Consider the following 224,426-nt stretch of genomic DNA (forward strand, 5'->3'; position numbering starts at 1 on the left):
AACGAGGCAAGACAACGAAGGCGGGGACGTTCCGCGAGAAAGTAAAGCAGCGCCTCCTTTACTTACTTGCGGAACGTCCCCGGCTCCTGGGATCCGAGAGCAGCGATGAACCTCACCTACACCGATCAACACCCCTCCTTCGCGCACTCGGAGATCGCATGAGCAAGACCCGCACGTCCGCCGCCCCCGGCTGGTTCAAGATGGACGACGCCAAGCCCGCGCTGCTCGGCACGCGCTGCACCGGCTGCGGCACGGTGTTCTTCCCGCGCGAAGAGAAGTTCTGCAGGAACCCCGCGTGCGCGAACACGAAGTTCGAGGAAGTGGAACTGTCGACGCGCGGACGCGTCTGGTCCTACACGAACAATTGTTATGCGCCGCCTGCGCCGTTCGTCGCGCCCACGACGCCGTTCGAGCCGTACTCGATCGCCGCGGTCGAGCTCGAGCGCGAGAAGATGGTCGTGCTCGGGCAGGTCGTGCGCGGCGTCGACATTTCGCAGCTCGAAGTCGGCATGGAGATGGAGCTCGTGCTGGACACGCTGTTCGAGGACGAGGCGAACGAGTACGTCGTGTGGAAGTGGAAGCCCGCGGCGGCGTGATCGCGCGCGCCTTCGTCACGAACTGTTCCTAGGAGACTGACATGGTCGGGGAAGTGGCCGTTCTCGGCGTCGGCATGCATCCGTGGGGGAAGTGGGGGCGCAACTTCGTCGAGTACGGCGTGGCGGCGGCCCGCGCGGCGATGGCGGACGCGGGCGTCGCGTGGAGCGACATCCAGTTCGTGGCCGGCGGCGAGAACATCCGCAACGGCTACCCCGGCTTCGTGGCGGGCTCCTCGATCATGCAGGCGCTCGGCTTCAACGGCGCGCAGGTCGCGAGCACCTACGGCGCGTGCGCGACCGGCTCGCAGGCGATCTCGATGGCGCGCGCGCAGATCCTCGCTGGCGTGTGCGACGTGGCGCTCGTGGTCGGCGCCGACACCACGCCGAAGGGCTTCTTTGCGCCGACCCCCGGCGAACGCAGCGCGGACCCGGACTGGCTGCGCTTCCGCTTGTTAGGTGCGACGAACCCCGTCTACTTCGGCCTCTACGCGCGCCGGCGCATGGACCTGTACGGCGACACCGAACGCGACTTCGCCCAGGTGAAGGTGAAGAACTCGCGCTGCGCCGTGCACAACGAGAACGCGCGCTACCGCAAGGTCTACACGCTCGAGGAAGTGCTCGCGTCGCAGATGGTGAGCGACCCGCTGCGCCTCCTGCAGATCTGCGCGACGAGCGACGGCGGCGCCGCGCTAGTGCTGTGCTCGATGGAGTACGCGCGCAGGCGCACGACGAGGCCCGTGAAGATCGCGGGCGTCTCGACCGTGACGCCGCGCTACCCGCAGACCGTGGTCGAGGTGCCGAACTTCGCGAGCGACTCGGCCGCCGCGGTGCGCGTGCCCGACGTCGCGTTCAAGGACTCGATCGCGAAGTTCGCCTACGAGCAGGCCGGCCTCGGCCCCGAGGACATGAGCTGCGCCGAGGTCTACGACCTCAGCTCCGCGCTCGAGCTCGACTGGATCGAGCACATCGGCCTGTGCAAGCCCGGCGACGCCGCGAAGTTGTTACGGGATGGCGCGACGGCGCTCGGCGGCAAGCAGCCGGTCAACCCGAGCGGCGGCCTCGGCGCGTTCGGCGAGGCGATCCCGGCGCAGGCGATCGCGCAGGTGTGCGAGCTCACCTGGCAGATCCGCGGCCAAGCGGGCGGCCGCCAGGTCGAGGGCGCGAAGGCAGGCGTCACAGCAAACCTCGGTCTGTTCGGACACGGCTCTTCGGTCGTGGTGAAGGCGTAGGCGCGCACGAGCGCACGCAGCCAGACACGAGACGACGCCTCCGGGCGCGCAGCCCACTCCGCGTCGGCGGAGCCGTTCAACCGTGCTCGTGGCGGTGGTGCAGGTCCGGCCAGTGCGGGTGCGCGTGCGTCATGCGCTCGTGGCGATGCGCGTGGCTGTGGCGCTCGCTCGCGGCGACGCCTGCGTGCGCGTGGGCGTGGTGGCCGTCGTCGTGGCGGTGGCTGTGCGTGTGCTCGAGCGCGTCGTGGGTGTGGGCGTGAGCGTGCTGGCTGCGCAGCAACAACCAGAGCGACGGCACGAGCAGCGCGAACGCCGCGACGTGGGCGAGCGAGAGCGGCTCGCCGAGCAGTGTGAAGGAAAGTGCAGCGCCTGCGAAGGGCGCGCTCGCGAAGATCGCTTGCGCGCGCGTCGCGCCGAGCTCGTGCGCGGCGCGGATGTAGAGCGCGATGCTGGCGCCGTAGGAGAGCGCGCCCACCGCGATCGCGGCGGCGAGAGTCGCAGTGCTCGCGTCCAGCGGACCGAGTGCGAGCCCGATCGCGAGGTTCGTTGCGCCCGCGACGAGCCCCTTCACGAACGTGCTGCGCGCGGGCGAGATGCCGTCGATCAGCGCAGTGAGGTGGTTGTCGAGCCCCCAACAAGTGCACGCCGCCGCAACGAGCGCCGCGGCCGCGAGGCCGGGGCTGCCGCCGTCTGCGCCGACGAGCGCGCCTGCGAGCACGACGCCCGCCACGCCGAGCCATGCGCTGCGCCCGAGGTGCTCGCGGAACAGCGCCACGCCGAGCACGGCGGTCGCGACGATCTCGATGTTCAGCAGCAGCGAGATCGATCCCGCTCCCGCGAGCTTCAGCCCTGCGAGCAGCAGCACTGGCCCGAGCGCGCCGCCGCACAGCACTGCGCCACCGAGGCGCAGCTCGCTCGCGCGATCGAGGCGCAGCGTCGCGCCGCGGCGCGGCTCGTTCGCCACGAGCGGCGCCATGCCCAGCGCGGCGCCAAGATAGAGCAAGCCAGCGAGCTGGAACGCGTCGAGGGAGCCGAGCAGCAGCTTGCTCGCCGGCGTCGAGGCGCCGAACAGCAGCGCCGAGAGCAGTGCGAGCACGGCGGCGAACATGCGCGCATCGTAACCACGCCGCGCATGCGGCTACGCTGCCTGAATGGCGGACACCACCTACTTCGAAGTGCGCTGCGAGCGCTGCAAGACTTCGTTCGCGCCTGGCACGAAGCAATGCATCCACTGCGGCGGATCGATCGGGCGGCGCATGCTCGCGTTCGACACGCTGAGCGGCCAGCGCGCGGGCGGGCCGACACCGGGTTCCTTCGACACCCCCGACGCCGACGAGCAGCCGAAGGTGGGCCGCATCGTGCAGCTCGTGATGTTCGCGCTCATCGTCGGCGCTGCGATTCTGCGCAACTGCATGAGCGAGTCGTGAAAGGTCGGCAAAGGCGCGCCCGGCGACGGGGTGAGTCCCGAGATGCGTTCTAGGGAGGACACGATGTCCGAGAAGGTGAAGAAGACCGACGCCGAGTGGCGCTCGCAGCTCACGCCGATGCAGTACGCGGTGCTGCGCGAAGCAGCGACCGAGCGCCCGTTCACGGGCGAGTACGAGTTCTGCCACGACGCGGGCACGTATCGCTGCGCGGGCTGCGGCGCCGAGCTCTTCGACTCGGGCACGAAGTACGACTCGGGCTGCGGCTGGCCGGCATTCTACGCCGCGAAGGAAGGCGGCGCGATCGAAGAACGCGTCGACACGAGCCACGGCATGCTGCGCACCGAAGTGCTGTGCGCGAAGTGCGACGGCCACCTCGGCCACGTCTTCCCTGACGGCCCGCGCCCGACGGGCATCCGCTACTGCATCAACTCGGCGGCGATCAAGCTGGAGCGGAAGTAGCGGCCCGCCTGTCGGGCCCGCGCGTCGCGCGCGATCTCGCCCTTACTTCTCGATGATCGTCAGCGCCTGGCGCGGGCAGAGGCGCACGGCTTCGCGCGCTTTGCTCTCGAGGTGCTTCGGGACGTCGCCGGAGACGTCGTCGCTAGCGCCCTTCACGAGGTGATGGAAGGCGTCGTTGTCGTCGACCTTGTAGAGCTCGGGCGCGACGTCCATGCAGACTGCGTTCGCTTCGCAGAGATCCCAGTCGACCTTGACCTTCATCGCGTCCTCCGAAAGAGCGGCTTCTATACCACGCGAGCCTCGAACCTGCCGGGCGAAATTTCGCGCGCGCGGCCGCTCGCGACGAGGCGCGCGAGGTGCTGCGACATGCTGCGCCGCTCGACCGGATCGGCGAACGAAACCGGGTCGCTCGGTCGGTAGACGAAGCGGTGCTTGGTGATCTCATCGAGCGTGCGCGGCGCCTCGGCGAGGTACGCGTGGAGGCGCTGCTCGCGACTCGCGATCACGGCGCTGAACTTGTCGAGCCGCGCCACGAAGGTGTCGCGATCCACCACGCCGATGTGATGGAACGTGGCGTAGTGCTTCGCCTGCACCGCGCGCACGAGGCGCAGCGAGCGCTCGAAGTCCTCGAGCTCGCTCCAGGCGTCTCCGTAATAGGGGCCGAAGCTCGAGAGATCGATGTCGCCGATGTAGAGCACGTCGTCGGGCTCGACATGGAAGGCGCAGTGGCCGCGCGTGTGGCCGGGCGTGTGGATCACGCGCACGCGCACGCCGCCGCCGAGATCGAGCACGTGGCCGTCGCGGAAGCCCGCGGCGCGCGGGTTCGCGGTGTAGAAGAACTGCTCCTTCAGCTCCTTCTCCCAACCGCCGCCGAGCACCGTGTCGTCGTAGCCGTAGATCTGGAGGAATCCGGCGAAGGAGTGGAGCCCTAACAAATCGGCTTCGTGCAGCTCCCAAAGCGCATCCGGGAAGAGGTGATTTCCCGCGATGTGGTCCTCGTGGCAGTGGCTGTTCCAGACGCGGTCGACGCGCGGGAGCCTGCCCTTGCGCGCGACGACGCCGAGCGACGGGTCGACGATCAGCGCCTCGCGCGCGCCGCGCACGACGAGCGAGTTGCCGTGCGGATACTTCCCGTGCCCCGCCCCGAACAGCACGGTCACGTTTCCGATCACCTGATCTTCGAGCGACTCGTCGGCCACCTGGGCTACCTCACTTTCTCAACTTCGCTCGCCTACGGCTCGCTGCGCGTTCGCGCTCGCGCGAACTCGCGGGCGAGAGGGGAGCTTACGGAGGGCGCGATGGCGAGCGCACGCTCGTTTTGGCTCGTGAAGTCCGAGCCGAGCACGTACTCGTGGGCGCAGTTCGTCGCCGAGAAGGGCACGTTCTGGAGCGGTGTGCGCAACGCGCTCGCGCGCATGCATCTCGCCGCGATGAAGAAGGGTGACGCGGTGCTCTTCTATCACTCGGGCGAAGGCAAGGAAGTCGTCGGGCTCGCGCGCGTGACGAAGGAGTCGTACCCGGACCCGACCGCCGACGACCCGCAGTGGCTCGTCGTCGATCTCGCGCCCGTGAAGCCGCTCGCGCAGGCGGTGACGCTCGCCGCGATCAAGGCGGAGAGATCGCTCGCGGACATCGCGCTCGTGCGCATGTCGCGCCTCTCGGTGATGCCGCTGAGCAAAGCCGCTTTCGAGAAAATTCTCGCGATGGGGAAAACGAAAGCATGAGCGCGCCCAGCACTCCGACTGCACCGGCGCACGTCGACATCGCCACGATCGGCGAGGACGTGAAGCTGTTCGAAGGCATGCGCACGACGCGCGCGATTCGCCGCCTGCTGCCCGATCCGGTGCCGCCCGCGCTGATTCGCAAGGTGTGCGAGGCGGCGACGTTCGCGCCGAGCGGCGGCAACCGGCAGCCGTGGAAGTTCGTCGCGGTGACCGAGCCCGAGCGAAAGCGCTGGATCGCGGAGCGCTACCGCGCCGAGTTCTTGCAGTACATCAAGCCGGCGCAAGAAGCTGCGCAGCGCGCGGACTACCCCGAGCGCAAGCGCAAGAACCAAGCCTCGGCGCTGCATCTCGCGGAGCACATGGCGGAGGTGCCGGTGCTGCTGTTCGTCGCGGGCTGGACGCGGCGCGGTCGCCCGCAGACGCAGGCGCTGTTCCCGTGCGTGCAGAACCTCTTGCTCGCGTGCCGCGCGGTCGGCCTCGGCGCGAGTCTCACCACGATGCACACGAGCTTCGGCGAAGAGTGCGACCGCTTCCTCGGGCTCCCCGACGGCTGCCCGAGCTGCGCGCTGATTCCGATCGGCTGGCCGCGCGGCAAGTACGGCACGCCGCCGCGGCGGCCCGTCGACGAGTCGCTGTTCTTCGAGCGCTACGACGCGGCGCGAGATCCCGAGGCGCTGCGGCGCGCGGAAGCGGACGACTGAGCCGCGCAGAAAAGGGATCGGGCCCGCTGGTTCGCGCCAGCGGGCCCGATTGTTAGGAGCTCGGGGAGCTACTCGGCCTTGCGCCGCAGCAGCGAGCGGCCCACGAGCAGCGCACCGGCGCCGAACACGAACATCGCGCTCGGCTCCGGAACCGGCGGCGTGAAGAGCTGATCCTGCTTCGTCGGCGAGTGGTAGAGCAGCGTGCGGCCATAGCTCGCGTACTTGTGCCCGAGCACGTGCTGATAGACCGACCAGGCGCCGCCGCTCATCGACGCAGCGGTCGCCGTGAACGCGTTGCCGTAGACCGCTTCCCAGATCGCAGCCTGCACGCCGGTGATCGCCTGCTTGTTGGTCACGCCGAGCGTGGTCACCAACTCGTTCAGGTCGTTCGCCCAGCGGTCCGCGATCTGCGCGGCCCACGCGAACTTGCGCACGGGCGGGCCCGACGCGAAGGCCTGGCTCTCGGCCGCGGCCGGGTCGTGCGCGACGAAATCGGTGTACGTCGCCGTCGTGATGTACTGCGAGAGGTCGGCGCAGAAGCTCACGCCGGTCACGCCGTCGACCTGCTCGTGAAACTGCGTGGTCGTGAACGAGCGCGCCTGGCTGTTGAACGTGACCCTGACGACTTCGCCCGCGTCCCAGCCGAGCACGGTGAACGACGTGGCGAATGACGGGGCCGCGAGTAGCAGCATGGCTGCCATCGCGAGAAGCTTGATCGAACGCATCGCTTGGTTGTTCCTTCGAAGTTGGTTCGAACGTTTGTGGCTCTTCGTCTCGACCCTGGTGCGAGATGCGAGTCACGTCCGAACGAGCCGCGAGTGGAGCAATCGGCATGCCGTGCCCCTAATGACTCGCGCCAGCCCGAGGCCCAGCGCGCGCTTGCCTCGGCGAGTTGCGCGCGCGTGAGGTGCGAAGCGCGCTGCGCGGTGTGGAGCGCGCTTCCGTTCTAGGCGTCAGCGCGAGCGAGCGGCGGCGATCACGCGCCGCGCAGCATCTCCGCAGCGCCGGCCCACTTCGGCGGGCGGCAGCTGATCGAGCGCTGCGGAGAAGATCTCGACGCCGATCGGCGCGCGCGAGCCGTTCTGCTCGAGAATGCGCAGCCAGCGCGCAACCGGGATCGCGCCTTCGCCGGGCAAGAGACGCGCGCTGGTCGTCTCGCTGATCAGGTCGCCGCTCGGCTGCGCCGGCGCGTCGTTGATCTGAATGCTGCCCACGAGCTTGCCCGGCAGCGAGCGCAGCTGGTCCTCGCGGGTCGGCCCACGGAACGTGTGCCAGGTGTCGATCATCAGCGTCGCGTTCGGGCGCGCCGCGCGCTCGACGATCGCGCGCGCAGTCACCAGGTCCGGCACGCCGGCCCACGGTAGGTACTCGAGCGTCACGAGCAGGCCGAACTCCCATGCGCGATCGCAAACGCCAGCGAACGCCTCGGCTGCTTCGTCGACGTTCACGCTCGGGCGCGCCATCACCGCCACGTTCAGCGAGCGCGCGCGCAGCGCCTCGGCGACCGAGTAGTGCTCGGCCTCGGTCGCGGCGAGCTCGTTCTGGAGGTTGTCGCCCGGCAGCCAGTTGAGCAGCGGATCGAGGTCCGCGTACGCGAGGCCGCGCGCTTCGAGCTCGCGCCGCATCGCGCTGAGCGTGATGCCTTCCGCGCGCGCGCGACGGATCTGCGTGGGGTAGAGCGTGAGCGCCGTGAAGCCGCCCGCGACCGCCGCGTCGCACACTTCCTGAAACGAGCGGCTGCGCAGCGTTCCGGCGTGCAGCACGAGATCGTTCGGGCCCATGCGCGCAGCATGCCGCGCGCTCCCGAGCTTCGCCGCGGCTACTTCTTCGGCGCTGGCGCCGCGGCCGGCTTCAGCTCGAAGCGCTGGGTCACCATGGTGACGTGCCGACGAATCGCCGCCTTCGCCTCGTACGCGACGCCCGAGAACTCGACGCCCATGCCCGCGTCGAGCCAGCCCGCGAAGCCGCCGTCGAGCGACGTTCGCCACTTCACCTCTGCTTTCACGCTCAGCTTCATCGTGTCGATCTCGAAGGCGAGCGTGAGTGGTGTCCCGGGCTTCAGCGGTGAGCGCGACGCGATGTACGCGCCGCCCGTGGAGAGATCGATCAGCGAGGCGCGGAACGTGCGCTCCACGGTGGTCACGTCGACCGGAAGCTCGCACGGAACGCGCGGATCCCTTCGCAGCTCGGACTTGTCCGAGCTGGACATCGCGAGCGCGATGATGAAGCGCAGATCGCGCGGCGTGTGCGGATCGAACACGCCCCAGCGCACGCCCGCGTTCGCGAGCTTCTCGAGTTCACTCGGCGAGGGCTGCGAGCCGATCGGGATGGCGCACGCGATCGGCACGCCGTTCTGCGCGAGCACTTCCTTGCGGATCAGCTCGAGCTTGTCGACGAGCAGCGTGGTCGGCGCCGCGAGCGCACCGATGCGCGTGCGGTGCTCCGATGCGAGCCAGATCGCGTCGTCGAGGTTGTTCGCGTAGTGCGGATGAATCCCCATCGAAATGAGGCCCACCGCGATGTCGCCGAGGCTCGCGTGCGGATGGTCGAAGATGAGGACTGCGCGCTCGTACACGCGGGAACACATCGGCGAGCCCTCGGCGTCTCTAGAGGGCGCAACCAGCGCGGCACGCGCGAGCCTGCAGCGAACCGGCAACTCGAGTGCAGAGCCGTTACGCCCGGTCGAGCATCCAGTACGTGGCGAGCGCGTCCGCGTACTCGTTCCAGCGCGAGCCGTCGTGCGCTTTGATCCAGCGCAGCTGCACGCGCGGGTGCGCCTTCGCGAGGGCGTACAGCTCCTGCACCAGCTCGAGGTTCGCGATCGGGCCCGTCTTGCGCCGCCAGCCGCGCGCCTCCCAGCCGCGCGCCCACTCGTTGATCGTGTTCACGCACAGCTGCGAGTCCGTGTACACGGTGATCTGCGCGTCGCGAGGCAGCGCTTTGTAGGCCGCGATCAGCCCCGACAGCTCCATGCGGTTGTTGGTGGTGGCCGGATCGTGTCCGCACGCCTCCGCACGGATCACGTCGTCCTCCACCCACACGAAGCCCCAGCCGCCGGGGCCCGGGTTGCCCTCGCACGAGCCGTCCGTGAACACGCCCGTCTTCGGTCCGGCCGAGAAGCGCGCGAGCGTTTCCTTCGGACTGAGCGGCACTTGTCAGGCACCGACCCTGAAGTGCACGACGTCGCCATCCTGCATCTCGTAGTCCTTGCCCTCGAGCCGCAGCTTGCCCGCGGCGCGCGCGCCGGCTTCGCCGTTCGCGGCGACGTAGTCGTCGAACTTGATGATCTCGGCGCGAATGAACGTGCGCTCGAAGTCGGTGTGAATCGTGCCCGCGGCGCCGGGCGCCTTCGTGCCGCGCGAGATCGTCCACGCGCGCACTTCCTTCTCGCCCGCGGTGAGGAACGTGATGAGGTCGAGCAGTGCGTAGGCCGCGCGGATCAGCCGATTCAGCCCCGGCTCCTCGAGCCCGAGCGCGGCGAGGAACTCCTTGCGCCCCGCGGCGTCGAGCTCCGCGAGCTCGGACTCGATCTTCGCGCACACGCGGATCACGCCCGCGCCCGTCTTCGCCGCGTAGTCCTCGAGCGCGCGCACGTGCTCGTTGCCTTCGCTGAGCCCCGCTTCGTCGACGTTCGCGACGAACAGCACGGGCTTGCCGGTGAGGAAGAAGCTCGAGCGGTACGCCTCCTCCGCTTCCTTCGGCACCGCGAACGAGCGCGCGGGCTTGCCCGACGAGAGGTGCGCGATCAGCCCCTCGAAGAACGCCGCCTCCGCCTGCTCCTCCTTGCGCCCCGCCTTCGCCGCGCGCTTCACGCGATCGAGTCGCTTCTCCGCGGTGTCGATGTCGGCGAGGCCGAGCTCGGTCTCGATCGTCTCGACGTCGCGCAGCGGGTTCACGCCGCCGTCGACGTGCGTGACGTCGCTGTCCTCGAAGCAGCGCACGACGTGCACGATCGCCGCGGTCTCGCGGATGTGCGCGAGGAACTGGTTGCCGAGCCCCTCGCCCTTGCTCGCGCCGCGCACGAGGCCCGCGATGTCCGTGAACTCGACCGTCGCCGGAATGACCTGCTTGCTGTGCACGATCGCGTCGAGCGCTTCGAGCCGCGGGTCGGGCACGATCACGACGCCGGAGTTCGGCTCGATCGTGCAGAACGGGTAGTTCTCCGCCGCGATGCCGGCCTCGGTGAGCGCGTTGAAGAGCGTGCTCTTCCCGACGTTGGGGAGACCGACGATGCCGACGCGGAGTGCCATAGGGCGGGGCAGGGTGACGGCGCAGCGAAGTTCCGCAACCAACGCTGCGCGCCCGAGTAGCCAGGCTCACTCGCCGCGCGTGTCCGCCTTGTCGCCCTCGCCGCGATAGTTCGCGAGGAACGCCGCGCGCCAGTCGTCGTAGCGCCGAGCGAGAATCGCTTCGCGCGCCTCGCGCACGAGTCGCTGATAGAAGTGCACGTTGTGGATCGAGGCGAGGATCGCGCTCAGCACTTCGTTCGCGGCGAAGAGGTGATGGAGATAAGCGCGCGAGAAGCCGCCGGCGCAGGCGGCGCAGTCGCAGCTCGTGTCGATCGGATACGCGTCGCGGCGATATCGCCGATTCGTCAGGCGCAGTCGCCCGCGCGAGGTGAAGACGCTCGCGGAGCGCGCGTAGCGCGTCGGGATCACGCAATCGAAGAGATCGATGCCGTAGCCGATCGAGGCGATCAGATCTTCGGGGAGACCGACGCCCATCAGGTACCGCGGCTTGTCCGCCGGCAGCAGCGGCGCGGTGTGCGAGGTGATGCGGCATAACAACTCGTGCCCCTCGCCGACCGAGACGCCGCCGATCGCGTAGCCGGGCAGATCGTGCTGCAGCACGCCCGCGGCGCAGCGCGTGCGCATCGACTCGTAGGTGCTGCCCTGCACGATCCCGAACAGCGCCTGGTCCTTGCGCGCGTGCGCGCGCACGCAGCGCTCGAGCCAATCGAGCGTGCGCTTCACGCCCGCGGCGGCCTGCGGCTCGGTCGCGGGAAACGGCGTGCACTCGTCGAAGGCCATGATCACGTCGGCGCCGAGCGCGTTCTGGATCTGGATCGAGCGCTCCGGCGTCAGGTCCATCACGTCGCCGGTCACCTCGTTCTTGAAGCGCACGCCGTGGTCCGTGATCTCTTTGCTCTCGAGCGAGAACACCTGAAAGCCGCCCGAGTCCGTGAGGATCGGACCGCTCCAGCGCATGAACGCGTGCAGCCCGCCGAGCTTCTCGATCACCGCCTCGCCCGGCCGCAGCGCGCAGTGATACGTGTTCGCGAGCAGCACCTCCGCGCCGGTCGCGCGCACCTGATCGGGCGTCATCGCGCGCACCGCGGCTTGCGTGCCCACGACCATGAACGCGGGCGTGTGCACCGGGCCGTGCGGCGTCTGAAACACGCCCGCGCGCGCGGCGCCGTCGGTCGCGTGGAGCTGAAACGAGAACGGAGCGCTCATGGGCGGCGCACAGTAGCCGCGCGCGCGCGGCCCCCGACTGGGGGCCTCGCGCTCCTGCGATCCTCTCTCCTACGGTGCGCGCGCGATGACCGAAGCCTTCGCCGACCGCCTCATCCGCCGCGTGCGCGCGCTCGGACATCCGCTGTGCGTCGGCATCGATCCGCACCTCGAGCTGCTGCCGCGCTGCTTTCGCGTGGGGTCGATGGCCGCGGGCGAGCTCGCCACCGCGCGCGCGGCGGAGCGCTTCTCGCTCGCGCTGATCGAGCGCGTCGCGGGCAAAGTCGCCGCGGTGAAGCCGCAGAGCGCGTGCTTCGAGCGCCTCGGACCCGCGGGCGTGGCCGCACTCGCGCGCGTGATGGACGAAGCGCGGCGCGCCGGCCTGCTCGTGATCCTCGACGCGAAGCGCAGCGACATCGGCAGCACCGCCGCGAGCTACGCCTCCGCCTACCTCGCCGCCGACGCGCCGATGCGCGCCGACGCGCTCACGATCAACCCGTACCTCGGCATCGACTCGCTCGAGCCGTTCTTCGCGGCGGCGCACGCCGGCGGCGCGGGCGTGTTCGTGTTGTTACGGACGAGCAACCCAGGCGCCGTCGACGTGCAAGACCTGATCGTGCGCGACCGCCCGCTCTATCAGCGCCTCGCCGACTTGTTACAGCCCCTCGCGCTGAAGCTGCGCGGTCCGTCGACGGAGTGGTCCGGCCTCGGCGTCGTGGTCGGCGCGACGTGGCCCGAAGAAAGTCGCAAAGTGCGCGCGCTGCTCCCCGGCTCGCTCTTCCTCGTGCCCGGCTACGGCGCGCAGGGCGCCAGCGCGGAAGACGCGGTCGCAGGATTCGTGCGAGGCCCGGGTGGCGTGCTCGAAGGCGGCGTCGTGAACGCGTCGCGCGCGCTGGGGATGCCGGCAGGCGGGGACGATGGCAGCGCGGCGACGTGGGAGCGCGCGGTGGACGCGGCGGTGGCGGGAGCGATCAGGGAGTTAGGGGAGGCGGTCGCGTGAAGCGGCGCGGACCCGCGCCCTACTTGTAGTACCCGCGCACGCCCTTGCTGCGGCGCAGGTGCGCCTTCTTCAGCTTGTTCTTCAGCTTCGCGCGGTGGCGAGCGCTCTTCTTGCGGTTGCGGTGGGGCAGGGTCGTGGACTTGCGCATCTCGGCTCCGAGCAGCCCGCGGGCGCGAAGCCCAGGGCGAAAGGGGCGCGCAACCTAGGCGAGCGGTTGCGGAAAAGCGAGGCTCGCGACGCGCCCCGGTGGCGAGGCCAAGGGAATCGCGAACTCGGCGTCAGACGCCGAATCAGCGATTCCGCCTCGGGCGGGCCGAATCGAGGTTTTCGCGTCTGACGCCAAACCCTCGATTCTCTCGGAGCCCTGCTCGCCCTCGGATTTCCCGCCGCTCGCCCTACCTTGCGCCGCTTCCTCTTCACGAAAGGCGCACGCGATGCAGACCCCGCTCGACCGCATGGCGGACTTCGACCTCACCGAGGAGCAGCGCGAGGTGCGCCGCACGGTTCGCGAGTTCGCGGAGAAGGAGATTCTCCCGCACGTCGAGCGCTACGAGCGCGAGAGCCGCTACCCGCTCGAGCTGATCGCGAAGCTCCCCGAGCTCGGCCTGATGGGCCCGATGATTCCCGAGGAGTACGGCGGCTCGTTCTCGGACACGACGTCGTACGGAATCATCTGCGAGGAGCTCGCGCGCATCGACTGGGTGATCGCGAGCGTCGTCTCCGTCTCGAACTCGCTCGTCGCGCGCTCGATCCTCGCCTTCGGCACCGACGCACAGAAGCAACGCTGGCTGCCGGGCATCGCGAAGGGCGAAGTGATCTGCTCCGCGTGCCTCACGGAAACGGGCGGCGGCACGGATCTCGGCAACATGAAGACCGTCGCGAAGAAGGTGCCCGGCGGCTGGAAGATCACGGGCACCAAGGTGTTCATCTCGCACGCGGCGCACGCGGGTTTGTTCCTGCTCGTTGCGAGCGTCGACCTCGCGAAGAAGCACGGCGGCGTGACCGCGTTCCTCGTCGACCCGAAGAACACGCCGGGCCTGACCATCGGCGAGTTCCCGATGCGCACGCTGAAGCGCGACAACCTCGCCGAGGTCCACTTCGAGGACGCGTTCCTGCCCGACGAGGCGCTGCTCGGCGAGCCGGGCAAGGGCTTCCCCGTGCTCGGCTCCGCACTCGACACGGGCCGCTTCTCGGTGGCGGCGCGCTGTGTCGGACAAGCGCAGCGCTGCATCGATCTCGCGCTGCCGTATGCGCTCCAGCGCGAGGCATTCGGCCAAAAGATCGGCGAGTTCCAGATGATCCAGCAGAAGATCGCCGACATGACGTGCCGCACACAGGCCGCGCGCAGCATCGTCTACCAGCTCGGACGCATGAAGGACCAGGGCGCTGCGCGCGCGTCGATGGAGAGCTCGATGGCGAAGCTGATGGCGAGCCAGGCCGCCGTCGCGAACGCGCTCGACGCGATCCAGATTCACGGCGGCTACGGGCTCAGCGAGGAGTACGAGGTTGGCCGCTTGTTATTGGAGGCGAAGTCGCTCGAGTTCGGCGAGGGCACGAGCGAGCTGCACACGAAGATGATCGCCGAGTTCATGCTCGGGATCCGGAAGCAGTGATGACGAGCCTCGAGCAGAAGCGCGCCGAGCTGCTTAAGCTGATCCTCGCCGTCTCGTTCGAGCGCCGCGAGATCACGCTCTCGAGCGGCAAGAAGAGCAACTTCTACCTCGATCTGCGCACGACGCTGATGCGGCCCCTCGGCCAGAAGCTCGCCGGCGAGTTGTTACTGGCGAAGCTGATGGCCGGCGGCCCGCGGGTCGAGGCGGTCGGCGGCATGGCGGTCGGTGCGGTGCCGCTCGTGAGCGCCGTGCTCTCCGCTGCGGCGAGTCACGACCCGGATACGAAGCTGCTCGGTTTCTTCGTGCGCAAAGAGGCGAAGAAGCACGGCAAGGGCCAGCAGATCGAGGGCGCGTTCAAGAGCGGCATGACGGTCGCGCTCGTCGAAGACACCACCACCACGGGCGGCTCCACGCTCGAGGCGCTGGGCATCGTGCAAGCCGCCGGCGGGAAGGTGGCGCGCGTGCTCTGCCTCGTGGACCGCGGCGAGGGCGCCGCCGAGGCGTTCGCCGCGCGCGGCGTGGCGCTCGAGGCGCTGTTCACGCGGAGCGACTTGCCGGTGTAGCGGCGCTCGGCGCGGTCAGCGCGCGCCGCGGATGTACTCGTGAAGCTCGTCGATCGTGGCTTCGCGGTCGGCGATCACCGCCTTCACCGCATCGCCGATCGAGACGACGCCGGCGATACCTGCTCGATCGCAAGGACAGCGACATCGACTACTTCTACGAGTCGCGCACTTCACCGACCGCGCCGCTCAGCGAAGAACGCCACTTCCATCCCGTGGAGCCGATTTCGGCGCGGCTGACGCTGAGCGCGCAGTTCTAGGGCCGCTTCAGTCCTCGCGCTTCGCTCGCTGCTCGACGAGATGCGCGTAGGTGCCCGCCTTCATCGAGATGAACACGGCGCTGCACTCGGCGCACAGCCGTTCGCCGGCGTGGAGCTCTCCCGTCACGAAGATCTTGCGCCCCTCGATGCGCTCGATCTTCGCGTTGAACACCACCGGAGTGTGCAGCGGCGTGGGCGTGCGGTAGACGACGTTAAGCGTGCCGGTCATGCCGGGCGCGTTCGAGAACGTCTCGGCGAACCCTAATACCTCGTCGAACGCCGCGGCGACGTAGCCGCCGTGCACGCACCCGGGCGGGCCCTCGTACGCGGAGCCGAACACGACGCGGCCAGTGACGAGTCCGTCCTCGGTCGCGCTCATCACGATGGGCGGCGAGAGCGGGTTCGAGCGGCCGATCAGCGGGGAGAAGTCGAAGTGGCCGCCGGCTGCGGCCTCCGCGTCCTCGGTCTCGGCGTCGGCGAGCGCGCTCTCGGCGAAGCCGACGTAACGCCTGCGCTTCGGGTGGCTCTCGAGATGCTCCGCGTAGTCCTCGAGCTGCTGCGCGGCACGCTGCAGCTCCGCCTCGGGCGCATCGCTCGTGATGAGGCGCTCGATCACGGCGCGCACCGCGCTCGCGAGCCGCCGCCGCGCGGCCCACACGCCGGTGACGAGCGTCTGATTCGCCTCCCAGCGCCGACGGAAGAACTGGCGGTGCGGCGCGCGTTCGTCTCCCGTGGTCATCAAGCCGCTCCCAGCCCGAACGTCGCGAAGATCAGATCGAGGTTCTCGCGCTGCTTTTCGGGCCGCAGGCCGACGCTCGGCGGATAGAGCAGCGGGTCGCCGGTCAGGTCCTTCCACTGCGCGAGCCGGTCCTGCGCCTCGTCGGGCGTGCACGCGATCGCGATCTCGTCGACGAGCGCGTCCGGAATCGCCTCGGCCATCGCGCGCGTGTCGAACTTCTTGAGCGCGGCGCGGCAGGCGTCGCCCACGTGCTTGAGACCGTGGTGCTCGAGGATCGAGTGGTAGAGATCGGTCGTGTAGTAGAAGCCGATCTGGCCCTTCGCGTTGCGCACCGCCTCTTCGCGCGTCGGCGCGAGCGACGTGAGCACGTAGGGCGCGAGCCTGCACGAGCCCGCCGCGCGCCCGGCCTCGCGCTCGCCCTCGGCGATGCACGCGAGCGTCACCTCGCGGTGCCAGCGCCGCGTCGCGATCGGATGCCCGATCAGCGCGTCGGCGACGGCGCCGCAGGTCTTCGCGACGCCGCGGTTCACCGCCGCGATCCAGATCGGCACGCTCGCGCGCGCCGCGTTCGGCCGCGCGTAGACCGGCACGTTCAGCTTCCAGAACTCGCCATCCCAGCGGAAGCCGCCGCCCTTCTGCGCCGCGAAAGCCGCCCGTAACAACTGCACCAGCTCGCGCGTGCGCGCCGCCGGCTTCGAGAAGGCGACGCCGTACCAATCCTCGTTCATGCGCCGCGTCGCCGAGCCGAGCCCGAGGATCATGCGCCCGCCCGAGAGCTCGTCGATGTCCATCGCCGCGCTCGCCAGCAGGAGCGGCGCGCGCGTGAACGAGTTCGCGATGCCGGTGCCGAGCTGGATCGACCTGGTCTGGGGGGCCGACGCTGCGAGCGGCACGAAGCCGTTGCGGTTGAAGAACTCGATCGTGAATGCGGAATGGAAGCCGTTGCGTTCGGCGCGCGAGATCAGCTCCACGTCGCCGCGCACGGAGCCGGACACGAGCACGAGACCGAGGCGCATGCGAGACCCTCCGTGAGAGGGCGCACGTTACCGGCGCAGCACGCGCGCACGCACTCGCGCTATCAGCCGTGCGAGCGAGGAGCATGCGATGAGCGAGGAGTTCGTGGCGAAGCTGCGCGCACACATCGGCGAGCGCGGCGCGCCCGAGGTTGCGCGCGACGCGGTGAATCTCCCGATGATCCGCCACTGGTGCGATGCGATGGAGGACGCGAACCCCGCGTATCTCGACGCGGCGTTCGCGGCGAAGAGCGTGCACGGCGAGATCGTGGCGCCGCCCGCGATGCTGAATGCGTGGACGATGCCGGGGCTGCCGGGCCGGCCGCCCCGCGTCGATCCGGCGGGCGAGGTGTACCGCGCGCTCGACGACGCGGGCTTCACGTCGGTCGTCGCCACCGACAGCGCGCACGAGTACGTGCGGTACCTGCGCCTCGGGGATCTCGTTCACGGCGCCGGCGAAGTCGAGGAGGTGAGTGACGAGAAGCAGACCGCGCTGGGGACGGGGCACTTCGTCACGACGCGCACGACCTACACGACGCAGACCGGCGCGGCCGTCGGCCACATGCGCTTCCGCATTCTGAAGTTCAAGCCCGGCACGGGACGCGCGGCGGGCGCTGCGCTGCCTCCGAGCGCGCCTCGCGAGTTGCCGCCGCGCGTGCCTCGGCGCGAGGCGACACTTCGCGCGAGCGAGGTGAAGGCGGGCGACGCGCTCGCAGCGTGCGCGGTGCCGATCACCGCGACGCTCATCGTCGCGGCGGCGATCGCGTCGCGCGACTACCAGGACGTCCACCACGATCGCGAGCTCGCGAAGCTGCGCGGCTCGCCGGACATCTTCATGAACATCCTCACCACCAGCGGCCTCGTGGCGCGCTTCGTCACGGACTGGGCGGGGCCCGGCGTGTTGTTACGGAAGCTCGCGATCCGGCTCGGCGCGCCGAACTATCCGGGCGACGCGATGCTGCTGATCGGCAGCGTCGCGAGCGCGCAGGGCCGCGAGCTCGAGATCGCGCTGCGCGGCGACAACCGCCTCGGTCCCCACGTGACGGGCACGGTCGCGCTCACGTTGCCGAGCTGACGCACTTCGCGTGACTGCGCGCACACCTCGCGCGCGGCGTCGCTCCGAAACGCGCGGGATGAGAACACTCCGTCTGCTCGCGACCAGCGCTCTGCTCTCGTTCGCCCTCGCGGCGTCCGCCTTCGCCGACGGCAGGGTGACGCTCGGCCTCACCGGCGGAACGCTCGGCGTCGGGCCCGAAGTGAGCCTGCGCCCGCTCGAAGGCCTCGGCCTGCGCGGCAACCTCACGTGGCTCGGCTTCAAGCTCACGGAGGACGTGGACGACATCGCCTACGACGGCGACGTCGATCTGTTCTCCGTCGGCGCGATGGCCGACTGGTATCCCTTCGACGGTGGTCTGTGCATCTCCGCCGGCGTGCGCTGGAACGGGAACGACCTCGGCGTGAGCGCGCGTCCCGCGAACGACGTCACGATCGGCGGCGTCACGTACACGCCCGCCGAGATCGGGCGCCTCACCGGCACCGTCGACGCGAATGCGGTTGCGCCGGTCGTGACCGCGGGCTGGGGTGGGCGCCTGCGTTCGGGCTTCACGGTCGCCGCCGAGGCCGGCTTCGCGTATCAGGGTGCCCTGAAGATCAGCAACCTGCGCGCGCGTGGCGGCTTGCTCGAGGGCGATCCGGGCTTGCTCGCGGACCTCGAAGACGAGGAGGAGCGCATCGAGCGCGAGGTGAAGTCGTACAAGTACCTGCCCATCGCTCAGATCGTTCTCGTGTATCGCTTCTAGCGCGCCTCGGCTTGCGAGCGCGCGGCGCGCTCGGGAGGCTGCGCGCGATGCGGAGCCTCCTCGTCTCGTGTCTGCTGCTCGCTGCATGTACGCCCGTGCCCGCGCCGGTCGACAACGCGCCCACGCTCGAGCCGCTCGCCGAGAACGTGTGGCTCCACGGCTCGCATCGCGACATCGCGCGCGTCGGGCTCGTGCTGTCGCACGGCCTCGTGATTCGCAGCGCGGAAGGCGTGCTGCTCGTCGACACCGCGTGGGACGACGCAGACACCGAGGAGATCCTCCGGCGCGTGCGCGCAGAGGTCGGTGCGAACGTCGACGCGGCGGTCGTCACGCACGCGCACGCAGACAAGATGGGCGGCATGGCGGCGCTCCGGCTCGCCGGCATTCGGAGCTTTGCGCATGTGCTCTCGAGCGAAGACGCACCCGCCCGCGGGCTCGAGCCGGCGAGCGACGCGCTGTTCGCGGATGGCGCCCGCGAGCGAGTCGTCATGGGCGCCGTCGTCTTTCATCCGGGCCCCGGCCACACGCGCGACAACCTCGTCGTGTACTTCGCGCCCGCGCGCGTGCTCTTCGGCGGCTGCCTGATTCGCCCGGGCGATTCGCGCGATCTCGGCAACACCGCGGACGGCGATGTCGCGCGCTGGGCCGACACGGTGCGAGCCGTCCGCGCGCGCTTCCCCGAGACGCGCATCGTGGTGCCGAGCCACGGCCCGCCCGGTGGCCCCGAGCTGCTCGATCACACGATCGCCCTCGCCGAGCGCGCCGCGCGGCGCTGAGCTCGGAATTTTTTCGCGCTCGCGTTCGCGTGTGACCGCGCCTGTCACAAGCGCCCTGTTTCATGTCCTTCGCAGCGTGAAGTCCCCCTGGCGCGCTGCCGCGGCGAGGCGCCCCCCGCCTCGCCGCGGGTCTCTCGAATCGCGTGACCGGCGGCGAGCCGTCGGCTTCGGAGGAGCGAGACCGAGCCCAACACCGGGCGGCGAGACCGGGTGGAAGGAGACGGAGATGATCGCGACGACGAACCGACGAACGCGAGCGAGTGCCCGTGTCCACACGCTGACGAGCGCGCTGCGAACGCTGACGCGCTGCCTCGTGTGCGGCTTCGCCGAAGTGCGCACGGACGAGGTGGTCGACCGCGGCGTGCTGCTGCTGAACGAGTGCCCGCGCTGCGACCACCGCTGGACCGAGCGCCCGGCGGCGCCCGTGGTGCGCGTGGTGCACGACATCGATCCGCCGCTCGCGGCGTAGCGAGGCGTGCGAGCCGAGGCGGAGCCGCGCGGAAATCGAGCAGCGCCGCCCGCGCGAGTGGAGCCTCGCGGCGCCCGCGCCTCGCGCGCGCGCTTCGCGTTCGCGCACGGCCCCCTACCGTGTGCGCGTGAACGACGAAGCCGCGAGCGAGTCCCCCATGCGCGGGCGCCCGAGTGCGCCGCCGCAGCGCATCGTGTCGCTCGTGCCGAGCCTCAGCGAGGCGCTGTTCGCGCTCGGGCTCGGCGAGCGCGTCGTGGGCGTGACCGAGTGGTGCGTGCATCCCGCCGAGGCGGTGGCGCGCGTGCCCAAGCTGGGCGGCACGAAGAATCCCGACCTCGATGCGATTCGGGCGCTCGCGCCGGACCTCGTCATCGCGAATCAGGAGGAGAACCGAAAGCGCGACGTCGAGCGGCTAGAAGCCGCGGGCATTCCCGTGTGGGTGACGTACCCGCGCACTGTGCGCGAGGGCGCGGAGCTGTTCGCCGAGATGGCGGAACTCGGCGCGGCCGCCGAGGTGCGCACTCGCGTCGTGGCGCCCGTGCTGGGGGCGGTTCAGGAGGCGGAGCAGGCGCTCGCCGAGCTGCGCGCTTCTGGCGCGAGGCCGGCGCGCGTGTTCTGTCCGATCTGGCGCGAGCCCTGGATGGCCGTGGGCGCGCCGACCTACGCGGACGATCTGATCACGCTGTGCGGCGGCGAAAACGTGTTCGGCGTGCGCGACGGGCCACGAGCACCTCGCGCCGCGGCCGAGCGCCGCTACCCGCGCGTCACGCTCGCCGAGATCGAAGCGGCGCAGCCCGACGTCGTGCTGCTCCCCGATGAGCCCTACGCCTTCGGCCCACCCGATGCAGCGGAGCTTTCGCGACTCGATGCGCCGTTCGCAGCTTCAGGGCGTATCCATTTGATCGACGGCACTTTTGTTTCTTGGTACGGTCCGCGAATTCTCCGTGCGATTGAGCTGTTACGTCGCCTCCTCCTCGGCGTAACAAGGGGGTGAGCTCGGTGCCGGTTGGGTTCCGGATTCGTCCGGTCTCGTTTGCGTTATCGGCCTTGGTCTCCGCGGCGCTCGCCTCGGCGGGCTTGGCGTCTGCGCTGAAGGACGTGCGCGTCGGGCCGAACCCCGACTACACGCGCGTCGTGATCGAAACGGACGCAAAGGCGTCCTACTCGCTCAACCAGGGCGACGGCGTGATCACGGTCGAGGTGCAGGCCAGCTCGACGCCGAGGTCGGTCGCCGCGAAGAGCCAGCAGCTCTCGTGGGTGCGCGTCGAGCCCGCCGGCGCGAGCAGCATCGTGAAGATCGAGCTCAAGCGCCCCGCGCGCGTGAAGCAGATGGTGCTCACCGGCCCGCATCGCATCGTGCTCGACGTGTACGCCGATGCGAGCGCCGTCGCGCAAACGCCAGCGCCAGCTCCCAAGCCCGCGCCCGCCATCGCGCCGAAGCCCAATCCGATCGCGACCGCGCCGGTGGCCGAGGAGAAGCGGCAGCCCTCGACTCCGCTCACTGCCGAAGACGCGCTGCTGCACGAGGAGGCGAACTCGCTGCTCGGTCCCGATCCCAGCGTGACGCCAAGCGATCAGATCGCGGCGGCCGAGGGCGCGCGGGACCCCAACGAAGTGAGCGACTCTGCGGCGACTGAGGCGGCGCCCGAGCCCGTCGCCGTGGCCGAGGAGAAGCCGAAGCTTCCGCCGATTCGCGTGGCCGCCAAGAAAGATCGCGGCCTCATGGACTGGCTGATGACGCCCTGGGTGCTCGGCCTGTTCGCCGTGGTCGCGCTCGGCCTCGCCGTGATCCTGATGCGGCGGCGCCCCACGAAGCAAGCCGCGGCCGAAGCCCCCGCGGAGGAAGAGCCGTCGGTCGGATCGCTGTTCTCGTCCGAAACACCCGCGGCCGCGGCCGCGGACGCGCCGGCGGCGGATGCGACGGAGGGCGCCTTCGCGATCGGCTCGAGCGAGCCGGCGCCCTCGCCGCAGGCCGCGGACGAAGGCGCGAGCGCCTTCGACTTCGAGTCGCCGGATGCCGCGGAGCCCGAGAAGCCCGAGGAAGGCCCGGCGCAGGGCGCGATGGTTTCGACGATCGGCGCCGTTACCTCGACCGCTGCATTCCAGTCTTCGCCGACCGCCACCGGAGGACTCAACTTGGCCGAGCTCGACCGCCGCCTCGCTCTTCTCGAGCAGCGCCTCGAAGAGGTGATCGACGCCAAGGATCGCCTCGAGCGCCAGGTCTCGGCGCAGACCGAGGAGCTGCGCGTGCAGCGCGCGGCGATCGCGCGCACGCAGCGCGTGCTGCGCACCGTCGTTCGGCCCGAGGACGATCAGCCGAGCGAGCCGGTGCTGAAGAGCTGAGGCGCGCGCGCAAACGCGGCTCACACAGCGGCAACTCGCGCCCGAAGTGAAGCGCGGCCGCGCCCGGCCAATGTGCACCTCAGCTTTGACTCGGATTGCCTCGCTCGCGCTGAATCCTTCCTGCGCGCGAGCCGTCGTCAGCGCACGGCCGCGTTCGGCCGAAGCGCACGCATCGCCGCATCAAGCGGCCAAGGAGATCGCGATGAAACGAATGCTGCTCGCTTCGCTCGGCTTGTTGTGGCTCGCCGCCGGATCCGCACAGGGGGCGGACTACTTTCTGAAGATCGAAGGCATCGAGGGAGAGAGCATCGGCTCGCAGGGCCAGGACGGGGTGAGCGTCGCGAGCTGGTCGCTCGGCGCGAGCAATCCCACGAGCGTGGGCAGCAGCGGGATGAGCCAGGGCCGCATGGCGGCAGCGCCCGCCGCGGCCGAGCCGGCGCAGGGCAGCAGCGGCACCGCCACCGTGGTGAAGAAGTACGACAAGGCCTCGCCGCTGCTCGCGAAGAAGTGCGCGCAGGGTGAGCACATCAAGAGCGCACAGCTGACGCGCTGCCAGGACGGGCAGTGCCGCGTCGCCGAGCTCGAGAACGTGATGGTCAGCTCCTACTCCGTGACCCACGACGGCGGGCAGGCGACCGAGAGCGTCACGCTTCGGTACCACCGCTGGCGCTGGGCGGACGCTGCGATGAGCGAGAGCACGACGCTTCGCGAAAGTCCCACGCGTCAGTCGCTGAAGGGCGGCGGGGCCTCGGTCGGGAAGCCGAACCCGGGCAAGTGATCGCGCCGCTCGCGAGCGCGCGCCTCGATCTCGTCGCGCTGAGCGCCGAGTTTCACTAGGCGTCGCTCGCGGGTGATCGCGCGCGCATGGAGGCGCTGCTCGGCGCGCGCGTGCCCGCAGATTGGCCGCAGCAGAGCTACGTGGCGCACTGGCTGCGCCTCCTGCGCGATGACGCCTCGCTCGGACGCTGGCTCGCGCGCGCGCTCGTACTGCGCGACGAGCGCCGCATGATCGGCCACGCGGGATTTCACAGCGCGCCCGCACCCGAGTACCTGCGCGAGTTTCTGCCCGGCGCGATCGAGCTCGGTTACACGGTCTTCGCCCGCGACCGCCGCTGCGGCTACGCGCGCGAAGCCGTCCTCGCGCTGATGGCGTTCGCGCGTAGCGAGCATCCTGCTCTGACAGGCTTCGTCGCTTCGATCGCGCCGACCAACGCGCCTTCGCTCGCTCTGATCCGCGGCCTCGGCTTCGAGAAGGTCGGCGAGCACGACGATCCCGAGGACGGAGTCGAGCACGTCTACGCGCTGCGCGTGTAGGCTCGGCTCCTCACAACTCGAGGAGCCGCTCATGCCCGCTTCCTGGAACGACATCGCCAAGACCTTCGACGAGCGCGTGCGCCGCATCGTGTGGTGCACCGTGACCACGATCGACACGAAGGGCCGCCCGTTCTCGCGCGTCCTTCACCCCGTGTGGGAAGGCGCGACCGGCTGGATCGCGACGGGTCGCCAGACGCTGAAGACGAAACATCTCGCCGGCAACACGAACGTCGCGCTGAGTTATTGGGACCCGCAGCACGACACGGTGATCATCCAAGCCACGGCGCAGTGGCAGGACGACGACGCCACGAAGCGACGCATCTGGGACCTGATCAAGAACGCGCCCGCGCCGATCGGTTACGACCCGGCGATGTTCTGGCGCGGAGGCGTCACGGACCCCACGTACGGCGTGCTGAAGATCACGCCGTACCGCGTGGACTTGTTGGGCGCTCAAGAGATGATGGCGGGGAAGGGCAGCACCGTGTGGAAGGCGTGATGCGCAAGCATGCGACACGTCGCGTTCCGCAGAAGCGCGGCGGCGCGGTCGCGTTCGGCGCGGCGCGCATCGGCGTCGCGCGCTCGTGGCCGCCCCACTGGGAGATGCATCCCGCCGGCGAGGAGCTGCTGCACGTGCTCGCCGGTCGCGTCGATGTAGAGCTGCTCGTGGGTCGGCGCGTTCGCTGCGTTGCGCTACGCGCTGGCGAGTTCGCGGTCGTCCCTCGCGCCACCTGGCATCGACCGCTCGCGCGCGGTCGCGTCGAGATGTTGCACGTGACGCTCGGCGCCGGCACCGAGGCCACGTTCGAGGACACGCCTCCGCCGCTCGCGGAGAAGCCGCGAGCGAAGGCGACGCGCAGGCGTACGTAGAGCCCATCTCTGGGCTCTCGCTCGCGGGCGCGCCCGCCTGAGTTGTCAGTGCCCGGGCCGACGCGACTGTGTGAACACTCTGCGCGGGCGGCGGCCGCTGCCGACGCGGTGGGGGCGCACTTGCTCGGGGCGCAGCGCGTCGGGGCTGGCGCCGTGGTGCGCTTGATCCCCGTGCGCTTGCGGGCGGGCGCCGTGGGAGCGCGGGGCGTGCGAGCGATTGCCGCGTGAGTCGCGGTTCGCGCGCTCTCTCGCGCGCTGCTCGCGAATCTTCGCGATGCGGTCGGCGTGCGACACCTCGAGCTTCGCTTCGGGCTTTGCGCCGTAGTCGAAGCCGTCGAGCTCGACGCGCGGCACGTTGGCGCGCAGCACGCGCTCGATGCGCACGAAGTCGCCGCGCTCCTGCGGCGAGATCAGCGTGATCGCTTCGCCCGTCGCCTGCGCGCGGCCTGTGCGGCCGACGCGATGCACGTAGTCCTCGGCGAGGTTCGGCACGTCGAAGTTCACGACGTGCGAGAGCGAGTCGATGTCGATGCCGCGCGCGGCGATGTCGGTGGCCACGAGCACGCGGTACCTGCCGCGCTTGAAGCCATCGAGCGCCTGCTGGCGCTGGTTCTGCGAGCGGTTCCCGTGAATGCGCTCGGCCTTGACGCCGTGGCGCGCGAGCCACGTCGCGAGCCGGTCGGCGCGGTGCTTGGTGCGCGTGAACACGAGCGCCTCGCGAACCTCGCCGCGCGCGAGCAGCTCCGCGAGGAGCGGCGCCTTGAGCTCGCCCGGCACCGGGTACGCCTTCTGCGTCACGGTCTCGGCCGGGCGCGCGCGGCGGCCGATCTGGATCTCGGCGGGCTCCCGTAACAACTCGCGCGTCAGCTCCTCGATCTCGCGCGGCATCGTCGCGCTGAAGAACAGAGTCTGCTTGCGCGGGGGGAGGTGGCGCAGGATGCGCTTCACGTCGGGCAGAAAGCCCATGTCGAGCATGCGGTCGGCTTCGTCGAGCACGAGCACTTCGAGCGCGGGCAGCTTCGCGTACGGGTACGAGAAGTGATCGAGCAGGCGGCCCGGCGTCGCGACGATCACGTCGGAGCCGCGCACGAACGCGTCGCGCTGCGGGCCCATGCCGACGCCGCCGTAGACCGCGGCGCCGCGCAGGCCCGAGCGGCCCGCGAGGTCGCGCAGGTCGTCGGCGATCTGCTGCGCGAGCTCGCGCGTGGGCGAGAGCACGAGCGCGCGCGTGGCGCCGCGCGGCTTCGCGAGCAGGCGGTGCAGGATCGGCAGCAGGAACGCCGCAGTCTTGCCGCTGCCCGTCTCGGCGCAGGCGAGCACGTCGCGGCCTTCGACCGCGGGCGGAATCGCGGCGGCCTGAATCGGCGTCGGCGCTTCGAAGCCGAGCGCCGCGACGTTCGCGAGCAGGGTGGGATTCAAAGAGAGATCGGAGAAAGACAAGTGAGTTTCCTTCGGCGCGCGCGTGGCCGTGTCCCGGGCGCACTGCGCCGGAGATCAGGCCGCGCGAAGTGCGCGCCTCGTGTAGTGGGACTCCGTCACTGCTGCGGGCCGTGTGCCCGGGCAGCGGAGCCTGGCGCTTGTGTTGCGAACCGCTGAAGCGCCAAGGCCAACGGGACGGAGCGGCATGAGAGAAGCCGGACAGGCCGCACTGTAACGAGGGATCGGCGATGCGCGAGCCAGCCTGAAGCGCGAAGTGCATGGAGGGCGTGCGAGCGGCGGATCGCTCACGCGCCTCGCCGCGCCAGTTCCTCGAGGAACACGCTGAAGAACAGGGCGTAGCTGAGCACGCCGAACGCGAAGATGGAGATGCGGCGGGTCATGGGAACCTCACAGGTGTTAGGGCTGCGTGATGCAGCAGGGCGAACCTATGAGGACTTCGGACGCGAGCCTTTACCGAGAGTTGACCAGTTCCTTACCGAAGCGTGAGCGGTCTGGAGTAGGTCACGATGCCGCCAACGGCGTGTACTCGGAGAAGCGCGGCGCGAAGGCCTCCAGCGGCACGCGCGCGCCGCGGGCCGCGAAGCTGATCGCGTGGTACCAGCCGCACAGCAGGAGCAGATCGAGGATCTGAGCGGGCTGATGGCTGGCTGCGAGAGACTTCCAACGCTCGTCGTCGAGGTCCGCAGAGTCGTGGAGCGCGTCACAAGCCGAGACCAACGCACGCTCGGACTCGCTCCAGCACGGGTCGGAGGGGGTGCCGTGGGTGAGCGAACGCAGCTGCTCCCGCGTCAGCGCCGCGCGCTCGGCGAAGTACGCGACGTGAACGCCCCACTCATACTCGCAGCCACAGCGGGCGCACGTGCGCAGGATCGCGATCTCTCGCTCCCTGAGGCTCAGTGCGAGGCGCTTCGAGAGCTCGTAGCTGCCCCAGCCGCTCATCGCGTCGGTCATCGCGGGGTTGCGCGCGAAGGTGCGGAACAGGGCGATCGGGGCGATTCCCGGCGGCATCATTCGGGCGAGTCGCGCCGCCGTCTCGGGCGTGAACGGAGGCTCCAGGGGAGGAATGCGTGTCACGGGGGGTCTTCTTAGAGGGGTGCTTCGGAAACCGAAGCATTCGCCAGGCTAGTGTTTCGGAATTCGAAGCACCAGTGGAGCGCCCATGGCGAAACGCAAGATCCCTCTGCCTGGCCGTGCGGTGCGCGGCTCCACCAGCGGACGCCCCGTGATGGCGGCGCTCGACCTGCTCGGAAGGCGCTGGGCGCTGCGCGTGCTCTGGGAGCTCGCGCGTGATCCGCGCGGGTTTCGCGCGCTGCAGGCGGACTGCGGTGACGTCTCCTCGAGCGTGCTGCGCGAGCGGCTGCTCGAGCTGGTCGACGCGAAGGTGGTCGCGCAGGACGCCGACGGGAGCTACCGGCTCACGCCACTCGGCGACGAGCTCGGCACCGCGCTCGCTCCGCTCGACGGCTGGGCGCGCCGCTGGGCGACCGCCCTCGCGCGACGCTGACGGGCGGCTGGCTCAATCCCGCGTGGCGGCGCCCGCGGTGCGCCGATCCCACAGCCAGATCACGCCGAACACGGCGATCAGCACGGCGGGCAGCAGCGCGAGCGTCTCGAACGAGGTCTGCGCGGCGGCGCGCTCGATCGCGGCGCGCTGCGCTTCGCCGAGTGCGGCGAGCGCGTCGGCGCTGCCCGCAAGCGCGAGGCGCTCGCGGTCGAAGATGGCGCCGAGGCGCGGCAGCACGAGCTCGATCGCGAGCGCGCCGGCGACCGCCATGCCGCCAATCGCGAGCTCGCCGCCGCGCGGATATCGCTCGGCCGCGGTCGCGAGCATAGTCGGCCACATGAAGCACACGCCGAGGCCCCAGATCGTGGCGGCGGCAAGACCTGTCAGGGGGGAGTCGGCGCGCGGCAGCAGGAAGAGCCCGAGCGTAGCGAGCACGGCGGAGCCCCACAGCATTCCCACGTTCGAGAGGCGGTGCGCGATCGGGCCCGCGAAGTGGCGCAGCACGAACATCATCCCGCTCACGTAGATCAAGAGCCAAATGCCGCGCATGCCGACCGTGCGCGTGAGCGTGAGGTCGATCCACTGGCCCGGCGCGAGCTCGCTCGACGCGGTGAGGAACATGCACGCGAGCCACACGAAGTACATCGGGCGGCGCAACAACTCGCGGAACATCTCCGCCCACGCGACGCCAGCGGCTGCGCGCGCGGGGCGCGGGAACGCGACGCCGAGGCAGAGCGCGATCGTCGCGAGCGCGGGCACGAAGGTCGCTGCGAGCTGCGTCTGCCACGCGAGAGAGAGGTGGCCCGACGCGACGCCGACGAGGCCGCCCACGATGATGCCGGCGGGCCACCAGGCGTGGAGCACGTTGAGGCGCGCGGTGGCGTCCTGCGGATAGAGCGTCGCCGTGAGCGGATTGATCGACGCCTCCATGAAGCCCCAGCCGAGGCCGCACAGCAGGAAGCCCGCCCACAGCACCTGATAAGTCGCGCCGCCCGTCGCGACCGCCGGCGCGGCGATCGCCACCGCGGTGCCCGCGCTGAAGAGCGCGCCGGCGAGCACGAGCGCGCGGCCCATGCCGATGCGCTCGAGGAACACGGTCGCGAGCGCGAGCGTGGCGGCGAAGCCGAGCGACGCGGTGCCGAGCAGCGCGCCAGCGCGCTCGCCGGAATGAAGCGGATCGAGCGCGCGCAGGATCTCGCCCTCGATGCCGCTGATCGCCGCGGCGCGCAGCGAGAAGGAGAGGCCCGCGGTGAAGAGCGCGAGCGAGGAGGCGACGAAGATGCGGCGAGCGTGCGGTGCGTTTGTCATGGCGGCGCAGTGTCTCATGGAAACTCGCCTGAGGACTTGGTTGCAGTTCGCGGCGTCCGCGCCTTGCGGGGGGCCGGGGGCTGCTGCGCGGGATGGCTCGCTCGGGGCTTGCCGGTTGAAGGTGACGTCCGGGCGGCCGGCCGCGATGCACTGACTGTTCCCACTCACATTCTCGCGCCCCTCGCTGCGCTTGATTCCCGCTCCGCAGCCCCCGGCCCCCCGCAAGGCGCTCCTCGGGGGGATCTGGTCGCACTCGCGACAGAGAGGCGGGCGGCGGCGATCGCGGCTTTGAGCCGCTCCGCCGCCGCTGCGCGACTTGGGTGACGTCGCGTGCTTCAAGGAGTGGTCGAAGCGTTGGCGCCAGCGCCGGCGTGCGGAGGCGACTTGTTACGCGGTCCGGAACTCGCACTTCGCCCAAGCGGGGCGCAGGCGCATGCGCGCGAGGTAGGCGCTCACGTTCGGGTAGGGCGCGAGGTCGAAGGCCGAGAGCGAGAGCGCGTCGAGCACGGGCGCGTAACAACAGTCGACGAGCGAGAATTCGGCGCCGTTCACGAACGCGTGCTTGCCGAGCTGCACTTCCACGAGCCCGAGCGGCGCCGCGATCTCCTCGGCGCCGCGCGCGCGGTCTGCCTCGCTCACGGGAATCTTCACCTGCGGCGCGACGAAGTCGTTGAACCAGAGGTTGCCGACGTTCTCCGAGAGGTGGCGCGCTTCGAGGAAGAGCCAGCGGAGCGCGGCTGCTTTGCCCGCGGCGTCCGCGGGCCAAAGCCGCCGCTCGCGCTCGCCGAGGTAGGCGAGCATCGCGTTCGACTCGGTCAGCACCATCGCGCCGTCCTCGAGCACGGGAACTTTCGCGTGCGGATTCAGGCGCACGAAGTCGGGGTGACGCTGCTGGCCGCGGAACAAGTCGACCGCGACGAGGTCGTGCGCGAGCCCGAGTTCGTGCAGCGCGAGGCGAACCTTCTGCGGGTTGAACGACCAGAACCAGTAGAGCTTCATGGCAACTCCTTCGCGTCGCGCCCGAAGCGCGGCTCGAGCGGCGTGCGCTCTTCGAGGCAACCGTAAGCCGTGGGCGTGAGCTTGATGACGGTGTGCAGCGGCATCTCGAGGTGCGGCACGTCCGCACGCGGCAGCTGCTGGAAGTAGGCGTAGAGCGCGCGCAGCACGGCGCGGTGCGCGATCACGAGCACGGGCGTGCGGTAGCGCTCGAGCTCGATGATCACGCGGTCGAGGCGCTGGATCACATCCTGATAACTCTCGCCGCGCGGGTAGCGGTAGGCGAGCTTGTCGCGGCGGCGCGCGGCGAACTCCTGCGGCAGCGAGTGCTCGATCTCGGCGTAGGTCATGCCGTCGCACTCGCCCGCGTTGATCTCGTCGAGCGCGCGCCACTCGCCCGGATCGATGCCGAGCGCCGCCGCGGTCTGCTTCGTGCGCTGCAGCGTGCTCGTCCACACGTCGAGGTCGCTCGCTGCGCCGAAGTGCCCGCGCACGTGCGCCGCGAGGTTGTGCGCGTACTCGAGCCCGCGCGAAGAGAGCGGCGCGTCGCCGCCGATTCGCCCGAGCACGTTCCACTCGCTCTCGCCGTGGCGCGTGATCCACACCTGCCGCTTCGTCACCTGCAGGTTCGTCAGGAAGAACACGATGCGGCCCTGTACGTAGCCGTAGACCTCGTGGATCACGATCTGGCGCCCGCGGTCGACGTGGCGCACGAACGCGCCTTCATCTTCGCCGAGCGGCTCGTACACGCTCGCGTAGTGCGCGATGCGCGCGCGAAAGTCGCTGAGCGCGTCAGCCTCGGTCGCGCGCGCGTAGTCCGGGGAGCCGAGCTTCGCCTCGCGCAGGTTCGCCTCGATCACTTCGAGCTCGTTGTTGATCAGCTCGACGAAGAGCAGATCGCGATCCTCGGCTTCCGCGCGTGCACGGATCATCTCGCGCTGGCTGCGCGTCGTGTTGGTCGCGTCGTAGATCGCGACGCGCCCGGGGCCGCGCAGGTAGGCGAGCGCGTCGTCGAGAACGGCCTCCGCGAGCGCTCGGCGCTGCGCGACGGCGTCCTTGTTGTTGGGGTCGAAGAACTCGTGGCTCTGCCCCGGCCCGAGCTGCGTGCGCCTCCGCGCGCCGACGTTGAACACCTCGGTCGGGTAACCGAGCCACGAGAGGTATCCCGCGAGCTTGCGCGCGGTGAACGACTTGCCGCGCGCGGGAAGCCCAACCATCGCGATGAGATGCTTTCGGCCTCGTCTCGGGCGTGCCATCGGGGTGCCTCACAGCGGCGCGGTGCTTCGCGCTCGCCGGTGGCTTTCCGACGGCCGAAACCATCTCATCGCGATCTTCCTGGTTGACTCCGCATCGGGCTCGAAGACTCGCCCGCTGCTGCGCGCTGCGCTTGCCGCCGCGGCCGACCGGCTCGAGTGGAGAGTTCGACTTCGAGGTCGTTCTGATAGCGAGGCGGCGCGGTGGTTCGCGAGGTGTGCGTGGGAGTTTCTCTGGTGCGCCGTTACTCATCGAACGCGTAGAACGGAGGTGGCGATGGCGACTCTGGCGATTCTCGTGGGTGGGGGGCCGGCGCCCGGGATCAATGGCGTGATCGGCGCGGCGACGATTCTGGCGCGGCGGCGGCGGGCGCGTGTGCTCGGGATTCCGAACGGGTTCGAGCCGCTGATTCGCGGCGAGCTCGATTCGGTGCGCGAGCTGCACATCGACGACGTGTCGCGCATCCACTTGCTCGGAGGTTCGGTGCTCGGAACTTCGCGCGTGAGCCCGCTCGAGCCGGACGGGGTGCTCGGCCGCACGATCGACTCGCTCGCGCGACTCGGCGTCGACCACCTCCTCACGATCGGCGGCGACGGCACGGCGCACGTCGCGCGCAAAGTGTCGGACGCGCCTCTCGCGCGCTTCACGCTCGCGCACGTGCCCAAGACGATCGACAACGATCTGCCGCTTCCACCCGGAGTGCCCACGTTCGGCTACGAGACCGCGCGTGGCGAAGGCGCGCGCGTGATCGGTCACCTGCTCGAAGACGGGCGCACGAGCTCGCGCTGGTACGTCGTCGTCATGATGGGGCGAAGCTCCGGCCACCTCGCTCTCGGCGCCGCGAAGGCCGCTGGCGCGACGCTCACGATTCTTCCCGAGGAGCTGCGCGGGCGCGCCGTGCACCTCGGCGACGTCGCGCGCATCGTCGAGGGCGCGATGCTGAAGCGCCTCGCGATGAAGCGCTCGCACGGTGTCGCGGTGATCGCTGAGGGCGTCGCGGAGCTGCTGCCCGAGTCGGACTTTCCGGACGGAATTCCTCGCGACAAACAGGGGCGGCCGCGCTTCTCGGAGTTGCCGTTCGGCGATCTCGTCGCGAAACGCGCGCAGGCTGGCCTGCGCGAGCTCGGCATCGATCTCTCGGTGATCGACAAGGACGTCGGTTACGAGCTGCGCTGTGCGGAACCCAACGCGTTCGACGTCGCCTACACGCGCGATCTCGGCGCGGGAGCCGCCGAGTCGCTGCTCGACGGCGCCCATCGCGTGATGATCACACGCGACAACGACGCGATCGTGCGCGTGCCGTTCGCCGACATGCTCGACGCCGAGACCGGTAGGACGCGCGTACGCTCCGTCGACGTCGCGGGGCGCACCTACGCCACCTCACGCTTGCTTCAGGTGCGGCTCGAGCCTGCGGACCTCGAGCCGGGCTCGCTCTGCGACGCGATCTGCGCGCTCGCGAAGCGCAGCGCGGACGAGCTGCGCGCCCGCTACTTCGGCTAGGCGCCGCCAGCACTCACTTCGTCGGCTCGAGCCCCGTCGCCCCGCCGAGCTTCGGCAGCGCGTCGCCGATCCTCGTCCACTCCGCGCGGTCGTCGTAGAAGACGTGCAGCTGCGGCTCGCGGTCGATCGGGCCTAACAGATTCGCCACGGGGATGTCGACGCGATCATGGTGTGCGGTGTTCTCGCAGAACAGCGAGGTGCCGCAGCGCGCGCAGAACGTGCGCGAGCCATGCTCCGACGACGCGTAGCGTGTGAGCGCTTCGGCTCCCGAGTCGAGCGAGAGCTGTGCTGGCGGAACGGCCGTCCAGGTGACGTACGCGGCGCCGTGGTTGCGCCGGCACATCGTGCAGTGGCAGTGCGCGCAGAAGAGCGTGGGCAGCGTGATCGTGAAGCGCACGGCGCCGCACAGGCACGCTCCGGAAACTCGCTTCGCGCCGCTCATGCGACTTCTCCGAGCGAAGCGCTGCGAGCGCGCATCCAGCGGAAGCCGAGGTAGAGCAGCAGACCCATCGGGCCTGCCATCAGCGTGAGGAAGAGGCACGGCACGAGCTGCCAGTGCGGCACGCCGCGCCGCTGCGCGTCGCGCGCTTCCCACGCGCCGACGAAGAGGTCGAAGCACAGGTAGTGCACCCAGCCGACGAGCAGCGTGCGTGGATTCGCGAACGCCGCGGAGATCGCCGCGAGGCTTCCCATGCCGCCCTCGCTCTCGGGGACGGCGCTGAACGCGCCCGCCGCGAGGAAGCCGATCGTGTAGACCGCGCCTAACAACACGGGGTAGAGCAGCGAGTGCACGAGGCGCTGCGTCCATACCCAGCGCGGCGCCACGGCGAGCAGCAGCCACGCGGGCATGACGGAGGCGTTGGCGAGCGTGAAGAGCTGCTCGTCGCTCATTGCGCGGCTCCGCTCGCGGGCTTCGCTTCGTCCCCACTTCCATCGAGATCGAAGCGCAGCGAGATCTGCTGATTCTCCGCGGCTTGCCCCGGCTCGTACGTCCAGCTCGTCACGGCGTAGAGCGCCACCGCGTCGAACACGAGCGGCGGCGTCGACTCGATCACGCGAGCGTTCCCGATCGTGCCGTCCTCGCGCACGTCGAAGCGCAGCTTCACGCGGCCGTCGATGTTCGCGGCCTCGGCGTGCGGCGGGTACGCGGGCTGCGGGCGGCTCACCGGAGTGGGCTTCGGGCCGGCATAATCACCCAGCGGCGGCAGCTCCGCCGCGTCGATCTGGCGCACGTGCATGATCGCGGCGGAAGCCGCGAACGTGTCCTGGTGGTTCGTGATGATCGCTTCGTACAGCTCGCGCGCCTTCTCCCTCGACTCGCGCTCCACGCAGTTCGCGAGCAGCAGATCGCGCAGCGGCTTCTGCTCCGCGCCGTCACAGTCTTTGCAGAAGTCGAGGCGACGCCGCGCGGCGGCGCAGCCGCTCTCTGCGTAGTCGCGCGTTGCTGCGGCGATCTCGCTGAGATCGCCCGAGTCTGCGAGCGGAGCGGCCTCGGCTGCGGGCGTCGCCTCGGCGTTCTCCGCGGGCGCCTCGGCCGCGGCGGCGGGCTTTTCCTCCTCTTTGCCGCATGCCGCGAGGGCGAGGCTGACGACAACGAACGAGGTCACGGCCAGAGATCGAGCGGTCACGCTTTTCTCCTACACGAAGCGAGAGATTGACGCGCGGTAGCATCGTTCGCCGTGCGCGTTGGAATCAATCTTCTGCTCTGGACCGACGACCCGACGAACGAGCGGTTCCTGCCGCTCTACGAGCGCCTCGCGCGCATGGGCTACGACGGCCTCGAGCTGCCGATCTTCGGGGGCGAGCCCGAACGCTTCCGCATGCTCGGCGCGCGCCTCGCGGATCTCGGCCTCGCGCGCACCGCGACGGCGGTGTGCCCGCCCGAGACGGATCCCATTCACCCCGACGTCGCGGTGCGGCGTGCCGCGGTGGCGCACCTCTCACGCGCGATCGACTGCTGCGAGGCGGCCGGCGCCGACTTGCTCGGCGGTCCGCTGTATGCGGCGATCGGGAAGTTCTCAGGCAAGCCGCCGACCGACAGCGAGTGGGAGACGAGCGTGGACGTGATGCAGCACGCCGCCGACTACGCCGCGCGCGCCCGCGTGACGCTCGTGTTCGAGTTCCTGAACCGCTTCGAGATCTATCTGCTCAACGACACCGCGCAGACCGCGCGCTACGCGCGCTGCGTCGCGCGGCCGAACGTTGGCGTTCACTACGACACCTTCCACGCGCACATCGAGGAGAAGGAGCCGGCGCTCGCGATCGAGAACGCCGGCGCCGCGATCCGTCACGTGCACGTCTCCGAGAACGACCGCAGCACGCCGGGTCGCGGCCAGGTGCGCTGGGCCGAGACCTTCTCCGCGCTGAAGCGCGTGGGCTACGACGGCTGGCTCACGCTCGAAGCGTTCGGCGCCGCGATCCCGTCGCTCGCCGCGGCGACGCGCATCTGGCGGCGCATGTTCGTGGACGAAGAGGTGCTCGCGCGCGAAGGCCTCGCGTTCACGCGACGCGCGTGGGAGGCGACGGGGCGCTGACGCTCAGATGTCCGCGCGGTTCCACGCGCCGCGCACGCGCAGCTTGTACTGCACTGCGCCGCTTCCGCTTGCGCTCGTGCCCTGGCCCACCGCATGAGCTCGCATCTTCGCGAACGTCTCGCGCTTGTTGATCTTGAGCACGCTGCGCACTCTCAACGAGCTGATCGCGACCGCCTCGTCGCACAGGTCCGAGGCCTCGCTCTCGAGCGCAGTCTCGAATGCGGCGAGGCTCGCGGAGTCGAGCGTGAGGCTCAGCACGGGGCGACTGAGCGCGGTCGCGGTGCCGGTGAGGGTGGTGGTGCCGTCGTTGGCCGACCACGCACCCGCTTGATTGAGCGTCACCGCCAGCGTCACGGGACTCGCGGTTCGACCGCAGCCCCGCACGCCCAGGCGCTCGCCACCACTCAGCGTGCCGATGCCTTGAGCGCCAGTTTGTGCGTTTGCTGCGCCCGCGGTCGCGAGCAGCGCGGTCAAGATCCAGAGCTTCGCGTTCAGCTTCTTGATCGTGATCTCCTCGACTTGCGAAGATGTTATAGCGAAAGGGCTTCGAGCCACTTACCGCGAGCGCGCACCCGATAGGTCGCGCGGCTCGACTCGCCGTCCGCACTCGTGGCGCGCGCGCTCGCGAACAACACGAGGCGCGCTTGCTCGCGGCTCTTGCTGATCTTCAGCGCTCCGCCGGCGCGCAGACCGGCCAGGTCGATCGCCTCACCGCAGATTTCCGACGCCTCCGCTTCCAGCGCGGCTTCGAGTGCGCCGAGGCTCTGGTCGTCGAGCGAGAGCCGCACGGCGCGGGGCCCCCCGCGCGAGAGACCACTCAGCGGCGCGGGCGTCCCTGTCAGCGACCAGGCGCCGTCCTCGGGGCAGGGCAGGATCGACGCGATGCAGACGAGCGGCTGAATCTCGAAGTCGAGCGTGAGCGCGCCGCCGCTGCGACCACAGCTCGTCACGCGTAGGCGCTCGGCGCCGCTCAGCTGCGCTTTGCCGTAGGGGGCCTCCGCGAGCGCGGAGCCCGCGAGTGCAAGCGCAAAGACCGGTGCGAGCAAACGAAACAGGTTCCTCATGAGATGGCTCCTTGGATGTGCGCCTGCCTCTCACGCAAACCCGTACTCTGGGACTCGGTTGCGCGAGGAGCTCAAGCCGATGCCGACGATTCGCCCGTTCGCCCCTAAGCACATGCCGGTCGGTGTCCTCACCGCCGCGCTGCAGGAGCTGACGCCGCGCGCGAAGCGCGACGCAGACCCGGATCTCGCGATCGAGGAATGGCTCGATTACGCGCGCAGAATGGGCGCGGACTGCATCCAGCTTTCCGCCGCGCTGCATCCGAGCGAAGCCGACGTACCGGCCGAGGCGATGCTCGACCCCGTCGCGAACACGCTCGACCTGCGCGCGCCGTTCTCGCAGCAGCGTGCGCAGCGCGTGCTCGCGGCCGTGCGCGCCACCGGCGTCGCGATCGCGGACGTGGGTTACTTCGACGACATGCTGCACGCCGACGCGGCGCTGCGCGCCAAGAAGCACGCCTTCATGCTGCGCGCGATGGACGCCGCGGTGCTGTTAGGGGCGCCAGCAGTGTGCGGCTTCGTGGGACGCAACCAGTCGCTCACGCTCGAGCAGAACCTCGCGGACTTCGAGCGTTCGTTCGTGCCGCTGCTGCGCGAGGCCAAAGCGCGCGGGCTCCAGTACCGCATCGAGCAGTGCCCGATGCCCGGCTGGACCGCGGGCGACAACTTCCACAACAACCTCGCCTACACGCCGGGCGCCTGGATCGCGCTGCACCGGATCTGCGAGAAGCACGGCGTGGGCGACCAGCTGCGCATCCACTACGACCCGTCGCACGCGATCTTGTTGGGGCAGGACACGCGCTCGCTGTTCCAGTACCTGCGCGACGAAGGCTACGGCTTCCTGATCGCGGGCTTCCACGTGAAGGGCCAGGTGATCGACGCGCGGGGTCTCGCGGCGTGGGGCTACCACGGGCAGACGCTCGAGCGCGGCGCGCATCCCGCCGCGGCGTGGAAGAAGCAGAGCGTGTTCAGCGAGCACGAGTTGCCCGGCACCGCGAAGCACGATCCGCTCGCGTACTTGCAGAACCGCAGCGTCGACTGGCTCGATCACCAGCTCGCCGCACGCGAGCTGCTCCCGCTCGATCCCGCCACGACGCCGCTGATCGTCGAGCACGAGTACGGCCCCGCGCGCGTGCAGGACCCCGAAGCGCTGCTGCCGATCCTCGCCGGCTCGCTCGCCTTCACGCGCGCGACCGACCGCGCCGCCGCGGCGATGTTCGCGCTGCAGCGCGAGGTGCTCGCGGCGCAGGGAATTCCCGCGCAGGGGAGGGGGCGGGAGCCGTTTCGCAGCTGAACGGGAGCGCGCTCGTGCGATGCTGGTCCCATGCGACGGATTGCGGCGGCCGCCGGAGTCGTTGGGACGTTGCTCGCAGGCTGTGAGCCTGAGGACGCGCCGCCAGCGCCAGCCCGGAACGCAGCCGAGTCGCACGACACGGTGCCGGAGTCACCGCTCGCGCAGGTGGCGCCCGACCGCGCTCCGCGCTTCGAGCCGCCACGCTTCGAAGCGCCCCAGTTCGAGGCGCCGAGCGCGACGCCGGATCTCGATGCGCGCGCGCGTGTGATTCGCGCCGAGACGTTGCCCGCGCCGTTCGCCGCGCTGCAGCGCACCGCAGAGGCGAAGGGCCCGAGCATCTGGCTGCTCTCGCAGCCCGAGACGGGGCAGAGCTACGCGCAGTTTCTCGCGGCGCAGGCGCAGCTGCCGGGTCGCACGATCTACCTAACAACCGCGGGGGAGCTCGATCCGGGACAAGCGGCGCTCGCACGCGACGTCACGCGCCTCACGCGCGCCTGGTTCCAGATGCGCGTGGAGCAGGCGCCCGCGCTTCCCGCTGAAGTCGCGAGCGTGAAGTCGCGCGAGCACCAGCTCGGCACGCAGTGGCTCACGCACACGATCATGGACGCGCTCGCGAAGCGGAAGCCGCAGGATGCCGTCGCGTTCATGGCGCTCACGCAGACCGACCTCTACCCCGCGCCCGACTGGAACTTCCTGTTCGGGCAAGCGCGCTACGGCTCGCGCGTCGGCGTCACGAGCACGGCGCGCATGGGCGACGCCGCGAGTGAACGCACGCTCGCGCTGCGACGCACGTTCGCGATCTCGTCGCACGAGATCGGACACATGTTCGGCATCAAGCACTGCATCGCGTGGGAGTGCGCGATGAACGGCATGATGAACCTCGTCGAGCTCGACATGCGTCCACTCGAGCCGTGCCCCTCGTGCCTCGCGAAGCTGCATCACGCGATCGGCTTCGACCCGCAGCGCCGCTGGCGCGAGCTCGCGCGCCTGTACGCAGAGCTCGGCCTCGGCGAGGAGGCGCTCGCGGTGACGATGCTGGCGCGGCAGGCGAAGGACAGCGGGATCGAGTGAGTAGGCCGGCGACTCAGCCCTCGCGCACGAGGCGGAGGACCACGTTTGCGCGCTCGTGCCGCAGCCTCAGCTTCCCGTCGCTCGCGAGCCAGTACTCGAACATGAGCGACGACTCGTCGAAGTAGACCTGCTCGTTCGTCGACGAGTAGGTCTCCACTTCGAGCTCCTCGCCGCTCTTCGCGAACACGCGGAGATCGCCGTGGGGCGAGAACTCGACGACCTGCCCGCGCCGAAGGCTCGTGACGCCGCGCCCTCCCGTGTGCTCGATGCGCCAGCGTCCCCACAGCTTTGCGAACGGCGGCGCGGCGCCTTCCACGCCGTGCCCCGACAGCACCGAGAGCTGCGCATCGAGCGCGGCCACGAGCTCGCGCTCGGGCGCGAGGCCCGGGTGTGCGTAGCGCTCGAGGCGGCCGCGGAGCGCGCGCACGAGCTGGTACGCCGTCTCTTGGTCGTTCTCGATGTAGTGCGCCGAGGTTGCCCTGTGCAGCACGGTGAATTCGTCGATCAGCGTGTGGCCGAGCGCGAGGCCGTCGCTCGGCTCCGACGCGAAGCCCAGCTCGGCGGCATCCGTCTCGGGCTCGTTCGCTCCGAGCGGCAAGTAGCTCAGCGCGACGCGCGCGATCGCATCGCCGTCGCGCCAACGCTCGGGCAGAAAGGCGTGCCCTGAATCCGGCGCCAGCGTGAAGAAGATGCCGCCGCCCTTCGTGTCGAGAAACACGCTCGGCAGCTCGAGCACGATCTCCCGCTCGTTCTGCCAGCCGAGCAGCTCGCCCGGCACGCCATACACCGCCGAGATCTTCGCGCCGGCCGCGGGCGTGATCGTGAGGCGCAGGTCGTGGGCGAGCTCGCTCACGAGCGTGTCGAAGCGCTCGCCGAACACCTCGGCGGCATCCGCCTCGTCGCGCAGGAAGAAGAGGTTGCCACCGCGCACGCTCGAGATGCGCGTCGCGAGCTGCGCGCCGAAGTGCACGCCCACGCCGATGGTCGTTAGGCCGACGCCGTCGCGCGACGCCGCCTCGGCCATTCCCATGAAGCTCGCGGCATCCGTGGAGCCCACGTTCGGGCGCTCGTCCGTGAACAGGATCAAGCGCGTGCGCCCGCGAAAGCCCGGCGCCGTTTCGCGCGCGAGCGCGTAACCCGTGCGCAGGCCGTCCTCCATGAACGTCGAGCCCGCGCTCCGAATCGCGCCGATCGAGCGGTGGATCTCGGCGCGCGATCGGTCGCTCACCGGCGTGGGCGCGAGATGCACGTGGGAAGTCTCGCCGTAGAGCACGATCGCGAGCTGGTCGCCGGGGCGGAGCGCGCCGAGCATCCGGCGCAGGCTCTCGCGCACGAGCTCCAGCGGCGCGCCGTCCATCGAGCCGGACTTGTCGACCACCGCGATCACGTTCACCGGATCGCGCCGCCAGCCGCTCTGCTCGAGCCGTGTCGTGAAGCCGATGCCGGCGAGCGCGCGCGCCGCAGGCGCCGCGATCAGATCGGCCGGCATCGCTTCGCCGGTGAGGCACAGCAGCTGCGCGCATGAGCGCGCCGCGGGCAGGACGAGGTCGTGGGCGCCCAACAAGCCTTCCGCCGTGAGCGTGTTCGGGTGCGGGATGCGCGACGACGCGACCTCGCCGCGGAAGTGGTTCGCGTCCTGCGCGCCGCCGGGGCTCACGCGCATCGACGTGACGACGATCTCCTCCACGCCGGCGTCTTGTTCTTCTTCCTCACCGCCGATGACACCGCTCTGAGCGGACGCAGAAGCCGCGAGCATCGATGCGAACAGCCACGAAGCGAGACGATGCGTGAGCGCCATGGCGAAGTCTCCTGAGCACGAGGTGTGTGCGCAGACATCGCACGAAGCGCGGGTCGCGGGCGTAAATCGTGTGTAACGAGATGCGCTCGCTTACGGCAGCCCGAGCTCGCTGCAGAGGGCTCGGAACGGAATCACGGTCGCCGCGCCGCTCTCGTAGTGCCGCTCGCCGAGGTGCACCTGATAGAAGCGCGGGATCTTCGTGCGCTCGGCGAAGTACGGAATCGCGGGGCTCACGCTGCGCTCGCCGGTCTTGCACTCGACCGCGAACAGCGGGCGCTTGTCCTTCAGCACGACGAAGTCGACCTCGCGCTTGTCGACATCGCGTAGGAAGCGCAGCTCCATCGCAAAGCCCTCGGTGTCCTCGATCCAGTGGCAGTACTTGAGCAGCTGGCTCGCCACGAGATTCTCGAAGCGCGCGCCGCCTTCGGGCGTCGCCGACCAATCCCATAGGTAGAGCTTCGGCGACTTCTTCACCGCACGAATGCGCGGCGCGCCGAACGGCGCGATGCGGAAACAGATGTAGAGATTCTCGAGGATCGTGAGCCAGCGCTCGACGGTCTTGTGATCCACCTCGAGGTCTTCGCGGAGGCTCTTCACCGAGAGCGGCGATCCGACGCGGCTCGGCAGCAGGTCCACGAGCTGCTCGACGAGCGACACCTCGCGCACGTTCTCGAGATCGCGCAGGTCTTCGCGCACGACGCGCGCGATGCGGTCGCGCTGCCAGATGCGCCACTCGCGCTCGTCCTGCGCGAGGAACGGCTCGGGGAAGCCGCCGAAGCGCAGCAGGACCTCGAGGTCGCGCGCGTTCGGCTTCGCGTTCAGCTCGCGCAGCGAGAACGGGTGCAGGCGAAACGAGCGATAGCGGCCGGCGAGGGAGTCGCCGCCCTTGCGGTAGTAGTCGAGCCGCGCCGAGCCCGTGACAAGCACGCGGCGTCGCGACTTCTCCTTGTCCCAGAGCCCCTTCACGAGGTTCCGCCAGCGCGCGTACTTGTGGATCTCGTCGAGCAGAAGCAGCGGCTCATCCGGCGGCAGCTCGAGCTTTCGCAACCGCGCTGCGTCGCGCGGGTCGTCCCAGTTCAGATAGGCCGGATGCGTCTCGTCCGCGTTCTTGCCGAGCAGCGAGAGCGCGAGCGTGGTCTTGCCCACCTGCCTTGGCCCGTTCAAGAAGACGAGCTTCTTGGCGAGGATGGGCTCGATCACGCTGGCGAGGGCTCTCCGCATGAAGTGGACCGTAGTCCACTTTACTCGCGAGTAAAGTGGACTTGGCGCCACAATCATCAGGCCCGCCCCGGCGGGCTCCCGCGCTTGCCCGCCCGCCCTGCGCTGCTCCAAGCTCCGCGCATGGCGTGCACCATCACCAAGCTCGACGCGACCCTCGGCGCCGTCGTTCGCGGCGTGAAGCTCACCTCGCTCGGCGACGCCGACTGGCGCGCGATCGAGAGCGCCTTCCACGAGCACGCGCTGCTCATCTTCCCCGGCCAACACCTGAGCGCGGAAGATCAGGCGGCGTTCGCGAAACGTTTCGGCGCGCTCGAGCACATCGCGAAGGACCGCGAGACGGTGCCGATCAGCAACAAGCGCGCGGACGGCACGCTCCTCTCGGACGACGATCCCGGCATGAAGATCATGCTCGGCAACGAGGGCTGGCACACGGACAGCTCGTACATGCCCGTCTCCGCGAAGGCGTCCGTGCTCTCCGCGCACGTCGTGCCCACGCGCGGCGGCCAAACCGAGTGGGCCGACATGCGCGCCGCGTACGAGGCGCTCGATGACGCGACGCGCGCGCGCATCGCAAAGCTCTCCGCGTACCACTCGATCCAGTACTCGCAGTCGCGCATCGGCTTCGGCGATGGCTACGCGGGCTACGGCGCGAACGTCGCGACGCCGCCGCTGCGTCCGCTCGTGAAGCGCCACCCCGTAACAACTCGCCCCGCGCTCTACATCGGCCGCCACGCCTACGGCATCCCCGGCCTCGCTCCCGAAGAGAGCACGCGCCTGCTCGACGGGCTGCTGGCGTTCGCGTGCCAGCCGCCGCGCACGTACGAGCACGCGTGGACGGCGGGCGACGTCGTGATCTGGGACAACCGCTGCGTGCTGCACCGCGCGCGGCCCTACGACCACCGCGAGGCGCGCGTGATGCATCACACGCGCGTGGCGGGGGATCCCGCGACGGAGTCGGGCGCGGAGACCGCGCGAGCTTCGTGAGCGCAACGCCCGAATGACCGCAGCCTCGAACGAACCCAACGCGAACGGCGCCGCCGCCCTCGACCGCTTCGCCTCGCTCATCTCGCGCTACGTGCCCGACGCGATCACCGCCTGCGCGGTGCTGCTGCTCGTGCTGTTCGGCGCCGCGCTCGCGCTCGGGAACACGCCCGCGGAGGTCGGCGACGCCTACTACACCGGCCTCTGGTCGCTGCTGCCGTTCACGATGCAGATGACGCTCATCATCGTGCTCTCGGCCACGCTCGCGACCACGCCGTTCTTCCGCAGCGCGATCTCCGCGCTCGCGCGGCTGCCGCGCACGACGGCGCAGGTCGTCGCGCTGTCCGTGCTCATCACGGCCTCGGTCTCCTACTTCTATTGGGGCCTCGGCATCGTGCTCAGCCCGATCATCGCGGTGAGCTTTGCGCGCGAGGCGGAGCGGCGCGGCATCGCGGTCGACTTCTTGTTCTTGCTCGCGACGATCTGGGGAAGCCACGCGGTCTGGCAGTACGGCCTCTCGTCGAGCGCGCCGCTGATCGTCGCGACGCCGGGGCATCCGCTGGAAGCGTCGATCGGAGTGCTGCCGCTCGCGACCACGATCGGCTCGCCCGCCGCGATCGCGCACGTGTGCGCCTACATGCTCGCGTGCATCGGCGCGGGCGTGTTCTTCATGCCGAAGCAGCCGCGCCCGGTCTCGCAGTTCCCCGGCACCGCGAAGCTCGGCGAGCCGGTGGTGGGCGACGGCGACGATGCGGGGCGCAGCTTCGCCGAGCGCCTCGAGCGCACCTCGTTCGCGAGCGTCGTCTTCATCGCGGCGCTCGCGGCGTGGCTGTGGCTGCACCTCACCGCGAAGGGCGGCGGCCTCGACTTCAACTCGCTGAACGCGGTGTTGTTACTGCTGTGCCTCGCGTTCCATCGCAACGTGAGCCGCTTCTCGCGCGCGCTCGAGCGCGCCGTCACCACCGGCTGGCCCGTGATCGTGCTCTATCACCTCTACGCCGGCGTCGCGGGCCTGATCCAGCACACGACGCTCGGCGCCGAGATGGCGGGCTTCGTCGCGGGCGTGTCGACGCCGCTCACGTTCCCGCTGCTCACCGCCGCCAGCGGCACGCTGTTCTCGCTGTTCATCCCGTCGAGCGGCGGGCAGTGGGCGATTCAGGGCTTCGTCACGTCGCAAGCGGCCAGCGAAGTGGGAGTCAGCGTGCAGCGCGGCCTGCTCGCACTCGGCGTCGGCGACCACATGGGCAACCTGATGTCGCCGTTCTGGTACCTCGTCGTCGCAGGCATCGCGGGCGTGAGCTTCCGCAGCTTCTACGGCTACGGCCTTGCCTACGCGGCGCTCTGGTTCGTGATGGGCACCGCGGCGTTCACGTTCTTGCCTTGTTAGGTCACCCCGCGAACGCCGCCATCCCCGCGCCGATCAGCGAGCCCAGCAGCAGCGCCATCTGCGCAAGCGCGCCGATCGCGAAGCCCGTACCGCGCTTCGAGGCTTCGGCGACGTAGCCGCGGAAGTAGAGGACGCGGCCGACGATGAAGACGAGACCGAGCGCGCAGGCGATCGGCGCGCTCACGAAGCGACCGAACGCGAGCATGCTCGGGACGAAGATGACGAGTTGTTCGAGCGTGTTCTGGTGCACGCGGAACGTGCGCTCGAACTCGGGGTGCCCGGTCGTTGCGGGCGCGGGCACGTTGAACTTGCCGCGCGCGACTCCGACCAGCATGCCGAAGGTGAAGTACTCGACGAGCGCGAGCGCGATCACGGCGTAGACGGCGGCTTCGTAGTTCACGGAGATCTCCTCGGGTGCGCGCTGGGCGCGCGGGTTATCAGAGACTAGCCGACCTGCTTCGCGAGCGTGGCGTAGCGGTCGAGCAGCGGCAGCACTTCCTCCGCCTTCGCGGGGGGCAGGCCGAACACGCAGCGCGTCACGCCGGCGTCGCGCGCCTTCGCGAGCACGTCCGCGTTCGGCGGCGCGGCGAAGATGCTGATCTCGAACTTCGCGGGGTCGCGTCCGGCGGCGCGGAGCTTCTCGCGCACTTCGGGGATGCGCTCGATGATCTCGTCGCGCCCGAAGATGGGCATCCAGCCGTCGCCGTACTCGATCGCGCGCTCGGCGGCTTTCGGGTAGCCGCCGCCGACGTGGATCGGCGGGTGCGGCTTCTGCACCGGCTTCGGCCACGTCATCACGGGCGCGAACTCCACGAACTTGCCGTGGAACTCGGCCTTGCTCTTCGTCCACAGCTCCTTCATTGCGAGCACGCGCTCGCGCATCAGCGAGAGGCGCGTCTTGAACTCGGTGCCGTGGTTGCGCATCTCCTCCGCGTTCCAGCCGGCGCCGATGCCGAACAGGAAGCGCCCGTTCGAGACGCGGTCGAGCGTCGCCACGTCCTTCGCGGTCTGCAGCGGATCGCGCTGCACCACGAGGCAGATGCCCGTCGCGAGCTTGATCCGAGTTGTTACGGCCGCTGCTGCTCCGAGCGAGATGAACGGCTCGTACACGTCGTAGTACATCATCGGCAGCTCGGCGCCGCCCGGCCACGGCGACTTTCGCTCCACCGGGATGTGCGTGTGCTCGGGGAACCAGAGCGACTCGAAGCCGCGCGCCTCGGCCTCGCGCGCGAGCTCCGCAGGCTGGATCGAGTAATCGGTGGTGAAGATCGTGAGTCCGTAGTGCATGACGCGATCATGCCACGGAATGCGCGTCGTCAGCTCCGCGCGTGGAGCTCGCGCGCGCGCGCGACGAATCGCTCGGGCTCGATGCGATGGAGCCAGTGCCCGAGGCCCGGCCACACCTCGACGCGCGCGCTCGGAATCGCGGCGCGCAGCCACGCCTCGTAGTCGCTGCCAGGGTCGTCGCCGTGCAACGAGAGGTAGGGCGCGCGCAGCTGCGCGAGCGCGGGAAGCAGGGTCGCCGTGAGCGCCGCCTCGTCCTGGTCGACGAGCGGCAGCCAGAGCTGTTCGACGACGGGTCGGCGCGCTTCGACGCGGTAGCCGCGCAGCTCGTGGCGGACGCGCTGCGGAAGGAGCGGGCCGGCGAGCAGCTCCATCTCTTCGTTCAGCGCATCGCAGAAGCCGGCCCCGCGCAGCCGCGGCGCGATCTTGCGCACGAGCTCGATGAACGGACCGAGGCGCAGCGACTGATCGACGTTCACCACCGAGCGCACCGGCGTGAGCGCGCCGAGCAGCGTCGCGACGAGGCCGCCGAGCGAGTGGCCGACGACGCGCGGCGGCTCCGGGAGTGCGAGCGCGCGCACGAAGCTCGCGACCGCCTGCGCGAGCGCGAAGGCGCTGTACGCCGGTAGCGGCGACGACGCGCCGTGGCCGGGCAGATCGACGCGAATCACGCGCGCCTCGCGAGCGAGCAGCGGCGCGATCTCGTCCCACGCGCGGTGATCCTCGGTGATGCCGTGCAGCAGGAGCAGCGGTGCGCCCGCGCCCTCCTCGCGATACGCGATCTCGCCGCCGCCTTCCAGCGCGACGCGGTGAAGTTGTTGGGGCGTCGCGCTCACCACACCTCCATCCCGCCCGCGACGTTCAGCGCGACACCGGTGACGTTCTGCGCGGTTGCGAGATAGAGCACGGCCTGCGCGATGTCGGCGGGCGTTTGCTCGCGGCCCAGCGGGATCATCCGCTTCACCGCGGTGTCGTACGCCTGCTTCCCGCCGCGCGCCTCGCTCGTCAGGTGGTGCGTCCACATGTGCGTGGCGAGGATGCCGGGGCACACCGCGTTCACGCGCACGCCGCGCGGCGCCACTTCGTCCGCGAGCGCCTGGGTGAAGCCGACCGCGGCGAACTTGCTCGAGCAGTAGAGCGTGCCGGTCGCGCGGCCGCGCTTGCCGGCGACCGAGGCGATGTTCACGATCGAGCCGCGCGTCTCTGCGAGCGCGGCCAGCGCGGCGCGCGAGACGAGATACGGGCCCTTCACGTTCACCGCGTACACGAAGTCCCAGCGCGCTTCGTCGATCGTCTCGAGCGGCGCGAAGTGCACGACGCCGGCGTTGTTCACGACGAGATCGATGCGCCCGAACGCCTCGCGCGTGCGCGCGACGAGCGCGTCCACCTGCTGCGCGTTCGTGACGTCGCACGCAACCGCGAGCGTGCGCCCGTTGCCGCGCGCCGCGATCTCGCGCGCGGTCGCCTCGAGCTGCGCAGCGGAGGAGAGCTCGTACGTGAGGTGAGTGTCTGGCGCCGCGATGTCCGAGACGACCACGCTCGCGCCCGCGTCCGCGAGCGCCTCCGCGATGCCGCGCCCGATTCCGCGCGCCGCGCCCGTCACGATCGCGACCTTGCCTGCGAGCATCGAAGTTCCCTCCGGCCTCGGAGGCTAGTTCGAGGCGGGAGCGCCGGACCTCGGATTGGGGACGTTCCGCAAGAAAGTAAAGCTGGGATCCGGGGCTCCGTGACCGAAGGTTCACGCTGGTCCGCTGTGCCAGCCTGCGCGCCCACGGCGGGAGGCTTTGCCATGGCGAGGCTCGACGGGCGGGTGGTGCTGGTGACGGGCGGCGGGCGCGGGATCGGGCGCTCGCTCGCGCTCGCGGCGGCGCGCGAGGGCGCGCGCGTCGCGATCACGTCGCGCACGCAGCGCGAGCTCGACGCAGTCGTCGTGGAGATGCGCGCGCTCGGGAGCGACGGGCTCGCGATCACGGCAGACGCGCTGTCGCGCGGCGAGACGAAGGCGGCGGTGGAGCGCGTGCTCGCGCACTTCGGGCGCATCGACGGCGTCGTGAACAACGCGGGCGGCGGCGTCGGGTGGAAGCCGGCGCCGGGCAAGGACCGCGACGAGCACGAGGACGAGCTGTTCGAGGCGAACCTGCGCCTGAATCTCACCTCCGCCTACTACGCGACGCGCTTCGCGATGCCCACGCTGCGCGCGCAGAAGTGGGGGCGCGTGATCACGATCGGCTCGGGCTTCGCGAAGCGCAGTGGCGGCGCGCTCGCCTACACCGCCGCGAAGCACGGCCTCGTCGGCCTCACGCGCGCATGGGCGGCGCAGGTCGCGGCCGACGGCGTCACGGTGAACTGCCTCTGCCCCGGCTGGACCAACACGAGCCTCGTCGACTGGAACGCGCTCGCGAAGGCCTACGGCACCGACCCCGCCGGCGCGAAGCGCATCGCCGAGAGCGACAACCTCCAGCGCCGCGTGCTCGAGCCCGACGAGCTCGGCCCGATGTGCGTGCTGCTGCTGAGCGAAGAAGCGCGCGGGATCACGGGCCAAGTGATCAGCGTGGACGGCGGGTACAAGGTGTGAACGCGCGTTCACGCCCGCCGCGGAATCGCGGAAGCCGCGTCTGACGCCGACCCCTCGATTCTTCGGAATCGCCAACTCAGCGTCAGACGCAACTTCCGCGATTTCTCGCCACAGCGCGGCCCTCCGGCTGTAGCGTCCCGCGCTTCTCGCCGAGGTCCCGTTTGCCCAAGCCCAAGCTCCGCGTCGCGATGATCGGCTGCGAGTTCATGGGGCGCGCGCACGCGAACGCGTGGCGGCAGGCGCCGCGCTTCTTCGAGCTCGCCGCCGAGCCCGTGCTGCAGGTGCTGTGTGCGCGCGACGCCGCGAAGCTCGCGCGCGCCGCGGAGAAGCTCGGCTTCGCAGAGCACACGACCGATTGGCGCAGCGCGATTCGGCGACCCGACGTCGACGTGGTCGACATCTGCACGCCCGGCGACTCGCACGCGGAGATCGCGATCGCGGCGGCGCAGGCAGGCAAGGCGCTGCTGTGCGAGAAGCCGCTCGCGAACACGCTCGCCGAGGCGGAGGCGATGGCGAACGCGGCGCGCGCGGCGGGCGTCGCGAGCCTCGTCTTTCACAACTACCGGCGCGTGCCCGCCGTCGCGCTCGCGAAGCGGCTGATCGCGGAGGGGCGCATCGGCGAGATTCACCACTACCGCGGGGCCTATCTCCAAGACTGGATCGTCGACCCCGCGTTCCCGCGCGTGTGGAGGCTCGTCAGGGCGCAGGCGGGCAGCGGCGCGCTCGGCGACATCGGCTCGCATCAGGTCGATCTCGCGCGCTTCCTCGTCGGCGAGATCGCCGAGGTGAGCGGCCTGCTGCACACGTTCGTGGCGGAGCGCCCGCTGCCCGGCGGCGGCGGTCGCGGGCGCGTCGACGTGGACGACGCCTCGCTCGCGCTCGTTCGGTTCGCGAACGGCGCGATCGGCTCGCTCGAAGGCACGCGCTTCGCGACGGGGCGCAAGAACGCGAACCGCTTCGAGATCAACGGCTCGCGCGGCAGTCTCGCGTTCGATCTCGAGCGCCTGAACGAGCTCGAGCTCTACGAAGAGCAGGGCGCGAGCTCGGGTTTCCGCACGCTGCTCGCGACCGACGCGTCGCATCCCTACGTGGATGCGTGGTGGCCGCCCGGTCACGTGCTCGGGTGGGAGCACACCTTCGTACACACGATCGCGGACTTCACTCGCGCACTCGCGCGCGGAGAGGCGCCGAGCCCGAGCTTCGACGAGGGCGTCGCGAATCAGCGCGTGCTCGCCGCGATCGAGCGCTCGGCCGCGAGCAAGCGTTGGGAGGCGGTGGCGTGAAGATCGTGAAGTGGGTGCTGCGCGTCGCCGTCGCTCTCGCGCTGCTCGTCGGCCTCGTGATCGGCGGCATCGCCGCTTACTACAAGGATCGAGCGGGCGAAGAAGTGCCATTCACGACGCTCTACGGAATCGTGGCCACCGAGCTGTGGAGCCGCTCGGTCTGCGCCATCACCGGCTGCCCCGCGGAGCTGCCCGAGGGCATGACGTCGAAGCTGTGGGACGAGACGCAGCTGAAGTCGACACCCGTCGCGATCGACGTCGATCCGCTCGGGCGCGTGTTTGTCGCGGAGGCCGATCGCCACCAAGGCGCGGTGCCCGACAACCGCCAGCACATGTACTGGCTGCTGGACGAGCTTGCGGCGCGCACGGTCGAGGATCGCCGCGCTTATTACGAGAAGTGGATCGCGGCGGGGAAGTTCCCCGACCCGAGCGTGTTCACGAGCCGCACCGACAAGGCCGTGATGCTCACCGACACGAACGACGACGGCGTCGCCGATGCGCGCCACGAGCTGGCTTCGTGGAGCGACATGGTCGACGGCCTCGTCTCCGGCGTGCTCGCGATCGACGACGAGCTGTGGGTCACGTCGCTCCCGTATCTCACGAAGCTCACGGACGCGGACGGCGATGGCGTTCCCGAGCAGCGCGAAGACATCGCGTACGGCTTTGGGGTGAAGACGTCGCTCGGCGGTCACGACCTTCACGGCCTGGCACTCGGGCCCGACGGCAAGATCTACTTCTCGATGGGCGACCGCGGTTACTCCGTGCGCACGCGCGAGGGCGTGCTGCTGGAGCCGCCGATGGATCCCGGCCGCGGCGCGGTGTTCCGCGTGAATCGCGACGGCTCGAACCTCGAGGTGTTCGCGACGGGGCTGCGCAATCCGCAGGAGCTCGCCTTCGACGACCACGGGAACCTCTTCACGGGCGAGAACAACTCCGACTCCGAGGACCAAGCGCGCATCGCGTACGTCATCGAAGGCGGCGACTCGGGCTGGGCGATGCCGTTTCAGACGATGAGCGGCGACTACCCGCGCGCGTCGTGGGTGGCGGAGAAGCTCTGGCAGACGCAGCACGAAGGGCAGCCCGCGTGGATCGTGCCGCCGCTCGCGCACCTCGGGCGCGGGCCGTCGGGATTCGCGCACTACCCCGGCACGGGTCTCGCCGATCGCTACCGCGATCGCTTCTTCATGGCGGACTACCGCTACACGCCGGCGGCGTCGGCGATCTTCTCGTTCGGCGTGCACCCCAAGGGCGCTGGCTTCGAGGTCATCGACGTGCGCCCGTTCATCTCGCAGGTGGTCGCGACGGACTTCGCGTTCGGCTTCGACGGGCGCTTCTACGTCGCGCACTACGAGGACTTGTCGAAGAAGCAGCGGCTGCTCGTGATGGAGGACGCCGAGGCGCGCAAGCAGGACGTGGTCGCCGAGACCGCGCGGCTCGCGCGCGAGGGCATGCGCGGGCGCAGCGCGGAGGAGCTCGTGGAGCTGCTCGCGCACGCGGACCAGCGCATCCGCCTGCGCGCGCAGTTCGAGCTCGCGCGGCGCGGCGATGCGGCGCCGCTGGCGGCGCTCGCGCGCGATGCGGAAGCGCCCGAGCTCGCGCGGGTTCACGCGCTGTGGGGTCTCGGCCAGCTCGGTGCGCCTGCGCTCGCCGGCTTCGAGGCGCCCGAGGTCGCGGCCTCGTTCGACCCCGAGCTGCGCGCGCAGCTCGCGCGCGTGGCCGGCGATGCGCGCGCCGAGGCGTTCGCACCGCTGCTGATCGAGTGGCTGCGCGACGCCGAGCCGCGCGTGCGCTTCTTCGCCGCGCAGTCGCTCGGTGCGCTCCACGCGATCCCCGCGGTGAAGCCGCTGTTCGAGTTGTTACGGGAGAACGCGGACCAGGATCCGTTCCTGCGCCACGCCGCCGTGTGGGCGCTGAAGCGCATCGGCGACGGCGACGCGATGCTCGCGTTCGCGGACGACAGCTCTCGCTCGGTGCGGCTCGGCTCGCTGCTCGCGCTGCGCTGGCTCGGCGACGCGCGCGTCGCGCGTTTCCTCACGGACGCCGATCCGCTCCTCCAGGCTGAAGCGGCACGCGCGATTTGGGACGCGCCGATCGCGGGCGCGAACGCAGCGCTGGCTGCGCGGATCGCGAGGCTCACGCCGGTGGCGGAGGACGACGTTCAGACCGGCTTCGCGCTGCATCGCCGCGTGATCGCCGCGAACGTTGCCGAGGGCCGCGCGGAGAACGCGACGGCACTCGCCGCCTACGCCGCGAATCGCAAGCACCCGCGCGCGCTGCGCGAGATTGCGCTCGAGGCGCTCGCGACGTTCGCGAAGCCCGAGCCGCGCGATCTCGTGCTCGGCTTCTATCGCCCCTTGCCCGAGCGCGATGCGAGCCTCGTGCATCCCGCCCTCGATGCGCACGGCCGTGCGCTCGTGGAAGGCGACCTCGGCGATCGCGCGCTCGCGATCGCGACCGAGTTCGGGCGGCTGCCGATGCAGAGTCACGAGCTCGCGCTGCGCGCGAACGACAAGCGCGCCGCGACGCCCGCGCGCGAGGCTGCGCTGCGCGCGCTCGTGGCGCGACCCGACGAGGGTTCGCGCGACCTCGCGATCGAATCGGCCGAGAACTGCCTCCCGGCCGAGTCGCCCGAGCTGCGCGCGACGGCGCGCGAAGCGCTGCTCGCGCTCGACGCGCCGCGCGGCGTGGGCTTGCTCGCGGCGGTGCCTGCGGATGCGCCGCTCGTCGAGCGACAGCGCGCGTTCGCCGCTCTCGCGACCGCGCAGGATCCGCGCGCGAGCGCTGCGCTCGAGAGCGCGCTCGATGCGCTGGCGGAAGGCACGCTCGCGAACGACGTGCAGCTCGACGTGCTCGAGGCGGCCCGCAAGCTGCGCACACCGGCGCTGATCGACAAGCTCGCGAGGTACGAAGCCGCGCTGCCCGCGGACGATCTCGTCGCGCGCAGTGCCTTTGCGCTCGCCGGAGGCGACGCGACACGCGGCGCCGCGGTGTTCGAGAGCGAGACTGCGGAGTGCATGCGCTGCCACGGCAGCGGCGGCCACGGCGCCGGCGCGGGCCCCGATCTCGCGGGCGTTTCGAAGCGCCACGACGCGCGCGGCCTGCTCGAGTCCGTGCTGCTCCCGAACGCGAAGATCGCCGAGGGCTACGGCTCGGTCGCCGTCACGCTGAAAGACGGCAGCGTCGTGAACGGCGTCCAGGTCGAGGAGACGCGCAGCGAAGTCGTGGTCGATTCCGGTGACGGCAAGCCGCGCCGCATCGCGCTGCGCGACGTCGCCTCGCGCACGCCGCCGGCCTCCGCGATGCCGCCGACCGCGCTCGGTCTCACGCCGCGCGAGCTGCGCGATTTGATCGCACATCTCCAGACCCGCTGAAGGAGCCGCCATGCGCCGCCCGCTGCTCGCTCTCGCCCTGACAAGCACGCTCGCGCTCGCCGGCTGCGACTCGCTGCGCGTGTTCTTTCCGAAGCAGGAGTACGAGACCGCGCCGGTGGAGTTGCCCGCGGACCTGAAGGCGCCGGCGCTGCTGCTCTTCACGAAGACGAACGGCTTCCGTCACACCGAAGGCATTCCCGCCGGCGTCGCGCTCGTCAGCGAGATCGCGAAGCGCCGCGGCTGGTCGGTCTTCCACACCGAGAGCGGCGGAGTCTTCAACGACGCGCAGCTCGCGAAGTTCCAGGCCGCGATGTGGCATCAGGTGAGCGGCGACGTGCTCACCGAGGAGCAGCGCGATTCGTTCAAGCGCTGGCTCGAGGCGGGCGGCGGCTTCGTCGGCGTGCACGGCGCGGGCGGCGACGGCGAGTACGCCTGGCGCTGGTACGTGGAGACGCTGATCGGTGCGCAGTTCATCGGGCACACGATGGGGCCGCAGTTCCAGACCGCGACCTGGCGCGTCGAGAACGCGGCGCATCCCGCGACGAAGAATCTGCCCGCGAGCTGGCAGCACGAGGAGGAGATCTACTCCTTCGACGCGAGCGTGCGCAGCAAGCCCGGCGTCGAGGTGCTCGTCTCGGTCGACGAGACGACGTACTCGCCGCAGCTGAAGTTTCTCTGGCAAGACCGCAGCATCGCGATGGGCGCGGACCACCCGATGGTGTGGCGCCAGTGCATCGGCCGCGGCCGCGCGCTCTACTCCGCGATCGGGCACCAGGCGAAGACGTACGACGTGCCCGAAGTGAAGGCGCTCACCGAAGGCGCGCTGGCGTGGGCGATGCGCGAAGAGGGCGAGGGCTGCGAGTGACGCAAGCGGCGCCGTCGACGATTCCTGACGAGGAGATCACGCGATGAAGCTCGGACTCATGCTCGGCTACTCGGGCGCGCAGCTCTCGTTGCCGATCGAGACGATTCAGCGCGCGGAAGCGCTCGGCTTCGACTCGGTGTGGACCGCGGAGGCGTACGGCTCGGACGCGACCTCGCCGCTCGCCTACATCGCGGCGCTCACGAAGCGCATCCGCCTCGGCACCGCGGTGATGCAAGTGGCGGCGCGCACGCCGGCGCTCGCGGCGATGCAGGTCGCCACGATCGACGCGCTGGCGGGCGGCGACCGCGTGATCGCGGGCTTCGGCGTCTCGGGCCCGCAGATCGTCGAGGGTTGGTACGGCGAGCCGTGGGGCCGGCCGTATCACCGCATCAAGGACTACGTCACGATCGTCAGGAAGATCCTCGCGCGAAACGGCCCCGTGTCGCACGACGGTCCGGAGATTCAGCTGCCGTACAAGGGCCCGGGGGCGATGGGCATCGGCAAGCCGCTGCAGTCGATCCTGCACATGAACTCGCGCATCCCGATCTGGCTCGGCACCGGCACCGAGTCGAACGTGAAGCTCACCGCCGAGATCGCCGACGGCTGGCTGCCGCTCTCGTTCGTGCCGGGGATGATGAAGACGTACAAGCCGTGGCTCGACGAGGGCTTCAAGCGCGCCGGCGGCGGCAAGTCGCTCGCGCAGTTCGAGATCATGCCGATGTGCTTCGCCGCCATCACAGATGACGTGCGCGGCGTGCTGCGGCGCATGAAGGACCACACCGCGCTCTACGTCGGCGGCATGGGGCACCGTAACAAGAACTTCCACAACGACATGATGGTGCGGCGCGGCTACGGCGAAGCCGCGAAGCGCATCCAGGAGCTCTACCTCGCGGGCCGCAAGGTCGAGGCCGCCGAGGCCGTGCCGGACGAGTACCTCGACGAGGGCGCGCTCGTCGGCCCGCGCGCGCGCATCCAGGAGCGCTGGGCGGACTGGCGCGACTCGGGCGCGACGGGGTTGATCCTGAACGGCTCCACGCCCGAGACGATGGAGCTCATGGCGGAGCTGGCGCGGAAGTAGACTGCGGCGGTCGCGCTCGACGTGGGAGGTTCCGTGAAGGCCACGACGACCGAGATCGCACCGTCGATCTTCCGGATCAGCGCGTTTCACCCGGACTTCGGGATCCAGTTCAATCAGTTCCTCCTGACCGGCGACGAGCCGATGCTGATTCACACGGGGCTGCGGCAGTCCTTCGAGGTCACCGTCGCGGGAGTGCGCGCGGTCATGGATCCATCGAAGTTGCGCTGGATCGGGTTCAGCCACTTCGAGCCCGACGAGTGCGGCGCGCTCAATCCATGGCTCGCGCTCGCACCAGGCGCCCAGGCGGCAGCCGGCGTCGTGGGAGTCACCGTCATGCTCGCCGACTACGCCGACCGGCCTGCGCGCGTGATGGCGGACGGCGAGACGCTCGCAACCGGAGCGCACCGCATGCGCTACCTCGCGACGCCGCACTTCCCGCACGGCTGGGATGCGGGACTCTGGTTCGAGGAGAGCTCGCGAACGCTCTTTTGTTCAGACCTGTTCTTTCAACCCGGCGATCCCGAGCCGTTCACGCGCGCGGACATCCTGCCCGCCGTTCGCGAGGCGATCGTCGAAGGCGCGAAGGGTCCGCTCGCGCACGATCTCCCGTACACGCAAACGACCGACGCGAAGCTCGAGCGTCTCGCCGCGCTCTCGCCCGCGACGCTCGCGATCATGCACGGTTCGTCCGTGCGCACCGACGGCGCGAAGCTCTTGCGCGATTACGCGCGAATCCTGCGCGAGACGATCGGGCCGGCCGCCTCGCACTGATCCGAGTCGTTACGCCGCCGCGCGCTCCCGCTCGCGGGTTTGCTTCGGCTCGCGGCTGCCGAACTGCATCGCGCCGTCGTCGATGCGTCCCCACCCGATCATCGCCAGGTCGAGCGCGTAGTTCTGATAGAGCTTCCACGGCAGCTTCGAGCCCTGCTTCGGGAACAGGTGGATGCTGCGCTGCACGTAGCCCGACGTGAGATTCATCCAGTTCTCGGGCTGCACCTCGGGGTCGTTCAGCTCGGGCCGCGCGATCTCGTGTCCGTGCTCGGCCATGTGATTGAGCAGCTTGCACACGTACTCGCAGTTGAGGTCGGCGCGCAGCGTCCACGACGCGTTCGTGTACCCGAACGCCCACGCGAGGTTCGGCACGCCGCGCAGCATCATCCCGCGATACGTCATGCCCTCGGCGGGATCGATGCGCTCGCCATCCACGTGGACCTGCATGCCGCCGAGGAACTTCAGGTTGAGGCCGGTCGCCGTGACGATCAGATCGGCGGGAAGCTCTTCGCCCGACTTCAGGCGAATGCCGTTCGCGGTGAAGCGCTCGATCTGATCCGTAACAACTGACGCGCGTCCCTCGCGCATTGCCTTGAAGAGGTCCGCGTTCGGCACGAGGCAGAGGCGCTGATCCCACGGGTAGTAGGAGGGCGTGAAGTGCTTCGCGACGTCGAAGCCCGCGCCGAGCTCCTTCTCCACCATGCGCAGGAAGAAGCGCTTCGCACGCTCGGGCCAGCGCTTGCAGAATTGGAACAAGAGCAAGCTGCCGACGATGTTGCGCCAGCGCGTGATCGCGTACGCGACCCTCTCCGGCAGCCAGCGGCGCAGCGCGTTGGCCATGCGGTCTTCGTCGGGCGCCGAGCCCATGTAGGTCGGCGAGCGCTGCAGCATCGTCACGTGCGCCGCGGTCTCGGCCATCGCCGGCACGAGCGTCACCGCGGTCGCGCCGCTGCCGATCACGACCACGCGCTTGCCCGCGAAGTCGATGTCCTCGGTCCACTTCTGCGGGTGCACCACGCGCCCGCGGAAGTCCTCGCGCCCCGCGAACTCGGGCGTGTAGCCCTGCTCGTAGTCGTAATAACCGCTGCACATGAACAAGAAGTTGCAGGTGAAGCGAACGACCTCACGCCGATCGCCGCGCTCGGCCTCGACCGTCCAGCGCGCGGTCTCGCTCGACCACGACGCGCTCTTCACCCAGTGCCCGAAGCGGATGCGGCGGTCGATGCCGTACTCGCGCGCGGTCTCGTTCACGTACGCCAGGATCGAGGGGCCGTCGGCGATCGCCTTCGGGTTCGTCCACGGCTTGAACTTGTACCCGAGCGTGTACATGTCGGAGTCGGAGCGGATGCCGGGGTAGCGGAACAAGTCCCAGGTCCCGCCGATCGCATCGCGGCCCTCTAGAATCGCGTACGTGCGCCGCGGGCACTTGTACTGGAGGTGGTAGGCGGCGCCGATGCCAGAGAGGCCGGCGCCGACGATCAGGACGTCGAAGTGTTCGAGGGACATGGGCGAAGGGCTCCGAGGCGCGGGAGAGGCCGCGTACCTTAGGAGTGCGCAGGCGCCGGCGAAATGTCGCCCGTCACGGGGTGCGCTGCGCATAAGCTTCCGGAGTGGATGACGACCTTCGTGACCGCTTCCGCCCACCCGCGAGCGATTTGCCCGAGCCCCCCGGCTCGGGGCACGGTCGCTTCCGCATCCTGCCGGTGGTCGTCTCCGCGTTGCTCGTCGACTTCGGCGGCACCCAGATCGCGTCGATGGTGATCGCCTTCGCGGGGAACGCTGCGGCCGAGCGGGGTGTCGCGCCCGCGACGATCGCTTCGGTCTATTACTGGCTCGCAAACATCATCGGCGCGTGCTTCAGCGCTTTGGCCGGATACGTCGCGGCGCGCTGGAGCGGTGCGCGCTTTCTGGTGCACGGCGCGGCAACGGCGTTCGTCGTGCTTGCGATCAACCTGCCGACCTTCCTGACGGCCCTGATGGGTCCGAACCCAGCGCCCGTGATCGTGTCCTACTCGGCGGCGCTGCCAGCCGCGCTGCTCGGGGCTTGGTTTGCTCGCCGTCGCGCAGCGCTGCTCCAGAGCTGAGCGCGACCGGCGCGGTCGGCGATAGCGTGTCGAGCAAAGGAGACGCCCATGTCGTTCCACATCCCCGAGCACGTGCAAGAAGTCCGCGAGCGCGTGCGCCGCTTCGTCGAGGACAAGTGCTACCCGGCCGAGGAGCAGATCGAGAGCCGCGGCGACGAGAACGCGCGCGAGATCATCCGTGGCCTGATGGCTGACGCGAAGCAGCAAGGGCTGTGGGCGCTCGGGCACCCGAAAGAGATCGGCGGCGGCGGCATGCCGTTCCTCGACTACGTGTACGTGAACGAGGTCGTCGGCCGCAGCGAGCTCGCGATGGTCGGGCTCGGCACGCACTCGCTGCAGGACTCGATCATGCTGCACCTCTACGCGTCGCCGAAGTGGAAGGACGCCTACCTGAAGCCGCTCGTGGAAGGCGAGATCTTCCCGAGCTTCGGCATGACGGAGCCGCACGTCGCGAGCTCGGATCCGACGCAGCTCACCACCACCGCGCGGCTCGAGAACGGACAGTGGGTGATCAACGGCCGCAAGTGGTTCACGAGCGGCGCGAACCGCGCGGCGTACACCACGGTGATGGTGCGCACCGAGCTGGATCAGCCCGATCACGGCGCGTTCTCGATGATCATCGTTCCCACGAACACGCGCGGGTACAACATCATTCGCGACGTGAAGGTGATGGGGCAGGCGCACGGCCACTGCGAGGTGCAGTACGACGACGTGCGCGTGCCCGAGGAGAACTTGTTGGGGCCGCGCGGCGCGGGCTTCAAGATCGCGCAGAAGCGCCTCGGGCCCGGCCGCATCTTCCACTGCATGCGCTGGCTCGGTCAGGCGCAGCGCGCGTTCGATCTGATGTGCGAGCGCGCGAACAACCGCGTCGCGTTCGGCGGGCCGCTCTCGGACAAGCAGCTGATCCAGAAGTTCGTGTTCGACTCGGCGGCCGAGATTCAGGCGTCTCGCATGCTCACGCTGAGCGCCGCGGAGAAGATCGACCGCGGCGACGAGGCGCGGGTCGAGATCGCGCTGATCAAGGTGGTGGGCGCGTCGATGCTGCACAACGTGATCGACCGCGCGATCCAGGTGTTCGGGGCGAAAGGTGTTACGGAGGACACGCCGCTCGAGCGCATGTACCGGGCGGCGCGTTACGCGCGCATCTACGACGGACCGGACGAGGTGCACATCACGAACACGGCGCGACGGATTCTGTCGTCGTATCGCCGCGGGGATGGGTGGGACTTCGGGCTGCGCTGAGCGTGTGGCGGCAACTCGCGCGCGGCGATCGCGCTGATGTCCTGTCCAGGCGCGCTCCGGAGCATCGCGCTCGGCGGCGACGCGCGGCGGAGTCGCGCCGCGCGCCGCTCGCAGCGCGCGAGCACCCGCCGCGCCAGCCTTCGCGGTAGCGAGGCGCTTCGCTCTCTCACAGCGACAGGGCGGTCGCGCGAGGTGCCCCAAACGCGAGTAGTAGCCGAGTCGTGAGATGTCCCAGCGCGCGCCCCCCTCGCGCCTTTCGACGAGGAATCCGCAATGGCGCGGAGTCCCGAACTCCACGCGGAGGCTCACATGCGGCTGTTGGTTGTTTCTGCTCTTTCGCTGATGCTCGCTTCGCCCGCGCTCGCTGCGCCGATCATTCGCGTCGACTCGAGCGTGCAGGGCGGCGGGTACACCGCGTCCCACATCTACGTACCTGGCGGCGGGTCGACCTCCCAGAGTGGGACCGGCAGCGTCCTCCCCAGCAGCACCGCGTCGGGCACCCCGTTCGTCCTGGCTGCGCAGAGCGGGACGACGAGCGGAACCACGCCCGCAACGACCGCGTCATCGTTCGCCGACCTCGTCTCCGGCGCGGGCGGCCTGACTGCGATCAGTCAGGGCTCGTTCTTCGGCGCAGACCAGGCATCGGGGTTCTACAGCTACGGCGACGACTTCACCGTGGCCGTGGCTGGAGGCGGGGTAGGCACGATCGAGCTCGAGATGCGCATCACGGGAATTGTCAGTGATCTCACCAGCGTCTCGGACATCTTCGGCTACGCCGTATTCGGGGTCGGCCAGACGACGCAGTTCTCGTTCGGCCACAACGTGTTCAACCCAGCGAGCAGCGGCACCTACGTCGCGCGGCACGATGTCGGTCAGAACTTCTTCACGGACTTCGACGTCGTGAGCAGCGACCCGACGAACCTGATCTTCCGAGCGCGAATCAACGTGACCGACGGGTCCGTGATCCAGTTCCGCTCGGAGATGTCCCTCACCTGCCGGGGCGGCGCGAAGTGCGATTACTCGGATGGCTTCACGCCGCTGATCCTGCTCGGGCCCGGCGTCACGCTCACGAGCGCTGCGACCGGCGCGCCGGTGGCTTTCGCCCGCCCGGTTCCCGAGCCGAGCGCAGCGCTCACGCTCGCCTCCTCGCTCGGATGGGTCGTGCTCAGGCCGCGGAACGCAGCCTGACGCACTGAGGTCGCCTCGCGCGCCTACTTCGCGAGTGCAGCGTCGATCGCGGCGCGCACCTCGGGCGCTGTCGCTTCGGCGCGCGGGCTGAAGCGCGCGGCGACTTGGCCGTCTTTGCCGACGACGAACTTCGCGAAGTTCCAGCCGATGTCCCCGGCGCCGTCGGGCTTCGTGGCCTGAGAGGTGAGCCAGGCGTAGAGCGGCGCGCGGGCGGCGCCGTTCACGTCGAGCTTCGCGAACATCGGGAACGTCACGCCGTACTTCGTGCTGCAGAACGATTTGATGTCCGCCTCGCTACTGGGCTCTTGGCCCGCGAACTGATTGCACGGGAAGCCGAGCACGGCGAAGCCGCGCGGCGCGAGCTCTTCGTGGAGCTGCTGCATGCCCGCGTAGTGCGGCGTGAGCCCGCAGCGCGACGCGACGTTCACGACGAGCAGCACCTTGCCCTTGTAGTCGGCGAGAGATTGCTGCGCGCCGTCGATGGTCTTGTGCGAGAAGTCGTGGAACGAAGTCATGGGGCCTCCGAGTGGGGAGCGCGACGCTAACTCGCCGCGCCGGAAGTAGGATCGCGCGATGCCGCGCCGCGATCCGCAGCCCGAAGCGCGCTCGCACACCGTGCGCCAAGACCTCGCGCTCGCGTTGCGTGAAGGCCGCGCCACGGCGCGCGATCTCTCGAAGGCGGTGGGCGCGAGCGAGAAGGACGTGCTCGATCACCTCGTGCACCTCGCCAAGTCGCTGAAGTCGCGCGGCGAGGAGCTCGCGATCTCGCCCGCGGAGTGCCTCGACTGAGGCTTCGTGTTCCGCCAACGCGAGAAGCCGGCGCGTCCGTCGCGCTGCGCGCAGTGCCACGGCACGCGGCTCACGCTGCCGGAGTTCGAGATTCGCGCGCGATAGCGTGCGCGCGAGATGAAGCTCTACACCGTCCCGCCCCTCGAAGACCCGCGCGATGCGCGCACGCTGTTTCCACGCCTCGAAGCGATCGGCTACGACGGCGCCTTCAGCTTCGAGGCGAAGCACGACCCGTTCTTGCCGATCGCGGTCGCCGCGGAGCACACCAAGACGCTGCGGCTCGGCACCGCGGTGGCGATCGCGTTCGCGCGCAATCCGATGAACCTCGCGAATCTCGCGTGGGGCGCGCAGCTGCTCAGCGAGGGGCGCTTCCTGTTAGGGCTCGGCACGCAGGTGCGGCCGCACATCGAGCACCGCTTCTCGATGCCGTGGTCAAAGCCGGCCGCGCGCATGCGCGAGACGGTGCTCGCGCTGCGCGCGATCTTCGCGGCGTGGCAGCGCGGCGAGAAGCTCGACTTTCGCGGCGAGCACTACCGCCACACGCTGATGATTCCCGCGTTCGACCCCGGCCCGAATCCGTTCGGCCCGCCGCCGATCTTCGTGGGCGGCTTTGGCCCGCGCATGTGCGAAGTGGCGGGTGAAACCGGCGACGGCTTCCTCGCGCACCCGTTCAACACGCGCGGGTCCCTGACAACACTCGTGCTGCCCGCGCTCGAACGAGGCCTCGCGAAGAGCGCGCGCACGCGGCGCGACGTCGAGGTGATCTGCGCGACGCTCGTCGTCACCGCGGACGAAGAGCGCGACTTCGCGCGCGTGGTCGCCGCCGCGCGCAAGCACCTCGCGTTCTACGGCTCGACGCCCGCGTACCGCCAAACGCTCGATTTGCACGGCTGGGGCGACCTGCACGTCGAGCTGAACCGCCTCTCGAAGCAGGGACGCTGGGACGACATGGCGGGCCTGATCGGCGACGACGTGCTCCACGCAATCGCCGTCGTGGGCCCGCGCCGCGAGATCGCCGCCAAGCTGCGCGCTCGCCTCGCCGGCATCGCCGACGGCGTGAGCCTCACCCACAACCGCGCGCCGGATCCCGAGCACTGGGCGGACGTGGTGCGGGAGATGAAGCGGACCTAGGCGCCCGCCGCCCGCAGCGCGCGATTCACCAGCGCATCGAGCCGCTCCGCGAAGCGCGAGCGGTCTTTCGCGGTGAGCGCGCGCGGGCCGTGCGTGGTCACGCCGGCGCCGCGCAGGTCGCTCTTCAGCGCGCGCGTCGCGAGCGCGTCGCCGATCATGTCGGCGGTGAACTCGCGGCCGTCGCTCCCTAACACCAGCGCGCTCTTCTCGAGGCAGCGCGAGGCGAGCGGGATGTCGGCGGTGATGACGACGTCGTGCGCTTGCACGTTCTCCGCGATCCAGTCGTCCGCGGCGTCCGGGCCCTCCTCGACGACGATGAGCTGCACGCCGAAGCCGGGCGGCACGTGCATCGCCGAGTTCGCGACGAGCGCGACGGCGAGCCCGTAGCGCGTCGCGACGACGTACACCTCGTCCTTCACCGGGCATGCATCGCCGTCGACGAAGATCGCGATGGGCAAGTGGCTCAGCGGCGGCGCATGCCCGCCGGCTCCTGCTGCGTGAGGCAGTGCAGCGTGCCGAGACCCCACACGAGGTCGACGGCGTGGATGCCGACGACTGCGCGCGTCGGGAACAGCTTCGCGAGCGTGTTCAGCGCGACGCGATCGTTCGGGTCGTTGAAGGTGGGCACGAGCACGGCGCGGTTCGCGATGTAGAAGTTCGCGTAGCTCGCGGGCAAGCGCGTGCCGCCCATCACGACCGGTCGTGGGTACGGGAGCTTCACGACGCGCAGGCCGCGCACGTGGGCGAGGCGGCGCACGTTGTCTTCGGAGCGCGCGTGGTTCTCGTCCGCGGGGTCGGCCTCGTACGCGAGCACGACGGTGTTCTTCGAGACGAACCGCGCGATGTCGTCGACGTGGCCGTGCGTGTCGTCGCCGACGCAGCCCTCGCCGAGCCAGATCGTCTCGCGGATGCCGAGCGCCGCGGCGAACACGCGCTCGTAGTCCGCGCGCGTCATGCCCGGATTGCGCTCCTGCACTCTCGAGAGCAGGCATTCCTCGGTCGTGAGCAGGCGCCCCGCGCCGTTCGCGTCGATCGCGCCGCCCTCGAGCACGACGCGCTGCGCGTCGCGCGCGCCGTCGGTCGCGCTCCGTAACAAGTTCTCGCTGCGGTCGGGGCGGCACGGCAGCACGCGCGCGTGGCCGCTGATGCGCTCGATCGCGGCGCCGACCAGCACGTCGCGCTTCCAGTTCGCGTACTTCGCCCACGCGTTGAATCGCCAGCTCGCGAGCACCACGCGGCCGCGCGCATCGTGCACGAACGTGGGCGCGCTGTCGCGCAGCCACACGCGATCGTTCGGCACGAGATGCAGCCGCACGCGCTCCTTCGGCACGCCGTGTGCGGCGAGCTTCTGCTTGGCGTCGGCGCGCACGCTCGCGTCGTGGCAGAGAATCTCGACCTGCTCACTCTGCGCGAGCACGCGCGCGATCTCGGCGTACACCCACGGAATCGGCGCGAGCTTGCCGGGCCAATCGGGCTCGTGGTGAGGCCACGCGATCCAGGTCGCGCGGTGCGGCTCCCACTCGCCAGGGAAGCGCAGCGGGAACTCGGGCGTGCGCACCGTCTTCGCGCTGCGAGCCGCCATCGCGTCCCTAATTCCTCGCCTCGGCGGCGAGCCGCTTGCTCAACTCAGCCATCTCTTCGTGATGCCGCCGTACGCGTCGATGCGGCGGTCGCGCAGGAAGGGCCAGTTGCGGCGCGTCTCCTCGGCGAGCGCGTGGTCGCAGCGCGCGACGAGCGTGGCGGGCTCGGTCTTCGCTTCGGCGAGGATGCGGCCGAACGGGTCGTAGATCGTCGAATGCCCGAAGAACTCGATGCCGTCGGTGCCGGGCTCCGGCTCGAAGCCGACGCGATTCGGCGACGCGACGAACACGCCGTTCGCGATCGCGTGCGCGCGCTGGATCGTCTGCCACGCCGTGCGCTGCGCTTCGCCGAACGTGGCCTTCTCCGCGGGGTGCCAGCCGATCGCGGTGGGGTAGAAGATCACGTCTGCCCCTAACAACGCCGTGATGCGCGCCGCTTCCGGGTACCACTGGTCCCAGCAGATCAGCACGCCGACGCGCGCGTGTTTCGTCTGCCACACCGCGAAGCCGTTCGACGAGGCCGCGGCGCCCGGCACCGAGACGGCGTCGCCCGGCGCGAAGTAGTACTTCTCGAAGTAGAGCGGGTCGTCGGGGATGTGCATCTTGCGGTAGACGCCGAGCAGCGCGCCGTCCGCATCGATCACCGCCGCCGAGTTGCGGTACACGCCCGCGGCTTCGCGCTCGAACAGCGGCACGACGAGCACGACGCCGAGCTCGCGCGCGAGGGCCTGCATGCGCTGCGTGGTCGGGCCGGGAATCGACTCCGCGAGATCGAAGCGCGCCGTCTCTTCCTTCTTGCAGAAGTAGGGCGCGTTGAACATCTCCTGCAGGCAGATCACGCGCGCGCCCTGCGCGTGCGCCTCGCGGACGCGCGCGACCTGGCGCGAGGCGTTCGCTTCGAGATCCGCGTCGCCCGCGCGCTCCTGCACGATGCCGACCGTGAAAGCTGCCGTTCGCATGGCGGCGCACGGTAACGCCTGGCCGACGTTTGGGGCCTGGCGTGGAACGTCGCTGTCGCGTCACTCCGTGCCAGGCCCGAAATGGCCCTGGTCTAGCCTCGCGCCCATGTCCGCCTCCGCGCGCCGCCTCGATCGCCGCATCGTGCTCGGGCTCGCGCTCACGGCGACGTGGCTCGCGCTCGGCGCCGGCTACATCGCGCAGGGCATCGGCTGGCGCGCGTTCCTCGCGCTGCCGCCGAGCGAGCTCGCGAGCTTCCTCGAAGGCGCGGTCGCGCCGCTCGCGTTCCTGTGGCTCGTGCTCGGGCTCTTCATGCAGCAGAGCGAGCTGCAGCAGAACAGCCGGGCGCTCGCGCTGCAATCCGAGGCGCTGCAGAAGAGCGCAGAGCAGGCCGAGATTCAGGCGCGCGCAATCCATGCGAACGAGCTGCACGCGCGGCAGGACACGTTCGTCGATCTGTACGCGCTCGTGACGCGGCAGCTCGGCGTGATGGCGGCGCTGCTCTACATGTCGAGCCAGCAGCAGAGCCTCGGCGGGAGCGTGCCGCAGGAGCGCGTGAGCGAGATGTGGACGCAGCTCGGCGCCGGCGACAGCGAGGTGTTCATGCGCGGCATGCTCGCGCTCGGCGCGACGCTGCCCGCCGCCGAGGGCTACCCGCTCTTCTTCGGAACGCCCGTGCGCACGCGACACACCGAGGCCTTCATCGGGACGTTCGAGCGCTTGTTACGGAATGCCGAGGCGTGCGACCCCGACGGGCTCATCAAGGACGCGATCCTCGGCAACGGATCCGGGCGTCTGTTCTCGCTAATCATGCGCCTGCGCGACAACCCGCCGGACGGCGCGGTGTACGTGCCGGCGAGCTGAGGCTCACGCGCCCTTCACGTCGCCGACCTTCACCACCTTCGTCTCCAGCGGCGCGATCTCTTCCTCCGGCAGCAGGAAGCGCCAAAACACGCTGCCGCTCGGCCGGCCCTCGCTGTCGAGCCAGTTCGCGACGCCCGGATCGCGCGCAGCGAGCACGATCCGGAACGAGCCGTCGCGTTCGAGTTGGGTTTGCCTGCGGTTCAGCGAGATCCGCCGGTAGCGGTAGTCGAAGCTGACCGTGTGGCGATTCCAGAGCACGACGTTCGCGAAGCGGCACTTCGGAAAGCGGCCGCGCATCACGAGCGCCTCGTCGGGCGCGAGCACGAACGGGGCGGTCGAATAGACGTTGTCCTTCGCGGCGAAGCCGATCTTCGTGTTCGAGTCGTCCTTCTTCGCGCGCGCAAACTGGTTCGGAACGAGCGAAACCCACGGCGGCAGCTGGGCGGGGTCGCGGCGAGGCGGGTAGATCGTCGTGCTCAGGAAGCGCGCGACGCGGCGAATGCCTGCGGCCACCGAGGCGTCGCTCGGCGGCGGGGGCGGAGCGGTGCTGCCGATGCGCTCGATGGACAGCGGGATGTGGTGCAACTGGTCCGCCGCGATCGAGTGCTTCGTCTCGTAGTAGTGGCGCGTCGTCAGCGAGCTCGCGCCGGGATCGAGGCGCAGCCAGTTGCCGCGCTCGGGCTTGCGCGCGCTCGCGATGATCTCGAAGTCGCCGTTTCGCGCGTGCGCGAACTCGCTGTCGTTCAGCGTCGCGCCGAGGCCGCTGGGATTCGAGCCGTCCGCGCCTCCCAGCTCGACCGTGAAGCTCGTGTAGATCGCACGCGCGAGGTTGCCGCGGATGCGATACGAGTGCTCCGGCGAGACGGGCGTCAAGAAGTAGATCGCGTCGGGGTTGTCGCCGAGCAGCTTCTTCTCGGGCGTGACGGCACGCTTCCACGCGGGCCGCTCGGGCGAGGGCTCGAAGTAGACCTCGATCGCGTGGTGCAGGTGGAACATCACGAGCCGGCGCGCCTCGGCCTGATCCATCGGCCCGCGTAGGCCCCACGCGTCCGTCGCGAATGCCGCCTCGAGCTGCCCTAACACCTCGCGCAGCTCCTGCAGCGCGGCGCCGGACTCGCTGCCGTCGCTCGATGCGCTCGCGCCCTCGGGCAGTGCGCGCGCGCTCGACGGCGCGAGCAGCTCGTGCGCGGCGAGCGCGCCGAAGCCCGCGGCGCCGCCGAGAAGAAAGTCGCGTCGGTCCATGCGCAGCTCCTCCGCGGCGCGAGGTAGCACGGGGCGCCGAGCTAGCGTGGGCGCGAAGGAGAGCGCCCATGATTCGTCTCGTCTTCCTGCTGCGTCGCAAGCCCGGGATGTCGCGTGCCGACTTTCACGCCTACTGGCGCAACGTTCACGCGCCGCTCATCGCGAGCTTCCAGACGGCGCTCGACATCAAGCGCTACGTGCAGGTGCACACCATCGACGACCCGATGAACGAAGCCGCGGCGGCGGCGCGCGGGGGGATGGAGCCGATCTACGACGGCGTCGCCGAGCTGTGGTGGGACTCGGAGAAGGCGCTCGCGGCCGCGATGGCGACCGATGGCGGACGCGCGGGCGGCGCAGCCGCGCTCGACGACGAGCGCCGTTTCATCGATCTCCCGAATTCCCCGCTCTACTTCACCTACGAGTATCCGCAGGTGAACCCCACGCCCGAGCTGGTCGCTCGGCCGACGAGCCCGCTCGCGAAGCTCTACTTCCCGCTGCGCCAGCCAGCCCCGCAATCGCTCGATGCGGCGCAGCTCTACTGGCGCACCGCGCACGGGCCGCTGATTCGCTCGATGGCGCAAGGCATGGGAATTCTCCGGTACCAGCAGGTGCACTACTTCGCGTCGTCGCTCGAGCAGGGCATGCGCGAAGCGCGTGGCACGCTGACGCCGCCCTACATGGGCCACGCCGAGGTGTGGTTCCAGCGCCCGCTGCACGCGACCCCGGAGTCCGCGGAAGGAAATCGCCGCGCGATCGAGGACGAGGCGAAGTTCATCGACTTCAGGCGCTCGACGATGTTCGTCGCGAAGGAGCACGTGATCGTCGATCGGATCTGACCGCGCTCACAGCAGCGTCTGCGCCAGCTCGAATGCCTGCCGCGTCGCGAACACCATGCGCCGCGGCGCGAACGCGTCGCCGAGCACGTGCACGCGCGGGTGCTGCGGCTTCAGCTCGCGGTAGAGCGCGTCGTCGGGGATCGCGCCCGCAACGAGCACGACCGAGTCGAAGCCGCCGCGCGTCCAGCGCCGCGAGCCGTAGGTGGACGCGAGCGCGAGCACGTCCCCGCGAATCTCGGTGACGCGCGCCATCGAGACGAAGTCCACGCCCGCGTCGATGAGCCGCGCGAACATGCCGCCGTTCGAGTACTTGCCGACGAGCGGTGACGGCGCCGGCGTCTGATAGATGAGCGTGACCGCGTGGCCGAGGCCCGCGAGGTGATCGGAGACCGAGAGCGGCGCGGGGCCGTCGTCCTCCGAGATCACCGCGACGCGCGGCCCGAGCTTCGCCGCGCCCGAGAGCGCAGCCGCAGCGCCGTGTACGTGCGCGCTCGCGGCGCCGGGAATCGGAGGAATGCGCGGCGTCGCACCGGTCGCGACGAGCACGAGATCGGCGTTCGCCGCGAGCACGTCGCGTGCGGTCGCGGTGCGACCGAGCTGAACGTCGACTCCGACGCGCGCGAGGCGTGCAGCCTGATAATCGATCCAGCGCCGATACGTGTGATTGCCGCGCGCGAGGGCTGCGGTCGCGAGCGCACCGCCGATCGCGTCGCTGCGCTCCCACAGTGCGACGCGATGTCCCTGCTCCGCGCACAGCGCCGCGAACTCGCTGCCGCCGGGGCCGCCGCCCACGACGAGGATGCGCTGCGGCGCATGGGTTCGCGTGGCGGAAGCGGCGAGCGCGTGCTCGCGCGCGAAGCGCGGATTCACGCCGCAGGCGTACGGCAGGCCGTCGACGAGCTTGCGGTGGATGCACTCGTTCAGCCCGATGCACGGGCGCACGGGCTCGGCGTCGGCGCCTCGCGCCTTGTTGGGGATCGCCGCATCGGCCATCGAGGCGCGCGCCATCGCGACGAGATCGGCGTGCCCGGCGGCGAGCACTTGCTCCGCTTGCTCCGCGGACGTGACGCGCCCCGTGTACACGACGGGCAAGTGCGTCACCTGCTTCGCGCGGCCGGCGAGCGCCGCCCACTGCATGTCGTCGAACCACGGGATCGGGATGTAGCTGGGCGCGTCCCAGTTTCCGCCGACGTCGAAGCTGAAGTAGTCGACCGTGCCGTCGCGCGTGAACGCCTCGACGAAGCGCAAGCACTCGTCGAGCGCGTAGCCGCCTTCGAGAAACTCGTCGAGCGTCATGCGCAGTCCGAGCGTGAACGGGCGCCTCGTCTCCTCGCGGATGCGCTCGCAGATCTCCCGCAGATAGCGCCGCCGATTCTCGAAGCTGCCGCCGTAGCCGTCGGTGCGCAGGTTCGTCGCCGGCGAGAGGAACCACTGCACCACGTCGTCGTGGCCCGCGTGAATCTCGATCGCATCGGCGCCCGCTTCGAGCGCGATCGCTGCGGACTCGCCGTACTCGCGCACGAGCCACTTCACCTCGCTCTCGTCGAGGCCGTGCGCGACGAGGTGGCTGTTGTATCCCGCGAACGTCGCCGACGGGCCGAGCGGCATGCCGCCTTGCTGGACCATCTGCACCGAGATGACCGAGCCCGCGGCGTGAATGCGGCGCGTGAGCTCGCCGAGTCGATCGCGGTAGCGAGCGTCGCGGAAGAAGCCGGGCACGTGCGCGCCGACGCCGGTGGGCTCGAACCCGAGGGGCACCGGGTTCTTCACGAAGTTGGGCCCGCCGCCGAGCCACCGAAAGCCGCCGCGTGCGCGCGAGAGCCACACCGCGCAGTGCTGCTCGAACTCGGCCTCGCTGCCCATCAGGTTGCCGTTGCCGCCGCCGTGCGGCGGGACGACCAGGCGGTGATCGAGCGAGAGCGTGCCGACGCGGATCGGCGAGAAGACGTGGCGAAGCGCGTGAGTCATCGGCCGAGTGTGAGACAACTCGCGCGCGCTACGCGACTCCCAGCAGCGACTTCGCCACCGCCTCCGCCAACTCGATGCCGTCGACCCCCGCCGACATGATGCCGCCCGCGTAGCCCGCGCCTTCGCCGCCGGGGAAGAGGCCGCGCGTGCCGAGGCTCTGCATGTCCTTGCCGCGCGTGATGCGCAGCGGCGACGAGGTGCGCGTCTCCGTGCCGGTGAAGAGCGCGTCGCGCATCGCGAAGCCCGGCAGCTTGCGCTCGAAGGCGGGCATCGCTTCGTGGATCGCGCCGAGCGCCCAGCCGGGCAGGGCGGGGTTGTTAGGGTCGGCGAGGTTGCCGAGCGCGACGCCGGGCTTGTACGATGGCAACACGCTGCCGAGCGCCCGCGAGGGAACGCCCTGCAGGAAGTCGCCGACGAGCTGCGCCGGTGCGCGGAACTCGCCGCCGCCGAGCTCGAACGCGCGCGCCTCCCACGCGCGCTGGAACGCGATGCCGTCGAGTGGATGCACGCGGCCGCTCGCGTCGCGCCGCGCGGCGTAATCGTCGGGCGTGAGGCCCACGACGATCCCGGCATTCGCGTTGCGGTCGTCGCGCGAGTACTGGCTCATGCCGTTCGTGACGACGCGCCCGGGCTCGCTCGTGGCCGCGACCACCGTGCCGCCGGGGCACATGCAGAAGCTGTAGACGCTGCGCCCGTTGCTCGCGTGATGGACGAGCTTGTAGTCGGCCGCGCCGAGCCGCTTGTCTCCCGCGTGCGGTCCGAAGCGCGCGCGGTTGATCAGCGACTGCGGGTGCTCCACGCGAAAGCCGATCGAGAGCGGCTTCGCCTCCATGAAGACGCCGCGCGCGTGGAGCACCTCGAACAGGTCGCGCGCGCTGTGGCCGGGGGCGAGCACGACGTGATCGGCCGCGAGCTCTTCGCCGCCCGCAAGTGTCAGGGAGCGCACGCGCGAGTCGACGATGCCGACGTCCACGACGCGCTGCTCGAAGCGAATCTCGCCGCCGAGCGCCGTGATCTGCGCGCGCAGCTTCTCGACCATGCTCACCAGCCGGAACGTGCCGATGTGCGGCTTGCCCGAAGTGAGGATGTCGTCGGGCGCGCCGGCCTCCACGAGCTCGTTCAGCACCTTTCTCGTCAGGTGCCGCGGGTCGCTGATCTGGCTGTAGAGCTTGCCGTCCGAAAAAGTGCCCGCGCCGCCTTCGCCGAACTGCACGTTCGACTCGGCGTGCAGCTCGCCGCGGCGCCACAGGTCCCACGTGTCCTGCGTGCGCTTGCGCACTTCGCTGCCGCGCTCGAGCACGATCGGGCGCAGGCCCGCCTGTGCGAGCACGAGCGCCGCGAAGATTCCGCACGGGCCGAAGCCGACCACGACGGGCCGCGCGCGGCCGCTCGCGAAGAAGCGCTCGGGCGCGTGCCCGACGGGCTTGTACCGCATGTCGGGCGTCGCCGAGATCTGCGCGTCCTTCGCGTGCCGCGCGCGCTGCTTCTCCTCGGCGCCGACCTGGCAGTCCACCGTGTAGATCCACGCGATCGCGCTCTTCTTGCGCGCGTCCCAGCTCTTCTTGTGCACCGTGAACGCGCGCAGCTCGGCGTCGCGAATCGCGAGGCGCGCAACGATCGCGGCGCGCAGGGCCGCGTCGTCGTGATCGAGCGGCAGGCGCAGGTTCGTGATGCGGAGCATGTGGCGCGGAGCTTCCCGCGTGGGCGCGCGTCGCGCGAGCGAGCCGCCGGCATCGCGAGGCGCTCTCGCTCGCATCGGCGCGATAGCCTCGCTGGCATGGACGGCGCGGTGATCGGGCGCGAGGCGGAGCTGGCCGAGATCGAGGCCGCGCTTGCACCGCCGAGAGCCGGCTTCGCGGCGCTCGTGCTCGAGGGCGAGGCGGGGATCGGCAAGACGACGGTCTGGCGGCAAGGGCTCTCGTACGCGAGCAGCCACGGATACCGCGTGCTGCGCTGCCAGGCGGTGCAATCGGAGGCTCGGCTCTCTTTCTCTGCGCTCGCGGACCTGCTCGCTCCCGTTGCAGGTGCCGACTTCGCCGCGCTGCCCGATCCCCAGCGCCGGGCGCTCGACGCGGCGCTGCTTCGCGCGGACGCGGTTGGCGCCGATCCCGACCCGCGCGCGATCGGCACCGGAGTCGTCACGCTGCTCGCGGCGCTCGCCGTGCCCGCGCCGGTGCTCGTCGCCATCGACGACGTGCAGTGGCTCGATCGCGCGTCGGCTCGCGCGCTCGCCTTCGCTCTGCGCCGGCTCGAGCCGCATCCGATCGTCGTGCTGTCGACCCGTCGCGTCGGCCAGAACGGCTCAGCGAGTGGGGCGCTCGCCGCGAGCGAACGCGTGGTCCGTCTCGGGCCGCTCAGCCTCGCCTCGCTCTACCGGATCGTCGAGAAACAGCTCGGCCGCGCGCTGCCTCGGCCGCTCCTCGTGCGCATCGACCGCGCATCCGGCGGGAACCCGTGCGCGCTCGGGGGCTCGGAGGCCTCCGGCGAGCTGCCCATTCCTCCCGACCTCCATCAGCTCGTCGCGGGCGATTGCGCAAGCTGCCGCCTCGCACCCGTGATGCGTTGCTGCGCGTCAGCGCGCTCCGGCAGCCGACCCGGTCGGCGCTCGACGCAGCAGCACTCGAGCCTGCCGTCGCGGCTGGAATCGTGCGCGTCGCTGCCGAGGGCGACCGCGTCGAGTTCGAGCATCCGCTGTTCGCGGCGGGCGTCTACGCCGAAGCATCCCGCGCGCGCCGGCGGCGGCTGCATGCGGAGCTCGCCGAGAGCGCAGCCGACGTCGAGGAACGCGCGCGGCACTTGCTGCTTGCACGGCCTGCCGAGGTCGAGGACGAGCCGCTCGCCGCCACTCTGTTCGAGGCCGCCGAGTACGCGGTGCGGCGGGGCGCCGTCGAATCGGCGGCCGAGCTCGCCGAGCGCTCCGCGCAGCTCACGCCGGCGCGTCTCGCCGACGCTCGCCGGCAGCGCAGCCTGCGGGCGGCCCGGCACCATCTCAAGGCGGGAGACCCTGCGCACGCGAACCGCCTGTGCACGATGGCGCTCGACGCGTCCCCGCCGGACAGCGCACGAGCGGAAGCTCTCCTGCTGATGGCAGAGGCCGCCATGAACGAGCGGTCCACGGATGCCAGTCGGCTCCTCGAGCAGGCACTCGCCTGCGTGGGCGACGACCTCGCCCGCGCGGCGCAGATCGAAGGTGCGCTCGGCTTGGTGCGATTCGCGCAGCTCGACTACGCCGGGGCGTCGCAGCACACGGCTCGCGCCGTCGCACTCGCGGAGCGTGCGGGCGACGCCTCGTCGATCGCGGAGGCGATCGCCAACAACGCCATCGCGGATCTCGTTCTCGGCAAGGGCATCGACGAGCGCGTCCTCGAGCGCGCGCTCGCGCTCGAGGACCCGGACCGCGAAGTGCCGTTCCAGATGCCGGCCACGATGAACGTCGCCTCCGCGTATCAGTACATGGGTCGCATCGAAGTCTCCCGGCCCCTGTTCGTGAAGCTGCGGGACCGTCTGGTCGCGCGCGGCGACGAAGCCGACCTGCCCTGGGTCATGTGCCTGGTCGCCGCCGCAAGCTGGCTCGGCGGCGAGCTCGAGGGTGCCGAGCGGGAGGCCAACGAGGCAGAGCGAGCAGCCACGTTGATTGGCTCCGCGTTGTTTCGCGCGTTCGCACTCCAGGTGCGGGCTGCGACCCGAGCCCAGCGCGGCGACGCCGTCGGCGCGCGTGCCGACGCAGCGGAGGGGCTCACGCTCTCGGAGCGCATCGGTTGGGGCGCGGGTGTCGTCGACGCGCGCTGGGCGCTCGCCACGCTCGCCTTGGCTGAGGGCGCACCCGCAGCCGCAGCGGCCTGGCTGACGCCCGTGATCGCCGAGATCGAGAAGGCCGGCGTCTACGAGTAGGTGGTCGCGCGCGCACTGCCGGACGCGCTCGAGGCGCTCGTCGCCACTGGCGAAGCCGAGCGTGCCGCGCGCCTAACGCAGGCTTTCGAGGCATGGGGGCGCCGCTTCGATCGCCCCTGGTCGCTCGCCCTCGCGGGCCGCAGTCGAGGCCTGCTGCTCGCCGCCGCCGGCGACCTCGACGGCGCGAGCGCCGCCATCGACGAGGCTCTCGTTGCGCACGAGCGCCTGCCGATGCCCTTCGAGCTCGCGCGAACCCTGCTCGTGCGCGGGCAGATCCAACGTCGGCGCGGCGAGCGGCGCGCGGCCCGCGCAACGCTGGAGCGCGCGCTCGCGCTCTTTCGAGGCATCGGCGCCGCGCCCTGGGCCGAGAAGGTCGCCGCCGAGATCGCCCGCATCGGCATCCGGCGCGCGCCCGACGATCTGACGGAGAGCGAGCGGCGCGCCGCGGAGCTGGCGGCGCAGGGCCTCACGAATCCCGAGATCGCCGCGCGTCTCTTCATGGCTCGCCGCACCGTCGAGGCGAATCTGGCGCGCGCATACCGCAAGCTCGACATCCGCTCGCGCGCCGAGCTCAGCGCGGCGCTCGCGAGGCGGGCCTCTCCGCACTCCTGAAAACGAGCTGCCTCCTCAATTCATGTGGAGATGACTGACGCGCCACAGGCGCGCGACGGCGCACGCTCCGCGGCATGACGGCTTCGCTCTTTCTCGTCGAGTGCTTCTGGCCGGGCGTGACTCGGCAGCAGGTCGAGGCCGCGAGCGCGCGCGCGCAGGCGCAGACGGGCGCCGCGGTTCGCTTCCTCGGCGCGCTGCTCGTGCCGAGCGACGAGGTCGTGCTGTTTCAGTTCCGCGCGGGCTCGAGCGACGAAGTCGCGCGCGCCGCTCGCGAGGCCAAGTTGCCTTTCGATCGCGTCGCCGAGTCGATCTGGCTCGGCCCGAGCGGAGCATGAGCCCGATGGCCGGGCCCGCGGTGCCGCTCGTTCGACTTGCTGCCAACGAGCCCACCGGGCTCACAACCGCCGGAGAAACCTGATGCGCAACCGACTCCGCCGCTCCCCACTGCTCGCTCTCGCACTCATCGCGGCATTCGTGGCCGGCCAGGTCTCGGCTGGCACGCAGTTCGCGACCAGCATCAACAAAGGCCTCGTCAACGCCTTCTCGTCCGTCGGCCAGAACCTGTTCGGCGAGGCAGCCTTCGAAAGCCGCTTCGTGCCTCCGAATCCCATCTTCCCGGCGGGCTCGGTCCAGCTGTTCATGGCGTCCGACGTGGAGCTGGCGACGGGCATGAACGTGTTCGTGCCGCCGAATCCGACTACGCCCGGCGATCCATGCCGCGTGGCGATCCAGATCCGCTCGGTGCCGACGAATTCGGAAGCGCCGCTGCAGGTGGTGATCGACCCCGACGTGATGCCCGGCGGCTCCGACGTCGATCTCGTCTACGACACGCTCGCCAGCTACCGCCCGAGCCTCGCGCGTTGCGAGCAAGCGGCGGACTACCAGCCTTGATTCGGCGCGCCGCGGCCCGCCGGATCTCCATTTCTGGGGATGCAGCTTTCTGGCTCGCCATTCGAAACTAAAAACCCTCGCACCTGATTGGAGTCAACGATGAACCTGATTGCAGTTCTCGCACTGATCTTGGCAGCGGCGCCTGCTCTCGCCGGCCCACCGAAGGACATCGCGCTCGAAGTCGTCGGCACCTACGCGACCGGCGTCTATGCCGGCGGCGGCGCCGAGATCAGCGCGCACGATCCCGCGACGCAGCGGCTCTTCACGGTGAACGCCGCGACGAGCAGCATCGACATCCTCTCGATCGCGAACCCAGCGGCGCCGTCGCTCGTCGGCTCGATCTCGCTCGCGGGCCTCGGCGCGCAGGCGAACAGCGTGGCGTGGAAGAACGGCGTGCTCGCGGCCGCGATCGAGGCGAGCCCGAAGCAGAGCCCGGGCACCGTCGCGTTCTTCGACGCGAACGGGAACTTGCTCTCGGCCGTGACGGCGTGCGCACTGCCGGACATGGTCACGTGGACGCCGAACGGCCGCTTCGCGCTCGCTGCGTGCGAGGGCGAGCCGAACGACGCGTACACCGTCGACCCCGAAGGCGGCATCGCGATCATCGATGCGAGCGCGGGTGCGGCGAACGTGACGCAGGCGAACGTGCGCATCGCGGGCTTCACGCAGTACAACGGCAACGTGCCCGCCGGCGTGCGCGTGTTCGGTCCGAACGCGACGGCCGCCCAGGACTTCGAGCCCGAGTACATCGCCACGAGTCACGACTCGCAGACCGCATGGGTCACGCTGCAAGAGAACAACGCCATCGCGATCGTCGACATCGGCAGCGCGTCCGTGACGAGCGTGGTCGCGCTCGGTTCGAAGAACCACCTCGACGCGGGCAAGGCGCTCGATCCGAGCGATCGGGATGGCCCGTCGATCGCGATCGCGAACTGGCCGGTGCTCGGCATGTACCTGCCCGACGCGATCGACTCGTTCCGGATCAACGGCACCACCTATCTGGTGACGGCGAACGAAGGCGACTCGCGCGCCTACCCGGGCTTCGACGAAGAGCGCCGCATCGGCGCGACCAACGTGGTCCTCGATCCCACGGTGTTCCCCAACGCTGCGACGCTGAAGTCGAGCGCACGGCTCGGGCGCCTGAAGATCACCGCGACGCGCGGCGACATCGACAACGACGGCGACTTCGACCAGCTGCACGTCTTCGGCGCTCGCTCGATGTCGATCTGGAGCGCGAGTGGCGCACTCGTGGCCGACACCGGCGACGAGCTCGAGCGCCTGACCGCGCTCACCGGCGTCTTCAACTCGGACAACGCCAACAACAACACCTTCGACCAACGCTCGGACGACAAGGGCCCCGAGCCCGAGGCGGTGGTCGTCGGCAAGGCGTTCGGCCGCAGCTACGCGTTCCTCGGCCTCGAGCGCATCGGCGGCGTGGTCGTGTACGACGTCGAAGACCCCGCCGCGCCGCGCTTCGTCACGTACCTCAACAACCGCAACTTCGCGGGCAACGCTGCGGCGGGCACCGCGGGCGATCTCGGTCCCGAGGGCATCCTCTACATCAAGGCCGAAGACAGCCCGACCGGCGACAACCTCGTCGTGACGAGCAACGAGATCAGCGGCACGGTGACGATTCTGCGCGTGGTGAAGGTGAACTAGCGAGCGAAGGTCGAACAGTGGCCTCGCTGGTTGTTGGGGCTCGGTTTGCGCAGTTCGCGCCGTCTGCGCGGGAGGTCGGTGCCACCGGCCTCCCGCGTTTCATTCGAGCGCGACGAAGATCGAGCGCCGCGGCTCGGGATCGAGCGCGCGGCTGATGTGCCCGCGCCCGGTGGTGTCCTCCGCGAGCAGCACGTCGCCCGGACCGAGCACGCGCTTCTCGCCGCTGCCGATCTCGATCTCGACGCGGCCGCCGCTGAGCATGATCACGTACTGCCGCCGCGGCGCGTTGTGGAAGTCGTAGTCGTACCCCGCGCCCGTCTCGCGAAACAGGATCGACTTCGCATCGAGCGGTTTCGACATCGCGCCGATCGCGCCGAAGTCGCGCAGGTCGATCTCGAGATCCTCGAAGTGCGATTCGCCGTCGGGGCCGCTGTAGACGCGCGTGATGCGTTGGGTGGGCATGCCCGGATCTTGGCGCAGGAACGCGACACTCAGCGCGCGGTCGCGAGCTCCAGCCAGATCTCGTTGCGCCTCAGGAACGGCAGCGAGAACGGCGAGTTGAAGCGCGCCCAGAGCGGCTCGCCCACGAACGCGAGTGCGTCGCGCCGGAGCGCTCGCTCGAGCGTCTGCAACTCGGCCTGGTAGCGCGACTGCGACCAGCCTCCGCTGTAGCGGCGCACCGCGACGCTGCGCGCCGCGACCTCGCGCAGTTGCACGCGCCGATCCTTCGGCTCGGGCAGCGAGGCGAGCGTGTAGCCGGCGGGCATCGTGAACTGCACGAGGTAGGTGCCCTCGCCCGCGGCTCGCTCGATCACGGGCGCGGTCATCGCGATCTTTTGCGAGCGCGCCGTCGTGACGGGGGCAGTCATCGCGATCGACTCTCGCGAGCGGTTCTCGCCGAAGATGTAGGCGGCCAAGACGCGAAACCCCGCGTTGCCGGCGCTCTCCTGAGTTCCCTTCACCTCGACCTCGGCGACGACGTACGGCCCATAAGCGCGCAGCTCGTAGTCCGGTCGGCGCTCGACGACCTGATAAGTCGGCTCTTCGATGGCCATGGCACCCCCGGCGCTCAGCGCGGAGCCTGCCAGCATCGCGAACGCGACGAGCGAGAGACCGCGGCGGCGCATCGAGAGAGCTCTCCAGCAGACGCCCAACATCGCCGGCAATCTGTCATGCCGAGCGCCCTTTGGCGAGAGGACGCGACTGGCTCCGCAGCCGCCTGGAGGCCCAGCGGGGCGCTTCCGGCCTCCCATCGCCCGGGCTGGTTCGCGACAGCGGCTGTGGCTAGTCGTCTGAGCGAGAAGACTCGCCGTGCGCTCGCCGCTGCTCGCGGCGACGGAGGGCGCCTCACCCCGACGACGCGTCTGCCACCGGCCCGAGGTCCCCGATCATGCACTTCACGCTGCCGCCGCCCTTCTTCAGAAACTCGCTCACGTCGACCGTGATCGGCGTGACGCCGCGCTCGCGGATGCGGCCTAACAAGGCATCCGAGATGCCGCCGGGCAGGATCAGGAAGGACTCGCTGCCGCGCGTATAGGTGAAGGAGTTGGCGGCGTAGCGCTGCGCGTCGGCCTCGGGGATCTCGATGAGGTTCTGTGCGCCGAACGCGGCGGCGAGCTTCTCCCAGCCGCCACGCGCGAGGGCGGCGCGGTAGGCGAGCAGGAGCTCGCGGCGCGGGCCGAAGGCGCAGAGTGCGGTGTCGCCGTGGTAGTGCGCTTCGAGCACGAGCTCGATCCGCAACACGTCGCGCGGTTCGACGATCTCGCGCAGCAGCGGCTCCACCGCGATGTCGGTGCGGAAGCCGTACACGCGTTTCCATGGCGGGATCGCGAGCGCGGGTACGAAGCGCTGCTTCTCGATACCGCCGTGCGTGAGCACGTATCGGCCCGCGACGGGGAAGAAGTCGGCTTCGCCTTCCATGCGGAAGCGCTCGGGGATCTCGCGCACGTCGAAGCCGAGCTGCTCGAGCACGCGGCGGTAGTGGGGCTTCTCGCCGGCGCGCGTGGGCAGGAGGTTCGCGAGGTAGAAGCGCTTCTCGCCGTGCGGCTTCTCGGCGTCGACTTCGGTGAGGAAGCCGGCGTTCGCGGGGTAGACCATCCCCGGTTGCGCGGGATCGGGCGGCACGACGACGACGCGGATCCCGAGGTCGCTGAGCAGATCGCGCAGCTGCGCCCACTGCTTCTGCGCGAGCGCGCGGTCGACGCTGCGCTTCGTTCCCCAGCGGGTGCGAGTGTGCGGGTTCGCGCCGCCTTTCACGCTGAAGTGGGCGGGGTCGCCCATGAGGATGGTGCGTTTCATGGTCATCGGATTCTCACGCGTAGGTCGGAGTTGTTACTGGCGTCGCGCCTCGCGCCGGGCCGGGCGCTGCTGCGCGGGATGGCTCGCTCGGGGCTTGCCGGTTGAAGGTGCTACGCGGGCGCTTGGCCGCGCTGCGCGTCGCTCCGCTCGCGCATTCTCGCGCCCCTCGCTGCGCTTGATTCCCGCTCCGCAGCGCCCGGCCCGGCGCGAGGCGCTCCTCGGTGGGGGAGCACGGTCGTGACTTTGTGGGGAACGGCGCAGCCATCGCGGCCTCGAGCCGCTCTGGCTGCGCTGCGCGCGTAGTTGCTTCATCGGTCATCGAGGATGGCTCGGAGATTCGTCGTCGTGTTCCACAGCGAGCGGTAGCGAGTTGTTACGGCTCGGGTACGCCGGGCGGGAGGCTCTTTGCGTCGAACGGCTGCTCGTTCAGCGTCATGGACTGGGGTTCGGTGCAGTAGAGCGTGGCGAGGACGGCGGCGGGGCGGTGGTTGCCGCTCTTCTTGCCGCCGCCGAAGGGGAGCTTGCCGCTCGCGCCGATCGTGCCGCGGTTCCAGTTGAGAATGCCGGTCTGGATGCGGCCCGCGCAGTGCTCGAAGTGCTTGCGCTCGCGCGTCATCACGGAGGCGGCGAGGCCGAAGTCGGAGTCGTTCACGGCGGCGATCGCTTCGTCGAGATCTGTTACGGCGTAGAGCGCGGCTTCCGGGCCGAAGATCTCTTCGCGTTGGTACGCGTGCGTCTGCGCGGCGGAGCCAAAGCGCGTGAGCGCGGGAGCGACGTAGGGAGCGATGCGCGCGATCTCGCCGCGGAAGATGCGCTCGCCGCCGGCGTCGCTCGCGAGACCGCGGTAGCGCATCACTTTGTCGAAGGCGGCGCGCGAGACGAGGGGGCCCATGAACACGCCGGGCTCGAGCGGCGGGCCGATCTTCATGCCGGAGAGCACGCGCACGAGTCGCTCGGTGAACTCCGCTTCGATTTCGCGATGCACGAACACGCGCGAGAGGCACGAGCAGCGCTGGCCTGTCGTGGCGGCGATCGAGAGCGCGGCCTCGGCGGCGGCGAGGCGCAGATCGGCGTCGCGCCACACGATCATCGCGTTCTTGCCGCCCATCTCGAGCGCGAGAATCTTGCCGGGCTGATCGAGCGTGGCCTGCGTGAGCGCTCGGCCGACGTTCCACGAGCCGGTGAAGAGAATCCCGTCGACGTGCGGGTGGAGCGCGAGCGCTTGGCCGGCGGGTGCGCGGCCCTGCACGAGCTCGAAGACGCCGCGCGGCAGGCCGGCGTCGCGCAGTGCGCGCATCAGCCACTCGCCGACCGCGGGCGCGAGGTCGCTCGGCTTGAACACGACGCAGTTCCCCGTAACGAGTGCGGGCACGATGTGGCCGTTCGGGAGATGCGCGGGGAAGTTGAACGGGCCGAGCACCGCGAGCACGCCGCGCGGGTGGAACACGGCGCGCGCCGTCGGGCCCGCCTCGATCGGCGCCACGAAGCGCATGCCGTCGTCGAGCGTGACGTCGACCTTGGGCGCGATCAGCGCCGCCTCACCGCGCGCGTCCCAGAGCGCCTTGCCGACTTCGCGCGCGATCAGCAGCGCGAGCGCTTCCTGCCGCGCCTTCGCGATGTCGCGGAAGCGGCGCAGCACTGCGGCGCGCGCCTCGAAGCCCGCGTCGCGCCACGCGGGAAACGCGGCGCGCGCGCGCAGGACCGCCTCGTCGATCGCGGGCTCGTCCCAGATCGGGAAGCGCCCGACCTCGTCGCTCGGGTCGGCGGGGGGGGACGCTGCGGATGACTTCGGGCATCGTTCAGGGCTGCTTGTTAGGGGAGCGGAGTCACGTGCACGCGCTCGCCGCTCTTGACTGCGAGGGCTTCGCGCACGTCGGCGGACACGAGCGGCGCGCCCTCGGCGTCGACCGGCACCACGGTGGCGCGGAAGCGGCCGCCGGCCTCGGTCGAGAGCAGCGCGAGGTTCGCGTTCTTCGTGCCCTGTGAGCCGCGCGGCACGCCGGGCAGCACGAGCTCGCGGCGCTCCCGTACCGACACGATCGCGTCGCGCGCCGCGCCGTAATAAGGGCCGCCGTCGAACGGGTCGACTTGGTTCATCGGGAAAAAGCCGATCTTCTCGAGGATCGCGACGGCCGCCTTCGCGGTTTCGTTCGGCTGCCCGATGATCTTCTGCGTCTCTTCGGGGAACAGCGCGACGTAGACCGGGTCCACCGGGAAGAGATCCGCGATGAACTGCTTCGTCTTGGCCGAAAGATGGTCCGCGGTGCGGAAGTCGAGGCCGGTGAACTTCGCGCCGAATGCGTCCCAGAGCCGATTCTTCCCCGGCGCGTCGAAGCGCGAGAGCATCTCGGCGATCACCTGCTTCTCGAAGCGTCGCGGGTGCGCGGCCATGTAGGCGAAGCGCACGATCGAGAGCGCCTTGCCCGCCTTGCGCGGGTGGTGGCGATACGCCGGGTCGATCACGAGGCCGCCGATCTCGGTGGGGCCATCGGTGGTGGACTGCAAGCGCAGCTTCTTGTGCAGGAAGCGCTTGTCGAGCTCGGGGCTGCGGCGCTCCTCGGTCGAGACCTCGAGCCAATAATAAGGGCGACCCGGACGGCCGTGCTTCGCCATGATCAGCGAGGTGCCGATCGTCTTCTTCGCGTCGAGGTCTTCGAGCGCGAACATGTAGATCGCCTCGCGCCAGTCGAGCGAGTCTTCGCCGCGCGCCGAGCGGAACGAGCGGCCGCTGAGCGCGATGCGCTCGACGAGGAACTGCGGGTCGGCCGGCAAGTTCATCGAGTCGAGCAGCTTGGCGAGGGCGACGAGATCGTCGAGATCGCCCTCGTTCACGGGCCTGAGAATCAACATGCGAGTCCCTTCTCGTTCGCGACGCGCCGCATCGCGCGCTCGAGCGCAGCGAAGCCCGCGTCGAGCTCTTCATCAGTCACGTTCACCGGCAGCAGCATGCGGATCTTCATCGGATCCTTGCCGGCGCCGAACACGATCACGCCTTCGTCGAATGCGGCTTTGAGAATCGCGTTCACGGTCGCGGGCGCGCCGTCGAACGGAGTGAACGCCTGCATCGCGCCGATTCCGCTGCGCGCGCCTACCGCGTTCGGCATGCGCGCCGCGAGCGACACGAAGCGAGCCTCGACGCGCCGCGCGATGCCGGCGACGCGCCAGTTCGCGCCGAGGAATCCCTCGCCCGCGAGCTTCTCGATGATGCGCGCGCCGACGGTCATGCCCACTGTCGCGCCGGCGTAGGTGCCCGCGACGAGTCCTTCGCGTGGGTTGTAGTCCTTCGTGTAGAGGACTGCGCTGCCCTGCAGGACCTTCCCGACCGTGACGAGATCGACGTACTGCTCGAGCCCGAGCGTCTTGTGCGCGAACAGCTCGCCCGTGCGCGCGAAGGTCTGCACCTCGTCGACCCACACCGCGATCTTCGCCGCGCGGCAGCGTTCCATCAGCGCGACGAAGAACTCACGCGGCGCGGTGTTGAAGCCGCCTTCCCCCTGGACGAGCTCGAACAGCATGCCTGCGACCTGACACGGGTAGCGCTTCAAGTGCGCGTCGAGCACCGCGAGCGAACGCTGCGTACCGCCTTCCACGCGCGGATCGAAGAACGGCACGTAAAGCACGTTGCCTCGAAGCGGCAGGCCCTCGCGGAAGCCGGGCTTGTCGGTCAGCTCGGCCATCGTCGTGGTGCGGCCCGCGAAGGCGTTCTCGAACGCGATGACGAAGTGCGCCGGGTAATGCTTCTGCCAGATCATCTTGATCGCGTCCTCGTTCGCCATCGCGCCCGAGAGCGAGAGCCAAGCGTGAGCAAGCCGCGGCGACGCGTGGCTCAACAACAAGCGCGCGAGGTGCAGCTGCTCGAGGCCCGGCGCGAGGTTGCCCTGAAACACGATGTCGCGGGCGGCCGCGATCACCGCGCTCTCGAGCAGGTCGCGCTCGGAATGGCCGAACGCGTAGACGCCGATGCCGCCGATGAAGTCGAGCACGCTCCGGCCGTTCGCGAGGCGCACGCGCGCGCCTTCGCCGAGGCCGGAGAGCACGAGGGGATAGAAGAGGGGGCGCCCGCGCACGTCGGCGAGCTGCTGCATCGCGGCCGCGTAGCCCTCCGCGTCGAGCGGGCGCGCGGCGATCTCGCGCTGCACCGCGTCCACCAGCGCACGCGCGGCAGCCTTCACGGCGGCGGAGTTCGAGACGGCTTCGAGTGAGGCTTCCGGGGTCGGCATGGCGCAGCAACTTATCGGCAGAATTTCCGGTCGCTTGGGCTCGCCCGCCCAGACCGCTTCGATCGCACGTCTCCGCTCGGGCTGAAGTCCAGTCAGTCGCTCGCGTTGGGCGAACGCCACGCCGAAGGCGGGCCGCATTTCTCCATTGAACGCGTTTCGCGCCGCGCCGATACCTTCGGCCATGTCCGCAGAGCTCGAAAACCCGCGCCGCCGCCGCGAGACGCTGCGCCGCGAGCGCACGCACCACATCGCGCGCAAGCAGGCCCTGCAGGCCACCGTGCCCTACCTCGCGGTGGTGCGCGCGCCGCGTCACCCGCGCGCAGGCCGCGAGATGGGCCGCGAGTTCACGGTCGCCACCTACAACGTGCACCGCTGGTCGGGCCTCAACGGCGCGAGCACGCCCGACGCCGCGCGCGCCGGGTTCGTGATCAGCGAGCTCGGCGCGGATGTGATCGCGCTGCAAGAAGTTCTCAGACCGTTCGAGGGCGACGATCCGCTCGAACGCATCGCCGACGCGCTGCACCTGCACGTCGCGTTCGCGACGGCGCGCGTGCATCGGCTCGGGGAGCTCGGCAACGCGATCCTCTCGCGCTGGCCGATCACCAGCGTGTTCACGCTCGACCTCACGTTCTCGAACGTCGAGCGCCGCTCCGCCGTGGCCGCGCAGTTCACCACCGACAACGGGCCCGTCGCGATCGTGGCGACCCACCTCGCGCTCGTGGACCGCACGCGCCGGCAGCAGGTCGATCAGCTGCTCGGCCATCCGCGCCTGCAGGGGCCCGTCGTGTTGTTAGGCGACATGAACGCGTGGCGGCGCTGCAAGGCCACGAAGGCGCTCGACGCCGAGCTCGGCGGCGGGGCCGAGTTCCCGCGCACGTTCCCCGCCGCGAGCCCACTGCTCGCGCTCGATCGCATCTACGCGCGCGGCGCCGACGTGAGCGAGATCGCCGCGCACAAGACGCCCGCGGCGAAGCGCGCGTCGGACCATCTGCCCGTCGTCGCGAGAGTGAAGCTCGGGCGCGAGTGAGCCGGAGCGCGCGGCTATCGTCGCCGCGTGCGTCTTCTCCTCCTCGCCACGCTCGCTGCGCTCCTCGTCGGCTGCGCGGCGACCTCCGCTACGCGCCTGTTTCGCTCCGGCACCGCGGCGCTGGACCGCGGCGACGAGATCGCCGCCGTGCGCGATCTCGAACAGGCCGCGCGCCTCCTGCCGGGCTCTTCCGCCGTACAGAACCACCTCGGCCTCGCGTACGCCGCCTCACGGCGCGACGCCGATGCGCTCGCCGCGTTCGAGCGCGCGGTCGCGCTCGACTGTGACAACCAAGCCGCGCAGCAGAACCTCGCTCGCGCGCGCGCCCACGCGGCTCGTTAGCGTCTCGCGATGGCGAACGAGCTCGAGCAGAAGGCCCTCGCGAGCTACCTCGAGGACCACAACCTCAAGCACACGAAGCAGCGCGAGGCGATCCTCGACGTCTTCCTCGAGACGCGCGGCCACATCACCGCCGAGTCGCTCTTCAACAAAGTGCGCGAGGCGCACCCGGGCGTCGGCTTCACCACCGTCTACCGCACGATGAAGCTGCTGTGCGACGCCGGCCTCGCGATCGAGCGCCACTTCGACGACGGCGTCGCGCGCTACGAAATCGAGCACGAGCACCACGACCATCTCGTGTGCACGCGCTGCGGCAAGATCGTCGAGTTCGAGTGCGCGATGATCGAGCAGGCGCAGGAAGAGATCGGCAAGCGCTACGGCTTCCGCTTGTTACGGCACCGCCACGAGCTCTACGGCCATTGTCCCGAGTGCCAGAAGCGCGAACGACCTCTGCGGTGACGGGCCGCGAAATCGTGCTCACGGAAGCGCAGCGCGCGCGGCTCGCGCTTCCCCGATACCCGCGCAGCGCGAAGTACGACGCCGCGTGGGCGATCGCGAACATGATGGGGCCGAACGCGCTGTGGCTGATGGAAGCGCTGTGCGCGGCGCTCGCGCTCGAGCCGGGCATGCGCGTACTCGACCTCGGTTGTGGCAAGGCGATCTCGTCGATCTTCCTCGCCCGAGAGTTCGGCGTACGCGTGTGGGCCGCAGACTTGTGGATCGCACCGACCGACAACCTTGCACGCATCGAGCAGGCTGGCGTTTCGGATCTCGTGTTCCCGCTGCGCGCCGAAGCGCACGACCTGCCCTTCGCGGAGCGCTACTTCGACGCGGTCGTGAGCGTCGACGCGTATCACTATTTCGGCACCGCGGATCTCTACTTCGCGCAGCACGTGGCGCCCATCGTCAAGCCGGGCGGCCAGTTCGGAATCGTCGTCCCCGGTGTCGCCGCGGAGCTGACCGAAGCTCCGCCGCGCCTCACCCCGTACTGGGATCCCGCCTTCTCGAGCTTTCACAGCCCTGAGTGGTGGCGCGGAAACATCTCGCGCAGCGGGCGCGCGACCGTCACGACGGCCGACCGCCTGCCAGAGGCGTGGCGCGACTGGCTGTCGTGGCAAGAGGTGTGCGCCGAGGCGGGGATGCGACCCGAGGCCGCGCGACGTGAGGCGGAGATGCTGCGCGCGGACGCCGGCGAGCTGCTCGGCTTCACGCGCCTGGTCGCGCGCGTGACCTGAGAATCATTCAGTCGGGGGCGCGAGCCGCCGAAACACGTGGCATGGCGCGCCAGCAATACATCGAGTGCCCGATTTGCGACACCGACATCGCGCTCGAAGGCGCGAAGCCCGGCGACGAGATCTTCTGCGGCTACTGCGGCGCGCCGATCACGCTCGCGAAGGGCACGGACGAGGAGTCGTTCGAGGCCGAGGAGTACTGAGCGCTCAGTAGCGCGGCAGCTTGTCGCGCAGCTCCGCGAGCTTTGGCGCCGCCGCGTCGCGATTCGAGAGCGTCGGCACGAGCACCGGCCACGGCACCGCGAGCTCCGGATCATTCCACGCGATCGCGATCTCGCTCTTCGGCTGATACGGCTCGGTCACCTTGTACTCGACCTCGGCGGTCTCGCTGATCACGAGAAAGCCGTGCGCGAAGTTCGGCGGGATCCAGAGCTGGCGGAAGTTCGTGGCCGTGAGAGGCGTCATGAAGTGCTTGCCGAACGTGGGCGAGCCGATGCGGATGTCGACCGCGACGTCGAGGATCTCGCCCGCGATGCAGCGCACGAGCTTGCCCTGCGCGGGATCGAGCTGGGCATGCAGGCCGCGCAGCGTGCCCTGGCGCGAGCGTGAGTGGTTGTCCTGCACGAAGGGCGCGCTGATGCCGTGCTGCGCGTAGCGCTCGGCGCGGTAGGTCTCGAGGAAGAAGCCGCGTTCGTCTTGGTGCACGAAGGGCTCGATCAGAAGGACGCCGGGGAGGGGTGTTTGGTGAACCTTCATCGTGGGGGCTCGTTCGTTGCGCCGCGCCGTGCGGGGGGCCGGGGGCTGCTGCGCGCGATGGCTCGCTCGGGGCTTGCCGGTTGAAGGTGGCACTTGGGCGCCTGGCGGAGTGGCGTGGACGGTTTCCGCCGGCTTGCTCGCGCCCCTCGCTGCGCTTGATTCGCGCTCCGCAGCCCCCGGCCCCCCGCACGGCGCTCCTCGGCGAAGAGGCCGAACGCTCTGGGTGTTAGGGCGGGCGAATCTTCGGCGGCTGCGAGCCGCCGAAGATTCGTTGCGTGCTGGGATGCTCGTGCGCGCAGCGAAGATGAGTTGCCCGAGATCACCTCGGCTCCTTCGCGATGCGCGTCAGGTAAGCGCCGTAGGCGTTGTTCTTCATCTCGGCGCCGAGGCGGAGCAGTTGCTCCGTGTCGATCAGCTGCATGCGCCAGGCGATCTCTTCGATGCAGGCGACCATCAAACCTTGGCGCTCTTGGACTGCCTGGATGTATTGGCCGGCTTGGAGCAGCGACTCGTGCGTTCCGGTGTCGAGCCAGGCGAAGCCGCGGCCCAACAGCTCTACGCGCAGCTGGCCGCGCCTCAGGTAGGCGAGGTTCACGTCCGTGATCTCGAGCTCGCCGCGCGCGGAGGGCCTCAGCGCGGCGGCGACGTCGCTCACGTTCCGGTCGTAGAAGTAGAGGCCCGTGACCGCCCAGTTCGACTTCGGCTGCTTCGGCTTCTCCTCGATCGAGATCGCGCGCTGCTGCGCGTCGAGCTCGACGACGCCGTAGCGCTCGGGGTCGCGCACGAAGTAGCCGAACACCGTGCCGCCCTCTTCGCGCGCGCCCGCCGCGCGCAGCGTCTCCGAGAGCCCGTGCCCGTAATACAGGTTGTCGCCGAGCACGAGCGCCGCAGGGCCGCCCGCGAGGAACTCGCGCCCGATCGTGAACGCCTGCGCGATCCCTTCAGGCTTCGGCTGCACCGCGTACGAGATCGACATCCCGACGCGCGCCCCGTCCCCTAACAAGCGCTGGAAGTTCGCCTGATCCTCCGGCGTCGTGATCACGAGCACGTCGCGAATCCCCGCCAGCATCAGCACCGACAGCGGGTAGTAGACCATCGGCTTGTCGTACACGGGCAACAGCTGCTTCGAGACGCCACGCGTAATCGGATACAGCCGCGTCCCCGTCCCGCCCGCGAGCAAAATCCCGCGCCGCGTCACAGCCGAACCCCAACACCACGCACTCTCCGAGAAGCGCGCATCAGCAACCAAGCAGGCAACGACGCCGGAGCCGCTCGAAGCGGCGACGGCGTCGCCCGCCTCCCACCCCGCGATGAACCCCTCCGAAAACGAGGAGCGCCGCGCGGCGCGGCGCCCGCGCGGGCCTAACAAGCGGCACGTCGGCTCTCTCAAGGCAAAAACGCTCCGACGTTCGCCAGCTTCCGCGGCAGATACTCGTCGATCACGTAGTTCAGCCCCCACTTCGCGAGCGCCTGCTGTTCGGCGCGCACGCCCATTTGCAGCAGATCGTTCATCGCCTTCTGCCAAGGTTTGTGCGCCTTGAAGAACGGATCGTTCTTCAGCGCATCGCGCGCGCGCTTGATGTCGACGTCGAGCAGCGGGTGCGTCGGCAGCTGGTAGTCGCGGATGTCCTGCGGCGTCACGCCGAGGAAGCGCGCCTGGGGCACGCAGAAGAACTGCGAGAGGTGCGCCGCGTTGCCCGAGCCCACTTTCAGCGTGCGATAGATGTTCGAGATGCCGTACGGATCGCAGTCGACGAACGCGTAGACGGGAATCTTCGATTCGTCGGAGAGCTTGCGGATGAAGCGGCGCGTCGCGCGCGTGGGCACGCCCGCGAGCGAGACGAGGATGCAGTCCGCGGTCTGCCAGAACTTGTGGCTCTGCAGGCGCTGGAACACGCCGCCGGTCTCGATCGCGAGGATGAACTTCGCGTCGGTCTCGAACGAGAGATGCTCGACCGTGCTCGGGATCGAGTACGCGCCGCTGCCGAACCTCGTGCAGTCGATGCGCTCCACCTCGCCCGTCTCGCGATCGGGATCGAGCACGACGAGGTTGCCAGCGACCGCGCCGCCGTGCTCGTCGGGAATGAAGCGGAGCTGCTCGCGCGAGAGCCCGCGCACCGAGAACATCGCCTCGATGTCGTCCATCACCGCGTCGCTCTCGGTCTGCTCGTCGAAGCGCGCGTCGTTCCAGTTCTTCGACTGGTAGTAGGCGTCGCGCTTCGTGGCGAAGTCGTTCGTCTCCACGAGCTGCTTCGAGAGGCCCATCATGCGCAGCGTCTGCGCGAAGCTCTTCACCGTGTTCACGGTGAGCGTGCGCACCTTCTTCTGCTTGCCGATCTCGAAGTAGCCCTTCGCCTCTGCGTACTTCACGTTCGCGAGCGAGCGAATCGGAAACGCGAGGTCGGGCTTGCCGCGCTTGTTCACCTGGCCGTGCACGCCCGATGCGCTGTCGCGAATCGCGCCGACCGTCACGTCGTCGAGCGCGGAGTTCTTGCGCCGGATCTCTTCGGCGCGCTTCTGCGCGTCCTTCTCGCTGATGCTCGGCGCGGGCTTCTTCTTCGCCGCCGCCGCTGCCTTCGCCTTCTTCGCGGCCATCACACCTTCCGGCTCTTCTCGAGCATGTGAGTGAGGTTGGCGACGACCTTGTCGCGCTCCTTGTCGTCGAAGCCGAGAATCTCCTGCAAGCCGATCGCGACCTGCGGCAGATACTTGTCGATGTACGAGCGCTTCTTCGCCTCGTCAGCCTCGCGGCGCCGCTTGCGAATGAACATCGCGACCTGCCGGCCGCACTCCTGCAGCGCGAGGCGCATCTCCTTCACGATCTCGTCGTAGTGCGCGATCGCTTCCTTGCTCTCGCTCGTGAACGGCACCCACACGCTCGCGATGTGGATCATCACGAGCATCGGGCCGACCGGCAGCGCGCCCTTCGGCTGCTGCAGCTGGTACGAGCGCCAATCCGTGCTGATCACCGCCTTCGTCGCCGCGCACGCGCCTTGCTGATACTGGAGGGGCACGCGGTTCGCGTAGCGGTAGAGCGTGATCGCTTCTTCGGCGGAGAGATCGCCGCCGTACGCGAGGCCGGCCTCGATCAAGAACGGGTTGCCGCGGTAGACGACGGGCTTGCGCGTGACGGTGGCGTAGAAGTCCGCCTTCACCTCTTGCTTCAGCGCGCTCTCGATCAGCTTCTCGCCGATCGGCGCGATGCAGTCGGTCGGCGGCGCCATGATCTTCGTCGCCTGGATCGCGCGGTGAACCTTCTCCGCCTCTTCGCGCGTGATCTCCTGCGGGCGGCGATTGCTCTTCACGTTCGCCTTCTCGCAGATCTCGTCCGCGAGCCGGCCCGAGAGGCGCGAGAAGTCGTTCTGCAAGCAGCTGCGCAGGTTGCGCGCCTGCGTGTCGCGGAACATCTGCATCAGCACGCCGAGCTCGACGCCGTACGGATGCGGCTTGATCTCCGCGGTCTCCGGCGGCAGCTCCTTCGTCACGCGCTCGAACAGAATCGCGCCGTTGGTCTTGTCCGGGCTCGGCGGCAGGTACTCGATGCGCGCGTGCGGGTTCGCGAGGGCGATCTGGCGCACGTAGGCGTCGACCGACTGCTTGCCGCCGCGGTACGCGCCCTCGAGCTCGATCTCGACGCGCGTTCCGTGCGCGTGATGCCACTCGACCGTCTCTTCTCGCGTGACGCGCGGGTCGTTCGTCTTCGTGTCGATCACGAGCTCGAACAGGTGCGCGGGCTTCTTGTCGCCCGTGCGCGTGACGATCCGCACGGGCTTGCCCGTCGTGAGCAGCCCATACATGCCCGCGGCGCTGATGCCGATGCCCTGCTGGCCGCGGCTCTGGCGCAGGCGGTGGAACTTCGAGCCGTAGAGCAAGCGCCCGAAGATCTTCGGCACCTGCTGCTTCACGATGCCGGGGCCGTTGTCCTCGATCGCGACGCGGAAGCGCGTCTCCTCGAGCTGCACGATCTCGACGCGGATGTCCGGCGCGATGCCAGCCTCCTCGCACGCGTCGAGCGAGTTGTCGACCGCTTCCTTCACGGTCGTGAGGAGCGCCTTGGCGGGGTTGTCGAAGCCGAGCAGGTGGCGGTTCTTGGCGAAGAACTCGGACACCGAGATGTCGCGCTGCTTCTTCGCCATGTCGGCCGCGGTCGCGCTGGCGCGCGCCTTCGGCGCTTTTCGCCGGCCGGCGTGGTCGTCGCTGCCCGTCTCCGGCTCCTCGGCGGGCGCCGGCTCTGCCGCGGCGCGCTTGCTCGCCGCGCTCATCGCCTCGCTCGCGGGCGCATCGCTCGCCGCCCCCGGCGCAAACAGGCTCCCCTGCCGGTTCATCTCCCGGTTCCCCCCAGCCGCGGATGATGCTGGGCGAAACACACGGAGCAAGGGCGCAGCCGCGGATCGGCGCGCGAGTTACGCAGGAGATCGGGGACGTTGTTGCGTAGGTCGACCGGCCCGACCCGTCGGCTGGGTGCGTTCTTGCGCAGCGCGTCTACGCGAGCGCGATCTTCTGCCCGCGAAAGTTCCCAATCAGGCGGACGCGGCCGCTGCGCAATAGCTCGACCACGGTGGTCACGACTTCGCGGTCGTCCTCGGTCAGCTCGCCGAGCGTCGTCACGAGCTCGAGCAGCGTGGTCTCCACGACCGCGTCGGTCTCGGCGTCGAAGATCGCCCGCGCCTGCATCGCTGCCGCTGCTGTCCGCATGACCGTGTCTCCCCCGTCTGGCGAATTGGATGCAGCGCACATGCCAGGCGTTCACGGGCTTTACGCTGGCTTTACCCGGCGCGTATGAAGTGCTCGAACCCCGCGCACCCGCAGCGGTTTCTCGCGTGCGGAAGGGCGCCTCGGCCGGGCGCGGCGGTGACGAAATGCGGACGCAGCGGCCGAATTTCGACAGCGCGTGAACACGGGGCGTCATGGCGCGCCCGCCGAGCTCGCGCTCACGCCCCGCATGCCGATCGCCTCCGTCATCGCGCTCGTGTCCACGCGCGCATCGCCCGCGAGGTCCGCGATCGTGCGCGAGACGCGCAGCACGCGGTGGGCGGCACGGGCGCTGAGGCCGAACTTCTCGACCGCGCGGCCGAGCAGCGCGCGCGCGTCGGGCGTCGCGAGCGTGAGCTCGTGCAGCGCGTTCGCCGGGATCTCGCTGTTCGCGGCGAGGCCGAGCGGCGCGAGGCGCAGCGCCTGCTTCTCTCGCGCGCGCAGCACGCGCTCGCGCACGCGCGCGCTCGGCTCCTCGCCCGCGGGCGCGTCGAGCTCGCGGAACGGGACGGGCTTCACCGCGACGTGCAGGTCGATGCGATCGAGCAGCGGGCCGGAGAGGCGCGCCTCGTAGCGCGCGATCGAGTCGTCGTCGCAGCGGCAGTCGCGCACGCCGCTCTTGTGCCAGCCGCAGTTGCACGGGTTGCACGCTGCCACGAGCGAGAAATGCGCTGGCAGCGCGACGCGGTACTGCGCGCGTGCGAGCACGACGACGCGCTCTTCCAGCACCTGCCGCAGCGACTCGAGGCAGCGCCGCTCGAACTCGGGCAGCTCATCGAGGAACAGCACTCCGCAGTGCGCGAGCGTCACTTCGCCCGGCTGCGGCGGTGCGCCGCCGCCGAGCAGGCCCGCGCGGCTCGCCGAGTGATGCGGCGCGCGGAACGGGCGCACGAACGCGAGCGGCGCATCGGGCTCGAGCGTGCCCGCTGCGCTGCGAATGCGCGCCACTTCGATGGCCTCCTCGAAGCGCAGCGGCGGGAGAATCCCAGGCAGCGCGCGCGCGAGCAGCGTCTTGCCCGCGCCCGGCGCCCCGCGCAGTAGCAGGCCGTGCGCGCCGGCCGCGGCCACCTCGAGCGCGCGCTTCGCGTGCGCTTGCCCCTTGATCGCGGCGAGGTCGTGCTCGCACGCGACTTCTCCGCGCAGAACGCGTGGCTTCGCGCGCGGCAGCTCGTGCGTGTCGTGCAGCCAAGCGAGCGCGTCGATCAGCGACTCCGCCACGAACACCTGCGCGCTCTGCGCGAGCGCCACCTCCGCCTCGTTCTCCGCGGGAGCCACGATGCGCGAGCAGCCGGCGCGCGCGAGCGCGAGCACCTGCGCGAGCGCGCCGCGCACGGGGCGAATCCGGCCGTCGAGCGAGAGCTCGCCGACGAGGCCGAGCGCGAGCGTCGACTCCCACGGCACCGCGCCCGCCGCGGCGAGCACGCCGATCGCAATCGGCAGATCGAGCCCCGCGCCGCTCTTGCGCAGCGATGCGGGCGCGAGGTTCACCGTGATGCGGCGATCGGGGAAACGCTGCCCCGTCGCGTGAATCGCGGCGCGCACGCGCGCGGCGCTCTCGCGCACGGCCGCCTCGGGCAAACCCACGATGTCGACGCGCGGCAGCTGCGAGCTGATGCGCACCTCGACCTCGACGGGCACGCCGTCGACGCCGATCAGCGCGCCGCCGAGCACGCGCGGCACGCGCGCCGCGCTGTCGTCTTCGATGGTGCGTTCTTCTGCGAGCAGCGAATCGAGCGACGCGTCGTCGAGCGCGTCGTCAGGAATGTTGGCCACTGGGTTCTGCCAACGGGACCGCGGGGTGAGCGGCCAGGGCGATGAAGGCAGGGCCCGCTTTCGCGAACCCTGCCTTCCACCCTTGAGAAGCCCCGCCAGGGATGGGGCATCCGACCCTTAAGTGGTGCGCAGCGACGGAAAGTGTCAGCGCTCTCCGAGAAAGCGAGCTTGCCGAGTTACGTTCGCTGCCGTGTGGTTTCGCAGCGTGAGAATTGCGTGCCTGTGCGCCCTGGCTGTCGCGACAGTTGCCGGTTGCGGTGCGGCGCCTCCCACCGTGAGCGCAGCAGCCGCGGCCCCGCCCCAAGATCCCGCGCAGTTCAGCGCTGAGCGCTTTCGCGCCAACGTCGCGGCGCTGGTCGAGCTCGGCGCGCGTGCGCCGGGCGACGAAGCGAGCGCACACGCACGCGCGTGGGCGAAAGCGAACGCTCCCGCAGCGCGAGCGGACGCGGTCGTTGCGCTGATCGCGCCGCTCACCGCGAGCGGCGACAGCTCCGACGGGCTGGCGGATGCGAGCTCGGGCGCGGCGCTGATCCTGGAGGCCGCGCGCGCGCTCGCGGCTCGAGACGCTGCGCCGCGCGTAGAGCTGTTCGATTCGAGTGCGCTGGCATCCGCTGCGCTCGCCGGCACCGCGCTCGCGGTCTACGTGCCGCGCGCGTGCGCGCTGCCACAGCGCCGCGACCTGCTCTCGCACCGCGTGCTGCGCGAGCGCTTCTTCGACTTTGCCGGCGCGGAGGCGGGCGCCGCGGGCTTCGAGCAGAGCGAAGCGCCGCACGAAGCGCTGCTGGCAGCGGGCGCGCGCCGCGTCGTGGTCCTCGATGCGCCGCGCGCGAGCGGTGCGGCCTGCGACCCGCAAAAGTTCGTGGATGCGCTCGTGCGCTTTGTACGCGATGCATCTGCACTGCTGACTCGCGGTTCTGCACACGGCGTGAATGCGCCGCCCGCCGAGGCGTCTCAGCCCACAGACGGCGCAGTCGCGCCTCAGGAGAACTCATGAACGCTCTGCTCAAACGCTCAGGTGTCTCGCTCGGTCTCATCGCTGCCGCTGGCATGCTCGCCAGCTGCGCCACCAACACCGGCACTGTGATGGACGACAAGCGCGCTCAGGGCGCGCTGATCGGCGCCGCCGCGGGCGCGGCGACCGGCGCCGCCGCGAGCAAGCGCAACGCGAAGGGCGCCGGCATCGGCGCGCTCGTGGGCGCGCTCGCGGGCGCGGGCATCGGCCACTACCTCGAGAACAAGGAGCGCGCGGCGCAGGAGCTCGACGCGATCCCGGACGCGAACGTCGAGATCGAGGGCGACTCGGTCGTCGTCACGTTCGCGGGCGAAGTCATGTTCGACTCGGGCTCACGCAACCTCTCGCCGGGCGCGCTCTCTCGGCTCGACTCAGTGGCGGCCACGATCAACCGCTACCCCGACGCCGATGTGATCGTGAAGGGCCACACGGACTCACAGGGCCCCGAGGACGCGAACATGCGCCTCTCCGAGGACCGCGCGGTGATGGTGAAGAACCACCTCGTGCTGAAGAACGTGGACGTGCGCCGCATCACGACGCTCGGCTTCGGCGAAAGCCAGCCGATGGCGACCAACGCGACGCCCGAGGGCCGCGCGATGAACCGCCGCGTCGAGATCGAGCTGCGCCCGCAGCAGCGCGTGCGCGAGAGCTACTGACTCGGAGCGATGACGCTCTACTTCCCAGTGCCCCGCTGCGCGCGAGTGATCGCGGCAGCGGGGCTGCTCGTTTCTGCGCCGGCGTTCGCGGACGGTGTGCAGCTGCGCCTCGATTCGCCGCTGCCGGGCGCTCGCGTGGAAGGCTTCGTGCACCAAGCGCGCATCGCGGGCAGCGCGCTCGCCGATGCCGCGGATCCGAGCGTGTTCGACGTGATGCTCGTGATCGACGTGTCGTACTCGACGCGCGCGGCGAGCGGCGGCGACATCGACGGCGACGGCGTGGTCGGCGTCGATCCGCAGGGCGAGGGCCTCGCGGGCGTCTTCCCGAGCGACGTGCGCAGCACGGACCCGCAGGACTCGATCCTGCACGCGCAGGTTCGCGCGGCGCTCGCCCTGCTCGAAGGCGTCGACGCGCGCCGCGTGCGCTTCGGCGTGATCACGTTCTCGGGAGAGGTGAACCCGGCGACCGGCGAGCGCGTGAACGAGGCGCAGCAGGACGCGCAGCTCGAGATTCCGCTCACCGAGAACTACGCCGCGGTGCGGCAAGCGCTCGCCGGCGTTCTCGCGCGCGGTCCGCACGGCGCCACGAACTTCTCCGCCGGGATTTTGCTGGCGGTGAGCGAGCTGAACGGACTCACCGGCGCCCGCAGCGAGCCGCGCGCGGAGGCGAAACGCGTCGCGCTGTTTCTCACGGACGGCCTGCCCACGTTCCCCGTCGGCAAGGGCACCGAGATCGATCCCGGCGACGAGGAGGCCGCGCTGCGCGCCGCAGAGCTCGCTCAGACCGCGGGCGTCTCGATCAACACGTACGCCGTCGGCCCCGGCGCGCTCTCGTACAACCGCGTCACCACCGAGATCGCGCGCATCACGCGCGGCGTCTACACGCCGGTGCAAAGCCCCGACGACGTGATCGTGCTGCTCGCGGGCACCTCGTTCTCGGACGTCGAGGACATCGTGTTCACGAACCTGACGACGGGCGACTTCTCGACCGACGTGCGCGTCGCGCCCGATGGCGCATTCACCGGCTACGTGCCCGTGCGCGAGGGCCGCAACCGCGTGCGCATCGTCGCGCTCGCGAGCGACGGCACGCGCGGCGAGCTCGAGCTCGAGCTCGACTTCGCGCTCAGCCAGGTCGGCTCCCGCGACAAGCTCGCCGAGCTCGAACGCATCCGACGCCAAAACCGCGACCTCGAGCTCAAACGCAAGAGCCTCGAAATCGAAGCCTTCCGCGAACAGCAGCGCAGGCGCCTCGACATCCGCATCAAGGAAGACAAGCCCGCGCCAACGCCGACCGAGCCGCCGGAGCCGGCACATAACAACTAGGCCGCGCGCGAGAGAGACGAGACGCGCCCGCTCGACGGCTGACGCGGCGAGGCCACGACGGAACGACCTCGGCGTCGAACGCTCCTGCCAAGCGTGTCGGCCGAGACCGCAAGCGAAGCGCGCAGCGTTCGGCGGAGTCCTCGGAGCCGAACGCGAAGTAAACAAGGAAAGAAGCGAACCTCGGTCTCACGGAAGAAGGAAACCCGCCGCGCCGCCTCAGAGCGGCGTGAGGCCCGCATCCGAGATCTGCCGCTGCTTCAACTTCCCCTTCTCGTAAACCGACTTCACGTCGATCTTCCCGTCCTGGTTCTTGTCCTCTTCGCGCAGCGCGAGCAGCGAGCGGCCGCTCGTCGTCTCGTACGTCTCGAACGTGTCGCGCTTGCCGTCGGCGTTGCTGTCGCGCTCGATGCGCGCGATCAGGTCGTTCGAGTAAGCCGTCCAGGCGTCGACCTTGCCGTCGTGGTTCAGGTCTTCCTCGGCGCGCTCGAGCTTCTTGTCCTTGTAGAAGACGACGCGGTCGATCGTGGTGTCGCCGTTCGTGTCGTGGCGCTCCTCGGCGAGCGCGCCGGAGCGGAACACGAAGAACGCGTCGCGCTGGCCGTTCGCGTCACGGTCGATTTCGCGCGAGGCCATGCGGCCGTCCTTGCCGAACACCTGCCACTCGTCCGTCTTGCCGTCCCCGTCGTTGTCCTGCTCGATGCGCGCCACCGCGGCCGCCTCGTACGTCGTCCACTCGTCGATGTCGCCGTCGTAGTCGCGATCGGCTTCCTTGCGCAGGATCTGGCCGGTCGTCTCGTCGTGGAAGCGCACCTCTTCGGGCGCGCCATCGCGGTCCGCGTCGATCGAGCGCACCAGCACCGCGAGCTCGCGCGTGTTGCCCCAGGCGCCGACCGCGATCTTGCGGTGCTCCTCGTCGAAGATCGCGGCCGGGAGGTCCTTCGGCGCGGGAGCCGTCGGCGCTTCGCGGCTGTCGGCGATCGCGCCGACGGCGGCTTCCTGCGCGGCGCCGGCAGCCTCGAGCTGCTCGGTCTGCTCGATCTGCCGTAACAACTCTTCTTGACGCTCGAGCTCGCCGGCGATCTCGTCCTCGAGCTCGTCCGTGCGCTCCGACTCCCTCTCGATCTCGCGCTCCATCTCCTCTTCACGGCCGCGCTCGCTACCCGGGTAGCGCCCGCCGCCGCCACCACCGAGGGGGTTCTCGCCCGTGATCGCGCCGTAGATCATCTGCGTCACGCCGCCGACCGCGGCCCCGATCGGACCCGCCTGAGCGCCCACGATCGCGCCGATCAGCATTCCCTGCGCGGCAGCCCTCGCGCGATCCCCGGCTGTGACGCCGTCGTTCTGGGGATCATCCGGGTCCGTGTCCGCTTCTTCCGGAATACCCGCCGTGGGGTCGTCGGGATCACCGGAGCTGTTGTCCACCGACGAGACCGGGGGCAGCGGCTTCCCCCGCGACGCGCTGCCGCCCCCGTTCGCGCACCCGATCGCGGTGGCGAGCAGCAGGCACAGGATCGCGGTCAGGGTTCGCATCGGACGCCCTTTCTTGTCTCCGACGGAGTGAGTGGCACGAGCGGCGCGCACATAACGTGTCGACTCTACTCCCGGGGTCCAGGCCAGCCAACGAGCAGTTGCTCGCAACCTCGAACCCGGGCGACGCGAGGTCGGCGGGCACCACGTCGGTCAACCCCGCGCGCGCAAACGAGATGCGCATCACCAGCAGTTTTGGTTACCCGCGCTCGCCTCCTCTCGCGAATCACGCAGATCGGCGACACCCGACGCAGCTCGGTCGCCACTCTCGACGCACGAGAGAGGTGAGACACGAGCCGGAAACTCCGAACCCTCAAACTTCCCATTGACCCGCGGGGAGGCTCGGATACTTTGCGCCATCCTCGCGAGAGCGGCCCCCGCCGCACAAAGGCCTTCTCTGCCGATGTGCACCCTCATCGCCCTGCATCGCTGCTACCCGACCGCGCACCTGTTGGTGGCCGCGAACCGGGATGAGTTTCTCGCGCGTCCGGCGAGTGGGCCGCGCGTGCACGAGTGGGGCGGACGCAGAGTCATCGCGCCCGTGGACGAGCGCGCGGGCGGCACTTGGCTCGGCCTCAACGACGCCGGCGTGTTCGTGGCCCTCACGAACCGGCCGACTGCGGCGCCTGACGCGACCCGCCGCTCGCGCGGGCTGGTCGTCGCGGACGCACTCGGGCGCGCCTCCGCGACGCGCGCCGCCGAGGCCGCGCTTCAGCTCGCGCCGGGCGCCTACAACCCCTTCAACCTGTTCGTGGCCGACGCCGAGCACGCCTTTGCGATCGTCTACGAGGAGAAGCCGCGCGTGCGCGTGCTCGCGCCCGGCGCGCACGTGATCGGCAGCGCGGATCCGAACGACGCGGCGGTGCCGAAGATCGCGCGCTTGTTAGGGGAAGCGGAGCGCGTGGCGGCGGGCCCCGAGGCGAGCGCGCTCGATGCGCTGAGCGAGCTGTGCCGCTCGCACGACGCGCGCAACGACAACGCGCTCGAGCGCACCTGCATCCATCACGGCGAGTACGGGACGCGCAGCTCGACGCTGCTGCGTCGCGGGCCCGATCGCGAGCGGGACGTGTTTCGCTTCGCGGGCGGCGCGCCGTGTCAGACGAGTTATCAGGATTTCACGCCACTTCTGCGCGAGCTCGATGGAGCCGCTCTGAACTTCCCGACGACGAGGTGAACACTTGAGACGCATTGGCAGCAACATCCGCAAGCAGGCCACCGACGCGAAGGCGAACCGCCTCTCGCGCAACATCATCCGCTACACGGAGGAAGAGAAGCCCAAGAACGAGTACCCGAAGCGCATCGTCTCGCCGCCGCGCTCGAAGGCGTGCTGCACCGACGAGAATCGCGTGGTTGTCGGCCAGGTGAAGGAAGTCGAGGGCTTCAAGTTCTGTTACAAGATTTGCGCGACTTGCGGCCACGCCGTCCGGTACTTCTACCCCGCGGCCGAAGGCACGAGCGACGCGGTGAAGAGCTACCGGTCGTGGAAGAAGTACATGGTTCAGTGAGCGACGGCCGCTTCGGCGCGCGCTCGCGAGATGCGGTCGTCGCATGAGTGAGCGTCTTCGGGAAGCCGAGGAATACCTTCAGGGCCTGATCAACTACGAGCGCGCGCCCAGCTTTGCGGGCGCGCGCTTTTCGTTGGCGCCGATCCAGGCGCTGCTCGCGAAGCTCGGCAACCCCGAGCGCGGCCTGCGCGTGCTGCACATCGCGGGCTCGAAGGGGAAGGGCTCGACCGCGCTGCTCTCCGAGGCCTTGTTAGGCGAAGCCGGACTGCGCACGGGCACGTTCACGTCGCCGCACCTCGAGCGCTGGACGGAGCGCTTCCGCGTCGCGGGCCGCGAGATCGACGGCGATCGCCTGGCCGACGCGGTCGCGAAGATTCGCCCCGCGGTCGACGCGCTGCGCGGGACCGAGAACGCGCCGAGCTTCTTCGACGCGACGACCGCGGCGGCCCTCGTGATCTTCGCCGAGGAGAACGTCGACGTGGCGATCCTCGAGGTCGGCCTCGGAGGCCGCCTCGATTCGACGAACGCAGTCACGCCCGCGGTCACCTGCATCACCACGATCGAGCTCGAGCACACCGACAAGCTCGGGTCGACGCTCGCTGCGATCGCGGGCGAGAAGGCCGGCATCGTGAAGCCCGGCGCGCCGCTCGTGACCGGTGCGCTCGCGCCCGAGGCCGCCGCGGTCTCGGCGCAGCGCGCGCGCGAAGCCGGCGTGCCGCTCGTGCGCCTCGGCGCGGAGATCACACGCGAGGTCGTGAGCGAGTCGCTCGGAGGGATGCGCGTCCGCGTGCGCGACGGCGGCTTCTCGTGCGAGTTCGACCTCGCCGCCGCCGGCGCGCATCAAGCCGCGAACGCCGCGATTGCGCTCGCCTGCGCGCGGCGGCTCGGCGTCCTGAGCGACCAAGAGATCGCGCGCGCGGCAGAGCGGGCGTTCGCGCGCGTGACCCTTCCCGGCCGCGTCGAGATCGTCTCGCGCGCGCCGTGGATCCTGATCGACGGCGCGCACACCGAGGAGTCCGCGAAGGCGCTCGCGCACGTGCTCGCGCAGATCCCGCGCCGCTCGGCGCACCTCGTCGTCTCGATTTCCGCCGGCAAAGCGCTCGCGGCCATCTGCGCCGCGCTCGCCCCGCACGCCGACCACGTCACGATCACGCGCGCCGAACCGATCCGTTCCCTGACACCCGCCGAAGTCGCCGACGCCTTCCGCGCCGTCTCCCCCGCCCTCGACCTCCGCATCGTCCCCAACCCCCACCTCGCCCTCCGCGCCGCCCGCGAAAGCACGCGCGAAACCGACCTCCTCTGCGCCACCGGCTCCTTCTACCTCGCGGGCATCGCACGCAGCGTGCTCCGAGCCTAACAACGGAGCCCCGCGGAACGCCAGACAGTCCCGCAACCAGCTGCGCGTCGAACGCTCCTGCCCAGCAGGTCGGCCGAGACCGCAAGCGAAGCGCGCAGCAGCGCGCGAGTCTTCGAGCGCGATGCGAAGTAAACATGGAGAAAAGCGGGCGCCTCGATGCAAAGCCGCGCCCGGCGTGCGGCACACCTCGCTCTCGAGGACCTGCACGGTGCCACGGCCCGCTTCGGCTTTCGGCTTCGCCGAAAGCCGAAGCGCCCGGACCGGCACCTCGCGAAGGCCACGAGGGGAGGGGTTGCCAGTCCGGGCGCTGGAGATTTCGTCTCCCGAGCATCAAGTAGAGCAACCCGCGTGCCAGCGCGGCGAAGCCTCGCGCGCAGAGCCGCATCTCGCGCTACGCGCGCGGAGAAGCGCGCGCTCTTGCCGGTTCGCGATTCGGTGAGTTGCATCCGTACGCGCGAAGCGCAGCGCCAATTTGCGTCACTGCAGCGCCGACCTGCCGACGCTCCGCACACGCCTGTTAGGGAAGCAGCGCCGCGAGCGCCGCGACGTGTTCGGGCCGCGTCCCGCAGCATCCGCCCAGCGCGGTCGCGCCGGCATCGAGCCAGCGCCGCGCGGCTGCCGCGAACTCGCGCGGCGTCTGCGCATTCGTGCGCGCGCCGTCCGCGCGCGGTGCGCCGAGGTTCGCGTACGCAAAGAACGGCATACGCGATTCCTGCAGCACGTCGAGGCACGGCGCGAGCGTCTGCCACGGCGCGCAGTTCACGCCGATCGCGAGCGGCGAGAGCGGCAGCACGCGCGCGATCGCGGCGGTGAGCGGCTCCCCCGAGAGCAGCCGCGCGCCGGGCGCACACGTGAAGCTGACGAGCGCCCGAGCGCCCGCGTCGTGCGCGGCCCGCAGCGCGGCTTCGGCTTCGCGCGCAGTGTTCATCGTCTCGACGAGAATCGCGTCGATGCCGGCCGCCACGAGGTTGCGGGCATGCTCCGCGTGCTCGCGCGCGAGCGTCGCGTCGTCGGGAACGAGCGTGGGCGAATAACAATCTTCGAGCGGCGCCGCGGAGCCGAGCACGAACACGTTCGGGGCGCCCGCCTCGCGCGCACCTTCGCGCGCGAGCTGCACCGCGCGCGCGGTCAGCTCCGCGGCGCGCTCGCCGAGTCCGGCGCGCGCGAGCGTGCGGCGCTGCGTCCGAAACGTGTTCGCGGTGAGCGCCTGCGCGCCCGCGGCGGCGTAGTCGCGGTGAACCGCGCGCAAGACCTCTGGTGCTCCGAGCAGTGCGCGCGCGGACCAGAGCGGCAGTTCGCACGCGACTCCGCGGCGCTCGAGCTCGGTGCCAGTCGCGCCATCGAGAATGCGCGCGCGCATCCTGAAATCGGAGTCGCCACCGATATCATGCGCGGCCATGTCACTCGCCTCGCTCGCGCGGCACGAGCGCGCCGGTCGCCTCGAGCCCGTTCGGCTGGGCGTGCGTTACTCGGCCGACGTGCCGCCGCACCGTAGCGGCGACGGTGTGCTCGGCGCGATCGCGTTTGCGGAGGCGCCGCTCGCGGTCGGCACGCACCGCCTCGGCCCGTTCGAGATCTCCGTCTCCGCGGATCTGCGCGGCAGCGACGCCGCCTTCGACATCGCACTGCGCTCGCGCGCGAGCGAGCCGCTCTACGTCGAGTCGATCGTGCTCGGCGTGCGCTGGCGTCCGCCCGCCGCCGAGAGCGGGATGCGCTTCCTGCGCAACGGCTGGCAGTCGTGGTCGTTCAGCGGAGCGCGCGAGCTCGACGCTACGGGCGCTGCGCCGTTCCCATCGGGTCCGTGGCTACGCGGGATGTTTCACGCAATCGGCCAGCCGGCTGCGGACCGCGCGGGCTGGCACGAGTCCGATCTCGTCACCGCGGCGGCTGCGCCGAGCGGCGCGACGTGCCTCGCTGGGCTCTGCGAAGCCGGCCGTGCGATGGGCCTCGTTTACTTGCGGCGCGAGTCGGAGACGGTGCGCGTCGAGGTCGAGGCGCAGCTCGAAGTGGTGGCCGCGCCCGCCGAGCGGATCGAGAGCGAGCGCTTCACGTTCGCGCTCGGCGACTCCGCGGACGCGCTGCTCGAGCAGTTCGCGGCGGAGCTGGGCGCGCGAGCGGGCGCGCGGACGAACGCGCCGTTCCAGGCCGGCTGGTGCAGCTGGTACCAGTTCTTCGCGGCGGTCTCCGAGGCCGACATCCTGCGCAACCTCGAGTCGCTAGCGAAGCTGCGCGCCTCGCTGCCGATCGACGTCGTGCAGATCGACGACGGCTACCAGCGCGCGACCGGCGACTGGCTCGCGACGAACGCGAAGTTCCCGCGCGGCCTGGCGCCGCTCGCGGCGGACATTCGCAGCGCAGGCTTCCAAGCAGGCATCTGGACGGCGCCCTTCTGCGTGGTTGCCGAGAGCGACACGTTCCGGCTGAACGGCGACTGGTTGTTACGGCGCGGCGACGCGCCATTCCTCGGCCTGCTTCACCGCGAGTGGGCCGCGGACTCGCGCGTCTACGTGCTCGATCCCTCGCTGCCGGCGGTGCAGCGCCACCTGCGCAGCACGTTCGCCGCGCACGCGGCGATGGGCTTCACGTACTTCAAGCCGGACTTCCTCTACGCCGCCGCGATGCAGGCCGACGCAGCGGACGCCTCGCTGCCGCGCGCCGCGCGCCTGCAGCGCGGGCTCGCCGCGATGCGCGAAGGCGCAGGCGCGGAGGCGTTCATCCTCGGCTGCGGCTGTCCCCTCGGCGCGGCGGTCGGCTTCGTCGACGGCATGCGCATCGGGCCCGACACCGCGCCGCACTGGAAGCCGCGCGCGGGCATCGCCGGCATCGAGGACACCGCGGCGTCCGGCGCGAACGCGCTGCGCAACACCTTCGCGCGCGTCTTCATGCACCGGCGGCTTTGGCTCAACGACCCCGATTGCTTGATGGTGCGCAGCGCGAGCACCGAGCTCACGCCCGCGGAGATTCACTCGCTCGCCGCCGGCATCGCGGCGAGCGGCGGCATGGCGATCGTCTCGGACGACGTGGCGGCGCTCTCGCCCGGCGACCTCGAGTTGTTACGGGAGTCGCTCGCGCTCGCGCGCGAGGTGGACGCCGGCGCGGCGCACGGCACCGCGCGCGCGCTCGGGCTGCTCGACGCCGGCGGCCCGCATGGAATCGTGAGCCACACGCAGAACGCCGTGATCGCGGTCGCGCACAACGCGAGCGATGCGCCGGCCACGCTGTCGCGCGACGTCTCGCGCGAGCTGGCGGCGCGCGGTGCGCTCCCGCCGTTCGCGCTGCTCGGCGGCACAGAGCCGGAGCCGCGCGACGATGCGCTGCTGCGCGCCGAGCTCGCGCCGCACGCGAGCCTCGCGGTGCGCGTCGCGAAGGACGTGCGCCTCGCGGTGTTCTGCGATTACGACGGCACGTTCGCGAAGCAGGACGTGGGCTCGACGATCGTGCGCACGCACGCAGCCGAGCGCCGCGCGCAGCTGTGGGCGCGGCTCGAGCGCGGCGAGCTCGACGCGTGGTCGTACAACATGGAGCTGCTGAACGGCCTCGCGTATCCCGAGCGAACGCTGAACGAGTTCCTGAGGACGATCGAGATCGACCCCGGCGGACGCGCGCTGGTCGACTGGTGTGAAGAGCACGGCATTCCGTTCCGCATTCTCAGCGACGGCTTCGACTACAACCTCGAGCGGCTGCAGCGCATCCATGGCGTGCGCTTCGCGCACGACTCGAACCGGCTCTGGTACGAGCAAGACCGCTGGCGCATCGCGGCGCGTTACCCGGATCCCCGCTGCGGCTGCGCCACCGGCGTCTGCAAGGCCGCGCGCATCCGCGAGTTCCGAACGCACCACCCGGGCGCGCGGGTGATTCACGTCGGGAACGGACGCGTCTCTGACTTGTGCGGCGCGCGCGCGGCCGATCTCGTGTTCGCGAAGGACTCGCTGGCGGAGGAGCTCACGAAGCAGGGCGTCGCGTTCGAGCCGTTCGAGACGCTGCACGACGTGATCGCCAGCCTCGAACGGCTCGTCTCCGGCTAGCGCGGGTCGTCCGGGCCGAGCTCGCGCTCGACGTCGGGGTCGCGCGGTGCGACCGCTCTCTCTTGCGCGTCTCGTTTGCGGATGCGCGCGCTCGCTGCGTCGTCGAGCGGCATCACGATCGCGAGCACGACATAGATCACGATGCCGACGCCGCTCGAGATGATCGTGCCGAGCACGAACGCGAGCCGCACGACCGCGGTCGGCAGACCGAGGATCTCAGCGAGCCCGCCGCACACACCGGCGAGCACTCGCTCGGAGCTCGAGCGCGTCCACTCGCTGCGGGGAGTGCGGCGCCGCTCGCCGATGAACGAGCCGCAGTGCTTGCACTTGACCGCTTCGACGCGGACTTCTTCTGCGCAGTAGGGGCAGATCTTCGTGCTCGACATCGATTAGGCCTCGAGCGCGCGCAGGCGCGCGCGCTTGTGCGCAGCGATCGGGATGGCGCCGGCGGCGATGGCGATCCACACCAGCGCTCCGCCCGCGTAGGCGAGCGCGATCGCGTTGGCGACCGGGAGCGGCAGCACGCCGCGCAGCACCTCGGCGAGCCGCGGCAGGAAGTACGCGTTCCACGCGAGCACGATCGCGAGCGGCGGCAGCGCAGCCGCGCACAGCAGTGCGAGCTCGCGCTTGAAGCCGGCGGGGATCGTGCGGGCGGCGAGCTGCGCGCGCAGCTCGCGCTTCGCGCGCGCGAGAGTCGTCTCGAGCAGCGCGAGCGGCGGCGCGCTCACGCGGAAGTGGTCGAGCTCGCGCGAGAGACCGCGCAGCTCGCGAAGGGTCTCGTCGTCTCGCAGGTCGCTCATGCTTCTTCCTCGCTGTCTGCGACGACGCGTTCGCGCAAGGCCTTCACCGCAGCATGCAGCCGGCTCTTGATGGTTCCGCGCGGCACGCCGAGCACGCGCGACATCTCCTCTTCGCCGAGGTCCTCGTAATACCTCAGCACCAGCACCTCGCGCAGTCGATCGGGCAGCGCGAGCACGCGCTCGCGCATGCGGTCGCCCTCGGCGACGGGCGGCGCATCGGGGGTCTCGCGCAGTGTCTCGTCCTCGATGCGCGCGGACTCGACCGCGCGGCGCTGCACTTCGAGGCGGCGATAACGGTCGCGGCACAGGTTGTTCGCGATCTGGTAGAGCCACGCGGTGAAGCGTCGCTCGACGTCGAAGGTCTCGCGCGCACGCACGACGCGGATCCACGTCTCCTGGAAAATGTCGTCTGCGGCGCTGCCCACGCGGCGCGACAAGAAGCCGTAGAGCATCCACTGGTGGCGCTGCATCAGCGTCTCGAGCGCGCGCTCGTCGCCGGCCTGGAGGCGGGCCATCAGTTCTTCATCGGTGGCCACGCCGCGCGAGGCTATCACGGACGCTTCGCGGGCTTTCTGGCGGACGCGGGTGGGAACGAGCTGAAGCGGGAGAGTTGCGGTGGTCATCGTGAGAGCGGCTACGAGCGAGGCAGTCGCCGCGTTCGCGGGCTAAAGACTCGCGTTCCCAGAAGCGCGAAGGCCGCCCGTGACCTCCCCCCGCATCGCCGTCGTCGGCGCCGGCATGGCCGGAATCGCCGCTACCCAGCGCCTGCTCGAAGCCGGCGCAGAGGTCGTGCTCGTAGAGCGCGCGGTCGGCGGCGGGCGGGCGCAGGAGATCGCGCGCGACGGCTTCCGCATCGAGCGCGCGCCGCTGCTGCTCGGAGCCCGCGACCGCTCGCTGCACGCGCTCGGCGCGAAGCTCGCGACCGCGGAGGCGCTGCCGCTGCTGCGCCCCGTCGCGATGGCGCAGCTGCACGAGGGCAAGCTGCACGCGACAGAGGCCGTCGACCACCGCGGGCTCCGCCAGCTCCCCGGTATGCCGCTGCGCGACGGTTGGCGCTTGCTACGGCTGGAGCGGCTGCTGCGCCGGTTCGCCTCGATTCTGGACGCGGGCTCGCCAGAACACGCCACTCGACTCGACGACCGCAGCGTGGCCGACTTCGTGCGCCTCTATTTCGGCGCCGGTGCGCTCGCGAGCTGGGTGCAGCCGCTGCTCGCCGCCGACCTCGGCCTCGAAATCGCGCACACGAGCCGCGTCGCGTTCCTGCGCCACCACGTCGCGCGCGCCGAGCTCGGCCTGGGCCGCCCGCGCACGAGCGTGGCTGTGCTCGGCGCAGAGCTTGCGCGCGGCGCGCGCCTCGTGCCCGGGGACGTGCGCGGCATTCGCGCGAGCGCGAGCGGCTACGAGCTCTCGCTCGCGAGCGGCGCGCGCGTCGAGGCCGAGGCGGTCGTGCTCGCGATTCCGCCGCGCGAAGCGCTGCGCGCCGCGGCGGCGCTCATCACGCCCGCGGAGGAGGACTTCCTCGGCGCGAGCCGCGCCGAGTCCGCGGTCGTCGCGAGCTTCGCGTGCAGCGGCGCGCTCGCGCCGCACTCGCTCTGGGCGCGCATCCCGCGCGACGCCGGCGTGCCGCTCGTGAGCGTGCTGCTCGAGCCCGGTGCGCCGGGTGGCTTCGCGCCCGAAGGCAAGACGCTCGTGCAGCTCGTCGCGACGCCGGTGTTCTCGCACGCTCATCTCGAAGCGGCCGACGACGCGATCGCGCGCTCGCTCGCCGCAGCGCTCGAGCGCGTACGCCCCGGCGCAGCGAGCGGCGCGCAGCTGCTCGACATCGCGCGCTTTGAGTGGGCTCGCCCGCGCTTCGACGTCGGCCGCTACCGCGCGCTCGCGGGCTTCGCGCGCGTGCAAGCCGACCGCCGCGCGCGCGGGCGCAGGCTCTACTTCGCGGGCGACTACCTGAACGCACCGACCCTCGAGGGCGCCGCGAGCAGCGGCCTGCGCGCGGCAGCGGCCGCGCTGGGGGACCTGCGCGTCGAGGGCGCCGCAAGCGCCTGAACGCGGCGCCTACTTCAAGTACGCGAGCGTCACGCCTTCGCCGCCCTTGCTCGCGCCCGGCGTGAAGCGGGCGACGTGGGGGAGGCGGCGCAGGTGCTCGCGGATCGCGCTCTGCAGCGCGCCGGTGCCGACGCCGTGGATGATCTCGAGCGCCTCGCTGCCGGCGCGCGCGGCGTCGTCGAGCGCCTTCTCGGTGGCGTCGATCGCCTCGTCGACGCGCATGCCGCGCAGGTCGACGCGCCGTGCGTTCGCTTGCTCGGGCAGCGTGTCGACGCGCACGTAGCCGCGCGCGGGCGGCGTCGCGCCCGCACTCGTTACGGGGCGTAGCTTGTCCGCGTCGATCGCGATGCGCGCGCTGCCGATCTGCACGAGCGCGCGGCCACTGCGGTCGGGCAGCGCGACGAGCGTGCCGCTCTTGCCGCCGTCGACGCGCAGCGCGTCGCCGGGCTTCGCGCTCGCCCAGTCGACACCGGCGCCTCGCTCGCGCGGAGCTCGCGCGCGCTCCGCCTGCTCGCGCTGCATCGCGTCCTGCTCGAGCGCGACGAGCTTGTCGCGCGCGCGGGCCGCTTCCTGCGCGCTGCCTTTGCGCTGGAGATCGCGAATCACCCCCGCGATCTCGCCGTGCGCACTCTTGAACGCGGCGTCGAGCTCGCTCCGCATCTTGCCGATCAGCTTGTCGCGACGCTCCTGCAGCTTCTCGAGCTTCTCGCGATACGCGTCGCGGGTGGCCTCGCTTTCTTCGCGCAGCTGCGCCGCCTCGTGTCGCTCGCGTTCCAGCGCCGCGCGGCTCGCCTGCAGCTCGGTCAAAAGCTGGTCGAGCCGCCGGTCTTCGCGATCGATCAGCGCCCTCGCGCGCTCGATCACGCGCGCCGGCATGCCCATGCGCGCCGCGACCGCGGTTGCGCTCGAAGCGCCTGCCATGCCCAGCCGCAGGCGGTAGGTCGGCGCGAGCGTCTGCGGATCGAACTCGACGCTCGCGTTCTCGAAGCGCGGGTCTACGTCGGCAAGCTCTTTCAGCAGGTTGTAGTGCGTCGTCGCGATCGCCCGTGCGCCAGCGTCCGCGAGCGCTTCGAGGCAGGCCTGCGCGAGCGCGGCGCCCTCGCTCGGGTCGGTGCCCACGCCCACTTCGTCGAGCACGGCGAGCGTGCTCGCGTCCGCCTCGGCGACGATCTGCGCGAGTCGCGCGATGTGCGCGTAGAACGTCGACAAGTTCTCGTGCAGATCCTGCGCGTCGCCGACCAGCGCGACGACGTGCTCCACCGCCGCGATGCGCGCGCCCGGCGCTGCGGGCACGAACATGCCCGCGCGCGCCGCGAGCGCGGCCAGTGCGAGCGACTTCATCGCGATCGTCTTGCCGCCCGCGTTCGGGCCCGAGATGACGAGTACGTGGAAGCCCTCGCCGAGTCGCAGGTCGTTCGGCACGACTTCGCGCGGCGGCAGCAAGGGGTGCCGTAACAACTTCAGCTCGAACACGCCGTCGTCGGCGAGCGCCGGCTCGCTCGCGTCCTGCTCGCTCGCGAGCGCAGCGCGCGCGAAGGCGAGATCGAGATGCGCGAGCGCCGCGAGGTTCGCCTCGATCTCGGGCGCGCGGCGCGAGGCCGCCTCGGACAGCTCGGCGAGCACGCGGCGCGTCTCGCGGTCGACCGTGAGGTCCGCCTGCTTCTTGCGGTTGTTGAGCTCGACCACCGCTTCGGGCTCGACGAAGAACGTGGTGCCGCTCGCGGACGCATCGTGCACGATGCCGGGCACCCGGTCGCGCGCCCCCGCTTTCACGGGCAGCACGTAGCGGTCGCCGCGCAGCGTCACGAACGAGTCCTGCAGCGCGGGCGCGATCTCCGCGTCGCCGAGGAAACGCTCGATGCGCTCCTTCGCTGCGATGCGAGCTCGCGCGCAGCGCGGGCGTGCGTTCGCGAGCGCGGGCGAAGCGGCGTCCGAGACCTCGCCGCCCGGCGTGATCGCGTGCTCGATCTGCGCGGCGAGCGCGCCGTGATCGGCGATGGCGCTCGCGATCGCGGCGAGCTGCGGCGCCGCCTCCGCGCGCCGCGCGAGAAAGCGCGCGGCCTCGGCGCACACGCGCAGCGTCGCGGCGAGATCGAGCAGCTCCGCGCCGCTGAGCGCGCCGCCGCGCGTGATGCGCGGCAGCAGCATCTCGATGTCGCGCACTCCAGCCGCCGGCGTCACGTCGCCGTCGTCGAGAATCGCCTTCGCCTCGCGCGTCTCCGCGAGCCGTTCGCGCGCTTCGGAGAGACTCGCAGCGAACAGCGCGGTGCCGAGCTCGTCGAGGCCCTCCTGCGCGCGCGGCGTGCGCAGGTGCGAGCGCAGTCGCAGCACGAGCTCCGGCCACTCGAGGCGTGCGAGGGTCTGTTCCGAGACGCGGAAGGCCATGGGCGCGGGTTCTACTGGATCGCGAGACAGCGGTCAGGCTGCCCGCCAGATTGCCGATGAGGTGCACATGCGTGACGAGCTGCTCACCGAGGCCGTGTGCGAGAGCACGCGCGATCTCTCGCGCCGCTCGACGCGCGAGATCGTCGCGGCGATCCACGCCGCGGACCGCAGCGTGCCCGACGCCGTCGCGCGCGTGCTGCCCGAGATCGAGCGCGCCGTCGACCTGCTCGTGCTCGTGCTCCAGGGCGGCGGGCGCTGGTTCAACGTGGGCGCCGGGACGAGCGGCCGGCTCGGCGTGCTCGACGCCTCCGAGCTGCTGCCCACGTTCGGCTTTCCGCCCGAGCGCGTCCTCGGAATCATGGCCGGTGGCGACGCTGCACTCGTGCGCGCAGCCGAAGGCGCCGAGGACGACGCGCGGGCGGCGCGCGCTGCACTGATTGCGCGCGAGCTGATGCCGGGCGACGCGGTGCTCGCGATCTCCGCGAGCGGGCGCACCCCCTTCGCGCTCGCCGCACTCGAGCTCGCGAACGAAGTGGGCGCGCGCCGCATCGCGCTCAGCTGCGACCCCGGGTCGCCGATCGCGTTGGCCGCGGAGGTCTCGATCGCACCGCAAACCGGCGCTGAAGTGATTACGGGCTCGACGCGCATGAAGGCCGGGCTCGCGCAGAAGATGGTGCTGCACACGCTCTCGACCGCGGTGATGGTGCGCCTCGGCCGCGTCGAGGGGAACGAGATGACGAACCTCGTGCCGAGCTCGCGCAAGCTCGAGCGGCGCGCGCTGCGCATCGTGTGCGAGCTGGGAGGCGTGGAGGAAGCTTGAGCCCGCACCGCGCTTGCCGCCGCGCACGGCAGCGTGTCGGGCGCGCTCGCGCCACTGCGGAAGAGCTGAGCGCGATGCAGCGGCCGGCGAAGACGCCGCCGCTGATCGCCGGGGTCGCAGCACGAGCACCCAATCAAGCCCGCGTTCGACCGAGTGCCCGAGCGACCACCCAATCAGCCCCGCAAGAGAGGATCAGCGGCGGCGCGCAGCGTCGTCCGCTGCATCCAACCTGCTTCGCGCCCGCGACCACCGTGCCAGAGAGCGCCGCGAAGTCTGCAAAAAGCCCACGGCTTGGTCTCCGAGGAAACCTCTTCCCCCAAGCCCCCCTCAGAACGCCTTCATCCCCGTGATGTAATCCCCAAGAATCAACGTGTGAACGTCATGCGTCCCCTCATACGTCCGCACGGTCTCGAGATTCACCATGTGCCGCATCGACTGGTAGTCGTCGACGATGCCGTTCGCGCCTAACAAGTCGCGCGCGGCGCGGGCGATGTTCAGCGCGATGTCGACGTTGTTGCGCTTCGCCATCGAGACCATCACCGGCTCGAGCTTGTGCTCGTCCTTGATGCGCCCGAGCCGCAGCGCGAGCAGCTGCGCCTTCGTGATCTCGGTGAGCATCTCGGCGAGCTTCGCCTGCGTGAGCTGTTTGCCCGCGAGCGGCCCGCCCTGCACGAGGCGCTCCTTCGAGTAATTCACGACCTCGTCGAAGCAGGCCATCGCCGCGCCGATCGCGCCCCACGCGATGCCGTAGCGCGCCTGCGTGAGGCACGAGAGCGGACCCTTCATGCCGGCCGCGTTCGGGAGCCGGGCTTCCTCGGAAATCTCGACATCTTTGAGAAACAGCTCCGAAGTCACCGACGCGCGCAGCGAGAACTTGCCCTTGATGTCGCGCGCTTCGAAGCCAGGCGATCCCTTCTCGACGAGGAAGCCGCGCACGCCTTCGTCGGTGCGGGCCCACACGATCGCGATGTCCGCGAGCGTGCCGTTCGTGATCCAGCGCTTCGTGCCGTTCAGCACCCAACGATCACCGCGGCGCTCGGCTTTGGTGCGCATGCCCTGCGCGAAGGAGCCGAAGTCGGGCTCCGTGAGGCCGAAACAGCCGATCGCCTTGCCCGCGGCCATCGGCGGGAGCCAGCACTCTTTCTGCGCATCGGAGCCGTACGCGTAGATCGGGTACATGCAGAGCGAGCCCTGCACCGAGGCGAACGAGCGCAGGCCCGAGTCGCCGCGCTCGAGCTCCTGCATCACGAGTCCGTACGCGACGTTGTTCATGCCCGCGCAGCCGTAGCCGTGAAGGTTCGCGCCGAAGAGCCCGAGCTCCGCGATCTGCGGCACGAGCTCCATCGGGAACGAGCCGTCCTTGCGCACGTGCTCCTGCACGCGCGGCAGGAACTCGTTCGTCACCCACGCGCGCACGGAGTCGCGCGCGAGGCGCTCCTCGTCGGAGAGGAGATCGTCGAGGCGCAAGAAGTCGACGCCGTTGAAGCTCGCCATGAGAAGACTCCCGAGTTTGCGCGAAGGGCGCGCAACGTAGGAGGCCGCCTCAGGTTGCGCGATCACCGCGCGCTCGGCTCCGAGGGCGTCGCCTCGCTGCGGGCTTCGCTTGCGCGCGCGAAAAGTCGAAGGGCCCGGCAGCACGCGCTGCCGAGCCCTTCCTTGAACGACGCCTGCTCAGGCGACGGCGACCGTGGCTTGCCTCGACGCCTTCTTCGCCTTCAGCTCGCGCGACAGCGCGGCCACGCGCTTCTCGAGCCGCTCCACCTCATCCGCGCGCGCGATGCCGGCGTAGCCGAGCATCTCGCCGTAGCGGGCCTGCGCCTGCTCGCGCAGCTCCTCGGCGCGCTTCGCCGCCGCGCTCTCGCGCAGCTCGCCGCGCAGCTCCTCAGCTCGCGCCTCGGCTTGCTCGCGCAGCTCCTGCGCGCGCTTCACCACCGGGCTCTTCTCGAGCTCGTGGCGGAGCTTCTTCACCTCGCGCTCAACGCGGGTCTCGAGCTCCTTGCGGCGCTTCTCCGCGTCCTTCTGGATGCGCTTGAACTCGCGCTTCGCGTTGCCGAGCGCGTCCTCGAAACGGGCGCGCGCCTCTCCGATCACGTTGGTCCGGGCCTGGGTCTTCGCCATGACGTTCTCCTCTCGGGGTTGCGGCCGGAGGTTCTTTTCCCGGCTCACGCGGCGTCATGGATAACACGATGCGTCATTGCGTCAAGAAGATATTTTTACCTGCAATTTCAAATAGATACGTCTGACGCACTGCGGCAGACGGAGTCGAGGTCGACGCGGCGCGGCAGAACGCCGCTCACCAGCGGACGAGCGCGCTTCCCCAGCTGAAGCCCGAGCCGAATCCGGTCATGGAGACGAGTCGGCCGCGCTCGAGCGCGCCCTCGGCTTGGGCTTCCGCGAGCAGGATCGGGATCGAGGCGGCGGAGCAGTTCCCGTAGCGCTGGATGTTGTTACGGAGCTTGCGCTCGGGGATCTGCAGCGCGTTCGCCACGAACTCGTTGATGCGCAGGTTCGCTTGGTGGAAGAGGAACAGGTCGACATCGTCCTGCTTCACGCCCGCTTGTGCGAGCGCCTCCCCTAACACCTCGGGCATGCGCGTGACGGCGTGCTTGAACACGAACTTGCCGTCCATCTTCGGGAAGTGCGCCTTGCGCGCGAGCACCTCGGGCGTGAGGCGGGTGGGCGCGTGGCCTGAGCCCGGCGCCTCGATCCAGAGCTTCTTCGCGTACTTGCCTTCCGCGTGCATGCGTACGGCGAGAATGTCGGCGGGGTCGTCGGGATCGGTGTTCGCCTCGACCACGACCGCGCCGGCGCCGTCGCCGAACAGCACCGCGACATCGCGGCCCTCGGTCGAGATGTCGATGCCGGTCGAGTGCACCTCGCAGCCTACGAGCAGTACGCGCCGGAATTGCCCCGACGCGACGAAGCCGCGCGCGACGCCGAGGCCGTAGATGAAGCCGCTGCACTGGGCGCGCAGGTCGAAGCAAGGTGCGGTGCCGCCGAGCCGCTCCTGCAGGAAGAACGAGGTGCCCGGGAAGTCCGCCTGCGACGAGAGCGTCGCCAGCACGATGCAGTCGATGTCGCTCGCTTCGAGTCCGGCGCGCGTGAGCGCCTCTCGGCTCGCCGCCTCCGCGAGATCCGCCGGCAGCTGCCCCTCGCTGATCCAGCGCCGCTCCACGATTCCGGAGCGCTGGCGGATCCACTCGTCGGTGGTGTCCATGAGCGCTTCGAGGTCTTTGTTCGTGATGCGCCGCTCCGGCACGTACATGCCGGTTCCGCTGATGCGCGTGCGAATCATGAGAGCCCCCCTTCGGCGCCGTAGTCTGCTGTTAGGGAAAGCGCGATCGGCTTCGAGTCGAACAGCTCGATCTCGGCGCGCTCCAGCACGGCCTCGAAGCCCGTGCGCGCGAGCGCGGACACCGGCACCGCGCCGAACTCGGCCGCCAGCCGCGCGCCTTCGCCCGGCGGTAGCTGGTCGATCTTGTTGAACACGAGAATCTCGGGCCGCTCGCGCAGTCCCATCTCGCTCAGCACCGCGTGCACCGCGGCCATGCGTCGCTCGACGCCCTCCGCGGACGCGTCCACCACGTGGAGAAAGACGTCGGCCTCACGCAGCTCTTCGAGCGTGGCGCGGAAGGCGGCGACGAGCGTCTCGGGCAGGTTCCGGATGAAGCCCACGGTGTCGGTCACGATCACTTCGCGGTCGCGCGGGAAGCGCAGGCGGCGCGAGGCGGGATCGAGCGTCGCGAACATCTTGTCGGCGACGAGCACGTCGGTGCGCGTGAGCGCCCGTAACAACGTGCTCTTGCCGGCGTTCGTGTAGCCCACGATCGAGAGCACCGGCGCGCCGCGGCGCCCACGCCGAGCCCGGCGCTGCTCGCGCTGCTCGCCGAGCTGGCGCAGCTCGCGCTCGAGGCGCGTCACGCGATCGCGCACGCGTCGGCGATCCATCTCGAGCTTCGTCTCGCCGGGACCGCGTCCGCCGACGCCGGCGCCGAGGCGCGACAGCGAGGTGTCGCTCTGCGCGAGCCGCGGCAGCGTGTACTTCAGCTGCGCGAGCTCCACCTGCAGCTTGCCGTCACGGCTCGTCGCGCGCTGGGCAAAGATGTCGAGGATCAGCTGCGTGCGATCGATCACGCGCAGGTCGAGCGCCTCGGCGAGGTTGCGCGCCTGCGTCCCTGACAAGTCGTCGTCGAAGATCACGAGATCGACGTCGCTCTGGAAGCAGCGGATCGCGAGGTCCTGCAGCTTGCCCGAGCCGATCACGGTGCGCGGATCGGGCTGCGGCCGGTTCTGCACCAGCACATCCACCACCTCGACGTTTGCGGAGCGCGCGAGCTCGCGGAGCTCCTCGGTCGAGGCGTCGGTCTCGCTACGGCTGCGCCCCGACGTAACCACCACGAGCACCGCGCGGTCCTCGCCCGCGACCTTCTTGGTGCGCACGCCGCGCGAGAGCTCGTCATCGAGCCCGCGAATCCAGTCGAGGAAGGGCAGGTCGACGAGCGAGGCGGGCTTTGGCGGCAGGTACTGGATGCCCGCGCCGTCGCCGTTCGCGGGCCGCAGCGCCGCGGTGTGCACGAGACCCGGCAGGCCCTCCTCGCCCACCGCGACCGTCGCCATCGCGTCGAGGTGCAGCTTCGCGAGGTCGGTCAGGTCGTCCTGCGAGAGCGGCTCGGCGTCGGCGAAGCGCGTGTGTACGCAGCGCAGGCCGCGCAGGCGGCCCGGGCCGGCGCGCATGCGACCCCAATCCGGCATGGTGAGCCCGCGGTTCCCGCCGCACATCACGTGGGTCACGGCACCGCGCCGGTCGATCAGCACGCCCACCACGCGCCGAATCTCGTGCGAAAGCTCGGTGAGCTCGCGCGCCAGCTCGTGGGTCACGAGCCGGTCCGGCGGGATGCTGCGTCGCCCCAGGTGCTCGAGCCGTTTCACGTGGCTCGCCTTGAGACCGCTCGTGTTTCCTTCGACGCGCACTTCGTCCGGTGGCCCCGCTCCCAGGTGGCAGCAAACGGCGCGCAGCTTACTCCCCGAGCTGCGGGGTTGTCCCGCGGCCGAGGCCATCGGCAACGGAAGCTCGGCGCGCGGCGGTCGCGGGGGCCCGCTGGGCAGCGCAATTCGCAACGGGATTTGCCGTGCGGGCCACTACTTTGAGGGCCTCGCCTGCCGATGAGACTGGGCGCGGCGCTCAGCGGCTGGGCGCGAACGGAGGCGCGAAGACATGAGCGCGAACGTGAGGCTGGCGGTGCTTCTGCTTGCGGCGGGCAAGGGCACGCGCATGAAGTCGCGGCGTACGAAGGTGCTGCACGAGATCTGCGGGCGGCCGATGCTCGCGTACCCGCTCGCGGCGGCGGCGCAGGTGGGCGCCGAGAAGCTCGTCGTGGTGATCGGGCGCGACGCGGACCAAGTCGAAGCGGCGTTCGCGGGCCGCGCGCAGTTCGTGATCCAGGCCGAGCAGGGCGGCACCGGCCACGCGGTGCAAGTCGCGCTGCCGAAGCTCGGCGACTTCGCGGGCGATGTGCTCGTGCTCTACGGCGACACGCCGCTGCTGCGCGCCGAGACGCTCGCGCGCATGCAGGCGAAGCGGCGCGAGACCGGCGCGCCCCTCGTGATCCTGACTTCTCCCGAGCCGCTGCCCGGCCTCGTCGTGCGCGGCGCGGATGGGCGCGTCGAGCGCATCGTCGAGCAGACCGACGCGAAGACGCCCGCCGAGCTCGCGATTCGCGAGGGCAACACGGGCGTCTACCTCTGCGACGGCGCCTTTCTCGCGAGCGCCGTCGCGCAGCTCGAGCCGAAGAATGTGCAGGGCGAGCTGTACCTGACCGACGTGGTCGCGATCGCGCGCAGGCGCGGGCTCGCGGTGGAAGCGATTCAGCTGGCCGACGCGGACGAAGCGCTCGGCGTGAACACGCGCGCCGAGCTCGCGCGCGCCGCCGCGGTGCAGCGCCGCCGCAACGTCGAGCGGTGGATGGCCGAGGGCGTGACGTTCATCGATCCCGAGAACGTCTACGTCGACACCGATGTCGCGATCGGGCGCGACACGCAGATCGATCCCGGCGTCGTGATCACCGGCCCGACGCGCATCGGCGAGGGCGCGCACGTGAAGGCGCACTGCGTGATCGAGTCGAGCGTGCTCGACGACGACGTGGTCGTGGGCCCGAGCGCGCACCTGCGCCCCGGCTCGCACCTGAAGAGCGGCGTGCGCATCGGCAACTTCGTCGAGGTGAAGAACAGCGTGCTCGGGCGCGGCGTGAAGGCCGACCACCTCGCCTACATCGGCGACGCCGACGTCGGCGAAGACTCGAGCTTCGGCTGCGGCGCGATCACCGTGAACTACGACTGGGTGAACAAGCACCGCACCACCGTGGGCGAGCGCGTGCGCATCGGTTGCAACGCGAACCTGATCGCGCCGATCGCGCTCGAGAGCGACAGCTACGTCGCCGCGGGCACCACCGTGACGAAGCCGGTGCCGAGCGATGCGATCGCGGTGGGCGCGGCGCGGCAGAAGAACGTCGAAGGCTGGGGCAAGAAGCGGCGAAAGGCCGGAACCGGCGGCGGGCACTCGGGGTCGCAACACGGCTGAGCGAGTGATTAGGGCTCGCGCTGCGAGCCGCGGGAGTCGAAGGCATGTGTGGAATCGTCGGGTACGTCGGGCGCAAGCGTTCGGTGAACGAGGTGCTGCTCGACGGCCTGCGCCGGCTCGAATACCGCGGCTACGACTCCGCGGGCGTCGCGGTGTGGGACGGCGCCGCGCTGAAGGTGCGGCGCGCGGTCGGGAAGCTCGCGAATCTCGACGCCGAGATTCGCGGCGAAGATCTCGCGGGCGTCGTCGGCCTCGGTCACACGCGCTGGGCCACGCACGGCAAGCCGAGCGTTCCGAACGCGCATCCCCACGTCGCCGGCGACGTCACGATCATCCACAACGGCATCGTCGAGAACTACCGCGAGATTCGCGCCGAGCTCGAAGCCGCGGGCCGCACGATCCGCAGCGAGACCGACACGGAGCTCGTCGCGCACCTGATCGACATGGAGGTCGCGCGCGGCGTCGATCTGCTCACCGCGACGCGCGGCGTCGCCAAGCGACTGCTCGGCAGCTACGCGCTCGCGGTGTTCTCGACGCGCACGCCGGATCACATCGTCGTCGCGAAGCACGGCGGCAGTCCCCTAATCTTCGGCCTCGGTCAGGGCGAGTCGTTCCTCGCCAGCGACATCCCCGCGATCCTGCCGCACACGCGCTCGATGCTGTTCCTCGCGGACGGCGAGTTCGCGGTGCTCTCGCGCGACGGCGTGCAGATCGTGGACGCGAACGGCCACCTGATCGAGCGCGCGCCGCGCACGATCCAGTGGGATCCGGTCAGCGCGGAGAAGGGCGGCTTCGATCACTTCATGCAGAAGGAGATCTTCGAGCAGCCGCGCGCGCTGCGCGACACGCTCGGCACGCGCGTTCGCGAAGACTCGCTCGATCTCGACCTCGACGGCATCGATCTCTCGCCCGCCGCGGTGAAGAACGTCGAGCGCATCACGCTGCTGGCGTGTGGCACTGCTTACTACGCCGCGTCGGTCGGCAAGTACCTGATCGAGCAGCTCGCCGGCATTCCCTGCGAGGTCGATCTCGCGAGCGAGTACCGCTACCGGCGGCCGATCGTGGGCGCGAACGCGCTCGTGATCCCCGTCTCGCAGTCGGGCGAGACCGCCGACACGCTCGCCGCGCTGCGCGAGGCGAAGTCGCGCGGCGCGCGCGTGCTCGCAGTGTGCAACACGCGCGACTCCGCGATCGCGCGCGAGAGCCACGACGTGCTCTACACCGCGGCGGGCCCGGAGATCGGCGTCGCGTCGACGAAGTGCTTCACCGCGCAGGTCCTCGCGCTCTACCTGATCGCGCTGAAGCTCGGCATCGCGCGCAAGACCCTCGGCGGCGAGGACCTGAAGCAAGCCTTCGCGAACCTGCGCAGCCTGCCGCGCATCGTCGAGAAGACGCTCGCGCTCGACGCGCAGATTCGCGCCGTCGCGCAGCGCTACTTCCGCGCCACGAACTTCCTCTTCCTCGGCCGCGGGATCATGTATCCGATCGCGCTCGAGGGCGCGCTGAAGCTCAAGGAGATCTCGTACATCCACGCCGAGGGCTACGCCGCGGGCGAGATGAAGCACGGCCCGATTGCGCTGATCGATCAGAACATACCGGTCGTCGTGATCGCGAACCGCAGCCCGGTATACGACAAGATGATCTCGAACCTCGAGCAAGTGCGCGCTCGCGACGGCCAAGTGATCGCGATCGCGAGCGAGGGCGACACCGCGATCGCGGAGAAGGCCGACGCGGTGATCCGCATCCCCGAGCTGGGCGAGCACCTGACCGCGCTGCTCGCGACGATTCCGGTGCAGCTGCTCGCCTACCACGTCGCGACGCTCAAGGGCACGGACGTGGATCAACCGCGCAACCTCGCGAAGTCAGTGACGGTCGAGTAGGGCGGGGCGGTCGCGACGTTCTCCACGTTTACTTCGCATCGCGCTCGAAGACTCGCGCGCTGCTGCGCGCTTCGCTTGCGGTCTCGGCCGACCTGCTTGGGTGGAGCGCTCGGCTTCCAGGTTGTTCGGTCGTTTTCTCGGCGCGTCAGGCATCGAGGGCGAGCGGCGAGTAGGGGCGTTCTAACGTCGCGGCGGGATTGGAGGCCGCGATGGTTGCTCGGTTGCTCGTGCTCGTGTTCGTTGCGCTGATTCCTTCGCTTTCGATTGCAGACGAAGCGGACAAGGAGCGCGTGTCGGAGTTGCTCACGCGCGGGGAGCGGCTCGAGCGGGCGGTGCGGGTGCACGAGCGGATTTGGCTCGCGTCGGGGAATTCGAATGCGTACTTGGTGACGACGCCGGCGGGGAACGTGCTGATCGACACGGGGGCGACGTTCGACGCGGAGCGCACGCGGCGCGCGCTCGATGCGGTGCCTGGCGAGATTCGCGCGGTGGTGCTCACGCATGCGCACGTCGATCACGTCGGCGGCATGCCGCTGCTCGCGCCGAAGGGTGTGCCGGTGATCGCGCATCGCGCGATGCGGCAGCGGCTCGCGGATCAGATCGCGCTGACGCCGTTCCGTAACAAGCGGGCGCGCGTGCTCTGGAGCGCGGTGATGGATGGGCAGGAGGCGCATCCGGTCGCGGACGTAGCGCCCAGCGTGATCGTGGACGACGCACACGAGCTCGAGCTCGGCGGTACGCGCTTCGTCGTGCTCGCGACGCCGGGCGGAGAGGGGCCCGACGGGCTCACGGTCTGGATCCCGGAGCTCGGTGCGATCTTCACCGGTGATCTGTGCGGGCCGACGACTGCGTCGTTCCCGAATCTGTTCACGCTGCGCGGCGAGAATCTGCGCGAGGCGGTTCCGATGATCGCTTCGCTCGATCGCGTGCTCGCGATCTCGCCGCGTCCTCGCCTCTGGCTGCCCGGGCATTTCGAGCCCGTGCGCGGGCGGAAGCAGATTCGCTCGACGCTGCAGCGCACGCGCGACGCGGTCGCGTACGTGCACGCTGCGACCGTCTCGGGCATGAACGCGGGCAAGGATCTCTGGACGCTGATGCGCGAGGTGAAGCTGCCGCCGGAGCTCGCGGTGTCGGAGCAGTATGGGCGCGTCGCCTGGGGCGTGCGCGCGATCTGTGAGTCGTACACGGGCTGGTTCCGCTACGAGTCGACCGCGGAGCTCTACGCGACGCCGCGCAGCGTCGCGGACGCGGAGCTCGTGGCGCTCGCGGGCGGCGCCAGCGCGGTCGCGGCGCGCGCGCAGCAGCACGTGGCGCGCGGCGAGCCCGAGCTCGCGCTCCACTTCGTCGATGCCGCGCTCGCGGCGGACGCGAAGAGCCGCGACGCGCTCGCCGCGAAGCGCGCTGCGCTCGAGGCGCTGCTCGCGCGCGACGGCGCGAACTTCCAGCTCGGCGGCTGGCTGCGGCACGAGCTGCGGGCAGTCGAGGCGCTGCTGGCGCATTGACCGGCAGCGACACGCGCGCTGAGCGTCTAGCTTGCGCGACCCCCCGCACACAACGAACCGTTCCTCCGGCGGAGATCTCTGGTGCTCGTCGAAGACCTTCTCTCGGGCATGAACCCCGAGCAGCGCGAGGCAGTCCTCGCGACCGAAGGCCCGGTGCTCGTGCTCGCGGGCGCCGGCTCCGGCAAGACGCGCGTGCTCACGCACCGCATCGCGTACCTGGTCGGGCACTGCGGCATCGCGCCCGAAGCGATCCTCGCCGTCACGTTCACCAACAAGGCCGCGGGCGAGATGCGCGAGCGCGTGGGCAAGCTGCTCGGCCCCGACGGCGTCGGCGTGTGGCTCGCCACGTTTCACTCGACGTGCGTGCGCATTCTGCGCAGCGAGATCGGCCACCTCGGCCGCTCGCGCGGCTTCGTGGTCTACGACGAGTCGGACTCGCTCTCGCTCGTGCAGGAAGCGATGCGCCGCCACGGCCTCGATCCGAAGGGCCCCGACGCGCGCCGCCTGCGCTGGCGCATCGATCAGTGGAAGAACGCGGGCGACTTGCCTGCCGCCGCCGCCGAGAAGGCGAGCGACATCGAGGCCCGCCAAGCCGCCGAGGTCTACGCGACGTACCAGCGCCTGCTCGCCGAGGCGAACGCGCTGGACTTCGGCGACTTGTTATTGCTCACGGTCGATCTCTTCGACCGCTTCCCGAACGTGCTGCGCCACTACCAAGAGCGCTGGCAGTACCTGCTGATCGACGAGTACCAGGACACGAACCGCGTCCAGTACCGCCTCGTGAAGCAGCTCGCAGCGCTGCACCGGAACGTGTGCGTCGTCGGAGATCCGCAGCAGTCGATCTACGGATGGCGCGGCGCCGACGTGAACAACATCCTCGACTTCGAGCGCGACAACCCCGGCGCTCAGACCGTGAAGCTCGTGCGCAACTACCGCTCGTCGCAGGAGATCCTGAGTGGCGCGGGCGCGGTGGTCGAGAAGAATCGCGGCTCGCCCTTGCAGCTGATCGCCGAGCGCGGCGCGGGCGAGCGCATCGTGCTCTACGAAGCGCGCGACGAGCGCGACGAGGGGCAGTACGTGGTGCGGCGCATCCTCGAAGAGGTGCGCGACGGCGGGCGCAAGTACGGAGACTGCGCGGTCTTCTATCGCACGAATGCGCAGTCGCGGCCGATCGAAGAGGAGCTGCTGAAGTACGACGTGCCCTACGTCGTGGTCGGCGGCGTGCGCTTCTACGACCGCGCCGAAGTGAAGGACGTGCTGTGTTACTTGCGCGCGGTCGTGAACCCCGCGGATGCCGCGGCGCTCGCGCGCATCGCGAACCGACCCGCGCGCGGCATCGGCGACACCACGCTCGACCGGGCGATGGAGCTGGCGCGCGCGCGCGGCGTCTCGTTCGAGGAGGGCATGCGCCTGTTCGCCGCGAGCGACGCCGCGGGCCGCGCGCGCCCGAAGCTCGTCGCGTTCCTCGAGCTGATGGACGCGCTGCGCCGCGACATCGCGGCGCTCGCGCCCGCCGACGCGATCGCGGAGGCGCTGCGGCGCAGCGGCTACCTGCTCGCGCTCGAGCGCGAGAACACGCCGGAGGCGGAGTCGCGGCTCGAGAACTTGCGCGAGCTGGTCGCGAGCGCGGAGGACTTCTCGGCCGACAGCGCCGAGATCGCGGACGCGTCGCGCACGCCACTCGAACGCTTCCTCGACCAAGTGGCGCTCGTCTCCGATCTCGACAGCGCGGAGCTGAGAAGCGACCGCGTCTCCCTGATGACCGTGCACTCCGCTAAGGGCCTCGAGTTCCCCGTCGTGTTCGTGGCTGGCCTCGAAGAGGGCGTCTTCCCGCATCAAGCCGCCGCGCGTGACGGGCGCGACATCGAGGAGGAACGGCGCCTCTGTTACGTGGCGATGACGCGCGCGATGGAGCGCCTCACGCTCAGCTACGCGCGCGAGCGCCGGCGCTACGGCCAGCACACCTACGGCTCGCCCTCGCGCTTCCTGCGCGAGATCCCGCAGAAGCTGCTGGACTTCCGCGGCGGCGCCGCGTTCGAGCGGCCGCGCGAGGTCGACGCGCCGGTGCGCGAGCGCAGCGCCGGCCGCCACTACGACTACAGCTACGACCAGGGCGCCAGCGACGGCGACTCCGCTGGCGACGCGGGCGTGCGCCGAGGCACGCGCGTGCGCCACCCGATCTTCGGCGCCGGCGCCGTGCTCGAAGTGATCGGGCGCGGGCCCTCGCAAAAGCTGCGCATCCAGTTCGACCGCGCGGGCGTGAAGACCGTGCTCGTGCGCTACGCGAATCTCGAGCTCGGTTGAGCGCCGCTTTGGCGCGCGCGGCCGAACGGAGGCCCGATGAAGCTGCAAGAGAAGATGGTCGCGATCGCGCTCGGCGGTGCGGGCGAATCCCTCGAAGGCACCTTCCTCGGCGGCGCGAGTGGCGACGACCGCGGCGCGCTGATCGCGCCGCCGCATCCGCTCTACGGCGGCAGCATGGAGTCGCCCGTCGTCGCGGAGGTCGCGTTCGCGTGCCACCGCGCGGGCATCGCGACGTTGCGCTTCAACTGGCGCGGCGTGGGCGCGAGCGCGGGCGAGCCCTCTGGCGACGAAGGCGACGCGGACGCCGACTACGGCGCCGCGCTCGCGCATCTCGCCGAGACCGTGCCCGGCGCGCTGCTCGCGTGCGGCTACTCGTTCGGCAGCGCCGCCGCCGTGCGCGCCGCCGAGCGCAGCCCGCGCGTGCGCCGCCTCGTGCTCGTCGCGCCGCCGCCCGCGCTGATCGCGCCCGCGCGCATCGCCGCGCTGCGCGCGCGCGCGCTGGTCATCACGGGCGACCGCGACAACTTCGTGCGCGTGGCCGCGCTGCAGGACGCGTTCGCGAGCGCAGCGAACGTCACGCTGCGCGTGCTGCCTGGCGTCGACCACTTCTTTATGGACGGGCTGAGCGACCTGGGGAAGGAAGTGAGCGAGTGGCTGTGGGGCGGCGAGTAGCCGCTCTCAGAAATCCAGCCTTCGATCCGCCGGCGATTCCTCCGCCATCGCCTCGCCGCTCGGCGCGCTCACACGGTCGAGCGGCTCGGTGCCGGTGAGGAACGCCTCCTCCATCGCGTACTTCGAGGAGCCGCTCGCGAGAGCGCCGGTCTTGGTGTCGACGCGCAAGAGCGAGACGCCATCGGGCACTTCGGGCTCGGCGGGTTTTCGCTTCTCGAGTGCAGCTTCCATGAACGACATCCAGATCGGGAGCGCGGCCACGCCGCCGGTCTCCTTGGGCCCGAGCACGTCCCGCGCGTCGATTCCGACCCACACCCCCGTAACAACTCGCGGCGAGAAGCCGACGAACCACGCGTCGGTTTGGTCGTTCGTCGTGCCGGTCTTGCCCGACAAGTACGGCCCGAGCTTGCGCGCGCGGCCCGCCGTGCCGTTCGGGTGCTCGACGGGCGCGCGCAGCATCCGCGCCGTCACGTACGCGTGCGCGGGCGCCATCGCATAGCCGCGCGGCACGACGAGCTCCGGCGCGACGCGCTTCTCGACGATCTCCTCGACCGGGCCGAAGTCTCCGAGCGCCTCGTCTTCGAGCGGGAGCACGTCTTCTTCCTCGGGCGCTTCGGCCGCTTCGCTCTCCGCGACGACGAGCTGCTTCTCGGCTTCAGCCTTCGCTTCCTCGCCGTCGTCCTCCGCTGTCTTCTCGTCCTCGGGCTTCTCGATCGGCCCGTCGAGCGGCACGTTCTCGATCACCACCTCGCCCTTGCGATCGAGCACGCGCGCGATCAGCCGCGGCTCCACGAGACGGCCACCTGACGCGAACACGCCGTAGGCGCGCGTGATCTCGAGCAGCGTCACGGAGCTCGTGCCGAGCGCGAGCGCGAGACCGCCGTCGAGCGGCGACTTGACGCCGAGCCTGCGCGCGAGCTCTTGGGTGGGCTCGATGCCGACGTCGCTCAGCACGTAGACCGCGGCGTTGTTGATGGAGCGCGCGAGCGCCTCGGTGAGCGTGAGGCGCCCGAGGAACTCGCGGCCGTAGTTCTCCGGCCGCCAGAGCGAGCCGCTGCCGTCGTCGTACACCGCGGGCCGGTCGTAGACGATCGTGGCGGGCGTGAAGCCCGCGGCGAGCGCGGCGGCGTAGACGATCGGCTTGAATGCGCTGCCGGCTTGGCGGCGCGCCTGCGTCGCGCGGTCGAACTCGCTGCCCGCGAAGTCGTAGCCGCCCACGAGTGCGAGCAGATCGCCGGTCTGCACGTCGTACGAGAGCAGCGCGCCCTGCACGTCGGGCACCTGATACAGCGCCGCACTCGGCTCCGTCGCGCCCTCGGCGGGAGCTGTCAGGGAGAACTGCGCGACGTCGCCGGCCGCGAGCGCCTGCGAGAGCTTCGCGATCGAGGCGCCGTGCGTGCCGGGCTTTTTCGCGTGCGCCCAGCTCGACGAGGCGAGCGTCACGTTCGCTTCGACGCCGGCGCCGAACGCGACGCGCGCGAGCTTCTTCGCGTCGTCGACCTTCAGCACGACGCCGGTGCGCGGCTTCGCGAAGAACTCCGGCGCGAGCGGCACGCCCTCGGCGAGCGCGTTCTCCTCCGCGAGCTTCGGCAGCTCCGCCGCGATCGCGTCCGGAGCGACCTTGCGCAGCGCGCCGCGATAGCCGCGGCGATGGTCGAGCGCCTCGACGCCGCTCTGCAGCGCCGCGACCGCGCGCTTCTGGAGCGCGAGGTCGATCGTGGTCTCGACGCGCAGCCCGCCGTTCAGCACGCGCTCGTTGCCGATCTCGGCGACGAGCCGCCGGCGCACCTCTTCGGTCACGTAGGCGGCGACCTCGAAGTCCGTGGTCGACGGCGAGCGCAGCACGGGTTTTGCCGCGAGCTGCGCAGCGTAAGTCGCGTCGTCGATGTGGCCGACATCGCGCATGCGTCCGAGCACGTACACGCGCCGCTCCTCTGCGCGCACGGGATTCAGGTAGGGCGAGAATTTCCCCGGAGCCTTCGGCAGTCCCGCGATCAGCGCGGCCTCGCTGGCCGTCAGGTCCGCGAGCGACTTGTCGAAGTAAGTGCGCGCCGCTTCCGCGACGCCGTAAGCGCCGCTGCCGAAGTAGATGTGGTTCAGGTAGCGCCAGAGGATCTCGTCCTTGCTGAAGCGCTCCTCGATTTGGCCCGCGAGCACGGCCTCTTTCGCCTTGCGCGAGTAGGTGCGCTCGCTCGTGAGCAGCAGGTTCTTCGCGAGCTGCTGCGTGATCGTGCTCGCGCCCTGCGTCTCGTCGGTCGTGAGATTCGTCCAGGCAGCGCGCAGCGTGGACACGAAGTCGACGCCGCCGTGCTCGTAGAACTTGTCGTCCTCGGCCGCGAGGAACGCGTTCACGACGAGCTTCGGAATCTCGTCCATCGGCGTGAGGGTGCGCCGCTCGCTGTAGAACTCGCCGATCAGCGCGCCGCTGCGGTCGTACACCCGGCTCGTGAGCGGCGGCTCGTAGCTGTCGAGCGCCGTCAGGTCGGGCAGGTCGCTCGTGACCCACATCCAGAGCAGGCCCGCGCCGGTCGCCGCGATCAGTACGAGCAGCCCGAACGCAACGCCGATCCGAATGAGCGTCGCCCGTGACACTTCCGCCCGCCCCCTCACCCTCGCGCAACCTAGCCTTTCGGCTTCGCGCTGATGTAATGACTCTCACTTCATCGGCGCTCGCATCCACGGAACGGAGACCTCGCGTGGCGAAGAAACGCAAAGCCCCGGCGCGCAACGAGCGCGCCCCGCGAGCGCCGAAGGCAGCCAGGCCGAGCGGGGGGGCGCGCGCCCTCTCGCTCGCGTTCGTGATGGACCCGATCCTCGGCCTCAACATCAAGGGCGACACCACCTTCGCGCTGATGCTCGAGGCGCAGCGCCGCGGGCACCGCATCTACACCGTCGACCCGAGCGACCTCGGCGTGCGCGACGCGCGCGTCACGGCGAAGGCGCAGCCCGTGGAGCTGCGCCGCGAGGTCGGGAACCACGCGACGCTCGGGCCGGCGCGGCTCGTGGGCCTCGACGAAGAGTTCGACGTGGTGTTCCAGCGCAAGGACCCGCCGGTCGACGTCGCGTACGTCACGGCCACGCAGATCCTCGCGTTGTGCCGGCGCGCGCTCGTGCTGAATCGCCCCGAAGGCATCCTCGCCGCGAACGAGAAGCTGTACGCGATGCACTTCGCCGAGGTGATGCCGACGACGCTGATCGCGCGCGAGATCCCGCAATTCGTCGACTTCATGGCCGAAATGGGCGGCCAGATGATCGTGAAGCCGCTCCACGGCAAAGGCGGCGAGGGCATCTTCCACGTCACCAACGGCGACCGGAACCTGTTCTCGATCCTCGAGCAGAGCACGAACTTCGGGACGCGCTGGGCGATCGCGCAGCAATACCTGCCCGCCGTGCGGCGCGGCGACAAGCGCATCCTGCTGCTCGACGGCGAGCCGCTCGGCGCGGTGCTGCGCGTGCCCGCCGAGAACGAGGCGCGCTCGAACCTTCACGTGGGCGGCAAGGCGACGCGCACGCAGCTCGACGCGGAAGACCTGCGCATCGTCGCGAAGCTGCGGCCGTGGCTGCAGCGCGATGGCCTCTTCTTCGTCGGCATCGACGTGATCGGCGGCAAGCTCACCGAGGTCAACGTCACGAGCCCGACGGGCATCCAGGAGATGAACGCGCTCGACGGCGCCTGCTACGAGACGCGCGTGATCGAGGCGGTGGAGAAGAAGGTGGCGGCGCGGGGGTGAGCCGCTGCGTCGGCCCGTTCGCGGGAGGCGCGTCAGACACCCCCGTATCGCTCTAGTCGGGGAATCACTTCCGACGGATCCTGCTAGCAACTCCGTCGGCAAGCCCGCGAAAGTCCTATTGACACGTTTTCCGTCGGCGGGAATCATGCTCGCCGTCGGACGCGACCCCATCCCCGGTCGCGGGCGGCTTCCTCCAAGCGCGCGGTGTCCCCGTGAACGCCGGGCGTGTTCGTCACGAACCACGAAGGAGGCCTCATGGCCGCAGGAAAAGTCGCGAAAGCTGGCATCAAGCGTGAGAAGGATTGGCTCTATTTCCTCGATCGCCGAGGGAACGTGAGCCGCGTGCGCCGCGCCGAGGGCGGTGGCAAGGCCAAGAAGGGCACGCAGCAGGTGGTCGCGAAGACCGGCGTGCAGAAGGAAGAGGGTTACCTCTACTTCATCGACAAGGACGGCGACGTGTCGCGCGCGAAGATGGTTCGCCGCGGCAAGGGCACCCGCCGCAAGGCCGCGAAGAAGTCGACGGCGCGACGCAGGCGCTAGCGCTCTCGCAACCGAGGGGGCCGGTGCGGTGACGCGCGTCGGCCCCTTCTCCTTTTCGGCTGCGGTGCTCGCGAATCCCGCCCACACCTCCTAGGGTCGCGCCGCGCGTCATGTCGGACTCCGAGAATGTCATCGCAGGCGCGCGCCGCGAGCCGGGCGCGCATCCGTTCACGATCCTGGTCGTGGACGACGAGCCCGCGATCCTCGAGTCGATCGAGCTCACGCTCGGCGACGACTACCGCGTGCTCACCGCGCTGAACGCACGCGAGGCCCTGGGCCTGCTCGAGCGCGAAGAAGTGGCGCTGATCATCGCGGACCAGGTCATGCCGGGCATGAACGGCGCGAGCTTCCTCGAGCGCGCCGTCGCGATTCGGCCGCGCGCGGTGCGGCTCATGCTGACCGGTTACGCCGACATCCACGCGATCATCCGCGCGATCAACGAGGGCAAGATCTATCGCTACATCGCGAAGCCGTGGGAGCCGGATCAGCTGCGGCTCGACGTGAAGAACGCGCTGGACGCCTACCAGCTCACCGCCGAGAACGCGCAGCTCGCGAGTGCGCTCGCGATCGCGAACGAGAAGCTGCGCGCCGAGAACCTCTACCTGCGCCAGCAGGTGCAGAAGACGTACGCGTTCGATCAGCTCGTGGGCGCGGCGCCGTCGATGCAGCGCGTGTTCGACGTGATGCAGAAGGTCGCGCAGACCGACGCGACCGTGCTCGTTACGGGCGAGACGGGCACCGGCAAAGATCTCGTCGCGCGCGCGATCCACTACGCAGGCTCGCGCAAGGAGAAGCGCTTCGTCGCGCAGAACTGCGGCGCGCTGCCGGACACGCTGCTCGAGAGCGAGCTGTTCGGGCACAAGCGCGGCGCGTTCACCGGCGCCCACGCGGACAAGAAGGGCCTGTTCGAGATCGCCGACGGCGGCACGATCTTTCTCGACGAGATCGGCGAGACCGAGCCCGGCATGCAGGTGCGCCTGCTGCGGGTGCTGCAGGACGGCGAGATTCGCCCGCTCGGCTCCTCCGACGTGAAGCGCGTCGACGTGCGCATCGTCGCGGCGACCAATCGCGACCTCACGAAGCTCGTCAGCGAGGGCCGCTTCCGCGAGGACCTGTTCTATCGCCTGCGCGTCGTCGAGATTCGCCTGCCCGCGCTGCGCGAGCGGCGTGAGGACATCCCCGCGCTCGCGCATCACTTCCTCGACCGCGCGAACGCGAAGATGCGGCGCGCGCTGGACGGCTTCACGAACGCCGCGATGGATCGCCTGTGCGCGCACCAGTGGGCCGGCAACGTGCGCGAGCTCGAGAACGAGATTCAGCGCGCGGTGGCGCTCGCGGGCGACGAGAAGACCGTCACGGCCGAGATGCTCTCCGAGCACGTGCGCGGCCCGACGCCGGCGCAGGGCGCGAGGGGCATCGTGCTCCCGATCGAGCAGGACATGAACCGCGCCGTGGACGCGCTCAAGGCCGCGATGATCCAAGAGGCGCTGAAGAGCGCCGGCAACGTGACGCGAGCTGCGGAGAAGCTCGGCATTCCGCGCCAGTCGCTGCAGAAGATGATGAAGCGGCTCGGGCTGCGCGACGAAGCGCCGGAAGAGGCCTAGGCGATCAGCTCGGCAACGAGCTTTGCGATGCGCTCGCCCGCTTTGCCGTCGCCGAACGGATTCTGCCAGTGCCCGCGGCGGCCGAGCAGCGCCCTCGTGGCGTCGAGGATCGCATCCGCGCTCACGCCTGCGATGCGCGCGGCGCCGACGTGCACGGCCTCGGGACGCTCGGTCGTCTCGCGCAGAATCACGCACGGCACGCCCAGCACGCAGGCTTCTTCCTGGACGCCGCCCGAATCGGTCAGCACGAGCGCCGCGCTGCGATGCAGCTGCATGAACTCCACGTAGCCAGCCGGCGGAATCGCGCGCACGCGCTTGCCGAGCGCGACTCCCACCTCCGCGAGCCGCTGCTGCGTGCGCGGGTGCAGCGGCGCGACGACGGGCATGCCCGCATGCTCGGCCGCGAGCTCGAGTCCGCGGAAGACATCGCGCAGCGCTGCGTCGTCCTCGACCGTCTCGCGCCGATGCACGGTCGCGAGCAGGAATTCGCCAGGCGCGACGACGAAGCTCGACAAGTCTGGCGCAGGCAGGCGCGCGAGCTGTCGGTGGAGCTCGTCCACGACGGTGTTTCCGGTGACCGCGATCTGCCCCGGGACGTGCTCGCCCAGCAAGTTCGAGCGCGAGAGCTCGGTCGGCGCACACAGCAGTTGCGCGAACGCATCGCACTCGCGGCGATTGTGCTCCTCCGCCATGCGCAGGTCGCCGCAGCGCAGGCCCGCCTCGACGTGCACGACCGGGATGCCCGCGTCGAGGCCGCCGAAGGCGGCGCCGAGCGTCGAGTTCGTGTCGCCCTGCACGACGATCGCGCGGGCGCGCTTCGCTTCGAGCACTTCGCGCACCGCGGCGCGCGTGCGTGTGAGCTGCTCTTCGCGCGCGCCACCGCGCACGTCGAGCCGCACGTCGGGCTTCTCCAGCTCGAGCTGCGCGAAGAACAGGCCGTCGAGCGCCCAGTCGTAGTGCTGGCCCGTGTGCAGCACGAACGAGTCGAAGCCGAGCGTGCGGCACGCGCGGATCACCGGGGCCATCTTCACGACTTCGGGCCGAACCCCGATCACGAGCGCGACGCTCATGCGGCGCTCCGGCCGAACGACTGCTCCAGCCGGCGCCGCAGCGCGAAGCGCAGCGTACGGATGGCGGTCGGGATCGCACGCATCTTGCTCGCGCCGACCCGGCTCGCGTAGTCGAGCTGGATCGGGATCTCGGTCGCGCGCACGCCGAGCGGGCGCAGGCGCAGGAGAATGTCCGAGACCGCCGCGAAACCGCCTTCGGCGATGAAGCCGTCGCCGTATGCGTCGAAGGCGCGCCGCAACAAGCCCATGCGGTACGCGCGGTAGCAACACGTGTATTCGCGCACGCCGGGGATCGGCAGCACCGTGCGCAGGATCGTGCCCGCGACGTCGGAGAGCGCGGCGCGATAGGCCGGCACGCCCGCGACCGTCGCGCCAGGCTGGTAGCGCGACGCGATCGCGAGCTCGTAGCCGCGATCGAGGGCCGCCAGCAGCTGCGGGATTTGCTCGGGCGGATGCGTGTTGTCCGCGTCGAACGTGATCACGACGTCGTCCGCCGCCGCGTGTTCGCGCATCCACGTGAAGCCCGTGCGCAGCGCTGCACCGAGCCCCGCGTTCTTTGCGTGGCTCACGACCTCGAGCGCGAGCGCGCCGTCGAGGTCGCGCTCGGCGCGGCGCGCCTCGGCGACCGTCGCGTCCGCGCTGCCGTCGTCCACGAGCAGCACCGACCACGGCGCTCCGTGGCGCTTCAGCGTGTCGGTGACGCGCAGCAAGAGGCGATGGATGTCGCGCTCCTCGTTGTAGGCGCACAGCATCACGCGAATCATCGACGCTCTCCGGCGAGATCGGCGGCGATCTCAGCCACCGCTTCGTCCACCATCTCGCAGCACGCGTTCCACGAGTTGACGCGCGGATAGAGCTGCGACGTGCTCGTCAGGTAGAGACGGCCGGGCACGGCCACGTGCGGAGGCTTCTTCTTGGCGTAGCCGGTCGTCCACATCGGCTCGACGAAGGGCGCGCGGAACAGGTAGCGACCGACGATCGCGCCGCGCGCTTCCGGGTGAATCCGGCACAGGTCGGCTTCGTAGCGCGCGAGCAGCTCCGAATCGGGCAAGCCGTAGAGCTCGCTCGTGCGGTGCGTGTAGTTCACCGTGTAGTGGACGTGGAGCCCGCGCGTGCGCTCGAGCGGCACGACGCGCGACATCGCGATCAGGCCTTGTGAGGTCGCGCCGCAGTCGACCCAGGGCGCCCAGTAGTACGGAGTGAGCGCGCGATCCGTGATGAACACGCCGCTCACCACGCCTTGGTAGTCGAGCGCGAGGTCTGCGATCGCCGGCGGCAAGGCGCAGTCTTTCGCGAGGCGCTGAAACATCGGAAGGGGGAGAGTGGAGACCACGGCGTCGTGCTGCGCGCTCCGGCCGTCCCCGAACGCGACTCGCACGCTGCGCCCCTCGATGGCGAGCGCTGCGACCGGGCTCTTCGTGTGCAGCGGCGCGCCGCGAGCGACGAGGTCCTGCGCGAACGCGTCGATCAGCGAGCGATAGCCGCCGAGCAGGCAGCCCTTCTCCTCGCGCGAGACGTTCTTCTCGCGATGCATGCGCGTCGTGAGCCAGAGCGCAGGGAGCGCGGGGTAGTGGTCACCGATCTTTGCCGCGAGCAGCGGCTTCCAGATCAGCTCGAACGCGCGCGGCCCGGCGATCTTGCGCACGAAGTCGGCGGCAGTCACGCCGTCGAGCCCCTCGCGCGTGCCGGCGAGCCGCGCGTACACGGCGATCAGACCGAGGCGAACGCGGTCGATCCAGCCCAACGGCGCAAAGCGAAGCAGGTCGAGGGGGGTGTTCAGCGGGTAGGTCGTCTCGCGAACGGGGAAGCCCATGCCCGTCGAGCTCCAGCGCAGCTCGTAGGCGAGCCCGAGCTCCTGCACGTGGGCGAGCAGGGCCGCGTCGATCGGCAGCATGCAGTGATAGAACTTCTCGAGCTCGAGCCCGTCGTGGCTGAAGGTGCCGCCGAGACCGCCGAGCCGTTCCTCGGCCTCATACAGCGTGACGGCATGGCCGCGCTGCTGAAGACGCCGCGCGGTCGCCAGCCCGGAGATCCCGCCGCCCAGAATCGCTACGTCCAAGACCGACCTCGTGTGCGGAGGCACCTGCCGCATGTGATTCGCGTCACCCGAACTGAGTGGTTCGGGACTCACGGAGGTGACGCCGAAGTTGAAGCGCATTCCCGCGACGCTGAGTGTCGATGTCGACCCCGTAGATGCTCACCTCGCGGGCTACGGAGTCATCGGCCAGCCGCCCGACTCAGCCTGCTACGAGCGCGCGGTCCCGCGGCTGCTCGAGGCCTTCGCTGCACACGGGGTGCGCGCGACCTTCTTCTGGGTTGCGCGCGATGCCGAGCGCAGCGCCGCAGCGCTGCGAGCCGTCGTCGCAGCGGGCCACGAGGTCGCGAGCCACTCGCTGACCCACGCCGAAGCCTGGCGCAACGCTGGCTCCGCCGAGGTTGCGCACGAGTTGCGCGAGTCGAAGCAGCGCCTCGAACAATGCGCCGGGGCCTCTGTGGTGGGGTTTCGCTCGCCGGGATGGCACGGTCCGCGCGGTCTCCACGAGGAGCTCGCGCGAGCCGGCTATCGCTACGACGCCTCCTCGTTCCCGTCGCCGCTGCTCGGCGCGATGAGCGCCCTGTTGTTCTTGGGCAGCCGAGGGCGGCGCCGCGTTCCGCTCGGGGCGGGGCAATGGTTCGCGCCGAGAGCGCCTTCGCAGCTCGCGCGCGGCCTCACGGAGTTCCCGGTGAGCGTGACGCGCCGACTGCGTTTCCCCGTCTACCACACGCTGCGCTACTCGGTTTCGAGCGCGCGCTTCGAGCGCCTCCTCGAGGCGCTCGCTCGCGAGGGCCACGAGTTGTCGTATCCGCTGCACGCCGTGGATGCGCTGGGCCTCCGGGAGGATGGCATCGAGCAGCGGCTCGCCCGTCACCCGGGGATGTCCATGGCGCTCGAGGAAAAGCTGAGTCTTCTCTACTCTACGCTGCGCGCGATCGCGGAGAGATTCTCGCCCGCCCCGTACTGCCAGCGCCTCGCAACGCTCGGGCACGTGGGGGAGCCAGCGAGCGCATGAGCGGCGGAGCGCGAGCCTTTCTCTCGGATCGCTTCGTCTGGGTGCTCGTCGCACTCTCACTGGTGCTGCTCTCACCGGGGTTCAGCGGAGGAATCCCGCGAGCGACCGCCGCCAACCGAGCGGAGGCGTGGGGCAACGACGACTTGGTGCCGATGGCGCGAAGTTCACAACGCGTTCATCCACGAGAAGCCCGACTGGAACACGGGCTACCCGCCGCTTCAGCACTACATCTTGGCGAGCGCTTACGCCCCGTACCTCGGCTGGAAGCTATTGCGCGGCGAGCTGAAGCCCGAAGCCAGCTTCCCATTCGGCCTCGCGCGTCCTACCGAGTCGATCACTCACCTCACGTGGATCGGGCGTGGAGTCGCTCTGGCATTCGCCTTGATGTGCGTGCTCGGCGTCTTCGCGATCGGGCGCGAGCTCTGGGGGCGTCGCGTTGGATTTGCCGGGGCGCTCGCATGGCTCGTGACGTTCCCGTTCTCGTACTACGCGACCACGGGAAACGTGGACGGCCCCATGCTCGCGTGGATCAGCTGGGCGCTCGTCTTTGCCGCCAAGGCGGTTCGCGACACGCTCTCGCCGAAGGTCGCGATCACGCTCGGCGCTCTCGTGGCATGCGTCGGCGCAACGAAGGACCAGGGAGCTGGCTGCTTCTTCCTCGTCGGGATGGCACTCGTGTTGCGGCATCTGCTGCGCGGCGACGCGCACCGCTGGTGGCGACTCGAGGGCCGCTGGGTGAGTCCGCTGCTCGCGGTCGCGAGTCTCGTCGCGACGTACAGCGTCGTGGGCGGCCTCATCTTCTCCCCACACCGCTTTTCGAAACATCTCGACACGATGTTGTCGGTCGGCGCTCGCGTCGGCGAGCAGATCTACCTGCGGTATCCGGTGACCGCGCACGGCGTCTGGCTGCAGACGGTCGACCTCGCGAACCACCTGTACGACGCCGTGGGCGGCGTGAACCTCGCGCTCGCCTTCGCGGGAGTCGTGATTGCGCTGCTTCGCGACCGCGCGGCGCTGGTACTGGCCGCGTCGAGCGCCGGCATGTTTCTGGTGTTGCTCGCGCCGCTGTACAGCAAGATCCAGTACGTCCTTCCCGTCGCGCTGCCGCTGTGCCCCTTCGTCGGGTTCGCGCTCGATCGCATCGCGAGCAAGACCCGATTCTCACCCGTGGTGTGGACTGGCTTCGCCCTACTCATCGCGTGGAGATCGTTCGCGGTCATCGACCTCGCGCACGCGCGCATCAACGACTCGCGATACGAGGCGGCCGCCTGGTTCGAGAGCCAGGCGCGCGACGGCGACACGGTCGTGTTCTTCGGGGCAGACTCGAACAACACGCACATGCCGGCGCGGCTGCGCTCGGTCGGCGTGAACTACCGCGCGGAAGGGCGTGAGGTCCTCGCGCGCGTGAACCCGGAGTTCGTGCTCGTTCAGCCCGACGGCGCCGACGAGAACCGCAGGCGCATCGAATGGCGCGTCGGACCGCACTCGATTCGATCCACCTACGTCGACGACGCGCTCTGGGCGGATCTCACCGGCGGGCGGACCGTATACGTGCTGGTCGCTCAATTTCAAACGCCGAGGCGATTCCCCTGGGCAGACCGCCCGAACCTCGCCTACCCGATGGTCAATCCGCCGGTCCTGATCTTCGCGCGCGCGGATCGCGCAGAAGGCATGCCGCCTCTCGAGCCTTGGACGACGGCGCCGCAGAACCCGCCGCTGCGCCGCGCCAACGAGCCGCCGATCCACGAGCGCTAAGGCGCCTCCGGGCCACCGAGCTTCTTCCAGCTCCGCAGCCACGCCCACGCCGTCCTCACGATCGTGTCGAGGTCCGAGTGCCGCGGCTTCCAGCCGAAGTCGCGCATGAAGCGGGACGCATCCGCCACGAGGATCGGCGGATCGCCGGGCCGGCGCGGCGCGTTCTCGTACGGCACCGCTTTCCCGATCACGCGCCCGACGCCCTCGACCACTTCGCGATTGCTGCGGCCCACGCCCGTCCCGAGGTTGTATCCGCCGCCCGGGCCGCCCGAGAGCAGCGCTTCGATCGCGCGCACGTGCGCGTCGGCGAGATCCGTGACGTGGATGTAGTCGCGCACGCAGGTGCCGTCGGGCGTCGGGTAGTCCGTTCCGAACAGCGAGAGCTTCGGACGTAGGCCCGCCGCGGCTTCGAGCGCCACGGGGATGAGATGAATCTCCGGCTCGTGGCACTCGCCGATACCGCCGTCGGGGTCCGCGCCGCACGCGTTGAAGTACCGCAGCGCCGTCCAGCGCAGGCCGTGCGCGCGCTCTACGTCCGCGAGCATGCGCTCGATCATGAGCTTGCTCGCGCCGTACGGGTTGATCGGCGCCTGTGGCGTCGCGTCGACGATCGGCTGCCGCTCGGGGTGCCCGTAGGTCGCCGCGGTCGACGACAGCACGAACGCGCGCACGCCGTGCGCGAGGCACTCGGCGAGCAGGTTCGCCGTGCCGGCGACGTTGTTGCGGTAGTAGAGCAGCGGCTTCGCGACCGACTCGGCGACCGACAGCGAAGCCGCGAAGTGCAGCACGCCGTCGACCTTCCCGTGCGCCGCGAACAGCGCACTCATCGCCGCGCGGTCGCCGATGTCGGCGACGACGAGCTTCGCTCCCTGCGCGAAGTCCGCGCGGCCGGCGCGCAAGTCGTCCACGACCACCGCCTCGTGTCCCGCGCGCAGAATCGCGCGCAGTGCGTGGCTCCCGATGTATCCCGCGCCGCCCGTAACGAGAAGTCGCGCCAAGAATCCTCCGTTGCGCGTGGTATTTTGCGCACGCGATGGAAGTCATCCACACCGCCGAGTTCGAGTCGCCCTTCGGCGCGATGGGGTGTGCATCGACCGGCCGCGGTCTTTGCTTCATCGAGCTGCCGCGCGCCAGTGGCCGCGGCGTCGCGGGCTGGATGCGTCGCTTCGCGCCGGACGCGCGCTTGACGACCGGTTACGCGCCGAACCGAGCCGCGATCGCGCAGATCCAGGACTACCTCGCGGGCAAGCGCGAAGAGTTCCGCGTCGAGCTCGACCTGCGCGCGACCGGCTTCCAGATTCGCGTCTACGCCGCGCTGCTCGATGTCCCGTACGGCGAAGTGCGCAGCTACGGCGAGATCGCGCGCGCGATCGGCGAGCCGAGCGCCGCGCGCGCCGTCGGCGCCGCCGTCGGCGACAACCCGCTGCCGCTCGTCGTGCCGTGCCACCGCGTGATCGAGTCGAGCGGAAAGCTCGGAGGATTCGCGGGCGGCGCCCTGCTGAAGAAGCGCCTGCTCGCGCTCGAGCGCGGGAAGCATCCGGGGCAGGGCGAGCTGCTCTAGCCGCCCGATCTCACACCCTCGCCAGCGCCTGCTCCAAGTCCGCGATCAGGTCCGCGCTGTCCTCGATTCCGCAGGCGAGGCGCACCAGCGTGTCGGTGATGCCCCAGCGCAGGCGCTCTTCGCGCGGCTGATCCCAGTACGACATCAGCACCGGCATCTCCACGAGCGACTCGACGCCGCCCAGGCTCGGCGCGATGTACGGGAGCTTGCAGCCGTCGACGAAGCGGATCGCGGCGTCGAGATCGCCCTCGATCTCGAACGTGACGACGCCCGCGAAGCCCTTCATCAAACGCGTCGCCACCGCGTGATCCGGATGCGACGCGAGGCCCGGGTACCACACGCGCCGCACCTTCGGATGCGTCTTGAGGAAGCGCGCAACCGCGAGGCCATTCTCGTTGTGGCGCTGAACGCGCAGCGCGAGGGTCTTCATCCCGCGCAGTAACAAGTGCGCCGCGCCCGGATCGAGGATGCCGCCGAGCACGCCCACGGCGTCGCGAATCGGCTTGATCTGCTCCGCGCTGCCCGCCGCGACGCCCGCGATCAGGTCGTTGTGGCCGCCGAGGTACTTCGTCGCGCTGTGGATCACGAGGTCCGCGCCGTCCGCGAGCGGCGCGTGATTCACCGGCGACGCGAACGTCGAGTCGACGATCACTCTCACGCCCCGCTCGTGCGCGACGCGCGCCGCTTCCGGCAGGTCGATCACGCGCAGGTACGGATTCGTCGGCGACTCGGTGAAGAAGAACACGGTGTCGTCGCGCAGCGCGCTCTTCAGCGCATTCACGTTCGCCGGCTCGATGATCGTCGCCTCGACCTCGAGCTTCGACAGGTACTGCCGAATGAACTGCCGCGTGCGCCGATAACAATCGCTCGTGACCACGATGTGCCCGCGCTTCGGCAGCAGCGCGAGAAACGTCGTCGTCGCCGCGCACATCCCCGAAGCGAACAGCACCGCCGACTCCGCGCCCTCGAGCTCGCAGATCTTCCGCTCCACCGCGCGCCAAGTCGGATTCGAGTACCGCCCATACTCGTCGCGCTCGAGCCGCCCCTCCGCGTACTCGCGAACCTCCGCCGAGTCGCGAAACCAGAACGTCGACGTCTGATGCAGCGGCGTCGTCAGCGCCGTGCTCTCTTTCCCCTGCCGCTCCCCGCCATGCACCGAGCGCGTCGACTCGCCAAGCCGCCTCTTCTCGTCGCTCATCTCGCGCCCGCCTAATTCCCGAGGAAGTTCGGCAAGTTAGTCAGCCCCAACAACCGCCGCCAACCACGCCCCGAGCGCGCGGGAGCGCAGCGATCCGCGCGCCGCACCCAGCCAGAAACCACCTCGAAACAAGAGTGCCGCTGCCGACGCCTCAACGGCGTCGGCAGCGGCACCCCTCCCAACAAGGATTGGGCAACGTCGAAGCATGCCCCGAGCTCCGAGCGAACCGAGGAGGGCACTGCGGGGAGGGCGGGTCGCGGAGCGAATGCCCGGGCGTGGTCGCGCGCGGGGCAACCGGGAGCGCGCCAGAACGCAACCCACAGCGCACAGCACCCGCCCGACGCGACCACGCGGCTGAGCGGAGGCGAGCCCGCCCGGACCGCAGCGCCCGGCGCCCCGAACGAGCGCACCACCGGAATCCCGCGAACGAGCGAGCGGGCGGAGTTGTTAGTGCGGCTCCCCAGCTCCGGCGCAGTCCTGCACGTACCCGAGCTGCTTCAGCTGCTCGCACTCCTCCGCCGAAATCGTCGCCGCCTTCGCCTCGCCGATCTTGCCTGCCTTCGCGGCCTCCTCGAACGCCACCGCCTGCCGCGACATCTCCGCCGCCAGCCCCGGCTCCTGCGCCGCGATGTTCGACGTCTCACCCGGGTCCGTCTCGACGCGAAACAGCTCGCGCTCCGCGAGCCCGCGCGGGTTATCAGGGTTCGCCTCGATCCACTTCCACGTCTTCGTGCGCACCGCGCGCAGCACGTTGCCCTCGTGGTCCTCTTCCGCGAAGACCATCTGCTCCCCCGGCAGGCGCGTCGCCGGCAGCACCGCGAGATCGATGCCCTGCATCGCCGAGGGAACCTTCGCGCCTGCCTGCGCGAGCAGCGTGGGCGCCACGTCGATGATGCGCGCCGGCTCGCTGCGCGCATCCGGCGTCGCCGCGAGCGGCGAGCCCTTCGGCCACTTCACGAGCAGCGGCACGTGAATCTGCTCGTCGTAAAGCGTGAGCCCGTGCCAGAAGCCGCCGTGCTCGTGGAACTCCTCGCCGTGATCGGCGACGAGCGCGATTACGGTGTTCTCGTAGATCCCCAATGACTCGAGCTTCTCGATGAACTTCCCGAAGTTGCCGTCGAGATACGCGATCTCGCCCACGTAGAGCTCCTGCATGCGCTTCGCTTCGCTCGCCGCGGGATGCTGGTTCGTCGCGCGATCGATGCCGACGCCGTTGTACGGGTGCTCGAAGTACGGGTCGTGCGGGTCCATGTAGTGCATGAACAAGAAGAAGCGCGACTGCGCGTGGCGATCCAGCCACTCGAACGCCGCGCCGTTCATCACCTCGGAGTCCTGATAGAAATCTCCGAAGCGCAGGCCCGGCACGAACATGAAGTAGACGCGCCGGAAGATCTGATAGAGCACGAGCTTCGACGACGACTCCACCGCGCCGAACAAGTAGTCGGGTCCCATGTAGTGGTACTCGTCGAAGCCCTGCGCGAAGCCGAAGGCTTCCGTGAGGTTCGTGTTCGAGACGAACGCGCCGGTCGCGTAGCCCGCGCTCTTCATCACCTCGGCGACGGTGTCGATGTCCTCGGGAAGCGCGGACGGCTTCGACATCGTTTGGTGGCTGCTCGGCACGAGCGACGCGAGCAGCGATGCGGTCGCTGGCTTGGTCCACGACGCGTGCGAGAAGCCGCTGAAGATCGTGCCGCCGTCGGTCGCGACGCGGCACAGGTTCGGCGTCTGCACGAAGTCCGCCCCGTAACAACTCAGGTGATCTGCGCGCAGCGTGTCGACCATCACGAGGATCACGTTCGGCCGGCTCGCGAGCGCGCCCGCAGCCGCGGGCGGCGTCGACTTCTGCATCGGCTGCGCGATCTGCCCCGCCGCGATCCAGCCGCCGCCCGCCACGAGAATCAGCAGCGCGAGCGCGATCGGCGGCGAGAACAGCTTGCCCGCGGCGCTGCGGAACACGCGCGGGCCGACGAAGAAGAGCAGCAGCGCGAGCGCGCCGAACGCGGCGAGCACCGCAGCGAGCACGGGCAGCGGCGGCATCTGCTCGAGGAACACGTCGCGGCGCAGGCGGAACACACTGATCGCGAGGCCGACCGGCACGACCGTGAAGAGCAGCGCGAGTGACGGCGTCCAGCCGCGCGTCTCGGCCTCGTCCATCGGGAACGCCGCGAGCACGAGGCCGCCGAGCGCGCACAGCACGCCGAACAGCGCGGCGTAGGCGAGCGGTCCATACCAGAGCACCTGCGCTTCGGTGCCGAAGCCCTGCTGTGCGATCGCGATGGCTTCGCCGAGCGCGAGCACGATGCCGGCCACGATGCCGGCGCCGAGGCCGTACGCGGCTGTGCTCGTCGCCCGCGTGGCATATGGCGATTCACCGAGTGGGGCGCCGCCGAACCCTGGGGCGCCCAAGTCGATCAGGACGCCGTTCACGCGGCACCACGCCGGCTTGTAGTCCGCGCTGCGAATCCACCAGAACACGCCGCCGAGCAGCGTGAGCGCTTCCGCCGCCCAGAAGCCGAGCGCGGCAGACGTGACCGCCGCCGCGGGCCCGATCATGTGCTGCAGCACGAGCAGCTGGGCGAGCTCGCGGATGCCTTCGCCGGCGATCGTGAACGGCGAGAGCACGGTCGCGAGGATCTGCACCGTGGAGCCGAGCACGACCGGCCAGAACTCGGCGCCCGCCGCGCCGATCGCGAGCGCGGTGAAGTAGTACATCGCTGCGGTCGTGAAGTGGACGACGAACGACAGCGCGAGCGCTTGCAGCAATAACAACTTTTGGTTGCGATAGGCGCCAGCCGCGTTCGCGACGCGCTCGACGATGCTCGTGAGCCGCGCCTTGCCCGGCAGCGGCAGCGCCACGATCACCGCCTGCACGATGCCGGGGAACCACAGCACCGCGAGCAGCGCGCCGACGACCGCGATGCACACCGCGGCGCCCGCGAGCGCAGCCGTGTTCGCGGCGTCGCGAGTCGGGAAGATCTCCGGGTGCGCGTAGAGCAGGTTCATGCCGAACGGCAGCGCGAACAGGAACGAGAGGAAGATGCCGATCGGCCCGATGATCTTCTCGAGGAACTTGGCGGCCGTCGTTTCGACGTTCCGGCCGCTGAAGCGAGCGGCGTCATAGAGCGTGTAGCCGTCGAGGCCGAGCGTGCTCGGCAGGAACGTGCCGATGAAGCGGCCGATCAGGAACGAGCCGAACACGTGTCGGAACGGCAGCTCGATGCCCTGGCCGCGCAGCATCAGGATCCAGCGCTGCATCGAGGCGAGGATTCCGACGAACTTGATGCCCGCCGCGGCGAAGCAGAACAGCGCGAACGTGCCGGCGTCGATGTTCTTCAGCGCGCGCAGGATCAGCGCGCCGGTGGTGACGAGCGTGCCGTCGGTGTCCTTCACCTCGTGCGCGAACAGCAGGCAGAAGATGCGCACGGTGAGCCACGCCTTGAGCACGTTCTGCACGCGCCCGCGCCACGGGTCGCTGAGCAGGCGGCCCGCGAGCAGGGCCGCGACGACGATCGCGAGGAGCTCACCGAGCAGCAGAACGAGGCGCATGAAGTCTCCCGAGTGCGCGCGCGGCCGTGGCGCGAATCAAGCGTGTGTGTCGGCCGTGCGGCGCGGGAAGTAACGAGCAAATCCGAGCGTGTCGGCCGACGAGGCGCGCGCGCGTGCGGATGGTGCGGCGGGCCGCGCTAGCTGCCTTCGGCCTGCGCCAGTTCTGCGCGCCGGCGTTGGTATTCCGCCTCGGAGATCGTGCCCGCGCGCCGCGCCTCTTCGAGCTCCGCGAGCGCGCGCAGCCGGGCCGGATCGGAGGGCAGCTCGCTCGGCACCCGTTTCACGGGCGCGAGGGATCCCGGCGCATCCATGAGAATCGTGGTGCGGCCGCGGCCCGCCTCGCGCTCGGACGGCGCGCGCGCGAAGTCCGCCGCGCGAAAGTCCACGGCCACCGCCCGCTGACCTAACACCTGTGCGTGCGCGCTCGGAACGGTGCGAATCGCGTGCGTGCTCTGGGTCGCGACGGGATCGGCGAGCTGCGTGTCCTCGCCGGCGGCGAGCTCGCGGTCGGCGTCGACGAGATGGATCTGGAGGCGCTGCTCGGAATCGACGAAGGCGATGAAGCGCGTCGCGAAGTTGCGCGAGAACACGCCGAGCTTGCGCTCGCGGCGCAGCGCGCGGAGCGAGACTTCCTGCGTCGCGTCCGCCCGCGCGAGCGCGTCGGCGAGCACGGGCCCGAGCTTGCGCGCGAGCGCTGGCGCCAGCGCGGGCCGCCGCGTGTTCTCGTCGCCCGCGCTCTCGCGCACGTCGAGGCTCGCGAGCACCGCGACGGCGCGCTCGGGCTCGATCTGTGCCGGGTGCGCGAAGCGCGCGGCGCCGCCCTTCTCGCTGCGCAGCATCACGACGAGGTCGGGCGTATCGACGAGCGAGACGCGCGAGTAGCTCGCGCCGCACGCGAGCGTCGCCACGAGAACGAAAGCGATCGCGCAGGCTCTACGCATTCAGCGCGTTCACCAGGCGATACGCGACGAAGCTCGCGCCGTACGCCAGCGCGAGTAGGTACACGAACGCGAAGGCGGGCCAGCGCCACGAGTTCGTCTCGCGCGCGAGCGTCGCGATCGTCGAGGTGCACTGCAGCGCGAACACGAAGAACACGAGCAGCGCGGCGACGGTGCCCGGCGTGTAGATCCGCTCGCCCGTCTCGCGATTGCGGTCGTTCGCGAGTGCTGCGCGCAGGCCCGCTTCGTCTTCGCCCGAGGCCGAGTAGATCTGCGCGAGCGTCGAGACGATCACCTCGCGCGCGGCGAGGCTCGCGACCAGGCCGATGCCGATCTTCCAGTCGAAGCCGAGCGGCGCGATCGCGGGCTCGAGCGCGTGGCCGATGCGACCGCCCGCGCTGTGCTCGAGCGCGTAGGCCGCGGCCTGCTTCTCGTCGAGATGCGCAGGCGCCTCCACGCGCGGGAACGTGAGCAGCGCCCACAACAAGATCGAGACCGCGAGGATGATCGTGCCCGCGCGGCGCAGGAAGCGACTCGCGGCGCCCCACACCTGCGACGCGACGAGCTTCGCGGGCGGCATTCGGTACGGCGGCAGCTCGAGGTAGAACGGCATCGCGTCGGCCTTCACGAGCGTGCGGCCGAGGATCGCGGCCGCGGCGAACGCGCCCAGCGCGCCCAGCACGTAGAGGCCGAGCAGCGCGAGCCCCTGCAGGCCGAGCGGGCCGAACACTTGCTTCGCCGGCACGAAGGCGCCGATCAGCAGCGCGTAGACGGGAAGCCGCGCGGAGCAGGTCATCAGCGGCGCGACGAGCATCGTCACGAGCCGCTGCGTCGCGGACGGGATCGTGCGCGTGGCCATGATGCCCGGCACCGCGCACGCGTACGACGAGAGCAGCGCCACGAACGCGCGGCCCTCGAGGCCGATGCGGCCCATCGCGCGGTCCACCACGAACGCGGCGCGCGCCATGTAGCCCACGTCCTCGAGGAAGTAGAGCAGGGTGAAGAGCAGCAGAATCTGCGGCAGGAACACGACCACCGAGCCCACGCCCGCGATCACGCCGTCGGCGACGAAGTCCGCGAGCACGCCGGCGGGCAGCACGGCGCGCGCGGCGTCGGCGGCGGCGGCGAGGGCGGCGTCGATCGCGTCCATCGCGGGCGTCGCCCAGGCGAAGATCAGCTGGAAGAAGAACACCATCACCGCGGCGAACAGCAGCGTGCCGAGGACGGGGTGAAGCACGACGCGGTCGATCGCCTCGGTCGTGGCGCTGCGGCCGGGTCGCGCGACGAGTGCGGCGGCGAGCACCGACGCGACCCACGTGCGCCGATCCTCGCGCCCCTGCGGCGGCGGTACGGGCGGGCGGCTCCACTGGTGCGGATGCGGGAGTAGGCGACGTAGTTCGCTTAGTCCGAGGCCGCGATGTCCGACGACGCCTACGACCGGCACGCCGAGCGCTGTCCCGAGCCGCGCGAGGTTCAGCTCGCCGCCGCGCGCGCGCAGCTCGTCGGTCATCGTGACGACCACGCAGGCGGGCAGGCCGAGCGCGAGCGCTTCGGCCACGAGTGCGAGCGAGCGCTCGATCGTGCAGGCATCGAGCGTGATCACGATGCCATCGGGCGGCGGCACGTCCGCGATCTCGCCCCGGATCACGCGCGACACGACGGCCTCGTCGGGGCTGAGCGGCTTCAGGCTGTACGTGCCCGGCAGGTCGATCACGCGCACGCGGTGCCCGTCGATCGTGGCGTCGCCCTCGCGGCGCTCGACCGTGACGCCGGGGTAGTTGCCGACTCGCGCGCGCAGACCGGTGAGCGCGTTGAACAGCGTGGTCTTGCCCGAGTTCGGGCTGCCGACCAAGCCGAGGCGCACGGGTGCCGCGCTAGCCACGCGTCACCCGAACCGCACGCGCCTCGTTCGCGCGCAGGCAGAGCTGGCTCCCGCGCAGCTCGTACACGCGCGGGTCCCCCAGCGGCGCGCGGCGCCGCACGACGACGACGGTGCCGGGCACGAAGCCGAGGTCTTCGAGGCGTTCAGCGAGCGCGGCGTCGCTGTCGACGGACGCGACGGTCGCCGACTCACCCAAGGGGAGCAGGTCGAGGGTCAGCGGCTGTCCATCCTTAAGACCGGGCATCGCTTCCTCTGAAAACGATTTTCAATTTCGCTCAGCCGGCCATTCCGTGCCAGGCACGGATTGGCGCTTCCCGCGGGCACCGATGGCTACTCAGCCCTCGAGCCCCTCGCTCTCGGCTTTGAGGCGGCGCGACATCAGGCGCAGGCCGGCCTGGGCGGGCGTGATCTGGCCGTCGAGCACGGCGCGCAGGCCCGTCGCGATGGGCATCTCCATCCCGAGCTTGGCGGCGAGGCGGCAGGCGGCGTAGGTGGTGCGCACGCCCTCGGCCACTTCGTTCATGCTCTGCGTGATCTCGGCGAGGCTGCGGCCGCGCGCGAGCTCGAGGCCGACGGTGCGGTTGCGCGAGAGGTCGCCCGTGCAGGTGAGGATCAGGTCGCCCATCCCCGAGAGTCCGAGGAAGGTGAGCGAGTCGGCGCCGAGGGCGATGCCGAGCCGCGCGATCTCGTGGAGGCCGCGCGTCATCAGCGCCGAGCGCGCGGAGAGACCGGTGCCGAGGCCATCGCTCATGCCGACCGCGATCGCGACGACGTTCTTCAGCGCGCCGCCCACCTCCACGCCCACGATGTCCTTGTGCGTGTAGCAGCGGAACGTGGGCGACGAGAGCGCGCGCTGCACCGCGATCGCGTGGGCTTCCTCGGCGCACGCGAGCGTTACCGCGGTGGGCTTGCCCGCGGCGACTTCGCGCGCGAACGACGGTCCCGAGAGCGCGACGACGCGGGTTCGCAGCGGCTCGGGCAGCACTTCCGCGAGCACGTCGTGCATCAGCAGCGAGGTCTCGACCTCGATGCCCTTCACGGTGGAGACCACGTACGCGTCGTGCGCCATGTGCGCGCCGGCTCCGCGCATCACCTCGCGCACGCCGTGGCTCGGAATCGCGCACACCACGAGCTGCGCGCCGGCGACGGCGTCCGCGAGGTCCGTCGTCACGCGCACGCGCTCGGGCAGCGCGAAGTCGCTCAGGTAGCGCGGGTTGCGGCGCTCGCGCTGCATCACGCGCGCAGCCTCCGCATCGCGCGTCCACAGCGTCACGTCGTGCGCTCGCGCCGCCAGCAGCGCGAGGCACGTGCCGAAGCTTCCGCCTCCGAGAACCGCGACGCGCTGCGACATGACGCGCACTCTATCGACCCGCTGTTGCGAAGGACGCGCGAGAAGCCGCGCAAAAATCGTTGAACGAGAAGTCCATCGCGCTAGCATGCCCGCGCTTTTTTCAGCCGCGACGCGCAGTTAACTCCAGTTTTCACGCGTGCCGGGCAATGCGGAAACGGAGGTCGCGGCGTGCTCGGGGAATTCGCCGGCGTTTTGCTGCTGCTCGCCGTCGCGATCATCGTAGCCAGCGCCATGGTCTCCGCGCCGAAGCTGCTCGGACCGAAGCGCGAGTTCCCGGAGAAGCAGGACCCCTTCGAGTGCGGCGAGAAGCAGATCGTCTCACCGAAGCAGCGCTTCTCCGTGAAGTTCTATCTCGTCGCGATGCTGTTCGTGCTGTTCGATCTCGAGGCGGTGTTCTTCTATCCGTGGGGCGCCTTGATGCGCGAGCTCGGTGTCTTCGGCTTCGTCGCGATGACCGTGTTCACCGTCCCGCTCGTGCTCGGGCTCGTCTACGAGTGGCGCAAGGGAGCGCTCGAGTGGTGAAGAGCGCTTCTGTTGATCCGAAGGACCTGTCCGCCGAGTCGCGCGCGCGCATCGAGCGCGAGATGGCGAAGTTCCCGAAGAAGCGCGGCGCGCTGCTCGCGGCGCTGCACATCGCGCAGGAAGAGCACGGCTGGATCTCGCCGGCGCTCGCCAAGGTGCTCGCGCACATGTTCGAGATCGCACCGATCGAAGTGATGGAAGTCGTCTCGTTCTACAACATGTTCTACGACCGCCCGCAGGGCCGGCACCACGTCTACGTGTGCACGAATCTGCCGTGCTCGCTGCGCGGCGCGCGCGGGATGCTGCGCGCGATCGAATCGCACCTCGGCGTGCGCGCGGGCGAGACGACGGCCGACGGGCGCATCACGCTCGGCCACGAGGAGTGCCTCGGCGCCTGCGCGTACGCACCGATGCTGCGCGTCGGCGAGACCTACCACGAGAACCTGGACGTCGAGCAGGCCAAGCGCCTGGTCGACGCGCTCGAGTAACGCATGGGACTCAAGGCGCCGTACGTCACGAACTACCTGACGCAGCACTTCGCGGACGACGCCTTCGGTCACGTGGACGGCTACGTCGCGCGCGGCGGCTACGAGGCCGCGCGCCAGGCGATCACGCGCATGGCGCCCGAAGAGGTCGCCACGCTCGTCAAGGACGCGGGCCTGCAAGGGCGCGGCGGCGCGGGCTTCGTCGCGGGCCTCAAGTGGACGTTCATGCCCAAGGGCAACGACAAGCCCAAGTACCTCGTCTGCAACGCAGACGAATCGGAGCCGGGCTCGTTCAAGGATCGCCTCCTGATGGAGCGCGGCCCGCATCAGCTGCTCGAAGGCATCCTGATCGCCGCGTGGGCGACGGGCGCGGAGAAGACCTTCGTCTACATCCGCGGCGAGTACGCGTTCGCCGCGCAGGTGTTGCAGCGCGCGATCGACGAGGCGTATTCGCGCGGCTACCTCGGCCCGCGCGTGATGGGCACCGCGCTCTCGCACGACGTGGTGCTCGTGCGCGGCGCGGGCGCCTACATCTGCGGCGAAGAGACGGGCCTGCTCGAATCGCTCGAGGGCAAGAAGGGCCAGCCGCGCAAGAAGCCGCCGTTCCCCGCGCAGTACGGCGCGTTCGGCATGCCCACCACGGTGAACAACGTCGAGACGTTCAGCCACGTCCCGCACATCGTCGCGCGGGGCAAGGACTGGTTCCGCGGCATCGGCACCGAGAAGAGCCCGGGCACCACGATCTTCGGCGTGTCCGGGCATGTCGTCAGGCCCGGGCTCTACGAGCTGCCGCTCGGCACGAAGCTCGACACGATCATCTTCGAGCACGCGGGCGGTGTGCCCGACGGCAAGAAGGTGAAGGGCGTCATCCCCGGCGGCATGTCGATGAAGATCCTGCCCGCCGGCCAGCTGGACACGCCGATGGCGAACGAGTCGCTGCGCGAGCGCGGCTCGATGCTCGGCACCGGCGGCATCATCGTGATGGACGAGACCACCTGCATGGTGCGCGCGGCCAGCGTGATCTCGTACTTCTTCCGCGACGAGTCGTGCGGCCAGTGCACGCAGTGCCGCGAAGGCACGGGCTGGCTGAACAAGATCATCGGCCGCATCGAGCGCGGGGCGGGCACGCGCGAGGACATCGACATCCTGCTCGACGTCGCGGGCAAGATGGAGGGCGCCACGATCTGCGCGTTCTCCGACGCCGCCGCGTGGCCGGTGCAGGGCATCCTCAAACACTTCCGCGACGACTTCGAAGCGCACGTGCGCGAACAGAAGTGTCCGTTCCCCGCGAGCTTCGAGCTGTAACGACATGGCAAACGTCACGATCGACGGCGTGAAGTACGAAGTGCAGGACGGGCGCACGATCCTGCAGGCGCTCGACGACCTCGGGCTGCTCATGAACGGCGTCGACGTGCCGCACTACTGCTGGCATCCGAAGCTCTCGATCGACGGCTCGTGCCGACTCTGCCAAGTCGAGGTGAAGGGTCAGCCGAAGCTCCAGATCGCCTGCAACACGCCCGTCGCCGAGGGCATGGAGATCACCACCGCGAACGAGCGCGTGAAGAAGGCGCGCGAGGGCGTGATGGAGCTGCTGCTCGTCAATCACCCCCTCGATTGCCCGATCTGCGATCAGGCGGGCGAGTGCAAGCTGCAGGACTACGCCTACGAGTACGGCGTCACGCACGCGCGCACGAAAGAGCCGCGGCGCGCGCTGAAGAAGCGCGTCGACCTCGGGCCGACGATCACGTTCGACCAGGAGCGCTGCATCTTGTGCCGGCGCTGCGTGCGCTTCACGCGCGAGATCTCGCAGACGAGCGAGCTCACCGTGATGAGCCGCGGCGATCGCTCGACGATCGAGACGTTCCCCGGCGCGCCGCTCGACAACGACTACTCGATGAACGTGGCCGACATCTGCCCGGTCGGCGCGCTCACCACGAAGGACTTCCGCTTCAAGATCCGCGTGTGGTTCCTCGACGACAAGCCGGGCGTCTGCACCGGCTGCGCGAGTGGCTGCAACATCCACCTCGGCGTCGCGAACAATCAGGTCTACCGCTACGTGCCGCGGCGCAACGACGCGGTGAACGCGACCTGGATGTGCGACGAAGGCCGCATGTCCTACAAGCGCATCGGCGCGAGCGACCGCATCCGTGAAGCCGGCGTGCGCACCGCGACGGGCGGCCTCGCGAGCGCGAAGCTCGACGCCGCGGTCGCCGCCGCCGCCGCGAAGCTGCGCGCCGTAACGACAGCGGGCGGCGCCTCGGTCGCCGCGCTCGCCTCCGCGCACGCGACGAACGAGGACCTGTTCGTGCTGCGCCGCTTCTGCGAGGCGATCGGCACGGAGACGATGGGCGTCGCGGTTCCGAAGGGGCGCTCCGACGAGATCTTGATCAAGGCGGAGAAGGCCGCGAACGGCGCCGGCGCGCGTGCGCTCGGCTTCAAGGACGCGGCGAGCGTCGCCGAGCGCGTGAAGGCCGGCGCGGTGCGCGCGCTGATCGTGCTCGGCAGCGATGCGCTCGCGTTGTTAGGTGGCGAGGCCGCGCTCGCGAAGCTCGACTGCGTGATCCTGCTGGGCACGCATCACTCCGCGCTCGAGCGCGCTGCGCACGTGGTGTTCCCCGCGCGCGTCGCCGCGGAGAAGCGCGGCACGCTCACGAATCACGCGGGCCACGTGCAGCGCGTGGCGCCCGCGGTGGAGCCCGCGTTCGACGCGTGGAGCGAGGGCGAGGTGCTGCTGCGCCTCGGCCAGGCGCTCGGGCTCGCGGGCTTCGCGCCGGGCGTCGCGTTCAATGCGCGCGAAGTCTCGAAGGCGATCGGGCAGGTGGTGCCCGCGTTCGCGGGCTGCGACTACGACTCGGTGGGCGACGAAGGGCGACCGCTCGGCGGCGCGGGAGCGCGCTGAGTGGAGCTCCAAGTCGTCGTCAAGATGCTCGTGATCGTGCTCGTGATCATGGGTCTGTTCCTGCCTCTCATCACCTGGGTCGAGCGCAAGCAGAGCGCCGTGATGCAGGACCGCATCGGCGCCAACCGCGCCCACGTGCTCGGCATCACCGCGCTCGGCCTGCTGCACCCCGCGGCCGACGTCGTGAAGCTCGCGACCAAAGAAGACGTCGTGCCCGCCGGCGCGAATCGCTGGATCCATCAGCTCGCGCCGATCATCGCGCTGGTGCCCGCGATCATCACGCTCGCCGTGATCCCGTACGGCGGGAAGTACCAGATGGACGGCTGGGTGCTGAACCTCGTCGTCGCCGACATCGACTGGGGAATGCTCTACGTGTTCGCGGTCGGCTCGATCGCGACCTACGGCGCCGTGATGGCGGGCTGGGCGAGCAACTCGAACTGGGGCTTGCTCGGCTCGATGCGCGCCTCGGCGCAGATGATCTCGTACGAAGTGACGATGGGGCTCTCGCTCGTCGGCCTCTTCATGGTGTTCAACTCGCTGAGCCTCGTGGAGATCGCGCAGGCGCAGGACAAGACGCTCTGGCTGTTCGGCCTCGTTCCGCTGCCGAACTGGGGGATCTTCCTCCAGCCGCTCGGCTTCATCCTGTTCCTCACCTGCATCATGGCCGAGAACAAGCGGCCGCCGTTCGACGCGCCGGAAGGCGAGAGCGAGCTCGTGGCCGGGTACCACATGGAGTACTCGGGCATGCGCTTCGGCCTGTTCTACACGGCCGAGTTCCTCGAAGTGCCGGTGATCGGCATGATCGTCACCACGCTGTTCCTCGGCGGCTATGCGATCCCGTTCGTCTCGCAGGAGATGATCATCGGCGGCCTCACGCCCGCGCTCGGCGCGAGCTTCGCGACGGTCGTCTGCATCGCGCTGCACTTCGTCACGTTCCTGATCAAGGTGATCGTGATGATCTGGCTGCAGATGGCGATCCGCTGGACGCTGCCGCGCTTCCGGTACGACCAGGTGATGGACCTGTGCTGGAAGATGATCCTGCCGATCTCGATCGCGAATGCGTTCGTGACGGCCGGCGTGATCTTGTTCCTGGAGCGCGCATGACGCTCTTCTACATCTTCGCGTTCATCGCGATCGCCGGCGCGCTCGGCATGCTGCTCAACACGCGCAACACCGTGGCCGCGGCGCTCTCGCTCGTCGTCACGATGTGCGCGCTCGCCGCGATCTACGTGCAGCTCGACGCGTACCTGATCGGCGCGCTGCAGGTGATGGTCTACGCCGGCGCGATCCTCGTGCTGTTCCTGTTCGTGGTGATGCTGCTCAACCTGCGCAGCGACGACTTCGGCGGCGCGCGCTACGCGAAGCCATTGCTCGCGACGCTCGGCGCCGCCGCGATCGGCGCAGGCTTCCTCACGCTGCTGCCCGGCGCGTTCGGCCCCGCCGCGGAGCTCAGCGCAGGCTTCGGCGGCTACCGCGAAGTCGGGCGCGAGCTCTTCACCAACTACGTGCTCGCGTTCGAAGTCACCTCGCTGCTGCTGCTCGGCGCGATGATCGGCGCAGTGATTCTCGCCAAGCGGAAGATCGACTGATGGTCACGCAAGCCGTCGCGCTCTCGGGGATCCTGTTCTTGCTCGGCGTGATCGGCGCGCTCACGCGCCGCAACCTGATCGTGATCCTGATGTCGATCGAGCTGATGCTGAACGCGGTGAACCTCGCGCTCGTCGCGTTCTCGCGGCAGTGGGGCGATCACGCGGGCCAGCTGTTCGTGCTGATGGTGATCGTCGTCGCCGCCGCCGAAGTCGCGGTCGGCCTCGGCATCGTGATCGCGCTGTTCCGCAACCGCGAGAGCGTCAACGTCGAGGACGCGAGTCTCCTGAAATGGTAGAAGCGACGCCGAACGACCTGATCCGCTGGGTGCCCCTGCTGCCGCTGCTCGGCGCTCTCGTGCACGGCGTGCTGCTCGCCTTCTTCCGCACGCAGCTCTCGCGCACGCTCACGATCGCGCTCTCGTGCGGCTCGGTCGTCGCGTCGTTCCTGCTCTCGCTCGCGCTCGTGAACGACCTCACGCAGCTCGCGCCGGGCGCGCGCGTGATGAGCGACTCGCTCTTCACCTGGATCGGCACCGCCAGCTTCACCGCCGAAGCCGCGTTCCTGCTCGATCCGCTCAGCGCCGTGATGATCCTCGTCGTCACCGGGGTCGGCTCGCTCATCCACATCTACTCGATCGGGTACATGGATGACGACCACCGCGACGACCGCGGCTTCGCGCGCTTCTTCTGTTACCTGAACCTGTTCACGTTCTCGATGCTGATGCTGGTGCTCGGGGACAACCTGCTGGTGATGTTCCTCGGCTGGGAAGGCGTCGGCGTCTGTTCCTACCTGCTGATCGGCTTCTGGTACTCGGACACGTGGAACGCCTACTGCGGCAGCAAGGCGTTCATCGTCAACCGCATCGGCGACTTCGGCTTCTTGCTCGGCTTGTTCCTGCTGTTCTGGTCGCTCTCCGGCGAGGGCCAGGCCGCGATCGCGTTCCGCGACATCCAGGCCGCGTTCCCCGCGATCGCAGAGCAGACGGTGCAGCTGCCGCAGTGGCTCTCGTTCCTGCCCGGCTTCCCCGAGTGGAAGCTCGCCACGCTGATCGGCCTGTGCTTCTTCGTCGGCGCCGCCGGCAAGTCCGCGCAGCTGCCGCTCTACGTGTGGCTGCCCGACGCGATGGCGGGCCCGACGCCCGTGTCCGCGCTGATTCACGCCGCCACGATGGTGACCGCGGGCGTCTACATGGTCTCGCGCATGAGCTTCGTCTACGCGGAGGCGGACGGCGCGATGGCGTTCATCGCGTGGACGGGCGCGATCACGGCGCTGCTCTCGGCCACGATCGCGATCGCGCAGACCGACATCAAGAAAGTGCTCGCGTACTCCACCGTCTCGCAGCTCGGCTTCATGTTCGTGGCCGCGGGCTGCGGCGCGTTCGGCGCGGCGATGTTCCACGTCGTCACGCACGCGTTCTTCAAGGCGCTGCTCTTCCTCGGCGCCGGCAGCGTGATCCTCGCGATGCACCACGAGCAGGACACGGACAAGATGGGCGGCCTGCGGACGAAGCTGCCGTGGACGCACAAGGTGTTCCTGATGGGCGTGCTCGCGATCGCGGGTGCGCCGTTCTTCTCCGGATTCTTCTCGAAGGACGAGATCCTGCTCGCCGCGAAGCTCTCGCACGTGCCCGCCCACGGCGCGCTCTACGCAGTCATGCTCGGCACCGCAGGCATCACGGCCTTCTACATGTTCCGCCTCTACTTCCGCACGTTCCTCGGCAAGAGCCGCGCGAGCGAGCAGACGTTGTCTCACGTGCACGAGCCCGCGTGGACGGTCGTCGCGCCGCTCGTCGTGCTGGCCCTCGCCTCGATCTTCGGCGGCTTCCTCGGTCCAGCGGCGGCGCTGAACCCGCTGCTCGGCATCCTCAACATCGCGCCTGAGAACTCGAACAGCTTCGCGAACTTCGTCGCGCCCGTGCTCTCGAACGCGCACCACGAGATCACGCTGAGCGAAGAGCGCCTGCTCGCCGTGTACTCGGTGCTCGTCGCGGGCGTCGGCGTCGCGCTCGCAGCGCTGATGTACGTGTGGCGCCCCGCCATCCCCGTCGCGATTCGCGGCGCGCTCGGGCCGCTCCATCGCGCGGTCGAGAACAAGTACTACGTGGACGAGATCTACGACGCGCTGTTCGTGAAGCCCCTCGTGTGGCTCTCGAAGAACGTTCTGCACCGCTTCTTCGACGCGGGCGTGATCGACGGCGTGCTCGTGAACGGCTCGGCGGCGACGGTGCGCGGGGTGACGAGCGGCCTGCTCAAGTACGCGCAGTCGGGCTTCGCGCAGAGCTACCTCGGCTGGATGGCGCTCGGCACGGCGTGCCTGCTCGTCTGGCTCGCGACGCAGGTGGCGTGATGTTCGAAGGCAACCTCGTCAGCGTCGTCTCGTTCCTGCCGCTCGCCGCGGCGCTCGTGCTGCTCGTCGTCGACCAGATCGCGAAGCTCGCGGACGCGGTGTGGAAGAGCGCGGCGCTGATCACGAGCCTGCTCACCTTCGTGATCTCGCTCCAGCTCTGGTGCGGCTACGACGCGACGCGCGCCGACTACCAGTTCGTCGAGCACGTGCCGTGGCTCGCGGAGTGGGGCGTCAACTACTTCGTCGGCATCGACGGCATCAGCCTGCTCTTGATCCTGCTCACGACGTTCCTGCAGCCGATCGTGCTGGTCGCGTCGTGGAACGACATCAAGACCAGCGTCAAGTCGTTCCTGTTCTTCATGCTCGCGCTCGAGACGGGCATGATCGCGACCTTCGCCGCGCTGAATCTCTTCCAGTTCTACCTGTTCTGGGAGCTGATGCTGATTCCGATGTACTTCATCATCGGGATCTGGGGCGGCCCGCGGCGCGTGTACGCCGCGATCAAGTTCTTCCTGTTCACGATGGCCGGCTCGCTGCTGATGCTCGTCGCGATGCTGGTCGTCTACCGCCTGCACTTCGAGCAGACCGGCACGCTCACGCTCGACCTCGTCGCGCCGCCGGGCTCCACGCTCCCGGGTCTGCTCGACACCGCGATCCTGCCGGGCGGCGACGTGTGGTGGCGCACGCAGCCGTGGCTGTTCGCGGCCTTCGCGCTCGCGTTCGGCATCAAGGTCCCGGTGTTCCCGTTCCACACCTGGCTTCCCGACGCGCACGTCGAGGCGCCCACCGCTGGCTCCGCGATCCTCGCCGGCGTGCTGCTGAAGATGGGCACCTACGGCTTCGTGCGCTTCGCGCTGCCGCTCTTCCCCGACGCCGCAGTCGAGTTCGCGCCGCTCGTGTTCGGCCTCGGCGTGATGGGCATCGTGTACGGCGCGCTCGTGGCGATGGTGCAGAGCGACATCAAGAAGCTCGTCGCGTACTCGTCGGTCGCGCACCTCGGCTTCGTGATGCTCGGAACCTTCGCGCTGAACGACGAGGGCCTGAAGGGTTCCGTGCTGCAGATGGTGAACCACGGCCTCTCGACCGGCGCGCTCTTCCTGCTCGTCGGCATGATCTACGAGCGCCGTCACACCCGCGAGATCGGCGCGTTCGGCGGCATCGCGAAGCCGATGCCGGTGTACGCCGCGATGTTCGGGATCGTGACGATGTCGAGCATCGGCCTGCCCGGGCTGAACGGCTTCGTGGGCGAGTTCCTGATCTTGTTAGGCACGTTCGAGGCCGCGCCGCTCGTCGCGACGCTCGCGACCTTCGGCGTCGTGCTCGCCGCGGTCTACATGCTGTGGATGTATCGCCGCGTGTTCTTCGGGCCCGTCGAGGTGCCGGAGAATCGCGGCCTGATCGACCTCGACCTGCGCGAGAAGCTCGTGATCGCCGCGGTCGTGATCCCGATCGTGTGGATCGGCGTCTACCCGCAGCCGCTGCTCACGCGCCTCTCGGCGCCGGTCAGCGAGATCCTGCGCGTGATGGAGGCGAAGCGCGCGGCCACGGCGGCGGAGGCGACCGCGCCGCTCCCGGTTCCCGTGCGCGTGAGCCTCACGGAGCCGCAGCGATGATTCCCGCGCCCGTGCTGAACCTCGCGGCCGCGATGCCGCTGCTGCTGATCGCCGGCGGCGCGTTCCTCGTGCTCCTGCTCGACCTCTTCCTCGGCCGCGCGACCGACAGCGAGCGCTGGCGCAAGAACCTCGCGCTCACCTTCGTCTCGGTCGGCGTTCTCGCCGCCGTGGGCTGGTCGGCCAACGCGTTCCTCGCCGGCGGCGCGCTCGAGTTCAGCCCCGATCACCCGATGTTCCAGCTCGATCGCTTGACCGCGTTCGGCACGATCTCGGTCTGCATCGGTGCCGTGCTCGCGCTCTTGCTCTCGACCTATTACTTGAAGGAGGTCGGCGTCCAGCACGGCGAGTACTACGCGCTCGTGCTGCTCGCGACGAGCGGCATGATCCTGCTCGTCGGCTCGGTCGATCTGATCAGCGCCTTCCTCGGCATCGAGCTGATGAGCATCCCGATCTACGTGCTCGCCGGCTTCGACCGCCGCCGCGTGCGCGCGAACGAATCCGCGCTGAAGTACTTCCTCGCCGGCTCGTTCGCGAGCGCACTTCTGCTCTACGGCATGGCGCTCCTCTACGGCGCGACCGGCGAGACGAGCTACGCGGGAATCGGGGCCGCCTTCGACGGCAGCGATCCGCTCGCGGTGATCGGCCTCGCGCTCTTGCTCGTCGGCTTCACCTTCAAGGTCTCCGCGGTGCCGTTCCACCAGTGGACGCCCGACGTCTACGAAGGCGCGCCCGCCTCCGTGACGGCCTACATGTCCGTCACCGTGAAGGCCGCCGCGTTCGTCGCGCTGGTGCGCCTCGCGCACACCACGTTCGGGGGCGTGGAGGGCCCGCTCACCGACGCGCTCTGGGTGATCGCCGCGGCCACGATGATCGTGGGCAACCTGATGGCGGTGATTCAGGACAACGTGAAGCGCATGCTCGCTTACTCGAGCGTCGCGCACGCGGGCTACCTGCTCGTCGGCCTCGTGGCCGCTTCGCCCGGCGGCTACGGCGACGCCTACGCCAGCGTGCTCTTCTACCTCGTCGCGTACCTGTTCCTGAACCTCGGCGCCTTCGGCGTGATCATCGCGCTCACGCACCGCGGCCAGGACGCCGACCGCTTCGAGGACTACGCCGGGCTCGCGAAGCGCCGCCACGCGCTCGCCGGCCTGATGACTCTGTTCCTGATCGGCCTCGCCGGCATCCCCGGCACCGCGGGCTTCGTCGCCAAGTTCAAGATCTTCATGGCCGCGGTGCAGCAGGGCTACGTCTCGCTCGTCGTGATCGCCGTGATGACGAGCCTCGTCTCGGTCTACTACTACCTGCGCCTGCCCGTGCTCATGTACATGCGCGAGCCCGGCGAAGCCGCGGGCCGCCTGCGACTCGCGACCGGCGAGCAGATCGCGCTCGTCGCGTGCGCGGTCGCGGTGGTCGTGCTCGGCATCCTGCCCAACAACGGCCCCGAGGACCTGCTCAGCTTCGTGCGCGCCCTCGACTGGTCGCGCGAAGCGGTGGCGGCGCTGAACTGACGCGCAGGCGAAGCGCGCAGCCTCCGCGCGCGTCGATCCTCCGTGCATCGCGCTCGCGCGTCCGTGGGCTACCGAAGCGGACTGCGCGCGAGCCATGCCGCGCGCGTGAGCTCGAAGATGTCGTCGTTCTCGGCGAAGTCCTTGCGCGCGTGTAGGAAGCCGAGGCGCTGCGCGAGCCCGGCCGACGCGCGGTTGTCGAAGTGGATCTCGGCTTGGAGTCGCGCGACTCCCCAGACCTCGAAGAGGTGCGCCACCAACGCCGCGACGGCCTCGCGCGCGTAGCCGCGTCGCTGATGCGCAGCGCCGATCACGTAGGCGATCGAGCCGCCCTCGCCGCGCAGAGTCGCCTGCGTGAAGCCGATCGCCTCTCGCGAATCCCGCAGCCGCAGGATCCAGTTGAGCCAATGCTGAGCGCCGTCCGGGCTGCGCCCGCCCGCGAGGAACGCGTACTCGCGCTCCAGCGCCGCGACGCTTTCGGGCGGCCCGCCCGGCATGTGCGCGTAGAGCCGCGCATCGCTCAGCACGGGAAACATCGCCGAGGCGTGTTCGCCGCGGACGGGTTCGCAAAGGAGCCGCGCTGTCTCGATCTGCGCGAAGCGCGCATCGCGCTCGCTCACTTCGCGCGCCGCTTCAGCACGCGCACTTCGCCGCGGCGCACGGTGAGCTGCTCCGTGTCGAACAGCTCCATCAGCGGCACGACGAACTTGCGCGTGCCGCCGATCAGCTCCTTGTAGGCCGCGGTGCCGATTTCGCCGTGCGCTTCGAGATGGGCGACGACTCGCGTCCGCAGCGCGGCGACGGCGCTCACATCGAACCACAGCTCGCCCGGCGCGCGCACGAGCGCGCCTTCGCGCTCGAGATGCGCGAGCACCTCGCGCAGCTCCGCCTCGCTCGCGCGCAGCTCCGCTTCCCACTCGCGCAGCGTGCGCGGCGCGAGACCCGCCTCGCGCGCGCCCGCGCGCAGCCTCGCGGCGAGCTCCTGCTCGCGCGCAGCGAGCCGCGGCGCGAAGTCAGCGCGGCGCACGAGCTCGCCTTCGACCGCGACTTCTCCGCGCGCTGCGAGCTGTGCGAGCGCGCGCTCGTAAAGCGCGGGCGCAGCGTTCTCGGGCAGCGCACCGCGCAGCGTTCCCTTCGGCATGCCCGGCTTGATCGGGTTCGCGGCGTGAAACGCAGCGAGAGCCTCCGCGCAGCGGGACTCCGCCTGCGACACGAGCTCGGTCGACGCGAACACGTCTGCAGCGAGCGCGACGATCTTGCCGCTCTCCTCGGCGCTCGTGAGCGCTGAAGCGAGCGCCGCAGGCAGGAGCCCGCTCTGCGTGCGCAGCGCCTCGAGCGACATGCCCGCGAATCCGGAGCGAGCGACGCGCTGCGCCACGCCTTCGGTCGCATCGCCCCGGGCGAGCACTTCGAGGCCGCGCGCGAGAGCGCGGTCGCTGCGCCGCCGGTGCGGCGGCGCGACGTCGAGGATCTCGCCGCCACCGAGCGTCGCGCCCGAGGCGAAGCCGCGCACGACGAAGCGATCACCGGGCAGTAGTGCGAGCGCGCCGTCGTCGAGATGGATGCGCGCGAACGAGCGCGACCCCGGCTCGAAGAAGTCTCCGCCGACGGGCGCGACGTGCGCGCGCACCGCAGCGGTGCCCACCAGCAGCTCGCACGCGACCGGCTTGGGTCCGCTGTGCGGCGCGGTCGCGAGCCAGCGCAGTGAAGCATCGAACGTGCTCGACGGCGCGAGTGAGCCGGGCGCTGCGACGAGCATCCCGCGCGCGAGATCCGCGAGCGCGATGCCCTGCAGGTTCACCGCGCAGCGCGAGCCCGGCTCGAGCCGCTCCGCGCTCGCGCCGAAGCTCTGCAGCCCGCGCACGCGCGCACGTGCGCCGCCGGGGAAGAGCTCGACCGCATCTCCCGCAGTGAGCTCGGCGCCTGCGAGCGTTCCCGTGACGACCGAGCCGAAGCCGCGCATCTCGAAGCAGCGATCCACCCAGAGCCGCGCGGGGCCCGCGCGCCTCGCTCGCTCGCGCGCCTGCTCCGCCGCGCGCACGAGGGCGCTGCGCAGCTCCGCGATGCCCGCGCCCGTCGTCGCGGACACGCGCAGCACGTCAGCGCTCGCGAGCGACGTGTCCGCGAGCAGATCGCGCACCTCGGTTTCGGCGAGGTCCGCGACGTCGGCGTCGGCAAGATCGCTCTTCGTCAGCGCGACGACGCCGTGCGCGATCCCGAGCAAGTCGATGATCGCCAGGTGCTCGCGCGTCTGCGGCATCGCGCCTTCGTCCGCGGCGACGACGAGCAGCACGAAGTCGATCCCCGTCGCGCCCGACACCATCGTGCGCACGAGCCCCTCATGCCCCGGCACGTCGACGACGCCGATCGTGAGCCCGGGCGCGAGCGCGAGCGGCGCGAACCCGAGCTCGATCGTGATGCCGCGCGCCTTCTCCTCGGGCAGCCGATCCGTGTCGACGCCCGTGAGCGCGCGCACGAGCGTGGTCTTGCCGTGATCGATGTGACCCGCGGTGCCGAGGATGAGGTTGTTACGGGACATCGAAGCCACTGTCCGATCTCCGCTCGGCTTCGCCTCGCTGCGCGCCGCTTGGCGGCTTGCCGCCGTGATCGATGTGGCCCGCGGTGCCGAGGATGAGGTTGCTACGCGTCATCGAAGCCACTGTCCGATCTCCGCTCGGCTTCGCCTCGCTGCGCGCCGCTTCGCGGCTTGCTGCCGTGATCGATGTGGCCCGCGGTGCCGAGGATGAGGTTGTTACGGAGTGCCGGAGTCGTCATTGCTGGCAGGGTTGCACACACGCAGCTCGGCGCCGGATGGGGTGAACGGTCGTTCACGTTGACGCCGCCGGAGCGTGAGGCCAACTTCGCGCGATGGCGAAAGAGAGAATCATCGGAGTTCGCGAGCTGCGGGAACGGCTGAGCGATTATCTCGAGCTCGTTGCGAACGGGGAGTCGCTCACGATCGGAACGCGCAAAGCCGCGGTTGCGCGGCTCGTGCCCGCAGCGCCGCTGAGCGAGGGCGAAGCGTTGGATCGGCTCGCGGCGGAGGGACGAATTCAGAAGCCGCGTGGGAAGCTCCGCCTGCGCGGGCCCGTGAAGCTGCGCAAGCGGCAAACGAAGTCGGTCTCAGACCAAGTCGTCGAGGATCGGCGATGATCCTCTACCTCGACACGAGCGCGCTGGTGAAGCTCTATGTCGAGGAAGCGGGCTCCGCGCGGACTCGCGAGCTCGTCGATCGCTCCGACGGCGCCTACACGTCACGGATCAGCTACGTCGAGGCGCGTGCCGCATTTGCGCGGCGGCTACGCGCGCAGGCGATGAGCCGCCGCGAACACGGCGACATCGTGAGTAGGTTCGAGGCGGGCTGGAGCGGCTTCGGCGTCGTCGAGCTCTCCGACCCACTCGCGCGAAGCGCGGGCACGCTCGCCGAGAAGCACGGCCTACGGGCGCTCGACGCGACCCAGCTGGCAGCGGCGCTCGAGCTGCGCACGGGGTCTGTGCCGGTCGACTTCGCTTGTTTCGACCGCCGCCTTGCGCACGCTGCGCGCGAGGAACGCCTGCCGCTCGCAGCGAGCCTCTAGCGCTTCCCGATCACCTCGCGCCCCACGTACGGCTGCAGCGCCTTCGGCACCGCGATCGTGCCGTCGGCGCGCTGGTGGTTCTCGAGCAGCGCGAGGATCAGGCGCGCGTTCGAGACCGCGGTGCCGTTCAGCATGTGCGCGAACTCGTTCTTCTTCTTGGCCTTGCGCCGGAAGCGCACGCGCAGCCGGCGCGCCTGATAATCGGTGCAGTTCGACGTGCTCGAGATCTCGCCGTAGCTGCCGCGCTCGCCGCGCCCCGGCATCCACGCCTCGATGTCGAACTTGCGATACGCCGGCGCGCCGAGGTCGCCGGCCGCGATGTCGACCACGCGATACGGCAGCTGGAGTCCCTGATAAATGCGCTCCTCGATCGCGAGCAGCTGCTCGTGCATCGCGTCGGAATCTTCGGGGCGCGTGATCGCGAACATCTCCACCTTCGTGAACTGATGCACGCGGTAGAGGCCCTTGCTCTCGCGCCCCGCGGCGCCCGCCTCGGTGCGGAAGCAGTGAGAGATGCCGGCCATCTTCACCGGCAGCTGCTCTTCCTCGAGGATCGTGTCTGCGTAGAGGCCACCCAGCGTGATCTCCGCAGTGCCGACGAGGCAGAGGTCGCTGTTCGCGACCGAGTAGATCTGCGTCTCCTCGCCGCGCGGGTTGAAGCCGATGCCTTCGAGGATGTCCGCGCGCGCGAGGTCGGGCGTGACGTAGGGCGTGAAGCCTTCGGCCAACAACAAGTCGAGCGCGTAGCGCTGCAGCCCGAGCTCGAGCAGCACGGCCTCGTTCTTCAGGTAGTAGAACTTCTGTCCCGCCACCTTCGCGCCGCCGTCGAAGTCCGCGAGATCGAGCGCCGCCGCGAGCTGGAGATGATCCTTCGGCGCGAAGCCGAGCTGCGCTGGCGCGCCGACGCGGCGCAGCTCCTTCGCGTCGTCCTCGCCCCCATCCGGTACGGCGGCGTGCAGGAAGTTCGGGAGATCGCGCAGCTTCGCGTCGAGCTTCGCGCGCAGCGCCTCGGTCTCTGCCTCCACGCGCACGACCGCCTCCTTCAGCGCGCGACCCTCGGCGCCGTGCGCTTCGCGCTCCTCGGGCGCGAGCTTCTTCTTGCCGCGCTCCTGGTGCTCGTTGCGCCGGCGATTCGTCTCGTTCAGCTCGTGCTGCTTCGCCGCGACCTGCGCGTGCAGCGCGATCGCGCCATCCAGATCGGCGCGCACGCCGCGCCGGCGAATGCTCGCCGCTATTTCATCGCGGCGTTCGGCGAGGCTGCGGGCATCGAGCATGAGCGAAGACTCCGGGCGCGCGCGCAGGCGCGGCGGGGCGAGATAGCGGGAGGGCGGGGACGGGGCCAGGAGGAGAATCGAGGGGCCAGCGTCAGGCGCCGAATCCTCGACTTCTTTACCGCAGCTCGCTCGCGAACAGGGCCTTCACGCGGGACCACGCGTCGTCAGCGCTCGGCGCGTGGTAGGAGCCGCGCGCGTTGCAGAAGAACCCGTGGTCCGCCTCGTACACGACCACCTCGTGCCGCGTACCCGCGCGCTTCAGCGCGTCGCGCATCGCGTCGACCTGCGCCATCGGGATGAGCGCGTCCTTGGCGCCCATCAGGCACACGATCTTGCCCTTGATCTTGGGCGTGCGGCCGAGTGTCGAGGCCTTGCCGCCGGGGCCCTTCGGCGCGGCGATGCCGCCGCCATAGAACGAGGCCGCCGCGGCGACGTCGGTCTCGCATGCGGTGAGGTACGTCATGTGCCCGCCGATGCAGAAGCCCATCGCGCCGATCTTGCCGGTGCAGCCGGGCTGCTTGCGCAGGAACGCGACCGCGGCCTGCGCGTCCGCGGTCATCGTGTCGGCGTCGAGCGACATCAGGCCCTTCATGCCCACACCCATGCCCGCTTCGTCGTAGGCGACGTCGAGGCCGGGATGCGTGCGATGAAAGAAGTCCGGCGCGAGCACGATGTAGCCCTCGCGCGCGACGCGCTCCGCCACTTCGCGGATGTGCGCATTCACTCCGAAGATCTCCATGTACACGATCACGCCCGCGCGCGGCGCCGAGTCCGCGGGGCGCACCAGGTAGCCGCCCATGTTCGTGCCGCCGACCGGGATCGAAACGCGCTCGCTGCGAATCTCCATGAAGCCTCCTCGAAGCGCGGCACGCTATCGCGGGTCCCCGCCCCTGGCATAGTGTGCGCGACGTGGAGGGCGCATGGGCGACGCGAGTTCTCCCGCGGACGACGCGGGCAGCAGCCTCACGCTGCGCATTCTCGTCGGGATGCTCTCGGGATTTCTGCTCGGCCTCGTGATCAATGGGCTCTTCGCGCCGGGCGCCGCGCGCGACGCCGTGCTCGGCGTGCTCCAGGTCGGCGGCGCGATCTTCGTCGCGAGCTTGAAGCTGCTCGTGGTGCCGCTCGTGTTCGTATCGCTCGTGTGCGGCGCGGCCTCGCTCGACGACGTCGCGAAGCTCGGCCGCGTCGGCGGCAAGACGATGGCGCTCTACCTCGTGACGACGACGATCGCGATCGCCATCGCGGTGAGCGCGGGCGCGCTGGTACGCCCCGGCGACGGCTTCGCGCTCCCGACCGACGTCGCCTACTCGCCGCCGCCCGCGCCGGCGCTCTCCGAGGTGCTGCTCGGCATCTTCCCGACGAATCCGGTGCAGGCGATGGCCGATGGCAACATGCTGCAGATCATCGTGTTCGCCGTGCTGTTCGGCGTCGCGATGACGCTCTCGGGAGCGCCGGGCAAGCGTCTGCTCGCGTTCTTTCAGGACGCGAACGAAGTCGTGCTGCGCCTCGTGCTCGTGCTGATGAAGCTCGCCCCGCTCGGCGTGTTCTGCTTGATCGCGAAGGTGTTCGCGGAGCAAGGCTTTGGCGCCTTCGCGCCGCTGCTGAAGTACTTCTTCCTCGTGCTCGCGGTGCTCGTCGTGCACATGACGGTCGTCTACCCGTCGCTGCTCGTGCTGCTCGGACGCCTGAATCCGCGCGCGTTCTTCCTCGGCTTCCGCGAGCCGATCGCCGTCGCGTTCGGCACCTCGAGCAGCAACGCCACGCTGCCCGTCACGCTGCGCGCGGTCGAGCACAAGCTCGGCGTCGACAACGCGATCGCGTCGTTCACGATCCCGCTCGGCGCCACGATCAACATGGACGGCACCGCGATCATGCAGGGCGTCGCCGCCTGCTTCATCGCACAGGTCTACGGCGTCGACCTGACGACCACGGACTACCTGATGGTCGTCGTGACGGCGACGCTCGCTTCGATCGGTACCGCGGGCGTGCCCGGCGTCGGCCTCGTGATGCTCGCGATGGTGCTGCGCCAGGTGAACCTGCCCGTCGAAGGCATCGCGCTGATCATCGGCGTCGACCGGCTGCTCGACATGTCGCGCACCATCGTGAACGTGACCGGCGACGCCGCCGTCACCTGCATCGTCGCGAAGAGCGAGGGCCGGCTCGATCTCGCGAAGTACAACGCCAACGCCGGGTAGGGAGACCATGCTCGCAACGCACGACATCGTCGCGATCCAGCAGCTCACGGCGCGCTACGGCCACCTGGTCGACGCGCGCGAGTGGAAGCAGCTCGGCGAGATCTTCACGAGCGACGGCGTGTTCGACGTCACCGCCTTCAACGCCGGCCGCCACGAAGGCCTCGCCGCCGTGATCGCGTTCTTCGAGCGCGCCGCGCATCCGGCCGCGCACCACGCGACCAATCTCTACGTGTACGAGGAAGGCACGATCGTGCGCGCGCTCAGCAAGTACGCCGTGCCGAGCGAAGGCGGCAAGCTGTTCGGCGGCGACTACCGCGACACGCTGATGCGCACCGCGAACGGGTGGCGAATCAAGGAGCGCGTCGTGACGACGAGGTGGCCGGCGCGGCCCTAACGAGCCTTCTCGCGCTTTCGCAGCTCGCGTCGAAACGCGCGGAACTTCTCGGCAGCGCGTTCCCCCTCGGACCAGCGCGCGATGCGGCTCAAGTCCACGTCGTGGCGCCGCGCGACCTCGAGCGCCTGCGCGAGCCCCTGCGCATCGTTCGAGTGATAGAACCAAGCGAGTCGATCCATCACGCAGTCGGTCGGCGTGAGCATTCGCAGCGTGCCGAGCTTCGTCTCCTTCTCCGCGAACTCGGTGATCGTGAGCTCCCCGATCTGAACCGGGCCGGGCGGGAGCTCGACGAGATAGGGCGTGCCGTCGTGAACCCAGTGTCGGCCCTGCCTGCGAAAGCCGAGTCCGTCCATCGCCGCATCGACCTTCCGGCCGAGGCCAGTTCGGATGAAGTCGAGGTCGAACGACTGGTACGCGTTGTCGGAGTAGATCGAGACGACGCTTCCGCCCGAGAGCACGGCCTCGATTCCGGCTTGGTCGAGCGCGGCGCAAATCAATCCAGCAAGGTCGGCGAGCGAGAGCTTCGGGTGGATGCGACTCAACGCGGCTTGCCGCTGCGCCGCGGGCGCGTGCGCTGCGCGAAGTATCGCTCGCGCTCAGCGGCGGGCAGCAGCGCCAGCGCCTTCTGCAGGAGCGCGCTCAACTCGACGCGGAAGGCGAAGCGCGGGTTCCACGAGAAGACTCGCGTCTTGCCCTGGAGCCGGCTCGCGAGCACACCGCCAGCTTCGAGTCGCGCGAGCTGGCGCTGCACCATGCTGACCGGCATGTCGTCGAACGCGCGCGAGATCGCGAGCGCGTAACCCTCGCCGTACCGCTCCAGATAGAGCAGCACGCGCTCCGCGGACGGACTCCCGAAGAGACCTTCGAGCATCGAAGCCTCAACTACCTTGATTCCAGGTAACGTTACCTGAAATCAAGGTAATCGGCCTCGGGCCCAGAGACCTGGAGCGAAGGTCCGGTTCAGCGCTTCCCGATGTTCATCGTCTGCGAGATCACCGCGAAGCCCTCGGTCGCGGCGAGGCGCTTGCCGACCACGGCCTGGTAGGCGGGCGACTTGTACCAAGCCTTCGCCTTGTCGACGGACTCGAACTCGATGATCACGGTTTGCTGGCCGGGCGGCTTGCCCTCGATCGTCTCCGACGCGACGTCGAAGCTGACGAGCTTTCCGCCGTGCGCGGCCACGGTGGGGCCGGCGCCTTGCGAGTACTCGCCGTAGAGGGCGGGGTTCTTAACGACGTATTGAGCGATGAAGTAGGCAGGCATGGATCGCGAGTTACCACACTCGGGATTCGTGCTTCAATGCGTTCCACGAGGGCGCGCATGCAATCCGGATTGATCCGCTACCCGATCCTCCAGTGGGCTTACGTCGTGAACGACGTCGAGGCGGCCTGCGCGAAGTGGACGCAGATGACCGGCGCCGGGCCGTTCTACGTGAGCCTGCATCACAAGGGCACGCACACGTATCGCGGGCGCGTGACGGAGCCCGATCTCAGCTACGCGTTCGGCTCGGTCGGCGACGTGCACGTGCAGCTGATCCAGCAGCACTGCGACACGCCCTCCGTCTACCGCGATCTCTTCCCCCGCGGCAAGGAGGGCTTCCACCACTTCGCGCTGCTCGTGCCCGACTACGAGGCCGAGCGCGCGCGCTTCGTCGCCGCGGGCTGCCCCGTCGTGACGGAGCTCGTGTCGGCGGCGCGCGTCGGTTACGTCGACGCGCGCTCGTGGCTCGGCGCGTTCGTCGAGCTGTACGAGGACAACGCGCCGCTGCGCAAGATCTTCGCCTCGTGGAACGAGGAGCACGCGCGCTGGGACGGCGTGACCGAACCGATCCGGAAGCTCTGACTGCTTCGTACTTCAACTGACACAAGGAGAATCGCGATGGGCCTCATGCAAGACGTCACGCCGGTGAACGATCAGCTCGCCGACATCATCGTGCGCGCGAACGAGCCGTGGATCGAGCAAGAGAAGGACATGGCGTGGATGAAGGTGCTCTACACGGGCAGCGAAACCGGCCGCTGGGCCGCGCTGTTCCGCTGGAACAAGGGCTACACCGCCGCGCCGCACAAGCACCTCAGCGCCGCGCACACGTTCATCCTGAAGGGCAAGCTCCAGGTGCGCGACGGCATCCTGAGTGCCGGCGACTACGACTACGAGCCGAACGGCGTGCTGCACGGCGCGACGACCGCGCTCGAAGACACCGAGTACCTGTTCATCTGCGACGGCCCCGTGCTCTTCTACAACGACGACGGGCTGCAGTCGTACCTCGGTTGGGAAGAGCTGTATCGGATGCGCGAGGCGGCGAAGGCGAAGTGAGGCCGCACGCGCTCGCGTTGGCACTCGCGCTCGCGAGCGCCGCGCAGGCGGAGGAGGCGACCAAGCCGGCGCCGCCTCCGCCCCCGGCCTCGTGCGCCACTGCAGAGCATCGCGCGTTCGACTTCTGGCTCTGGGCTTGGCGCGTCGAGACACCGGCCGGCAAGCCCGCCGGCTCGAGCACGATCACGTCACTGCTGGGCGGCTGCGCGCTGCTCGAACAGTGGGAAGGCGCGGGCGGCTTTCGAGGCACGAGCCTCAACGCGTGGGACGCTGCAACGAAGCGCTGGCGACAGACGTGGATGGACGCGAGCGGCGGCGTTCTGCTGCTCGAAGGCGGCATCGAGAATGGCGCGATGGTGATGCGCGGCGTCACGCGCGAGGGCGAGGCGGACGTGCAGGAGCGCATCTCGTGGTTGCGCCTCGAGAGCGGCGACGTGAAGCAGCACTGGCAGCAGTCGCGCGACGGCGGCGCGACCTGGGCCGACGCGTTCGTCGGGATCTACAAGCGCCGTTGAGCGCCGCGCTCGCGCCTCGGGGTAACGTCGCGCGCCTCAACCGAAAGGGCGCTCGCGATGTGGAGCTTCGAGACCGACGCGGAGTATCAGAAAGAGCTCGATTGGATCGACGAGTTCGTCCGCAAGCGCATCGAGCCGCTCGACTTCGTGGTGCGCGCGCCGTACGACACGAAGGATCCCGTCCGTAACAAGATCATCCGCCCGCTCCAGAAGGAAGTGCAGGAGCGCGGGCTCTGGGCGTGCCACCTCGGGCCGCACCTCGGCGGGCGCGGCTACGGGCAAGTGAAGCTCGCGCTGATGAACGAGATCCTCGGCCGCGCGCGCTGCGCCTCGATCATCTTCGGCTGCCAGGCGCCCGACTCGGGCAACAGCGAGATCCTCGCGCACTACGGCACCGAGGCGCAGAAGAAGCAGTTCCTCGAGCCGCTGCTGCGCAACGAGATCGTGTCGTGCTTCTCGATGACGGAGCCTCAGGGCGGCGCGGACCCGAAGGTGTTCCAGACGCGCGCCGTGCTCGACGGCGACACGTGGGTGATCAACGGCGAGAAGTGGTTCTCGTCGAACGCGCGCTGGTCCGAGTTCCTGATCGTGATGGTCGTGACGGACCCCGACGCGCCGCCGTACCAGAAGATGTCGATGCTGCTCGTGCCCACGAACACGCCCGGCGTGAACATCGTGCGCAACGTCGGCCTCGGCTACGAGCCGCCCGAGCACGGCGCGCACGCCTACATCCGTTACGAGAACGTGCGCGTGCCGAAGGAGAACATGCTCGGGCCGCGCGGCGGCGCGTTCGTGGTGGCGCAGACTCGGCTCGGCGGCGGGCGCATCCACCACGCGATGCGCACGATCGGCCTCGCGCGGCGCGCCTTCGAGATGATGTGCGAGCGCGCGCTCTCGCGATCGACCCAGGGCGAGCTGCTCGCGAAGAAGCAGATGACGCAGGAGAAGATCGCCGACTCGTGGACCGACCTCGAGACGTTCCGCCTGCTCGTGATGCAGACCGCGTGGAAGATCGATCGCTACAAGGACTATCAGAAGGTGCGCAAGGACATCGCCGCGGTGAAGGCGATGATGCCGCGCGTGCTGCACGACGTGACGGCGCGCGCGCTGCAGCTGCACGGCTCGCTCGGCGCGTCGAACGAGATGCCGTTCTCGAAATACCTCGTCGAGTCGTTCCACATGGGCCTTGCCGACGGGCCGACCGAGGTGCACAAGGTGACCCTCGCGCGCGAAGTGCTCTCGGGCTTCACGCAGGCCGGCGATCTCTTCCCCACCCGCCACATCCCGAAGCTGCGCGACGCCGCCCGCGCACAGTTCGCGGACGTGATCGAGGAGATGGAGGGGGATCTCGCGGAGTGACGTGGCCATCGGTGCCAGGCACCGATGGCCACCGCCGCTCGTGAGCTTCCGTGCCTGGCACCGATGGCGCATTCAGGGGGAGTCGTGACCGAGCCTCGCAGCAGCGAGACCGAGCTTGCTCCGGTGCGCCCGGGCGAGCAGCTCGACTGGGCGCGCATCGACGCGTGGCTGCGCGCGAACGCGCCGCGAGATCTCGCGCTCGGCGCGGGCCCCGAGGTGCTGCAGTTCCCGAACGGCGCGGCGAACCTGACGTACTTATTACGGTACGAAGCGCGCGAGCTGGTGCTGCGCCGGCCGCCGTTCGGCGTGATCGCGCCCGGCGCGCACGACATGCGGCGCGAGTTCAAGGTGCTCTCGCGCCTGTGGCGGCACACGCGCCTCGCGCCGCGCGCGGTCGCGTTCTGTGAGGACAAGTCCGTGTGCGGCGCCGACTTCTTCGTGATGGAGCGCCGCACGGGCGTCGTCGCGCGCGCATCGATCCCGGAGCCGATGCGCCATCACGAAAATGCCGGCCGCCGCATGGGCTTCGCGATCGCCGACGCGATGGCGGAGCTGCACTCGCTCGACCCCGCGCAGTGCGACCTCGCCGATCTCGGCAAGCCCGAAGGCTTCGCCGCGCGCCAAGTCGCGGGCTGGCGCAAACGCTGGGAGCTGGTTCGCCCCGCAAGCGCAGCGCGCAGCGAGCCGCAGGCGAGCGAAGCCAAACGCGGTAGCGAAGCGCGCAGCGAGCCGCAGGCGAGCGAGGTCGACGAGATGGATGCGGTCGCCGATCGGCTCGCAGCGCGCGTGCCCGCCGCGCAGCGCACGAGCTTCGTCCACAACGATCTCAAGCCTGATAACTGCCAGTTCGACCCCGCCGACCCCGACCGCTGCAAGTCGATCTTCGATTGGGACATGACGACACTCGGCGATCCGCTGATCGACCTCGGCACGCTGATCCAGTACTGGCCCGACGCCGGCGACCCGAGCTTCCGCGAGCTGTCGAGCCATCCGGGGATGCTGGACATGGGCCTGCCCCCGCGCGCCGAGATCGCCGCACGCTACGCGGAGCGCACCGGCGCGGACCTGACAGCTCTGCCGTGGTGGGTCGCCTTCGCGTACTGGAAGACCGCCGTCGTGTGCCAGCAGCTCTACACGCGCTACGCGCGCGGCGAGAGCAAAGACGCGCGCATGGTCGCGATCGGGGCGCGCGTGCCGGTGCTCGCGGCACGTGCGAGCGAGGAGCTGCGGCGCGCGGGGATGTGAGCGGACCTCCGAATCCTCTTCAGCGCAGCGGTCCGTACGGAGCGCTGTGCGTGCCCGCGTCGCTCGTTGCGACCGCGATCAGGTACTTCCCCTTCGGCACGAGCGTCGCCGGGAGCGTCGTCTTCAGCTTGACCTTGCGCGAAGTCCCCGCCGTCAGCGTGGGAATCGCGAGACTCCGCACCGGTGCGTCGTTCGCGCCATGGGTCGTGTCGTCGGAGAGCACGATCGTCAGCTGCGCGTCGTCGGAGACGCTCGCGGGATTGCTCACGACGAGCTTCGCCTTCACCTTGCACGCGCCGCTGCTCTTGCACTTCGTGCGGAAGCTCGACCACTGCACCTCGACCGGCGGGGTCGGCGGCGGAGGGGGAGGCGGCGGCGGATCGGGCGGCGGTGGCGGTTGCAGCTCCTGGATCACGAACGAGAAGGTGTCGCGGACGCCGTCCTTTCCATCGACCGCGATCGCGAACGTCTCGCCCGCGGCCGCGCGGAATCTGACGTTGCTCCACGCTCCACCATGTCCGCTGTCGTTCTCGGCGACGAGCTCGAGCGAGTCGACCTGGCTCCCGCGATAAACGGCGAGCAGCGAGTCGAAGTCCGAGTATCCGCTCGAAGTCGTCCACACGGTGAACTCACCGGCATTGGGCGCACTCCAGCTCCACCACACGGAACCGCCACCTGCGTTGCCTGCGTGATCGGGCTCGCCGAGCTCCTTCGTCGCCACGAAGTTGTCGCCGCCGACATCCGACCACATCCACGGCACCGGGGCGCGGTTCGCGAAGTCGTCATTCAGCGGCGGCTCGTTGGGCTGCGTCCACGACCGCTCGATGTCGCAGCCGTACTGAGTGCCCGAGTTCGGACCGAACACGCGGAGGTGATACGTCCCCGATCGAGCGAGATCGCGCTCGAACTTGTCGTAGGCGCGCCCTACCGAGGAGTGGACGAGGTTGCCGGCGCCATCGAGGATCTCGATGTCGAAGAGGTCGGCCCATCCGCAGTTGACCCTCAGGTGGCGGCCTTCACGCGGCACATCGAACCGGTAGTAGTCGTCGTCGAACTGGTATCCGCTGCCATGCAGGGACCAGAAGTTGACCAGCCAACCCGCCGGCACTTGCCACGCCGTCGCCAAGCTGTCGTTCTCTTCGTACGCGTCGTCGCCGCCGTAGGGCACGCACACCGTGTCGAGCCGCAGCCAGTACGCGATCTCCTCGTCGTCGCCCTTCTCGCCGACGACGACGTAATAGGTGCCCGCCGGGAGCCACGACTGCTCGGCACGCGTGCGGTCGATTCGCGCCGAGAACGGTCCCTCGGCGTACTCGACCAAGCTCCCGTCGCTGGCGTAGAGCCACATCTCGAGCTCGTCCGAGTGTCCGTACGCACCGTACGCCTCGACCGTGACCTCGCTCAGCTGATCGAGCGTGAACACCGAGTAGTCCTCGTCTCCTCTCGGGGAGAGCGTGTGCCCTACCGCCGGCCAGGTCGTGAGCGGCGTCGCCTGCGCGAACGAATCGTCGGGCTCGAGGTTGTCGGGGCCCGGGAACGAGACGGTGGCGAGCGTGACGTCGTACGCGTCGATCTCGACGTCGCCGCCCGCTTCCTCGATCGAGACGTAATAAGTTCCCGCCGGGAGTGGGTCGCCGCCGGTGCGGTCGCGTTCGATGCGCGACTGCGCCGTGCCGCCGAAGTCGTCGTTCACCTCGATCACCGCGCCGCTCGCGTCGTAGAGCGTGAGCAGCGTGTCGTCGCCAGCGGCGGTGCCGATCACCGCGAGCGTGACGTCGGCGTGGCTGGTCAGCGTGAAGGTGCGGAAGTCGACGTCGTCGGCCGGCGCGATCGTGTGCGTCTCGGGGCGACCGAACGGGAGCGCCTGCACGAAGGTGTCGTCGGGCTCGTACTGATCGCCGAAGGAGCTGCCGGCCTGCGCGTAGAGCGCGCGGATCGCGTAGATGTCGTCGATTCCGAGGCCGGTCAGCGGCCCGGTGTAGTGCGCGTACATCACGGCGCTGGGGCTGTCCGAGTGCCCGATCCCGAGCGCGTGCCCGATCTCGTGGAGCGCGACGGTGTACATGTCGACGTCCGCGCCGATCCGCCAGAGCTCGTCGTCGTCGAAGTGCACATCGCCCGCTTCTGGCTCCGGGTTCGCGGGGGGCGGATAGAGCGCGTGAGCGAGCACTTGGCCGGGCCCGTCGAATGGACTGCCGTCGCCGTGGTCGCCGCGCGCCCAGAGAAAGTCGATCGACTGCGGCTGACGCGCGAACCCGGCCGGAGCCCACTAGATCTGCGCGTACTGGCTCCAAGTCCAGAGCGCGCGAACGACTTCGTTCTCCTCGTTCACCAGATCGGGCGTGTCGTTCTCGAAGAAGTACGTGAGCGACGCGGGGCCGAGCCCCGGGCCGTCCCACCCGTCGTCGGTGTACGAGTAGTTCGGGGCGAACAGGTTCTGCGTCAGCGCGCCTGTGCAGCTGACGACGGGGCGCCCCGCTTTGATCGCGTCGGACGCGGCGTACACGAAGCTGATCTCGTCCTGAGCGCTGAGGGCGGCGAGGTCGCGTGCAGCGATCTCGACGTGCAGCGTGGTCGCGCGCAGGTAGCGATTCGGGATCTCGCGACCCCCGGCGCGGCGAATCGCGGCGACCGCGGCTGCGCGCGTCACGTCGGGGAAAACGTCCACGAGCACGCTCATCTCGGACGCGAGCTCTCCGGGCGGCAGCGAGACTTTGTCGCGCGCCTCGAGCGTGCCGACCCAGCGCACGCCCGCGGCTTTGCGCGCATCCACGCCTGCAGGCACCCACGCGGAGACCGCGTTGCGCGGCACGGCTTCGAGCACGCGCACGCCCTGCCTGCGAAGCGCGGCGAGCGCGTCGGCTCTGCGGCTCGGGTCGTACTGAATGATCAGGTGGCGGCCGTGCCGACTTGGCGCCGCGGACTGCTTCGCAGCGGCGTCGACCGTGCGCGTGCGCAGGAGCAGCTCGGTCGGCTTCGGGGGCCGCGGCGGCAGCGCGAGCGCAGCCGATGCGGCGAACACGGCGAACACGAGCGCGATCGGAAGCAGCCTATGCATCACCGGGCCCGCCGGAAACGCCGCGATCCTCCCGACGGCGCGGCGACTCAAAAGAGCGGCCCGAACACTACGGTCTGACTCGCCGCTCCGCTCGTCAGCCGCGCGATCACGAACTTCCCGCTCACGGTCGTCCCCGCCGGCAGCCTCGCGCGGAGCTTCACCTTCTTCGTCTTGCCCGCCTTGAGCGCGGGTGCCGAGCCTCCCCCGATCGCGGCGTCGCCCGGGTCCCACGAGTTGTCGTTCGAGAGATGGAAGCTGACTTGCGCAGGCGCCGAGACGCCCGCGATGACGTTGCGCACGAGCAGCTTGCCTTTGAGCTTGCACACCTGCGTCGACAACTTGCACTTGCTCGTGAGGTTCGCCCAAGTCGCTTGCAGGTCGGGGATCAGCGCTTGCTGCGAGATCTGCAGTGACAGCGCCCCGTTCGCTCCGTTCCAACCGTCGACCGCGATCGCGTAGGTCGTGCCGGCATTCGCGCGGAAGGAGACGGCGCTCTGCAGAGAGCTCAGGTCGACGTCGTCGTTCGAGGCGACGTGCGTGAGCGCAGCGATGTCCGTTCCCGTGTACACGCCGAGGAGTGTGTCGAAGACGCTGCCGGCGGTGTCGATGACGACATCCCCCGTGACCGGCGCAGTCCACGACCACCACAGCGAAACGCCGCCCGGTTGCCCTGCGTGAAGCGGCTCGCCGCTCTCCTTGGTGGCGGACGCGTTGTTCGCACTCGTGCTGGTGTTCTGTCCCGTGAGCGTGATGCGACTCGCGAAAGCGTCGTTGCTCGGCGCCAGCGGCGGGACGAGATCGTCCCACCACAGGTCGTAGGAGTTGCCCGCCCCTCCGCCGACGTACGGGTAGGCGACGACCACGAGGAAGTAGGTCCCGCCGCCTGCCGGCACGACCATGTCGATCTCCTCGCGATCTGCCGTCGAGGCCGAGGACGCCAGAATCTGGCCGGCCGCGTTCTCGAGGAACAAGTCGATGTTGCCCTCGCTGTTCCGGAGCTGAAGAGTCGCGACGACGCGCTCCTGTCCGGGCGAGACGTCGATGCGGTAGTAGTCGTCGTCGAGCTGGACGCCGGGCCCGTCGAGCGACGAGAGCCAGAAGCCTTCCCACGAGACACCGCCGTTGTCCCATGCCTCGGCGTAGTCGTCGTTCTCCTCGTACGCGTCGTCGGTGCTTCCGCCGAGCGGCGTCACCGTGAGCTGGATGTCGTATGCCGCGATCTCGTCGTCGTTGCCGAACTCGTCGACGAGCACGTAATAAGTACCGGGCTGCAGCGCGTCGCCGCCCGCCTGCGTGCGCTCGATGCGCGAGTAGAGGCCTGCGCCGCTGTCGTCGTCGTATTCGAGCGCGCTGAGGTCTTGTGCGAACAGCCACATGCGCGTGTCGTCCACCGAGCCGCCGCCGCTCGTCTCGATCGCGACCTCGGCAGGCTGACTCAGCGAGAAGCGCGTGTAGTCGCCGTCGTTCGCCGGCCGGAGGCTGTGCGCCTGCGGCGCACCGGGCGCGAGCGGGACGGCCTGCGACGCGGTGTCGTCGGGCTCGTAGGCGTCCCCGATCGCGTGCGTCACGACTTGGAGCGAAAGGTTGTAGCTCGCGATCGCGGAGTTGTTGCCGAACTCGTCCACGCGCACGTAATAAGTTCCCGCAGGCAGCGCGTTGTTCTCGGCGCGGCTGCGGTCGATGCGCGAGAACAAGTTGGGCGAGCCGACATCGTCGTTGAACTCGATCTGATTCAGGTTGGCGTCGTAGAGCCACATGCGTGTGTCGTCGCCCGCGGCCCCGGACGTTTCGATCACGACGTCCGCGCCGCCGAAGAGCGTGAAGCGCGCGTAGTCGACGTCGCTTGCGGGCACGATGCTGTGCGACTGCTGCGAGCCCGGCGCGATCGTGCGCGCAGCGGCCGGCGTGTCGTCCGGCTCGAAGCTGTCCGCGCCGAAGCCGCCCGCCGGCGCGTAGAGCGCGCGAATTCCCGCGATGTCGTCGGATGCGAGGTCGGTCCAGACTCCGCCGCCGTAATGCGGATACATCACGGCGCCGGGATCGGCGGAGTGGCCGAGCCCGAGCGCGTGGCCGAGCTCGTGCAGTGCGACCGAGTAGACGTCCATGCCCGGCCCGTGCGTCCAGAGCTCGTCCTCGTCGAAGTGCATGTCGCCGGCGATCGGCTCCGGGTTCGGCGGCGACGGGAAGTACGCATGCGCGAGGACGCCGAACGGACCGTCGAACGGATTCGGGTCTCCGTGACTGCCACTCGCCCAGAGAATGTCGAGCGAGCGCGGGCGACCGCTCGAAGGCGCCTGCGACCAGGTGATCGCGGCATAGGCGCTCCACGTGTTCATCGCGCGCAACACTTCGGCCTGCTCGTTCGCGACGTCGGGCGTGCCGTTCAGGAAGATGTAGGACAGCGACGCACTGCCGAGGCCGAAGCCGTCCCAGCCGTTGCCGTTGGCGACGTAGTTCGCGACGGGGCCCTGCTCGGTGATCGCACCGGGGCACGTGTGCAGCGGCTGCATCGTCTCCACCGCCTTCGACGCGGGGTAGACGAAGCTGACTTCGTCGAGGCCAGCGAGCGCGTGGAGGCGGCTCGACTCGATCTCCACGAGCAGCGTGTTGCCGGTCAGGTGCGCGTGATGAATCGCGCGCCCGCCGGCGCGCTTCACTGCGATGTCCGCGGCCGCCCGCTTCACACCGGGGAAGACATCGACGAGCACGCGCAACTTCTCGGGAACGGGCTTCTTCGGGACCGCGAGTTTGTCCGAGGCCCTCAGCTTCCCGGCCCAGCGGACCGCCGGAACGACAGTGGGTTCGAAACCCGCCGGCACGTACGCCGAGACCGCATTGCGCGGCACGAACTCGAGCACCCGAACGCCACTCTTCTCGAGCGCGGCGATGCCCTCCTTCATGCGACCCTGCTCGAACTGGATCAGCAGGTGACGCGCAGCTTCACGCGCGCCGAGCGCCGCAGCCTTCGATGCGGGCGGCGGCACGAACGTGCGCGCCTTCAGCAGCAGCTCGTTCGGATCGGGGCTCGGCGCCTGCGCTGCCGCGAGAGCTGGCGTGAGCAAGAGCGCGAGGACGAGCGTTCGTGAGTGGGTGCGCACGGACAGCGAGGTGAACGCCACAGCGGCCTCCGGTGGAGAACGCGCCTCTCGCAATCAGTTTATGACGCCGGCGGGGGCGCCGGGTGAGAGATCGTTCACAGGGCGGGGCGGACTCAGTCCCGCTGACCGCGACTCGGGATCTTGCGCATCGCAAGCGAGAGGCCGAGCGCGGTGGCGAGCGTGCACGCGACGAATGCGATCAGCAGCGCAACGAATGGGCCCTGCGCGAGGCGCGGCGGAGCGTGCGTGTTCGCGTCGACCAGGAGCGCGTGCATGGCGCCGAAGAACAGCGCGGCAGCGCCCGCCACGAAGTAGCCCGCCAAGGCGAGCCGCCGGAACAGCGTGTCCCTGAGCTCCGGCGTGAGCCACAGCTCGCGGTGCGGAACGTTCACGAAGCGGCTGAAGCGACGCGGAAGCCACGTGAACGCGCTCACCAGCACGAGCGGCAGCAGCGCGCTGAAGGCGACGAAGAAGACTCCGTACACGCGCCGCGTCATGAAGCCCTGCGCGGCGCCGCCGGCGCCGAAGTTCGAGGCCACGACCTCGGGCAAGCCTGCGAGTGAGCTCACGACGTAGGCGAGGCTCGCGGCCCAGGCCAAGGCGAACAGGTTGCGCGCCGTCTCGACTCGCATGCTCTTCTCCCCGCGCTGTCATCGCACGAGCACGACCGTGCACGAACATGGCCCATGTGCGCCGAGCACGAGCGCCTGCTCGATGTCGGCGGTCTTCGACGGGCCCGCGAGGAACCAGCCGAACGCGTGCGCTGAGGGCGAGATGCGCGCGTACGCGTCGTGCAGCGAGCCCACGAGCGCGGCTTCGTCCACCACGAGCACGAGCTGCTCCGCGAGCAGCGCGGCTGCACGCTCCAGCGGTGAGCGCGGCGCGTGCCACAGCGCGCCGTTCTCGGCGACGGCGAGGGCGCCGCGCAGCACCGCGACGTCGAGCGCCGCGAGCTCGTGCGGCTCGCGAGCTGTCAGGGCGCAGCCGCGCGCAGCCAGCTCGGGCAGCTCGCTCCACACGTGCGCCGCGCTCGCGCTGAGGCGCGCGAGCTCGCTGCCGAGTGCGCTCGCTGCGCAGCGCACGAGCTCTCCGCCCGCCGCAGCGAGGCTCGCGCCGAACGTCTCGGCGCTCGCGTCGAGGCGCGGCGCGGCGTAGGCGGCGCGAGGCGAACTCGGCCGCGCTGCGGATGCCGCGCGCATCGCGGCGAAGATCGCAGCGCGGCTCGCGTCACTCACGCTCGCGGCTCCGCTTTTCGTACAGCGCGCGGAAGCTCTCGCGCGGCAGCGGCGGCAGCTCGCGCCCGCGCGTCCAGGGCGCAGCGATGTGCGCGGCGGCGCCGGGCAGCGCGCGCCCAAGAGCTCGCGCGAGCGCGCCCGCCGCCGCGAACAGCGCGGGCCGCTCGAGCACGAAGCGCGCCAGCGACGTCGCGCCGCGCCAGCGCGCGCCGCGCAGTCCGCGCGCGGTCAGCTCGCCGCGCCACGTCAGCAGCTGGTGGTGCAGGGGGACGCGCACGGGGCACACCTCGCTGCACGAGCCGCACAGGCTGCACGCGTGCGGCAGGCTCGCGTGCGCTGCGGCGTCGCGCGCCGGTGCGAGCACCGAGCCGATCGGCCCGGCGACCGCCACCTGATAACTGTGACCGCCGCTGCGGCGATACACCGGACACGTGTTGAGGCACGCGGCGCAGCGGATGCACGCGAGCGCCTCCCAGAACGACGGATGCGCGAGCAGGCGCGAGCGCCCGTTGTCGACCACGACGATGTGCTGCTCGCGATCCGGTGCGAGGGGCCCGTGGTAGTGCGAGGTGTAGACCGAGAGCGCCTGCCCCGTCGCCGAGCGCGCGAGCAGGCGTAGGAACACGGGCAGGTCGGCGATGCGCGGCACGATCTTTTCGAGCCCGACGCTCGCGATGTGCAGCTTCGGCAGCGTCGTGCCGAGGTCGGCGTTGCCCTCGTTCGTGACGACGACGAAGCCGCCGCTCTCGGCTACCGCGAAGTTCACGCCCGTGATGCCCGCCTGCGCCGCGAGGAGGCGTGCGCGCAGATCGCGGCGCGCGACGCGCGTGAGCTCCGTCGGATCGCTGAGTCCCGGCGCGCTGCCCATCTCGCGCGCGAACAGCTCGCCGATCTCCTCCTTCTTGAGGTGGATCGCCGGCATCACGATGTGGCTCGGCGGCTCGCGGCGCAGCTGCACGATGCGTTCGCCCAGATCGGTGTCGATCACCTCGACGCCGTGCGCCTCGAGGTGCTCGTTGAGCGCGCACTCCTCGGTGAGCATCGACTTGCTCTTCACGACGCGCGTCGCGCCGTGCCTCCGTAACAACTCGAGCACGATCGCGTCGTGCTCCGCGGCGTCGCGCGCCCAGTGCACGACGGCGCCGCGCTGCTTCGCGTTCGCCTCGAACTGCTCCCACAGCGCGGGCAAGCGCGCGAGCGCATCGCGCTTGATCGCGGCGGCTTCGTCGCGCAGCGCCTCCCAGTCGGGCACGGAGTCCGCGGCGCGATCGCGCTTCGTGCGCACGAACCAGAGCGCTTGGTCGTGCCATGTCGTGCGAGTGGAGTCGGCCACGAACGCGGACGCGCGCTGTGCGTGGCTCACGGTTGCGCGCGCCCCGCGAGGATCTCCGCGACGTGGTGCACGCGCAGCGGCAGCGCGCGGCGCCTTGCCACGCCTTCGAGATGCATCAGGCACGAGATGTCCGTCGAGGTCACGACCTCGGCGCGCGCGGCCGCGTGATCCGCGAGCCGGTCGAGCGCCATGCGGCACGACACGGCTTCTTCTTCCACTGCGAACACGCCGCCGAAGCCGCAGCACTCGTCGGCGCGCGCGAGCGGGGTGAGCTCGACGCCAGGCACGCGCAGGAGCAACTCGCGCGCAGGATCGCTGCGCGGCGCCGCGCGCGACTCGCTGGGCGCGCCGAGGCGCAGCTCGCGCAGTGCGTGGCAGCTCGCGTGCAGGGCGACTCGACGCGGGAACGCGGGGGCGCTCGGCGCGATGCCGCGCGCGTGGAGGAACTCGCACAGCTCGAACACGCGCGGAGCGAGCGCGCGCGCTTCCTGCGCGGGGAAGAGGTGCGCGAGATGGCTGCGCAGCGTCGCCGCGCAGCTGCCCGACGGCGCGACCACCGCCTCGAAGCGCGCGAACACGCGCACGAAGCGCTCGGCGAGCTTCGCCGCTTCCATGGGCGCGCCTGCCGTCAGCAGCGGTTGGCCGCAGCAGGTTTGCTCCCGCGGAAACTCGACGCTGCAGCCGCCGCGCTCCAGCAAGTCGAGCGCCGCGAGCCCGACTTCGGGCCGCAGCTGGTCGACATAACAAGGCACGAACAGGGCGACGCGCACGGCGTCACGCTAGCCCGGCGCGGCTACGGCGTATGCTGCGCGAAGCGAGGTGTGCATGCGCAGGCCGTGCGCGCTGACGACGATTGCGCTGATGGTTCTCGTGCAGAGAGCGCGCGCCGAGGATCGAGCGTGGACCGACGGCTTGCGCGCGCGACTCTCCGTCGACGGTGTTCACAGCGTCGACTACGGCGCCGCCGAGGTGAGCTTCGTGCGCGCGCACGGGCTCGTCTCGCTCGAAGGCCCGCTCTCGGACGACTGGGTCGGCGCGGCCTCCTGGTCGCTCGAGTACGAAGGGCCGCGCTACGAGGACGAAGGGGCATTTCTGCCGGGCGGCGCGGCGCCGCGCGACCTCGTCGAGTCGACCTTTCGCATCGGCGCGCGCCGCCGCGTGACCGATCATTGGTGGCTCGGCGCGCAGCCGTATCTGTCGGCCAAGCTCGAAGTGGGCGCCGACCTCGAGGATGGGCTGAAGGGCGGCAGCGTGTTCGTGGTCGGCTACACGCACAGCGACGACCTCGAGATCCTCGCCGGCATAAAGCTCGGCACGAAGCTCGATCGCAGCGGCGCCTTCGTGTGGCCGTACCTGCGCGTGCGCTGGCAGATTCGCGACGACCTGCAGCTGCGCCTCGACAGCGCGACGCTGCGCCTCGCGTACGAGCTCAGCGACGACCTCGACCTGATCGCGTTCGCCGGCGGGCGCACCGATCGCTACCGCCTCGATGCGAGCGACGGGCCCGCCGTCGGTCCGGCGCCCGCGACGTTCAGCCTCACCGAGATTTCCGCGGGAGCCGGCGCCCGCGTTCAGCTGAGCCCGCGCGTGCGGCTCGCCGCGAACGCGGGCCTCTCGTTCTGGCAGCGCATTCGCATCGCCGATCGCGACGCCGATCGCCTCGCAAGCCGCTCGACGCACGATCCGGCGCCGTTCCTCACGCTCCAGCTGGAGTCGCGCTTCTAACAAGCCGAGCGCGGCGGCCGGTCGTCGCAGCGCGGCAGCGGAGCCGATACCCTGCCGCCCTTCGCGACACCCACACGAAGCGGGGTTGCAGGAGCGCAGCGCTTGCTCGTACTCGGCCTCACAGGCGGAATCGCTTCCGGCAAGTCGACGGTCGCGAAGCACCTCGCGCAGCGCGGCGCGCGCGTCATCGACGCGGACAAGCTCGGTCACCGCGCCTACGAGCCCGGCACGCAGGCGCATCGCGAGGTGATCGCCGCGTTCGGCCCCGAGGTGCGCGCGGCGGACGGCACGATCGATCGCGCGGCGCTCGGCGCGCGCGTGTTCGGCAAGCCCGCCGAGCTGAAGCGCCTCACCGACATCGTGTGGCCCGAGATTCGGCGCCTTGCGGAGAAGGAGATCGCGGCCATCCGCGCGAGCGACGCGCGCGCGGTGGTCGTGCTCGAGGCGGCGGTGCTGTTCGAGGCGGGCTGGGAGCCGCTCGTCGACGAGATCTGGGTCGCCGTCGTGGAGCGCGCGGTCGCGGTCGCGCGCGCGGTCGCGCGCGGCGGCCTGAGCGCGGCGCAGGTCGAAGCGCGCATCGACTCGCAGCTCGGGAACGGCGAGCGCAAGAAGCGCGCGCACGTCGTGCTCGACAACTCCGGCGACGAGGCCGCGCTCGTGCTTCAGCTCGATGCGCAGTGGCCGCGCGTCGCGGAAGCGGCGAGGGCGCGCGCGTGATCCTCGATCTGCACTCGCACTCGGTGAAGAGCGACGACGGCCGCGCGCAGGTCGAGAACTACTGCCTGTGGATCCGCAAGCGCGAGCTGCCGATCGACGGCTTCGTGCTCACCGAGCATCGTCAGTGGGACGGCGACTCGGACTACTCCGCGCTCGCGCAGCAGCACGGCCTCACGATCCTGAAGGCGAGCGAGGTCGAGACCGAGTACGGCCACGTGCTGGTGTTCGGCGTGACCGACGCGCTGACGCGCGCCTTCGACTTCCGCGACATCCGGCTGCCGCTCGCGCGCGTGCTCGACGAGAGCGAGCGCCACGGCGCCGTCGCGGTGCCGTGTCATCCGGGCCGCCCGCGCGTGGGAATGTGCGCGCACGCAGAGAAGCTCGGTGTGCCCGCGGGCGTGCGAATCATCGAGACGCTGAACGGCGGCAGCCGCGGCACCGAGGACGAAGACGCGCGGGCGATGGCCGAGCGCATGGGCTACCTCGGCATCGGCGGCAGCGACGCGCACATCGTCAGCCACATCGGCCGCTGCGCGACGCGCTTTCCGAGCGCGTTGCGCAGCGAAGGCGAGCTCGTCGAGGCGCTGCGCGCCGGAGAATTCGAGGCGATCTCGTGGAAATCGAAGAGCTGAAGGCGAAGTACCTCAACAAGGAGTTCGACGAGAAGGACTTCCCGGTGCGCGCGGAGGCGATGGTCGACTTCGCCGTCTCCGTGGGCGAGACCGCGCCGTACTACACCGACCCGTCGCATCCCGACTTTCGCGCGGTGCCGACGTTCCCCGCGCGCTTCCACGGGCGCCGCATGCTGCCTGCCGACTTCCCGAAGATCGGCTTGCCGCTCGACGGCGGGAAGGCGGTGATGCCGCAGGCGCCGATTCGCGCCGGCGTCACGCTCGTGGGCAAGAGCCACCTGCACGAGATCTACGAGAAGACGGGCCGCACGGGCCGCATGATCTTCCTGATCTCGCGCATGGAAGTGTTCCACCACGACGGGCACCTCGTGTCGATCGTCGACTCGCGCCAAGTGATTCGGGAGCGACCGCCGGGTGCGGAGCCGGCGCACGGCTGGGGACCGCCGCCCGGCGGCGACAAGGGGAGCGCGCGATGACCGCGCGCCGCTTCGAGGACGTCGAGTTCGGTGAGGAAATCCCGCCGCTCGTGCCGGACTTCTCGATCGAGAACGTGCGCAAGTTCGGCCGCGCCGCGGAGATGGTGGCGCCGCGCTTCAGCGATCACGAGGGCGCGCGCAAGGAAGGCCTGCCCGGCGCGATCGTTCCCGGCGTGATGAGCCAGGCGATCCTCGTGGCGATGATCCACCGCTGGGCCGAGAACGCGGAGCTCGAGAAGATCGACACGGTGTTCCGCGCGCCGGTGCTGGTGGATCACGAGCACTCGATCACGGGCGTCGTGACGAACCTCGAAGCCGAGACGCGCAGCGTCGACATCGATCTCACCGTGGTGAACGAAGCGGGCGAGACGCGCGTGCTGGGCACTGCGCGCGTGAAGCTGCCGTAACAACCCGCGCGATGAGTGAACCGCGCGTTCCTGCGCACCCCGACATCGGGTCGAGCGCGGGGTAGCCGCTGCACGCGCGCGCCGAGGTGCTCGGGAGAAGCGCGTGGCATGCGGCCGTGCGAGTGGAGCTCGTTGACGCGGGCGACGGGGATCGGGTCGTGTCCGCGGCGCTGCTCTACGTCTCGGAGACGAGGTCCACCACGACGGCCGAGTGATCGCTGCCGCGCACCGGCACGACCTGCACGTTCGCCGCGAGCACGCCGGCGCCGAGCACGTGGTCGATCCGTAACAAGCGCGGCGCGCCGGACCACGGTCCCCACGTCCGCATCGGAGTCTCGCGGCGCAGCTCGGCATGCTCGAGCGCGAGATCGGGGATGCGCGAAGCGAGCGCGCGGTAGACGGGCCAGAGCGGCGTGGCGTTGAAGTCGCCGCACACGATGCGCGCCGTTTCGGGCGCGGCCTCGAAGTGCGGGAGCAGCTGCGCGATCTGCTCGCGCCGCAGCGCGAGCGAGCGCCAGGGCGGGAAGACGTGGGGCGCCTGGATGTGCAGGTTGATCAGCTCGAGCTTCGCATCGAGCTCGGGCCAGTCGCGCGGATCGAGCTCGGCGCGGTGCGCGTCGCGCTTCGGCAGCGCGATGCGACTCGGCGCGAGCGGCCGGCGCGCGGCGATGCCCATGCCGTCGTGATCGTGCTTCGTCGCACCCGGCTCGAGCTTGCCGTGCGGGAGCACGCGCGCGATCGCAGCAGCCTGTTGCGCGCCGAGCTCCTGGAAGCACGCGACGTCGACGCGCAGCGCTTCGAGCTGTTCCGCGAGCGCGACCGGATCGGCGGCTTCACTCCACAAGTTCGCGGTGAGCAGGCGAATCGATCCAGCAAGCGGCGCTTCGCCGCGCGCAGCGAGGGGGAGCCGAGCGGGGTCAGCACGGAGTCCGGGAGCAAGGGCAGGCATTCGTCAGGGGCTCGCGAGTCGTTCCTGTGCGGCGTGCAGCGCGCGATTCAGCTCGTACGTGAGCCGGGCGCGCGCAGCCTCCAGCGCCGCAGCGTCCGAACTTCTCGGAATTTCGAGCGCGGCGCCGTAGTGCAGCTGCACGCGCGCGAACGGGCGCGGAAGCAGCGCGCGGTCCCAGCTGCCGAGGCGCGCGGCCGGACGCGCGGCGATGCCCACCGGCACTAGCGGCACGCCCGTGGCCTCGGCGAGTGCGAGCACGCCGGGCTTCAGCTCGAGCGCGGGGCCGCGCGGGCCGTCGGGCAGCACGCCGCCGCTCTCGCCCGCGCGCACGCGGCGGATCATCTCGCGCAGGAGCGCGCTGCCGCCGCGTGAGCTCGAGCCACGCGGCGAGCGCGCGAAGCCCATGCGCGCGAGGAAGCCCTGCGCGAGCTCGCCGTCGCGGCTCAGGCTGAGCGGCACCCAGAGCCCGCGGTCGCGCAGCACGAATGCGGCAACGAGCAGACCTTGGTGCCACGTCACGAGCACGAACGGAGCTCGCGCGGGCTCGGCGCCGGAGCGCTCGACGCGCCAGGTCGCGCCGAGCGCGCGCACGCCCCACGCAGCGAGCGCGCCGAGCACCGCGCGCTGCACTCGCGCGAGCGCGGAATCGCCGCGCGGCGCCGCGCTCACCCGAACACCGCGATCAGCGCCACGCCCACGACCGTCAGCGTCGCGCCCGCGAGCCGCTGCGCGCTCGGCTTCTCGCCGAGGAAGCGCATCGCGATCAGCGCGGCGAACAGCACGGAGAGCTGGCGCACCGCGACGACGTAGCTCGCGCTCGCGGTCTGCAGCACGTGCAGGATCAGGCCGTAGCCGACGACGCCGCCGACGATCGAGAACAAAACGCGCCCCGGCGCCGCGCGGCCCGCCTCGAACACCGCGCGCGCGCCGACGCGCTGCAGCGTCAGCGGGAAGCGCACCGCGCCGCCCGCGAGCACGGTGAACGCGTACCACGCGAGCGCGCGCGGCAGCGCGCCGCGCCAGTCGAGCGCGGCGAGCTCGGCCATCGCGAACTTGTCGGTGAGCGAGTACGCGACGGTGGTGGTGAGCGTGAGCCACGCGTACACGAGCTCGGGCGCGAAGAGGCGGCGCAGCGCGAGCGCGTCGCCGTACACGAGCCACACGCCGCCGACCACGATCGCGATGCCGAGCGCGCCGAGCTCGGTGACGCTTTCGCCGAGCGGAATCGCGACGAGCGGCAGCAGCGCCGGCGTGGAGCGGATGATCGGGTACACGCGGGTCAGCTCGGCGCGCGCGTAGGCGAGGCTCATCCAGTAGCCGTAGAGCCCGTGCGCGAGACCGGTCGCCGCGAGCAGCCACCAGACGGCGGGCGTGAGATCGCGCAGATCGACGAACGCGAGCGCGACGAGCGCGAGGGGGACCTGCGCGGCGTGCTCGGCGGCGCCGAACGCGAGCGGGTCGCGCGCGCCCTTGATCGCAGTGCTCCACGCGGCGTGGAGCACTGCGCTGGCGAGGACTAGGGCCAGGTCGGTGGGGGTCATGGGGTGTTGGGGCGTGCGGGGCGTGGTGCCTCGGCGGGGCCTCGCCAGCTCTAGCCCGGTTTACTCCGCATCAGGCTCGAAGACTCGCCCGATGCTGCGCGCTTCGCTTGCGGTCTCGGCCGACGTGGCTGGGAGTTGCGTGCGACTTCGAGGTTGTTCTGGCGTGGCGGTGGCGCGGGGCAGGCGAGCCGTCGAAGACTCGGCTCGCGGAGGTGGAGGGCTCGCCGTCGAGGACTCGGCTCGCGGAGCGTGCGGGGCTCGCAAAGCGCGGGGCTGCGCGTAATTCTTGGCGCCTTCGCGTCGGAGCGTCCCCCCAATGAGCGCAGCTTCTGTGCATGGTTCTGCGCGCTCGTTCGCTCGCACGGTCGGGAACTACGTTGCGCTGACGAAGCCGCGGATTCTGCCGCTCGTGATCTTCACGGCGCTGCCGGTGTTGTTGATGGCGCCGCAGCGGCCGGGGTTCGCGGAGAGCCTCGCGGTGCTCGTTGCGATTTCGCTCGCGGCTTCGGCGGCGAACGCGCTCAACATGTACGTGGAGCGCGACCGCGACGCGCTGATGGAGCGCACGCGCACGCGCCCGCTGCCCACGGCCGAGATGGCGCCGCGCGCGGCGCTCGTGTTCGGGCTCGCGCTGTCGGTGCTCTCGACCCTCGCGCTGCAGCTCATCGCGGGCGCGCCGGCGGCGCTGCTCGGCGTCGCGTCGATTCTGTTCTACGTGTTCGTCTACACGATCTGGCTGAAGCCGCGCACGCCTTACAACGCGGTGATCGGCGGCGCCGCGGGCGCTGCAGCGCCGCTGATCGCGGACGCCGCGGTGAATGGCAGTGTCGGCTGGCCGGGCCTGCTGCTGTTCTCGATCGTGTTCTTCTGGCAACCGCCGCACGTGTGGGCGATCGCGCTCTACCGCAAGGGCGACTACGCCGCGGCGGGCATTCCGATGATGCCCGCCGTCGTCGGCGACGAGCGCACGCGCTGGCGGATGCTCTGGTACACGCTCGGCCTCTTGCCGGTGACGATCCTGCCCGCGCCGCTCGGCCTGCTCGGTCCCATCTATCTGAGCGCCGCGGTCGTGCTCGGCGCCTGGTTCACCTGGGTCGGCGTGCGACTCATCCGCGAGCGCAGCGACGCCGCGGCGCAGCGCGTGTTCCGCGTGTCGCTCGCGTACCTCGCGCTGCTGTTCGTCGCGATGCTGGCGGACCTGCTCGCAGCGCCGCTGCTCGCGTAGAGCGGCCGCGGTGGACCTCTCGTCGCTGCCCGCGGTCAACGCGTCGCTGAACGCCGTCGCGACCGTGCTCTTGATCCGCGGCCGCATGCTCGTGAAGCGCGGCCAGGTCGAGGCGCACCGGCGCACGATGCTCGCGGCGTTCGGCGTCTCGAGCCTGTTCCTCGTCTTCTACGTCGCGCACAAGGCGGCGCGCTCGTTCGAGAACACCACGTTCAACGCAGAGGGCGCCGCCAAGACCGCGTACCTCGCGCTGCTCGCGAGCCACGTAGTGCTGGCAGCCTGCGTGCCATTTCTTGCGCTCGCGCTGATTCGCTTCGGCCTGCGCGGAGAAATCGCGCGCCACCGCAGTCTCGCGCGCATCGCGTGGCCGATCTGGATGTACGTGTCGATCACCGGCGTCGCGATCTACGTCCTGCTCTACCACCTGAATCCGCCGCTATCGCGCTGACTTCGCTCGCCTACGGCACGCTGCGCTTGCGTTCTCAGCGAGGAGAGGCTTCTCGCCTCGGCGAGAACGCCGAGATCGCGCGCAAACGGCCCGTTTCGCACACGTTTTCCGCGGCGCATCCCTTGAAAATCGAGGGGGGTCACCTCAAACTGCGCGCGCTTCTCGGCGGGCGCGCCGCTGTGATTCGATGAGTCCGCCGCGCGCGTGCGCCTTCGAGAACACGCGTGCAAGGATCATCATGACGTTCACTCGCTCGCTCGCAGTCTGCTTCATCGCAGGCGCACTTCTCGGTTTCCCCACGCTCGCGGCTGCGCAAGAGGCGAACGTGGCCCACGGAGCCAAGCTGTTCACGCTGTGCGCTCAGTGCCACGGCAACGCAGGGGAGGGCAATCAAGCGCTCGGCGCGCCTGCGATCGCCGGCATGCCTGCGTGGTACGTACAGGCTCAGGTCGTGAAGTTCTCGAACGGCCTGCGCGGCAAGCACTTCTACGACCGCGAGGGCCTGCGCATGCGGCCGATGTCGCTGTGGCTGATCGCGGCTGCTCGCGCCGATCGCGTCGCGAAGGGCGAGGCGCCGATCTCGAGCGAGGTCGACGCGAACATTCGCGATGTCGCCGCCTACGTCGGCGCGATGCCGGCGACGAACCCGCCGCCTACGATCGAGGGCGGCAACGTGGCCGCGGGCGAAGCGCAGTGGGCACTATGCGGCTCCTGCCACGGCATGCAGGGCGAAGGCAGCGAGCCGCAGAGCGCGCCGCCGCTCGTCGGACAGAGCGACTGGTACCTCGTCGCCTCGATGAAGAAGTACAAGGCGATGACGCGCGGCTACGACGGCCCGAACGATCCGTTCGGCGCCACGATGGCGGGCATGTCGAACGTGCTCGCCGACGACCAGGCCGTGAAGGACGTGGTCGCTTTCATCTCGACCCTCAAGAAGTAGGAGCCCCACGATGGCGAACCCGCTGAAATCGCCCGAAGAGCTCGTCTCGAACTCGTTCTGGCTGACGATGGGCGGCCTCGCGGCGTGGATCGCGGCGGCCTTCTACATCATTTTGAACTGAGGCCCGTATGGACTTCATCGAGTCGATTCTCCAGCTCGACATCTTCAACTTCACCGGCCTTCCGGCGCTCTCGAGCTACGCGAAGAGCATCGACGGCGTGATCGGCTGGGTCACGGTGCTCGTCGGCTTCTGGTTCATCCTCACCGAAGCGGTGTTCTTCTACTTCATCTTCAAGTACCGCAAGCAGAACTCGCCGAAGGCCGCCTACATCACCGGCGAGGAGCCGGAGCTGCACAAGTGGATCAGCCGGCCGCACGCGGCAGTGCTCGTGTTCGACGTGTTCATCGTCGTGATCGGCATTTCGGTGTGGCACGACGTGAAGCTCTCGCTGCCGCCGGAACCCGTGCCGCACATCAAGGTCGTCGCCCAGCAGTGGGCGTGGAGCTTCGTGCATCCGGGCCTCGACGGTCAGCTCGGCACAGACGACGACATCAAGAGCGTCGACGATCTCCACATCCAGGCGAACCAGCAGTACGTGTGGGAGCTCGAGTCGCGCGACGTGCTGCACAGCTTCTCGGTGCCGGCGATGCGCCTCAAGCAGGACGCCGTGCCCGGCCGTGTGATCAAGGGCTGGATGGATGCGAACGCGGTCGGCACGTACGAGATCCAGTGCGCGGAGATCTGTGGCATCGGCCACGGCCTGATGCCCGCCAAGATCCACGTGCAGGACGCCGCCACGCACACGGCTTGGATGCAGGCGAACGCGCCCGTCGCGCGGATCGCGGCGAACTAGTTAGGGACGAGGCACACCATGGCCCACGCAGTCGAGCACGCTCACGGTCAGGACGATCACGGCCACCACGAGCAAAGCTTCTTCATGAAGTATCTGTGGTCCACCGACCACAAGATGATCGCCATGCAATACCTGTTCACGGGCATGTTCATGGCGCTGATCGGCGGCTTCTTCGCCTACGTGTTCCGCATGCAGAACGCGTTTCCCGGCATGGACGTGCCGGGCTTCGGCATGGTGACGCCCGCCGACTACAACATGCTCGTCACCAACCACGGCACGATCATGATCTTCTGGGTCGCGATGCCGGTGTTGGTGGCCGCCTTCGGGAACTTCTTGATCCCGCTGATGGTCGGCTGCGACGACATGGTGTTCCCGAAGCTGAACCGGCTCTCGTATCAGATCTTCCTGCTGTCGGCGATCGTGCTGATCGCGAGCTTCTTCGTCGAAGGCGGCGGCTTCGGCGGCGCGTGGACGGCCTATCCGCCGCTCTCGGCCGTGGGGAACTTCAACCTCACGCCGATGGGCTCGACGCTCTGGGTCGTGGCGGTCGGCCTCGAGTTCGTCGCGTTCTTGTTAGGCGGCATCAACTTCATCACCACCGCGATGAACTCGCGCGCGCCGGGGATGAAGCTCTACGACATCCCGATCGTGGTCTGGACGATCGTGATCGCGTCGATCCTGTTCATGGCCTCGGTCGGCCCGCTGATCGCCGGCGCGATCATGCTCGTGTTCGACCAGAACATCGGCACCGGCTTCTTCGATCCCGCGAAGGGCGGCGACCCGGTTCTTTGGCAGCACCTGTTCTGGTTCTTCGGCCACCCCGAGGTGTACGTCGTGCTGCTGCCCGCGATGGGCATCGTGGCCGAAGTGATGTGCGTGTTCGCGCGCAAGAAGCTGTTCGGGTACCGCACCGTGCTCTACACGATGTTCGGCACGGGCATCCTCAGCTTCACGGTGTGGGCGCACCACCAATTCATCTCGGGCATCGACCCGCGCATGGCGAACGTCTTCACGATCACGACGCTGATGATCTCGGTGCCGATCGCGGAGATGTGCTTCGTCTACATCGCCACTCTCTACAAGGGCTCGATCACGCTCTCGACGCCGATGCTGTGGGCGCTCGGCTTCATGGCGACGTTCCTGATCGGCGGCGTGACCGGCATCTACCTCGGCACCGCCGGCAGCGACATCTACTTCCACGACACGTACTTCGTGCTCGCCCACTTCCACTACACGTTCTTCCCGATCGCGATCATCGGGACCTACGCGGGCGTGACGATGTGGTACCCGAAGATGTTCGGGCGGATGCTGGACGAAACGCTCGGCAAGATTCACTTCTGGCTGACGATCATCCCGTTCAACTGCATCTTCATCCCGCTCTTCTTACTCGGCCTGTTCGGTGAGCACCGCCGCATCTACAGCTACGAGCTCTTCGACGACCTCTGGAAGTATCAGCCGGTGCGCGAGTTCGCGACGATATCGCTCGTCATCATGCTGCTCGCGCAGCTGATCTTCATCTACAACTTCTTCAAGAGCATGAAGAGCGGCGCGGTGGCGGGGCCGAACCCGTACAACGCCAATACGCTCGAGTGGCAGTGCCCGTCGCCGCCGCCGCACGGCAACTTCGCGGAGCTGCCGAACTGCTACCGCGGCCCGTACGAGTACAGCCATCCGGACCGCAAGGAAGACTTCTGGCCGCAAAACCAGCCGGCCTAGTCGTCCTCACCTGTTAGGGGAGATCGAACTCCGATGACTCCGATTGCAACGTCGCGCAGCGTCACGGGAGTGCCGACCGGCACGCTCGCCGTGTGGTGGCTGCTCGCCTCCGAGATCGTGATCTTCGGCGGCGTCCTCTGCTCGTACATCATGCACCGCCTCTCCCACGACTGGTGGGCGAACGAAGCGGCGGCGACGAACGTGTGGATCGGCCTCACGAACACGTTCGTACTGCTGACTTCGAGCCTGTTCGCAGTGCTCGCGCACGCGGCGGCCGAGCGCGGCGACGGCAAGCTCGCGGCACGCCGGCTTTGGTACACGATCGGCGGCGGCGCGATGTTCCTCTGCATCAAGGCCTACGAGTGGACGATCGAGATCACCCACGGCATGACGATCTCGTCGAGCTCGTTCTGGGCGTTCTATTACACCGCGGCCGGCATCCACGCGTCGCACGTCATCGCCGGGATGATCGCGATGGCCGTCGTCGCGGTGGACGCCGCCAAGGGCAAGTACCTGCACCGGGTCGAGAACGCCGGGATCTACTGGCACTTCGTCGACCTCGTCTGGATTTTCCTCTTCCCGCTCCTCTACATCGCGAAATAGGTGACGCATGTCTGACCAGGCGCACGCCGATCACGACGCACACGCGGATCACGAGAAGCACTACTTCCGGGTCTGGGTGCTCCTGCTCGTGCTGCTGATCATCAGCTTCCTCGGCCCCATCGTGGGCGTCGCACTGCACGACCGTGGCGCAATCTCCACCTCGCTGGCGCGTAACATCACGCTGCTGACCGCGTTCGGAATCGCGATCTACAAGGCTTGGCTGGTGGCGAAGAACTTCATGCACGTGACCGTTCAGCCCAAGTTCGTCATGTACATGCTCGGTACGGTGCTCGTGTTCATGCTGCTCTTCTACGCCGGCACGGCGCCCGACGTGATGGAACACGAGGGCGCGAACTGGGTGAAACCGAGCCCGCACGGTGTGATTCCCGAGCGAGCGCTGAACCCCGAAGCGCACCACTAGGCGCGCATCGGCCTTCTCCCCCGGGAGGCCCACAACATGCAGAGCCGTACCGGTACCGGCGTCCCGCTGCGCGTCATCACCGAGACGCGGCCGCAGCCCGCGATTCCGAGCGCCGTGCTCGGCATGGGCATGTTCGTCTTCAGCGAGGCGATGCTGTTCGCGGGCCTGATCAGCGCGTTTTCGATCGCGCGCGCGGGTTCGCTGCTCGGCTGGCCGCCGCCGGGGCAGCCGCGGCTTCCTGCGGAGGAGACCGCGATCAACACCGCGGCGCTGCTCGCGTCGGGCATCGTGCTCTGGTTCGCGGGCCGCGCGCATCGCAAGGAACAGCGCAGCGCGGCCAAGCCGATGCTCGCGGCGCTCGCGCTCGCCTCCTTCTTCGTGCTGTTCCAAGGCTTCGAGTGGGCGCAGCTGCTCTCGCAGGGGCTGCGCATGACGTCGAGCCAGCACGGGGCGTTCTTCTACCTCGTCATCGGCATCCACGCGCTGCACTGCGTCGCTGCGATCCTCTCGCTCGGCTGGGCCTACCGCCGCCTCCGCACGGGCGTGCTCGCCGTGAGCACCTTCCAGGCCGTGCGCGTGTTCTGGTACTTCGTGGTCGGCCTCTGGCCGCTGCTCTATTGGCAGGTTTACTTCTAGCCATGCGCAAGCTTCTCACCGCCGCCGCGCTCATCACGCTGCCCGCGCAGCAAGCGCTGGCCTGCGCCGTGTGCTTCTCCGGCCGCGACGAGAGCCGCATCGCATACCTGATCACCACGCTCGTGATGACTGCGATGCCGCTCATCGCGCTGGGCGCTGGCATCTGGTGGGTGGTGCGCAAGGCGAACGCGCCGAGCGACGCCCCCAAATAGAGACGCCGGCGGGCGTGAGCCGCGCCGGCGCACCTCCGAGTCGGCGTCGCTACGGCTTCTTGGTCCAGCCGCCTCCGTTGTCGACGTACTGCCCCGATGCGGCCCCGGCGACGAGCTTCTGTCCGGCGAGCATCGCGACCGCCTCGACCGGCGCGCCGTTGCGCTTCGCGATCTCCTCGTAGTGTGCGCGACGCTTCGCATTCACGTCGGCGACGAGCGCCTTCACTTCCTTCGAGGGTTCGTCCTTCACCGCGGCGACGTAGCCGTCCGCGCGCTCGCCGATGGCGCCCTTCGCGCGCGCCTCGTCGAGGTCGAGCGCGAGCACGGGCAGCGCGATCGCGAGAAAGAGCGCGACGAGCGAGAACTTCTTCTTCGTGGTCATGTCAGCCTCCGAGCGTGAGCGAATTCCGGGAGCGTTTCGTCAGAAGATGCCCGGCTCCGCCTTGAACAGGTCATCGAGCTCCTTGTCCACCTTGATGCGGATCTCGTGCTCGATCTTGATGTTCAGGTTGATCGTGATCGGCTCCTCGGCCCTCACGTTCACGTTGTGCGTGCAGCCCGCGAGCAGTGCGGCGAGGGCGGCGACGACGATCGCTCGTTTCATTGCTTCTCCGTTGCGAGCGCTTTGAGCGCTTCGAGAACCGATTCCGGCGCCGTCGTCCCGGTCAGCTCAGCGGTTTGCATCATCGCCTGCAGCAGACTTGCCGGAGATCGACGTTCACGTTGAGTACGACGGGGCGGCCCTTCTGATAATTCGGGTTGCGCCCCTTCACTTGAATCTTGACGTCGAGCCTATCGGCCGCGTCGCCGTTCAGCGTGAGCGTGAGCTCGTCGTAGTGAAGGTCCGCCAGCGCCCCGAGCACGGGCGAGATCGCGGGCTGCTTCTTCACGAGCGCATCGGCGCCGGCCCCGGACGTGAATCGCACGACGCCGTCGCCCGTCGCACGCAGCACGCCGTTCTCGATGCGCGTGTGCTCGCCGGCGACGCGCACCGGGATCACGCCTTCGAGGATGCCCGTGCCGCCGAGGCCCTCGAAGTCGAGCGCCTCGAGCATTTTCTCGAGCTGCACGCCGCTCGCGCGCAGCTCGGCGCGCTGTTCCTCGGCCTGGAGGTCGATCTCGCCCTCGAGCGTGAGCTTGCCTCCCGCGAGCTCCCACTCGCCGCGCTCGATGCGCAGAATCCCGTCGCGGCGCAGCTCGAAGCGCACGGTGCCGGCAGCGAGTGGAACGCCGACATCGGCGCCGCTCATGAACAGCAGCTGGCCCGGCGGCGTCACGAGCGGATCGGGCTCGGTCACCGAGATCACGCCCATCAGGCCGCGCAGCGTGCCGTGCACCGTGCGCAGATCGAGGCCGTTCAGGGCGACCAGCGCGCTCGCGCCGAGCGTGTCGTTCTCGTAGGAGGCGAGCGCTTCGCCGCCCAGCTTGCCCGCCGCGCCTGTAATGACTCCGGCGAGGAACGGAAACACGCGCTGTAGCTGGCGCGTCTTCGGCGCGACGTCCGTCTCGGCGAGGACGATGCGCAGCTCGAGCCGCTCGCGTGCGGGCTCGAGCGCGCCGCTCCAATCGAACGTGAAGCCGTCGCCGGGCGTGAGCGCCTTGCCGCGAATCGCGAGTCGATCGAGCGGGCCCGCGACGCTGGCCTCGACGCGCAGTGGCGCGATCAGCGCGGGCTGCGACAGCTCCACGAGCTTCGCGACGGCGATGCCGGCGCTCAGCTCTTCCGCGGCCCAGCGCGCGTCCACCCTCACGCCATCGAGCCGCGCGAGCTCGGGTGCGAGCGCGCGCGGCGCCTCGACGTGCGCGGTGAGCGCGCCGCCCGCGGCAAGCTGCGCCTTCACGTGCGCCTCGGGCGCCCGTAACCGCTCGCCCAGCGCGATCTCGCGCAGCGCGAGGTCTGCCTCCGCACTCGACGCGTCCGCCGCAAAGCGCGCGTTCACCTCCGCACTCGCGACGCGCGCGAGGCCGGGCAGCTCGATCTCGCGCGCGGATGCCGTCGCTTCGCCCGAGTCTCCCGCGAGACGCGCCTTCACGCTGGCCTCGCCCGCGCGCAGCGTGTCGTCCCACGCGAGGCCGTTCATGGCGAGCGTCGCCTCGCCCGCGATCACGCCCGCCGCATCGCGCGTGCCGGCGCCTTCCACCGCGATCGGCTCGCTCGCGCTCACGCCCGTCGACTCCGCGGGCATCACGCTCCCTGAGAACTCGACGCGCAGCTCGGCGAGCGTCCCCATCGCGCGCACGAGGCCGTCCGCGCGCCCCCACGGCGTCACGCCGCCGAGGGCGCCGGCCGCGGCGATCTCCTCCGATGCGAGCCCGTACGTCGCGCCGCCGCCGAAGTCGATCGCGCCCTGCGGCGACTCGCCGTGCAGCGTGAGCGTCGCGCGCACGGTGTCGCCTTCCGGCTGCGCGCTGCCGTCCGCGCGAACGCGGAGCGTCCCTTGCGGCGACTCGATCACCGCCTCCGCGTCCTCGAGCTGCGCTTCGAGGAACGGCAGCGCGAGCGGCTCGTCGCCGGCGCTCTCGGGCAGCGATGCGATGAGCGTGTCGATCGCGCCCAGCTGCACGCCCTTCGCGTCGATGCGCGCGCGCAGGCGCACGCCGCGCAGCGTGATCGAGTCGACGCGGCCGGCGCGAATGCCCTCGCGCGACCACGCGAGCGCAGCGTGCTCTAGCGCGAGATCGGGCGCCGCACCCAGCCTCACGCCAGCGATCTCCGCCCCGCGCAGATCGAGGCGCTCGACGCGCAGCTGCGCGGGCACCCCGCGCGCCGCGAGCTCGCGCAGCGCGAGCCACTCGGCCAGCGCGCAGCGTTGCCACCAGGCGAGCGCGACGCAGATCGCAGCTGCTCCCAACAAGCCGAGCGCCGAGAACGCGGCGATGCGTGCGCCGCGCTTCACGCGAGCTTCACCCGACCACGTTCACGAGCCGGCCGGGAATCACGATCACCTTCTTCGGCGCGCGCCCAGCGAGATGTCTCGCGACGTTCGGCGCCGCGAGCGCTGCTGCGCGAATCGCGTCCTCGCTCGCGCCCGCCGCCACCTCGATCGTGTCGCGCAGCTTCCCGTTCACCTGCACCGGCAGTTGCACCGTGTCGGCCACGAGCAGCGCCGCATCTGCGACCGGCCACGCTTCGAGGACGACTTCGCGCCCGTGCCCGAGGCGCGCCCATAGCTCGTCGGCGAGATGCGGCGCGAACGGCGAGAGCATGCGCAGGAACGCCTCGCCCGCCTCGCGCGGCAGCGGCGCGTCCTTCGCGATATCGCGCGCCCACACCATCAGCTTCGCGATCGCGGTGTTGGGCTGCACCGCGTCCATGTCTTCCGTGACGCCGGCGATCGTCTGAGCTGTCAGGCGCGCCTGCTCGGGCGTGCCCATGCCCGGCGCGAGCGTGCGCGTGGGCTCGCCCGCGGCGTCCTCGTCGACGAACAGGCGGTAGCTGCGCTGCAAGAAGCGCAGGCAGCCAGGAATGCCGTCGGTCGACCACGGCGCGCCTTTTTCGAGCGGTCCCATGAACAGCTCGTAGAGCCGCATCGAGTCCGCGCCGAACTCGGCGATCACTTCGTCGGGCGAGACGGTGTTGCCGCGGCTCTTCGCCATGCGCTCGATCACTTCCTCGAGCGGCAGGTCGTCGATCGTCGGGTGAAGCGGCGTGCCGTCCGGCGCGCGCCGAATCTGCTGGAGCTTCACCCAGCGCGCCTTCACCTCTTGCCCCGTCGCGACGGCGGTGGCTCGCTCACCCTCGAGGCGCACTGCCGAAGCGGGGAACACGCGCGGCTTCACGCTCGCGTCGTCGCTCAGATTGTCGTCGTAGTAGCGATAGCTGTATCCGAGGATCTGCCCGGGATTGAGCAGCTTCGCGAACGGCTCTTTCGTGTGAACGAGACCGCAGTCGTAGAGCACCTTGTGCCAGAAGCGCGAGTAGAGCAGGTGGAGCACCGCGTGCTCCGCGCCGCCGACGTAGAGGTCGACCGGCAGCCAGTAGCGCTCGGCTTCCTGCGACCACGCTGCCGAGTTGTTACGGGGGTCGGCGAAGCGCAGGTAGTACCAACAGCTGCCCGCCCATTGCGGCATCGTGTTCGAATCGCGGCGAGCGCGCTTTCCGGTGGCGGGGTCGGTCGTCTCGATCCACGCCTTTGCACGCGAGAGCGGCGTCTCGAACTCGCCCGTCGGCCGGAAGTCGTCGAGGTCGGGCAGCATCACGGGCAGGTCGGACTCGGGCACGAGCTTGGTCGTGCCGTCCTCGAGATGAATCACCGGGAACGGCTCGCCCCAGTAGCGCTGCCGGCTGAACAGCCAGTCGCGCAGCTTGTACGAGACCGTGCCCTCGCCGAGCCCGCGCTCTTGCAGCCACGCCGTGATCTTCTTCTTCGCGTCCGCGGTAGCGAGGCCGTCGAGCAGCCCCGAGCTCACCGCGACGCCGTCTTCCACGAACGGAGCGCGCTGCACGTCACCGCCGCGCACCACCTCCACGATCGGCAGAGAGAACCTCTTCGCGAACGCCCAATCGCGCTCGTCGTGGCCTGGCACCGCCATGATCGCGCCCGTGCCGTACGTCGCGAGCACGTAGTCCGCGATCCACACGGGAATGCGCGCGTCGTTCACGGGGTTCGTGGCGTACGCGCCGGTGAACACGCCCGTCTTCTCGTCCGCGTCCGCCATGCGCGAGCGCTCGCTCTTGCGCGCGGCCTCCGCGACGTACGCGTCGACCGCGCCGCGCTGAGCCGGCGTCGTGATCGCCGCAACGAGCGGATGCTCGGGCGCGAGCACCATGTAGGTCGCGCCGAACAGCGTGTCGGGGCGCGTCGTGAACACCTCGATCGACTGCTTCGAGTGGTCCGGCAGCGTGAAGCGCACGCGCGCGCCCTCGGAGCGCCCGATCCAGTCGCGCTGCATTTTCTTGATGTGCTCGGGCCAATCGAGCTCGTCGAGATCGCTGAGCAGCCGCTCGGCGTAGCTCGTGATGCGCAGCATCCACTGACGCATCGGCATGCGCACGACGGGGTGCCCGCCGCGTTCGCTCTTGCCGTCGATGACTTCTTCGTTGGCGAGCACGGTCCCCAATGCCGGGCACCAGTTCACCGGCACCTCAGCGAGGTACGCGAGGCCGCGCTCGTACAGCTTCGAGAAGATCCACTGCGTCCAGCGGTAGTAGCCGGGATCGGTCGTGTCGATCTCGCGGCTCCAGTCATACGAGAGGCCGAGCGACGCGAGCTGACGCTTGTAGTTCTCCGTGTTGCGCTTCGTGGTCGCGGCCGGATGGGTGCCGGTGTTGATCGCGTGCTGCTCGGCGGGAAGCCCGAACGCGTCCCAGCCCATCGGGTGCAGCACGTTGAAGCCGCGCATGCGCTTGTACCGCGAGATCGCGTCGGTCGAGATGTATCCCTTGGGATGCCCGACGTGGAGCCCTTCGCCCGACGGGTACGGGAACATGTCGAGCACGTAGTACTTGGGCTTCGCGAGGTCGATCTCGACCTTGTAGGTGCCGCGCTCGGTCCAAAGGCGTTGCCAACGAGATTCGATCGATTTCGGGTCGTACGGCATCGACCGAAGTTGACTGCCGAGAAATGCAGCGTCAACGCGACGCGGCTAACAAGTCGTGATGGCGCAGGCGAACGATCAGATCGAGATCTTCCTGCTCTCGGACGGCACGGGCGAGACCGGAACGCACGCGGTGCGCGCCGCGGCGACGCAGTTCCAGCGCCGCTTCCGCCTGCGCACCTTCGCCGAGACGCGCCACGACTCGCAGGTGCGCCGCATCATGGAGCGCGCGAAGGAAGCGGGCGCGCTGGTGGTGTTCACGCTCGTGAACGATCGCCTCAAGGAAACGGTTCGGGCGATCGCGCTCGAGATGGGCGTGCCGGCGGTCGACCTGCTCGGGCCGCTGATCAACGCGATGTCGCATCACTACGCGCTCTCGCCGCAGCATCTGGTGGGCGTGCTGCACGGCTTCGGGGACGAGTACTTCCGCCGCGTCGAAGCCGTGGAGTTCGCAGTGCGCCACGACGACGGCGCGAACCTGCACACGCTGCACCAGGCCGACATCGTGCTCGCGGGGGTATCGCGCACCTCGAAGACGCCGCTCTCGATGTACCTCGCCCAGCGCGGCTACAAGACCGGCAACGTGCCGATCGTCCCGGGGATCGAGCCGCCACGCGAGCTGCTCGAGATGGATTCGCGCAAGGTGATCGGGCTGATCATCGAGCCGAACCCGCTGCTCGAGATTCGCAAGGCGCGCATCCGCCAGATCGGCGCGTCGCCGTACACGACCTACGCCGAGCCCGAAGCGGTGGCCGAGGAGCTGCAGCGGGCGCGGCGGCTCTTCAACTCGCGGCAGTGGCGCAGCGTGAACACGACGGGCAAAGCGATCGAAGAGAACGCCGCGCGGATTCTCGAGTTGATGTATGGGAGCGCGGCCTGAGGGAGATCTCGGTGACCGCGAGCGCGGGGCGGGCGGCCCGCTGCGCCGGATGGCTCGCCCGGCCGGCTGCAACGCTCGATCCCGACAAGTAGGGCCGGGCTGCGCTTGATTTCGGCTCCGCCGGCCCGCCCGCCGCGCCCGCTCGACACCGAGATTCGCGTCGCGGACCGGTTGCCGCTCGGGCAGCTCTGTGAGAATCCCGCTTGCTGGGGAGGGAAGAGGGAGATGGGAAACGGAGGCGTGCGGGGGTGGTGAGTCGGCCGTTCGTGTTTGCGACGCGGGAGCTGCCGGGGGCGCCTTGGGAGGAGCTGCGGGCGGTGGCGGAGCTGCGCGTTTGGGATGGGGAGGATGCGCCGGCGCGGGAGTTGTTATTGGCGGAGGCGGCGCGAGCGGAGGGGCTGGTCGTCACGCTGGTGGATCGCGTCGATGCGCAGCTGCTCGCGGCGGCGCCGCGGCTGCGCGTCGTGTCGACGTGCTCGGTGGGCGTGGATCACATCGACGTCGCGGCGTGCAGCGCGCGCGGGGTGCGCGTGGGTTACACGCCGGGCGTGCTCACCGACGCGACGGCGGACCTCGCGTTTGCGCTCTTGCTGGCGGCGGCGCGGCGCATTCCCGAGGCGGATCGCTTCGTGCGCGCGGGGCGCTGGGTGAAGCCGTGGGAGCCGAGCTTGCTTTTGGGGAAGGAGCTGGCCGGCGCGACGCTCGGCGTGATCGGCCTCGGCGCGATCGGTGCAGCGGTCGCGCAGCGTGCGCGCGGCTTCGGCATGCGCGTGGTCGGCTGGACGCGCAGTGGGCGCGGGGCGCCTGGCGTCGAGAGCGTGCGCGGGCTCGACGCGCTGCTCGCGCAGTCCGATGTCGTGAGCGTGCACGTCGCGCGCACGCCGGAGACGCTCGGGCTCCTCGACGCGCGGGCGTTAGCGCGCATGAAGCGCGGCGCGATTCTGGTGAACACCGCGCGCGGCGGGATCGTGGACGAGCGCGCGCTGTGCGAAGCGCTCGCGAGCGGTCAGCTCTCCGCCGCCGCGCTCGACGTGTTCGCGCGCGAGCCGCTGCCTCCCGACTCGCCGCTGCTCGCGGCGCCGAACCTCGTGCTCGCGCCGCACATCGGCAGCGCCACGCGCGAAACACGCGCGCGCATGGCGCAGCTGTGCGTGAGCAACCTCGTGGCGGCGCTGCGCGGGGAGGTGATGCCGAGGTGCGCGAATCCGTGAGGAGGCTCCAGGGCTCAGCAGGCGCCATCGCCTTCGATCGCCGCGCTGAGCACTTCCTCCATCGCGGCGTCGAACGCCACGAGCGTGACTTCGCGGAGCTGTTCGTGCTGGGCGAGTGCGTGCGAGATCGTGCTCGACGCGATCTGAGCGGCGCGCCGCACGGGAAAGCGATAGACGCCGCAGCTGATCGCGGGGAACGCGATCGTCTCGACGCGGTGGTCGAGCGCGAGCTGCAGCGAGCTCCGATAACAAGCGCCGAGCAGCTCGGCTTCGCGCGCGCCGCCGCCGCGCCAGATCGGGCCGACCGTGTGGATCACCCACTTCGCGGCCAGCCGGGACGCGGGCGTGATGCGCGACTCGCCGGTGGGGCAGCGCACGCCGGGCCGCAGCTCGGGCACGCTGCGGCACGCGTCGCGCAGCTCACGGCCTGCCGCGCGATGGATCGCGCCGTCGACGCCGCCGCCTCCGAGCATCAGCTCGTTCGCGGCGTTCACGATCGCATCGACGCGGAGCGTCGTGATGTCTGCCCGCAACACTCGCAGCCGTGCGTTCATTCGTTCGCTCCGCCCGATCCACGTTCGCACGCTGCGCCAACCATGTCCGCGGCGACGCGACCTCGGAGCCGAGTGACACCCGTGCGGCACGCCTGTCTCGCGGACACTCACGGCATCGCTGCGCCCACCGTCGCGCGCACCGGAATGCCCGTCGCGTCGAAGTGTTCGAGGCAGCGCACGTTCACGCCGTAGAAGTCGGGCGTCACGCGCTTGCAGTGGAACGGGTAGATCCCGCACACGCGGCAGAAGTGATGCTTCGCGGTGCGCGTGTGGAACTGGTACGTCGCGAGCTCGGCTTCGCCTGAGAGCAGCGTGAACGCGGACTCGTGGACGCGCACCATCAGCGCGCCCTTCATCGCGCAGATCGAGCAGTCGCACGTCGTCAGCTCGGCGAAGTCGGAGCGAATCTCGAAGCGGATTGCGCCGCAGTGACAACGCCCGCGCACGCTGCGCTCGGCGCTCCTCACGGGGCCACCCTGCAGCGCTCGAGCCACGCGCGCGGCGATACGACCTGCGCGCCGAAGCGCCGCGCGCGGTCCTTCACCGGCCGGTCGCCCGTAACGACTGCAACGCCGCCCGGGTCATCCGCGCCGCGCATCGCCTTGAGCAGGAACTCGTCCGCGTCCTTCGCAAACACCACGCGCAGGAGCGCATCCTCGGGCGCTTCGCTCTCGCCCGCGGGTCGCGCGCCGTCGAACACCACACACACGCGCTCGCCGCGCGCTGCGAGCTTCGCCGCCTCGGCCACCACGAGCTTGCGGCGCTCCTCGCTCCACCACGCTTTGCGGTCGCGACCCCGTAACAAGTGCGCGTGCAGCACGTTGTAGCCGTCGACCAGCCAGAGCGTGATCGCGAGCTCGGCTCCGCTGTTCAAGCGCTGCTCTCCGCGAGCGCCGCAGCGATTTCCGCAGCGAACACTGCGCCGAGGTCGCGCAGCTTCACCTCGCCGATGCCGCGGATGCCGCGCAGCTGCTCAACGCGCGTAGGCTTCACCGCGGCGAGCTCCTGCAGCGTGCGGTCGCCGAAGATGAGATAGGGCGGCACGCCGCGTTCGGCTGCGAGGCGGCGGCGCAGTGCGCGCAGGCGCTGGAAGAGCGCGTCGTCGTAGTCGGGCGTCGCGTCGGCGCTCGCGCTCGGCGCGCGCGTGCGCTTCGCCTTTGCGGGCGCGAGCGGCAGCGCGAACAGCGTCACCGGCACGCGCGCCTTCATCGCTTCCACACCGGACTCGGTGAGCGAGAGCGTCGGGAATTGCCCATCGGCCACGCGCAGGTGCCCGGCCGCGACGAGCTGGTCGATCCAGTGGCGGATTTCTCGGTTGTTATGGGCCTTCAGCAGCCCGAACGTCGAGAGCTTGTCGTGGCCGGCGGCGCGCACGCGCTCGGTGTCGCCGCCGCGCAGAACGTCGGCGACGTGCTGCGCGCCGTAACGCTGCGCGCAGCGCGCGACGCAGGAAAGGATCATCTGCGCGGTGCGCTGCGAGTCCGCGTGCACGGCGAGCTCTTTCAAGCACACGTCGCACGCGCCGCAGCCGTCCGGATCGCCTGCCCACGCTTGCCCGAAGTGCTCGACCAAGAACCTGTGCCGGCACGTCGCGCTCGTGGCGAAGCCGTACATCTCGCTCAGGCGCTCGAGCGCGAGCGCTTGCTCTGCGGGGTCGACCGGCGCGCCGGCGGCCTCGGCCTCTTGCGCGCTGCGTTCGGCGAGCGAACGCCAACCATAATAATCGGCGCCGGCGTAGAGCATCACGCACTCGCTCGGGAGACCGTCGCGGCCCGCGCGCCCCGTCTCCTGCGCGAACTGCTCGACGCCCTTCGGCATCGCCGCGTGCACCACGAAGCGCACGTCCGGTCGATCGATGCCCATGCCGAATGCGACCGTCGCCACGATCACGTCGATCGCTTCGGACAGGAAGTGATCTTGGTTTCGCTTGCGCACGCCGTCGTCGAGGCCGGCGTGATAGGGAAGGCACTTCACGCCCTCGCGCGCGAGCGACGCGGTGAGCGAGTCGACGTCGCGGCGGCGCTGACAGTACACGATGCCGGCCTCGCCCGCGTGGCGGCGGATCACCCCTAACACCTGCGCCGCACTGTCGCCGCGCGGCGAGAAGCGGTACGTGAGATTCGGGCGATCGAAGCCGCCGACGAGCTCCACCGGGTCGCGCAGCCCGAGCTGCAGCGCGATGTCGCGGCGCACCTGCGGCGTCGCGGTGGCCGTGAACGCGTGCACCGGTACGTCGGGCCGCAGCGCGCGCAGCTCGCCGATGCGGCGGTACTCGGGCCGGAAGTCGTGGCCCCAGTGGGAGATGCAGTGCGCCTCGTCCACCACCAGCGAAGCGAGCCCGTACTTCGCGAGATCGTCGAAAAAGCCGGGCATCACGAGCCGCTCGGGCGCCACGAACAGCAGCTTCACCGCGCCGCTCTCGAGCTTCGCCTGCGCCGCGCGCTTCGCCGCGAAGTCTTGCGCGCTCGTCAGCATCACCGCTTCGACGCCGCTCTCGACGAGCCCGGCGATCTGGTCCTGCATCAACGAGATGAGGGGACTGATCACGAGGGTGAGCCCGCTCCGCAGCAACGCGGGCGCCTGATAACAGAGGCTCTTCCCGCCGCCGGTCGCGAGCACGACGAGCGAATCGCGCCCCGCGAGCGCGGCCAGCATCGCCTCGGCTTGATGCGGGCGCAGCTCGGCGTAGCCCCAGACGCGCAGCACGAGCGCGCGCAGCGCGGCGAGCCGCTCCGCGGCGCCCGCAGGCGAAGCGTCGCGCGCGAACAACTCGAGCGAGCGCGTCATCGCGCGCGCCCCGCTGCGCCGGTCTCGCCGCGTTCGCCCCTCATCGGGCGCCATGGTAGGCGTGCTCGGCGGCGCTCGCGTCAGGTCATCGTGAAGAGCGCGCGCAGAGCGGACATCAGCGAGACGTATCCGCCCGCGATCGCGACGCTCGCGCCGACGCCGCGCCAGAGGCCCCGTGCACGCGACCGCGGCGCGGCTCGCGGCGCTCGGCATCGCGGGGCGCTCGCATCATCGAGCCGCCGAAATCGCCGCCTGCGCGGAGCGACGCTCGCCAATCGGACCGTCTGCGTCGCCCGCTCGTTCTCGTAGACCGCACTCGCCATCGCGTACTCCTCGGTGGTAGGGACCGAGACGAGTCTGCGAGCCCGGTGTGACAGCGGCGGTCACAACGGCGCAGAGACCCCGCAGTCGGACCGCGCGACTTCCGCGCGGGATGGCGGCCTCTTTCGAGCGAATCACGTCATCGAGGGAGGCGAGCACCACGGGATTTCCGCGAATCGAGCTCGACCGCGTTCCGCCGAAGGTCGTCGTAGCCAGTCGTTCCTGCCGGTATGAACGTCAGGTCGAGATCGCTCAGCGGCAGCGCGCGTCCCCAACAGCTCTCGCTACCGCTTCAGGAACGCGACGACTTCGCTCGCCACGCGCGCGATCTGCTCGCCCGTGAGCTCGGGGTAGATCGGCAGCGCGAGTGTCTCGCGCGCGAGCGCTTCGGCGACGGGGAGTGCGCTCGCGACTTGCCCGCCGCCCGCGAAGCAGGGCTGGAGATGGAGCGGGCGCGGGTAGTACACGCTCGTGCCGATACCGAGGCTCGTGAGGTGCGCGCGCAGCGCGTCGCGGCGCGCGGCGGGCACGCGCACGACGTATTGGTTCCACACGTGGCGCGGGCGGCGCGGGATGCGCGGGCGTGCGCAGCGACAGTCCGCCCTCCGCGAGGGGCACGCCCGAGTCCGCGGCGCCCGCGTCGCGGAACCGCGCGCGCGTCGTTCCACGCAGCGAGGTGCGGCAGCTTCACGCGCAGCACGGCCGCTTGCAGCGTGTCGAGGCGCGAGTTGATGCCGACCTCGTCGTGCGCGTACTGCTGCGCGCCGCCGTGAGCGCGCAGGCGGCGCAGCCGCTCGGCCTGCGCGGCGTCGCTCGTCGTGAGCGCGCCGCCGTCGCCGTAACAACCGAGATTCTTCGTGGGGTAGAAGCTGAAGCACGCGATCGCGTCGCCGCCCACGCGGCGTCCGCTCGCGTCTTCGGCGCCGATCGCCTGCGCGGCGTCGTGCACCACGTGCGCGCCAGCCGCGCGGATCGCAGTGATCAGGTCCGGCGCGCAGGCTTGCCCGAACAGATGCACGGTGATCACGGCCTTGACGCGAGGCGCGCCGTGCAGCGCGCGTGCGAGCGTCTCCGGCGTCATGTTGAAGGTGGCGGCGTCGACGTCGGTGAACACGATGCGCAGGCCGAGCCGCGCGATCGATCCCGCCGTGGCGAAGAACGTGTAGGCGGGGCACGCAACTGCGTCGCCGGGGCGCAGATCGAGCGCCATCAGCGCGAGCAGCAGCGCGTCCGAGCCCGAGGCGCAGGCGACGGCGTGCCGCGCGCCGCAAAACGCGGCGAGCTCGCGCTCGAGCTGCGCGACCTCCGGGCCGAGCACGAACTTCTGCTCGCTCAGCACCTTCTGGATCGCGGCGCCGAGCTCGTGCTGCAGCGCCTCGTACTGCGCCTTCAGGTCGAGCTGCGGAATCGGGTCGGCCATCGTCGTGGGACGATAAGCGCTCTCGCGCGCGAGAGCGCGTTCGCGCTGGATTTCTCGCGAACGCGAGCGCCGCTGCTCGAGATGGACTGGGCGTCAGCGCGCACTTCCGACACCGACGGGTGTAGGCTGCGCCCCGCTTTCGTGGAGGTGCCCCGTGCTGCTGCAGCCGCGCGCGATTCGTGCGCTTCGCCTTGTCGCCCTCGGTCTCGTGTTCTGCGCCCTGATGGGCTCGACCCACTGCGGCCCGCAGCCGATCGCGTTTCTCGCGCCACGCGCGGATCAGCTCTCGCTCGCGGGCGCACCCCTTGCGTTCGAGATCGAGGCGCCCGCGGGCGCTTCGCTCGCGCAGTTCACGCTCACGCTCGACGGCGCACCCGTCGCGCCGCCCGATCTCGCGCTCGCGAACGGGCGCGTCAGCGGCACGCTCGCGGGCCTCGCCGCCGGCTGGCACGACCTCGCGGCGAGCTTCGCGCTGCCCGAGGCGCAGTTCTCCGGCAGCGCGCGCTTCGAGCTCGCCGCGCTGACGAATCCCGACGAGTGCGACGTGCTGAACGACGTCGCGTGCCTGCTCCCGTTCCCGTACTCGCGCTTCCTCACGCGCGCGCGCACGCGCACTGGCTATCGCATTCAGCTGCCGCCCGCGCATCTCCTGCCGCAGTTCGGTGGAACGTCTCCGAACCCGAGTGACTACGCGCAGAACGACGGCTTCAGCCCCACCGCACAGGTGCTGATGCACTTCCCCGGCGGTGTCGACCCCGTGCTCTCGGACGCGCCGCGCATCGATCCCGCGACGCGCACGTACGACTCGCGCGGCCTCGAGGCCGACAGCCCGACGCTGCTGCTCGACGCCGAGACCGGCGAGCGCATCAACCACTTCATCGAGAACGACTCGCGCGCTCGTAACAAGTCGCGCGTGCTCACGTTCTTGCGCGCGGGCGAGAGCCTCGTGCCTGGGCGCCGCTACCTCGTCGCGGTGCGCAATCTCGTGAACGCGAGCGGCGCGCCGGTGCAGGCGGAGCCCGCGTTCGCGGCGATTCGCGACCGCCGCCCGAGCACGATCGCGGCGGTGACGCAGCGCGCGGAGCAGCTCGCGCCCGTGTTCGAGCGCCTCGCGCGTTTCGGCGTCGCGCGCGAAGAGCTGATCCTCGCCTTCGACTTCGTGGTGATGAGCGACCACTCGCTCACGCGCGACATGCTGCGCATGCGGCGCGAGGGCTTCGCGTGGCTCGACGCGCAGCTCGGCGCGGGCACGCCGCCGTTCAGCGTGACGAGCGTGACCGACGTGAACCCCGGCTGCGCAGATCCGAACCTCGCGACGTGGCGCCGCATCCAGGGCACGTTCGAGGTGCCGCTCTATCTGCAGGGCGATCCGTTCACCGCCGCGAGCACGCCCACGTTAATGCGCCGTACGCCCGAGGGCGCGCCGCTCGCGCAGGGCACGACGCAGGCGCCCTTCGGCGCTGCGATTCCGTGCACCGCGTTCCGCAACGGCGCGGCGCTGCCGGGCCTCGTGATCGGCCACGGCCTGTTCGGCACCGGCGTCAGCACGGTGAGCTCGCTCACGGCCGCGCGCGAGCTCACCAACTTCGACTTCATCTCGGTCGCGACGAACTGGAGCGGGTTGTCCGGGCCCGACGTCGCGGGTCAGCTCGACACCACGTTCATCTACCAGCTGATCGTCGACCCCTCACTCTTCCCCGCGCTGCCCGATCGCCTGCGCCAGGGCCAGCTCAACACGCTGATCCTCACGCGCCTGCTCGCGACGGGCGCCTTCAACGGAGATCCGGCATTCCAGCTGCCGGCGGGCGGCGGCGCGATCGACACGTCGCTGAAGCCGTACTACTTCGGCGCGAGTCTCGGCGGCATCATGGGCACGATGTTCGCGGCGCTGACTCCCGACGTGGACAAGCTCAACGTCGACGTCCCAGCGATCAACTTCTCGCTCCTGCTCCATCGCGCGACGCCGTTCATCCAGTTCGAGCAGCTGATCACGCTCTTGAATCGCGACGCGATGGATCAGTCGATCGGCCTCGGCCTCCAGCACGAGCTCTGGGTGCGCGGCGAGCCGGCGGGCTACGCGACGCACGTCACGCGCAACCCGCTGCCGAACACGAACGTGAAGCAAGTGCTCGCGACCGTGGCGCTCTACGACCACCAAGTCTCGAACCTCGGCTCGCAGCTGCTCGGCCGCACGCTCCGCCTCGGCTCGCTACCGGGCTCGGTGATGCGCGATCTGCCCGGCCAACCCGACCTGACGGGCGCGCAAGACTCCGGCTACGTCGTCTACTCCACCGGCTCGTTCGACCCTGACAACCCGCAACACACGCCGTTCATCCCGCCGATCTTCAACGACCAAGTGCAGCAGTCGAAGTGCGACCCGCACGGCCGCCGCGGCTTCATTCCCGCCTCGGTCGCGCAGCTGACGACCTTCTTCACGCCGGGCGGGAAGCTCGTGAACTTCTGCACCGACAACGGGCTGTGCGACGCGTCCGAGGCGAACGAGTGGCCGAGCGGAGTGGCGCCGTGCGATCCGCTCTCGTGAAGACGGCGCGAGTGATTTTCCGAGCGACGGCGCGTACTTGGCACGCCTGAATTTCGAGACGCTTCGCCTCGATTCGCCCACCTCGCTTGGCTACACAGTGCGCCTTCTTCGCCCTGGGAGGGATGCGCTTTGGTGGATGTCGTACGCCATGACGTCGTGATCGTCGGCGGCGGTGCTGCGGGCCTGCGGGCCGCGATCGCTGCCTGCCAGGCCGATCCGACGATCAGCGTCGCTCTGGTTTCGAAGGTCTATCCGATGCGCAGCCACACCGTGTCCGCGGAAGGCGGCGCGGCGGCGGTGCCGCCCAGCTCGAAGGACGACAGTCTCGAGAAGCACGCCTTCGACACGGTGAAGGGCTCGGACTTCCTCGGCGACCAGGACACGATCCAGTACTTCGTGCAGGAAGCGCCCAAGGAGCTGACGCTGCTCGAGCATTGGGGCTGCCCGTGGAGCCGCAACGCCGACGGCAGCGTGTCCGCGCGCCCGTTCGGCGGGATGCAGACGCCGCGCACGTGGTACGCGACCGACAAGGTCGGTTTCCACATGCTGCACACGCTGTTCCAGACCTCGATGAAGTACGACCGCATCGTCCGCTACGACGAACACTTCGTGACGAAGTTGTTAGTGGACGGCGGCAAGTGCGGCGGCGTCGCGGCGCTCGACATGCGCACGGGCAAGATGAAGGCCGTGCTCGGGCGCTCGGTGATCATCACGACGGGCGGGGCCGGGAAGATCTGGCCGTTCACCACGAACGGGAACATCAAGACCGGCGACGGCATGGCGATCGCGTATCGCGAGGGCGTCGCGCTCAAAGACATGGAGTTCGTGCAGTACCACCCGACGGGCCTGCCGGGCACGGGCATCCTGATCACCGAAGCCTCACGCGGCGAGGGCGGCTACCTGATCAACTCCGAGGGCGAGCGCTTTCTCACGACGCGCGACTACGGCGTCGGCACCAAGGCGGAGCTCGGCCCGCGCGACATGATCTCGCGCGCGATCATTCTCGAGATCGAGGCGGGCCGCGGCATCGAGGTGCCGGGCAAGATCGGCAAGTACGCGAATCTCGACCTGCGCCACATCGGCAAGGAGAAGCTCGAGGCGCGCCTGCCGTTCGTGCTCGAGCTCGCGCGCACCTACGCGAACACCGACCCGGTGACGCAGCCGATTCCGATCCGCCCGGTGCTCCACTACATGATGGGCGGCGTCGACGTGAACATCGACGGCGAGACGATCGTCGGCGGCCTGTATGCCGCGGGCGAGACGGCCTGCGTCTCGATCAACGGCGCAAACCGTCTCGGCTCGAACTCGCTCACCGAGTGCTTGGTGTTCGGCGCGCGCTCGGGGCGCCATGCGGTGGCGCGCGCGAAGGGCGGCGTCGCGCTCAGCGAGGCGCCGCTGCTCGAGCAGGTGAAGACCGAGGGCGCGCGACTCGACGCGCTGCGCGCGAGGAAGCGCGGCAGCGAGACGCTCGCGGGCATCCGCCACGACATGAACGCCGCGATGGAGGCCGGCCTCGGCGTCTACCGCATGCAGGACACGATGGACAAAGCGGTGCGCGACATCGCGGAGCTGAAGCGCCGCTACGAGCAGGTGAGCCTCAGCGACACGAGCAAGGTGTTCAACACCGAGCTCACGACCGCGCTCGAGCTCTCGAACCTGCTCGACTGCGCCGAGGCCGTCGCGACGGCCGCCGCGCAGCGCAAGGAGTCGCGCGGCGCCCACGCACGGCGCGACTTCCCGAAGCGCGACGACGCGAGCTTCCTGCACCACTCGCTGGTTTATTACGGCGGGAACGCCCCGCGCTTCGCCACGAAGCCCGTGACGATGGGCGTGTGGGTGCCGGAAGAGCGGAAGTATTAGGCGAGGCCGGGATCTCGATGCACCGATCGAAAGCAGCTCGGGAAGCCGCAAGCCGGCCAGCGGCGCAAAGCGCCGCAGTCGGCGCGCGGTGAGCCGAAGGCGAACGGAGAATCGCAACAGATGGCGCAAGTGAAGAAGACTCTGATCGTTACGCGCTTCGATCCCGACAAGGATCAAGCGCCGCGCACGCAGAAGTACGAGATCTCGATCGAGGACGACGCGAAGGTTCTCGACGCGCTGAATCAGATCAAAGACCACGTCGACCCGACGCTCTCGCACCGCTGGTCGTGCCGGATGGCGGTTTGCGGCAGCTGCGGCATGAACGTGAACGGCAAGCCGAAGCTCACCTGCAAGGATCCGATCTCGGCCTACGGCGACGTCATCGAGGTCACGCCGCTCGCGAGTTTCCCCGTGGTGAAGGACCTCGTCGTCGAGCTCGAAGGCTTCATGGACAAGTTCAAGAAGGTGAAGCCTTGGATCATGGTGGCGAAGGAGCGGGCGGTGGAAGCCGGCCCGACCAAGCAGTCGCCCGACGAGCTCGCCGACTTCAAGCAGTTCAGCATGTGCATCAACTGCATGCTCTGTTACTCGGCATGCCCCGTCGTCTCGAACGAGCCGGACTTCCTCGGGCCCGCCGCGATCGCGATCGGGCACCGGTACAACCAGGACACGCGCGACGAAGGCGCGCGTGAGCGCAACGAGATCTTCCGCGACGACGGTGGCGTGTTCTCGTGCTCGTACGCGAACGAGTGCAGCGAGGTCTGCCCGAAGCACGTCGATCCGTCGGCGGCGATCCAGCAGGCGAAGCTCAACAACGTGCTCGACTGGGCCAAGAGCTTCGTCGTCCCGCGAGGAGGCAAGTGATGCACGCGAGACCGCGCCTCGACGCGATGCGCCCGAAGAAAGAAGGCGCGACCCGCACCGCCGATCCGCGTCCGCCGGATCGCTTCCCGTTCGGCGGCAACTACGGGCCGTACCTGTTGTTCGGCAGCTGCGGCGCGTTCCTGCTGTTCACCTCGCTGATCGCGATCGAGTTCGTGATGGCGCTCGGCGGCGGCCAGGCAAAGTACGAAGCGTTCATGTCGCGCATCCAAGGCGGCGCCTATCGGGCGTACTTCTGGATCGCGCTCGTCGCGCTGATCTGGTTCACGGTGCGCTTCTTCCGCCTGTTCCCGAAGACGCAGCCGTACCGGCTCGGGCCGTTCAAGCGCCCGCCGGACGCGGTCCTGCTCACCGGCCTGCTCGGCGCGTTCGTCGTGCTCAACCTCGCCGTCGCGGTGATTCTCGGAGGCGTGCTCGGATGAAAGCGCTGATGCTCAAGCTCGAGCCCTTGATCTGGCTGCTCTTCGGCGCGGGCATGATGGTGGGCGGCTTCGTGCTGCCCGCGTTCATCGCGACCGTCGGCCTCGGCCTGATCGGCAACGAGGCCGCCTACTCCTACGACCGCATGTACGCGTTCTTCTCGAACCCGATCGCGAAGCTGGCCGCGGTCGCCGCGATGGCGCTGCCGCTCTGGGGCGGCGTCCACCACCTGCGCCACGTGTGGATCGACTTCGGCGGGTTGAAGACGGACGGCATCGTCGGCGGACTGCTCTACCTGCTCGCGCTCGGCGGCAGCGTCGCGGCGATCGTCGCGGTCGTCACGCTGTAAGCCGCTGCGCATGGCGAGCAATCCCGGCAGACCGCTTGCTGGGCTGAGGATTCTCGACCTCACGCGCGTCGTCGCGGGTCCGTTCGCGACCGCGATCTTCGCGGACCTCGGCGCCGAGGTGATCAAGATCGAGGCGCCGCGCACCGGCGACGACTACCGCGCGGGCCCGTCGCCGCCGGGGCAGACCTCGCTCTCGTTCCAGAACAACAACCGCGGCAAGCGCTCCATCACGCTCGACGTGCGCACGTCTGAAGGGCGCGAGTTGTTACTGAAGCTCGTCGACCGCGCCGATGCGCTCGTCGAGAACTTCCGCGCGGGCTACCTGGCGAAGTGCGGCCTCGGCGCGGACGTGCTGCAGGCGCGCAATCCGCGCCTCGTGGTCGCCGCGATCAGCGGCTTCGGGCAGACCGGGCCGCGCGCCGGCGAGCCGAGCTACGACATCGTCGCGCAGGCGACCGGCGGCCTGCTCGCGATGACGGGCTTCCCCGACGCCACACCCGTTCGCGCAGGCGGCGCCACCGCGGACTTCGTGGGCGGCCTCTACCTCGCGCTCGGCGTGGTCGTCGCGCTGCTCGAGCGCGAGCGCACCGGCATTGCACGCGTGCTCGATCTCTCGAACCAAGACTGCATCTTCGCGATCGCCGATTCCGCCGCGACGATCTACGCCGGCATCGGCGCGAAGATGGAGCGCGTCGGCAACGCGCACCCGTTCACGTCGCCGTACGACTGCTTCGCCACGAGCGACGGCTTCGTCGTAGTGGGCACCGCCAGCAACAAGCTCTTCCGTAAGCTGTGCGAAGGCATCGCGCGCCCCGAGCTCGGGCGCGACGAGCGCTTCAAGAGCCACCGCATGCGCGCCGCGAACCGGCCCGAGCTCACCGCGATCCTCGCCGCGTGGATGCGCGCGCGCAGCTGTGACGAAGTGCTCGCCGCGCTCGGCCCGCGCGGCGTCGACGTGCCCGTCGCGCGCGTCTCCTCGCCGCACGAGCTGCTCGATGACCCGCAGCTCGTGGCGCGCGGCATGATCGAGCGCCACCCGCACCCGCAGCTCGGCGAGGTCGTGTTCCACGGCAACGCGCTGAAGCTCTCGGGCGCCGTACCGCGCGAGCGCGCGCTCGCGCCGGAGCTGGGTGAAGCGAACGGGGAAGTGTTCGGCGAGATCGGCGTGACGGCGGGGGAGTTGGCGGGGCTGAGGGAGCGTGGGGTGGTGTGAGGTGAGCGAGAGCGCCGACCCTTCCCCGATCGGGAAACTGTGGCGTGACTACCAGCGCATGTACGCCGCGGCCTACCGATTCGCGCCGCTGCTCGGCGGCAAGTTCCTCGACTCACCGGAGTCGTTCGCGCAGACGCACATCGCCGGCCTCGCGATGTGCAACTTCATGAGCGTTTTTTTCTCCTCGACGCTTTGGACTGGGTCGGCGAGGTCGGAACTCTCGTAACCGTCGTGCTGGAGCCACTCGTCGCATTTGTCGGCCACTACGTCTTGTTCGGTCGTGACCGCAGTCGCGAGATCGCTCGGCGATTCGCCAAGGATCGCTTCGGCGGCGTGCTCGTGATCTACACGGCGCTGAGCGCGGCTGGGTTCGCGAGCTTCCTCGCTCTTGCTCGGAGTGTGAACGCACCCTGAGAGTGGCGCGCCGTTCACGGCTCCACGCTTCGGAGCGCGCGCTTCGCGATTTCGTGGTACTCGGGGCCGAGCAGCAGCCGCGCCTGCCAGAGATCGAACGCAGCCTTTGCGCCTTGGGGAGCGGTCGGATCGCTCGCGTCCTCAGCCAATGGCTTGAAGCCGCCAAACAAAAAGCACGGCTCGCCCTTCGCGAACCCTTCCCTTCGCACGTTCCAGCCGAGATAGACGCCTCGCTTCTCCTCGAGCGCCCACAGCCGAATGCCCACGGCGTCGTTCCCATCTGCGTCCGTCTTCGGCACGAGCGGGTCCCACCCCTCTCCCACCACCGCTGGCGGCACGCGCGCGTAGTCGACGCGCTGCACGTTGTTAGGTCGCGGCTCGTTCGCAGCCGCCTCGCGCAGCTCGCCTTGCGCGAGGCGCGGCCACACGCTCGCAGGCGGCTCGGCCTCGCCGCGCACCCACCGCTCCATCGCGACGACGAGCGCGCGGATCACGGGCGAGTACTTCACCGGGTTCGCGGGCAGCTCGCACCAGGGCGCAGTCATGCCCGGCGCGTGCGAGGCGCCGGCGATGAAGTACGCGCGCACGTTCTCCGGGAACGCGACGTCGTGGCCGGCGCCGTCCGTGCCCACGAGCGACGCGCCGGCCTGCCAGAACTCGGCGCTGGTGTCGACGTGCATCAGCTTCGGGCACGATTTCGTCTCGCCGCAGCGCGCGAAGATGCCGTCGCGCGCGCTCGTCACGGGATCGGTCGTCACGGCGTACGTGAACGGAAACTGGTTGCCCGGCACGCGCTGCTCTTCGTGCGCGCGCGAGAAGCGTCCGGGCTGGCCCCAGCGCCAATTCGTGTAGGTCTTGCGCGAGCCCGCGATCACGGGGAGCACGCCTTCGAACAGCGCGCGGCCCTCGCCGTCGACGTGGAAGCCCTGCCACAGCAGGTCGCGCAGGTAGCGGCCCGACTGCGAGAAGCCGATCGCGAGCGCGCGCTTCACTTCGCCCGCGAGTGGATTCGGCGTTCCGCGCGCGTCGGTCTTGGCGAAGCGCAGGAACGAGATCACGTCGCGCGTCGCAGCGAAGCCGAGGCCCGTAACAAGCGGGTCGCGAGCGGTGTAGACGATCTCGTAGATCGCACCCGCGTCCATGTCCGAGGGGCGGTCGATCTCGAGCGTGCGCGCGTCGATCACGCGAATCGCACTCGCATCGAGCATGCGCGGCGCGTCGGGCTGGCGCGCACGCACGCTCACGCTGACCTGCGGCGCCTCGACGCTCGCGAGCGCATATGGGAGCGCGATGCGCGCGGGCGTCGTGGTGTGATCGAACACGATCTCGAGCTGCACCGGGCCCGAGATCGGCGCGTCGCCATCGCGCGCGATCGGAAAGCGCGCACTCATCAGGCCGGGGCCGACGACGTCCGCCTGCCAACCGATCCACACGAGCGTGAAGCCGCGCTTCAGCGCGAAGCCGTTGCCCGGGTCGCTCGTGCCGTCGCTCGGCTCGCCCGGAGTGAACGAAACCGCCGCGTCGTTGAGCGACGCCATCGCCGCCTTGCGCCCGCGGTTCAGCACGTCGAGCAGCAGCGTGCCGTTCGCGCGCGCCGCGTCCTTCGGGCGCAGGATCACGACATCCGTGTCGTACGCGATGCGACCGCGCGCATCGCGCGGCGCGAGGGCGAGGTCCACGATTCCCGAGCTCGCCGCGTGCGCCGGGTCGACACTCACGTGCGCGACCGCCTCGATCTTCTCGTACGCGCCCGCCTCGCCGAATGCCGCACCGCCGAACGCGTCGCCACGCGCGCGAATCTCGAAACGCTCGACGCGCGCGGCCGGCGCCTCCGCCTCCGCGAGCGCAGCGAACATCAGCACAGCGAGTGCAAACCTGAGCCTCACGGCGTCACCTCGAAGATCAGCGCGTGCGCGTCGTTGTAGATCAGTCGAAAGCGCGCATCGCGCGCGAGCCCGAGCGCCATGGTGCGCTCCGCAGCGCTCTTCTGCACGAACACGAAGCGCGCGCCGAAGTCGCGCGCCACGATCGTGTGCGCGTCGCTCGCGTCCCAGCGGTAGACGCGCAGCATCTTCGCGAAGAGCTAGGGGTCGAAGCGGTACAAGAAGATCGGATCGAGGGCCTCGATGTACGTGCCGTTCGGGCGGTAGTAGTAAAGCGGCGCGAACGGGATCCAGAAGTTGTGGTAGACGACGTCGCTCGGCTGCGCGCGGCGATCGAGGAACGCGATCGCGGGGCGCAGCTTCTCGGCAGGCGCTTCCGCCGCCGCGATGCGCGCGGGGAGCGCGGGCAGCGTTCGCGCAGCGCCGAGCGCGATGCAGAGCGCCAGTGCGCCGCCGAGCGCTGCGCAGTGTCCGCTCCGCAACAACTCGCGCGGGCGGGATTCGCCGAAGCACTCGCTCGCGGCGCGCCAGGCGGCGAGCACGGCGACGGGCACGAGGAAGAACGCGAAGCGATTCGCGAGCCCGCACGCGAGCAGCAGCGCCGCAGCGAAGCCGAACAGCGTGAGCGCTTCGCTGGACGGCGGCGTGACGCGCCAGCGCGCGAGCAGCGCAGCGCCTGCGGCGAGCGCGCCCGCCCACACGGGCCACAGTTGCAAGATGCCCGCGAGCGAGATCGGCATCAGCTCGCTGCCGAACACGTCCGGCGGCACGTCGGCGCGCGCGCCGGAAACGCTGCGCGCCACTTCAATCGCCTGGTCGAAGGCGATCGAGAGGTTGTTGGGGAAGTAGGGATGCAGCAGGGACGCGGCGATGATTCCGAGCGCGATGCCCGCCGCCGGCTTCCACGGCAGCGGCTGCCCACGCATTCGCGACGCGAGCGTGTGGGCGATGGGCAACGCGAGCAGCGTGAGGAACGAGGTGTGCGCGAGCGTGTGCGCCGCGGCGACGAGCGCGAGCGTCTTCCAGCGCCCCTCGAGCACGAGCACGATCTCCACGAGCAGCAAGGCGAGGCCTAACAGGTGTGGACGCACCTTCACGAGGTGCAGCCAGATCCACGGCTCGCTCGCGGCGAGCAAGAGCACGGCCGCCCACGCGAAGCGCACCCGCAGGCGCGCGAGCGCGAAGCCGAACGCGCCGAGCACGAGCGCGCCGAGCGCGAGCGCCGCGCGCTTCGCGCCGGGCACCGAGGCGTTCTCGCCGACGAACGGGATCAGCGCGACGTGAAAGAGAAAGTCCTTGTCGCTGTAGCGATCGCGCCAAGTGCTGAATGCGGTCTGCGGGAACTCGCGGCGCACGCCGTGCTCGGCGAGCTGCTGCGCCGCGCGCGCGTGGAAGTAGCTGTCGCCGTCGTAGAGGCGCGGCGATGCGAATTGGAAGTGCGCGAGCGCGGCAAAGAAGAGCAGCAGCGCGGCGCCGAGTGCGATGCGGTCCCGCGCGGTCGGCGACGGCGTCGTCACTTCGGCGTCGTACTCGCGGCTGGCGTCGGGTCCGCCCAGTGCACGACGACGGGAATGCGCGCCGGCAACTGCCTGTCTGGCCGCGCCTCCACGAACTCGCGGAACTCGTCGAGCTGCAATCCCGGCGGCTCGCTCCAGAACGACGCGCGCTGGGTCGTCCAGAGCAGCTCGGGCCCGAAGCCGGCCAGGTGTGCGGCGCGGAGCTCCGCTCCGGACCCGGTCTCGGACGGCTCGCACAGTCCTTGCGTCTTCGCGTCGTCTGCGAGCTTCGCGAGGATGGCGTCGCGAATTCGCGCCTCGCGCTCGAAGGTCGAGAGCCACTCGCCGCGCTCCAGTGCGCGCTGGATCTCGAGTGCGTAGAGGAGGGCGAGCGCGAGCTCACAGGGGCCGCCGCGCTCCGGGTCGTGCTCGATCGAGACCGCGAGATCGCGCTCCGGGCGCTGCACCACCAGCGCGAGCTCCGCGAGGAACTCGCGGCGCGCGGTGTCGATCGCGGCGTCGACCTCGGCGCTGGGAACGCCGAGACGCGTGGCGCGCATCTTCACGAAGTCGGTACCGAGCAGCGTCAGGAACGCGCGCGTCTGCAGAGGCTCGCCGCTCGGATGCGTGCCCTGATAACTCGCCTGGATGCCGTCCACCTCGCCCCACTTCGTCGACGCGCGCGACACCTCCTCGAGCTCGAGAGCGATCTTCCACTCGTTCTGCCCCGCGGCGTACTCGACCTCGCGCTTGGTCTGCTCGTACTGCGCCCAGAGCGCGTCCGCGACCGAGACCTGGCGGGGCAAGTTGAGTGCGGAGAACACGTAGAAGTCGAGGCGCAGCGCGGGGTCCTCACCCGCGTAGCTCGCGCCGAAGCCGGCCTCCGCTTCCGCAATGTCCGAGCGCCGGGCGAGATCGAAGGAGCCGACGCGAGCGGGCAGCGCGTACTCGGCGCTCGAGGTGCGCACCGCCGGGGCGCGCTGCGCTGAGGGCGCCGCGAGCGGCGAAGCGCACGCGAGCGCGAGGCAGAGCGGGATCAGGGCGACGAGTCGAGGCACGCGCGCATTCTGCCACGCGCGCGCGGCGGCGGAGCGCGCGTTCAGCCTGCCTTCAGGCGCGTGAAGCGATGCGCGACGATCGCGCTGACCGCTCGCAGCGCGTCGCTCGCGCGGATTTTCTTGCCCTCGCGGTAGCTGCGCGCGCGGTAGCGGATCGGCACTTCGTAGAAGCGAGCGCCGGTGCGATGCAGCTTGGCGGTGAGCTCGGCCTCGATCGTGAACGTGGCGGCCGTGAGGTGCAGCGGCTTCACGAGCTCGGCGCGCATCGCTTTGTAGCCGGTGTAGAGGTCGGTGAAGTTGGTGTTGTAGACGACGTTCGCGGTGAGCGTGATCAGCTTGTTCGCGAGCGTGGTCCAGAAGTAGTTGACGCTGTGCTCGGCGCCGAGGAAGCGCGAGCCGTAGACGGCGTCGGCGACGCCGGCCTCGATCGGCCCTAACAAGCTCGGGATGTCGCGGGGCGAGTACTCGAGGTCGGCGTCTTGGATCACGAGCACGTCGCCGCTCGCGAGCGCGAATCCGGTGCGCACCGCCGAGCCCTTGCCGCGCGGGCGCTCGTGACGCGCGCAGCGAACGCGCGAGTCCGCGGCGGCGAGCTCCGCGATCACGCGCGGCGTCGCGTCGCTCGAGCCGTCGTCCACGATCACGACCTCGAGGTCGTACGCAGAGAGCGCCTCGCGCACCGCGTCCACCACGGCGCGCAGCGTGCGCTCCTCGTTCAGCGCTGGAATCACTACCGAGACGCGCAGCGGGCGGGACGTCATGCGCCGCGAGAGTTAGCAGGACGCGAGACACGACAGGACGCGAGCGGGCGAAAGCGGACAGATCGCGGAGCCAGCGTCAGACGCAAAATCCGCGATTCCGCCGCGCGACGACGTCCCGCCCTCACTCCGGCAGCGCGAAGGCGACGTAGCGGTCGCCGCTCGGGCGGCCGAGCTTGCTGCCTCCTGCGGCGATCACGACGAATTGGCGGCCGGCGGCCTCGTAGACCGCGGGCGTTGCGAAGCCGGCCGCGGGCAGATCGGCTTCGTAGAGCAGGGCGCCACTCGCCTTGTCGAACGCGCGCAGCTTCGCGTCGGGCGTGCCCGCGATGAACACGAGCCCGCCCGCGGTGACGACGGGCCCGCCGTAGGTCTCGGCGCCGAGGCCGCGCATGCCGCGCGCGAGCGCCTCGGGGTAGTCGCCGAGCGGCACCTGCCACGCGATCTCGCCGCGCGCGAGGTCGATCGCGCTGAGCGTGCCCCACGGCGGCGCGATCGCGGGGAAGCCGTCGGGATCGAGGAACTTTCGGTACCCGGCGAGCATGTAGCGCGGGAACATCGCGCCGCTGGGCACGTCGCTGGCGGGCGTTTCCTCGATCCGCGCGGGACCGAGCGGCTCGAACAGGTACCAGAGCAGCGCCGCCATCTCGGCGTTCCCTAACAACGGAAGCGCCGGCATGCGCCCGCGTCCTTCCTGCACGATGCGCCGCACCTCGAGCGCACCCAGGCGCTCGCCCAGATCAGTCAGGGCCGGCACGCCGCCGCCCCCCTCGCGCTGAAGGCCGTGGCAGCCCGCGCACAGCGAGAGGTACGCCGCGCGGCCGCCGCTCCCGAGACCCGCGACGCGCGGTGCTCGCGCCATCTGGATCACGTAGGGAACTTCCTGCGAGTTCACGTACAGCAGGGAAGTCTCGGGATCCCAGGCGAGCCCGCCCCATTCCGCACCGCCATCCATGCCGGGCAGCAGCGCAATGCCCGCTTCGCTTGGCGCAGCGAACGGCTCGCTGCTGGAGAAGGCACGGAGCTGCGCGAGCACGGCGGCGTGCGCCTCGGGCGTGCGCTGAGTGAGGTCGCTCTCGCGCACGTGCTGGCGCGCGAACGGCGGCGGGCGCTCGGGCAGCGGCTGCGTCGCCGCGAGCTGCTCGCCTTCGAGCGCGCTCGCGGGCGCGGGCACTTCGCGAATCGGGAACAGCGGCGTGCCGCTCTCGCGCTCGAACACGAACACGTGGCCGCTCTTCGTCGCCTGCGCCACGGCGTCGATGCGCCTGCCGTCGCGCTCGAGCGCGATCAGGTTCGGCGGCGCGGGCAGGTCGCGGTCCCACACGTCGTGGCGCACGACTTGGTAGTGCCAGCGCCGCTCTCCGGTCGCTGCGTCGAGCGCGACGAGCGAGCTCGCGAAGAGGTTGTAGCCGCGCCGATCGCCGCCGTAGAAGTCGTAGGTCGCGGAGCCGGTCGGCACGAACGCGATGCCGCGGGCTGCGTCGACGCGAATTCCCGCCCACGAGTTGGCGCCGCCGGCCGTGCGCCACGCCTCGGCGGGCCACGTCTCGTGTCCCGCTTCGCCGGGCTGCGGGATCGTGTGGAACGTCCAGCGCAGCGCGCCGGTCTTCGCGTCGAACGCGCGTACGTGGCCGGGCGAGGCGTCACCGAGCTCGGAGACTCGCCCGCCGATCAGGACGAGATCGCGGTAGATCGCGGGCGGCGTCGTCGCCGCGACCCACTGCGCATCGGCGTCGCGCCCGAGCCCTTCGCGCAGATCGACGCGGCCCGCGTCCCCGAAGCTCTCGATCGGCTCGCCGGTGCGCGCGTTCAGCGCCCACAGCGCAGCGCCTGCGCCGAAGAACACGCGCTCGTCCTCGCCGTCGGCCCAGAACGTGAGGCCGCGGCTCGGCGCGAGGCCGGGCCGCTCGCTTGCCGCGGGATCGAAGCTCCACAGCTCCGCGCCGGTCGCGGCATCGAGCGCGAACGCGCGCAGCGAAGGCGAGACGCCGTAGAGCACGCCGTTCACCACGAGCGGGTTGGTCTGGATCTGCGCGCACTGCGAGACGCCGCCGGCCGCGTACTCCCAGGCCACGCGCAGCTCGCGCACGTTCGTGCGATCGATCTGCGCGAGCGGCGAGTGCTGTCCGTCGTTCAGGTACGTGCGCCACTCGTGCGAAGCCTCGGCGCTCTTCGCGCGCGCGCCCTCGAACGCGGCGGCGCCCGTGCTGCGATGCGACGCGGCGCCGCCGCAGGCGAGCGCGAGGGCTGCGAGAGCCGTGGGAGGCACGAAACGCAAGCGGCGCACGCCGCGACACTAATTCGTGTCGGAGGACGTGCGCCGCTCCGAAGTGCAGATCCGTCAGCCGCGGAAGAGCCAGCCCCAGTCGACTGCGATCACCACGTTCGGCACGAAGTGCGACGGAATGCCGTGGTACTTGCGCAGGTGGCGGTGGAACTTGTCTCTACTCCCCCAGCGCTTGCCGCACGGGCGGCAGCCGTAGCCGTAGTCGTGGTCGTGACGGCTGTAGTAGTCGCGGCCGTAATAACCGCGGTCGTGGCCCCAGCCACCTCGCCAATGACGGCGTCCCCGGTCCCAGTCGTGGTCGCAATGTCGACCGTGCTCGTGCACGGGGTAGCCGCGGCGGTAGCGGTAGTCGTCGTCGTCCCAGTCATCGTGGCCCGCCAGGGCAGGCGCGGCGAGCGAGACCGAGAGCAGCGCCGCGGCTGCCGCAGCGCGAAGTCGCGTGATCTGGAAACGCATCCTGAGAACCTCCTGCGCACTGCGACGCCGCGACCCCGCGCTCGATTCATGGCGGGAGCTCGAGGTCGCGTGCGTCGATGTGACGATGCGCACACCCCGTGAAGCGCGCGCGCATTCGCCTACGTTCCGCGCAGCGCCTCGAGGTTGCCGTGACCGCCGCCATACCCGCCGATCGCGCCCGCGCCGTGTTCCCGCCCGGGGTTCGCCATCGCACGCCGTTCCCGTTCATGCGCGCGCTGCGCGCCGATCCGCTCGAAGCCGTCGGGAGCGCGCTGCGCGATCACGGCGACGCCGTGGGCATTCAGGGCGGGCCGATACGCGTCGTGGTGCTCGCGCGCCCCGAGTACGCGCGCCACGTGCTGATCCGCAACGCGCGCAACTACACGAAGGGCCCGCAGATCGCGAAGCTGCGGAGGATCGCGGGCAACGGCATGTTCTTCGTCGACGGCGACGAGTGGCTCCGCCAGCGCCGCATGATCGTGCCCGCGTTCCAGCGCGCGAAGATCGAGGCGATGGTGCCGCATCTCGTCGCGGGCGCGGACGCGCTGCTCGCGCGCTGGGAGCGCGAGCGAGCGAGCGGCGAGTTCTTCGACGTCGCGCCCGATCTCTCGAAGACCGCGCTCGACATCGTGTGCCGCGCGATGTTCGGCAGCGACGTGCGCGAGCACGCCGACGCGTTCCATCGCCATGCCACGTTCGCCGCGAGCTACGCCCAGTACCTGTTCGATCACGTGCTGCCGGTTCCGCGCTGGATCCCGACCGCGCGGAGCCGCCGCATCAACGAGGCGCTGCGCTGGGTGCACGGCTTCGTCAGCGAGATGATCGCGTCGCACCGGCGGCTCGACCCGCTGCCCGACGACATGCTCGGGTTGTTGTTGAGGTTGCGCGACGAGGAGACCGGCGCTGCGCTGAGCGACACCGAGCTCTACGACGAGCTGATGACGTTCGTGAACGCGGGCCACGAGACGACCGCGGTCTCGCTGAGCTGGTCGCTCTACGAGATCGGGCGGGACCCCGCGCTGCGGGCGCGCCTCGAAGCCGAGGCCGACGCGGAGCTCGCTGCCAGCGAGCCCACGCTCGCGGGCCTCGCTCGCCTCGATTTGTTGGGGAGAACGATCCGCGAGGTACTGCGCCTGCATCCGCCCGGCTGGGCGATTCCGCGAGAGGCGAGCGAGCAGGACGAGATCGACGGCGTGCTGATTCCGAAGGGCGCGACCGCGCTGATCGCCGTCTACTTCCTGCACCGGCATCCCGAGTTCTGGAACGAGCCCGAGCGCTTCGACCCGGATCGCTGGCTCGAAGCGCGCGACGAGCCGCGCCACGCGTTCGCCTATCTCCCGTTCGGCCTCGGCGGCCGGCGCTGCGTGGGCGAAGACTTCGCGCTGCTCGAGCTGCGCGCGGTGCTCGCGCGCGTCCTGCAGCGCTTCCACGTGGAGATCGACCCCGCTCATCCCGTCGTGGCGCGTCCACAGCTCACGCTGAAGCCGGCGCACGGGGTGAGGCTGCGGCTCACGCCGCGGAGGGGCGCATGAGCGACGGCGTCACGAAGGCGCAGGTCGAGGCGCGGCTGCGCGAGCGGCTCGCGCCGGCGCAGCTCGAGGTGGTGGACGAGAGCCACCTGCACGTCGGTCACGGCGCGCCGGGCTCGCACTTTCGCGTGCACATCACGTCGGCGCGCTTTGCGGGGCTGAGCCGCGTCGCCGCGCAGCGGCTCGTGTACGAGGCGCTCGGCGACTGGATCGGCGGCGCCATTCATGCCTGCGCCGTGAGTGCGCGCGCGCCGAGCTGATCCTCCCGTCGCCGGGCGCGCGTCTAGTCGGCTGCGGGCGGCGTGACCTGCGCGCGCGCGAGCTCGTCCGCGGTCTCGCGCAGCTGCACGAGCCAGCCCGCATCGCCGCGCGCGAGGTGCGTGTGGAAGCGCAGCGGCGCGGCGACGCCTTCGCGCAGGAACATCGTCTCGACCAGTGCGTCGTCCTCCGCGACTGCGGCGGCGCCGATGGCCGGCGGCTCTTCTCGCGCGCTCGCCCCTAACAACTGAGCGAGAGCCGACTCGTCGGGGCTCGCGAGCTGCGCAGCGCCCGCCGCATCTCCCGCTACCGCCGCGCTCCAGAACTCGAGCGCGACTTCCTCGGGCGCCGGCGCGGGCTCGGCGCACGCGAGCAGCGCAGCCAGGACGGCCGCGAGCGTGAGGCGTGCCGTGAGCATGCGATCACCCTAGCAGCGATCACCGGCGTCTCCAGCCGAGCGGTTGTTAGAACCCGTCTCGAGATTCCTCTCGTCGCCGGGTGCGCGTCCGAGACGGGTTCTAGTGCTTCGACTTGCCCTGCTTCTTCGTCTGTCCCGGCGGGCCGCCATGCGGGTGGCGCTTCTTGTAGAGCTTCGCGGGAACGCGCTCGTACGCGAGTGCCCGCCACGGGCCGCTCGCGCCGACGGCGATCTCCCAGCGGTCGCCGACGATGCGGAAGTAGCTGCCATCGAGGAACCAGACGTCGCGCAAATCGACCACGACGTACACGCCGAGCGCCGAGTCGAACACCAGATCGTGATCGTGATGCTTGTGCCGGTAGCCGTGTGCGGGCGCGTGCGGCGGCGGCCCTGGGCGGCGAACCGCGGCGCGGTGCGGCGCGTGGCCGCCAGTCTCGACGACGCAGGCGAGCGACGAGAGCGAAAGAGCGAGCAGAGCGACGGCGCGGAGCGAGGTGCGCATGAAGGCCTCCTGAGGGCCCGTGCACCATCGGAAGAAACGCGCGGCCGGCTGTAGTGGCCGTCACGAACCGCGAGGGGGCTTCAGCCGAGTGCGAGTTCGGACGAGGCGTTTCCCATGACCCGACGAATCCTGGCCGCGTCGCTGGCCCTTCTGCTCCTACCCGCCCTGAGTGGCTGCTGGGTGCTCGACGAGCTCGACAGCGGCATCGAGAAGATCGACAAGCACAGCGGCGGAAAGAAACAGAACACGCCGAGCACGGCGACACAGCCGGCCGCAGCTGCGGAGCCGAAGAAGGGCGCCGTGGACGACTACTTCCGCAAGGAGAACGAGGCGGGCACGACGCGCACGATCTCACCGGGCCAAGTCAGCGAAGGCATCGTGAATTGCCGCATCGGCGAATCGATGCAGTTCATGACGAAGGACGCCTGCGCCGCACGCGGGGGCATCGAAGGCGCGTAGCGGTGCGCGCTGACCTCGCCCGTCAGACGAAGCGCGCGAGCCACTCTGCGAGATCGACCGAGAAGCCCGCCGCGTTCTTGTGGCCGCCGCCGCCCAGCGAGGTCGCGATCGCGGCGACGTCGCAGTCGCCGATCGAGTAGAGCGATACGTCCACGCGCCGGCCCTCGACGCGAAACACCGCGCCGGCTGGCGTGCCGTAGCGCGCGCGCAGCGCGAGCTCGTGGCCGATCTCGGCGCGCTGCGTGCGCGCGTTCACGCCCTCGAGACGCAGCGGCCCGATCGCGAGCGGCTGCGTGTGGGTGAGAGCGCGCTCGATCTCGATGCGAAACGCGCGCAGGATCGGCGCGCCCTCGTCCGCGAGCGCCTCGATCGGTTGCGCAGCGAGCGCGCTCCACGCGCGGAACTCGCGCGGATGCGACGCGATCGTCGCGTTCACCTCGCGGCTGCGCGGCAGCTTCCACGCCCAGAGGTCTTGGTCCTCGACGTAGGCGAGCAGATCGGGCAGCGCCTCGTCCGGATGCAGCGCGCCCCACGCGAGCGCGGCGCCGGAGCGCGAGAGGTCGAAGCGCACCTGGTGGCCGGAGCGCTCGAGCTCGCGGGCGAGAAACGGGTCCGCCTCGAAGTCGCGCTGCGCGGTGACGTGATGATCGAGCACCACCAGCTGCGCCGCGTGCTCCGCGAGCGGCCGGTACGCGCGCGGCGGCGGCGCGATGTCGGCGAACAGCACGTACGCGCCCTCGAGCTCGTGCGCGCGCAGCGGGTCCTCGTGCCCGCGCGGCACGTACGCGCCGCGCTCCCCCCACGCGAGCCACGCCGACCACGCGGCCCCGAATCCATCGGGACAGCCCGCGTGGTAGATGCAGACGTGGCGCATCGACCGAGCGTACGTGCAACGGGGACGTGCGTGCATCTCCGCTCTCGCCGTTAGCCTCCGCGCCCCGATGCCCCCCGCTTACGCCTACAGCGCTGCGCCGATCCCGTGCGACTGGCTCGCCCTCGTCGCGGGCCTCGCACGGCGCCGCGGCTTCTGGTGGCTCGACAGCGCGCTCGTCGGCGCGCCGCTCGGGCGCTTCTCGTTCGCGGGCGCCGAGCCCGCGCAGCTCGCGCACCTCGACGGCGCGGCCGATCCGCTCGCCGCGCTGCGCGCGCTGCTGCCCGCTGCGGGGGCGCGCGTCGAGTGCGCAGACGCTGAGCCGTGCGCGCTGCCGTTCGTGGGCGGAGTCGTCACGGGGCTCGGCTACGAGCTCGGCTCGCGCTTCGAGCGCGTGCCGATCGCGCAGGACGACGCGCCCGTTCCGCTGGGCTCGTTCGCGCTGCGCGTCGACCGCTTCTTCGCGTGTGATCACCTGAATGCGCGCGTCTGGGCGATCGCGCTGTGCGCGGGAGCGAGCGCGCGCGAGGCGGCGCAGGCTGCGCGCGAGCTCGCAGCGAACGCGCCGTCCGCAGCGTGGCCTGAAGCGCCCGCGCCGCAGCGCGCACGCTCCGACGTGAGCCGCGGCTTCGATGCGCAGGAGCACGCGAAGGCGGTCGCGCTGATTCGCGAGCGCATCGCGGACGGCGCGCTCTATCAGGCGTGCCTCACACATCGCCTCGAAGCGCCGTTCGCGGGCGACGCGTTCGCTTATTACTGCGCGCTGCGCGCCGCGAACCCGGCGCCGTTCGGCGCCTTCATCGCGCTGCCCGAAGGTGCGATCGCGTGCAGCTCGCCCGAGCGCTTCCTGAAGCTCGACGGCGCGCGCTGGCTCGAGACGCGCCCGATCAAGGGCACGCGCCCGCGCCGTGTGGACCCCGCGGCGGACCGCGCCGAGGCGGCGGCGCTGCGCGCGAGCGAGAAGGACCGCGCGGAGAACCTGATGATCGTGGACCTCGCCCGGAACGATCTCGGGCGCGTCTCCGAGCTCGGCAGCGTGCACGTGCCCGAGCTGTTCGCGGTGGAGTCGTACGCCACGGTGCACCAGCTCGTCTCGACCGTGCGAGGACGGCTGCGACCCGAGCTCGATGCGACG

At 70.1% G+C, this 224,426-nt stretch carries 217 protein-coding genes and 2 pseudogenes (1 of these 219 running past the window's edge); 115 read left to right on the forward strand and 104 right to left on the reverse strand.

Annotated features, from left to right (window positions below; genetic code table 11):
- Positions 1–158 precede the first annotated feature (158 nt).
- Positions 159–596, forward strand: coding sequence for a Zn-ribbon domain-containing OB-fold protein (locus FJ091_01725; GenBank protein ID MBM4382065.1), 438 nt, complete (start codon positions 159–161; stop codon positions 594–596).
- A gap of 41 nt (positions 597–637) precedes the next feature.
- Positions 638–1,825 (forward strand): lipid-transfer protein, encoded by a 1,188-nt coding sequence (locus tag FJ091_01730; protein MBM4382066.1) that lies wholly within the window; start codon positions 638–640, stop codon positions 1,823–1,825.
- A gap of 76 nt (positions 1,826–1,901) precedes the next feature.
- Here FJ091_01730 and FJ091_01735 read toward each other — a convergent pair whose 3' ends face one another.
- Complete coding sequence (locus FJ091_01735) at positions 1,902–2,933, reverse strand: DMT family transporter (protein ID MBM4382067.1); 1,032 nt, start codon at positions 2,931–2,933, stop codon at positions 1,902–1,904.
- Between the two features lie 43 nt (positions 2,934–2,976).
- Between FJ091_01735 and FJ091_01740 the strand changes: the two genes are divergently transcribed.
- Both FJ091_01740 and msrB read left to right on the forward strand, forming a co-directional pair.
- A complete protein-coding gene (locus FJ091_01740; GenBank protein MBM4382068.1) occupies positions 2,977–3,252 on the forward strand; it encodes a hypothetical protein in 276 nt (91 codons plus the stop codon).
- A 42-nt stretch (positions 3,253–3,294) separates the two neighbouring features.
- On the forward strand, positions 3,295–3,711 hold the full coding sequence (gene msrB / locus FJ091_01745) for a peptide-methionine (R)-S-oxide reductase MsrB (GenBank protein ID MBM4382069.1): 417 nt from the start codon (positions 3,295–3,297) through the stop codon (positions 3,709–3,711).
- Positions 3,712–3,753: 42 nt separating this feature from the next.
- On the opposite strand, the gene FJ091_01750 is transcribed toward msrB, so the two are convergent.
- A complete protein-coding gene (locus FJ091_01750; GenBank protein MBM4382070.1) occupies positions 3,754–3,972 on the reverse strand; it encodes a ferredoxin in 219 nt (72 codons plus the stop codon).
- A gap of 23 nt (positions 3,973–3,995) precedes the next feature.
- Complete coding sequence (locus FJ091_01755) at positions 3,996–4,910, reverse strand: MBL fold metallo-hydrolase (GenBank protein ID MBM4382071.1); 915 nt, start codon at positions 4,908–4,910, stop codon at positions 3,996–3,998.
- Positions 4,911–5,009: 99 nt separating this feature from the next.
- Here FJ091_01755 and FJ091_01760 point away from each other — a divergent pair, with 99 nt between their 5' ends.
- Entirely contained in the window at positions 5,010–5,435 is a 426-nt protein-coding gene (locus FJ091_01760) for an EVE domain-containing protein (protein MBM4382072.1), read from the forward strand.
- Positions 5,432–6,136 (forward strand): nitroreductase family protein, encoded by a 705-nt coding sequence (locus FJ091_01765; GenBank protein MBM4382073.1) that lies wholly within the window; start codon positions 5,432–5,434, stop codon positions 6,134–6,136. The genes FJ091_01760 and FJ091_01765 overlap by 4 nt, the downstream gene beginning before the upstream one ends.
- Positions 6,137–6,204: 68 nt before the next feature.
- Here the strand turns inward: FJ091_01765 and FJ091_01770 are convergent, their stop codons facing one another.
- The 6 genes from FJ091_01770 to tgt all read right to left on the reverse strand — a co-directional run bounded on the left by FJ091_01770 (position 6,205) and on the right by tgt (position 11,592).
- On the reverse strand, positions 6,205–6,837 hold the full coding sequence (locus tag FJ091_01770; protein MBM4382074.1) for a PEP-CTERM sorting domain-containing protein: 633 nt from the start codon (positions 6,835–6,837) through the stop codon (positions 6,205–6,207).
- A gap of 252 nt (positions 6,838–7,089) precedes the next feature.
- A complete protein-coding gene (locus FJ091_01775) occupies positions 7,090–7,917 on the reverse strand; it encodes a sugar phosphate isomerase/epimerase (GenBank protein MBM4382075.1) in 828 nt (275 codons plus the stop codon).
- Between the two features lie 38 nt (positions 7,918–7,955).
- Positions 7,956–8,711: a PilZ domain-containing protein gene (locus FJ091_01780; GenBank protein MBM4382076.1), complete on the reverse strand. Its 756-nt coding sequence runs from the start codon at positions 8,709–8,711 to the stop codon at positions 7,956–7,958.
- Between the two features lie 97 nt (positions 8,712–8,808).
- Positions 8,809–9,288: a ribonuclease HI gene (locus FJ091_01785; GenBank protein ID MBM4382077.1), complete on the reverse strand. Its 480-nt coding sequence runs from the start codon at positions 9,286–9,288 to the stop codon at positions 8,809–8,811.
- Positions 9,289–9,291: 3 nt separating this feature from the next.
- Positions 9,292–10,386 (reverse strand): redox-regulated ATPase YchF, encoded by a 1,095-nt coding sequence (gene ychF, locus FJ091_01790; GenBank protein MBM4382078.1) that lies wholly within the window; start codon positions 10,384–10,386, stop codon positions 9,292–9,294.
- 66 nt (positions 10,387–10,452) lie between these two features.
- Positions 10,453–11,592, reverse strand: coding sequence for a tRNA guanosine(34) transglycosylase Tgt (tgt, locus tag FJ091_01795; GenBank protein ID MBM4382079.1), 1,140 nt, complete (start codon positions 11,590–11,592; stop codon positions 10,453–10,455).
- Between the two features lie 85 nt (positions 11,593–11,677).
- On the opposite strand from tgt, the gene pyrF reads away from it, so the two are divergent.
- From pyrF to pyrE, 3 genes are all read left to right on the forward strand, one after another.
- Positions 11,678–12,589 carry an orotidine-5'-phosphate decarboxylase gene (gene pyrF, locus FJ091_01800; protein MBM4382080.1) on the forward strand — a complete coding sequence of 304 codons (912 nt, stop codon included), beginning with the start codon at positions 11,678–11,680 and terminating at the stop codon, positions 12,587–12,589.
- 434 nt (positions 12,590–13,023) lie between these two features.
- Positions 13,024–14,202, forward strand: a complete 1,179-nt coding sequence (locus FJ091_01805; GenBank protein MBM4382081.1) for an acyl-CoA dehydrogenase family protein — start codon at positions 13,024–13,026, stop codon at positions 14,200–14,202.
- Positions 14,202–14,765: an orotate phosphoribosyltransferase gene (pyrE, locus tag FJ091_01810; protein MBM4382082.1), complete on the forward strand. Its 564-nt coding sequence runs from the start codon at positions 14,202–14,204 to the stop codon at positions 14,763–14,765. Before FJ091_01805 ends, pyrE begins: the two co-directional genes overlap by 1 nt.
- Before the next feature lie 264 nt (positions 14,766–15,029).
- Here the strand turns inward: pyrE and FJ091_01815 are convergent, their stop codons facing one another.
- Both FJ091_01815 and FJ091_01820 read right to left on the reverse strand, forming a co-directional pair.
- Positions 15,030–15,761, reverse strand: coding sequence for a PaaI family thioesterase (locus FJ091_01815; GenBank protein MBM4382083.1), 732 nt, complete (start codon positions 15,759–15,761; stop codon positions 15,030–15,032).
- Positions 15,761–16,777 carry an LLM class flavin-dependent oxidoreductase gene (locus FJ091_01820; GenBank protein ID MBM4382084.1) on the reverse strand — a complete coding sequence of 339 codons (1,017 nt, stop codon included), beginning with the start codon at positions 16,775–16,777 and terminating at the stop codon, positions 15,761–15,763. Before FJ091_01820 ends, FJ091_01815 begins: the two co-directional genes overlap by 1 nt.
- A gap of 559 nt (positions 16,778–17,336) precedes the next feature.
- Between FJ091_01820 and FJ091_01825 the strand changes: the two genes are divergently transcribed.
- From FJ091_01825 to FJ091_01870, 10 genes are all read left to right on the forward strand, one after another.
- Positions 17,337–17,849: a hypothetical protein gene (locus FJ091_01825; GenBank protein MBM4382085.1), complete on the forward strand. Its 513-nt coding sequence runs from the start codon at positions 17,337–17,339 to the stop codon at positions 17,847–17,849.
- A 58-nt stretch (positions 17,850–17,907) separates the two neighbouring features.
- Positions 17,908–18,573 carry a hypothetical protein gene (locus FJ091_01830; protein ID MBM4382086.1) on the forward strand — a complete coding sequence of 222 codons (666 nt, stop codon included), beginning with the start codon at positions 17,908–17,910 and terminating at the stop codon, positions 18,571–18,573.
- A gap of 47 nt (positions 18,574–18,620) precedes the next feature.
- A complete protein-coding gene (gene bla, locus FJ091_01835) occupies positions 18,621–19,349 on the forward strand; it encodes a subclass B1 metallo-beta-lactamase (GenBank protein ID MBM4382087.1) in 729 nt (242 codons plus the stop codon).
- Between the two features lie 226 nt (positions 19,350–19,575).
- The gene (locus FJ091_01840; GenBank protein ID MBM4382088.1) at positions 19,576–19,818 is read left to right on the forward strand and encodes a hypothetical protein; all 243 of its coding nucleotides are present in this window, start codon (positions 19,576–19,578) and stop codon (positions 19,816–19,818) included.
- A 157-nt stretch (positions 19,819–19,975) separates the two neighbouring features.
- The gene (locus FJ091_01845) at positions 19,976–20,812 is read left to right on the forward strand and encodes a cobalamin-binding protein (protein MBM4382089.1); all 837 of its coding nucleotides are present in this window, start codon (positions 19,976–19,978) and stop codon (positions 20,810–20,812) included.
- A gap of 83 nt (positions 20,813–20,895) precedes the next feature.
- Positions 20,896–22,161 (forward strand): hypothetical protein, encoded by a 1,266-nt coding sequence (locus FJ091_01850; protein MBM4382090.1) that lies wholly within the window; start codon positions 20,896–20,898, stop codon positions 22,159–22,161.
- Positions 22,162–22,363: 202 nt separating this feature from the next.
- Positions 22,364–22,939 (forward strand): type VI secretion system tube protein Hcp, encoded by a 576-nt coding sequence (locus tag FJ091_01855; protein ID MBM4382091.1) that lies wholly within the window; start codon positions 22,364–22,366, stop codon positions 22,937–22,939.
- Positions 22,940–23,025: 86 nt separating this feature from the next.
- Positions 23,026–23,475 carry a GNAT family N-acetyltransferase gene (locus tag FJ091_01860; GenBank protein MBM4382092.1) on the forward strand — a complete coding sequence of 150 codons (450 nt, stop codon included), beginning with the start codon at positions 23,026–23,028 and terminating at the stop codon, positions 23,473–23,475.
- 31 nt (positions 23,476–23,506) lie between these two features.
- Positions 23,507–23,971 (forward strand): pyridoxamine 5'-phosphate oxidase family protein, encoded by a 465-nt coding sequence (locus tag FJ091_01865; GenBank protein ID MBM4382093.1) that lies wholly within the window; start codon positions 23,507–23,509, stop codon positions 23,969–23,971.
- Positions 23,971–24,342, forward strand: coding sequence for a cupin domain-containing protein (locus tag FJ091_01870; GenBank protein MBM4382094.1), 372 nt, complete (start codon positions 23,971–23,973; stop codon positions 24,340–24,342). Before FJ091_01865 ends, FJ091_01870 begins: the two co-directional genes overlap by 1 nt.
- Positions 24,343–24,387: 45 nt before the next feature.
- Here the strand turns inward: FJ091_01870 and FJ091_01875 are convergent, their stop codons facing one another.
- Positions 24,388–25,782 (reverse strand): DEAD/DEAH box helicase, encoded by a 1,395-nt coding sequence (locus tag FJ091_01875; protein ID MBM4382095.1) that lies wholly within the window; start codon positions 25,780–25,782, stop codon positions 24,388–24,390.
- Between the two features lie 501 nt (positions 25,783–26,283).
- Entirely contained in the window at positions 26,284–26,793 is a 510-nt protein-coding gene (locus FJ091_01880; protein MBM4382096.1) for a carboxymuconolactone decarboxylase family protein, read from the reverse strand.
- Between the two features lie 148 nt (positions 26,794–26,941).
- Here FJ091_01880 and FJ091_01885 point away from each other — a divergent pair, with 148 nt between their 5' ends.
- On the forward strand, positions 26,942–27,286 hold the full coding sequence (locus FJ091_01885; GenBank protein MBM4382097.1) for a helix-turn-helix transcriptional regulator: 345 nt from the start codon (positions 26,942–26,944) through the stop codon (positions 27,284–27,286).
- A gap of 12 nt (positions 27,287–27,298) precedes the next feature.
- Here FJ091_01885 and FJ091_01890 read toward each other — a convergent pair whose 3' ends face one another.
- From FJ091_01890 to FJ091_01900, 3 genes are all read right to left on the reverse strand, one after another.
- A complete protein-coding gene (locus FJ091_01890; protein MBM4382098.1) occupies positions 27,299–28,594 on the reverse strand; it encodes an MFS transporter in 1,296 nt (431 codons plus the stop codon).
- 387 nt (positions 28,595–28,981) lie between these two features.
- On the reverse strand, positions 28,982–29,593 hold the full coding sequence (locus FJ091_01895; GenBank protein MBM4382099.1) for a glutathione S-transferase family protein: 612 nt from the start codon (positions 29,591–29,593) through the stop codon (positions 28,982–28,984).
- On the reverse strand, positions 29,590–30,846 hold the full coding sequence (locus FJ091_01900; GenBank protein ID MBM4382100.1) for a histidine phosphatase family protein: 1,257 nt from the start codon (positions 30,844–30,846) through the stop codon (positions 29,590–29,592). The genes FJ091_01895 and FJ091_01900 overlap by 4 nt, the downstream gene beginning before the upstream one ends.
- Before the next feature lie 274 nt (positions 30,847–31,120).
- Between FJ091_01900 and FJ091_01905 the strand changes: the two genes are divergently transcribed.
- Entirely contained in the window at positions 31,121–32,344 is a 1,224-nt protein-coding gene (locus tag FJ091_01905) for a 6-phosphofructokinase (GenBank protein MBM4382101.1), read from the forward strand.
- Positions 32,345–32,357: 13 nt separating this feature from the next.
- Here FJ091_01905 and FJ091_01910 read toward each other — a convergent pair whose 3' ends face one another.
- From FJ091_01910 to FJ091_01920, 3 genes are read right to left on the reverse strand one after another with little or no spacing between them, the layout of a single operon-like run.
- Positions 32,358–32,786, reverse strand: coding sequence for a GFA family protein (locus FJ091_01910; GenBank protein ID MBM4382102.1), 429 nt, complete (start codon positions 32,784–32,786; stop codon positions 32,358–32,360).
- Positions 32,783–33,235, reverse strand: a complete 453-nt coding sequence (locus FJ091_01915; GenBank protein MBM4382103.1) for a DUF4281 domain-containing protein — start codon at positions 33,233–33,235, stop codon at positions 32,783–32,785. The genes FJ091_01910 and FJ091_01915 overlap by 4 nt, the downstream gene beginning before the upstream one ends.
- Complete coding sequence (locus FJ091_01920) at positions 33,232–33,972, reverse strand: TonB family protein (protein ID MBM4382104.1); 741 nt, start codon at positions 33,970–33,972, stop codon at positions 33,232–33,234. Before FJ091_01920 ends, FJ091_01915 begins: the two co-directional genes overlap by 4 nt.
- Before the next feature lie 51 nt (positions 33,973–34,023).
- Here FJ091_01920 and FJ091_01925 point away from each other — a divergent pair, with 51 nt between their 5' ends.
- Positions 34,024–34,878: a sugar phosphate isomerase/epimerase gene (locus FJ091_01925; GenBank protein ID MBM4382105.1), complete on the forward strand. Its 855-nt coding sequence runs from the start codon at positions 34,024–34,026 to the stop codon at positions 34,876–34,878.
- A gap of 3 nt (positions 34,879–34,881) precedes the next feature.
- Here the strand turns inward: FJ091_01925 and FJ091_01930 are convergent, their stop codons facing one another.
- Both FJ091_01930 and FJ091_01935 read right to left on the reverse strand, forming a co-directional pair.
- Complete coding sequence (locus tag FJ091_01930) at positions 34,882–35,433, reverse strand: hypothetical protein (protein MBM4382106.1); 552 nt, start codon at positions 35,431–35,433, stop codon at positions 34,882–34,884.
- Positions 35,409–35,942, reverse strand: coding sequence for a hypothetical protein (locus FJ091_01935; protein MBM4382107.1), 534 nt, complete (start codon positions 35,940–35,942; stop codon positions 35,409–35,411). The genes FJ091_01930 and FJ091_01935 overlap by 25 nt, the downstream gene beginning before the upstream one ends.
- 79 nt (positions 35,943–36,021) lie before the next feature.
- Here FJ091_01935 and FJ091_01940 point away from each other — a divergent pair, with 79 nt between their 5' ends.
- Together FJ091_01940 and FJ091_01945 are read left to right on the forward strand one after the other, a co-directional pair.
- Positions 36,022–37,233, forward strand: a complete 1,212-nt coding sequence (locus tag FJ091_01940) for a sugar phosphate isomerase/epimerase (GenBank protein ID MBM4382108.1) — start codon at positions 36,022–36,024, stop codon at positions 37,231–37,233.
- Positions 37,234–37,374: 141 nt separating this feature from the next.
- Positions 37,375–38,304, forward strand: a complete 930-nt coding sequence (locus FJ091_01945) for a hypothetical protein (protein ID MBM4382109.1) — start codon at positions 37,375–37,377, stop codon at positions 38,302–38,304.
- A gap of 13 nt (positions 38,305–38,317) precedes the next feature.
- Here FJ091_01945 and FJ091_01950 read toward each other — a convergent pair whose 3' ends face one another.
- Together FJ091_01950 and FJ091_01955 are read right to left on the reverse strand one after the other, a co-directional pair.
- Complete coding sequence (locus tag FJ091_01950; GenBank protein MBM4382110.1) at positions 38,318–40,102, reverse strand: VWA domain-containing protein; 1,785 nt, start codon at positions 40,100–40,102, stop codon at positions 38,318–38,320.
- 90 nt (positions 40,103–40,192) lie between these two features.
- Positions 40,193–41,323 (reverse strand): ATP-binding protein, encoded by a 1,131-nt coding sequence (locus FJ091_01955; GenBank protein ID MBM4382111.1) that lies wholly within the window; start codon positions 41,321–41,323, stop codon positions 40,193–40,195.
- 120 nt (positions 41,324–41,443) lie between these two features.
- On the opposite strand from FJ091_01955, the gene FJ091_01960 reads away from it, so the two are divergent.
- Positions 41,444–42,307 (forward strand): TauD/TfdA family dioxygenase, encoded by an 864-nt coding sequence (locus FJ091_01960; protein MBM4382112.1) that lies wholly within the window; start codon positions 41,444–41,446, stop codon positions 42,305–42,307.
- Between the two features lie 13 nt (positions 42,308–42,320).
- On the forward strand, positions 42,321–43,691 hold the full coding sequence (locus FJ091_01965) for a short-chain fatty acid transporter (protein ID MBM4382113.1): 1,371 nt from the start codon (positions 42,321–42,323) through the stop codon (positions 43,689–43,691).
- A 1-nt stretch (position 43,692) separates the two neighbouring features.
- Here the strand turns inward: FJ091_01965 and FJ091_01970 are convergent, their stop codons facing one another.
- Genes FJ091_01970 through FJ091_01985 form a run of 4 tightly spaced genes read right to left on the reverse strand, consistent with a single transcriptional unit; the run spans position 43,693 to position 46,602 of the window.
- A complete protein-coding gene (locus tag FJ091_01970) occupies positions 43,693–44,091 on the reverse strand; it encodes an MAPEG family protein (GenBank protein MBM4382114.1) in 399 nt (132 codons plus the stop codon).
- Between the two features lie 44 nt (positions 44,092–44,135).
- Positions 44,136–44,978, reverse strand: coding sequence for an LLM class F420-dependent oxidoreductase (locus tag FJ091_01975; GenBank protein MBM4382115.1), 843 nt, complete (start codon positions 44,976–44,978; stop codon positions 44,136–44,138).
- 29 nt (positions 44,979–45,007) lie between these two features.
- A complete protein-coding gene (locus tag FJ091_01980) occupies positions 45,008–45,811 on the reverse strand; it encodes an alpha/beta fold hydrolase (protein ID MBM4382116.1) in 804 nt (267 codons plus the stop codon).
- Entirely contained in the window at positions 45,808–46,602 is a 795-nt protein-coding gene (locus FJ091_01985; protein ID MBM4382117.1) for an SDR family oxidoreductase, read from the reverse strand. Before FJ091_01985 ends, FJ091_01980 begins: the two co-directional genes overlap by 4 nt.
- 162 nt (positions 46,603–46,764) lie before the next feature.
- On the opposite strand from FJ091_01985, the gene FJ091_01990 reads away from it, so the two are divergent.
- The 6 genes from FJ091_01990 (at position 46,765) to FJ091_02015 (ending at position 54,918) form a co-directional block, all read left to right on the forward strand.
- Positions 46,765–47,550, forward strand: coding sequence for an SDR family oxidoreductase (locus FJ091_01990; GenBank protein MBM4382118.1), 786 nt, complete (start codon positions 46,765–46,767; stop codon positions 47,548–47,550).
- A gap of 188 nt (positions 47,551–47,738) precedes the next feature.
- A complete protein-coding gene (locus FJ091_01995; protein MBM4382119.1) occupies positions 47,739–48,833 on the forward strand; it encodes a Gfo/Idh/MocA family oxidoreductase in 1,095 nt (364 codons plus the stop codon).
- Positions 48,830–52,204, forward strand: coding sequence for a HEAT repeat domain-containing protein (locus FJ091_02000; protein MBM4382120.1), 3,375 nt, complete (start codon positions 48,830–48,832; stop codon positions 52,202–52,204). Before FJ091_01995 ends, FJ091_02000 begins: the two co-directional genes overlap by 4 nt.
- Before the next feature lie 10 nt (positions 52,205–52,214).
- Positions 52,215–53,069: a ThuA domain-containing protein gene (locus tag FJ091_02005; protein ID MBM4382121.1), complete on the forward strand. Its 855-nt coding sequence runs from the start codon at positions 52,215–52,217 to the stop codon at positions 53,067–53,069.
- A 43-nt stretch (positions 53,070–53,112) separates the two neighbouring features.
- Positions 53,113–54,147 (forward strand): LLM class F420-dependent oxidoreductase, encoded by a 1,035-nt coding sequence (locus FJ091_02010; protein MBM4382122.1) that lies wholly within the window; start codon positions 53,113–53,115, stop codon positions 54,145–54,147.
- Positions 54,148–54,180: 33 nt separating this feature from the next.
- Positions 54,181–54,918 carry an MBL fold metallo-hydrolase gene (locus tag FJ091_02015; GenBank protein ID MBM4382123.1) on the forward strand — a complete coding sequence of 246 codons (738 nt, stop codon included), beginning with the start codon at positions 54,181–54,183 and terminating at the stop codon, positions 54,916–54,918.
- 9 nt (positions 54,919–54,927) lie between these two features.
- On the opposite strand, the gene FJ091_02020 is transcribed toward FJ091_02015, so the two are convergent.
- Positions 54,928–56,424: an NAD(P)/FAD-dependent oxidoreductase gene (locus FJ091_02020; GenBank protein ID MBM4382124.1), complete on the reverse strand. Its 1,497-nt coding sequence runs from the start codon at positions 56,422–56,424 to the stop codon at positions 54,928–54,930.
- A 104-nt stretch (positions 56,425–56,528) separates the two neighbouring features.
- Between FJ091_02020 and FJ091_02025 the strand changes: the two genes are divergently transcribed.
- The 3 genes from FJ091_02025 (at position 56,529) to FJ091_02035 (ending at position 59,432) form a co-directional block, all read left to right on the forward strand.
- The gene (locus FJ091_02025; protein ID MBM4382125.1) at positions 56,529–57,002 is read left to right on the forward strand and encodes a hypothetical protein; all 474 of its coding nucleotides are present in this window, start codon (positions 56,529–56,531) and stop codon (positions 57,000–57,002) included.
- A 48-nt stretch (positions 57,003–57,050) separates the two neighbouring features.
- Complete coding sequence (locus FJ091_02030; protein MBM4382126.1) at positions 57,051–58,244, forward strand: acyl-CoA dehydrogenase family protein; 1,194 nt, start codon at positions 57,051–57,053, stop codon at positions 58,242–58,244.
- Positions 58,245–58,553: 309 nt separating this feature from the next.
- On the forward strand, positions 58,554–59,432 hold the full coding sequence (locus FJ091_02035; GenBank protein ID MBM4382127.1) for a hypothetical protein: 879 nt from the start codon (positions 58,554–58,556) through the stop codon (positions 59,430–59,432).
- 23 nt (positions 59,433–59,455) lie between these two features.
- Here FJ091_02035 and FJ091_02040 read toward each other — a convergent pair whose 3' ends face one another.
- On the reverse strand, positions 59,456–59,947 hold the full coding sequence (locus FJ091_02040; GenBank protein ID MBM4382128.1) for a glutathione peroxidase: 492 nt from the start codon (positions 59,945–59,947) through the stop codon (positions 59,456–59,458).
- Positions 59,948–60,047: 100 nt separating this feature from the next.
- On the opposite strand from FJ091_02040, the pseudogene FJ091_02045 reads away from it, so the two are divergent.
- Together FJ091_02045 and FJ091_02050 are read left to right on the forward strand one after the other, a co-directional pair.
- A pseudogene (locus tag FJ091_02045) lies at positions 60,048–60,326 on the forward strand (transcriptional regulator).
- Between the two features lie 12 nt (positions 60,327–60,338).
- Positions 60,339–61,352 (forward strand): TIGR03617 family F420-dependent LLM class oxidoreductase, encoded by a 1,014-nt coding sequence (locus FJ091_02050; GenBank protein MBM4382129.1) that lies wholly within the window; start codon positions 60,339–60,341, stop codon positions 61,350–61,352.
- Here the strand turns inward: FJ091_02050 and FJ091_02055 are convergent.
- The 3 genes from FJ091_02055 to FJ091_02065 are packed head-to-tail and all read right to left on the reverse strand — an operon-like array spanning position 61,349 to position 63,891.
- A complete protein-coding gene (locus tag FJ091_02055; protein ID MBM4382130.1) occupies positions 61,349–61,810 on the reverse strand; it encodes a YaiI/YqxD family protein in 462 nt (153 codons plus the stop codon). The genes FJ091_02050 and FJ091_02055 overlap by 4 nt on opposite strands.
- A 5-nt stretch (positions 61,811–61,815) precedes the next feature.
- The gene (locus FJ091_02060; GenBank protein MBM4382131.1) at positions 61,816–62,934 is read right to left on the reverse strand and encodes an agmatine deiminase family protein; all 1,119 of its coding nucleotides are present in this window, start codon (positions 62,932–62,934) and stop codon (positions 61,816–61,818) included.
- Positions 62,935–62,973: 39 nt separating this feature from the next.
- Positions 62,974–63,891: a carbon-nitrogen hydrolase gene (locus FJ091_02065; GenBank protein ID MBM4382132.1), complete on the reverse strand. Its 918-nt coding sequence runs from the start codon at positions 63,889–63,891 to the stop codon at positions 62,974–62,976.
- A 106-nt stretch (positions 63,892–63,997) separates the two neighbouring features.
- On the opposite strand from FJ091_02065, the gene FJ091_02070 reads away from it, so the two are divergent.
- On the forward strand, positions 63,998–64,753 hold the full coding sequence (locus tag FJ091_02070) for a hypothetical protein (protein MBM4382133.1): 756 nt from the start codon (positions 63,998–64,000) through the stop codon (positions 64,751–64,753).
- A gap of 3 nt (positions 64,754–64,756) precedes the next feature.
- Here the strand turns inward: FJ091_02070 and FJ091_02075 are convergent, their stop codons facing one another.
- On the reverse strand, positions 64,757–65,995 hold the full coding sequence (locus tag FJ091_02075) for a DUF1214 domain-containing protein (GenBank protein MBM4382134.1): 1,239 nt from the start codon (positions 65,993–65,995) through the stop codon (positions 64,757–64,759).
- Between the two features lie 68 nt (positions 65,996–66,063).
- On the opposite strand from FJ091_02075, the gene FJ091_02080 reads away from it, so the two are divergent.
- A complete protein-coding gene (locus tag FJ091_02080) occupies positions 66,064–66,831 on the forward strand; it encodes an EthD domain-containing protein (protein MBM4382135.1) in 768 nt (255 codons plus the stop codon).
- Positions 66,832–66,837: 6 nt separating this feature from the next.
- Here the strand turns inward: FJ091_02080 and FJ091_02085 are convergent, their stop codons facing one another.
- Together FJ091_02085 and FJ091_02090 are read right to left on the reverse strand one after the other, a co-directional pair.
- Positions 66,838–68,799 (reverse strand): FAD-dependent oxidoreductase, encoded by a 1,962-nt coding sequence (locus tag FJ091_02085; GenBank protein ID MBM4382136.1) that lies wholly within the window; start codon positions 68,797–68,799, stop codon positions 66,838–66,840.
- A gap of 28 nt (positions 68,800–68,827) precedes the next feature.
- Positions 68,828–70,480, reverse strand: coding sequence for a hypothetical protein (locus tag FJ091_02090; GenBank protein MBM4382137.1), 1,653 nt, complete (start codon positions 70,478–70,480; stop codon positions 68,828–68,830).
- A gap of 96 nt (positions 70,481–70,576) precedes the next feature.
- On the opposite strand from FJ091_02090, the gene FJ091_02095 reads away from it, so the two are divergent.
- From FJ091_02095 to FJ091_02120, 6 genes are all read left to right on the forward strand, one after another.
- Positions 70,577–71,884 (forward strand): ATP-binding protein, encoded by a 1,308-nt coding sequence (locus FJ091_02095; protein ID MBM4382138.1) that lies wholly within the window; start codon positions 70,577–70,579, stop codon positions 71,882–71,884.
- A 14-nt stretch (positions 71,885–71,898) separates the two neighbouring features.
- On the forward strand, positions 71,899–72,690 hold the full coding sequence (locus tag FJ091_02100; protein ID MBM4382139.1) for a hypothetical protein: 792 nt from the start codon (positions 71,899–71,901) through the stop codon (positions 72,688–72,690).
- Positions 72,691–73,302 carry a helix-turn-helix transcriptional regulator gene (locus tag FJ091_02105; GenBank protein MBM4382140.1) on the forward strand — a complete coding sequence of 204 codons (612 nt, stop codon included), beginning with the start codon at positions 72,691–72,693 and terminating at the stop codon, positions 73,300–73,302.
- A 74-nt stretch (positions 73,303–73,376) separates the two neighbouring features.
- Entirely contained in the window at positions 73,377–73,637 is a 261-nt protein-coding gene (locus FJ091_02110; protein ID MBM4382141.1) for a hypothetical protein, read from the forward strand.
- An 82-nt stretch (positions 73,638–73,719) separates the two neighbouring features.
- Positions 73,720–74,193, forward strand: coding sequence for a hypothetical protein (locus FJ091_02115; GenBank protein ID MBM4382142.1), 474 nt, complete (start codon positions 73,720–73,722; stop codon positions 74,191–74,193).
- Positions 74,194–74,292: 99 nt separating this feature from the next.
- Positions 74,293–75,852 (forward strand): choice-of-anchor I family protein, encoded by a 1,560-nt coding sequence (locus FJ091_02120; protein MBM4382143.1) that lies wholly within the window; start codon positions 74,293–74,295, stop codon positions 75,850–75,852.
- A gap of 99 nt (positions 75,853–75,951) precedes the next feature.
- On the opposite strand, the gene FJ091_02125 is transcribed toward FJ091_02120, so the two are convergent.
- From FJ091_02125 to FJ091_02150, 6 genes are all read right to left on the reverse strand, one after another.
- Entirely contained in the window at positions 75,952–76,314 is a 363-nt protein-coding gene (locus FJ091_02125; protein ID MBM4382144.1) for a hypothetical protein, read from the reverse strand.
- A gap of 29 nt (positions 76,315–76,343) precedes the next feature.
- Positions 76,344–76,907, reverse strand: a complete 564-nt coding sequence (locus tag FJ091_02130; GenBank protein MBM4382145.1) for a heme-binding protein — start codon at positions 76,905–76,907, stop codon at positions 76,344–76,346.
- Positions 76,908–77,199: 292 nt separating this feature from the next.
- Positions 77,200–78,150 (reverse strand): hypothetical protein, encoded by a 951-nt coding sequence (locus FJ091_02135; protein MBM4382146.1) that lies wholly within the window; start codon positions 78,148–78,150, stop codon positions 77,200–77,202.
- A 373-nt stretch (positions 78,151–78,523) separates the two neighbouring features.
- A complete protein-coding gene (locus FJ091_02140) occupies positions 78,524–79,882 on the reverse strand; it encodes an aldehyde dehydrogenase family protein (protein ID MBM4382147.1) in 1,359 nt (452 codons plus the stop codon).
- An 80-nt stretch (positions 79,883–79,962) separates the two neighbouring features.
- Complete coding sequence (locus tag FJ091_02145; protein ID MBM4382148.1) at positions 79,963–81,000, reverse strand: arginine N-succinyltransferase; 1,038 nt, start codon at positions 80,998–81,000, stop codon at positions 79,963–79,965.
- Positions 80,994–82,370 (reverse strand): aminotransferase class III-fold pyridoxal phosphate-dependent enzyme, encoded by a 1,377-nt coding sequence (locus FJ091_02150; GenBank protein MBM4382149.1) that lies wholly within the window; start codon positions 82,368–82,370, stop codon positions 80,994–80,996. Before FJ091_02150 ends, FJ091_02145 begins: the two co-directional genes overlap by 7 nt.
- A gap of 181 nt (positions 82,371–82,551) precedes the next feature.
- Here FJ091_02150 and FJ091_02155 point away from each other — a divergent pair, with 181 nt between their 5' ends.
- From FJ091_02155 to FJ091_02175, 5 genes are all read left to right on the forward strand, one after another.
- Entirely contained in the window at positions 82,552–83,397 is an 846-nt protein-coding gene (locus FJ091_02155; protein MBM4382150.1) for an endonuclease/exonuclease/phosphatase family protein, read from the forward strand.
- A 27-nt stretch (positions 83,398–83,424) separates the two neighbouring features.
- Positions 83,425–83,739 carry a hypothetical protein gene (locus FJ091_02160; GenBank protein ID MBM4382151.1) on the forward strand — a complete coding sequence of 105 codons (315 nt, stop codon included), beginning with the start codon at positions 83,425–83,427 and terminating at the stop codon, positions 83,737–83,739.
- Between the two features lie 9 nt (positions 83,740–83,748).
- Complete coding sequence (locus FJ091_02165) at positions 83,749–84,195, forward strand: transcriptional repressor (protein MBM4382152.1); 447 nt, start codon at positions 83,749–83,751, stop codon at positions 84,193–84,195.
- A gap of 101 nt (positions 84,196–84,296) precedes the next feature.
- Complete coding sequence (locus FJ091_02170) at positions 84,297–84,971, forward strand: methyltransferase domain-containing protein (GenBank protein MBM4382153.1); 675 nt, start codon at positions 84,297–84,299, stop codon at positions 84,969–84,971.
- A 41-nt stretch (positions 84,972–85,012) separates the two neighbouring features.
- Positions 85,013–85,171, forward strand: coding sequence for a hypothetical protein (locus tag FJ091_02175; GenBank protein MBM4382154.1), 159 nt, complete (start codon positions 85,013–85,015; stop codon positions 85,169–85,171).
- A 4-nt stretch (positions 85,172–85,175) separates the two neighbouring features.
- On the opposite strand, the gene rfbC is transcribed toward FJ091_02175, so the two are convergent.
- From rfbC to FJ091_02205, 6 genes are all read right to left on the reverse strand, one after another.
- The gene (gene rfbC / locus FJ091_02180; GenBank protein ID MBM4382155.1) at positions 85,176–85,724 is read right to left on the reverse strand and encodes a dTDP-4-dehydrorhamnose 3,5-epimerase; all 549 of its coding nucleotides are present in this window, start codon (positions 85,722–85,724) and stop codon (positions 85,176–85,178) included.
- A gap of 319 nt (positions 85,725–86,043) precedes the next feature.
- Positions 86,044–86,922 carry a glucose-1-phosphate thymidylyltransferase RfbA gene (rfbA, locus tag FJ091_02185; GenBank protein MBM4382156.1) on the reverse strand — a complete coding sequence of 293 codons (879 nt, stop codon included), beginning with the start codon at positions 86,920–86,922 and terminating at the stop codon, positions 86,044–86,046.
- Positions 86,923–87,110: 188 nt separating this feature from the next.
- Positions 87,111–88,319, reverse strand: coding sequence for a DNA topoisomerase IV subunit A (locus FJ091_02190; GenBank protein MBM4382157.1), 1,209 nt, complete (start codon positions 88,317–88,319; stop codon positions 87,111–87,113).
- Positions 88,319–90,049, reverse strand: a complete 1,731-nt coding sequence (locus FJ091_02195; protein MBM4382158.1) for a DNA topoisomerase VI subunit B — start codon at positions 90,047–90,049, stop codon at positions 88,319–88,321. Before FJ091_02195 ends, FJ091_02190 begins: the two co-directional genes overlap by 1 nt.
- Before the next feature lie 157 nt (positions 90,050–90,206).
- Positions 90,207–90,419, reverse strand: a complete 213-nt coding sequence (locus tag FJ091_02200) for a hypothetical protein (GenBank protein MBM4382159.1) — start codon at positions 90,417–90,419, stop codon at positions 90,207–90,209.
- Between the two features lie 210 nt (positions 90,420–90,629).
- Positions 90,630–92,156 (reverse strand): YifB family Mg chelatase-like AAA ATPase, encoded by a 1,527-nt coding sequence (locus FJ091_02205; GenBank protein MBM4382160.1) that lies wholly within the window; start codon positions 92,154–92,156, stop codon positions 90,630–90,632.
- A gap of 367 nt (positions 92,157–92,523) precedes the next feature.
- Between FJ091_02205 and FJ091_02210 the strand changes: the two genes are divergently transcribed.
- Genes FJ091_02210 through FJ091_02220 form a run of 3 tightly spaced genes read left to right on the forward strand, consistent with a single transcriptional unit; the run spans position 92,524 to position 95,240 of the window.
- Positions 92,524–93,243 (forward strand): hypothetical protein, encoded by a 720-nt coding sequence (locus FJ091_02210; protein ID MBM4382161.1) that lies wholly within the window; start codon positions 92,524–92,526, stop codon positions 93,241–93,243.
- Positions 93,240–93,917 (forward strand): OmpA family protein, encoded by a 678-nt coding sequence (locus tag FJ091_02215; protein ID MBM4382162.1) that lies wholly within the window; start codon positions 93,240–93,242, stop codon positions 93,915–93,917. Before FJ091_02210 ends, FJ091_02215 begins: the two co-directional genes overlap by 4 nt.
- Before the next feature lie 9 nt (positions 93,918–93,926).
- Entirely contained in the window at positions 93,927–95,240 is a 1,314-nt protein-coding gene (locus FJ091_02220) for a VWA domain-containing protein (GenBank protein MBM4382163.1), read from the forward strand.
- Positions 95,241–95,456: 216 nt separating this feature from the next.
- Here FJ091_02220 and FJ091_02225 read toward each other — a convergent pair whose 3' ends face one another.
- Positions 95,457–96,770, reverse strand: coding sequence for a hypothetical protein (locus FJ091_02225; protein MBM4382164.1), 1,314 nt, complete (start codon positions 96,768–96,770; stop codon positions 95,457–95,459).
- Positions 96,771–97,170: 400 nt separating this feature from the next.
- Here FJ091_02225 and FJ091_02230 point away from each other — a divergent pair, with 400 nt between their 5' ends.
- The 3 genes from FJ091_02230 to FJ091_02240 are packed head-to-tail and all read left to right on the forward strand — an operon-like array spanning position 97,171 to position 99,629.
- The gene (locus tag FJ091_02230) at positions 97,171–97,941 is read left to right on the forward strand and encodes an NRDE family protein (protein MBM4382165.1); all 771 of its coding nucleotides are present in this window, start codon (positions 97,171–97,173) and stop codon (positions 97,939–97,941) included.
- Positions 97,942–97,945: 4 nt separating this feature from the next.
- The gene (locus FJ091_02235) at positions 97,946–98,272 is read left to right on the forward strand and encodes a hypothetical protein (protein ID MBM4382166.1); all 327 of its coding nucleotides are present in this window, start codon (positions 97,946–97,948) and stop codon (positions 98,270–98,272) included.
- Between the two features lie 43 nt (positions 98,273–98,315).
- On the forward strand, positions 98,316–99,629 hold the full coding sequence (locus tag FJ091_02240) for a hypothetical protein (GenBank protein MBM4382167.1): 1,314 nt from the start codon (positions 98,316–98,318) through the stop codon (positions 99,627–99,629).
- A 517-nt stretch (positions 99,630–100,146) separates the two neighbouring features.
- Here the strand turns inward: FJ091_02240 and FJ091_02245 are convergent.
- The gene (locus tag FJ091_02245) at positions 100,147–100,989 is read right to left on the reverse strand and encodes a homocysteine S-methyltransferase family protein (GenBank protein ID MBM4382168.1); all 843 of its coding nucleotides are present in this window, start codon (positions 100,987–100,989) and stop codon (positions 100,147–100,149) included.
- Between the two features lie 37 nt (positions 100,990–101,026).
- Between FJ091_02245 and FJ091_02250 the strand changes: the two genes are divergently transcribed.
- Positions 101,027–103,654 (forward strand): alpha-galactosidase, encoded by a 2,628-nt coding sequence (locus tag FJ091_02250; protein MBM4382169.1) that lies wholly within the window; start codon positions 101,027–101,029, stop codon positions 103,652–103,654.
- Here the strand turns inward: FJ091_02250 and FJ091_02255 are convergent.
- Genes FJ091_02255 through FJ091_02265 form a run of 3 tightly spaced genes read right to left on the reverse strand, consistent with a single transcriptional unit; the run spans position 103,651 to position 104,969 of the window.
- Complete coding sequence (locus tag FJ091_02255) at positions 103,651–104,040, reverse strand: PspC domain-containing protein (GenBank protein ID MBM4382170.1); 390 nt, start codon at positions 104,038–104,040, stop codon at positions 103,651–103,653. The two genes, FJ091_02250 and FJ091_02255, sit on opposite strands and share 4 nt — an antisense overlap.
- A gap of 3 nt (positions 104,041–104,043) precedes the next feature.
- Positions 104,044–104,454, reverse strand: coding sequence for a hypothetical protein (locus tag FJ091_02260; GenBank protein MBM4382171.1), 411 nt, complete (start codon positions 104,452–104,454; stop codon positions 104,044–104,046).
- Positions 104,451–104,969, reverse strand: a complete 519-nt coding sequence (locus FJ091_02265; GenBank protein ID MBM4382172.1) for a sigma-70 family RNA polymerase sigma factor — start codon at positions 104,967–104,969, stop codon at positions 104,451–104,453. The genes FJ091_02260 and FJ091_02265 overlap by 4 nt, the downstream gene beginning before the upstream one ends.
- A 187-nt stretch (positions 104,970–105,156) precedes the next feature.
- Here FJ091_02265 and FJ091_02270 point away from each other — a divergent pair, with 187 nt between their 5' ends.
- Positions 105,157–106,500 (forward strand): FAD-dependent oxidoreductase, encoded by a 1,344-nt coding sequence (locus FJ091_02270; GenBank protein MBM4382173.1) that lies wholly within the window; start codon positions 105,157–105,159, stop codon positions 106,498–106,500.
- 9 nt (positions 106,501–106,509) lie between these two features.
- Here the strand turns inward: FJ091_02270 and FJ091_02275 are convergent, their stop codons facing one another.
- Positions 106,510–108,885 (reverse strand): endonuclease MutS2, encoded by a 2,376-nt coding sequence (locus FJ091_02275; GenBank protein MBM4382174.1) that lies wholly within the window; start codon positions 108,883–108,885, stop codon positions 106,510–106,512.
- 67 nt (positions 108,886–108,952) lie between these two features.
- On the opposite strand from FJ091_02275, the gene FJ091_02280 reads away from it, so the two are divergent.
- A complete protein-coding gene (locus tag FJ091_02280; protein ID MBM4382175.1) occupies positions 108,953–109,705 on the forward strand; it encodes an N-acetylmuramic acid 6-phosphate etherase in 753 nt (250 codons plus the stop codon).
- A gap of 327 nt (positions 109,706–110,032) precedes the next feature.
- Here FJ091_02280 and FJ091_02285 read toward each other — a convergent pair whose 3' ends face one another.
- From FJ091_02285 to hflX, 4 genes are all read right to left on the reverse strand, one after another.
- Positions 110,033–111,199, reverse strand: coding sequence for an acyl-CoA dehydrogenase family protein (locus FJ091_02285; GenBank protein ID MBM4382176.1), 1,167 nt, complete (start codon positions 111,197–111,199; stop codon positions 110,033–110,035).
- Between the two features lie 177 nt (positions 111,200–111,376).
- Entirely contained in the window at positions 111,377–111,823 is a 447-nt protein-coding gene (locus tag FJ091_02290) for a hypothetical protein (GenBank protein MBM4382177.1), read from the reverse strand.
- A gap of 175 nt (positions 111,824–111,998) precedes the next feature.
- Complete coding sequence (locus FJ091_02295) at positions 111,999–113,000, reverse strand: ketoacyl-ACP synthase III (GenBank protein ID MBM4382178.1); 1,002 nt, start codon at positions 112,998–113,000, stop codon at positions 111,999–112,001.
- Positions 112,997–114,763: a GTPase HflX gene (hflX, locus tag FJ091_02300; GenBank protein ID MBM4382179.1), complete on the reverse strand. Its 1,767-nt coding sequence runs from the start codon at positions 114,761–114,763 to the stop codon at positions 112,997–112,999. Before hflX ends, FJ091_02295 begins: the two co-directional genes overlap by 4 nt.
- Positions 114,764–114,920: 157 nt before the next feature.
- On the opposite strand from hflX, the gene glmU reads away from it, so the two are divergent.
- The 5 genes from glmU (at position 114,921) to FJ091_02325 (ending at position 122,640) form a co-directional block, all read left to right on the forward strand.
- On the forward strand, positions 114,921–116,282 hold the full coding sequence (glmU, locus tag FJ091_02305; GenBank protein MBM4382180.1) for a bifunctional UDP-N-acetylglucosamine diphosphorylase/glucosamine-1-phosphate N-acetyltransferase GlmU: 1,362 nt from the start codon (positions 114,921–114,923) through the stop codon (positions 116,280–116,282).
- 44 nt (positions 116,283–116,326) lie between these two features.
- Complete coding sequence (gene glmS / locus FJ091_02310) at positions 116,327–118,162, forward strand: glutamine--fructose-6-phosphate transaminase (isomerizing) (protein ID MBM4382181.1); 1,836 nt, start codon at positions 116,327–116,329, stop codon at positions 118,160–118,162.
- Between the two features lie 209 nt (positions 118,163–118,371).
- Positions 118,372–119,664 carry an MBL fold metallo-hydrolase gene (locus tag FJ091_02315; protein ID MBM4382182.1) on the forward strand — a complete coding sequence of 431 codons (1,293 nt, stop codon included), beginning with the start codon at positions 118,372–118,374 and terminating at the stop codon, positions 119,662–119,664.
- 108 nt (positions 119,665–119,772) lie between these two features.
- A complete protein-coding gene (locus FJ091_02320; protein ID MBM4382183.1) occupies positions 119,773–121,968 on the forward strand; it encodes a UvrD-helicase domain-containing protein in 2,196 nt (731 codons plus the stop codon).
- A gap of 36 nt (positions 121,969–122,004) precedes the next feature.
- Positions 122,005–122,640: an alpha/beta fold hydrolase gene (locus tag FJ091_02325; protein MBM4382184.1), complete on the forward strand. Its 636-nt coding sequence runs from the start codon at positions 122,005–122,007 to the stop codon at positions 122,638–122,640.
- Positions 122,641–122,646: 6 nt separating this feature from the next.
- On the opposite strand, the gene FJ091_02330 is transcribed toward FJ091_02325, so the two are convergent.
- Complete coding sequence (locus FJ091_02330) at positions 122,647–125,232, reverse strand: PBP1A family penicillin-binding protein (protein ID MBM4382185.1); 2,586 nt, start codon at positions 125,230–125,232, stop codon at positions 122,647–122,649.
- A gap of 56 nt (positions 125,233–125,288) precedes the next feature.
- Here FJ091_02330 and gshB point away from each other — a divergent pair, with 56 nt between their 5' ends.
- The 3 genes from gshB to FJ091_02345 all read left to right on the forward strand — a co-directional run bounded on the left by gshB (position 125,289) and on the right by FJ091_02345 (position 128,515).
- A complete protein-coding gene (gene gshB, locus FJ091_02335) occupies positions 125,289–126,371 on the forward strand; it encodes a glutathione synthase (GenBank protein ID MBM4382186.1) in 1,083 nt (360 codons plus the stop codon).
- Between the two features lie 255 nt (positions 126,372–126,626).
- Positions 126,627–126,911: a hypothetical protein gene (locus tag FJ091_02340; GenBank protein ID MBM4382187.1), complete on the forward strand. Its 285-nt coding sequence runs from the start codon at positions 126,627–126,629 to the stop codon at positions 126,909–126,911.
- A 110-nt stretch (positions 126,912–127,021) separates the two neighbouring features.
- Positions 127,022–128,515: a sigma-54-dependent Fis family transcriptional regulator gene (locus tag FJ091_02345; GenBank protein MBM4382188.1), complete on the forward strand. Its 1,494-nt coding sequence runs from the start codon at positions 127,022–127,024 to the stop codon at positions 128,513–128,515.
- Here the strand turns inward: FJ091_02345 and wecB are convergent.
- From wecB to FJ091_02360, 3 genes are read right to left on the reverse strand one after another with little or no spacing between them, the layout of a single operon-like run.
- Complete coding sequence (wecB, locus tag FJ091_02350) at positions 128,512–129,585, reverse strand: UDP-N-acetylglucosamine 2-epimerase (non-hydrolyzing) (protein ID MBM4382189.1); 1,074 nt, start codon at positions 129,583–129,585, stop codon at positions 128,512–128,514. The two genes, FJ091_02345 and wecB, sit on opposite strands and share 4 nt — an antisense overlap.
- Positions 129,582–130,349 (reverse strand): glycosyltransferase family 2 protein, encoded by a 768-nt coding sequence (locus FJ091_02355; protein ID MBM4382190.1) that lies wholly within the window; start codon positions 130,347–130,349, stop codon positions 129,582–129,584. Before FJ091_02355 ends, wecB begins: the two co-directional genes overlap by 4 nt.
- The gene (locus tag FJ091_02360) at positions 130,346–131,644 is read right to left on the reverse strand and encodes an FAD-dependent oxidoreductase (protein MBM4382191.1); all 1,299 of its coding nucleotides are present in this window, start codon (positions 131,642–131,644) and stop codon (positions 130,346–130,348) included. Before FJ091_02360 ends, FJ091_02355 begins: the two co-directional genes overlap by 4 nt.
- A 76-nt stretch (positions 131,645–131,720) precedes the next feature.
- Here FJ091_02360 and FJ091_02365 point away from each other — a divergent pair, with 76 nt between their 5' ends.
- Complete coding sequence (locus FJ091_02365) at positions 131,721–132,635, forward strand: polysaccharide deacetylase family protein (GenBank protein ID MBM4382192.1); 915 nt, start codon at positions 131,721–131,723, stop codon at positions 132,633–132,635.
- Between the two features lie 231 nt (positions 132,636–132,866).
- Complete coding sequence (locus tag FJ091_02370; GenBank protein ID MBM4382193.1) at positions 132,867–134,390, forward strand: glycosyltransferase family 39 protein; 1,524 nt, start codon at positions 132,867–132,869, stop codon at positions 134,388–134,390.
- On the opposite strand, the gene galE is transcribed toward FJ091_02370, so the two are convergent.
- A complete protein-coding gene (gene galE, locus FJ091_02375) occupies positions 134,387–135,388 on the reverse strand; it encodes a UDP-glucose 4-epimerase GalE (protein MBM4382194.1) in 1,002 nt (333 codons plus the stop codon). The genes FJ091_02370 and galE overlap by 4 nt on opposite strands.
- Before the next feature lie 35 nt (positions 135,389–135,423).
- On the opposite strand from galE, the gene FJ091_02380 reads away from it, so the two are divergent.
- On the forward strand, positions 135,424–135,951 hold the full coding sequence (locus FJ091_02380) for a methylated-DNA--[protein]-cysteine S-methyltransferase (protein MBM4382195.1): 528 nt from the start codon (positions 135,424–135,426) through the stop codon (positions 135,949–135,951).
- Between the two features lie 10 nt (positions 135,952–135,961).
- Here the strand turns inward: FJ091_02380 and FJ091_02385 are convergent, their stop codons facing one another.
- The 6 genes from FJ091_02385 to FJ091_02410 all read right to left on the reverse strand — a co-directional run bounded on the left by FJ091_02385 (position 135,962) and on the right by FJ091_02410 (position 144,866).
- A complete protein-coding gene (locus FJ091_02385; GenBank protein ID MBM4382196.1) occupies positions 135,962–137,149 on the reverse strand; it encodes an aminotransferase class I/II-fold pyridoxal phosphate-dependent enzyme in 1,188 nt (395 codons plus the stop codon).
- A 447-nt stretch (positions 137,150–137,596) separates the two neighbouring features.
- Positions 137,597–140,695, reverse strand: a complete 3,099-nt coding sequence (locus tag FJ091_02390; GenBank protein MBM4382197.1) for a sulfatase-like hydrolase/transferase — start codon at positions 140,693–140,695, stop codon at positions 137,597–137,599.
- Positions 140,696–140,832: 137 nt separating this feature from the next.
- Complete coding sequence (locus tag FJ091_02395; protein MBM4382198.1) at positions 140,833–141,603, reverse strand: SHOCT domain-containing protein; 771 nt, start codon at positions 141,601–141,603, stop codon at positions 140,833–140,835.
- 25 nt (positions 141,604–141,628) lie between these two features.
- Positions 141,629–143,485: a ferrous iron transporter B gene (locus tag FJ091_02400; GenBank protein ID MBM4382199.1), complete on the reverse strand. Its 1,857-nt coding sequence runs from the start codon at positions 143,483–143,485 to the stop codon at positions 141,629–141,631.
- Positions 143,486–143,507: 22 nt separating this feature from the next.
- A complete protein-coding gene (locus FJ091_02405) occupies positions 143,508–143,759 on the reverse strand; it encodes a ferrous iron transport protein A (protein ID MBM4382200.1) in 252 nt (83 codons plus the stop codon).
- Positions 143,760–143,849: 90 nt separating this feature from the next.
- Positions 143,850–144,866, reverse strand: coding sequence for an NAD(P)-dependent glycerol-3-phosphate dehydrogenase (locus FJ091_02410; GenBank protein MBM4382201.1), 1,017 nt, complete (start codon positions 144,864–144,866; stop codon positions 143,850–143,852).
- 231 nt (positions 144,867–145,097) lie between these two features.
- Here FJ091_02410 and FJ091_02415 point away from each other — a divergent pair, with 231 nt between their 5' ends.
- The 10 genes from FJ091_02415 to FJ091_02460 are packed head-to-tail and all read left to right on the forward strand — an operon-like array spanning position 145,098 to position 155,829.
- The gene (locus FJ091_02415; GenBank protein MBM4382202.1) at positions 145,098–145,388 is read left to right on the forward strand and encodes an NADH-quinone oxidoreductase subunit A; all 291 of its coding nucleotides are present in this window, start codon (positions 145,098–145,100) and stop codon (positions 145,386–145,388) included.
- Positions 145,385–145,876: an NAD(P)H-dependent oxidoreductase subunit E gene (locus tag FJ091_02420; protein MBM4382203.1), complete on the forward strand. Its 492-nt coding sequence runs from the start codon at positions 145,385–145,387 to the stop codon at positions 145,874–145,876. The genes FJ091_02415 and FJ091_02420 overlap by 4 nt, the downstream gene beginning before the upstream one ends.
- A 3-nt stretch (positions 145,877–145,879) precedes the next feature.
- On the forward strand, positions 145,880–147,178 hold the full coding sequence (gene nuoF, locus FJ091_02425) for an NADH-quinone oxidoreductase subunit NuoF (protein ID MBM4382204.1): 1,299 nt from the start codon (positions 145,880–145,882) through the stop codon (positions 147,176–147,178).
- A gap of 4 nt (positions 147,179–147,182) precedes the next feature.
- Positions 147,183–148,772, forward strand: a complete 1,590-nt coding sequence (locus FJ091_02430) for a (2Fe-2S)-binding protein (GenBank protein ID MBM4382205.1) — start codon at positions 147,183–147,185, stop codon at positions 148,770–148,772.
- A 24-nt stretch (positions 148,773–148,796) separates the two neighbouring features.
- A complete protein-coding gene (locus FJ091_02435; protein MBM4382206.1) occupies positions 148,797–149,876 on the forward strand; it encodes an NADH-quinone oxidoreductase subunit H in 1,080 nt (359 codons plus the stop codon).
- Positions 149,873–150,361, forward strand: coding sequence for an NADH-quinone oxidoreductase subunit J (locus tag FJ091_02440; GenBank protein MBM4382207.1), 489 nt, complete (start codon positions 149,873–149,875; stop codon positions 150,359–150,361). The genes FJ091_02435 and FJ091_02440 overlap by 4 nt, the downstream gene beginning before the upstream one ends.
- Complete coding sequence (nuoK, locus tag FJ091_02445) at positions 150,361–150,657, forward strand: NADH-quinone oxidoreductase subunit NuoK (protein MBM4382208.1); 297 nt, start codon at positions 150,361–150,363, stop codon at positions 150,655–150,657. Before FJ091_02440 ends, nuoK begins: the two co-directional genes overlap by 1 nt.
- Positions 150,651–152,708, forward strand: a complete 2,058-nt coding sequence (gene nuoL / locus FJ091_02450; protein ID MBM4382209.1) for an NADH-quinone oxidoreductase subunit L — start codon at positions 150,651–150,653, stop codon at positions 152,706–152,708. Before nuoK ends, nuoL begins: the two co-directional genes overlap by 7 nt.
- Positions 152,708–154,321 (forward strand): NADH-quinone oxidoreductase subunit M, encoded by a 1,614-nt coding sequence (locus FJ091_02455; GenBank protein MBM4382210.1) that lies wholly within the window; start codon positions 152,708–152,710, stop codon positions 154,319–154,321. The genes nuoL and FJ091_02455 overlap by 1 nt, the downstream gene beginning before the upstream one ends.
- On the forward strand, positions 154,318–155,829 hold the full coding sequence (locus tag FJ091_02460; GenBank protein MBM4382211.1) for an NADH-quinone oxidoreductase subunit N: 1,512 nt from the start codon (positions 154,318–154,320) through the stop codon (positions 155,827–155,829). The genes FJ091_02455 and FJ091_02460 overlap by 4 nt, the downstream gene beginning before the upstream one ends.
- 68 nt (positions 155,830–155,897) lie before the next feature.
- On the opposite strand, the gene FJ091_02465 is transcribed toward FJ091_02460, so the two are convergent.
- On the reverse strand, positions 155,898–156,446 hold the full coding sequence (locus FJ091_02465; GenBank protein MBM4382212.1) for a GNAT family N-acetyltransferase: 549 nt from the start codon (positions 156,444–156,446) through the stop codon (positions 155,898–155,900).
- Positions 156,443–158,374 carry a selenocysteine-specific translation elongation factor gene (selB, locus tag FJ091_02470; GenBank protein MBM4382213.1) on the reverse strand — a complete coding sequence of 644 codons (1,932 nt, stop codon included), beginning with the start codon at positions 158,372–158,374 and terminating at the stop codon, positions 156,443–156,445. The genes FJ091_02465 and selB overlap by 4 nt, the downstream gene beginning before the upstream one ends.
- A 320-nt stretch (positions 158,375–158,694) precedes the next feature.
- Here selB and FJ091_02475 point away from each other — a divergent pair, with 320 nt between their 5' ends.
- On the forward strand, positions 158,695–158,979 hold the full coding sequence (locus tag FJ091_02475) for a type II toxin-antitoxin system prevent-host-death family antitoxin (GenBank protein ID MBM4382214.1): 285 nt from the start codon (positions 158,695–158,697) through the stop codon (positions 158,977–158,979).
- Complete coding sequence (locus FJ091_02480; protein ID MBM4382215.1) at positions 158,976–159,404, forward strand: type II toxin-antitoxin system VapC family toxin; 429 nt, start codon at positions 158,976–158,978, stop codon at positions 159,402–159,404. Before FJ091_02475 ends, FJ091_02480 begins: the two co-directional genes overlap by 4 nt.
- On the opposite strand, the gene serS is transcribed toward FJ091_02480, so the two are convergent.
- Both serS and FJ091_02490 read right to left on the reverse strand, forming a co-directional pair.
- On the reverse strand, positions 159,401–160,678 hold the full coding sequence (serS, locus tag FJ091_02485; GenBank protein ID MBM4382216.1) for a serine--tRNA ligase: 1,278 nt from the start codon (positions 160,676–160,678) through the stop codon (positions 159,401–159,403). The genes FJ091_02480 and serS overlap by 4 nt on opposite strands.
- A gap of 115 nt (positions 160,679–160,793) precedes the next feature.
- Positions 160,794–161,525 (reverse strand): dienelactone hydrolase family protein, encoded by a 732-nt coding sequence (locus FJ091_02490; GenBank protein MBM4382217.1) that lies wholly within the window; start codon positions 161,523–161,525, stop codon positions 160,794–160,796.
- Positions 161,526–161,598: 73 nt separating this feature from the next.
- Between FJ091_02490 and FJ091_02495 the strand changes: the two genes are divergently transcribed.
- Positions 161,599–162,873, forward strand: coding sequence for a dicarboxylate/amino acid:cation symporter (locus FJ091_02495; protein MBM4382218.1), 1,275 nt, complete (start codon positions 161,599–161,601; stop codon positions 162,871–162,873).
- A 7-nt stretch (positions 162,874–162,880) separates the two neighbouring features.
- Positions 162,881–163,267 (forward strand): nuclear transport factor 2 family protein, encoded by a 387-nt coding sequence (locus tag FJ091_02500; protein ID MBM4382219.1) that lies wholly within the window; start codon positions 162,881–162,883, stop codon positions 163,265–163,267.
- On the opposite strand, the gene FJ091_02505 is transcribed toward FJ091_02500, so the two are convergent.
- The 3 genes from FJ091_02505 to FJ091_02515 form a co-directional block, all read right to left on the reverse strand.
- Positions 163,264–163,809 (reverse strand): hypothetical protein, encoded by a 546-nt coding sequence (locus FJ091_02505; protein ID MBM4382220.1) that lies wholly within the window; start codon positions 163,807–163,809, stop codon positions 163,264–163,266. The two genes, FJ091_02500 and FJ091_02505, sit on opposite strands and share 4 nt — an antisense overlap.
- Entirely contained in the window at positions 163,806–164,138 is a 333-nt protein-coding gene (locus FJ091_02510; GenBank protein MBM4382221.1) for an ArsR family transcriptional regulator, read from the reverse strand. The genes FJ091_02505 and FJ091_02510 overlap by 4 nt, the downstream gene beginning before the upstream one ends.
- Positions 164,139–164,227: 89 nt before the next feature.
- A complete protein-coding gene (locus FJ091_02515) occupies positions 164,228–164,530 on the reverse strand; it encodes a DUF1330 domain-containing protein (GenBank protein MBM4382222.1) in 303 nt (100 codons plus the stop codon).
- A 57-nt stretch (positions 164,531–164,587) separates the two neighbouring features.
- Here FJ091_02515 and FJ091_02520 point away from each other — a divergent pair, with 57 nt between their 5' ends.
- From FJ091_02520 to FJ091_02540, 5 genes are all read left to right on the forward strand, one after another.
- The gene (locus tag FJ091_02520) at positions 164,588–165,109 is read left to right on the forward strand and encodes a VOC family protein (protein ID MBM4382223.1); all 522 of its coding nucleotides are present in this window, start codon (positions 164,588–164,590) and stop codon (positions 165,107–165,109) included.
- Between the two features lie 36 nt (positions 165,110–165,145).
- The gene (locus tag FJ091_02525; protein MBM4382224.1) at positions 165,146–165,580 is read left to right on the forward strand and encodes a cupin domain-containing protein; all 435 of its coding nucleotides are present in this window, start codon (positions 165,146–165,148) and stop codon (positions 165,578–165,580) included.
- Positions 165,577–166,095 (forward strand): hypothetical protein, encoded by a 519-nt coding sequence (locus tag FJ091_02530; protein MBM4382225.1) that lies wholly within the window; start codon positions 165,577–165,579, stop codon positions 166,093–166,095. Before FJ091_02525 ends, FJ091_02530 begins: the two co-directional genes overlap by 4 nt.
- Positions 166,096–166,152: 57 nt before the next feature.
- Positions 166,153–167,454 (forward strand): acyl-CoA dehydrogenase family protein, encoded by a 1,302-nt coding sequence (locus FJ091_02535; GenBank protein MBM4382226.1) that lies wholly within the window; start codon positions 166,153–166,155, stop codon positions 167,452–167,454.
- A gap of 63 nt (positions 167,455–167,517) precedes the next feature.
- The gene (locus FJ091_02540) at positions 167,518–168,699 is read left to right on the forward strand and encodes a phosphotransferase family protein (protein ID MBM4382227.1); all 1,182 of its coding nucleotides are present in this window, start codon (positions 167,518–167,520) and stop codon (positions 168,697–168,699) included.
- A gap of 1,972 nt (positions 168,700–170,671) precedes the next feature.
- Here FJ091_02540 and FJ091_02545 read toward each other — a convergent pair.
- The 7 genes and pseudogenes from FJ091_02545 to FJ091_02575 form a co-directional block, all read right to left on the reverse strand.
- Positions 170,672–170,932, reverse strand: a pseudogene (locus FJ091_02545) (matrixin family metalloprotease).
- A 36-nt stretch (positions 170,933–170,968) separates the two neighbouring features.
- The gene (locus FJ091_02550; GenBank protein MBM4382228.1) at positions 170,969–171,757 is read right to left on the reverse strand and encodes a hypothetical protein; all 789 of its coding nucleotides are present in this window, start codon (positions 171,755–171,757) and stop codon (positions 170,969–170,971) included.
- Between the two features lie 47 nt (positions 171,758–171,804).
- Positions 171,805–174,876 (reverse strand): matrixin family metalloprotease, encoded by a 3,072-nt coding sequence (locus tag FJ091_02555; GenBank protein ID MBM4382229.1) that lies wholly within the window; start codon positions 174,874–174,876, stop codon positions 171,805–171,807.
- 92 nt (positions 174,877–174,968) lie between these two features.
- Positions 174,969–175,487 (reverse strand): hypothetical protein, encoded by a 519-nt coding sequence (locus FJ091_02560; protein ID MBM4382230.1) that lies wholly within the window; start codon positions 175,485–175,487, stop codon positions 174,969–174,971.
- Between the two features lie 18 nt (positions 175,488–175,505).
- Positions 175,506–176,090, reverse strand: a complete 585-nt coding sequence (locus tag FJ091_02565; protein MBM4382231.1) for an LUD domain-containing protein — start codon at positions 176,088–176,090, stop codon at positions 175,506–175,508.
- Entirely contained in the window at positions 176,083–177,453 is a 1,371-nt protein-coding gene (locus tag FJ091_02570; protein ID MBM4382232.1) for a lactate utilization protein, read from the reverse strand. The genes FJ091_02565 and FJ091_02570 overlap by 8 nt, the downstream gene beginning before the upstream one ends.
- The gene (locus tag FJ091_02575) at positions 177,450–178,193 is read right to left on the reverse strand and encodes a (Fe-S)-binding protein (GenBank protein MBM4382233.1); all 744 of its coding nucleotides are present in this window, start codon (positions 178,191–178,193) and stop codon (positions 177,450–177,452) included. Before FJ091_02575 ends, FJ091_02570 begins: the two co-directional genes overlap by 4 nt.
- A 55-nt stretch (positions 178,194–178,248) precedes the next feature.
- Here FJ091_02575 and FJ091_02580 point away from each other — a divergent pair, with 55 nt between their 5' ends.
- From FJ091_02580 to FJ091_02600, 5 genes are all read left to right on the forward strand, one after another.
- Entirely contained in the window at positions 178,249–179,148 is a 900-nt protein-coding gene (locus tag FJ091_02580; protein ID MBM4382234.1) for a hypothetical protein, read from the forward strand.
- A gap of 102 nt (positions 179,149–179,250) precedes the next feature.
- Positions 179,251–179,865 (forward strand): dephospho-CoA kinase, encoded by a 615-nt coding sequence (locus tag FJ091_02585; GenBank protein MBM4382235.1) that lies wholly within the window; start codon positions 179,251–179,253, stop codon positions 179,863–179,865.
- Positions 179,826–180,497 (forward strand): PHP domain-containing protein, encoded by a 672-nt coding sequence (locus FJ091_02590; protein ID MBM4382236.1) that lies wholly within the window; start codon positions 179,826–179,828, stop codon positions 180,495–180,497. Before FJ091_02585 ends, FJ091_02590 begins: the two co-directional genes overlap by 40 nt.
- On the forward strand, positions 180,479–180,973 hold the full coding sequence (locus FJ091_02595; protein ID MBM4382237.1) for a MaoC family dehydratase N-terminal domain-containing protein: 495 nt from the start codon (positions 180,479–180,481) through the stop codon (positions 180,971–180,973). Before FJ091_02590 ends, FJ091_02595 begins: the two co-directional genes overlap by 19 nt.
- Positions 180,970–181,380: a hypothetical protein gene (locus tag FJ091_02600; GenBank protein ID MBM4382238.1), complete on the forward strand. Its 411-nt coding sequence runs from the start codon at positions 180,970–180,972 to the stop codon at positions 181,378–181,380. The genes FJ091_02595 and FJ091_02600 overlap by 4 nt, the downstream gene beginning before the upstream one ends.
- 175 nt (positions 181,381–181,555) lie before the next feature.
- Here the strand turns inward: FJ091_02600 and FJ091_02605 are convergent, their stop codons facing one another.
- From FJ091_02605 to FJ091_02615, 3 genes are all read right to left on the reverse strand, one after another.
- Positions 181,556–182,224 carry an endonuclease/exonuclease/phosphatase family protein gene (locus FJ091_02605; protein ID MBM4382239.1) on the reverse strand — a complete coding sequence of 223 codons (669 nt, stop codon included), beginning with the start codon at positions 182,222–182,224 and terminating at the stop codon, positions 181,556–181,558.
- Positions 182,225–182,332: 108 nt separating this feature from the next.
- On the reverse strand, positions 182,333–182,998 hold the full coding sequence (locus tag FJ091_02610; protein ID MBM4382240.1) for a DUF374 domain-containing protein: 666 nt from the start codon (positions 182,996–182,998) through the stop codon (positions 182,333–182,335).
- A complete protein-coding gene (locus FJ091_02615) occupies positions 182,995–183,870 on the reverse strand; it encodes an EamA family transporter (GenBank protein MBM4382241.1) in 876 nt (291 codons plus the stop codon). Before FJ091_02615 ends, FJ091_02610 begins: the two co-directional genes overlap by 4 nt.
- A 316-nt stretch (positions 183,871–184,186) precedes the next feature.
- On the opposite strand from FJ091_02615, the gene FJ091_02620 reads away from it, so the two are divergent.
- From FJ091_02620 to FJ091_02660, 9 genes are all read left to right on the forward strand, one after another.
- The gene (locus FJ091_02620) at positions 184,187–185,095 is read left to right on the forward strand and encodes a protoheme IX farnesyltransferase (GenBank protein ID MBM4382242.1); all 909 of its coding nucleotides are present in this window, start codon (positions 184,187–184,189) and stop codon (positions 185,093–185,095) included.
- A 10-nt stretch (positions 185,096–185,105) separates the two neighbouring features.
- Positions 185,106–185,543 carry a DUF420 domain-containing protein gene (locus tag FJ091_02625; GenBank protein MBM4382243.1) on the forward strand — a complete coding sequence of 146 codons (438 nt, stop codon included), beginning with the start codon at positions 185,106–185,108 and terminating at the stop codon, positions 185,541–185,543.
- 238 nt (positions 185,544–185,781) lie between these two features.
- Positions 185,782–186,483, forward strand: a complete 702-nt coding sequence (locus FJ091_02630; GenBank protein ID MBM4382244.1) for a c-type cytochrome — start codon at positions 185,782–185,784, stop codon at positions 186,481–186,483.
- Between the two features lie 128 nt (positions 186,484–186,611).
- Entirely contained in the window at positions 186,612–187,337 is a 726-nt protein-coding gene (locus tag FJ091_02635) for a cytochrome C oxidase subunit II (protein ID MBM4382245.1), read from the forward strand.
- An 18-nt stretch (positions 187,338–187,355) separates the two neighbouring features.
- Positions 187,356–189,053, forward strand: a complete 1,698-nt coding sequence (locus tag FJ091_02640; protein MBM4382246.1) for a cbb3-type cytochrome c oxidase subunit I — start codon at positions 187,356–187,358, stop codon at positions 189,051–189,053.
- 33 nt (positions 189,054–189,086) lie between these two features.
- Complete coding sequence (locus FJ091_02645) at positions 189,087–189,656, forward strand: cytochrome c oxidase subunit 3 (protein MBM4382247.1); 570 nt, start codon at positions 189,087–189,089, stop codon at positions 189,654–189,656.
- A gap of 7 nt (positions 189,657–189,663) precedes the next feature.
- The gene (locus FJ091_02650) at positions 189,664–190,077 is read left to right on the forward strand and encodes a hypothetical protein (protein MBM4382248.1); all 414 of its coding nucleotides are present in this window, start codon (positions 189,664–189,666) and stop codon (positions 190,075–190,077) included.
- Between the two features lie 36 nt (positions 190,078–190,113).
- Positions 190,114–190,713 (forward strand): cytochrome c oxidase subunit 3, encoded by a 600-nt coding sequence (locus FJ091_02655; GenBank protein MBM4382249.1) that lies wholly within the window; start codon positions 190,114–190,116, stop codon positions 190,711–190,713.
- Positions 190,714–190,715: 2 nt separating this feature from the next.
- Entirely contained in the window at positions 190,716–190,925 is a 210-nt protein-coding gene (locus FJ091_02660; GenBank protein ID MBM4382250.1) for a hypothetical protein, read from the forward strand.
- A 49-nt stretch (positions 190,926–190,974) separates the two neighbouring features.
- Here FJ091_02660 and FJ091_02665 read toward each other — a convergent pair whose 3' ends face one another.
- From FJ091_02665 to FJ091_02680, 4 genes are all read right to left on the reverse strand, one after another.
- Positions 190,975–191,307 (reverse strand): YdbL family protein, encoded by a 333-nt coding sequence (locus FJ091_02665; GenBank protein ID MBM4382251.1) that lies wholly within the window; start codon positions 191,305–191,307, stop codon positions 190,975–190,977.
- 39 nt (positions 191,308–191,346) lie between these two features.
- Positions 191,347–191,529: a YnbE family lipoprotein gene (locus tag FJ091_02670; GenBank protein MBM4382252.1), complete on the reverse strand. Its 183-nt coding sequence runs from the start codon at positions 191,527–191,529 to the stop codon at positions 191,347–191,349.
- 79 nt (positions 191,530–191,608) lie between these two features.
- Complete coding sequence (locus FJ091_02675; GenBank protein MBM4382253.1) at positions 191,609–193,822, reverse strand: YdbH domain-containing protein; 2,214 nt, start codon at positions 193,820–193,822, stop codon at positions 191,609–191,611.
- A 7-nt stretch (positions 193,823–193,829) separates the two neighbouring features.
- The gene (locus tag FJ091_02680) at positions 193,830–196,466 is read right to left on the reverse strand and encodes a leucine--tRNA ligase (GenBank protein MBM4382254.1); all 2,637 of its coding nucleotides are present in this window, start codon (positions 196,464–196,466) and stop codon (positions 193,830–193,832) included.
- 58 nt (positions 196,467–196,524) lie between these two features.
- On the opposite strand from FJ091_02680, the gene FJ091_02685 reads away from it, so the two are divergent.
- Together FJ091_02685 and FJ091_02690 are read left to right on the forward strand one after the other, a co-directional pair.
- Positions 196,525–197,343 carry a kinase/pyrophosphorylase gene (locus tag FJ091_02685; GenBank protein ID MBM4382255.1) on the forward strand — a complete coding sequence of 273 codons (819 nt, stop codon included), beginning with the start codon at positions 196,525–196,527 and terminating at the stop codon, positions 197,341–197,343.
- A gap of 251 nt (positions 197,344–197,594) precedes the next feature.
- On the forward strand, positions 197,595–198,554 hold the full coding sequence (locus tag FJ091_02690; GenBank protein ID MBM4382256.1) for a D-glycerate dehydrogenase: 960 nt from the start codon (positions 197,595–197,597) through the stop codon (positions 198,552–198,554).
- A gap of 14 nt (positions 198,555–198,568) precedes the next feature.
- On the opposite strand, the gene FJ091_02695 is transcribed toward FJ091_02690, so the two are convergent.
- The 5 genes from FJ091_02695 to FJ091_02715 all read right to left on the reverse strand — a co-directional run bounded on the left by FJ091_02695 (position 198,569) and on the right by FJ091_02715 (position 204,282).
- Entirely contained in the window at positions 198,569–199,108 is a 540-nt protein-coding gene (locus tag FJ091_02695; protein MBM4382257.1) for an O-acetyl-ADP-ribose deacetylase, read from the reverse strand.
- Positions 199,109–199,215: 107 nt separating this feature from the next.
- Positions 199,216–199,575 carry a GFA family protein gene (locus FJ091_02700; GenBank protein MBM4382258.1) on the reverse strand — a complete coding sequence of 120 codons (360 nt, stop codon included), beginning with the start codon at positions 199,573–199,575 and terminating at the stop codon, positions 199,216–199,218.
- A complete protein-coding gene (locus FJ091_02705; protein MBM4382259.1) occupies positions 199,572–199,982 on the reverse strand; it encodes an NYN domain-containing protein in 411 nt (136 codons plus the stop codon). Before FJ091_02705 ends, FJ091_02700 begins: the two co-directional genes overlap by 4 nt.
- The gene (locus tag FJ091_02710; protein MBM4382260.1) at positions 199,979–201,895 is read right to left on the reverse strand and encodes a RecQ family ATP-dependent DNA helicase; all 1,917 of its coding nucleotides are present in this window, start codon (positions 201,893–201,895) and stop codon (positions 199,979–199,981) included. Before FJ091_02710 ends, FJ091_02705 begins: the two co-directional genes overlap by 4 nt.
- Before the next feature lie 605 nt (positions 201,896–202,500).
- The gene (locus FJ091_02715) at positions 202,501–204,282 is read right to left on the reverse strand and encodes a DegT/DnrJ/EryC1/StrS family aminotransferase (GenBank protein MBM4382261.1); all 1,782 of its coding nucleotides are present in this window, start codon (positions 204,280–204,282) and stop codon (positions 202,501–202,503) included.
- Positions 204,283–206,310: 2,028 nt separating this feature from the next.
- Between FJ091_02715 and FJ091_02720 the strand changes: the two genes are divergently transcribed.
- The 6 genes from FJ091_02720 (at position 206,311) to FJ091_02745 (ending at position 211,128) form a co-directional block, all read left to right on the forward strand.
- Positions 206,311–208,038: an FAD-binding protein gene (locus tag FJ091_02720; protein MBM4382262.1), complete on the forward strand. Its 1,728-nt coding sequence runs from the start codon at positions 206,311–206,313 to the stop codon at positions 208,036–208,038.
- 120 nt (positions 208,039–208,158) lie between these two features.
- Positions 208,159–208,902 carry a succinate dehydrogenase iron-sulfur subunit gene (gene sdhB, locus FJ091_02725; GenBank protein ID MBM4382263.1) on the forward strand — a complete coding sequence of 248 codons (744 nt, stop codon included), beginning with the start codon at positions 208,159–208,161 and terminating at the stop codon, positions 208,900–208,902.
- Complete coding sequence (locus FJ091_02730) at positions 208,902–209,342, forward strand: hypothetical protein (protein ID MBM4382264.1); 441 nt, start codon at positions 208,902–208,904, stop codon at positions 209,340–209,342. Before sdhB ends, FJ091_02730 begins: the two co-directional genes overlap by 1 nt.
- On the forward strand, positions 209,339–209,689 hold the full coding sequence (locus tag FJ091_02735) for a hypothetical protein (protein ID MBM4382265.1): 351 nt from the start codon (positions 209,339–209,341) through the stop codon (positions 209,687–209,689). Before FJ091_02730 ends, FJ091_02735 begins: the two co-directional genes overlap by 4 nt.
- Before the next feature lie 10 nt (positions 209,690–209,699).
- Positions 209,700–210,902, forward strand: a complete 1,203-nt coding sequence (locus tag FJ091_02740; GenBank protein MBM4382266.1) for a CoA transferase — start codon at positions 209,700–209,702, stop codon at positions 210,900–210,902.
- Position 210,903: 1 nt separating this feature from the next.
- Positions 210,904–211,128 (forward strand): hypothetical protein, encoded by a 225-nt coding sequence (locus tag FJ091_02745; protein ID MBM4382267.1) that lies wholly within the window; start codon positions 210,904–210,906, stop codon positions 211,126–211,128.
- A 202-nt stretch (positions 211,129–211,330) separates the two neighbouring features.
- On the opposite strand, the gene FJ091_02750 is transcribed toward FJ091_02745, so the two are convergent.
- The 7 genes from FJ091_02750 to FJ091_02780 form a co-directional block, all read right to left on the reverse strand.
- Positions 211,331–213,202: a hypothetical protein gene (locus FJ091_02750; GenBank protein MBM4382268.1), complete on the reverse strand. Its 1,872-nt coding sequence runs from the start codon at positions 213,200–213,202 to the stop codon at positions 211,331–211,333.
- The gene (locus FJ091_02755; protein MBM4382269.1) at positions 213,199–213,387 is read right to left on the reverse strand and encodes a hypothetical protein; all 189 of its coding nucleotides are present in this window, start codon (positions 213,385–213,387) and stop codon (positions 213,199–213,201) included. The genes FJ091_02750 and FJ091_02755 overlap by 4 nt, the downstream gene beginning before the upstream one ends.
- A 12-nt stretch (positions 213,388–213,399) precedes the next feature.
- Complete coding sequence (locus FJ091_02760; GenBank protein MBM4382270.1) at positions 213,400–214,716, reverse strand: hypothetical protein; 1,317 nt, start codon at positions 214,714–214,716, stop codon at positions 213,400–213,402.
- On the reverse strand, positions 214,713–215,753 hold the full coding sequence (locus FJ091_02765) for a hypothetical protein (GenBank protein MBM4382271.1): 1,041 nt from the start codon (positions 215,751–215,753) through the stop codon (positions 214,713–214,715). The genes FJ091_02760 and FJ091_02765 overlap by 4 nt, the downstream gene beginning before the upstream one ends.
- Before the next feature lie 41 nt (positions 215,754–215,794).
- The gene (locus FJ091_02770; GenBank protein MBM4382272.1) at positions 215,795–216,514 is read right to left on the reverse strand and encodes a glycosyltransferase family 2 protein; all 720 of its coding nucleotides are present in this window, start codon (positions 216,512–216,514) and stop codon (positions 215,795–215,797) included.
- A 121-nt stretch (positions 216,515–216,635) separates the two neighbouring features.
- The gene (locus tag FJ091_02775) at positions 216,636–218,780 is read right to left on the reverse strand and encodes a PQQ-binding-like beta-propeller repeat protein (protein MBM4382273.1); all 2,145 of its coding nucleotides are present in this window, start codon (positions 218,778–218,780) and stop codon (positions 216,636–216,638) included.
- Positions 218,781–218,852: 72 nt separating this feature from the next.
- On the reverse strand, positions 218,853–219,254 hold the full coding sequence (locus FJ091_02780) for a hypothetical protein (GenBank protein ID MBM4382274.1): 402 nt from the start codon (positions 219,252–219,254) through the stop codon (positions 218,853–218,855).
- Positions 219,255–219,403: 149 nt separating this feature from the next.
- Between FJ091_02780 and FJ091_02785 the strand changes: the two genes are divergently transcribed.
- Positions 219,404–220,786, forward strand: a complete 1,383-nt coding sequence (locus FJ091_02785; GenBank protein MBM4382275.1) for a cytochrome P450 — start codon at positions 219,404–219,406, stop codon at positions 220,784–220,786.
- On the forward strand, positions 220,783–221,043 hold the full coding sequence (locus FJ091_02790) for a BolA family transcriptional regulator (protein MBM4382276.1): 261 nt from the start codon (positions 220,783–220,785) through the stop codon (positions 221,041–221,043). The genes FJ091_02785 and FJ091_02790 overlap by 4 nt, the downstream gene beginning before the upstream one ends.
- A gap of 23 nt (positions 221,044–221,066) precedes the next feature.
- On the opposite strand, the gene FJ091_02795 is transcribed toward FJ091_02790, so the two are convergent.
- The gene (locus FJ091_02795; GenBank protein ID MBM4382277.1) at positions 221,067–221,459 is read right to left on the reverse strand and encodes a hypothetical protein; all 393 of its coding nucleotides are present in this window, start codon (positions 221,457–221,459) and stop codon (positions 221,067–221,069) included.
- Between the two features lie 100 nt (positions 221,460–221,559).
- Positions 221,560–221,961: a hypothetical protein gene (locus FJ091_02800; GenBank protein MBM4382278.1), complete on the reverse strand. Its 402-nt coding sequence runs from the start codon at positions 221,959–221,961 to the stop codon at positions 221,560–221,562.
- Positions 221,962–222,075: 114 nt separating this feature from the next.
- On the opposite strand from FJ091_02800, the gene FJ091_02805 reads away from it, so the two are divergent.
- Complete coding sequence (locus FJ091_02805; protein ID MBM4382279.1) at positions 222,076–222,420, forward strand: hypothetical protein; 345 nt, start codon at positions 222,076–222,078, stop codon at positions 222,418–222,420.
- Between the two features lie 22 nt (positions 222,421–222,442).
- Here FJ091_02805 and FJ091_02810 read toward each other — a convergent pair whose 3' ends face one another.
- The gene (locus FJ091_02810; GenBank protein ID MBM4382280.1) at positions 222,443–223,294 is read right to left on the reverse strand and encodes a hypothetical protein; all 852 of its coding nucleotides are present in this window, start codon (positions 223,292–223,294) and stop codon (positions 222,443–222,445) included.
- Between the two features lie 67 nt (positions 223,295–223,361).
- Here FJ091_02810 and pabB point away from each other — a divergent pair, with 67 nt between their 5' ends.
- Positions 223,362–224,426, forward strand: partial view of an aminodeoxychorismate synthase component I gene (pabB, locus tag FJ091_02815; GenBank protein MBM4382281.1) — the 5' portion only. Its footprint extends 303 nt past the window's final position; the window shows 1,065 of its 1,368 coding nt (coding positions 1–1,065); the start codon lies at positions 223,362–223,364; its stop codon lies off the right edge, out of view.

The sequence above is a fragment of the Deltaproteobacteria bacterium genome (assembly GCA_016875395.1).
In the GTDB taxonomy this organism is placed as follows: Bacteria; Myxococcota_A; UBA9160; order UBA9160; family UBA6930; genus VGRF01.

Bases quoted from the DNA above. Each gene is read 5' to 3' on its own strand.
- FJ091_01725 (MBM4382065.1), top strand. From the start codon at position 159: ATGAGCAAGACCCGCACGTCCGCCGCCCCCGGCTGGTTCAAGATGGAC.
- FJ091_01730 (MBM4382066.1), top strand. From the start codon at position 638: ATGGTCGGGGAAGTGGCCGTTCTCGGCGTCGGCATGCATCCGTGGGGG.
- FJ091_01735 (MBM4382067.1), bottom strand. From the start codon at position 2,933: ATGTTCGCCGCCGTGCTCGCACTGCTCTCGGCGCTGCTGTTCGGCGCC.
- FJ091_01740 (MBM4382068.1), top strand. From the start codon at position 2,977: ATGGCGGACACCACCTACTTCGAAGTGCGCTGCGAGCGCTGCAAGACT.
- msrB (MBM4382069.1), top strand. From the start codon at position 3,295: ATGCGTTCTAGGGAGGACACGATGTCCGAGAAGGTGAAGAAGACCGAC.
- FJ091_01750 (MBM4382070.1), bottom strand. From the start codon at position 3,972: ATGAAGGTCAAGGTCGACTGGGATCTCTGCGAAGCGAACGCAGTCTGC.
- FJ091_01760 (MBM4382072.1), top strand. From the start codon at position 5,010: ATGGCGAGCGCACGCTCGTTTTGGCTCGTGAAGTCCGAGCCGAGCACG.
- FJ091_01765 (MBM4382073.1), top strand. From the start codon at position 5,432: ATGAGCGCGCCCAGCACTCCGACTGCACCGGCGCACGTCGACATCGCC.
- FJ091_01770 (MBM4382074.1), bottom strand. From the start codon at position 6,837: ATGGCAGCCATGCTGCTACTCGCGGCCCCGTCATTCGCCACGTCGTTC.
- FJ091_01775 (MBM4382075.1), bottom strand. From the start codon at position 7,917: ATGGGCCCGAACGATCTCGTGCTGCACGCCGGAACGCTGCGCAGCCGC.
- ychF (MBM4382078.1), bottom strand. From the start codon at position 10,386: ATGGCACTCCGCGTCGGCATCGTCGGTCTCCCCAACGTCGGGAAGAGC.
- tgt (MBM4382079.1), bottom strand. From the start codon at position 11,592: ATGAGCGCTCCGTTCTCGTTTCAGCTCCACGCGACCGACGGCGCCGCG.
- pyrF (MBM4382080.1), top strand. From the start codon at position 11,678: ATGACCGAAGCCTTCGCCGACCGCCTCATCCGCCGCGTGCGCGCGCTC.
- FJ091_01805 (MBM4382081.1), top strand. From the start codon at position 13,024: ATGCAGACCCCGCTCGACCGCATGGCGGACTTCGACCTCACCGAGGAG.
- pyrE (MBM4382082.1), top strand. From the start codon at position 14,202: ATGACGAGCCTCGAGCAGAAGCGCGCCGAGCTGCTTAAGCTGATCCTC.
- FJ091_01815 (MBM4382083.1), bottom strand. From the start codon at position 15,761: ATGACCACGGGAGACGAACGCGCGCCGCACCGCCAGTTCTTCCGTCGG.
- FJ091_01820 (MBM4382084.1), bottom strand. From the start codon at position 16,777: ATGCGCCTCGGTCTCGTGCTCGTGTCCGGCTCCGTGCGCGGCGACGTG.
- FJ091_01825 (MBM4382085.1), top strand. From the start codon at position 17,337: ATGCGCTTCCGCATTCTGAAGTTCAAGCCCGGCACGGGACGCGCGGCG.
- FJ091_01830 (MBM4382086.1), top strand. From the start codon at position 17,908: ATGAGAACACTCCGTCTGCTCGCGACCAGCGCTCTGCTCTCGTTCGCC.
- bla (MBM4382087.1), top strand. From the start codon at position 18,621: ATGCGGAGCCTCCTCGTCTCGTGTCTGCTGCTCGCTGCATGTACGCCC.
- FJ091_01840 (MBM4382088.1), top strand. From the start codon at position 19,576: ATGATCGCGACGACGAACCGACGAACGCGAGCGAGTGCCCGTGTCCAC.
- FJ091_01845 (MBM4382089.1), top strand. From the start codon at position 19,976: ATGCGCGGGCGCCCGAGTGCGCCGCCGCAGCGCATCGTGTCGCTCGTG.
- FJ091_01855 (MBM4382091.1), top strand. From the start codon at position 22,364: ATGAAACGAATGCTGCTCGCTTCGCTCGGCTTGTTGTGGCTCGCCGCC.
- FJ091_01860 (MBM4382092.1), top strand. From the start codon at position 23,026: ATGGAGGCGCTGCTCGGCGCGCGCGTGCCCGCAGATTGGCCGCAGCAG.
- FJ091_01865 (MBM4382093.1), top strand. From the start codon at position 23,507: ATGCCCGCTTCCTGGAACGACATCGCCAAGACCTTCGACGAGCGCGTG.
- FJ091_01870 (MBM4382094.1), top strand. From the start codon at position 23,971: ATGCGCAAGCATGCGACACGTCGCGTTCCGCAGAAGCGCGGCGGCGCG.
- FJ091_01880 (MBM4382096.1), bottom strand. From the start codon at position 26,793: ATGATGCCGCCGGGAATCGCCCCGATCGCCCTGTTCCGCACCTTCGCG.
- FJ091_01885 (MBM4382097.1), top strand. From the start codon at position 26,942: ATGGCGAAACGCAAGATCCCTCTGCCTGGCCGTGCGGTGCGCGGCTCC.
- FJ091_01890 (MBM4382098.1), bottom strand. From the start codon at position 28,594: ATGACAAACGCACCGCACGCTCGCCGCATCTTCGTCGCCTCCTCGCTC.
- FJ091_01895 (MBM4382099.1), bottom strand. From the start codon at position 29,593: ATGAAGCTCTACTGGTTCTGGTCGTTCAACCCGCAGAAGGTTCGCCTC.
- FJ091_01900 (MBM4382100.1), bottom strand. From the start codon at position 30,846: ATGGCACGCCCGAGACGAGGCCGAAAGCATCTCATCGCGATGGTTGGG.
- FJ091_01905 (MBM4382101.1), top strand. From the start codon at position 31,121: ATGGCGACTCTGGCGATTCTCGTGGGTGGGGGGCCGGCGCCCGGGATC.
- FJ091_01910 (MBM4382102.1), bottom strand. From the start codon at position 32,786: ATGAGCGGCGCGAAGCGAGTTTCCGGAGCGTGCCTGTGCGGCGCCGTG.
- FJ091_01915 (MBM4382103.1), bottom strand. From the start codon at position 33,235: ATGAGCGACGAGCAGCTCTTCACGCTCGCCAACGCCTCCGTCATGCCC.
- FJ091_01935 (MBM4382107.1), bottom strand. From the start codon at position 35,942: ATGAGGAACCTGTTTCGTTTGCTCGCACCGGTCTTTGCGCTTGCACTC.
- FJ091_01940 (MBM4382108.1), top strand. From the start codon at position 36,022: ATGCCGACGATTCGCCCGTTCGCCCCTAAGCACATGCCGGTCGGTGTC.
- FJ091_01950 (MBM4382110.1), bottom strand. From the start codon at position 40,102: ATGGCGCTCACGCATCGTCTCGCTTCGTGGCTGTTCGCATCGATGCTC.
- FJ091_01955 (MBM4382111.1), bottom strand. From the start codon at position 41,323: ATGCGGAGAGCCCTCGCCAGCGTGATCGAGCCCATCCTCGCCAAGAAG.
- FJ091_01960 (MBM4382112.1), top strand. From the start codon at position 41,444: ATGGCGTGCACCATCACCAAGCTCGACGCGACCCTCGGCGCCGTCGTT.
- FJ091_01965 (MBM4382113.1), top strand. From the start codon at position 42,321: ATGACCGCAGCCTCGAACGAACCCAACGCGAACGGCGCCGCCGCCCTC.
- FJ091_01975 (MBM4382115.1), bottom strand. From the start codon at position 44,978: ATGCACTACGGACTCACGATCTTCACCACCGATTACTCGATCCAGCCT.
- FJ091_01985 (MBM4382117.1), bottom strand. From the start codon at position 46,602: ATGCTCGCAGGCAAGGTCGCGATCGTGACGGGCGCGGCGCGCGGAATC.
- FJ091_01990 (MBM4382118.1), top strand. From the start codon at position 46,765: ATGGCGAGGCTCGACGGGCGGGTGGTGCTGGTGACGGGCGGCGGGCGC.
- FJ091_01995 (MBM4382119.1), top strand. From the start codon at position 47,739: ATGATCGGCTGCGAGTTCATGGGGCGCGCGCACGCGAACGCGTGGCGG.
- FJ091_02005 (MBM4382121.1), top strand. From the start codon at position 52,215: ATGCGCCGCCCGCTGCTCGCTCTCGCCCTGACAAGCACGCTCGCGCTC.
- FJ091_02010 (MBM4382122.1), top strand. From the start codon at position 53,113: ATGAAGCTCGGACTCATGCTCGGCTACTCGGGCGCGCAGCTCTCGTTG.
- FJ091_02020 (MBM4382124.1), bottom strand. From the start codon at position 56,424: ATGTCCCTCGAACACTTCGACGTCCTGATCGTCGGCGCCGGCCTCTCT.
- FJ091_02030 (MBM4382126.1), top strand. From the start codon at position 57,051: ATGTCGTTCCACATCCCCGAGCACGTGCAAGAAGTCCGCGAGCGCGTG.
- FJ091_02035 (MBM4382127.1), top strand. From the start codon at position 58,554: ATGCGGCTGTTGGTTGTTTCTGCTCTTTCGCTGATGCTCGCTTCGCCC.
- FJ091_02040 (MBM4382128.1), bottom strand. From the start codon at position 59,947: ATGACTTCGTTCCACGACTTCTCGCACAAGACCATCGACGGCGCGCAG.
- FJ091_02050 (MBM4382129.1), top strand. From the start codon at position 60,339: ATGAAGCTCTACACCGTCCCGCCCCTCGAAGACCCGCGCGATGCGCGC.
- FJ091_02060 (MBM4382131.1), bottom strand. From the start codon at position 62,934: ATGGCGGCTCGCAGCGCGAAGACGGTGCGCACGCCCGAGTTCCCGCTG.
- FJ091_02065 (MBM4382132.1), bottom strand. From the start codon at position 63,891: ATGCGAACGGCAGCTTTCACGGTCGGCATCGTGCAGGAGCGCGCGGGC.
- FJ091_02070 (MBM4382133.1), top strand. From the start codon at position 63,998: ATGTCCGCCTCCGCGCGCCGCCTCGATCGCCGCATCGTGCTCGGGCTC.
- FJ091_02075 (MBM4382134.1), bottom strand. From the start codon at position 65,995: ATGGACCGACGCGACTTTCTTCTCGGCGGCGCCGCGGGCTTCGGCGCG.
- FJ091_02080 (MBM4382135.1), top strand. From the start codon at position 66,064: ATGATTCGTCTCGTCTTCCTGCTGCGTCGCAAGCCCGGGATGTCGCGT.
- FJ091_02085 (MBM4382136.1), bottom strand. From the start codon at position 68,799: ATGACTCACGCGCTTCGCCACGTCTTCTCGCCGATCCGCGTCGGCACG.
- FJ091_02090 (MBM4382137.1), bottom strand. From the start codon at position 70,480: ATGCTCCGCATCACGAACCTGCGCCTGCCGCTCGATCACGACGACGCG.
- FJ091_02095 (MBM4382138.1), top strand. From the start codon at position 70,577: ATGGACGGCGCGGTGATCGGGCGCGAGGCGGAGCTGGCCGAGATCGAG.
- FJ091_02100 (MBM4382139.1), top strand. From the start codon at position 71,899: ATGAACGAGCGGTCCACGGATGCCAGTCGGCTCCTCGAGCAGGCACTC.
- FJ091_02110 (MBM4382141.1), top strand. From the start codon at position 73,377: ATGACGGCTTCGCTCTTTCTCGTCGAGTGCTTCTGGCCGGGCGTGACT.
- FJ091_02115 (MBM4382142.1), top strand. From the start codon at position 73,720: ATGCGCAACCGACTCCGCCGCTCCCCACTGCTCGCTCTCGCACTCATC.
- FJ091_02120 (MBM4382143.1), top strand. From the start codon at position 74,293: ATGAACCTGATTGCAGTTCTCGCACTGATCTTGGCAGCGGCGCCTGCT.
- FJ091_02125 (MBM4382144.1), bottom strand. From the start codon at position 76,314: ATGCCCACCCAACGCATCACGCGCGTCTACAGCGGCCCCGACGGCGAA.
- FJ091_02130 (MBM4382145.1), bottom strand. From the start codon at position 76,907: ATGGCCATCGAAGAGCCGACTTATCAGGTCGTCGAGCGCCGACCGGAC.
- FJ091_02135 (MBM4382146.1), bottom strand. From the start codon at position 78,150: ATGAAACGCACCATCCTCATGGGCGACCCCGCCCACTTCAGCGTGAAA.
- FJ091_02145 (MBM4382148.1), bottom strand. From the start codon at position 81,000: ATGTTGATTCTCAGGCCCGTGAACGAGGGCGATCTCGACGATCTCGTC.
- FJ091_02150 (MBM4382149.1), bottom strand. From the start codon at position 82,370: ATGCCGACCCCGGAAGCCTCACTCGAAGCCGTCTCGAACTCCGCCGCC.
- FJ091_02155 (MBM4382150.1), top strand. From the start codon at position 82,552: ATGTCCGCAGAGCTCGAAAACCCGCGCCGCCGCCGCGAGACGCTGCGC.
- FJ091_02165 (MBM4382152.1), top strand. From the start codon at position 83,749: ATGGCGAACGAGCTCGAGCAGAAGGCCCTCGCGAGCTACCTCGAGGAC.
- FJ091_02170 (MBM4382153.1), top strand. From the start codon at position 84,297: ATGATGGGGCCGAACGCGCTGTGGCTGATGGAAGCGCTGTGCGCGGCG.
- FJ091_02175 (MBM4382154.1), top strand. From the start codon at position 85,013: ATGGCGCGCCAGCAATACATCGAGTGCCCGATTTGCGACACCGACATC.
- rfbC (MBM4382155.1), bottom strand. From the start codon at position 85,724: ATGAAGGTTCACCAAACACCCCTCCCCGGCGTCCTTCTGATCGAGCCC.
- FJ091_02190 (MBM4382157.1), bottom strand. From the start codon at position 88,319: ATGGCCGCGAAGAAGGCGAAGGCAGCGGCGGCGGCGAAGAAGAAGCCC.
- FJ091_02195 (MBM4382158.1), bottom strand. From the start codon at position 90,049: ATGAACCGGCAGGGGAGCCTGTTTGCGCCGGGGGCGGCGAGCGATGCG.
- FJ091_02200 (MBM4382159.1), bottom strand. From the start codon at position 90,419: ATGCGGACAGCAGCGGCAGCGATGCAGGCGCGGGCGATCTTCGACGCC.
- FJ091_02215 (MBM4382162.1), top strand. From the start codon at position 93,240: ATGAACGCTCTGCTCAAACGCTCAGGTGTCTCGCTCGGTCTCATCGCT.
- FJ091_02220 (MBM4382163.1), top strand. From the start codon at position 93,927: ATGACGCTCTACTTCCCAGTGCCCCGCTGCGCGCGAGTGATCGCGGCA.
- FJ091_02225 (MBM4382164.1), bottom strand. From the start codon at position 96,770: ATGCGAACCCTGACCGCGATCCTGTGCCTGCTGCTCGCCACCGCGATC.
- FJ091_02230 (MBM4382165.1), top strand. From the start codon at position 97,171: ATGTGCACCCTCATCGCCCTGCATCGCTGCTACCCGACCGCGCACCTG.
- FJ091_02240 (MBM4382167.1), top strand. From the start codon at position 98,316: ATGAGTGAGCGTCTTCGGGAAGCCGAGGAATACCTTCAGGGCCTGATC.
- FJ091_02245 (MBM4382168.1), bottom strand. From the start codon at position 100,989: ATGCGCGCGCGCATTCTCGATGGCGCGACTGGCACCGAGCTCGAGCGC.
- FJ091_02250 (MBM4382169.1), top strand. From the start codon at position 101,027: ATGTCACTCGCCTCGCTCGCGCGGCACGAGCGCGCCGGTCGCCTCGAG.
- FJ091_02255 (MBM4382170.1), bottom strand. From the start codon at position 104,040: ATGTCGAGCACGAAGATCTGCCCCTACTGCGCAGAAGAAGTCCGCGTC.
- FJ091_02260 (MBM4382171.1), bottom strand. From the start codon at position 104,454: ATGAGCGACCTGCGAGACGACGAGACCCTTCGCGAGCTGCGCGGTCTC.
- FJ091_02265 (MBM4382172.1), bottom strand. From the start codon at position 104,969: ATGGCCCGCCTCCAGGCCGGCGACGAGCGCGCGCTCGAGACGCTGATG.
- FJ091_02275 (MBM4382174.1), bottom strand. From the start codon at position 108,885: ATGGCCTTCCGCGTCTCGGAACAGACCCTCGCACGCCTCGAGTGGCCG.
- FJ091_02280 (MBM4382175.1), top strand. From the start codon at position 108,953: ATGCGTGACGAGCTGCTCACCGAGGCCGTGTGCGAGAGCACGCGCGAT.
- FJ091_02285 (MBM4382176.1), bottom strand. From the start codon at position 111,199: ATGGCGAGCTTCAACGGCGTCGACTTCTTGCGCCTCGACGATCTCCTC.
- FJ091_02290 (MBM4382177.1), bottom strand. From the start codon at position 111,823: ATGGCGAAGACCCAGGCCCGGACCAACGTGATCGGAGAGGCGCGCGCC.
- FJ091_02295 (MBM4382178.1), bottom strand. From the start codon at position 113,000: ATGATTCGCACGCGCATCAGCGGAACCGGCATGTACGTGCCGGAGCGG.
- hflX (MBM4382179.1), bottom strand. From the start codon at position 114,763: ATGGCCTCGGCCGCGGGACAACCCCGCAGCTCGGGGAGTAAGCTGCGC.
- glmU (MBM4382180.1), top strand. From the start codon at position 114,921: ATGAGCGCGAACGTGAGGCTGGCGGTGCTTCTGCTTGCGGCGGGCAAG.
- glmS (MBM4382181.1), top strand. From the start codon at position 116,327: ATGTGTGGAATCGTCGGGTACGTCGGGCGCAAGCGTTCGGTGAACGAG.
- FJ091_02315 (MBM4382182.1), top strand. From the start codon at position 118,372: ATGGTTGCTCGGTTGCTCGTGCTCGTGTTCGTTGCGCTGATTCCTTCG.
- FJ091_02320 (MBM4382183.1), top strand. From the start codon at position 119,773: ATGAACCCCGAGCAGCGCGAGGCAGTCCTCGCGACCGAAGGCCCGGTG.
- FJ091_02325 (MBM4382184.1), top strand. From the start codon at position 122,005: ATGAAGCTGCAAGAGAAGATGGTCGCGATCGCGCTCGGCGGTGCGGGC.
- gshB (MBM4382186.1), top strand. From the start codon at position 125,289: ATGACTCTCACTTCATCGGCGCTCGCATCCACGGAACGGAGACCTCGC.
- FJ091_02340 (MBM4382187.1), top strand. From the start codon at position 126,627: ATGGCCGCAGGAAAAGTCGCGAAAGCTGGCATCAAGCGTGAGAAGGAT.
- FJ091_02345 (MBM4382188.1), top strand. From the start codon at position 127,022: ATGTCGGACTCCGAGAATGTCATCGCAGGCGCGCGCCGCGAGCCGGGC.
- wecB (MBM4382189.1), bottom strand. From the start codon at position 129,585: ATGAGCGTCGCGCTCGTGATCGGGGTTCGGCCCGAAGTCGTGAAGATG.
- FJ091_02355 (MBM4382190.1), bottom strand. From the start codon at position 130,349: ATGATTCGCGTGATGCTGTGCGCCTACAACGAGGAGCGCGACATCCAT.
- FJ091_02380 (MBM4382195.1), top strand. From the start codon at position 135,424: ATGGAAGTCATCCACACCGCCGAGTTCGAGTCGCCCTTCGGCGCGATG.
- FJ091_02385 (MBM4382196.1), bottom strand. From the start codon at position 137,149: ATGAGCGACGAGAAGAGGCGGCTTGGCGAGTCGACGCGCTCGGTGCAT.
- FJ091_02390 (MBM4382197.1), bottom strand. From the start codon at position 140,695: ATGCGCCTCGTTCTGCTGCTCGGTGAGCTCCTCGCGATCGTCGTCGCG.
- FJ091_02405 (MBM4382200.1), bottom strand. From the start codon at position 143,759: ATGCCCGGTCTTAAGGATGGACAGCCGCTGACCCTCGACCTGCTCCCC.
- FJ091_02410 (MBM4382201.1), bottom strand. From the start codon at position 144,866: ATGTCGCAGCGCGTCGCGGTTCTCGGAGGCGGAAGCTTCGGCACGTGC.
- FJ091_02415 (MBM4382202.1), top strand. From the start codon at position 145,098: ATGGTCTCCGCGCCGAAGCTGCTCGGACCGAAGCGCGAGTTCCCGGAG.
- nuoF (MBM4382204.1), top strand. From the start codon at position 145,880: ATGGGACTCAAGGCGCCGTACGTCACGAACTACCTGACGCAGCACTTC.
- FJ091_02430 (MBM4382205.1), top strand. From the start codon at position 147,183: ATGGCAAACGTCACGATCGACGGCGTGAAGTACGAAGTGCAGGACGGG.
- FJ091_02435 (MBM4382206.1), top strand. From the start codon at position 148,797: ATGCTCGTGATCGTGCTCGTGATCATGGGTCTGTTCCTGCCTCTCATC.
- FJ091_02440 (MBM4382207.1), top strand. From the start codon at position 149,873: ATGACGCTCTTCTACATCTTCGCGTTCATCGCGATCGCCGGCGCGCTC.
- nuoK (MBM4382208.1), top strand. From the start codon at position 150,361: ATGGTCACGCAAGCCGTCGCGCTCTCGGGGATCCTGTTCTTGCTCGGC.
- nuoL (MBM4382209.1), top strand. From the start codon at position 150,651: ATGGTAGAAGCGACGCCGAACGACCTGATCCGCTGGGTGCCCCTGCTG.
- FJ091_02455 (MBM4382210.1), top strand. From the start codon at position 152,708: ATGTTCGAAGGCAACCTCGTCAGCGTCGTCTCGTTCCTGCCGCTCGCC.
- FJ091_02460 (MBM4382211.1), top strand. From the start codon at position 154,318: ATGATTCCCGCGCCCGTGCTGAACCTCGCGGCCGCGATGCCGCTGCTG.
- FJ091_02475 (MBM4382214.1), top strand. From the start codon at position 158,695: ATGGCGAAAGAGAGAATCATCGGAGTTCGCGAGCTGCGGGAACGGCTG.
- FJ091_02480 (MBM4382215.1), top strand. From the start codon at position 158,976: ATGATCCTCTACCTCGACACGAGCGCGCTGGTGAAGCTCTATGTCGAG.
- serS (MBM4382216.1), bottom strand. From the start codon at position 160,678: ATGCTCGATGCCCGCAGCCTCGCCGAACGCCGCGATGAAATAGCGGCG.
- FJ091_02490 (MBM4382217.1), bottom strand. From the start codon at position 161,525: ATGGAGATTCGCAGCGAGCGCGTTTCGATCCCGGTCGGCGGCACGAAC.
- FJ091_02495 (MBM4382218.1), top strand. From the start codon at position 161,599: ATGGGCGACGCGAGTTCTCCCGCGGACGACGCGGGCAGCAGCCTCACG.
- FJ091_02500 (MBM4382219.1), top strand. From the start codon at position 162,881: ATGCTCGCAACGCACGACATCGTCGCGATCCAGCAGCTCACGGCGCGC.
- FJ091_02510 (MBM4382221.1), bottom strand. From the start codon at position 164,138: ATGCTCGAAGGTCTCTTCGGGAGTCCGTCCGCGGAGCGCGTGCTGCTC.
- FJ091_02515 (MBM4382222.1), bottom strand. From the start codon at position 164,530: ATGCCTGCCTACTTCATCGCTCAATACGTCGTTAAGAACCCCGCCCTC.
- FJ091_02520 (MBM4382223.1), top strand. From the start codon at position 164,588: ATGCAATCCGGATTGATCCGCTACCCGATCCTCCAGTGGGCTTACGTC.
- FJ091_02525 (MBM4382224.1), top strand. From the start codon at position 165,146: ATGGGCCTCATGCAAGACGTCACGCCGGTGAACGATCAGCTCGCCGAC.
- FJ091_02535 (MBM4382226.1), top strand. From the start codon at position 166,153: ATGTGGAGCTTCGAGACCGACGCGGAGTATCAGAAAGAGCTCGATTGG.
- FJ091_02540 (MBM4382227.1), top strand. From the start codon at position 167,518: ATGGCGCATTCAGGGGGAGTCGTGACCGAGCCTCGCAGCAGCGAGACC.
- FJ091_02550 (MBM4382228.1), bottom strand. From the start codon at position 171,757: ATGCATAGGCTGCTTCCGATCGCGCTCGTGTTCGCCGTGTTCGCCGCA.
- FJ091_02560 (MBM4382230.1), bottom strand. From the start codon at position 175,487: ATGCGAGTCGAGACGGCGCGCAACCTGTTCGCCTTGGCCTGGGCCGCG.
- FJ091_02580 (MBM4382234.1), top strand. From the start codon at position 178,249: ATGCGCAGGCCGTGCGCGCTGACGACGATTGCGCTGATGGTTCTCGTG.
- FJ091_02600 (MBM4382238.1), top strand. From the start codon at position 180,970: ATGACCGCGCGCCGCTTCGAGGACGTCGAGTTCGGTGAGGAAATCCCG.
- FJ091_02615 (MBM4382241.1), bottom strand. From the start codon at position 183,870: ATGACCCCCACCGACCTGGCCCTAGTCCTCGCCAGCGCAGTGCTCCAC.
- FJ091_02620 (MBM4382242.1), top strand. From the start codon at position 184,187: ATGAGCGCAGCTTCTGTGCATGGTTCTGCGCGCTCGTTCGCTCGCACG.
- FJ091_02630 (MBM4382244.1), top strand. From the start codon at position 185,782: ATGACGTTCACTCGCTCGCTCGCAGTCTGCTTCATCGCAGGCGCACTT.
- FJ091_02635 (MBM4382245.1), top strand. From the start codon at position 186,612: ATGGACTTCATCGAGTCGATTCTCCAGCTCGACATCTTCAACTTCACC.
- FJ091_02640 (MBM4382246.1), top strand. From the start codon at position 187,356: ATGGCCCACGCAGTCGAGCACGCTCACGGTCAGGACGATCACGGCCAC.
- FJ091_02645 (MBM4382247.1), top strand. From the start codon at position 189,087: ATGACTCCGATTGCAACGTCGCGCAGCGTCACGGGAGTGCCGACCGGC.
- FJ091_02650 (MBM4382248.1), top strand. From the start codon at position 189,664: ATGTCTGACCAGGCGCACGCCGATCACGACGCACACGCGGATCACGAG.
- FJ091_02655 (MBM4382249.1), top strand. From the start codon at position 190,114: ATGCAGAGCCGTACCGGTACCGGCGTCCCGCTGCGCGTCATCACCGAG.
- FJ091_02660 (MBM4382250.1), top strand. From the start codon at position 190,716: ATGCGCAAGCTTCTCACCGCCGCCGCGCTCATCACGCTGCCCGCGCAG.
- FJ091_02665 (MBM4382251.1), bottom strand. From the start codon at position 191,307: ATGACCACGAAGAAGAAGTTCTCGCTCGTCGCGCTCTTTCTCGCGATC.
- FJ091_02670 (MBM4382252.1), bottom strand. From the start codon at position 191,529: ATGAAACGAGCGATCGTCGTCGCCGCCCTCGCCGCACTGCTCGCGGGC.
- FJ091_02680 (MBM4382254.1), bottom strand. From the start codon at position 196,466: ATGCCGTACGACCCGAAATCGATCGAATCTCGTTGGCAACGCCTTTGG.
- FJ091_02685 (MBM4382255.1), top strand. From the start codon at position 196,525: ATGGCGCAGGCGAACGATCAGATCGAGATCTTCCTGCTCTCGGACGGC.
- FJ091_02695 (MBM4382257.1), bottom strand. From the start codon at position 199,108: ATGAACGCACGGCTGCGAGTGTTGCGGGCAGACATCACGACGCTCCGC.
- FJ091_02710 (MBM4382260.1), bottom strand. From the start codon at position 201,895: ATGACGCGCTCGCTCGAGTTGTTCGCGCGCGACGCTTCGCCTGCGGGC.
- FJ091_02715 (MBM4382261.1), bottom strand. From the start codon at position 204,282: ATGCGCGGGCGGCAGCTGAATGCGATAGCCAGTGCGCGTGCGCGCGCG.
- sdhB (MBM4382263.1), top strand. From the start codon at position 208,159: ATGGCGCAAGTGAAGAAGACTCTGATCGTTACGCGCTTCGATCCCGAC.
- FJ091_02730 (MBM4382264.1), top strand. From the start codon at position 208,902: ATGCACGCGAGACCGCGCCTCGACGCGATGCGCCCGAAGAAAGAAGGC.
- FJ091_02735 (MBM4382265.1), top strand. From the start codon at position 209,339: ATGAAAGCGCTGATGCTCAAGCTCGAGCCCTTGATCTGGCTGCTCTTC.
- FJ091_02740 (MBM4382266.1), top strand. From the start codon at position 209,700: ATGGCGAGCAATCCCGGCAGACCGCTTGCTGGGCTGAGGATTCTCGAC.
- FJ091_02755 (MBM4382269.1), bottom strand. From the start codon at position 213,387: ATGCTGCGCGTCTACCGCTGGGACGCGAGCGACGCGCACACGATCGTG.
- FJ091_02770 (MBM4382272.1), bottom strand. From the start codon at position 216,514: ATGACGTCCCGCCCGCTGCGCGTCTCGGTAGTGATTCCAGCGCTGAAC.
- FJ091_02780 (MBM4382274.1), bottom strand. From the start codon at position 219,254: ATGCGTTTCCAGATCACGCGACTTCGCGCTGCGGCAGCCGCGGCGCTG.
- FJ091_02790 (MBM4382276.1), top strand. From the start codon at position 220,783: ATGAGCGACGGCGTCACGAAGGCGCAGGTCGAGGCGCGGCTGCGCGAG.
- FJ091_02795 (MBM4382277.1), bottom strand. From the start codon at position 221,459: ATGCTCACGGCACGCCTCACGCTCGCGGCCGTCCTGGCTGCGCTGCTC.
- FJ091_02800 (MBM4382278.1), bottom strand. From the start codon at position 221,961: ATGCGCACCTCGCTCCGCGCCGTCGCTCTGCTCGCTCTTTCGCTCTCG.
- FJ091_02805 (MBM4382279.1), top strand. From the start codon at position 222,076: ATGACCCGACGAATCCTGGCCGCGTCGCTGGCCCTTCTGCTCCTACCC.
- FJ091_02810 (MBM4382280.1), bottom strand. From the start codon at position 223,294: ATGCGCCACGTCTGCATCTACCACGCGGGCTGTCCCGATGGATTCGGG.